Consider the following 226097-nt stretch of genomic DNA (forward strand, 5'->3'; position numbering starts at 1 on the left):
ATTTATTGGAAGATTGGATGATGTTGGCCAAGATGGAATGCAATTAATTCAAGAAATTAAAGAAATCTTTTCTAATTATGATTTTGGAACTCAAATTTTGGTTGCTAGTGTACGTCATCCATTACATGTAGTTGATGCAGCAAAAATTGGAGCTGATGTTGTAACTTTACCTCCTGGGGTACTTGATAAGATGATGTTACATCCTTTGACAAAAATTGGTTTGGAAAACTTTCTAGCTGATTGGGACAAGCTAAAATCTGGAAATCCTGACATCAAAATTTAGGTACCATTAAAAAATAAAATTATAAAAATTAAAAATCTAGGCTTTATCTGAACCTTTGTTAGTACTTTTTCTTGAGCTAGTTCCTCTACCTGTACTTCTAGTCATTCCTTCAGTAGAAGGTCTTGCTTTTGGATCTGGCATATCGCCTAGTTTTCTTGAACCAGTTCCACGACCAGTGTGGACCATTCTACCTGCTGATGCTTTTTTTCTTGCTTCTTGGATCTTTCTGAATTCATCTCCAGACCATTTTGAAGCGTCTTCATCAACTTCGATAGTTCCTGTACCTCTACCGGTTCGTATTCTAATTTTCCCCATGTTTAAGGTTAAATTATCTTGTATTTATCTAAGCTTATTTTTTATGAGTAGATCTGGATTTTTAATTTTTAACTACTGATCCAGCCTAATTTTTTGAAATATGTAAACATCATGATTGCAGGTATTGCTGATGCAATGATCACAATAATGAATGTAGTAAATGGTCCTAAAATCATTGAATTACTTCCAATTCCTCCCGGTAAATCAACATTCATTCCATAGAATGTACCAATTACTGTAGATGGTATTGCTAGTGTGAATATTATTGTCAATACTGCAAGGACTTTGTTTGTTTTTTCAGTACTTAACACAAAATCTGTATCTTTGTAAATTTCCATGGTTTCCCTTGACTCTTCCAATGTTTCAATTACTTTGTCAATGTGGTCTATTACGTCATCATAGAATAATGTAAGTTCATCATCTTCACTACCTGAAAATCGTTTTACATTTTTTGCTATTTCCAAGACAAATTTCTTTAATGGATTTGCGATTCTTCTTAATCTATTAATTTCTCTTCTAAGCAATGCAATACTTCTTGCAACTGGTTTTGTTTCATCAAAGACTCTGTCTTCAATTTCATCTAGATTTGCAATAATTTTTCTTGATGTATGTAAAAGATCATCTACTAAAACATCTAAGATTTCGTGTAGTAGCAATCCTGATGATTTTCCTAATAATCTGTTTTTTCTTTGTTGATCTGCATCTGATTTGCAAATATCAACCAATTCTACCAGTGGCTTAAGATCTCCTTGATGTACCGTAACTAGAAAATCTTTTCCTACAAATATTGATAATTGACTATTTTTTGAAATCCCTATTTTTTGAGCTAGTGGAGGAAAATGAAGAATTACAAAGAAGTGGTCATCATAACTATCTAATTTTGGAAGCTCAAATTTAGTCATACAATCTTCAATGTTTAATGCATTGAAATTGTATTTTTCAGCCAATTTTTCAACTTCATTCCTATCTGGATTTTGCAAATCAATCCACACAAATTTCTCTCCTTGAATAGTTTCCATCTTATTTTCAATAGGAATCTCTACTGATTTTCTGTTAGAACGTAGTCTATTTGTGATGAATCCTTTTCTCATGTCGAAGAGTACCCTAATCTAACAAATTTAAAGCGATCGCTATGTTAAACCCAAATTAATTTTATAATTAAATTGAGGCTAATTCAGTTTGAATAAATTATTCATTATACCCACGGGAGAAGATAGTTGACTCCAACCCATACTACTGCAATTGTTGCTGCCATTGCTGCCCACCAAAGACGCATACTAGTTATTCAAATTAGTCAATAATAAATCTACAGCCCAATTTCCAACAAAATCTTAAAGATTATTACAGGATGAACAAATTTCTTTTTTTGTGGCCCTCGTAGTACAGTGGTTAGTATAGAGGATTGTGGATCCTCGGACAGGAGTTCGATTCCCCTCGAGGGCCCTCTATAATTTTAAAAAATTCCGAACTTACTAGATTCCATTTCTTCTTTAATGGCTAGTTTGAATCTAGGTGATTTAGATTCTACATTTTTTGATAACCATGATAAAAATTTTTTATCTGTCCCTTTTCCTTTTAATTTCTCAAAATCTGGACCCATAGTTTCAGCCAATTTTTCAATTAATGATCTGTTTACACTTAATACAAAAAAATGCCAACCAAAGGCAAATTCTGAATCTGTCATCACAAAATCTTCTCCTCCATGAACCATTTCTTCTAAAAGTGATAATTGATGGGTTAATGCCTTGCTAGTTTTATCATAATCTACTGCGGATACATTGACGTTTAATCTACTTTCCATGTCTTATTTACATAAAAACAAAATAAAAGGATTACACAGATTATTCTTTTAATAGATATTCAAAATCAATGTCAAAATGCATCTTCATGATGCTAATGTAAGTTTTAATCGATTCAGGAATTTCATCTCCACACACAACTCCTAATTTTTTTGCATTAATCCAAATCATCAAAGTTTGTATAATTGTCAAAAATCGATCATTTTTGATTTCAGGAGATCCAATAGATTTGGTATACCTTTCTGCAAATTCCCACGCTGTAACAAAATCTACACATTTCACACCAAAAATTGCCAATAACTGTTCTTGCATATTTTGTGCCTTTTTGAAGGGAACTTTGTTGATAATATATGGAAAATCAACTTTGTCTGGAAGACAATCTGGGAGAGGTCCCCAAATTGTAATTATTTTGGTTTCAGGTTTTAGAGTTTCAAACTTTTCTACCATCTTATTGATTACATTTTCATCTGTAAACCAGAACAAAATTACTGAAGCATCTGAAATATCTGATTCTTCTATATTTTGGCAAATTAATTTACCTTTAGAATTATTTTTTTCCAGAACTTTCTTTGCATTTTCTATTTTTTCTGAATTGTTATCAATTCCAATTGCATTTTTTACATCAAATTCGTTAATAGCTATTGAAATTCCCTTTTCATCACCACACCCTAAATGATAAAAAATATCGTCTTTACCTAATTCTGTAAATTTGAAAATTTCTCTAAATGATTTTTCAGGTAACTGAACGTCTTCGCCGCTTAGTAAATTATTTGGCAAAGTTTCCAAATATTCTTCGATTTTCATAATAATGACTACACTTGACGAGAATTTATTCTCTTATGCTTTCTAGTTTTGAAACTGCTTGCCATAATTGTGTCCTAACGTAAGATGGCATGTTTGGATCTTGTGTTACATCATCTAGCAAACTAATGGTGTTGGCAGCTCTAACTGATAATGAATATTCAGGATTATTAAGATCAGCAATTAAATCTGTGATTGATTTTTTAATTGTTTTAGGTGTTGAATTACTTGCTGTAATTTGTTCTAGTGTTTCAATTGCTTCTTTCATTGATTCTTTATTTTGAGTATCGTCAGCCATTTTTAACACATTTTCTTAAAATTTAGAAGTATATAGTTACATCTCTACAAAGACATTGTCTGATTCAACTACAACATTGTATGACGTTAAATCTCGAATTTTTGCTGGGAATTTAACTAATTTCCCAGTCTTACAATCAAATTCTGCTTTGTGCCATCCACAAGTAATTGTACACCCGTCTAGCGTTCCTTCTGATAAACTGGAACCTGAATGAGTACAAGAGTCATCTGTAGCAGAATATTCGCCATCAATATTTGCAACTAAAATATCTCTCCCATCAATTGACACCTTAATCATTTTTCCAGGTGGAATTTCTGATGTTTTTCCAGCTATAATTTTTCCCATTGACATTTTTATCTGATCATTCTTAATAATTTTTTGTATATTATGAATTTGAAAATTAGAAATGCAAATAATTCAGACAAAACTGAAATTCTAAAATTTTGTAAAGATACTTTTTCTTGGGGTGATTATGTAGAGCACGTTTGGGATTATTGGTTGTCTGAAGACCACTTGTTCTTAGCAGAAAAACAATCTTCTGTTGGTATTTGTCATGCATTTTATTCTAAAGATCAAATTTGGATAGAAGGTATTAGAGTAAAATCTAATTTTCGACGTCAAAATATTGCTACAAATCTAGTAAAATTTGCTGAAACTATTGGAAAACAAAAAGATCTATCTATTTCTTACATGCTAATTGATACTGAAAACTCTACATCTCTTTCTATGGCAAATTCTCTAAATTATTATATTTTTCAAACTTGGAATTTTTATTCTCTTGATCCAAAAATTAACTCAAACCATAATGTTACATTTGAAAAATCCATTGACACTCAACTTTATTCTCATTATGTAAAATCTTGGAGATGGCTTCCAATTGATGATAAAACATTGAAATCTTTATGTGATGAAAATAAAATTTTGCAGTCTTCAATTGATGAAAATAACTCCATTGCCATTCTCAGTGATTCTGAACATTTTGATAACACTTTGATTGTTACTTTATTTTCGAAATCTGATGATTCTGCAGTTGAAATCCTGGCATTTCTTCAAAATTTAGGTATTGAAAAAAACTATGAGCGAATTCAAATTTTAACCAAAGAAAAATTACCCTGTTTTGATACTTTAGAGCATAAATTATCCTTTCATTTAATGAAGAAATCCCTAATTTGATTTTACAATTTTAATTGTATTGTTTAATTTTCCCAATTTTTCAATTTCCATTTCCACTTTATCTCCATCTTTCAAAAATACTGCATTTGGTTTGTTTAGCATTACTCCTGCTGGAGTTCCTGTAGAAATAATATCTCCTTTTTCAAGTGTCATTACTTTAGAAATTTTTGAAATGATTTCTGGAATTTTGATGAACATGTTGTTTGATGAAGAATTCTGTCTTAGTTCTCCATTGATTTTGGTTGTCATTTTTAGATTTTGAGGATTTTGAATTTCATCTTTTGTTGTAATCCATGGACCACAAGGTGCAAAAGAATCGAAACTTTTTCCTCTGGTAAATTGTTTATCTTTGAATTGAATATCTCGTGCAGAAACATCATTGAATACCATGTAGCCAAAAATTGCACTGTTTGCATCCTCCACGCTAATATTTTTACAATTTTTACCAATAATCAGGGCTAATTCTATTTCGTAATCTAATTGAGTAACAAAATCAGGACATATGATATCTGAGTCTGTGCTGTTTAATGCAGTACGTGGTTTGATAACAATGGCAGGATCTTCAGGTGCTTGTAATCCCTGCTCTTTTGCATGGTCTATGTAGTTAAATGCCAGACAAATTATTTTGTTTGGGTTTGGTATGGGTGGCAATAATTTGTATTTTGAAATATTTTCCTCAAATGACAAATCATCAATTTTATTTTTGATTTCATCATACCATCCGTCAAAAAGAAAATCTTTTACATTTAGAGGAATTGGCACACCTGTTAAGTAAGTGATTTCATCCTTTGTAGATACTTTATCGCCATTAACAAAACCATATGTCTCATTGTTGTTATGTGATAACCTTGCTATTTTCATTATTGATCACTTATGTGTAAAAATTGCTTGATTTTGTGAATCTTTTCTACAATATCCAAATCTAACAAACTGAATTTCTTCTCCTTCTTTTAATTGTAGATAATGTGGTTCTGTATAAACGTCTAATTCTTCTAAACTGTCTTCATTAAATTCATCTTCATTGAACAAAGTTTTTGGAATTACCATTTTAATTTCATGTGCTGTCTTTTGAGGAACCCATTGTATTTTCACTATGTTTGCTGTTTCGCCATTTTCAACAAAATCTCCTTCTAATTCAATTCCTGCTTTTGTAATGGATACATTTCCTAACCCTAGAAGACGAATTTGTGTTCCTTCTTTGATATTTTGTGCATCATCACCTGAAATGTAGAAATTTCCATCTATCTCGATTTTTCTTTTTCCCATGTCATTAATTGGATGATTTGGAATTTCAACTGATGTCATTGGCATGTTTTGTACTTTGAGTTTTTTTGCATTATTTACCATGAATAATCTAATACTGCTTGCGTCTACAAATTTCCTGTTAAATGCTTCAAGGGAATCAAATGGTGCTAGAGTATTTGCTTTAGTTAAACCCAAAGACATTATGAATTTCCTGATTGCCTCGGGTTTGATTCCCCTTCGCTTTAATGCCTCTAGAGTTGGCAATCTGGGATCATCATACCATGAAACTTTCCCTTCTTCAATCAAAGGCTTGATTATTCTTTTTGAAATGGGCATTCCTTTGAATTCTAGTCGTGAGAAAAACCCCTGTGCCGGCTTTCTCATGTTAAGTGCATCCAAGATTGCATCGATTAGCTCTTTTCTTAGTTCAAATTCCTTAGAACGAAAAGCATGAGTAACTCCATCTATGCTATCTTCAATGGCTACAGCCATATCATAACTTGGCCAAATTCTATATTTCTCTCCTAATGTGTAATGTTTCCCTTCAATAATTCTGAATAAAACTGGATCTCGCATAACTGCGTTATCAGCTTTCATATCTCCACGGAATCTTACTATAGCGTCTCCGGGTTTGAATTTCTCATTCATCTTTTCCCAATTTTTATTATTTTTTTCAATATTTTCAGTGCTGCATTTACAAGCTTTTCTCTCTCTTCTGTTTTTACTAATGTCTTCTCTCTTACAAGTACATACGTAAGCTTTACCTGAATTGATCAATTCATTTCCTTTTTCATAAAACAATTCCATGTCATCTGATGTACTTTTTACCGTATCAAATTCTATGCCTAGCCATTCTAATCCTACTTTAATTGCTGCATGATACTCCATTCTTTCTGCTTCGGGATTTGTATCATCCATTCTTAGAATGAATTTACCGCCATACATCTTTGCATATTCTGAATTAATGATAGCAGCTTTAGCATGACCGATGTGAGGGTATCCATTTGGTTCAGGGGGAAATCTTGTAATGACTTTTCCTTGTTCTGCATCTTTTAGTTTTGGAAGTCCTTCTCTTTCTTCAATTTTTTCTTTAGGTGCTAAAAGTTCTGGAAAGTTTTCTTTGATTTCTTTTTCTTGCGCTTCCGATGTTAATTGATTTACAGATGAAACAATTTCAGAAATCTCTGGTGATATTTCTTTTACTTTACTTCGAAATTCTGGTTTTGTTCCCAAAATTTTTCCTAAAATAATCTTGTCTCTGGTTTCTCCACCATGCTCAAAAGCATTTTGAAGGGCCATTTTCCTAATTTCCTTTCTTAGTTCTTCATCCATGTTAATTCCTCGCTATGTGACTATACACTTCGTTTTACTACAAAATCCAATAGTGAGATTAGCTCTGTTTTGGCAGGACCTGAATATTTTGCTAATGATTTTTCCGCCTTTTCTGCATATTTTAGTGCCTGTTTTCTCACATTTTGTTCAATTCCTAAGGATCTGATGACCTCTACTGATTTGTTTAGGTCCTTTCTTGAAATTTTTGAATTCCCAAATGCTTTTAGAATAATTTTCTTATCATTACCTTTTGCTAATTTGATTGCCATCAAAATTGGAAGTGATTTTTTACCTTCTCTAAGATCATTTCCTACTGGTTTCTTTGTAATTTTTGGATCTCCCATCACTCCAATTAGATCATCTGTTATTTGGAATGCAATTCCTAAGTTCCTTCCAAATGATGACAGATTTGAAATGTCTATTGGTTTATTTGTTGCACAAATTGCTCCCATTGCACAAGAAACATCAAACAATGCAGCGGTTTTTTTACCTATCATAGAAATATATTCAGCTTGAGAAGGAATTTTTTTTTCCTCGGCCATTTTTACATCTAGTAGTTGCCCTTCACAAATATCTACACAAGCTTTTGAAAGTCTAGAAACAAGTTGTGTGGTTGCACTTGCTGATAATTTTGAATCAGTAATCACTTGAAATGCTTTAGAAAATAACACATCTCCAGCAAGGATTGCAATTGGCATGCCAAATTTTTTATGTACAGTTGGTACACCATGTCGCATTTCATCATTATCCATTATGTCATCATGAACTAATGAGAAATTATGTACCATTTCTACAGCACTTGCAGCAGGCATTGCATTGGAAACTTTACCTTTTAAAATTTGACAACTTCTAATAACCATGTATGGTCTGAGTCTTTTCCCACCATTTACAATTAGATGACCTGCTGCATCATAGAGCTTTTTTGGATTGCCCTTTAATTTTGAGTTAAGATACTTGTTTACTGTTTTTGCATTTTGTTCGATTTGTTTAGTTTTTTTCATTTACTAATCTCCATTTATCTTCTGGTAGATGAATTTTGATTGCTTTTTGCAATTCATCATGAACTTCACTATTCATCCATGTAGATAAGACATTTGCATGCTTTTCAAGCATAGATTTGTTTGATTTTTCTAATAATTCAAGTGCAATTAGCATCCATGGACAATAAATTTCTGGATTTGTTTTTAATTCTAAAAGTAATTCTTTGGATGAGATCCATTTTATCTCATCAATTTCTCCTTCAATTTCTTTTAATTCTATAGATTTATCAATAATTCCAATTAATGTTCCACAAATTTCGTTTTCAGAACCTACATCTTTGTAGGGGACATGATATTCAAATTTGTGTAGGTAATCTAAAGTTCCTTCAATTCCTAATTCTTCTGGCATTCTTCTTTCTCCAGATGAAACATAAGTTTCGGATTCTCTTGGATGGCTTGCAAATGTTCCATCCCAATCATTTGGCCATAACATTTTTTCTTTAGCTCTTCGCGTAAGCACCAATCTCCCTTCATTATCAAACAATAATGCGGTAAATGCTCTGTGTAATTTTCCATTTGGTAAATGACATTTTACTTTTTCTTCACGTCCTATTGGATTATCATTTTCATCAACTAAAATTACAAATTCTTCAGACATTTCATTTACCTCTAAACAACGTTCCTTCAAAAGTCCTATTTTTAACCGCTTTCACAATTCTTTCAGGCTTTTTCCCATTTACAAAGAATACGTTTAATCCCATCTTGGCAATTTTTGATGCTTCTTCTACTTTTCTAGTCATTCCTCCTGTAACATCCATTTTATTTTCAGAAATAGTTGGTAATTCGCCTTGTAATTCATAAATCAATTTTTTCGTTTTTAAATCTGAATATAACCCATCTTCATTAAGTGCAAAAATACAAAGTTTAGGTTTTAGTATTTTTGCAAGGTGAGTCATGATTTTATCTCCTGACAAAATGTATGTTTTATTCTGACCATACCACAATGCATCTCCATATGTGACTGGAATCAAGCCTGATTTTGCAATTTTTTCTATCTCTTTAATTTTTTTAGTAATTGGTTTATTTCCAGACATAAAGTCTGTTGGTGGAAGACAGTAAGGATTTAGTTTATTTTTTAACATTGAATCTAAAATTATTTTATTTAATTCAATCATTGAGTTTTTAACAATTGCCACTCCTCTAAGATCATATTTTTCTTCTTTTGTATGCATATCATATTTTACTGACCAATAATGTCCATAGGAGCCTCCTCCATGTACTATGATTATTGGTTCACTAATTTTCTTCAAACTTTTTGAAAGATTCTCAATTGTTTTTTTTCTAGATGATAATGGTTTTTCTTTATTTGTGATTATTGAACCTCCTAATTTTATTAGAATCATATTGTTCAAACTTATCTGATCAATTAAAAAGTATCCAGACCTTTAAAATCAATTTTTACTGAAAAACAATCAATATTCTCATCTTTGAATTGATTCATGGTCTCTTCAAGATTTGATTCATCAGTTAAAGCAAAAACACATCCGCCTCCTCCTGCCCCAGTAATTTTTGTACCAAATGATTTGTTTTGACCTATCTGGACCATTTTTCTTAATTTATCATTTGAAATTCCTATGGTTTCTAAATATTCTTGATTTTTTGTAATTTTGTTTCCTAGTTCACTGATGTTGTTTTCTTTTAATAGTTCTAAAACATCTTCTACTAATTTTGATTCTTTTTTACACAATGTAGAAAATGTATTTTCATTTCTTTCTTTAAACTCCTTTACTCCTTCAACCACTGATTTAGTTGAATGCTCTATCTTTGAATTTGCAATTACTAAATGAAAATTAGGCTCAGATTCTATTTTACTAAATCCATTTTTCTTATCATATTCCATTATTCCTCCATATGTACAAACAGTACAATCTGCACCCGATGTATTTTCAAAAATTGTTTTTTCAGCTTCTATTGCGAGTTCTAAAATTGCTTCTTTAGATATTTTTTTAAACAATCCTGAGATAGCCGCAGCTCCTGCAACACAACAGGCAGATGATGACCCCAATCCTACACCTAATGGAATATCTGATTCTACATTGATTTGAATTCCCCCTTTTTGACTCCTTATCATTTTGTTTGCTAAATAATAGAAAGGCTTTAGAGGTGAATTGATTTCTGTAATTTCCCCCCCTGGTTCTAATTCTAAATTACCTATGTTTGATTTGATTGAAATTTTATTCTCTTCAATTGTTTCTGCAGTTACTGTGATTCTTTTGTTTATTGCACATAGAATTGCTTTAACCCCATACACTACAAAATGTTCGCCAAAAAGAATTACTTTTGCAGGTGCAGAAGCTTTGGATTTCAAAAGAACACTGTAAAATTATGAAAATTATTCGATTTCTTCTTCGGTAATCTTTGTTTCAAAATCATCTATTTCTTCTTTCATTGGTTCATCTTCTTTTAATTCTCCTCTTTCGATTAGAACTTGACGTACCAATAACCAGTAAACTGTTGCAAGAGCTTTTCTTCCTCTATTGTTTGCTGGAATAATTACATCTAGGTTTGATGTAATGTTGTCTGTATTTGCAATTCCGATAATTGGAATACCTGCATTTGTTGCTTCGATAATAGCTTGTTCATCAACTTGTGGGTCTGAAATCAAAACTAATTTTGGTTCAATGTAATATGGTAATGATGGGTTTGTTAGAGTTCCTGGCATAAATCTTCCAAGTAACTTCTTTGAGCCTAAACTTTCACAGAATTTCTCAATTGGGGTTTCTGCATATTGTCTGCCTGAACAAACTATGACATTTTCAGCCCCTAGTCTATTGATGAATTTGGCAGCTGTCTGAATTTTTTCTAATGTGATGTCCAAATCAAGCATGTATAGTCCTTCAGGACTGGCTTTGGTGATGAATGATTTCATGAATTTTGTCTTTACTTGTGTTCCTACCCTAATTCCGGTAGCTAGAACTTTCTTTTTGATGTCCGTTGCTTCAGTTTGTTGGCTCATGACGATTTTAAATCTCTGCCATACCGCGTATTAAATCATGCTCTGATAGTCGTAATAATTCATTGAGTTTTGCCACCCTTTCTCCACCTACGATGCCTACTTTGAGCATTTTTGACTTAGTAGCAAGTCCAATGTGTGATATTTGTGAATCTGTAGATTCACCAGATCTATGTGATGTGATTAACTTGATATTATTTTGAGATGCCTCATCAGCAAATTCTAAAGCATCAAAAAGGCTACCTGCTTGGTTTACTTTTAGGATTGCTGCATTACAGGATTTGCCTTCAATTGCTTTTTTCAAGATATTCTTGTTTGTGACAGTAAGATCATCTCCTGTAACCAATGTGTTAGGGAATTTTTTTGTCAACTCTGACATATCTTCAAATGCTTCTTCATGAACAGCATCTTCAGCATAAATTAATTTGAAATTATCAATAATATTTGCAGCAAAATCTATTTGCTCTCCAGTTGAATTTTCAAATCCTGCTCTATCGTAGATGTATTTTCCTTTCTCTTCATTCCATTGTGTTGATGATGCAAAATCAACTCCCAATGATACTTCTTTTCCTAAAGTAAATCCTAAATTCTCACATGCTTTTGCTGAAATTTCTAATGCTTTTTGATTATCTAATTTTGGTGCCCATCCACCTTCGTCTCCTCTTCCATTTGTAAAGTTAGGATCTTCTTTTTCTAAAACTCGACGTAATTCTTTGTGTACTGATAAATTGGTTTCAATAGATTCTTCGATGGTTTTTGAACCTGTAGCGCAAATTAAAATTTCTTGAATATCTGGAGTACCAGGACCTGCATGTGCTCCTCCTCCCAAAATATTCCCTAATGGATATGGAAATTTGAATGACGATTCTGATGATAATGTCCTAAAGAGTGGTTCGCCTGATGCTTTTGATGCTGATTCCATTGATGCAATTGTAACAGCAAAAGCTAGTGCACCGCCAATTACTGAATAATTTGTAGTTCCATCTATTTCTTTTAGAACGCCATGAATTCCTTTAAGATCTGATGATTCTAATCCGATAAATTTTTGAGAATTTTCTTTTAAAATTCTGAGACTTTGTTCAGGTTTTCCATCCGGAAAACTAACTGCTTCATATTTTCCTACGCTTGCACCAGATGGAGCACATACTCGTCCCAAAAATTGATTATCTGATATAACATCAACTTCTACTGTTTTACTTCCTCTACTATTGTATAGAATACGTCCTTCAATTGAGGATATCTTAGCCAAGTTATTCTAACTCAGATTGAACTTCTTGTTTTCTTCTCTGAATTGCTTCGTAGAACGGAATTACCTGTTGAATTGTTTCTACGGTAGTCAAAAGCATTCTTCTACAACAATATCTTTCAAGACCTAAAGAATCAAGAGTTTTTGTAGGATCTTCTCCTGCTTTAATTTTATTTTGATAATCATCAAATTTATCGGCAATTAATTTTCCACAAGTCAAACATCTAACAGGAATTAACACGAACGAAAAAGTAACCAAGGATTATAAAAACCATGCAAGAAAATTTCTTTGCGGACGTCGCCCAGCCTGGCCAAAGGCGCTAGCTTGAGGGGCTAGTCTCTCAGGAGTTCGTGGGTTCAAATCCCATCGTCCGCACCACTGTTTTAGCTATTTCTCTAATTTTCGTAAAATTTTGATTAATTCTGTTCGTCTTTTTTCTTCAGTAATTACCGATCTTACATCATCTACTAGAATTCTATTTACATCAATTTTCCTTCTTGCTTCTTTGACAACTTTGTCATACATTGAAAAAGTATACAGTTGAAGATACAAACTCTCCATTATTTCAAACATTCTTGTTGCATCCTCAATTTCATCCATTCTAATTTTATCAAATACTTGTCTTTTCAATTCGCCAATACAATCAAGTAATCCTAAGACATATGATTCTGGCATTACTGATAATTTTTTATCTGAAGGGATTTCTTTTTTCTCAACAATTGCGATTAAACATGCGGCTTCTACAAATTCCTGTTCCGGTGTAATTAGATATCTACTTAGTCCTCCTGTTGCCTTTTTCTTGTATTTTTTTAATAATGTCTCTGCTTGTTTTAAGTTATTTTTCCCAGTTGTTAAATCTCCTTTGTGAACAGCGATTATTGATTTGCTGCAAAGAATGATAATTTCTCTTGTGTTTTTTAATAGAAATTCTCTAGCATCTTGAGTCTCTCCTAAATTTTTTGCAATCTTGTTTAATGATGGTTTTACATTCTTTAATGTCATGTTTACCCATCTTTTGAAACTAGGATAAAGCCGTTTGCTAAACTCTTATTTTGGATATTATTTCATAATAGATATGGAAATTACTGTTGATCAAATGTATAATATTGAAAATAAAGGTCATGACATGGGATTTTTGAAAAAATTCATGATGGAAAATGCAGGAGCTGCAGCTGTTAGAAGATTACTTGAAAAAATTGGAAATGCAGAATCAAAAAATATTTTGATTTTTGTAGGATTAGGCAATAATGGTGGCGATGGTTTGGTAATGGCAAGGCATTTGGCAGGATATGGTGCTAAAGTTACAGTAATGCTTCTTGGCAGTCCTGATAAAATAAAGACTGAGGAAAGTAATTGGAATTGGTCAATATTGGAAAAAATGCCTTCTGTAAAGTTAATGTCTGGAGATTCTTTAGAATTTAATTTTAAACCTGATGTTATAATTGATGGAATTTTAGGTACTGGAATCACTGGAGAGATTAGAGAACCATATGCCTCTGCAATAAATTATATCAATGAAACTGATTGTTACAAATTTGCAGTAGATGTTCCATCCGGATTAGATCCGCAAACTGGTGAAACAGCAAATATTTTCACAAAGTGCAACATGACAGTAACTTTTCACAAAATGAAGGAAGGGATTCCTAAACGAAAAGATTTGACTGGTGAATTATATGCTGAAAAAATTGGAATTCCTCCTGAAGCTGAAGAGGGTATACTATGAAAGTTCATCAAATCCAAGTAGGAAATATGCAGAATTTCTCATACATTGTTGAAGATGAAGAAACCAGCGAGTCCATCATAATTGATCCCTCTTGGGATTTGATAGAATTAGAAATGATCATAAAAGAAAATAATCTGAAAATAAAATACATTGTAAATACTCATCACCATTTTGATCATACTTTAGGTAATGAGGCCATGGTTGAATCTACAAAAGCTCCAATAATTCAACATGAAAAATCAGAATTAAAACACGACATTACAGTTAAGGATGGTGATTTTATTGAATTTGGAAATTCAAAATTAAAAGTACTTCACACTCCAGGTCATTCACAAGATAGTATTTGCCTTGTAGGTGATGGGAAAATTTTCTCTGGAGATACACTGTTTGTTGGAAATTGTGGACGAATTGATTTACCTGGTGGTTCGGCCAAAGACCTCTATCATAGCCTTTTTGATGTTTTACATAAATTGGATGAAAATCTAGTCATGTATTCAGGTCATAATTACGGTTCTGCTGAAACCTCTACTCTTGGACAAGAAAAACTCACCAACCATGTAATGCAAAAACGAACTGAACAACAGTTTCTTGATATGATGGGTTAAGGGATTTTAATGGAAAATTTTGAACTCTTTGGAAATATAGATCAAGGACAAAGTTTTCTCGAGTCAATGAAATCTAAAAAATTTCTTTTTTCCTTTGTAATCTCATATACTGAAACATGTGAAATTCCTGGAATTACTTTTGCAGGTGCTGATAAGGACTCTATACAATACACGCCACCAGCAGATGCTGAATATCTTCATTATGGTTATTGCAAATCAATTGATAAAATCCCGATGACTCCTGATGGAAAACCTACTCCTGGATTACTTACAAAGACTGCATTAGAATCTGCAAGTATTTCTCATTTGACAATTAATGCTGGAAGTAAAATTTCACCTCAACTTCCATTTATGGATACTGGTATGACATTTGGAAAAAATATTTCAACAGAAGATGCTATGACTGATTCTCAAGTTTCACATGCTGTTGATTATGGAAGAATCGTTGGTAGAAGTATGGCCTCTTTAACTGATTGTTTAATAATTGGAGAAAGTATTCCTGGCGGTACTACTACAGCATTAGCAGTTTTGAAAGCATTGGGATTTGATGCAAAAGTTAGCTCCAGCATCCCAAATAATCCAATAGAGTTGAAAAATCAAATTGTCAATTCTGCTCTAGAAAGAATAGATTCTGAACACCCTTACAGTATTGTTGCAAAGGTTGGTGATCCTATGATTCCATTTGTTGCAGGAATGTTGAGTTCTGCATCTAGTGTATCAAATGTAATGTTAGCTGGTGGAACTCAAATGGCAGCTGTTTTGGCATTTGCATCAAAAATTGGTTTTAACGAAGAAAATACATCAATTGGAACAACTTCATACATCACTGATGACAAGACTGCAAATTTCACTAGTCTTGTAAAAGAAATTGCTGATATTCCTGCAATTTCAGTAAATCCAGGCTTGAAGAATTCACAATATCCAGGTTTGAAAGCATTTTCTGAAGGATTTGCAAAAGAAGGTGTTGGAGCTGGTGGAAGTATTATTTCTTCAATGATAAAAACTGGAAATAATTCTACAAAATTTTTAGAGATGACTGAAAAAGAATATGACAGATTATTTACTTCACAGTAACTGATTTTGCAAGATTTCTAGGATAATCTGGATCTGCATCTTTTTCCAAAGCTGCATAATATGCCAAAAATTGAATTGGAATTATTTCTGAAATTGGATACAACACTTGATCTATTTTTGGCATTTCAATCCAATAATCATAAACATCACTTTCGATATCAGAAATGCCGATAATTTTTGCACCACGAGCTTTGATTTCTCTTGCACTTGTTAGCGTATCAGCATATGTAGAATCATTTGGATTAAAAATAATTACAAATACATTTGAATCCATTAATGCAAGAGGTCCATGTTTTAATTCTCCTCCTGGGATTCCTTCAGCATGCATGTATGTTAGTTCTTTAAGTTTTAGTGCGGCTTCTATTGCAATTGGATAATTTATCCCTCTACCTAAAATGTAGACATCTGAAACATCTTTTAATTTTGTAGCAATCTGTTGAATATTTTTAGGATTTTCTAATATTTTTACAATTGACTCTGCAAATTTTTCAAAATTAATTGTGATTTTGTCATCACTTAATTTTTGCACAATTTTATACAAAATTACAAGTTGAGATGTGAAACTTTTTGTTGCAGCAACTCCAATTTCAGGCCCACAATTCATTCCTATTACTACGTCTGCTTCTCTTGCAAGTGATGATGTCATCAAATTAACAATAGCTATAATTTTACAATTGGCTTGTTTTCCTATTTTTACTGCTTCTAAAACATCAGCGCTTTCCCCACTTTGAGACATTGCAATTATGATTGAATTTTCTTCAATACTGTCAGGTGCGAATTGAAGTTCACTTGACATGATGGGTTCAGCCTTAATTTTTACATATTTTGAAAAAATCTGCTTTGCAATTAGTGCAGAATTGTAACTAGTTCCACTTCCTGTAATGTAGATATTTTTGGCATGTTTGATGTAATCTGCTGTCTTTTCAATTGCTTCTTGAGTTTTTTCTCCTGCTTTCAATATTGTTTCATGCTGCTCGTAGATTTCCTTTAACGTATAATGTGCATAATCTCCTTTGTAGGCATCTCCAAATTCTTTAGATACTTTTGTTATTCCATATTTTGCATGTTCTCCCTGAAAATCTAAAATTTGAAATTTATTTTCCTCCAAAATTACAAAATTTCCATTTTCTAAATAAATTGCATCATCTGTGAATTCAATAAAACCCAAAACATCACTAGACAAAAAGAAATCATCTTGACCCACTCCTACAATTAGTGGTTCATGAAATCTTGCAGCAGCTAATTGGCCATTTTCAAACATTGCTACAAAGGCGTAATGTCCTTTGATTACTGAAACCGTTTTCAAAATTGTTTCTTTAACATCATTTGTTTCTTCAAAATATTTTTGAAGCAGATTTGCAATGATTTCACTATCTGTTTCACTTTTAAAACGATATCCTTCTTCTTCTAGTTGTTTCTTTAACTCTTCAAAATTTTCAATAATTCCATTATGTACTATAGCAATTTTTCCTGAGTTACTTGGATGTGGATGTGCATTAAAGTCTGTAACTTTTCCATGAGTTGCCCATCTGGTATGCCCAATTCCAATTTTTCCTGGAAGTGAATCAAGTTGAATTTTTGAATTTACTTCATTTACTTTGCCAATTCCTTTTTTTAATTCAATTTGATTCTCAGATTCTGTTGCAACTCCGACACTATCATATCCTCGATATTCCATTCTTTTTAGTCCCTTGACTATGATGGGTGCAGCAAATTCTTTTCCGTAATAACCGATAATTGAACACATTATGATTCTCTTTGATAATTGGGGTTATTTACTGATAAGCCTATTTTTTTGATTATTCTGTTGAAGAACTTTCGCTTTTTGGGGCTTCGGTTGCTTTTTCAGTTGCAGGAGCCTCAGTGTCTTCTTCAGTTGCAGGAGCCTCTACTGGTTCCTCTTTCTTTGTTTTTTCTAACATTTCAGGAATCTTCGATTCTGGTGCAAAATGAACACTATCTTCTTCTTCAACTGTAACGGTGTATGATGGAATATCGATTTTTCTTTCTCCAACCATGATGTGGCCATGAATCACTGCTTGTCTTGCTTGATATGGTGTTTTGAATCCAAGTTTATTTGAAACAATAGTTTGTAATCTTCTTGAAAGCAGATCTGTTGCATTTAGGTTAAGTACATCATCTAATGTGGCATCCTTACTTACCAAACCAATTCTTGCAAGAGAATTCATTAAGATTGGTTCTTTTTCTGCTCTAATTTCTTGTCTCAATGAAAGTAATGATCTAGCTTGTTTTCTTACCCGGGCTAATTCTGTATGTGCTTTCCATAATTCTCTTTTAGTTCTTAATCCAAAAGTTCCGAGAGTTTTTAGCTCTTCCATTTTTAATTCATAATTAAGAGGTCGTTTTGGTTTTTTCCATACTTTACGTGAGTATTTTGGATCTCCCATTCAAAACACCTATTCTTTTTTCTCCGCTGCTGGAGCTGGGGTTTCTGCTGCTGGAGCTGCTGCACCTTCTGCTGGAGCTGCTGCACCTTCTGCTGGAGCTGCTGCTGGAGCGCCTGCTCCTCCTTTCTTAACTGGAGCTGCCATTCCACCTTTGGCTACACCAACTGCACCGCCTTTTCTACCGGTACATCTAGTTCTTTGTCCTCTAACTTTGAGACCACTTAGATGACGATAACCTCTCCAACTTGCAGAGACTCTTTCTCTTTCAATATCGTTTCTTAATGTAAATGGAATATCTGAAGTCAACAAATGCATATCCTTACCAGTTTCAATATCCTTTCTTCTATTGAGGAACCATGTTGGAAATTTGCTAGCAATCGGATCTGTAATTAATTTTTCAATTGCTTGAACATTTTCTTCTGTAAGATTACCGATATTGGAATTTGGATTAATTTTTAGAGTATCAAGAATTGCAGTTGCAAAATTATAGCCAAGACCCTTTATCTGAGTCAATCCGATAATCATTTTCTTCTCTCCTCTGATATCGTTTCCGACTATTCTGACAATGTGTCTATATTCTTGTGCACTCAAGTATTCAAAAATTCAAAGAATCCCCGATAAAAACCATGCTAGGCATCAAATTAAATAATTTTTGAAATGTATGTTGATTTTAATATTAAGTTCATGCCTAATTTTGCCAAATTTTTCAGCTTTATTATCTAAAGTCCTCATCACTTGTCCAGTCATTACCCTGTACATTCCATTGATTACATTTACAGCATTTTTTGATACCTCTTTGAGCGTCAATATCTACACAAAAACAGTGTACTCCCTTTCCAGATGGATCTTTACTACAGAGTTTTTGCATGGTTTTGTGAAGGCATTATTTCTTAATTATCCTATTGGAAGAAATATTCAAAAAGTTATAACTTTCATAATTTTTCATTTAATTATGAATGAGACCTTTGATCGGGAAAAAATTGTTGAATGTATGTTTGATCCAATTACATCTTCAATTTTAGCTGAGCTAGAAAATGGTGAAAAAGAATGTTCATTCTTAGCTGAACAATCATCTATTTCTGAATCTGAAGTACTTGAACGACTTGCATATTTGATTGAACATGGCTTTATTTCAAAAAATTCTGATGATGGAAAATGTGTAATATCTGCCAATTCTGAAAAACTAACTAGTATTGTTGAAGATGGTGGTAACTTTGATGCCACTATCAGTGGCTTAGAAAAAATGGATAGTTATCTAAACTGATTTTTTTCTGTTTTTAATTTCTATTATTCCGGTAACAGCTAATCCTGCCATACCTATTATTAGAATGATTAATGACATGCTAGAAAGAATTATTTTTTTGCCTGCATCTGGAAGTGGACCTATTGCCCCTGCTACATAAATTTCATCATCATCTGAACTCTCAATAACTAATTGATAATTTCCTGTTTCAAATACTTGAAACTCTTGTTCAATAGTTTCCTCATTTATTTTCTGAGAAATTATTTCTATATTTGATGGGTCTAAAATTTTTGCAGAAATTGTATTTTCTTTGAATTCCATAATCTGAACTGCAAAAATTCCTGTCTGTGTAATTTCTTTATCAATGCCTACTGTAACTGTTACAGTTTCAGCCACACTTACTTTTCCATTTCCTTGATTAATCCCTTCTAATGTGATTTGATTTTCTATTACTGAAACAGCTAATCCTGCCACAATCAATAGCCCAAAAATTACTATTACTAATCCTGATTTTTGCATAGATTTAGGCTGACTTTCTTTGTTTTAAACCTAATTTTTGAAAAATCATTAATCTGATACAAGAAAGTTAGATTAGGCTAAAAAAGTTAGCTTAGGGTAACTTTAAATAAAGAATTTTAATTTTCTATATATCTTGAGAATAGGTCGTTCAACTGTAATGATTTTACTACTATCATTAGTTGTTGGATTTTCTGCAGTTGTATTTTTTCCTAGTTTTTCAGATGCTCAATCTGAACCAAAAACGTTTGTTACACATTCTGGTGCCGTAGTCCAAACATCTGGTGAAATAATTGATCCTTTGTATACTGTTTCTACTGTGGAATTTGATCCAGATGAATTTTTGAGGAATTTTGAATATGGAAGAGTGTCCACTTCTGAAAGTGGACAGACAATTAGAGATTATACAATTATTGCTGAAGATGACAGAGTCCAAGAAATTTCACCTGGTATTTCTTTTAATGTTTGGACTTTTAATGGAACTGTTCCAGGTCCAACCATAAGAGCTACTGAAGGAGATATCGTTAGAATCAAATTCATCAACAATGGCTCAAAAGAACACACAATGCATTTTCATGGAATTCATCCTGCTGGAATGGATGGAGTCTTTGAACCTGTAGGGGGTAATGGAGGACAATTTGTATATGAATTTGAAGCAGGACCTGTTGGGGTTCACCCATATCATTGCCATATTATGCCCCTTGAGGAACATATTGTACGTGGTCTTTATGGTGTCTTCATAGTTGATCCAAAAGAGGGGAGACCTGCAGCAGATGAAATGGTGATGGTTCTAAATGGTTTGGATATGGATTTTGATGGGGAAAACAATTTCTATGCTGCAAACACAATTCCTTTTTACTATCAACATCATCCTATCCAAATCAATACTGGTGAATTAATCCGAGTTTACGTAGTCAATATGGTGGAATTTGATCCAATAAACAATTTACATCTTCATGGTAATTTGTACAAGTATTATCCTACGGGAACTGATCTTGTTCCGTCATTTTATACAGATATGATAACTATGTCTCAAACTGAGCGTGGAATTATGGAATTTGAGTATGAATATCCTGGTAAATACCTCTTCCATGCTCACAAGGTAGAGTTCTCAGAGAAAGGATGGGTTGGAATATTTCTTGTAAAAGATAATCCAGACAAATCTATACAGGACATAGAATATGGAACTTAGTGATAAGTCATCTAAAGGAAGAGTCATTGCAAGTGGAGTGATTCCATTTGCTTTTGTAATTTTGATGATGGTGTACATTTTTGGTCCTGGCGCTGATTTGTTAGATTTAGGAATTCCTTTACCTGAAATAACTATTGAAAAAGTTGATTTCGTTGATTCTGAAATTCAAGCAACTGTTAGAAACACAGGACCAATTCCTGTTGAAGTAGCTATGGCAGATGTAAATGATAGAATCCAACCTGCTGCTGTAGAACCTGATAGATTCCTTGAAAGATTTGAGACAACTTTGGTTAGAATTCCATTTGAATGGAATGAGGCAGAACCATACATTATTGGAATAACAATTGAAGATGGAACCAGATTTGAAAAAGAAGTTGAAGCTGCTGCTCCCGCATTAGAACCTAGTTTAGATCTTGCTATCTTTTTTGCAATTATTGGAACTTATGTTGGAATTATTCCTGTGATGATTGGATTATTGTGGCTTCCTTTTATCAAGAAGATAAGCAAACAAAAATTCCATTTCTTTTTAGCATTAACTGCAGGATTATTGCTTTTCTTAGCAATTGATTCTATTGAGGAAGCCATGGAAGTTTCTGATGAAAGCCTGGCAGGAAGCTTCAATGGTGGTTTACTGGTCGCTACTGTAACAATATTGTCTTTTCTTGGATTATACTATTCTGGAAACAAGCTTGTTGAAAGAGCTAGTTCATCAAAACTTTCAAAACCAGTTGCAATAGCACTAATGATTTCTATTGGAATAGGATTGCATAATTTTGGTGAAGGTCTTGCAATCGGTGCAGCAGTTGGATTGGGGTCTGTTGCATTTAGCACGTTTCTGATTGTAGGCTTTGCTTTACACAATACCACTGAAGGAATAGCTATTGCTGCACCAATGTCCAGAGGAAAATTAATGATTGGAAAATTGGCAGCTATGGGAATGATAGCAGGAGCCCCTGCTATTTTTGGTGCGTGGATTGGTGGCTTTTCTTATTCTCCGTTCACTTCGGTGATTTTTCTCTCAATTGGTGCCGGTGCAATATTTCAGGTAATTATTGTGATAATGAAATGGATTAGAGACGAGGGTGACAATAATCTTTCAAGTGCCTCAGTAGCATCTGGTTTTGCAGTAGGAATGTTGGTAATGTATCTAACTAGCATTTTGGTCTAATATGGCTCTGGATGTATGGTGATTACTGAATTATTGATTTCTGCTCTAATAATATGCTCTATTTCTGATGTTAAATCATGAACTTTTTCAATTGACAAATCTTTGTCAAATGAACAATCAATATCTATTTTCAGAATATTCTCAAATTTCAAAGATAATATTCTTCCAATTTTTTTGATGTCTGAATATCTTTCTAATATTGTTTTAATTTTCTCTTCAGTTTCTATATCTTCAATATGGAATTTTTCTGGAACAGTAACAAATGGTTCTAAATGGATTGTGGCATGAGATATTTCTGGAATCTGCTCTTGAATTTTTTGTTCTATAATTTCAGAAATTTTATGAGCTGATAAAAGATTGATTTCTCTATCTACCATTACGTGTAGATTTGAAAACGATTTTCCTTTTGTTTTATGCGTACTGACATTATGAACTCCTTTAACACCCTCTATACTTTTGGCAATTTCTAAAATTTTTGCATCTAGGGGAACATCTTTCCAATTTGGTTCAAAATGAATAGTAGTTGATGCATTTGGGATTTTATTTTTAATATTTTCTTCTACACTGTCACTTATTTCATGGGCTTTATCAAAACTAGTGTCTCCTCTTAAGGAAATGGTGACATCTGCAAAAATTGTATCCCCTGATCTTCTCATAAGAATTGGTCCTGCATTAATTACGCCTTCTGTTGTTACTGAAATCTCTCTAACTTTTTTTACAAGTTCAGGAGATATTACATCAGTCAAATCTAATGCTGTTTTGTATACTAGTTTCACGCTTAGTCCGGCTAACAGAATTCCTAAGATTAATGCTGCAACAAAATCTCCAAAATACAATCCATATGAAACTAAAACAATTCCAATAATTGCAACTAAAGTTGAACCCAAATCCATGAAGGCATGATAAAAATCTGCTTTCAAAGTAGCACCGCCAATTTTTTTGATAGATCTTCTCAAAAGAATAATTCTGAAAAAATCAATTCCAATTGTGTATAATCCACCAATTATGGCAAATAATCCTGGCAAAACACTTGGTGGGGGACTTTGTAATCTGTTGATTGATTCGTAAATGAAATAACAAGCAATCAAAAAAATTGCTATTCCTCCAATCAGTCCTCCAAGAGATTCGATTTTTCCATGCCCATACGTATGCTCAGCATCTGGTGGTTTAATTGCCCATCTTGCAGCTAAAAGTAAAACAAGTGTAACAACACTATCTAGTAATGCATGAATACTATCTGTGATTAATGCTAAACTGTTTGAAATTAAACCAAAAATTAATTCCACCAAAAATGCTGAAAATATAGCTAATAGTGATATCTGTAAAACTCTGGTTCTTTGAACAAACATTTTCCTTCTTTTTGATAATTTGAATCACGTATTACCGTTTTCTAAGAAGCAATCATACGACAACGTTATTTGTGATGAAAATGTGTTTTACGCATATTGGATAGGAAATTTTTTGGTTTAGTGGCTACTTTGTCTATAATGTTACTTTTCACTACTGTTGATGTTGAAGCATCAAGTAATGATAATCTATTCGTCTCAGCTGAAAATTCTAGATTTGACAATAATTTTGCTGGTTCTATGATAATTGAAGTAGTGGTAAATGACCCAAATCTAAAAGACACTGGTGAAGGAAAGGGAGAACCTGATGTGACAATTAATGGAAAATCATTAAGAATGGTTCAGGCAACAGATGGCAATTGGTATGCATATTTTGCAAATGTACAGAAAGCCAAAGAAGCAGATTCTACAGTTGGTTTAGCAGGTGAAGGGTTGGATTTTGGTGTTTTTTGTAGTCGCAATACTGCTTCCTCTATAATTGGAATATCTCTTTCAGACACTGATGGATTTGCAATTCCACGTTCTGCTGTTGGTTCAACTAATGGAAACACATCCTTCTCTGAATGTACTGGATCTCCATCTGGAACAAATGTAAATAATGTTGTTAGAAATGCAAAAGCCATCAACACCAACTCCAATATTCCCTCTGGACAAATTGGATTGGATCCTGATGCTTGGCCATTAATACAACTTTATTCATTTGATAACATTAACATCCAATACAACCCTGGTGGTCAATCACAACAGGTTTCATTAGAATATGATGAAATCCAAAACATATCTTTGAATGTTGACAGAGATCTTTTTCCAAATAATGCAGAAGTTTTCTTGACTGTAAATGATTTTCAATTAAATCAAGACCCAACTGATGAAGATTCTTGGACATTTGATATAGGTTCTACTCCCTCAATATTTTATCAAGCATATGATGATGCAGGAACTAGTTCTGCAAATGGAGGAATTGGTTTAGTTGATTTAGTGCCACATTTAGATAATATTGGTTTTGAAGACAATGGCCAACTTTCAATAAATTTAGGTTCTGTTCTTGAACTTCAATCAAATGATGAGCAACCCAGTACTAGTGTTTCAGATGGCACTATGACATATTCAGAGATTTTAACATTAGTTGAAGTTGGTCCAAATTCTGGAATATTTGATAATGGGGATGATAATGATCAATCTACTTTAGGAATTTTAGATGATGCTCCACGAGGTCAAGCAGGTTCAATTTCTTATAATGATAAATCTATTTCAATTGTAACAGGATCATCATCTGCTTCAGTTGCTTTGGTAAATCCGACATTAACTTTAGGTGATGGATTACAATCTTTGAAACCTGGCACAGAATTTCCACTTGTTCTAGTTGACCCTGATCAAAATATCAATTCAGGTGTACGTGATAACTTGGATGTATTTCGAGATTCTTCAATTATTCCAACTTTGAGAATTGGTTCTCCGATAACTCTTGAAGATGCTTTTGATGTTGATTTCTTCCCTCTCTCTACTGCTTCTCTGACTTTAGGTGATTCAGCAAATTCTGATGTACCTGACTCAAATTCTGCACGCCTGAATATTGACACATCCACCGTCTCAAATGGTGCATTTGAAAAAATCTCGTTAAATATGGGGTTAACAGCATCTGATTTAGATTCCTTCTTTATTGATTCCTCAGTCTCGAATTCTGATGGTACGAACTGGTTAAATTATGATTTCAGATCATTTACTAATGATTTTGGAATTTCAGATTTTTCTGATACAACAATTGAATTATCCTTTGGAACTTTGGGTTCATCATCTATAACAATTGTAGATTCTGGAGATTTAACTTCCTCGCATGGACTAATTCAAATTGACGATACTGATGTACAAGCAATTTCTACAAAAAGCGGAACAGTTTATGTTGTAATCAATTTTGATTCATCAAATGATAGTACTGGAATTGCCACTGTATCAAGTGAAACTAATGATCAACCCATAGTTTTAGATTTCTTTTCATTTGGAATTGTAAATGCTAATGATGTAAATCATTCCATTTACCGTTTTGAACTAGAAGAGACATCTGATAATTCATCTACTTTTGATGGAACTCTGGAATATTCTGTTGCAAATGAATTAAATATTTTAGATTCAGATTTCATTCAAACCATTCGAACAATTGATGATCATATCAAATTCATTATCACTGATAGATTGGTTGATGATGAAGGCATATCAATTTCCTATTCAGATCTTGATGTGTCAGGTGTTTTTACTACAACTTCTACAAAATCTGACATCAATACAAGTTCTGGTGTTTTATCTTCAAATTCACAAACATATCGTTTTGGACAACCTGTAACCATAATTGTAAATGATCCTGATCTAAATTTGAAAAATGATTTAGTTGATATCTATTTCACAGTTAATGATCCTAATTCAGTTAATGTTGATACCGTAGGAAAAGATGGGATTATTTTACTTGAAGTTTTGATTAAAGATATTCGTTACAAACGTTGTACTGTTGATGGAGTCGAGTATGGTGGTTTGGGTGCTAGTGGTTTTTCTCTTGTAGAAACTGGTCCTAGTACAGGCATTTTTGAAGGTGTATTCAAAATGCCCTCTAAAATATGTAACAAATCTGGAACAGCATTGATTTCTTCAGCAGGAGGTAGTCTTGATGCAAAGTACTATGATTCTAGAGATAATTTAGGAAATCCTAATACCTTTAGTTTGTTGAGAAGTTCTACTTCTTCATTTTACAGTGTTCCACAATTAAGTTCCTATGAAATTATAAAACCTGTTTCAAATATTTCTGAAGATATCATTCTATCTGGAAGTCTTGATAACCATAGACGAGGAATTCCTTTGGATGTATTAATTACAACTCCTGATGGTAAGACTCAAAATTTTGCAGCAACAATTTCTAGCAGTGGAAATTATCGTTCAATAATTTCAATAACTGATAAATCTCTAACAGGAATTTATCAAATAGAATTATCTCACAATGATGAATTTGTTAAAACTCTATCATTTGTTGTTATGAATACTTCAATTCCTGAATGGATCAAAAATAATGCCAAATGGTGGTCTTCAAATTCTGTAACTGATTCTGAATTTATTGATGGAATTGAGTATTTGATTGAGGAGGGATTAATTACAATTTTACCTGGAACTCCTATCACAATTTCTGAACAAGAGATTCCTGAATGGATCAAAAATAATGCCAAATGGTGGGCAAATGATCAAATATCTGATGAGGACTTTGTAAAATCAATTCAATACTTGGTCAAAAAAGGTATCATAAGAATATAATCTGGTCAATTTTTGTTTCATTGAAAACATAAATACCTCAACTCATGAATCAAAATGAAAATGAGGCTAACTGGATTCTTAGCATTTGCATTATTATCAATTTCAATTCTATCATATGGCATTAGTGGTGCTGCTTTTGCAACTAGTGATCCCAATCCTGCATTACCTGTATCCACTGATTTAGATATCGTTTCAAATGGTGCATCAGTTGTAATTTCTGGAACTCTTCCTGATTATGATTCATCATCTGGAAAAGGACTCACTTTTCTAATTGTATCTCCTGACAATGCAATTGTGCAAATAGGACAGTTAACTCCAAGTTCTGATGGATCTTTTTCAAAAACTATTGTTGCTGGTGGTCCTCTATGGAAATTATCTGGTGATTACACTGTCAAATTACAATATGGTGCTGATAAATCTGAAGTTATGGTAAATTATGTTGGTGGAGAACAAGTAATTTCTGGCCAACCAGAACCAACCCCTGAACCAGAACCAGAACCAACCCCTGAACCAGAACCAGAACCAGAACCAACCCCTGAACCAGAACCAGAACCAACCCCTGAACCAGAACCAGAACCAACATGTGGTGCAGGAACTGAATTGGTAAATGGAATGTGTCAAGTAATCAAATCAGAACCAGAACCTGACAGTGGATGTTTAATTGCTACAGCAGCATATGGAACTGAATTAGCACCTCAAGTACAATTACTAAGAGAAATTAGAGATAACACATTATTCAGCACAACATCTGGAACATCCTTTATGTTAGGATTTAACACAATATACTATTCATTTGCACCAACTGTTGCTGATTGGGAAAGAGAAAGCCCAATGTTTAAAGAAACAGTCAAGACACTCATCACTCCAATGTTGTCAACATTATCAATAATGTCGCTCGCTGATGAAGGTTCAGAAGTTGAAGTATTGGGACTTGGTATCTCTGTAATTGCTCTCAACTTGGGTATGTATATTGCAGCACCTGCATTGATTGGATTCAAAGTTCATCAACACATCAAAACTAGAAAATAATCTAATAACTCTCTAGGTTATTATACTGAAACACATTATGATTTTTCATGCATATTGAGTACGAAGAATTCGAATCAGTTGAAGATATTCTAATGTATATGGCATCAGCTGCACCTCCAATGAAAAATACAATGCCAATTAATTCATACAAGGGATATGTGTTGTCATTTATTCCACTTAGTCCTTCAACTGGAGAAACATACCTGATGCTTTATGCAAAAGGCTCTCTAGAACCAGGAATTTATGAATTTGATGTTGCATCAAAATCATTCAAAAAAGTCGAAGGTATAGAGAGGGCAGACAAAGTTTACTTTATTTCATTGACACCAAAACGAAACACCATAGCAGACGTTGCTATTGAAAATCTATAATTTCTTTGTTTGAATTTTTGGTGCAGTTACTGATCTGCTTCTTGCATATTTACCTATAATTTCGTCCGGAGTTCTTCCATTGAATAGGTCTTTACATAATCCTCGCAAATATCTCATAATTGCCCAAGTACCTGCTTTGAGAATTCCATACATGAATACTTTCATTGGAGGTCCGTAAGTCTTGTTTCTAAGAATAATTGGAATGATGTCATTAATGACACGTAAATTATTCTCCCAACATTTCCAAAATAGTGTAAATTGTGCTTCATTCAAATTTCCGAAATGCATTGAGTTCTTTTCACTAAAGTCTTGATAAAGTAAAGGTGCTACCAAACCTCTAAAGTCCATTTCTCTAAAGTCACTCATCATATCAATTGTATATTGAATATCATCTGGGGTTTCATCAGGCCATCCAATAATGATGGTTGCAGCTGGGAACCAATGATTTTCATTTAGAATTTTAGCTCCTTCTCTTACAACACTTCCCCATTCTTCAGGTGCAAATGGTTTTGTTTTAACACCAAGATGTTTCTTTACCATGTCTGGTGCCACTGTTTCAATTCCCAAATTAGTTGCAAGCCATCTTCCGGTTCTATCTTGTTCATTAATGTGAGAAATTTGTTGCATCAAAGTAGGATCTGCTGCAACTGCAGAAAATGTCATATGTGTTGTTCCAACAAAATTTGCCCCTAATCCTTTCAATCCTTGCCATAAATCAACAATGGCGTCTCTATTTGGAACAAAATCTCTATTATCACATCCATAAAGTAACATTTCATCAGAATGCAACCATATGGAATCAAATCCATAATCTAGGTTAGTTTTTGCTTCTTGTTGTAATCTTTCTAATGGAAGATCTTTCTTTGATCTTTTGTTTACATCACAAAAGTCACAACCTCTTCCACAACCTCTCATTGCTTCAATTAGCGAATTAATTGTAGGTCCTTCAATAACTGGAATATTTTCAAGATTCCTTACGAAACAATGCATTAGTTCTGGAGCATCATTTTTTTCCAAATCTTGGAATAAATCCACAGCTAACTCATCTGCTTCTCCTACAACTACTGTGTCAATTCCATGAATTTTCATTCTATCTGATTTGGCTAATTCCCATGCACCGTTTCCTCCAACTACTACTTTGAAATCATATTTCTTTTTGAGTTGAATAATACTTGCACACATTTTTTTAAACTTCATTGCAACATACGATAATTTTTCTGGAGACATTGTTGTTGTAACTGGAGCCATTCCTAATGGATCCATTACATTAATTCCTACAACTTTGGTATCTGGCCCAATTGATTTTTGAAGCATTTCAGGATGTGCCATGAAAACATCCTCTCTTTTGTATCCTCCTTGAATCAATGAACTTTCAATTCTCCTCAATCCAACTTGGGCAACTTTAACTTCTCCTGTTATTGGATCCGTTTCTACTGAAGGGCAAAATACTTTATCAAATACCCATTCTGGTAGAACCTCATATGGACCACATGCGATAAACCCATAAAGAAAATTCCCTCGATAATTTGTCATTAAGCTACGATCAGCAGTAAGTACAACACGTTTGCCAGCCAATTACCCAACTTCTTTTAGGTATGTTATATATCATTTACGAGGTAGGCAATTCTAGAATTTTATTTTAAATTATTTTTCTTTATTGCCCTATTAGCAATATTTGCTGCAATCCCCCCTGCTGCAATTCCGTTATCGATATTTACTACAGATAATCCCAAAGAACAACTTTGAAGCATTGATGCCAAAGCCGCTATTCCTTTTTCTCCATACCCATACCCGACTGATGTAGGAATTCCTATGATTGGAATATCTACCAATGTAGAAACTAGAGTTGCCAATGCGCCTTCCATTCCTGCAGCAACTATGATGCAATCTACTTCTTCATTTACCATTTCTTTTAAAATTGGAAAAACTCTCTGAATCCCTGCTACTCCTACATCGTAGCTTGTAATGCATTTACAATTCATTGCCTCACACATCAATCTGGCTTCTTCAGCTACTCCTATGTCTGAAGTACCTGCTGTCATAATTCCAACTTTTCCCCCCTGAAATTTAATTGGTTTATTATAGAGTAATAATGATGATGAATTTTTTCCAGTTTTTATTTTGACTTTTAATCTCTTTGCAAATGCCAATATTTTTGGATAATCGCTTTTCTTAATTCTGGATACAATTACTGAATTTGTTTTTTCCAGAGTTCTTTTTGTAATTTTTTTAATTTCATCTAATTCTTTTGTTTCAGCAAAAATTACTTCTGGAATGCCTCTTCGTTTTCTTCTGTTGAAATCTATTTTTACAAATCCTTCTACTTCTTCAATTGAATATAACGATAGCAACTTTTTTGCATGATTTGTTGAAATTTTTCCTTCCTTAACTGATTCTAGAATTTCATGAATTTCCAATGATAGATTTTCTTTGTTAGTATAAAAAAAGGCTTAGATCTCAATACCTGAAATAGCACTTTTTACACTTTCAACTGCTTTATCAAACACCTGTTTTTCTTCATCATTTAGATCCAACTCTATAATTTTCTCAACTCCTTTTTTACCAATAATTGCTGGAACACCAATTGTAACATCGGAATGACCATATTCTCCATCAAGATATGTTGCAACTGGAATGACTTGTTTTCTATCTCTCACAACTGATTCTAAAATTGCAGAAATTGCATTTCCTGGTGCATGAACTGTGGCACCTTTTAATTCAATTACCTTAGCTGCTACTTGTTTTGTGTTTATTACTAATTCATCAAGTTTCTCTTTTGGAAGAAAAGATGATAATGGAATTCCTGATACTGACGAAAATCTTGGTAGTGGTAACATGTTTTCTCCGTGTTCTCCGATTACTAGAGCTCTTATGGAATCACGAGAGTGACCTGTTGCCTCGTGAATAAATTGTCTAAATCTTGATAAATCTAACATACCTCCCATTCCAAACACTCTGCTTCTATCGAATCCTGAAACTTTGTATGTGATGTAAGCCATTGGATCAAGTGGATTTGTCACCGGAATTATCATAGAGTCATCTGCATATTTTTTCACATTTTCAACCACACTTTTTACAATCGATGCATTAATTTTCAAAAGATCCATTCTTGTCATGCCTGGCTTTCTTCCAGAGCCTGCTACAACTACAACTGCTTTTGAGCCCTTCATATCTGCAAAATCATTTGAACCCTTTACTTCTACATCTATTCCCTGTTCTGAAAGCATATGGTTGATATCCATTGCTTCTCCTTGAGGAAGTCCTTCGGCAACATCTAGTAATAATATTTGATCATCTAATCGTTTTAGTGCTGAAAATAACGCAGCATCTCCGCCTACTTTACCTGAACCAATTATAGTAATCATAGAAATCGGTGTTAATTTTGAATAATTAAATCTAATGAAATTTTCGAAATATTAGTCGAATTTATAAGCATTTTTGATAATTTTTAATCATGGTTATTGTTATTGATCCGCAAATCGCTGGTATATCTGGTGATATGCTTCTTTGCTCCTTAATCGATTTAGGATCTGACAAAAATAAAATTATCAAAGGTATTCAAGAATCTGAAAAATTCCTTCCAGGTTCTACAATAAAGAAAATTGATTTTCAAAAAATTCAAAAACATGGAGTTGAATCCTTACAACTAATTTTAGAACTTGATGAAGATATCCATGAAAGAAAAGGTTCAGAGATCAAAACTGCGATATTGAATTCTGTAAATAAATTAGATCTTTCTGAAAAAGCAAAATTGTTTGCGGAATCTTGTATTGACACATTAATTTCCTCTGAATCCAAAATACATGGAATTCCTGAAGAATCTGTTCATTTTCATGAAGCATCCAGTATTGATACTTTGGTAGATATTGTTGGAATAACATTGGCATTGGAGGATTTGGGGTTATTTGAAGAAAAAATTGTTTGTTTGCCTGTTTCAGTGGGTGGTGGATCTGTATCATTTTCACATGGAACAATGTCAAATCCCGCAAGCGCCATTCTTGAGATTTTCAAAAATTCCAATTTGATAATTAAAGGAAATGATGCAAATGAAGAACTTACAACACCAACTGGAGCCTGTGTTTTAGTAAATTTGGCTCATGAATCAGTAAGATATTACCCTTCAATGAAAATTGAATCTATTGGATATGGTGCTGGACAAAAAGATTTTGAATCTTTTTCCAATGTTTTGAAAATTGTTAGAGGCTCTGAAAACCATTTTGAAGTTGATTCTGTAAAAATACTTGAAACAAATGTAGATGACATTTCAGGAGAAATTTTAGGAAATCTAATTGAGAAAATTATGGAAAAAGGAGCACGAGATGTTTCTATTTACCATGGAATCACAAAGAAAGGAAGACCTACTAATCTTGTATCAGTAATTTGCACTGATGATACTATTGATGAAATAACAGATACGCTGGTTTTGGAAACTGGAACTTTGGGAATTAGAGTTTCTGATTCAAATCGATTTATTGTTCCAAGATCAAATCATAATGTTTCTGTAACTTTAAGCGGTAAACCTTTTCAAGTAAACTACAAAAAATCTTCTTTCAAAGGAAAAACTGATTTTAAAATTGAATTTGATGACTTGAAGACAATTTCTAATGCAATTGATAAATCCATTAAAGAAACTGAAATCTTTTTGAGAAAAGAAATTGAAAAATTGGAGGCAAATAATGACCACTCTTGAAAGTTTAGTTGATTGGTTTGATGACAAAAATAAAGTAATGATTGCACTTTCTGGAGGCGTAGATAGTGCTCTTGTGGCATATGCTGCATTTCAAAAACTAGGAAGTTCTGCCATTGCAGTTACTGCTGATTACAAAACTCTGTCCGCAGAGGAACTTGGTACTGCTAAGCAGATTTGTTCTGAGATAGGTATCAAACAACTTCTTTTGGATTACAGTGAACTTGAAAATGAGGATTTTATAAAAAATAATTCAGATCGATGTTTTCATTGTAGGATGGAATTGGGAGATCATTTGATTCAACTAGCAAAAGAGCACAATGTGAAAGTCATTGTAGATGGAACAAATCTTGATGATTTGGGTGATTATAGGCCTGGAATTGAAGCATTAAAACAAAATGGAATTAGAAGCCCTTTGGTGGAAACTCGTTTTTCAAAACCAAAAATTCGAGAAATTGCCAAAACAATTGGATTATCTGTATATGACAAGCCGTCAAATTCATGTTTGGCATCAAGAATTCCCTGGGGGCAAAGAGTTACTGCAGAAAAATTAACTAGAATTGAATTTGGTGAAACTATTGTAAAACAACTTACAAATGTAAAACAAGTAAGAGTGCGTGATATTGATGGTTCTGCAAAAATTGAAGTTGAGAAACAAATGATATCTAGACTTGATCAAAATGTATTGAAACAAATCACTGAGAAATTAAAGATGATTGGATTTACTTCTGTTGAAGTTGATCAAGAAGGGTATAAACCAGGAAAAATTAATGTGATTGCAGATTGATCTATCTTGACAATGCCGCATCAACTCAAATTCATGAAGATGTTTTAGAATCAATGTTACCTTATCTTAAAGAACAATATGGTAATGCATCATCTATTCATCGATATGGTAGACTAGCTCACAAAGCAATAGAAAAAGCAAGAAAACAAATTGCACAATTAATCAATGCTGATCCTTCAGAAATTTTGTTAACTTCTGGCGGTACTGAATCAAACAATACTGTTCTTAGAGGAATCCCTGTAAGTGACACCTCTAACCAAATTATTACATCCTCAATTGAACATGATGCTATTTTAGAGCCATGCAAAAAACTTTCAGAATCTGGATTGATTGTTGACTATTTACCAGTTGATAAATTTGCAATGATTAATCCATCTGAATTGAAAAATCATCTATCTGAGAATACTTGTCTTGTTTCAATAATGTTTGGAAATAATGAAGTAGGTACTGTACAAAAAATTTCTGAAATTGCTAAAATATGCAATGAACAAAATATTCCATTTCACACTGACGCTGTTCAGGCAGTTGGTAAGATTCCTATTGATGTGAAAGAATTAGGCATAGATTTACTATCAATTTCCTCTCATAAACTACATGGTCCAAAAGGCATAGGTGCATTATTCATCAAAAATGGAATTAAAATTGATCCTGTAATTTTGGGTGGGGGTCAGGAACATGGTTTGCGTTCTGGGACTGAAAATGTTGCTAATATTGTTGGATTTGGTAAGGCATGTGAAATTGCAAAAAACAATTTAGATGAAAATATGGCATATGTTAGTAAACTTCGCAATATTTTAGTTGACAGAGTTTTAGAGGAAATTCCTGAAGTAACTCTTAATGGTGATCCAAAATCTAGATTACCAAATAATGCTCATTTCACATTTCTTGGTGTTAATGGTGAGGATCTTATAATCAAACTAGATGAATATGGAATCGCAGCTTCAACAGGTTCTGCATGTTCTGTTAATACTCAGAGAGCTTCACATGTTTTACAAGCAATGGGATTTTCTCATGAACAAATTACTGGCTCTCTAAGATTAACAATGGGTGTGTTTAACAATGAAAATGAAATTGAACAAACTGTTACATCTCTTAAAAAAATAGTTGAAGAATTAAGATCCTTCTCACCATTCAAAGAAAAATATTCTTTTTCTAAAACCTAAATTTTGATTTGAAGTTTATTTCTAGTAACTATTACTGTGGCCATAATACCAACTATCAAAACTACCATTGCGATTGTACCAAATTCTGGGACTACATATGTGCCAATAATTTCAATATCTGAATCTCCTTGTTCAAAATTAATAGTAATTACTCTGGAATCTGAATTTACAACTGATTCTTGATATGCTACCTCAATACCATCTATTAGGATGATGAAAGTATCATCTTTACCATCTTGTTTTTCAGCCCCTATGAATTCTCTAGGTAGATCTAAAGTTATGGTTCCTTCATCTGTTGCATCAATTTGTACTATGACTGCAAAAATATCGGAATCTACCACCATATTTTTTACAGTACCCCCTTTGATGGTGTACTCTACATCAAAAGTACCATGACTTCCTGCATCAACTTCATAAGGTTCTGTTGTTTCAATGGCTTCTGATTTTGGGGCGTATGAAAATTCTGTCTCTATCTGATGTTCTTGATATGAGGCAACAATGGTGTAATCTCCGGATTTTTTCCACAATGCTCCTTCAGCAAGGAATGTTTTTGTAAAACTTCCATCTTGAGCCACTGTCAACTGTGCAATATCTACTAAATTCCCCTCAGTAAATAATTGTAATATTACAGGCGTTTCCCCTATTACTGTTTTCACATTTCCTGAAACTACTACTGTGTCTCCTTCATCATAATGATTATCATCTGTTTGAACTGAAATTAGAGGTTCTTGTGCAAATACGGTTCCTGTAGTAATTATCAATAATGCAATTAGACTATAAAATATTCTAGAACCCACAAATTTCAAAATACTCGTTTGTATATTTCCTTTACTATTAAAAAATGAAAAAATGAAAAAAGTTGTGTGACTTTTAGTATCTTGGTATAATGCTTAGTCTTGATTTTGCAGATACTGCAATTATTGAGATAATTGCTACTGCTAGAATCATAGCTGCGATTGTACCAAATTCTGGAATCACAAAGGTACCGATTACTTCAATTGTTTCAGCGCCTGCTGGGAACATCACTGTTACTTTGTTTGCAACAATTTCAACATCATCCCATTCTTCTCCGTCAACTAGTACCATGAAGATACCGTCTTGGACTGTTTTTGATGGGGTTATTGTTAATGTTCCATCATCTTCTGCGTTGATGCTAATGACAATCGAATTATCATTAGTATTGAGGGTTGCACTAGTTACCATTCCACCTGAAATGCTAAATGGTACACATTGACCACTTGCAGATAATTCGTTAGAACTACATTGCTTAGCTGGTTTGCTTGGTGTTTGATAATTTGGTGTATATGCAACTCCACCACTTAATTCAACTTTTGCACTGTTACTTTTTTCAGCACTTCCATAGTTTGCTTTAATGGTGTAGGTACCGTCGTATTTCCATATTGCCCCTGCTGTGTTTAGTGTTGTCTCAAAACTTCCATCTTCAGCTACAACTAATTGATCAATTGTAACGATAGAGTTTAGAGGACTAATCACAGTAATTGTAACTGGAAATCCAGATGTGTTTGCTACTTGGCCTTTTACTGTAATCATGTCGCTATGTCCATATTCTGTTTTATCTGTCCAAACAGATACTGGGATGTCTTTAAGCAACATTTTGTTTGCTGCTGCTTTAGCATCCTCCATAGTACATCCTACACATGCTTGTGGTAGATCTGAATGATCTTCCATATGTTCACCACCTTCATGGTGTTCAGCATATGCTGTTGACATGGTTAAAGTACCGACTGCAGTCAATAAGGCTAGTAGTGCGAACGTCGTACGGTTGTTCATCTTGTTGCGATTTGCACCTGTCTCTATTTATGTATATTTAAAAAGAGAAAAAAGTTGTGAACTTAGTATCTTGGAATAATGCTAAGTCTTGATTTTGCAGATACTGCAATTATTGAGATAATTGCTACTGCTAGAATCATAGCTGCGATTGTACCAAATTCTGGTACTACTACTCCGTCTTTGATATCTACTTCAGATGAAGCAGTATATTTTGGATCGTCAAATTGTTTGACACTTACAGTGTAAAATCCATCTTGTTTCCATAATGGTCCTCCTACTGTAATCTTAGCAGCAAACTCTCCATCAAGCATTGGTGATATTTGAGCCACTTTCACCACATTTCCATTTGGTGCAATCACCTTAACTGTGATATCTTGGCTTACTCTATCTGTTTTTCCAGTAACTTCAAACATTGTTGAACCATTCTCGATAATTATTGCATCAAGCATGAGTCCTGTATCTTTTGCAACATTTGTGGTATTTGGTGAGAAAATTCCTGTCTCTAAATTAGATTCAGTTACAGAAGTTCTTTTAGTCATACCATCTGTTACTTCCACAAATACTTTCAAAGTGTACAATGAATTTGCTCCGGTGCCTTGCATTGCTTTGATCTTGTAAAATCCATCTTCAGTCCATGTTGGTCCGACTTTGAATGTTTTCACAAAAATACCTTCTGCGTCTGGTGACACTTGATCAATTGCAACAACATTGCTTCCACTTGGTGATGTTACAGTAAATGTAACATCATTAAGTTTTGAAATTGTTTTACCTGATACAGTTATTGTATCTGAGCCTTTATCGGCTGTAGCGGTAATAGACATTCCAAGAGTTTGAGCAAAAGCATCTTGCTGAATAGAGGTCATTGAAACTATTGACAATACCATAAGAGCTATTGCCATTGATGTTGTAGAACGTTTAAAATTCATCCTATTTTCACCCAACATTATTGTTATTTATGTATATTTAATAGATTTTTGTGATCTAATCTGTGGATTTTAAATTCATTAAAAATAGAAAAAAAGATGAAATTTAGTATCTTGGTATAATACTAAGTTTTGATTTTGCAGATACTGCAATTATTGAGATAATTGCTACTGCTAGAATCATAGCTGCGATTGTACCAAATTCTGGGACTACAAATGTACCGATTATTTCAATCTCTTCAGCCCCTGCTGGGAATGCTATGGTAAGTGTTCTGTCAGTTGATGATGTTGTTTCATCAAAGTCTACTTCTTCTCCATCAATCAAGACGAAAAAGTCGTCATCTCCACCATTAATTGTTGCATCCAACACAGATCTAGGGATTGTGAGGGTAAGTGAACCGTTATCAGTAGCATCAATAGATATGATAAGTGAATTTGCTTCCACATCAGGCATGATACTTAGTAATTTTCCGCCTGTAATTTCATATCCAATCAAATCACTGGAACCTTGAACTGAAACTGTTGTATCAGTTACTTCAGAATCTCCACCAGTTGGTGGAATTACTGTAGATCCTCCGAATTCAAATGATGTTGTTGCTGAACGATTAGGAGTTCCGTATTGAACTGTAATTGTATACATTCCTTCTGCTTTCATTAATGAACCACCAGCTGTAGCTTCAGTACTGAATTTTTTATCAGCACCTACTGTTATTTGTGCAATTGATACCAAGTTTCCATTAGGAGCTTTGATAATTACACTTACTGGAGTTCCTGAATACAGATCTCTTACTTCTCCTGTTACTAGAATTGTTTCACCTTCTGCATACGAAGATTTGTCAGTAGTAACAACAATCGAGCTTTGTATTTGTCCAAATGCTGGTGCCATACCAATACTTACAACTAAGATTGCAGTTAAGGCAAACACCGATAGATGAGCTTTCATCATTTTTACGCCTAAATTTATACTATTTAAGGTTGTGAAAATATTTGTTGACTAAATAGAAAAAAGACTGATTTTCGGCAGACTTCAAATTACATATATATTAACCCGAGCGTGAATTTTTGACAGTTTGTGTGTTTTCATTAGTGTTACATTTAATGTTCGATGTGGGGGTATTCTAAATGGCAACTAAGAAAAATCAAGTACTGGTACCTGATCATGTCTATGTCCCAAAACATGAAATCATTACAAAACAAGAAGCTGAAGAAGTTTTAAAAAAATACAATTGTAAACCAACTGAATTACCATTAATCTTTGTAAACGATCCTGCAATTTTGGGACTTGGTGTAAAACCTGGAGATATGATTAAGATCACTCGAAAAAGTCCAACTGCTGGTGAAAGTCTCTATTATCGATATGTGGTGGAAATCTAAATGGTAGATCCTTCAACTAAAAGATGGCCAGTAATTCAAGACATCTTAAAACGAGAAGGTATTGCTCGTCAACACCTAAACTCTTTTGATGAATTTTTAGAAAGAGGACTACAGAGTATCATTAATGAAGTTGGACAAATTGATATTGAAAATGCAGAATATCCATACAAGATTCAACTTGGTAAAGTAAAACTTCAACAACCAAGAATGATGGAACTAGATGGCTCTATTACACACATTACTCCAGCTGAAGCTAGATTGAGAAATGTTTCTTATTCTGCACCAGTAATGATGGAAGCAAGTGTTGTTGAAGATGGAAAAATCCTAGAATCAAGATTTGTCCATATTGGAGATGTACCAGTAATGGCAAAATCTAATGCATGTATTTTACACAATTTCTCTTCTCAAAAATTAATTGAACATGGTGAAGATCCAAATGATCCTGGTGGTTACTTTATCATCAATGGTTCAGAACGTGTCATCGTTGGATTAGAAGATTTATCATACAACAAAATTATTGTAGATAGAGAAACTGTAGGTGGCAACATTGTTTTCAAAGCCAAAGTATATTCTTCAATTGTAGGTTATCGTGCAAAATTAGAACTCGTCATGAAAAATGATGGATTAATTGTAGCCCGAATTCCTGGTTCTCCTGTAGATATCCCAGTTGTTACTTTGATGAGGGCACTTGGACTAGAATCCGATAGAGAAATCGCATCTGTAGTTTCACTAGTTGATGACATTCAAGATGAATTGGAAGGCTCTTTTGAAAAAGCAGGAGACGTACCAACATCAAAGGATGCCATTGTCTATATCAGTAAAAGAATTGCACCTGGAATGTTAGAGGAATTCCAAATTAAACGTGCTGAGACTTTGCTTGATTGGGGCCTCTTACCTCACTTGGGAAAACATCCTGAAAACAGAAAAGAAAAGGCACAATTCTTGGGTGAAGCAGCTTGTAAATTATTAGAATTAAAACTTGGATGGATTACTCCAGATGACAAAGATCATTATGGAAACAAAGTAATCAAATTCGCAGGACAAATGTTGGCAGATCTTTTCAGAACTGCATTTAGAAATTTGGTTAGAGATATGAAATATCAATTAGAAAGATCTGGTCAAAAACGTGGAATTAATGCAGTTGCTGCAGCAATTCGACCGGGAATCATTACTGATAAACTAAACAATGCTATTGCAACAGGAAACTGGGGAAGAGGTAGAGTAGGTGTTACTCAATTACTTGACAGAACTAACTATCTATCAACAATCAGTCATCTTAGAAGAATCCAATCTCCTCTAAGTAGAACACAGCCAAACTTTGAGGCAAGAGATTTGCATGCAACTCACTTTGGAAGAATTTGTCCAAGTGAAACTCCTGAAGGTTCTAACTGTGGTTTGGTGAAAAACTTGGCACTATCTGGAATTATCTCCGTTAATGTCCCATCTGAAGAAATTGTAGAAAAACTCTATGATCTTGGAACTGTTCATTTCTTTGATGCAAAAGAAGATTTGAAAAAAGACGGAACCAGAATTTTTGTAGATGGTAGATTAATTGGATATGCCAAAGATGGTCAAGAACTAGCAGAATCCCTTAGAGAGTTGAGAAGAAACTCAAAGATTCACCCACACGTCGGAGTATCATTCCATAAATCCGAAATTGAAGGTTCAACAAGAAGACTGTATGTCAATTGTAATGCTGGTAGAGTATTACGTCCATTAATCATTATCAAAGATAACAAGCCATTACTTACTTCAGAATTATTAGATAAAATTTCAAAGAAACTACTCTCATGGACTGACCTCCTGAGAATGGGTGTCTTGGAAATGATTGATGCAAACGAGGAAGAAAATTGTTATGTTACATTAGATGAAAAAGATGCAAAGAAACACACTCACTTGGAAGTATTCCCACCGGCAATTCTTGGTGCAGGCGCTTCTATCATTCCATATCCAGAACACAACCAATCTCCAAGAAATACATACGAATCTGCAATGGCAAAACAGAGTTTAGGATTTTCAACACCTATGATGAATACTAGTACATATGTTAGACAACACTTTATGCTGTATCCTCAAGTTCCAATTGTTAATACAAAAGCAATGAAACTATTAGGTCTAGAAGATAGACCTGCAGGACAAAATTGTGTTGTTGCAGTATTACCATTTGATGGTTACAACATCGAGGATGCTATCGTATTGAGTAAAGCATCTGTTGATAGAGGTCTTGGTAGAACTTTCTTCTTTAGAATTTATGATGCTGAAGCAAAACAATATCCTGGTGGAATGCGTGACAGCTTTGAAATTCCTAATGCTGAAGATAACATTAGAGGTTACAAAGGTGAACGAGCATACAGATTACTTGAAGATGATGGAGTAGTTGCATCAGAAGCCACAGTCAAAGGTGGAGATATTTTGATTGGAAAAACTAGTCCTCCAAGATTTATGGAAGAGTACCGAGAATTCGAATCTTCTGGTCCTTACAGACGAGATACTTCAATTGGTGTAAGACCATCTGAAGCAGGTGTTATTGATACTGTAGTTATGACTCAATCAAACGAAGGTGGAAAAATGTATAAAATTAGAGCCCGTGATATGAGAATTCCAGAAATTGGTGACAAATTTGCATCAAGACACGGACAAAAAGGTGTTCTAGGAATTTTAGCTAAAGCAGAAGACTTGCCATATACTGCAAGTGGAATGTCTCCTGATGTTTTGATTAATCCTCATGCATTCCCTTCAAGAATGACAGTTGGAATGATGATGGAATCTATCTGTGGTAAAGCAGCAGCATTACGTGGAAAAAGATTTGATGGTTCAGCATTTGTCGGAGAGAAAATGCCTGAGGTTAAAGAAGTAATGGATGCACATGGTTTCGAATATTCTGGTAAAGAAATAATGTATGATGGAAGAACTGGAAAAGCATTCCCAGTTGAAGTTTTCATTGGAGTTGTATATTACCAAAAACTTCACCACATGGTTGCAGACAAAATCCATGCAAGAGCACGTGGACAAGTTCAGATGTTAACTAAACAACCAACTGAAGGAAGAGCAAGAGGTGGTGGTTTAAGATTTGGTGAGATGGAAAGAGACTGTTTAATTGCATATGGTGCTTCTATGATTCTTAAAGACAGATTGTTAGACGAGTCTGATAAATCTGATATTTTTGTATGTGAAAGATGTGGACTGGTTGCATATCATGATGTTAAACAAAGAAAATACGTTTGCAGAGTTTGTGGTGATAAAGCCAAAGTATCTTCTGTATCTGTCGCATATGCATTCAAACTACTCTTACAAGAAATGCAAAGTCTTAACGTTGCACCGAGATTGTTAATCAAGGAGAAAATCTAGAGATGTCTGTTCAAGCAATTAAAGCAATTGATGGTATAAGATTCTCTGTATGGTCTCCAACTGAAATTAGAAAATATTCAGTAGCTGAAATCACTGCTCCTGAAACATATGATGAAGACGGAATGCCAGTTCAAGGAGGTCTTATGGATGGTAGACTGGGAACACTTGAGCCTGGACAAAAATGTCTGACCTGTGGAAATACTGCCGCAAGATGTCCTGGACACTTTGGACACATTGAACTTGCAGAACCAATTTTACACATTGCCTTTATTGATAACATCTACAAACTGTTACAATCAACATGTCGTTCTTGTGCAAGACTCAAAGTTCCTCAAGAGGATCTAAACGCATTCCAAAAAATCAAAGATAAACATGCAGCTTACACTGTCGTTTCACAAAAACGAATTCCAGAACAAATTATTGAAAAAGCCAAAAAAGCAAAAGAATGTCCACACTGTGGAAAAACACAATACGAACTAGTCTTTACAAAACCAACTATCTTTGTCGAAAAAACTGAAATTGGTGAGCACAGATTATTGCCAATTACAATTAGAGAAAGATTTTCACAAATTGTAGATGAGGATTTAGAATTATTATCATATGATCCAATCACTGCAAGACCAGAATGGTTTATTCTTCAAGCATTACCTGTTCCACCTGTAACTGTTAGACCTTCAATTATTCTTGAAACTGGAATTAGATCAGAAGATGACTTGACACACAAGATGGTCGATATCATTAGAGTTAATCAGAGATTAAAAGAAAGTAAAGAAGCAGGAACTCCACCATTAATTGTTCAAGATTTAGTTGACCTGTTACAATATCACTCTACAACATATTTCGATAACGAAGTTTCTGGAATTCCACAAGCTCACCACCGTTCTGGACGTCCTCTCAAAACATTAACTCAAAGACTAAAAGGAAAAGAGGGAAGATTTAGAGGATCATTATCTGGAAAGAGAGTTGACTTTTCAAGTAGAACTGTAATTTCACCAGATCCTAATTTGGATTTGTCTGAAGTCGGTGTACCTGAACAAGTAGCCATGAAACTAACCATTCCTGAAATTGTTACAGAATGGAATATTGAGAGGATGAGAAAACTTGTAATTAACGGACCTGAAAAATTCCCAGGTGTAAACTATATCGTTAGACCTGATGGTGTAAAGATTAGATTAGATTTCGTAGAAGACCGTTCTACAATTGCTGAAACCCTTGAAATTGGCTATTTGATTGAAAGACATCTTGCCGACGGTGACATTGTCATGTTTAACAGACAACCATCACTCCACCAGATGTCCATCATGGCTCACTATGTGAGAGTACTTCCAGGTAAAACTTTCAGACTACACCCATCTGTTTGTCCACCATACAACGCAGACTTTGATGGTGATGAGATGAACCTTCACGTCCCTCAAAGTGAGGAAGCAAGAGCAGAAGCAATTCTGTTGATGAGAGTTCAAGATCAATTAATCTCTCCAAGATACGGTGGTCCAATTATTGGAGCACTAAGAGACTTTGTAACTGGTGCATATCTTCTAACTAAAGACGACACTACACTATCTGTTCAGGAATTTTCAAACTATGCAATGCTTGGAGGTTATGCTGATGCACTTCCAAAACCTGGCACTAAAACAAAAGACGGTCCTGCATATACTGGAAAACAACTATTCTCATTATTCCTTCCAAATGATTTCAATTATGTACTTACATCAAAATGGTCTAAAGGAACTAAAGGTCCAGAGAAAGATGTTGTAATTAAAAACGGTGAGCTAATCAGCGGTGTAATTGACAAAACATCAATTGGTGCAGAAGAACCTGAAAGTATCCTACACAGAATTACCAAAGACTATGGAAATGCAGCTGGTAAAACTTTCTTAAACTCTATTCTAATTATGGTAAAACAATTCATCACTCACTATGGTTTCAGTTATGGTTATGGTGACCTCGAAGTTCCAGAGAAGAACGTAGAGAAAATTCTAACTGACATTCAAGAAACTTATGATATTGTTGCTGATTTAACTGACCAATACAAGAAAGGAACTCTCAAACTAACTAGAGGTATGAAAGCAGAAGAAGCTTTAGAGGCTTACATTGTTAATGAATTAGGTAAAGCCAGAGTCAAAGCAGGAGATACTGCTAATGATTCTCTAGATGATAGTAATGCTGGAAAAATTATGGCAACCACTGGTGCCAGAGGTTCAGCACTTAACGTAGGTCAGATGGCAGGTGCCTTGGGCCAACAATCAAGAAGAGGTAACAGAATGAATGATGGTTACAGTAATCGTGCATTAACACACTATCAAGAACATGATAGTAATCCTGATGCCCATGGATTTGTAAAATCAAATTACAGAACTGGTTTAACAGCTTTAGAATTCTTCTTCCACGCAATGGGTGGTCGTGAAGGCCTTGTAGATACTGCAGTCAGAACACAACAGAGTGGTTACATGCAGCGTAGATTGATTAACGCTTTAGAACACATTAGATTAGAATATGATGGAACTGTAAGAGATCCTCACGGACACATTGTTCAATTCCTTTATGGTGAAGATGGAATCGATGTGCAGAAAAGTGATCATGGTGAAGCATTTAACGCAAGTAGATTGGCTGAATCTCAAACCATTATTGATTCTGGAAAGAAAGCAACAAAAGATGAAATTGACACACTTGCTAAAAAATACACAAAGACATTCAATCCTAGATTAACTGAACTTGTAACTGATGCTTTACAAAAATCCAACTTGAGTAAAGCCGGTGTTGAAGCAGTATGTAAGAAGGGACTTTCATTATACAACAAAGCCCAAGTAGAACCTGGTCAAGCAGTAGGAATTGTCACTGCACAATCAATCGGAGAACCTGGTACTCAGATGACTTTGAGAACTTTCCACTTTGCAGGAATTAAAGAGAGAAACGTTACCTTGGGTCTTCCAAGATTAATTGAACTAGTAGATGCTAGAAAGAAGCCTGTCACTCCAACTATGGATATTTACCTTGATGAGGAATCAAAGAAATCTCGAGAAAAAGCAATCGAAGTTGCACGAAATGTATTGCAAACTAAGGTAAGTGCACTAATTGCAGATACTGAAACAGATTATTCTACAAATATCAAACTAATCTTGAGCACTAACAGACTACAAGAAAGAGGATGCTCTATTGCAGAAGTAGAAGCCGCACTTTCATCAAACAAGAAATTCAAGATGGAAACCACAGGCGAATTAATCACATTGAACTTAGTAGATGAGGCAGACACTGCAACTGCAATTGCAATTAGAAACAAAGTTCTCAATACTACTGTTAAAGGAGTTCCAGATGTTGAACGAGTTACACTGGTTCAAAAAGATGATGAATGGGTCATCCAAACAACTGGTTCTAATGTTGCTAAAGTTCTTGAAGTAAAAGGAATCGACAAAAAGAATGTCAGAACAAACAATGTCTTTGAAATTGCAGGAACCTTGGGTATTGAGGCTGCAAGAAATTCATTAATTGATGAACTAAACCATACTTTGGGTGACCAAGGATTAGAAGTTGATAACAGATACATCATGTTGGTATCTGATTTGATGTGTTCTAGAGGATACATGCAACAAATTGGTAGACACGGAATTGCCGGTACCAAAGACAGTGTCCTTGCAAGAGCTGCATTCGAAATTACCGTTCCAACAATTGCACATGCTGCACTTGGTGGAGAAATTGAACAACTCAAAGGCATTACTGAAAATGTTATTGTTGGCAGTAACATTCCAATCGGAAGTGGCACTGTTGACTTATACATGCAAGTAAGCAAGAAAAAATAGAATCAAGTGATAATTATGGCCGATGAAATTTCTACATTAATGAGTAACAGTAAAGACAAAGTTGTCTTACTTCGATTGAGAAATACAAAAACCATTCAAGGTGTACTCAAAGATTTTGACATTCACATGAATCTAACATTAGATGATGCTGAAGATGTCACAGAGGAAAAACACGAAAAACTCGGTAAAATTCTACTCCGAGGAGATAACATTCTTGCAGTTTCTTTACCTGAAGAAGAATCTTAGAAAATTATTCATCAAACATTAAATTCAATCTCTCTTAGAATTTTTAACATGCTGAATTTTATTTTATTGTCATTATTTTTACTACCTGTTTTTGGACAATCAGCTCCTGACTATGATGATCCTTATTCTCCAATTTTTACTGACAAGCCAGTTTACTCATGGACTGACAAAATGAAGATCACAATTATTTCTCCTAGCTGGAATGCTGATAGACATCTAGTTGATTCTATTGGAGATACTAGTGAGCATGCAATTAAAATTTCAACATCTGAGCATTCTCTAGAATCGTATAGATTCACTGAAACAGATGTCAACTCTGGAATTTTTACTGGTGAGGTGATTCTCACTGGTTTTACACATGACGCCGACGGTGATGGTGATTTTGATACTTCGCCAAGAACAATCGGAAATGGACCCACTAGCGGATTTTTACAAGTAGATAGGGATTCCGCAATTACTATTTCATTTGAATTTGCTGATGGTGTAGTATTGGTTGAATCAGTTCCCGTAAGTTGGAATGTGGGCACAATTAATTTCATAGAAGATGTCTTTTTTGTTGAGGATTCAGCAATAATTCGCGTAGTTGATTTAGATATGAATCTCAATCCCGAGGCTCTAGATAATCTACCTATTCAGATTTCTTCTGATTCTGATGTTGCAGGAATTGAAGTAAATGCTGTAGAGACCTCTGAGAGTTCTGGCTCTTTTATTGCAACAATTTCTCTATCTCAAAATTCCGCCTCTAGTGGAAATAGACTTTATTCATTACCTGGAGATGAAATCTTTGCCAAATACGATGACCATACTTTGCCAAAACCATATTCTACATCAGATAATTTAGAAATAGAAACTTCGGCAACAGTTGACTCATCAATTCCCCCAATTGAAAGAATACAAAATTCGCCAATCACTTTCTCTGATGGTTTAGGCAATCCGATGGAATCGTTTTCACAAAATTCCCAGATGCAAATTGTTGGAACAATTGGTAACTATCATGATTTTACGCAAAACTTTGTTTATCTTTTTCAGATAAAAAATGACAAAAACTTTGTAGAATCTCTTTCGTGGGTTAGGGGAGAAATTTCATCTGGTCAAATTTTGGATGTTTCACAATCTTGGATTCCAAATAAATCAGGAAAATACCAAATTGAGACTTTTGTTTGGAATTCAATTAGTGATTCAACTGCCCTATCACCAATAATGTCTACTTTGATAACTGTAAAATGAAAAGAATAATTTCTACGTGATTATTAAATACAAAAATACGTTTCAACCCTTGTGTTAGGAATTGTTTTAGGAATTACCTTAGTGTTAGCCGTATTTTCATCTGTCATTTTTACTGAAGTTTATGCCGATTCATTTGGTGTACACTTTGACCAGGATCTTTACGAACTAGGTGATAATCTTACGATAAATGGTGAAATTTCAGATGTAAGAATGCCAGTAATTGCTATGAGCATCTATGATCCAGATGGACAAATCCTGTCTGCAAACAATTTAGAAATTTCATCTGACAATACTTTTTCTAAAACTGTTTCCCTAGATTCTCCATTTTATGAAAAAACTGGGGAATACATGGTGAAATTAGATTATGGACAGATATCTGAAAATCATTATTTTCTTGTAGATGCGGAACTGTTTGCGCCTGATATTCTAATTGAAGAAGTTGCTGAACCTGAGATTATTCTACTATACACAGAACAAAAACAGTACACTGACAAAGAAACTGTGGAGATAACAGGACTTGTATCCTCAAAAGATTCTCCAACTGTGTTGATTGGAATCTATGATCCATTTGGAATGCCGGCTGGATTTTATTTTGGCACAATTGATTCTAACTTGGAATTTACAACAAGCTTTCTTGTAAAAGACGGCGTTAATTTCAGAGTTGATGGAACATATTCTGTAAAAGCACATTATGGCGAATCTGAAGCAACTTCATTTTTTGATTATTCCAAAGTTATTCCAATTGATGTAGATGATTCCTCAGAAAATCAATCTGATGAAAATGAAACTGTTGATGAAATTGATGAATCTAATGATGATGAATTGAACGATGAAAACCAAAACGATTCAACAGAACAATCCTCTGATGACTCACAAGACAATTCTGTAATTGAATCTAAATCCGTTGAATCTAAACCAATTGAATCTGCAAAAGAAACTAAAAGTGAAATTGTAACCACTGAAAACATTGAAAAGAAAACTTCAATCACAAAGATTGATGATTTGGAAACTAAAACAACTCAAAAAGAAATTCCAACTCCCAAGAAAATAACAAAAGAAAATAATCTTACTGTAGAAGATGTGGAATTGGGAAAACTGTTAAACCAAATTAAATTAGATTGTGATTCTAGTACTTACACTGATACAATTTCATACTATGATGGGATGGGACCTGCATTGTATAGACTGTGTCAATTTGACAGCTCATTGAATTTTTTCAACGAGTCTTTAATTGATTATCCAAACGATGTTGAAATACTTGTCAACAAGGGTTCGACTTTGGGAAAATTAGGCTATTATTCTGAGGCTATATTGTATTATGATCACGCCATCAAAATAGATCCTGGTTTCCTTCCTGCAAAAAATAACAAAGCAAATGCACTTGCAAACTTGGGAAATTTCAATGATGCAGTTTTCTTGTATAATGAAGTTTTGGAACAAAATCCAAATTATCTAACTGCAAGGGAAAATCTTGAAATTGTTTTATCATCTAATTTTGATATCTCTAGAAATGCATCTGAAATGATTGTTGAGAATAATTACAATCCAAATATTTCATCTACTGAAAATATCTCATCATCAAACTCTGAAAAATTAAAACAAACGAATTTTTTTGATGAGGTAGGGATGGCATTTTCAACTTTGGGTTCTCTGTTTGGTTTTCTAAACTAATTTTCAAAAATCACACGCTTGGTTTTTCAATAAACCTATAAAGCCCTGACAAGACGATCGATTTAAGGAAAACACATGAGTAAGATACTTGAAAAATCACTAAAAGATGCCCGTAAAGAAGATAAACTAACAATGGGTGCTAAACAAGTTTTGAACTCCATTAAAAATTCCAAGCTAATTGTATTGTCTCAATCAATTAAAAAAGAAATGTTTGAGCAAATTGAATCAGATGCAAAAAAAGAAAAAATACCTTTAGTCAACTTTCAAGGGACCTCAGTCGCATTAGGCAGACTATGTGGCTTACAATTTAGAATTTCGACAATTTCGTTTACTTCAATCGATGATGCAAGCATCAAATCAATTTTAAAAGATACAGAAGCTGAGGAAAAAAATGATTAACTGTAATTTCTTTAATGAAAGTTTAAATGAGACATTTTTTGTTCGGAGATAAAAAGGAATTCTAATGACACAATCAATTAAACTCACAACTGATCAAATGCGAATGATGTCATTGTTCCAAAATGTTACTGGTGCAACAGCACGTGATTGTGTAGAAGATGAAAAACAAGATAGAGTAATTTTTGTAGTTAATACTGGTAAAATGGGATTAGCAATTGGTAAAGGTGGAATTCATATCAAATCATTACAAAATATTGTTAAAAGAAATGTTGAATTGGTAGAATTTGACGAAGATCCAGCAAAATTCTTGTCTAATTTGCTTAATTCAAAACTGATTTCAGAAGTAAAAATAAATAAACGAGCCGACGGGTCAAAACAGGCAATAGTAATGGTAGACCCAAGAAAGAAAGGAATTGTAGTTGGAAGAGAAGGTAGAAATGCAGAAAAGGCAAGACTACTTGCAAAACGATATTTTGATATTAGCAGTGTATTGATTAACAGTCCTGAACGGGCTACTTTGGAGATGTAAGATATGAGAAAATCACCACTTGGATTATTTGCTGGCAGAGTTTTAACAACTAAAAAGAAAAAACAAAGATGGGCAATCTCTACTTTCAAAAGAAGAAAATTAGGTATTGATAAAAAATCTGATCCTCTTGGAGGAGCACCACAAGGTCGTGGTATTGTTTTAGAAAAAGTTGGTATTGCAGCAAAACAGCCAAACTCTGCTATCAGAAAATGTGTTAGAGTTCAACTAATTAGAAATGGCAAATCAGTAACTGCATTCTTGCCAAGAGACGGTGCAATGAACTTCATTGATGAACACGATGAGGTTACAATTGAAGGAATGGGTGCAACACAAGGTGGTGCAATGGGAGATATTCCTGGAGTTAGATTCAAAGTTTCAAAAGTTAATGGTACATCACTTCATGAACTAGTAATTGGAAAGAAGGAGAAACCAAGGAGATAGACATGGCTGAAACTAAAAATTTACTATTATTTAGAAAATGGGATTTATCCAACATTGAAGTTGTTGATCCTGGATTAAAAACTGCTATTTCATTGAGAAAACAAATCTTACCTTACACTTTTGGTCGTTCTGCATTAAAGAGATTCAATAAAGCTGAAGTTAACATTGTTGAGAGACTAATCAACAAATCAATGCACTTTGGAAAAAAATATGCAAAGAACACTGGTAGAATGACTGGTAAAAAAACTAAATTAATCAACACTGTAAAAACTGCTTTTGAAATTATTGAACTAAAAACAGGACAACATCCTGTACAAGTTTTAGTCAAAGCAATTGAATTTTCTGCTCCAACTGAAGATACTACTAGAATTGTTTATGGTGGTACCACATACCATGTATCAGTAGATGTTGCTCCAATCAGAAGAGTTGACATGGCTTTGAAGTTTATTGCTGATTCAGTTAAAGAGGCAACATTTTCTAATCCTAAACCAATCGAAGAACATTTGGCTGAACAACTAATCCTTGCAGCAAATAATGACTCTAGTTCTCCTTCTGTTAAGAAGAGACATGAGTTGGAAAGAATCGCACAAGCATCAAGATAGTCTTTTTTAGAATTTTAGGTAGCCCGAGGCAGATTCGAACTGCCGTCCCCGCCTATCCACTCTTGAGATCCAGAGGGCAGAATCCTTGACCACTAGACTATCGGGCTACTGAAAGAAATTTTGATGGTTTAGAATATATTCATTTGTTGTAATTATTTTAGTCTGACTTCGTGAATTGCAGTTGCATAATCACATGTTGCTTTTAGTCTCATGTATGGAATCAACTTGTAATGGATAGAGTAAATGTTTCCTTCTTTTCTGATAATTCCTTTTTGCATTAGTGATACTAGTCCTCTTGAAGGTACATGAATTGTAATGTTTTTTTCTTTACAGATTACATCTCGTTTGTCTTGAAATTGTTTTAGTGAAAATGCAACATCATTAACTTCTAAAATTAATGGCCAAACAATTTCGGCCCACACGAATCTTCTATTCTCAGTTGCTGAGGCATACTTTCCTTTTTCACTCAACATTAATAACATCTGCAAATGATGTTATAACTTGATTGTCTCAAAAAGAAATTGAAGAGTCCCTTGACTTACTAGAAAAAGACTGGGATGTTGATCCAATTCTTCGAAAATTTATGTTGGGAAAAATTACCGACGTATCTGACTATCCAATCAAAGTAAAGGATGTAGTCTTTCATGTTCCCTATTTGAATTCTGAAAAAAAATACATTTTATGGAAATGCTATTGGCCTGATTGTCACAATTGTTGTGACAGACAAGGTAGGTTACCGTTAACTTCTGATGATTTGATAACAATCGGCAAGGGCTTGAAATACAATAGACCTTCTGATTTTGTAAAAAATGAAACCCTAACTGTAACGTATCAGGAGCCTGGTCCCTCTGGCCAAATGACTACAATGACTACAATTAATCTGAAAAGAAAAACAGACGAGACAGAAGCTGACGATGGAACTCACATCTCTTGCAGGTTCCTAGATGGTGAAGGTGGGTGCTCTATGCATCCAGACAGACCTGGAGTGTGCTATCTGTATCCATTTTCTAGCTGGCTTGAAAATGAAAAGGGCAAGGCTAGAGTGCATGCAACGTATCAGTTTACAGGTGATTGCCCTGGATTTTACCTGGCTGATTCACTTGATCCAATGAAAGACGAGTTTAAGGATTATTCTAAAACAATCTACGATTACAACATGGCATCAAATAGAACAAATCGTGAAGGGTTTGGTTCTGTAAGTTTTAGCTAAGCCTTTGCAACTTTGAGCAAATCTGAAATTTTAATGTCCATTCCAAATCTGTCTTGATTCTTTTTCATATAGAAAAAGATTGACAAAAAGTCTGGCAATGCCTTGATAAAACTAAAGTCCTTGTGAATTTTTGCTCGAACAAAATTAAACACCTTGGCATAAACCTTGTAGTGTTTTTCAATTGCTTTCTCATATGCTGCAAAGTCATTCATGTTCTCTACAAAAATATCGACACACTGCATTGATGGAATGATTCCCTCCCCTAGTAATGCATAGACAGTACCAATTGATTCTCCAACTCCTACCACCTTACCTGAATAGTATGGCTTGCATCTGTCAGGTGTTGCAAGTCTGATTGGCCTTCCTTTGGTTTTGAGAACCTTACCTCCGTGTTTCTTTAGAAAATCATCAGTTGCCTTGATGTGTTGTTTATTGTAATCACCTGCTCCAATGTGGGCCCATTTCTCACCTAGTGGGAAATACCAGAAATAACCTGACATTCCTGGAAATGGTTCAATGTAAAAGTCATCATATGGAACTCCGTCTTCGTACTCTACCTTGTACTCGTATGTTGGCAAGAAAAAGTCATCTTTCATTTTTGGCAAGTATGCTCTTCCAAATCCTGTGCAATCAACTATCATGTCGTACTCTTTTTCCAAATCTTCAAGCTTTGGAGCTTCGCCGTAGATAATTTTTGAATCTTTGATGAAATCTTTGATTAATGCCAGTTTGTCATATGTGCACATTCCATGCAATCCAATGTCAAACTTTACATCATTGTTCATTTTGACATGCATGTTTTTTCCGTCATGGATTAGAAAATCATTAAAATCTCTGTCTACCTTTTTGCAAAATTCTGTCAGTACTGGCTTGATTGTACCCCATGCGCAAATAGAGTCATGGTTTTCTTCTCTGTTTCTCTCATATCCGATGACTTCATGGTTAGAGTTCTTTAGTCTGGCCATAAGGTATGATCCTGCTACTCCCATTCCCATTACTGCTATCTTCAAGATGTCTTCTTTGAATTTGAGGTGTAATAAATAGACTATCTGAATTTGTTTGGGTCTTTTCTCAATAGTAGGAAAAGATAGTGCCGGTTAAATAAGAAATTCACATTAGTAATATCAGAAAAGGTGAGTCTCTCGTCTGAGTACAATCGTTTCAGACCTTAAGACAAATCGCTGTCATCAGATAACTCTCTAGTTACTGATCTTAAGTGGTAAAGCTGTCATCAGTATCCCTTTGGGTACTGATCTTAAGCTGTAACACCTTTTCATTTCAATTAAATTTGGGGATTTTGTTGCGTTATTTCATGGATACTTTTGAGGCAATTAGAACTAGACGTGCAATCAAGAAATTTGATAGCTCTTACAAAATGTCACCTGAAGATGTCAAGCTATTACAAGAACTAACAATACTATCTCCAACTAGCTACAACCAACAAAACTGGAGATTCGTCTATGTAACTGACCAAGCAGTTAAAGAGAAAATCTCAAAAGCTGCCCGTGATCAGGCCCAGCCAAAAGACGGTTCATTGGTAATTGTTCTTTGTGGAAATCTTGATGCATGGAAAGAAGATCCATTACGTTACTGGAGAAATAATACTCCAGAAAAACAAGAACTTGTGAAGAATTCTCTAGCTAGAAAATATGAGAATCATCCAGAGAATCGCCGCGATGAGGCAATGCGCTCTTGTGGATTTGCAGCTCAAACAATAATGTTAGCAGCAAGACAGATGGGATTGGATTCATGTCCGATGGTTGGCTTTGAGTATGATGAATTAGCTGAGTTGATTAACTTGCCTGAAAACCACATGATCGTAATGATGGTAGTAGTTGGCAAACGGGCTGAAGATGCAGCAGAGCGTGGCGGTCAGTTAGCTTTGGATGAAGTGTTCTTTGAGAATCATTTTTAGAAAACCTGTAATAATAAAAAATTAAGAATCGTTTATTATCGATTATTTCGTAGACTTTTCATGGGTGTGGATGAGGCGATCAAGAAGCTAGAGGTATCTAACCAAGGATTGAAGGTAATTTTAGAGAATCTTGATGAGCAATTAGCTGATATCCGCTCTGATCCGCGTCTTGAAGGACTGGTAGATGACTTGGAGAATCTGTTCTATGCGTATTTAAAAACCTGGATTAAATCAAACACTGAAGTTTTAGATATTTTAAACAAAGAGAAGAAATAGAATTTTCAAACTGTGCCAAACTATGTCCAGAAATATCTCAAGAAGAAATTGAATCGATGAATATTCCTGAAACTAGAAAGACATGGGATGAGCTTGAAACTAACGTTCAGAATTTCTTGGAAATTAATTCAGTGAAACCAATTTCTAATACTCAAAGACCAGAAATGAAATTTTTGATGATGAGGCTAGAACCTAACACTACTGATATTGTTATTCAGATGAGAAAACAAACTATAGAAACATTATTTGAGGAAATTTTAAAGCGAATTCCAATTATTGCTAAATAGTTTAAAATTATTCAATCAAAATTGCAGGTTTGAATGGTCTAGCATGTCTTGCTTTTCCTTTTGGATCATAAATGTCTGAATCATTTTCTGAATATACTGATATCTCTACGCCAAATTCTCTTTTACCGATACTAGATAATTCTGATAACAAAAATTCTTTTTCACCAAACGAATTCGATTCAATCTTCATTGATTTTATTTCCTCTGATTCTGAATGCAAATCCTTGATTGTCTTTTGTACAAAGTCCGGCATTTTTTTTGCATCTGCAGTATCAGGATCTGCCAATAATTCTTTCATTACAACTCCCATGTTGTTTTGTCCACCTACCATTATGCTGAGCACCTTACGATATACTTTAGATTTTAATTCATCTGAATTTACATAGATTACAATTTTCTTTGGAGTAATTTTTGTAACTTTGAGAATGTTTGCAATATCATCCATGGTAGATTTTAGTAAATTCTCTGATTGAATTGCAGTGGAATCTACATCATCTTTAGAAAATGTAGGCCAAGCTGATTTTGAAACAAGTTCTGAATTACCAATCTTTTCCCACATTTCTTCTGCAATATGTGGTGCAAATGGAGATAACATTGCAACTCGTGCAGAATTTATCTTGTACATTATTCCTGCAACATCTTTTCTTTCTTTAGCTTGCACTCGTTTGTTGTACCAGCTCAAATCAGATTCAAATGAAAACAAAATCTCATGCAGTCCTTCCCTCAATCTCATTTTTTCTAAAGATTCTGTAACTGTACCTATCATGCTCTGTAATTTTGATAAAATCCATCTGTCTTCAGCTTTTAACTCTGAAACAGGCTCATTTTTGAGCCTAGAACACTCTTCAAGTAGGGATGCAAGCTTGCTTTGAATTCCTGAAACTGACTCCATGTTAAAATCAGCATCTTGGAGTAGTTCAGCTGATGAAATAATAGCTAATCTAATTGGATCTGCACCGTGGTCTCTAATTGCAGTACGTAATGGGATGATGTTTCCCATACTCTTTGACATTTTAGCACCATCCATCATTACACTTCCATTAACTACAATTTCTTGTGGCCAGAATTTTTTATCAAAGATTGCAACGTGATTTAAGACAAAGAATGACAAGTGGTTTTGAACTAAATCTCGTCCTGAATGTCTTGAATCAACTGGATAGAAATAATTGAATTCTTTTTTTATTGTTTCAATTATATCTTCAGATAACTTTGATGTACTTGCAGCTAGTTCAACATCTCCTTTATCTAACAAAACATAATCAAAGAATTCTCGAGTTAGATTTTCAGGAGTTACTGTTCCATCATTTACAAATCGTGAAATGGTATAGTATGCCATGTAAATGACACTATCAGATAATGATTCTACAATCCAATCTTTATCCCATGGTAACTTTGTTCCCAACCCTTGTTGTCTTGCACAAGCTCGCTCATGCAACCACTCTATCACTTCTTTAAACTCTGTTCTGATATTACTAGGTAGAATGTTCATCTCATCAAAACAATTACGAGCTAGCTCTTTCCATTCTTCATCTCCGTAATTCAAGAACCATTGATTGTTTAACACTTTGACAACACATTCAGCTCCGCATCTACAATGTACTGGAGAATTCTCTAACACTGGGAATTTCTCTAGAACATTATTTTCCTGTAACCATGCTCTGATTTTATCTCGTCCAAACTGAACCTTTTCGTTATTGAATTGACCGCATTTCTCATTTAGCTTGCCATCTGTGAATTCTTTGAGGTATAATTCCTTTGTAGCTTCTTCTAGCTTGGAATCAGTTTGGTCTGAAACTCCTAGTTTTTCACAAATCTGTTTTGCAGGATATACATCGTATCCTTCTGTAACTATGATTGGAATAGGCTCGATTTTTGAGGCTAATTCATGATTTTTAGCCTTCAAATCCATTAATGCCTGGTAATCTTTTGGTGCGTGAGCAGGCACTGACATTACTAATCCTGTACCCATATCAGACTCTACAAAGTCAGCTGGTAACACTGGAATTTCCCGTCCGTCATGGTTTACCGCATTTTGTCCAATAATTTTACTGCCAGGAATTTCTCCAATTACTTTAACTTGTTTTTCAAAGAATTCAATTTTGTGTGCACATTCTTCTGAAATTATCCACGTTTCATCATCAACTGTAACTTTTTTGTAAATTGTATTTGGATTGACCCACAAATTTGTAATTCCAAAAATTGTTTCAGGTCGTAATGTTGTAACTGGGAAAATAAATTCACCTAGCTTGAATTTAATCAAAAAGTTCTTCTCATCAATTTTAGGTTCAACGTCACCCATTGTATCATGTTGGGATACGGGATTCTGATCTTTAGGACACCATCCAACTGGATGACTACCTTGAATGATTCTGCCGTTTTCTTTTAGTGTTGTAATTTGCCATTCGATAAATTTCTGATAACCTGGAACTATAGTGGTGAATTCTCGTCTCCAATCAATTGAATAACCCATCTCAATCATTCCTGATTTTATTTCTTCATGGAAATAATCTGCAATCTTTATTGGTTCAACAAATGTCTTGATTGCCTCTTCAGGAACATGATACACATTTCGTAATCCATCAAGAATTTCTTTTTCTCCTTTCTCAATTCTTTTGGCCATTCCTAACACAGGAGTTCCAGTATAATGGAATCCCATTGGAAACAATACATTGTATCCTTTCATTCGATAAAATCTTGCATGAACATCAGCTAGTGTGTATGTTCTTCCATGTCCAATGTGTTGTGGAGAGTTTGGATACGGATATGCAACTGTAATGAATTTTTTTGGTTTATCATTTGGATTTGTCTCAAAGTCTTTAGATTCTGCCCACTTGTTTCTCCATTTAGTTTCTATTTCATTCCAGTTTATCATAGTATTATCCTAAAATCATTGATTTTGCTTTGGCTATTGCCTGCTCTTTTTTAGATGTGTCTTTTCCTCCCCCCTGAGCAAACTTGGCATCACCACCACCAGAACCGCCCAAAATTGAGGCTATTTCTTTGGCTATTTCACCTGCATTTACGCCTGATTGCTCTCCTGCAAATATTATTACACGAACTGTAGGATCAGCTTCAAAAATTCCACAAAATGCAGCTGCTTCATCTTTGGCAACTAGCTTCTTTCCAAAGTTCTGAATGAAGAAATCATCATAATTTTCACTAGATGTAAAACACAATTTCCCCTTTGTGCTAATTCCATCCGATTCAACTGATTCTCCTGAAATTATCTTCTCTAGTAAAATTGGAATCTGCTCTCTTGCTTTTTCTTTATTTTCTTCTCTTTGTTTCTCCAATTTTTCTTTTGCAATTGCCTCTTCAGCTTGTTTTTTAGATTCTTCTTCTTGGTCTTTTACATATTGGAATGCAGTAGGACCTGAAACAAACTCTATTCTAACTACTCCATCTTGAATTCGTTTAGTCTTTGTAATTTTGATTAGTTCGATATCTCCTGTTTTCTTTACATGTGTTCCACCACAAGCTTCAATGTCTTTATCTTCAATTGATACAATACGTACTGATTTCACTGGAACTACCCCGCCCTGATAAATTCTAAATCCATACTTTTGCTCTGCAGTTCCTCTATCATAGTAATCGATATTCACTGGATAGTTCTCTTTTACCATTTTGTTAGCTGCTTCTTCAATCTGTTTTACTTGTTCATCAGTTAGTGAAGAGTGATGTGTAATGTCTAATCTGGCATGATCATCGTCTTTGAATGCAGAGTGTTGCCAAATCCATGAACCTAATACTCCTCTTGATGATGCATTGATGATGTGGGTACTGGTGTGGTTTTTTGTAATGTTTGCACGACGTGTCTCATCTACTTTACAAGATACCGTTTCTCCTTCTTTTGGTACGCCACCTTCTAGCTTGTGAACGATAATGTTTGCATGTTTATCTACATTAACCACTTTGAATCCTGCAATGCTACCATAGTCAGGTTCCTGTCCTCCACCTCTAGCATAAAATGAAGTTCTATCCAATACCACTTGATCATCAAAGACCTTGATGACTTTGGCATCAAACTCCATTGGGTCATCTTTGTAAAATAGAGTCTCAGTTTCAGGCAACTCTTCTAGTGGAAGTTCTGCAATTGCCTTTTTCTTTTCAGACTGGTGCAAATCAGATAGTTTAGAGTAAAACTGTGAGGGGATTTCAGAAATGGCATCAACTTCTTTGAGATATTCAGGTGTAATGCCATCTGATTCGTAAAGTGTGATGAGTTCATCCACTGATGGTGTGCCTCTCTCGCGAATCTTTTCAGCCTTTTTCTTCATGTGAATTTTAGAATCCTCATACCTTGCAGACTCTAGCTTGAGTATTGCCTTGACGTCTTCTCTTTTCTCATCAAGCTCTGGATAGGTATCCTTGAGATAGTCAATGTGAGTATCTATCAAATCATCAATGTCTAGTTTTAGATTCAATCGGTTTATCGTTCCATTGATTCTTCGCAACATCATTCTCAAGTTGTATCCTCCACCAACGTTTGATGGTAAAGCACCATCAGTAATTGCAAAAATCAAAGTTCTCAAGTGGTCTGCAATTAGATAGACTCCTTCTAGTGGTGTAATCATTTTGTTTAACTGATCATCTGTAATTCCTGCATTTTTCACTGCAAGACGTCTTACTTGATTCAAGTCATCATAATGATCAATCTCTTTTGCAATTTCTGTAAAGTATTTTTTCAAAATATCAGAATCTGAATCAATTCCAATTTTCTCAAATAATTTCCCATTAATTGGACCAAAACAACAGTCATACGCAGTAGGTGTTCCCATGGTAATCCATGCAAATCTCTCCAATCCTGCACCCATGTCTATGACTCGCTGGTCTAATGTAGTGTGTTGTCCTAGTTCTCCTTGGAATTCAGTAAATACTGCATTTCCTAATTCTAATCCTCGAACAAAGTATTCCAGTGATGGCCCAAATGAACCACCACCTGCCCAAACGTCCTCTACAAAGACGACTTCTTCTTTTTTAATTCCAAATTGATTAGTTAGTAATCTAAAATCTAAATCAACACATTCGTCCTTCCAATATCCCCCTAAGTCTGGAACACTGTGTTGTCCTATCATACAGAAACTCGAAAAGTGTCTACCTGTAACTCCTACATTTTCTAAATCTTTGAATCTCAAACAAGTCTGTGGAACAACTAGAGGGTTGGCAGGAAACTCGAAAACAACTTTGCTTCCCATAATTCTTTGAAAGTCAACAACTGATGCAATTGTAAAAAACAAATCATCTCGCCATCTACAAACAACTGGGTATCGACTAACTGACGTGTGATTATTTTTTACAAAAAACTCTTCAACTTGTTTCCATGCTTGAGTATAATCAAATCTTTTTGAAGTAGGAGGCTCACCAATGAACGAATAAGTGTCCAATCCATCATCAGGACACAAATCTCTATCAGCATTTAGAGTCCAAAAGAATCTGCCACATTTGGCACAAGATTTTCTGATAAATCCTTGCTCTTGGAATAATTTGACATTATAGTATTTTTCAGGATCTGCTGAAAATTCTTTTAGAATCTGACTTTTATCCAACGATGAGGCTGCTTGATACCGATATTAAGAATTGTCGATTAATAATACATTAAATACACTATACATCACAATCTATCCATGTTTGGCAAGAAACCAAAGTTGAAAGAAGGTACTCCTGTTTTCTCTATTAAAAAAAATGGTGAATTTAATGACTTTATTTTTGGAATAGTTACTGGTGTTGATGGGAGAAAAGTTGGTGTCAATGGAGTAATAGTAAATCCAGTTGGTTTGAAAAACAAGATTGCTCAAGACAAAACAGGTGAGCGCTCAAGAGAAGTTTTAGAACATCCAACTCCTGACAATGTGGTACTAGCTCTAGTGTATAGAGTTGAACATGAAAATTATGCCGAAGTATTAGATCTTGATGTTGATAAATGTGATATTCTTCCACCAAAAGTTTACTCAATGCTTGATGGATGGATTCGTGAATCATTACCTGAATTTTTCAATACTGTATTGTCATTACCTGAAGGTCCTGAAAGGGATGAGGCAAAACGAGTTTTGAGAAGCAGAAAGGATACTTTGACTGATCCTAATCTTAAACGAACAGTATATGCTGTTTGCAGAAGTTTGAAAATCCTAAACTAAAATTTCAGGCGTAACTTCTCCATAGTTTTATATTATGCCCTAAGAAAATCTCGATACAATGGAATATGTTTACGCTGCTTTACTTCTTCACAAACTAGACAAAGAAGTTAACGAGGCAAACCTCACATCAGTAGTCAAAGCTTCTGGTGCTGACGTTAATGAAGCCCAAGTTAAATCTCTAGTTGCAGCCTTAGCCGATGTTAACATTGATGAGGCAGTTAAAGCCGCCCCAGTAGCAGTTGCAGCAGCCGCACCAGCAGCAGATGCAGCAGCAGATGCACCGGCAAAAGAAGAGAAGAAGAAAGAAGAACCTAAAAACGAAGAAGCAGCCATGGAAGGATTGTCTTCCTTATTTGGCTAATCAACTTTTCTTTTATCAATTTAATTTTGATCTTTATTTTTGTTAATCTTAATTACTCCTAGCTCTCAGTTTGTAGTGATTGGTTGATTTCTCTTTTCCTATAGATGGGTTCATTAGCATTTTGGATTACTTGGGTACGATAGCTTTTGCAGTTACCGGAGCTTCAAAGGCAATTGCACACAAGGCAGATATTTTTGGAATCATCGTACTAGCTACTGTAGTTGGAGTAGGTGGTGGAGTAACCCGTGATGTTATTTTTGGACGATTTCCAACTGCCTTTTCTGATCCAATCTATGTTGGATTGACAGTAGCAGTTGGAGTTGTAATGTTCTTTTTATTTAGAAAACTTCAGAAACGAATGAACATCTGGTTGGTCTTTGATGCAGTTGGTCTTGGAGTCTTTTCAATTTTGGGAGCATCAATTGCATACCAAGTTGTTGGATTGGAATTTCTTCCAATGCTCTTTGGAGGAATGATTACTGCAATTGGTGGCGGAATATTGCGAGATGTCTTTGTTAGAGAAATTCCTATCGTATTTGTAAAAGAAGTGTATGCAATTGCAAGTATCATTGGAATTGTAATATTTTATGCAATGCTGTCATCTGGTGTAGATGTACAGATTGCATCTGTAATTGGAATTGTTGCAGCAACTGGAATCCGATTACTTGCAATGAAGTTTAATTGGAATCTGCCAAAGGTTCGAGAAATTTGAACCATTTTAGGCTCAAAATGGACTGCTTTAGTTTAAGATTCTAAATCTCTGTATCATCATAACCACTATCCTTGCCACAATGAGAACAAGTTCTTTGATTTTGTAGTAATTCTTTTCCACATTTTCTACAGGACTGAGGTTTCACAAAATATCTAGCACATTATTTAATTTAAACAATCTTTTCTAAACAAAAAATTAGAATGGGATGAAATCATCCACAGCTGTGACAATTATCACACCTTTACTGTTGCCACCAATAGATTTCTTTATTGCATCAGATGTGGATTGAACCTTTTCTGAATCTACTATTGTAGCTATTATTTTTCGTGGAAGGTGTGAACTTGTAGCACTTGTTCCTCTACCAGAACGTGTTTGTTCTGTTTCTTTACCTGCACTCTTGACATCATATATTATGGCATCAAGACCAAGTTCTCTCAGGGAACCAACCACTGCATCAGCCTTTTCATTTTTTACTAGTACTGCCAATCTTTTCATTCCACTTGTTTACGCTCAATCATATTTAAGATTGTGAAAATTTGTAAATCGGATGCTCTCAAGAAAATTGTTTACGATATGATCGCCAACAATAAATTCAACAACGTGTTAATTCTAACAAGTGAAAGACCAGTACCATTTTACTAAACGCCTCAGTTTAGTTTCATTTTAAGGTCTTTTGCTTAATTTCTCAAAGTTAACACATTTGATGTGAAACGCTTATCTGAATTGAATTCATGAAATTCTGTTATGGGATTATTTGATAGATTTAGTCGCACATTTGACGAGCATGGATATGATCTAGATGGTTTTGACAAAAATGGGTATGATAAAAAAGGATACGACAAAAATGGGTATGGTAAGGATGGATACAACAAAAACGGATATGACAAAAAGGGATACAACAAAAATGGATTTAACAAAAAAGGATATGACAAAAACGGATATGACAAAAAAGGATTCAAAGACGGGTATGATGAAGATGGATTTGATTTCAAGGGTTACAACAAAGATGGATTTAACAAAAACGGATATGACAAAAAAGGATACAACAAAGACGGTTATGATAATCGGGGTTTTTCTTTAGATGGAATTCACATAGATACAAAAATTGCTTTTGATAATGACGGGTTTAACAAAAAGGGATACAACAAAGATGGTTATGACAAAAACGGATATGACAAAAATGGATATGACAAAAATGGACTTAACAAAATCGGGTTTAGCAAAGACGGGTATGACCTAGAGGGATATGACAAAAAAGGATACGACAAAAATGGTTATGATAAAAATGGATACAATAAAGATGGATTTGATAGTAACGGGTATGATGAAGACGGATTCGATGAAAATGGATTCAATTTAGACGGATTCGATGAAGATGGGTTTGATAGTAACGGGTATGATGGACAAGGATATGATCACTTGGGTTATGACAAAGATGGGTACAACCAAGAAGGATTCAACAAATACAATAAACAGAAAAACGAAGTAAACAGTGATTAAAATAATTTAGATTTTATGCTGGGGTGTAATCTTTTGCTTGGCCTGCAACGCCTTTTGCCTGTGCATCTGCTTTTTGCAAGATTTGCTCTTTAGTTTCATCAGTCATAAATCCAGACTCTATTGACAAAGAGCGGGCATTTCCTGATGCTTTGCTGAGAATTTGTGAGATGTTGTCTGCAGTAATGTATCCTGCCTCGATAGACAATGTTACTGCTTCTTGGTGTGATTGAGCAAAGGCGTTTCTTATCTTCTCAACATCGATAATCATTTCTGCTTCTGCATACTTTAGACCGTCTTCTAATGCTGAGGAAAGTGTAATTCCTGCCTCTACTGGTTTGATATCTAATTTACCTAGAATTGATGCCAATTTTTCATTGATTGCCTCACCCTTTTTCACTGGAGTACTGTCCTTTGCAATCCAAATTGTTCCTTGATCAATTTTTGTTGGAATGCCAGCTTCCTTGAATTCTGTAAGCATTGGACCTGGTGCAATACCTGTATTTTTTGCAGGAACTACAATGTCGATACTTGCAATATCTCCACCTCTTGCTGCCATCATGATTTTGTTTTTGGCAAGAAGAACGTTTAGCTTGAATGGTGACATGTCTGTAAATATGAACATGATCTGGCCCTTGAGTTCGCTAACCATGTCTTTGATTCCTGGAACGTCTAGTGTTTCAAGAGCTTTTGCTGCAACTTTATCTTTAACACAAACAAATTCCACTTGGCCTTTGAGTGTTTTTCTTAATGGTAAAATTTGAGTTGAACGAACCTTTCTCATTTGGATAATTGACATTACTTTGTATTTTTTTGGCAGCTCTGTTAGTTGTTGATACATTTGGGTTTTTCTTTTAGGATAAGCAGTTCTATTTTCATGCATATTTCTTCTTAACCTCTTGTGCTTGTTTTACTGGCTTACCCATTGTAGTTTTAATCAAAATCTTTTTCATGTTTTTCTCACCGTTTGGTAATTTCTTTTCAATTGCATTGAGAACTGTATGTGCGTTAATTACCAAATCTGCATCATCCATTGATACGTCTCCAATTTTGGATGAAATTGATAGTGATGCTCTTGTTCTTACTTTGATACAAGATCTAAATCTTTCTAAGAATGCTTCAATAGATGCATCAAAAGGAACTGGTGTTGGCATTTTTCCTCTTGGACCTAAAAGCTGACCTAATGTTTTACCGACAGTTGGCATGACTTTGGTATCTGCCAAAAAGAAATCATATTTGTTAATGAATTTTCTAGATTCTCTTTTGTTAGCTCCGAATTTCTCTAATTCTTCTGTTCCAATTACAGAATCTGCTTTAGCAGCTTTTGCTTTTTGATTCATATCTCCTGTGGCAATAATACAAACAGTTGCCGGAGAACTTGTTTTTGGAAGTTGAACAACTTCGTTAATTGCAAAGCCTTTCTTTACATCAATATCTTTGAAAGTTATGATTAACTCTACTGATTGTTTGAATTTTCTCTCTTTAGTTGAAGATCTTGCTGCCTGAACCATTTCAGTAAGCTGAGCGTCTGTAATCATTACGAACAATTTTCCAGAAAGCCTACTTAAAATCGTTTAGAGGTTTGTCTTTTTTACCAATCATTTATTTTAAAAAATTACACATTTTTGCTAAATTTATTACAAATACGGTGGAATTTATGCTGAAAACCTACATATATTAAATCAGAACCATGTTTTTCGAATACGTTGCATCGATTTGATGAATTGGATATGAAATTACTTTATGAGTTGACCGCTGATGGCTCTATTTCTGTTCCTACACTATCAAAAAAACTTGGAATTAATGCATCTGTATTGTACAGTAGAATTAAGAGATTGATGAAGAAGAAACTCATCAAGAAATTCACTATTGAAATTGATGATTCTCTTTTAGGAATAGGAGTCAAAGCATCTGTAGGCATTAATCGAGATCCAAAGTTTAAGGATTCAATTCATAAAAAATTCATGGAAACTAATGAGGTTGTTTCTATTTCTGAGGTAACAGGCAGATTTGATATTATGATTAAGGTATATGCAAAGAATTTGGAGGCCCTTCATTCAGTAGTAATTGAAAAAATTGGTAAAATTGAAGGAATTCAGAATACTGAAACATTTGTAGAATTACAAAAAACCGACAAAGAACCTGTTTATCTTACTCAATAATTATTGGAATTTTGCATCCCATTTGCCTTCGTTTACTTCGGCAGTAATTTCTTTTGGAGTCTTTCCTTCTACTTTGACTCCCAATGGAAGACATGTTCCAATGACTGTTTTTGCAACTGACTTTAATGAAGATGCATAAGATTTCTCCAGTTTTGTATTTGCAACTTTAACAATTGAATCCATAGTTACATCGCCAACCCATTCTGTACCTGATGCGCCTGAACCTTTTGTGATTCCTGCTTCTTTCATAATGAGTGCTGCAGCTGATGGAATTCCGACTTCAATTTCATACTTTTTTGAATCAGTATCGACAATTACTGTAACTGGAACTTTCATTCCTTCAAAGTCTTTAGTTTTTTCATTAATTGCATTGATGACTTCCATGATATTGACTCCAAGTGGACCCAATGCTGGACCTAAAGGTGGACCTGCTGATGCTCCTCCGCCTGTTACAAGTGATGATACTTTTTGTTCTCCCATGTTAAATCAAACTCTAAATGAAAATTTAATCCTTCCTAACCCTCAGTTGACATCTTTAGGTAGTTTGCGTCTACTGTGACTGGTAATTGGTATGATGCATCTAACAAAACTACAGTTGCCTCTTCTTTTTCGACATCAATTCTGGTAATTGTTGCCTTCATTCCCTTGAATGGACCGCCTGTAATTTCTACTACATTATCTACTGTTAATTGTGAAACTGTTGATTTCTTGACAAGGTATCCTTCGATATCTTTGAATTCTAATTCTCCTCTTAATTGACCTCTGATGTGTCTGACTCCTTCTACTGCCAAATATGCATCACTAGGATTGATTGCTTCAATTACAACATATCCTTTAAGATCATTTACCCAAAATACTGATTGAATGTTAATTTGATTTGCATTGGCCTTTGCTTCTAATAATCTCATTACCACTTTCTCTTGACCTCCAGTGGTTCTAATTGCAAACAAGTGTGATTTTATTTCCTCTGACAATGTTATCTACCAAACGTAATTACAGAAAAGACAAACTGAATTGTAAAACCGATTAATCCTACACCGGCAATTCCTAACAAAACGAGTCTAAGGTGCTGTTGATACTCATCTTTGTCTGGTTTTTTTGCCATTTTCATGGTGTTGGCCATGTTTTTCAAAGTCTGCCTAGGGTTCATTGCTGGAAATTAATAAGGTGTCCTTATATCTCTTATCTCATGGAATTACTGGTTGCGTATCAAGATGACCCTGCAGGTCACAATATGGCAAAATTTCTTTCAAAAGAAATGAAATTGGACGGTGATGTTTTTCGTGGAAAATATTATGATTTAGTAATTATTCCAACTCCTGCAATTTCTGCTGATTGGTTAGAAGAAAAATATGATTATGATGGATTTGTTTTTCTCTCAAAACATGCGGCTGAATCTGGAGTACTAGCTTTGACTTGTCATAGTACTGGAAATTTCTCCACTGCAAAATTTGGTGGAAATGATAGACAAGTTGCAGTCCCTAAACCTGACCTTCAAAAAATTTATCTTCAGACATTAGAGAAAAACCAGTCACAATTCTCTGATTTTCAAATAACAATAGAGGCAACTCATCATGGGCCTACTGCATTATCCAAACCTTCAATCTTTATTGAAATTGGAACTACTGAAAAACAATGGACTGATGAATCATTATGTAACTCAATAGCAGTACTAGTTCACCAAGTAATGTCTCAGCCTATCCCGGAACATCCAGTCGCTATTTGTTTTGGCGGAACTCACTATCCTTCAAAATTCACAGAAGAATTGCTACATGGCAAATTTGCACTTGGTACAGTTGTTCCAAAACATGCATTAGATGAACTCGATGAAAAATTATTTTCTCATATTCTTGAGCAAAACAGTATGGCAAAAGCTGCTCTTTTGGATTGGAAAGGATTGGGTTCAAACAAACAAAAAGTACTTGACCTTTTAGATTCTACAGATCTTGAGGTAATACATCTTTGAATCTGCAGCAAAAGATTTACAAAAAATTACTTGAAGTTCCTAAAGGAAAAGTCACAACTTATGGGGAACTAGCAAAAGCTGTTGGATTAAAAAATGGCCAAAGAACTGTTGGAAAAATTATGAACAAAAACCCCTATCCTGTAATCATTCCCTGCCATAGAGTTGTAATGTCTACTGGAAAGATTGGTGGATATGCCTATGGAGAACATGTCAAAACTAAGATGCTAAATGATGAAGGAATTGAAATTGAAAATGGAAAAATTGTCGACTCTGAAAATTTAATTTATAGATTCTAATCTTTTCGTTTTTCTCTAATCTCATCCATCAAGAGTCTGAGGTGTGCTTTGTTTCTGACAGTGTTACCACCTACTTTCTTGTATAGTGCCCAGAATTCTGGATTAGTCAAATCTTTTCTGTCTTTTGCAATTTTCAATAATCGTCTTAATGCACGAACCTTTGCAACATAGACTTCTTTCTTACCTACTCTTGCTCCTTTTCTTCCTTGTTTGGAACCTTGAGTTGTACCTCTTTTGTTTTTCTGAGCTTTCTTTTCATGAGCTCTACCTTTTGAAGTACCGGTAAATGATTTAATTTTAATTGTATTTGCTGTAATTAGACTACGAATATTTTCTCTTGTAATTGCATCAGCAATATCATCTAGATGGTCTGTATCGAATCTAATTCTATGAACTCCGACACCAGTTACTCTGGCTGCGAGTCTTTTTTTAGCTTTAAGATTTACTACCACTTGCACTCACTCTCGCATTAAATATTTTGAATTTTTGTTCAATTGCTTTTACAATAATCTCTTTTCTTTTCTTAGTACCAACACTGTGACCGAATCTTACTCCATCTTTCTTTGGGTCTAATTTTTCTAAATCACTCAAATTGTAAACTAGGTTATCTGTAAATCCTGATGGATGCAATCCTCTTGATGCTTTTGGTCCACCATATCCAACTTTTACAAGACCTGGACGGCCTCTGCTTTTTTGTTTTCTTTGGTGGTGATCAATACCTTTTGGTTTTCTCCAATTGGTTTGAAGTCTAACATAACGCCAACTTTCTGGTCTGACAAAGTCTGGATTGTTCTCTTTTACTTCTTGTCTCTTTGCCAGTAGATCTTTGTTGATCGTCATAAGTTTGAGTCTTGAATTTTGGAATAAATACGTTCCTAGACGGGAAGAAAATTTGCTATAAGAAAAAGATAATAAGGAAACTTAGGGCGGATCGAATATCTCATGAACCAGCCTGGGATTGACTATAGTATTTTTGGAGGCATAATCCTCTGACCCAAGTACTTGGTACTGCAGCAACTGAAAAATTCTCATCACAATTAGAAGCCTTTGGAATCAAACCATCCAAAGTCCACAGAAACCTAAGTGTCGATGATATGGTGAAATTGGCAGTTGAACGCAAAGAAGGCGTTGTCAACTCAACAGGCTCACTTTCAGTCAATACTGGAAAATATACTGGCAGATCCCCTGATGATAGATTTATCGTATATGATGATAAAACCCACGATACCATTGATTGGGGACCAATTAACCATCAATTCCCAAGTGGTAAATTTGAAAAACTTTTTGAAAAAATGAAGGACTTTGTTGATAACAAAGAACTTTTTGTCTTTGATGGTTTTGTAGGTGCTGATCCTGATAATCGTTTACCTATCAGAGTAATCAATGATCATGTTTGGCAAAGTATGTTTTCAAGTAATTTATTCATCAAACCTTCTAATGAAGAATTAGAAAAACACGAACCTGAATTTACTATTTTATGTATTAATGATTTTGTAGCAGATCCTGAAATTGATGGAACAAGAACTGATGTCTTTATCCTAATTGATTTGACAAGAAAAATAGTTTTGATTGGTGGAACTGAATATGCTGGTGAAATGAAAAAGTCAATGTTTGGTGTAATGAATTTCTTGTTGCCTGACCGTGGTATTTTCCCAATGCATTGTTCTGCAAATATTGGTGAAAAAGGAGATACTGCATTGTTCTTTGGATTATCTGGTACTGGTAAAACTACCCTTTCAGCAGATCCTAATAGAAAATTAATTGGTGATGATGAACATGGTTGGTCTGATAATGGAACTTTTAATTTTGAAGGTGGATGTTATGCAAAATGTATCAACCTTAGCCAAGAAGCAGAACCTGAAATTTGGAATGCAATCAAACCTGGTGCACTATTGGAAAATGTTGTGTTAAATGATGGTGTTCCAGATTATGATGATAACACATTAACTGAAAATACTCGTGTTGGCTATCCTTTGGATTTCATTCCTGGTGCTGTAATTCCTAGTGTTGGAGGAAATCCTAGAGTCATTGTCTTTTTGACTGCTGATGCTTTGGGAGTATTGCCTCCTGTTTCTCGATTAACAAAAGAAGGTGCAATGTATCATTTCATGTCTGGATATACTAGTAAGTTGGCAGGAACTGAAAGAGGAATCAAAGAGCCAAAATCTGTATTTTCTCAGTGTTTTGGAGCCCCATTCATGCCTAGACCTGCATCAGTTTATGCAAAACTCTTGGGTGAAAAAATCAATCAACACAATACTGTAGTTTACCTAGTTAACACTGGATGGTCTGGTGGCCCATATGGAGTTGGAAAAAGAATCAAAATCAAATACAGCCGTGCAATGGTTACTGCTGCCCTTTCAGGAGCACTTGATATTGTCAAATACAATCATAATGATTTGTTTAATCTAGATATTCCAACTGATGTGGAAGGAGTACCTTCTGAGATTTTAGATCCAAGAAACACTTGGGTTGACAAGGATTCCTATGACATGTCCGCAAAGAAATTAGCTCAGATGTTCGTTGAGAACTTTAAGAAATTTGAAAATGTCTCACCGGAAATAATTGAAGCTGGTCCTAAATATACACAATAGATTATTTTCTTTTAATTATTCCAAATACTGCAATTCCAATTACAACTATGCTGATGATGAGAATTTGTCTCTCTGGAATTTCTAAAATGTTTATTCTATTTTGATTTTCATCCAATGAATTAATTTCAATTACATTATACGCATTTGATGTTGTATCATTGACTCTAATTTTAGCATCAATCCAGTATTCTGCATTTTCATAAACTTGAATTGATGCTTTCTTTTCTGGAGTTGTAGTAATGACACGTTCGTTTCCATCCTTACTGTTTATCACTGAAATTTTTGTAAAACTCCATTCTTCTGGATAATATACATCAAAGGATAGTTTATTATTTTGTTGAACCATAGAAATTGAACCAGGTGAATAATGTAAAATAAACGGAACAACATATTGTATTCCTTGATGATCAATTCTTATCTTCCCTTCATGTTCTCCAAAATTATCCTCTAGTACACTCATTCTAACATTTAGAATATTTTTTTCTAGACGTTCTTCATCAAACTTTATGAATTCTGGTCCATCAAATGTGACATCAAATTCTCCTCCAAATGTTCCATCAACTGTTTTTAGTTTGAAATGTTTTTGGATAACTTTATCATCTGATGATGCAAATCCAACAAAGTTTGGCGGCTCTATGATCAGATTTGCATTATACGCATTTTCAATGTCTAGTCTTCCTGCACCTGCCTCATGGATGGAAAATTCCTGCCCATAGGCATCTGAAACAGGCTTTACCGTAGTCAGTAACAGAGATTTAATTTCATGATGATGAAGATCTGGGTTTTTTTGAAGCAATAGTGCTGCTGCCCCACTCACATGAGGGGCCGCATAACTAGTTCCACTGGTAAAGTTGTATCCTGCATTATTTTGGGTGGTGTTGATGTATGCCCCAGGTGCTACAATTTCTGGCTTTATGTAAAATGGAGAGACTGGTCCTCTGGAACTAAAATGTGCAATAAAGTCTGGATTGTAAAATAATTGTAAAACACCTTCAGTGTCTTCAGTTAATGATTCTTTAATTTCAAGACCTTCTTCTCTGTCAATTGATACTACTGGAATTCGGGGCGAGTATCCTGGCTCTATGAATTCATGAATTAATTCTCCCAAAAAAATCCCGGGAACATTATTGTAAACAATTACAGCTTTTGCACCTGCATTGGCAGCATTTTTTTCTTTAATTGAAAAATACAACAACTGTCCTTCCACATCACTTCCTCGTTCAACAATTACTATTGCATCCTTTACATCCAAATCTTCAAAATCTTCAACTTTTCCATGACCTGCAAAAATTATTTTTTCTTTTAATGGTTCTTCTAATTTTGTAGAACCTACCATTGGAATAACAGTATATGGTTTCTCATCTACGTCTAATGTTGCAACCAAACTTGAAGTCAAATTGTTATAAGTTGCACCAACTGTTACACTTCCAAAATTCCTTCCAGGACTTCCAATTGATTTTAAATTTGGTCCATCGTTTCCAGCTGCTGTAACTACAAAAATCTCTTTTTCTAATGCTTCATTTACTGCACGTTCAATTAGTGCATTAGTTTTGTTAACTCCTAAACTGATGTTGATAATGTCTGCATCATCTTCAATTGCTTTGTGAATTGCTCTGATGATTAAATCTGATGATACTCCTTCACCGTCTTCTGAAACTTTGTAAGCTAAAATCTTGGCCTTTGGTGCTACTCCTGCTTTCTCTCCATCTGCAGCTATTACTCCTGCAACCTGAGTACCATGACCATTATTATCAAGTGGCGGTTGGTTTTCCTGAATGAAATTATACCCTCCGATGACTTTTCCATCAGGTCCCCACCCAAACAAATCTGGATGGTTGTAATCTACACCTGTATCTATTACTGCAATCTTTATTCCTGCTCCATCAATTCCATCAATTCTTGGAATGTCTGTTCCAACATATGGAACACTTCGGTCTAAAAATAATTCAAAGTCATCTTGTGTTTGTAATTGTGAAAAAATCAAAATCCCTGAAAATATCAATACTGAAGAAAGAATTAGTAATGATTTCACAAATTTTCTTATCATTTTAACAAGTAAAAATGAATTGTTTAGTAAACCAATAAATGGAATAAATTCTCAAATGATTTCATGGGAAAATACACTCTTCCTGAAATGCCATATGCTTATGATGCATTAGAACCTCACATTGACGCAAGAACAATGGAGATTCATCACACAAAGCATCATCAAACATACACTGACAAACTAAATGCAGCTCTTGAAACTTGTCCAGCTGAAATTCAAGACAAAGATATTCTTGATATCTTGTCTGATATCAAATCAGTACCAGAAGACAAAAGAGGCGCAATTAATTTCAACGGTGGTGGTTATGATAACCATAGGCTATTCTGGAATAACATGAAAGCAAACGGAGGCGGTGAACCAGGCGGATCAATTGCTGATGCAATCAACGATTCATTTGGGAGCTTCTCTGACTTTAAAGAGAAATTTTCATCTACTACAGCTGTAATTCAAGGCAGTGGTTGGGGATGGTTAGTATACAATCCTTCTACATCAAAGGTTGAATACAAATCAATGCCAAATCAAACTAGTCCAAGAACTGAAGGATTAGTTCCATTGTTAGGCTGTGATGTGTGGGAACATGCATACTATCTCAACTATCAAAACAAAAGACCAGTCTACATTGAAGCCTGGTGGAATGTTGTAAATTGGGATGAAGTAGAATCTAGATTCTCTAAAGCCAAATAAAGATAATTCTTTATTTTTTATTTTATTCATTTATTTTGAATTTGCCATATGATCATGAATCCATTTATAACCATCAGACAGATGTTCGTTGTAAATGAGCGAAGAACAGGCAGAACAACTAATGCAACAAATGCAAATGCTTGAAACGTATTTTTCTGATTTGTCCCAAAGGGAATCAACTTTTGTAAATATTTTAAGAGAAGCAACTGCTTCAATCGAATCTATAAAGTCTCTTGGAAAAAATCCTGAATCTGAAACTCTAGTCCCAATTGGAATGGGCACATACGTTCCTACAAAAATTTCATCAACTTCAAAGATTGTGATGAATATCGGTGCAGGAGTTGCAGTTGAAAAAGATTTCCCTTCTGCAATTAATTATCTTGAAGCAAGAATAAAAGAAATTGAAATTGCATTACAAGATACTGCTGCGAAAAAACAAGATGCAGCTTCTAGGTTAGAGCAAGGAAAAGCACAGATGAATCAAATGATGCAGGCTATGCAACAACCACCACAACCTCCAACTTCAGGATAGACACCATGTTTGATAAACTTCGTAGTGCATTTTCAAATGCAGCGAAAAGTCTTGGTGAAAAAGAACTTAATGAAAAAGACATTGAAGACATTCTTTTTGAATTAGAAATTTCTTTGATGGAATCTGATGTCGCTACTGAAGTTATTGATTCGATAAAATCTGATCTTAAAGAGAAATTGATTGGTTCTAAAGTTGACAAGAATGAAATTGAAAAATTTGTAAAAGACAGTTTGATTTCAAGTATATCTTCACTATTTGATGCTGCTGGAGAATATGATCTCTTTGAAAAAATTAACGAAAAGAAGAAAGATGGACAACCTTTTCTAATTTTATTTGTTGGAATTAACGGAACTGGAAAAACTACTTCTCTTGCTAAAGTTGCACATTTGTTAAAAGAAAAAAAATACTCTGTAGTAATTGCAGCAGCTGATACCTTTAGAGCCGGTGCAATTGAGCAACTGCGTGAGCACACAAATCGTCTTAATCTAAAACTAGTTGCACAAAATTATAATTCAGATCCTGCTGCTGTAGCACGAGATGCAGTATTGTATGCAAAGTCTCACAAAACAGATGTTGTTCTAATTGATACTGCTGGAAGAATGCAAACAAGTGAAAACTTGATGCAACAAATTGCAAAAATTACCAAAGTTGTAAATCCTGACATGAAAATCTTTGTTGGTGATTCTCTAGCTGGAAACGATACTGTTAATCAAGCACGAGAATTTCATGAACATGTAAAGTTTGATGGTTCTATTTTAACAAAAAGCGATGCTGATGCAAGAGGCGGTGCTGCATTATCTATTGTAAAAGTCACTTCTACTCCAGTTCTTTATGTTGGAGTTGGACAAGAATATCCTGATCTAAAACCATTTGATAAGGAACTTTTTCTAGAGACTGTTTTTGGTTCATTAGATAATGTAGATATTGCAAAAACTGAACCAACACCAGAACCTGAACCAACACCAGAACCTGAACCAACACCAGAACCTGAACCAACACCAGAACCTGAACCAACACCTGAACCAACACCAGAACCTGAACCAACACCAGAACCTGAACCAACACCAGAACCTGAACCAACACCAGAACCTGAACCAACACCAGAACCTGAACCAACACCAGAACCTGAACCAACACCAGAACCTGAACCAACACCAGAACCTGAACCAACACCAGAACCTGAACCAACACCAGAACCTGAACCAACACCAGAACCTGAACCAACACCAGAACCTGAACCAACACCAGAACCTGAACCAACACCAGAACCTGAACCAACACCAGAACCTGAACCAACACCAGAACCTGAACCAAAAGTTTCTTCAGATGATCCGTTTGATGGAATCACTGATGATGAGATTGCAACTTATTCTGATTTGTTTGATGTACCTCCACCTGAAAATGATAATGAAGCACTAAAACTCGGTAACAAAATCCGTCAATGGATAAAAGATGGAAAACAAAAACCTGGTGAATCTAAAGTTGAAAATGATGTTGAAGATGAGGCTGATGATGAAGAAGAGATACAAAAACATGATAAAGAAGAACCCAAAAAGAAAAAAGGCAGGTTCGGGTTCTTAAAAAGATGAAACTAAAAACAAAAAATTTACTCACGTTGGGGGAATTATCTTCAAAAGAATTTCTAGGATTAATTGATGAATCTATTAAACTAAAAAAAGAACTCAAAAAAGGTGGAAACAAACCTGTTCTTAAAAACAAAACACTAACAATGATTTTTCAAAAACCATCAACACGAACACGTGTTAGTTTTGAAGTTGGCATGTATCAATTAGGTGGACATGCAGTTAACCTATCATCAAATGATATGCAATTGTCTCGAGGAGAATCTGTAGAGGATACTGCAAAAACTCTTTCACGATACTCTAATTGTATTATGGCACGTGTATATGATCATGAATTATTGGAAACACTATCTGAACATGCAACAATACCTGTGATTAATGGACTCTCTGATACTTTTCATCCGTGTCAAATTTTGGCAGACTTTATGACAATCAAAGAAAAAAAGAAGAAACTCAAGGGACTAAAAATTGCATGGATTGGGGATGGCAATAATGTCTGCAACTCTATGATTTACGGTGCTGCTTTATCTGGAATCAAAATGTCTATTGCAACGCCGAAAGGGTTTGAACCAGACAAAAATGTTGTAAATTCTGCTAAAAAATCAACAGACATTGAATTGACAACTGATCCATTCGTTGCAACTAAAAATGCAGATGTGATAGTTGCAGATACTTTTTCATCTATTCACAATCTTGACAAAAAAAGACTACAAAAATTCTTACCAAAATTCCAAGTTAATGACAAATTAATGGAGTCTGCAAAGAAAGATGCGATCTTTTTGCATTGTCTTCCAGCAAAGCGAGAACAAGAAGTTACATCATCTGTAATTGACGGTCCACAATCTGTTGTTTGGGATGAGGCCGAAAACCGATTACATACTCAGAAAGCTTTGCTAGCTGCTCTGATTCACGCTTAACGTATATAAGAGCAGATTCAAACTCGGTTTCTATAGATGGCCTATTCGAAAATATTAAGACGATTAAGAGAGGAAAAGACCAATTATCGAAAACGTGGAACCATGTTGATGGGTAAACGTGACTTTATCACTGTAAATATTACTAATGAAAATACTCAAGTCCAAATTCTCAAGCCTGGAATGACTGGCGACAAAGTTGTAGCTTCTGCTCATTCTAGAAGTCTGTTGGACAAAGGTTGGAAAGGTTCTAGAAAAAGTATTCCTGCAGCATATCTTACAGGCTATTTGGCTGGTAAGAAAGCATTAGGACAAGGTGCAAAAGATGCAATTCTGTACACTGGAACTAGAAGATATACACAAAGAATGGCAGCTGCTCTGAAAGGAGTAATTGATGCAGGAGTTGAAGTACCTGCAGATGCAGAAACATTCCCAGCTGATGAAAGAATTAACGGTGAACACTTGACGGTAAAAAATGAAGTTTCTAAAATCAAAACTTCCATTGATAGCGAGGTAAAATGATATGAGTCAAACAGCACAATCTAAAGATTCACGAGGCCCACGTGGTAAACCTGCACCTGTTTATGGAAGAGGTCCACCTGGCGGAGCTAAAGATCGTCCAAGAAGACCAAGAAGAGAACCTGAAGAAGAAGTTTGGGTTCCAAAAACAATTTTAGGACAAAAAGTTGCATCTGGAGAAATTTCATCTCTAGAAGAAATTATAGAATTAGGATTAAGAATTCAAGAATCAGGAATTATCAAGAAACTATTACCTGATTTGAAAAGTGAAGTTGTAGATGTTGGAATCATTCAGAAAATGACTTCAAACGGACAATCAACTAGATTCAAAGCAATTGTTGCTGCAGGAAATGAAAATGGTTACTTGGGAATCGGTCAAGGTAAATCTAAACAAATGAGAATTGCAATTGAAAAAGCAACCAGTCAAGCATTCCTTAATGTCCAACCAATCAAAATGGGATGCGGCAGTTGGGAATGCAGATGTGATCAAAAACATTCTGTTCCTTTCAAAGTAAAGGGAAAAGGTGGAAGTGTAACAATTGAAATTATTCCAGGACCACGTGGATTAGGTCTTGTAGCAGGAGGTAAAATTAAACGATTATTGGAATTAGCAGGTCTTAAAGACGCATGGACTACAGCAAAAGGCTCTACTCCTACAATGAATTCCACTTCAAAAGCAGTATTGGATTGTCTTCGATTGACATTCAGTCAGGGTTGATAAAAAATGGCAAATGCATATCTCGTTGTTAGAATTAAAGGTCAAGCAGATTGTCCATACTGGGCAACTCACACAATGATGCTATTGCAATTAGATAAAAAATACCGTGCAACAATTCTTCCTGCAAAAGACAATACAGTTGGAATGCTAAGAAAAGTACAACACTATGTATCTTGGATTGAACTTGATGCATCTTTAGCAAAAGAATTGATTGACAAGAAAGCAAGAAAATCTGGATATCAAAAAATTACTCCTGAAGATCTTAAAACATTAGGATTTGCAAGTACTGATGAATTAGCAACAGCTTTGGCTGATGGAAAAGCAACACTATCAAAATTAAAACCCCTAAAACCTTGGTTTGCATTAGCACCTCCAGTTCATGGTTTCAAAAAAAGTACAAAGAAACTTTATGGACAGAAAGGAGTTCTTGGAGCAAACAAAGAGCTTGACACTATTGTTAGGAGAATGATTTAACATGGCATCTAGATTACGAAAAACAAGACGACTTAGAGGCGGACGACACATGGGATGGGGACAAGTAGGTCAACACCGTGCAAGTGGTCACAAAGGTGGTCTTGGAGTTACTGGTATGAAAAAACATCATAGAAGTACCATGATGAAAGAAGACCCAGACCATTATAACCACACTTTACCTAAAACACCTCACCCAAATATAATCAAAAAATGGACTAGCCTTAGAGATTTAGATGACTTGTTCATGATGTTCGGTAAAGAAGAAGGAGGCAAAAAAATCATAGACCTTGTAAGTGCAGGATATGATAAACTCCTTGGTGGCGGAAAAATCACAAATGCATATTCCGTCAAAGTTGAACAATTTACGGCATCTGCTGAAGAGAAATTAAAAGCAGTTGGGGGAGAAGTGTTAACTGAAAATGGCTGAGGGTACACTAACTACAACCATCAGAAAGATGGTTTTCAAAGCAGAACCATACTTACCCCAAGTTCCTAAACCTAAAAAGAAAATCCCACTTCCAACTAGACTACTTTGGTGTGGAATTGCATTACTAATTTACATGATAATGGGACAAACCCCGTTATTTGGCGCAACAGCACCTCAATTTGATTTCCTAGCCTTTGCTAGAGTTATTTTTGCATCACAACAAGGTACCCTTGTTGAATTAGGGATTGGGCCGATAGTTACAGCTGGTCTCTTGATGCAATTGTTGAGAGGTTCAGACATTCTAAAATTCGATTTCAAAAAACCTGAAGAAAGAGGTATCTTCCAGACTGCTACTAAGATGGTAACATATGTTGTAATTGTTGCAGAATCTATTGTATATGCAGCCGCAGTGTATGGCCCTGGAGTTACTGACGCGTATGTCCTGTATGTGATTATAGGACAGCTGATGGCGGCGTCGATTATTATCATGTTCTTAGACGAATTAATTCAAAAAGGTTGGGGACTTGGCAGTGGAATCAGTCTGTTCATTATGGCAGGTGTAGCTCAACAAATTCTTTGGAGTATGTTCAGTCCGTTACCTGCCGGTGATGGAGGAATGATTGGTATTATTCCATACATTGTACAATCTCTTACTGGTAGTGGAGATATTACGAATATCTTATTCCGCTCTAATCAACTTCCGAGCATCTTTGGATTGTTCCTTACAGCTGGTATTTTGTTAATTCTCGTATTTACACAAGGAATGAAAATTGAAATCCCAATTGTTTCAACAAAATACAGGGGCTTCTCTGCTGTTTATCCAATCAAATTGATGTATGTCTCAAACATTCCAGTCATTTTAGCTTCTGCACTTACTGCAAACGCTGTTTTCATATTCCAAATGCTGTGGGCAAACATGAACCCACGTAACAATAATTTCTTCATGAACTTTATAGCTCAATTTGATCCTACTAGTCCTAACACTCCAATTGGAGGTATCATTTACTATATCACTCCACCAAGAGGTTTGGATGTTGCAGCATTAGATCCAATGCGTGCTGTAGGATATGTTTTGTTTATGATTGGAATTGTAGTTGTATTTGGTAGATTATGGGTAGAGCTTGGTGGTCTTTCACCAAAGAGTGCTGCTCAGAACTTACTTGATGCAGATGTACAAATCCCTGGATTTAGAAGATCAAACAAACCAGTTGAAGCTTTACTAAACAAGTACATTCCATCTGTCACCATTATCGGTTCAATGATTTTGGGTCTATTGGCAGGTGTATCTGATGTACTTGGAGTCTTTGGTTCTGGAATCGGAATTTTGCTTATGGTAGATATTCTCATCAACTATTACACACAATTAGTTAGAGAACAAGTTGAAGTTGTAATGCCGCGTTTGGGTGCTCTACTTGGTAGAAAATAAAAAAGTCGTAATGGTAGGAATACCTGGAGTTGGGAAAACTACCTTGCTATCTAAAATGGCAGAAATTATCAAAGACCATAAAAAAAGTGTCAGCGTTCTAAGTTTTGGATCTTTGATGTTTGAAGTTGCAAAGGAAAATGGTTTGAAAGACAGAGACGAATTAAGAAAATTGCCTGTTTCTGAACAGCAAAAATTACAAAAACTTGCTGCAGAGAAAATTGCCCAACATGACGAAGATGTCGTAATCATTGATACTCATGCCTTTATCAGTTCATCAGAAGGATACTATCCTGGTTTACCTGAACATGTTCTCAAAATTATTCAACCTACAAACTTTGTTTCAGTTTCAGCAAAGCCTGAAGAAATCTATAACAGAAGAATGAGCGATGATACTCGAAATAGAGACAAAATCACCCTTGCTAATATTAAAAAAGAATTAGATGCTCAATCTGGCATGATATCTGCTTGCAGTGTAATTTCAGGCTCTCCTGTGAAGCATATTCTAAATCGTGAGGGAAAGGTTGATGAAGCAGCTGATAAAATCATTAATGCAATAGGACTGTAAAAAATGGACGTTAACTTTATTCTACTTTTCATCGAATCTATACCTCTACAATTTGATATCTTTGGAGGAGAAAGAGCAGCATTAGGAAGTGATGATCCAATTATCAAAGGATTAGTTCTCTCAATGTTTGCAGTAACTGGATTCGGAATTTTATTGAATATTTTCAACTCTGGAGTTAGAAAGAAGATGGTTGACCAAGTAAAACTAAAACGTATTATGAAAGAGACTCGCGGATGGCAAAAAGAAAGAATGGCTGCAATGCGAGCAAAGGACCAAGCAAAGATTGCAGAGTTGGGTAAAAAATCATCTTACATGAACAAAATGTCCATGGAGATGATGCAGATGAATATGAGACCTATGATGATTACTTTTGTTCCATTAATTTTGATATTTTATCTTGTATTACCTGCATTGTTCACTTACACTGTAGCTATATCCCCAATCCCTCTAAATGTAATTCCTGGTGATATGTTCCAACTAACATGTACTGCAGAACAAGCAGCAGATCCTGATCATGTTTGTGAAGTAGAAAATGCTCTTTATCTATGGGCTTGGTATTTCCTTTCATCAATTGCATTTAGTGGTATAATCATGAGACTCACAAAAACCTCAATGGATCTCAGTTGACCAAATCTATTGTAATTTCTGGACCTCCTGCAGTAGGTAAAACAACTGTTGCTAAAGGATTAGCAGAAGAATTTCAATTAAAATATCTCAGTGGGGGAGATGTGCTAAAAGAAATGGCAAATGAACACGGGTTTGATTCTAAGGGTGATGACTGGTGGGATACTGAAGAAGGAATGAAATTCCTTAACCAGCGTGAACAAAATCCTGAATTTGATAAAAAACTAGATGAGAAATTAATTGGTCTTTTCAATCAAGGCGGAATGGTAATCACAAGTTACACTTTACCTTGGCTAATCAAAGATGGAATTAGAATTTGGTTAGAAGGGTCTCATGAGAGTAGTACGAAAAGAATGCAATCACGAGATAGCATGAGTCCTGAAGATGCATATGAAATTACTAAAGCAAGATTTGACAAGAATAAAGCATTGTACAAAAAACTGTATGATTTTGAATTTGGCGAGGACAAGTCTGTTTTTGATTTAATTATAAATACTGATAATTTAACAGCACAACAAGTAATTGATGTTACAAAAGAAACTGTGAGAAAATTACTATGACGCTAAAACAACTTGAAAATCTAATAGAAATTGATCAGGACATTACTGATGATGCTTATGGGACATATTATGATAAAAGAACTATTGAACAATTACTAAACTATGGAATTATTCTTTTAGACAAACCACCAGGCCCTACAAGTCACGAAACTGTGGCATGGACAAAGCGTCTTTTGAAATTACCAAAAATTGGTCACAGTGGAACATTGGACCCACAAGTTTCTGGTGTTTTACCTTTGGGTTTGGGTGAGGCAACAAAAGCATTAGGTGTTTTACTTTATGGTCCAAAAGAATACCATGCACTAGGACGAGTTCATTCACTTCCATCAAAAGAAAAACTAAAAGAAATTGTTGAAATGTTTCAAGGTGAAATTTTCCAAAAACCTCCTCAACGTTCTGCAGTTCTTAGACAAACTAGAACAAGAACAATTTATGAATTAGAAATTATTGAACAAAAAGAAAGGTTGCTCTTAACGAGAATTTTGTGTGAAGCCGGAACTTACATTCGTAAACTCTACTATGATATTGGAGAAATATTGGGCCCTGGTGCAACTATGGTTGAACTTAGACGTAGCAGAGTTGATCAATTCCATGAAAAAGACGGATTGGTGACCTTGCATGAACTTGCAGATGCATTTGCTTTGTGGGAAGAGAAAAAAGATGATAGTAAATTGATGAAAATGATCAAACCAGTTGAATTAGCACTAAGTGAATTAAAATCTGTGGTTGTCCGTGATTCTGCAATTGATGCAATGTGCCATGGTGCACAACTTGCAATTCCTGGAATTTTGAAGATTTCTCAAAATTTGAAAAAGGGAGATATTGTTGGGGTATACTCACAAAAAGGAGAAGCTGTTGCTCTTGCTGAAGCAACAATGTCTGAAGAAGAAATTCGCGATGCCATTAAAGGATATGCTTTTGAAACAAAGAGGATCATTATGGCTCCAAATACATATCCCAAAAAATGGAGAACAAAACCAACTCCTCCAAAGGATTAAAAAATAAAGAAATTATTTTAAAAGAATTGTTAGCAAAAAGCCTCGTACTCTTTATTGGAATTGGTGTGATTGCAGGACTTGGTTTTGGCGTTTATCTGATAGATGTTAAAAATACTAGCCAGCTAATTTTTGTTGAAGGTCCTTCAGTTTCAGTGGTTACAGAAAAATCTGATTTTAAAAAAGGTGAAGAGATAAAAATTCGAATTGTAAATTCTGGAACTATTCCATTGACTTTTTCAGACTCCTCATATGGATTGAGGATTACTGGGTTGTCTGGAATACTCATGTTCACCCCTGCATCTGCACAAGTAATTTCCAATTTAGAACCTGGTGATGAAATCGAATTTTCATGGGATCAAATCAAAAATGATGGTGACACTGCATTGGAAGGCCTTTACAAAATATCTTCTAAAGGAATGGATAATGACGGAAATAATGTAGAAAAATCCACAACGATAACAATCTGGAAGTAATTTCTCCTAAATCCAGTAACATAATTTATAATCGCATTTCATCGAATACATTTGTCGCAAGACTTGTGCCGGGGTCGCCTAGCCTGGTAGGGCGCGCGCCTGGAAATTGTTTAACCATAAAGCGCGTTCTCGCAAGGGAACGGGAGTTCAAATCTCCCTCCCGGCGCCTTTTTACTTTCAATGTTATTTTTCTCTCCAATAATGGTTCAAGCCTTTACGGATTTGAATCCAAAAAATATCACAAAATAAATCCTGTCGCAAGAAGTTAGCTATAAACCTCTAACCATCATAATCAAAAATTAGTATGGGATTTTTTGATACAGAAAAAGGGGTAGAAGAATATGTAAAAATGGCAGAAGGATTTGATGGAACAGAACTAATCAAAATTTTACAAAAATTCCTTCCTGAAAACTCATCTGTATTGGAGATTGGAATGGGTCCTGGAAAAGATTTGGACATGTTGAGTAAAACTTATGCTGTTACAGGCTCTGATAACTCACAAATCTTCTTAGATAGATACAAAAAACAAAATCAAAATGTTGACTTGCTAAAACTCGATGCAGTAACACTTTCAACTGATAGAACATTTGATTGCATTTACTCTAACAAGGTTTTACATCATCTAAAAACTGATGATTTGAAAATATCTCTAAAAAAACAAAAAGAAATTCTTAATCCTAACGGAATCCTGTTTCATTCTTTTTGGAAAGGTGACAAAACTGAGAATATGGAAGGATTGTTGTTTGTTTATTATGAGTTGTATTCATTGAAAGAACTTTTTGAGCCTGATTTTGAAATATTAGAATTGAAAATTTACACTGAGGATCAAAAAGATGACTCTATCTATGCAATTTTGAGAAGAAAATAATCTATTAGGCCCTAAACTAAAACACTAGATAGTTTATAGAATCAAAACAGGACAAGATGCATTCCTAAAAATATTTTCAACCGTACTATGATGATATTGCTTTTCATAGCGAGATGAGATCTTTGTTTGCTTAATTACTATCAAATCTACCTTGTGTTGTTTTGCAAATTCAAGTATTCTAGTGGATGCTAATTCATTTTTTGTAATTTTGGAACTGCATGAAATATTGTATTCTTTAGCAATTTTTTCTAATTTCGAATGCTGTTTTTCTACTATTTTACGCTCTTTTTCAAATTCTTGTTTACTAGTTTTTGTCTTAAAAAATCCAAAGGTATTTCGCTCTTCTAAGCAAGTTATGACGGTAATTTTTGCGTTGTTTAGTGATGCTAATGCTAGGGCTTTTTTGAATGCGGTTTCACTGTTTTTGGTTCCATTGTGGGGAACTAAAATGTGCTCAAAAGTTTTCATCATGCGTTCCTGCACAAGAAACTAGGATATTGTTGTACATAGATGAATATTCTCAAAGTTGTATTAAAACTAGTGATAAAATATACTCTAGTACCATTTATTTTCATTGAATTCAGTATGACACTAGATTATCACAAAAGCATTGGTTTTTTTACAAACAAAAAAATTGATTATTATGAAAACTGATCTTGAAACTTCTGAGATTGCTCCACTAGAGTGGATATCAATTAACCAATTTTTACATGAAGTAAAACAGATTGATTCTCAATGCATATCTGTCTATTATCCATATGGCAAGGGACAAGAAACTATATCATTATTACATGAAACAAAGCGAAATGATGCTCTTGAAAGAATAGAATCAAAAATTGAAAACAAAATTACTGAACTAAAGAAAAATCCTGTCACTGTAGGCAAATTTGCAAAAACCTTGTGCATTTTTGGATGGATAAAAAATGGCAAAGTAAACCTCAAAGTAATTGGAACTTCAAAAAAACTTCCGTACGTCTACATGGTAAGTAAAAGGCCATTCGTCAAACCTTTCAATGATATTTTAAAAACTAATTATGATGTTTTGTTAGTAACCCTAGATCAAAAAACTGCAAGAATTCAAAAATTTCATGGCAATCAAATAATTCAAGAAGCTAAACTCCGAATTGATTTACAAGGCAGACATAGAAAAGGTGGACAGAGCCAGGGGCGATTTCTTAGAGCAAGACAAACAAAAATCCATGTTTTCTTCAAAAAGATAGCAAACAAAGTGAGAGAAATGGATTCAAATTCAATACTGATTTTATTAGGTGGAATTGGTCCTGCAAAAACTGAATTTTATGACGAACTTAATTCAGAATTGGTAAAAAAATGTCGGTTTGTAGAAAATTTGTCATTTTCCACCTCAATGAAAGACATTGACACGAAAATAATCCATCATTTGTATCAGCACAGAAGAAAATACGTTGTAGAATTAATTGAAAAATATGAGACTCTATTCAAAGATGGATTAACTGCTAGACGAAATGATGTAATTTACAAAGCACTAGAAATTGGGGCAGTAGACACCCTAATTGTTTCTGCAAACTATCATACAAATTCACAATTCAAAAAAATTATGAAAATGCTAGAGATTGCAAAAAAAACCTCTACTAAAATAGAATTTGCAGTTTCCCCAAAAATAATAAAAAAACTAGATATTGATAATTCTGTTCTAGCCATACTTCGATACAAAATAAAGTAGTTTTCTCGTACTAGGAATTTTAAATCACTGCAGTTTTTCTATGATTTCTGAGAATTTCCATGGCCCGCAAACTGCTTCTTCTTCTTCATTAGTAATCAAACCTATCTTGTTTAGATGATTTACAATGTGTGCAGAAAATGGCAATGCACCTGTAGCTCCTGGAGAATTATAGTTCAAAACATGAAATGACATCTCATCTTCTATTAGAATTACATCCGGTACAAATTTCCCCTTGTCATCAATGATTGATGATCTAATGCCTGCTGTACCTTTTTCAGTAATTTTCTTTGCATCTATTTTTGGCAAGAATTTTTTTACTCTGTTCACCATTGTCGTTTTTGACATTGATGATTGAATTTCATTCATGGCAAGTTCTTGAAATTGCTTATCAAAAACTGCTTTTCTTGCACCAGAATTTAGCATCTCAAGCATCTTTGGAATGAACTCTTTGATGTTTTCTGCCGCATCATACCCATGTGGACTAAATACTGGAACTGCATTTGGTCCAATTTCACAACTGCCATCTACCCTGATTATCCAGTGCGGATCTAAAAATGGATAATCTGGGAATTCAGGTACAGAATACACACTTGATTTTGTAAGCTTGTTGTATTCTGATGGTGCTTTCCAATACTCTCCTCTAAAATGAACATCTGTAAATTTTTCTGCCACATCTACGCTATGTGCAACATCTACAGCTTCTCCTCCTGCAGCATTGATTAGAAATTTTGCATAAATTTCATGTTCATCATTTAATGTGATAGTCCATTTGCCACTTTCTTTTTTTATTTTAGTGACTTTGGTGTCTAGTAGAAAATCTGTACCGCTCTCTTTACTGTCTTTCATAATTGATTTTGTAAAAACAGAATAGTCCGTTGATGCATCCCTGTACACACACAGTGCAGATTCACATTTTATTTCCGGTTCTGTTTTTTTCATCTCCTCTTTGTTTACTAGTTTGATGTCTTTTTCTTCCAAACCATTTTCTTTTCCCCATTTGAGATATTTCTCAAGGACTTTGATTCCTTTTTGATCTGTTGCAACTTCAATAACTCCGTCTTCCTTAAACGGCAAATCTCTTAATTTTGCATATTCTTCCCACATTTCATAACCATGAAAAGCAGATTTTGCAAACAATTTTTTCTTTTCAGGGTTGTATAGATAGGGAGCATGAACTTTTCCGGTATTTCTTCCACTTGTGTGAAATGCTACACTATGTTCTTGCTCTATTACAGCTATTTTTTTTGATTTGTTTAGTGAAGATAGAAAATACGATAATGAAGTTCCAAGAATTCCGCCACCAATTATTACGATATCAAAATCATGTGCCAATTACTTTTAATGGAATTGTCTTGATAATAAATTGAATCTGTAACAATCAAGATTAATATCCAATACAATCTCAAGATTGATAATGCTACCTGACAAGTGTTCTGTTTCAAAAGAAGGCAAACAATGTGTTAATCCTCCTGAATTCATCGTATCAATTGTTGATGATAAAGACGAATACATGGTAGGTGTTACTTGTGGACGACACAAACAAGTCGTAACTGGAAAAATTGGCCATTTACAAAAAGAAGGCAAAATCCATGATGGAAAGATTAGTTTCTCCCCTGTAAAGGCTGTAGGAACTGACTGTGTTCATGGAGATACTGATGATTTTGTTCAAATTGACATGAATCGTTCAAAAAACTGAAATAATTTCTAATTTGATGTTATACAATGCTTTTAGAATTATTGTCTGATTTGATAAAAATTGATGATACCTTACTTATCGTAAAAAACAGCGGTGCAATAAGTGAGGTTAGAGGGCCACTTTCTATACGACAAAAAGAAAAGTGGATTACTATTGGTGAAAATGACGGTCCTGCACATCTGCATGTAAATTCAGAATTGATAAAATCTGCAGAGTTTGTTCAAGAAGAAAAACCTGAACGCACAAGTTTCAGTGTTCATTTTTTTGATGAAAGCGGTGAGCGAATCATTGCAGTGTTTTTTACAAAAATGTATGATGATTCTAAACAATTAATTCATGATAGAAAAAAAATCTATGACAAACTAAATCAAAAATTTACTTCAAAAATTCAATTTTAAAAAAAAACTTGTCTGAAAAAGACAAGTGAAAAATTCTTTTATTCTTTAGATTCTTTCTCTTTCTTCTCTTTTTCAGATTGTTGTTTAGCTAATTCTAATTCTTCATTCGTATGTTTGAATTTCTTCATTCTGATTTTATGTCACGATTTAGATATAAAAACTGCACATTTGATGTACAGACAACCCAAGCGTGAAAATCAGTATCCTACTGAGTAAATCGGTTTTTTGCCTTTCATTCCAAGATCCAAATTTTTAACAGTAATCTCTGCCATTTTGCTTCTCGTCTCTTTTGTTGAACTTCCTATGTGAGGTGCAAGTACAATATTTGGTAATTTGACAAATGGGTGCTTTTTACTAATTGGCTCTGATTCAAACACATCTAATCCTGCACCTGAAATGATTTTCTTCTTCAAGGCAGCCACAAGATCTTTTTCATTGATCACCTTTCCTCTTGATGTGTTGATCAAAAATGACGTCTCTTTCATTTTTTTGAAAACTTTCATGTCAAACAACTGGTCTGTCTCTTTTGTATGTGGAACATGAATTGAAATAAAATCACTCTGTGAGACTAGTTTCTCAAATGACACATACTTTGCACCTAGTGCTTTTTCTCTAGATTTTGAAACTCGCTTTCTGCTGTGGTATATAATTTTCATGTCAAATGCCTTTGCTCTTTTAGCCATCGTACTGCCAATTCTCCCCAAGCCCAAGATTCCAATTGTTTTGCCTTGTAAATCCACTCCGACATAATCATATGCGCCGTAGATTTTTTTCCACTTTCCATCTCGAATGATTCTATCCCCTTCTGAAACCCTTCTTGAAACATCAAGTAATAATGAAAATGCTAAATCAGCAGTTGCATCTGTTAGTACTTCGGGAGTATATCCTACGCGGATTTTCTTTTCTTTGGCATACTTTGTATCTATATGATCAAAACCTACACTATAGGTGCTAATCACTTTAAGATTCTCAGCGCAATCAATTGTCTCTTTTTCAATTTTGTCATATGGGAAACAAATCAGCCCATCAATCTCTTTAATCTTTGATCGCAGCTTTGTTTTAGGTATTGGAATTTTTCCAGAATGAATTTCAATTTGATATCTTTTTCTTAATTCTTTTAGTGCAAAATCATGTAGAGTTCTTGTAAGGAACACTTTATTTTTCATCAGTCTTGATATTCATCTCAAACCATTTATACGATTTCCTTGTAATTTTATCAATGTCTTCTAAAGTTGAAGAAGAGGAAGAATTTGCTATTTGTGTTGAATGTGGAAATTCAATTGAAAAATGTGTATGTGTCTGTCCTTATTGTGGTGAACGTGATAAATGTGAGTGTGCATTGTTTGATGCAGCCACCGGAGGTTAGAAGATATGGACTATCATACTATTAAGATTCAGGAAATGAGTGAAAATCTGTGAGTTCTGTTGATTTTACATGGCTAATTGGAGGTCCTCAAGGAAGTGGGGTTGAATCTGGAGCAAATATTTTCTCTCGTGTATGCGCTGAAATGGGTTATCAAATTTTTGGAAAAAGAGAATTTTATTCAAACATCAAAGGTGAACACAGTTACTTTACAGTAAGAATTGCTGATAAAAAAATTCATTCAAATGTCGATGATGTAAATTTAATGGCATCCTTTGATGCTGAAACCATTTTTCGTCATTATGATGAAGTAGTTTCTGGTGGTGGAATTATTTACGATTCAGATTTAGATGGAATAAAAACTGATGCTGTACATACACTTGATGCACCATTCAAAGAAAGACTGCACAAAGAATTAGAATCAAAAAATAAACCATTTACAATTGCAGGTGTATTAGAAATTGCTAAAGAAAAGGGCGTAAAACTATTTCCAGTATCTTTCAAATCAATTTTACTAACATTATCTGAAGAAACTGAAAATCCTCGTCTAAAGGGATTGATTCGAATGTATAATGTCATTGGAGTGTCATTATCTTTAGGTTTGGTAAAGATGCCTACTGATTCATTACAAAAAACAATTGATAATATTTTTTCAAACAAACCTGAAATTGCAAAAATTAATCAGCAGACTGCAAATTATTCATACAATTACGCTGCTGCAAAATTTGAAAACTTTGACTACACTTTGCCTGGAACACAAAAAGAACCTGGAACTTTACTTGTTCAGGGATTTCAGGGAACAGCGTTAGGAAAAATGGCATGTGGATGTAGACTTCAACCATACTATCCAATCACACCAGCTTCAGATGAATCAGTATTCTTGGAATCAAACGAAATTTTAGAAATTAATGGTGATAGGCCAGGTTCAACTGCTGTAATTCAAACTGAAGATGAGATTTGTGCAATGGGAATGACTATTGGTGGTGCATTAACTGGAACACGTTCTGCTACTTGTACTTCTGGCCCTGGATTTGCATTAATGACTGAAATGTTAGGCTGGGCAGGCATAAATGAAGTTCCTATAGTTATTACTAATTATCAGAGAAGTGGCCCATCAACTGGACTGCCAACAAGACACGGCCAAGATGATTTACTGTTTGCAGTATTTGCAGGACACGGTGATTTCCCAAAGATTGTTTATGCATCTGGAGAAATTGAAGAGAGCTTCTATGATACTGGCAATTGTTTTAACTATGCAGATACTTTTCAAGTTCCAGTAATTCACTTGATGGATAAATTCCATGCAAGTTCTGTTATTACTTGTAAAAGATTTGACACTGAAAAAATTTCAATTGATAGGGGCTTGTTGCTAGATAAAGTTGAGGATGGTTACAGAAGATTTGAATTCACTGAAGATGGTATATCTCCTCGTTCAAGACTAGGAATTGATAATGGAATCTTTTGGGATACTGGAGATGAGTCTGATGAAACAGGCCATATCACAGAGGATCCAATATTGCGTGTAAAGATGATGGATAAGAGAATGTCTAGATTAGAATTGATTTCAAAACGTATTCCAAATGAGGAACAAGCAGTATCGTTTGGAATTGAAGATTATACAATAATTTCTTGGGGTTCTACAATCGGTCCAGTCAAAGATGCATTAGACATGCTAAAAAAAGAAGGAATCTCTATAGGATTAATTCAACTAAAACTAATGCATCCATTTCCAGCAGACTATGTTTCATCTTTACTTAAAGACGCAAAAACCATAATCGATGTAGAGGCAAATCATTCAGGTCAGCTAGGAAAAATATTCAAACAAAACATAAGCCGGGATGTTGACTATTTTATCTTAAAATACTCTGGACGTGCAATGACTAGTACAGAAGTTTATGATGCACTTAAGAAAATTGTTCAAAACAAAGCAGAAAAAAGGGAGGTTCTAATGCATGGCGCTTAAACCTGCTGAATTTAAAACCGATGTTCACAATGACTGGTGTCCTGGATGTGGGGATTTTGGTATCGTAAATGCTATCCAAATGGCACTAGCTGATATGGGTGTACAGCGAGACAAGACTGCTATATTTTCAGGAATTGGCTGTTCTGGTAAGACATCTCACTACATCAACACGTATGGAGTTCACACGTTACATGGTAGGGTTTTGACATTTGCACAAGGTGCAAAAATTGCAAATCCTGAGATGACCATAGTCGCTGTAGGCGGTGATGGTGATGGTTTGGGTATTGGTGCTGGTCACTTTGTTGCTGCTGGTAGACGAAATGTAAACATGACATACATTATTTTTGATAATGGCGTTTATGGATTGACTAAAGGTCAAGCATCTCCAACTCTGAAATTAGGAGAGAAAACAAAATCACTTCCATCCCCTAACACAAATTCAAACGTCAATCCAATTGGATTGGCAATTGCTAGTGGATTTACATTTGTTGCACGTGGATACTCTTATGACATACGACATCTCAAAGACTTGATAGTTCAAGCTGTTAAACATCCTGGATTGTCTTTCTTAGATGTATTGCAACCATGTCCTACATACAATGATCTAAACACAAGGGATTGGTATGCAGGAGCTGATTTGATGGATGAAGCACAAAAAAGACATTCAAGAATTTACAAACTAGAGGAGACTGGATATGAACCAACAGTACATTATGATTCTGAAATTGAGATAAATGAAAAACTATCTCAGGCATTAATCAAATCTTTAGAATGGGGAAACAAAATACCAATTGGAGTATTTTACAAAAATGAAAACACTACTCCTTACACAAAAAGACTGCAAGATAAGATTCCAAATTATTTGGAAAATCCTCCTGCAAAACAAAATGTTTCAAAGAATGGCCATTCTAATACTGATATTTCAAAAATTTTAGATTCACTAGAAGTATAGTTTGTTTTGAATCTAAAATAATTATTATTTTGAAAAATTAATCTGAATATTCTCTTTTTCTTCTATATGCTCCACATTTAGGACATGGTTTTTTCTTCTCGCCTGTAGGAGTCAACTCTAAGGAAGTTCCACAATCAAGACAAGATTCTGTTACATTCGATGACATTATTTTTTACACTCTGAGCATCCACAATCAAACATTCCTGCTTTACCCATACACTGATCATGGTGTGAATTATAGCATTTATTACAAATTACCATTTTAAGATCCATTTTGATGAGTTTTTTCATGAGTCAATACTAGGTTAAAAGTATCTGAAAATCCTTCCCACTTGTAATTACATTCTCTACAATTGTATTTCATTTTATCTTGTTTTATCCTCTTTTTTCTTTTCGGATTCTTTGAATGCGTTTACATCTTCTGTAGATTCAGTTTTGCAAGAACCGCATTTCAGTTTTTCAATTATTTTTTTAAACATACTATGTCTTGATTCTCGTTAGTATATACTGGCGCTTTATTCCGAATTTTAGCCTAAATACTAGTATAACAGAGGACAGTATGAATTGTCATAAAATTAGTGAACCACATGTTTGGAGATACTCTAAACATACCAAAATGCGTAGATGTCTCAAATGCAAATCTAGACTCCAAATGACTGAAAAAGAATATCATCTCAAATGGGGAATGCATAAAATTACTACAAAATAGTATTCAAATGAATTCTGAACGTAGAAGTTATAGGCAAGTTTTAGAATATTATTTTGCATTTGAATATTAATGAGGCAAATAGAATTTTTAGAAAATCTATCATAAAGGGTTTCTTTGAACCCCAGTTGGTAAATTTAGATTTTAAAAAATCATCTGTTAAACATCCTTCAATTAGTGATGATGGTCTTATGCAGTCTGATTTACTGCATGTATTTTTTGACATAGAGACTGGCTCTGACTATCCTGATGGTGATGAGTGGTTTATTGTAGAATTAGTATTTCCTCATGATGTTAAACTTCCAGATTCTTTGAAAGGGACTGATTATTTTACAACCTTGTCAGTTGATGAGGGAAAAACATACTGGCATCATCGTGAGTTAATTCGCTACAAATATGGAAAGTCTAAAAAATTACTTGATGCATTAGGATTTCTAGAATCAAAATACAAAGAACTTCATGAATTACTAGAACCTTTACAAAAAGATCTCAAGTAATTTCATTCCATGAATCTCCACTGAACGTGTACTTTTTGTTTTCAGATGAAGCTGAATCTAGACGCCATCTGATTGATTCAGGATCAAATTTGTATATTATCTGTGAAATTTCAGCTGGGATTTTTTTAGGATCCATGTGATATGGTAATAATTCTAAAACAAAATCAATCTTTTCTAATGCATTATCAAACCATTGCTTATCTTCTATATCTATAGTGAAGATAATTTTTGGATTTCCTGAAAAATTAATCACAATTTTTAATGCATTGCCACTTCCTCGTCTTCTTTTCATTTCCTTGAAAACTGCTTTGACTTTTTCCCATCGCTTAAAATCAAACCATTGGAAAAATGCTTCATTAAATTGAAGTGGAATATCAATATCTAAGAAACTGACAAAATTCTCATCATCTGCTTCAATTTCATCCTGAACAATGGTAAAATGGGAATTTAAAAATCCATAAAGAACTTCAATCTCCCAAGGAGAAACTCCGTAATATCGTAGTGTGGTTTTCACATTTTCTGACAATGATTTAAAATCCAGAAAATTGTAATTAAAGCTTCAAAACTAGTCAAACTAGTACAAATTCACCTTAAAATTAAAATTATATGGAATGAGATACAACTCTAGACATGAAGAAAGAATTTGTAGTAAAAAGCATAGATTCTGCACCTGATGGGGCACCATATGTTGTAATCTCATTATCATCCCTCAAGGATCTAAAAGAAGGAAATCAACCACAACAACCTCCTTTTGGAACTCCAAAAGTTATGGGATTTTCAAACATGAATGACATGATGAAAGATTTGAACAAGATGATGTCTGGAATGGGCGGAGCAGGTATGCAATCTGGAATTACTCAGCTAAAACTTGAAATGCACGAGTACAAAGAGATGGGTCTCTCAGTTGGAGATAAGGTCTTTTTAGAACTAAGTAAGGCTGAAACTTTGGGCGTTTAATCTTACCAGATTGTGTTGAAATATTTCCAACCATAAAATGCAGCAATAGTTCCAATTACAAACAACATTGGTTTCCATGCAAATACAGGAATGCTTGGAGTTGCAAGCTTTACTTTGTAATTATCTACAATTGCATGCACATTTTTCTTAATTTTATCGTGCCAGATGTTATAGTCTACTTGATATTTTTTCAAAATCTCTTCGACTTCGTATACTACTGGAGTTCTTTGTGAAAACAAATGTTGCAAATAATCCCTTGACACTTCTACTTCTGCATGAATTCCGATTAATCCTTTTTTCAAATCAACCATTCTGACATGCATTTCCCATGGTTTTTTTAATTTAAGATTTAGACCACTTCCAATTTGATCTGGTTGTTTATGTTCAAGCTTTACTTTGGTAAATCCTTCATCTGTGAAAATTTTAGTTAACTCTTCAAAACTTTTCTTAACTACAATATGGAGCTGCTCTACACCGTCTTTGCTATCTACATCAATTTTGTGTTTTATTCCATCAAAGAATGACACAGTTTTTGGATATGTAGTTAGATATTCCATATTTTTTCCACTAGATGCCTCTATTTAAAGCAGAACAGAAATTTAGGCTAAATTTTTGGAGGATTTGACAACCCTCTGACATACACACATTGATCTGGGGAAATTGCCATTTCTGATGGTTTGATTTTTCTATCAGTTAGCTTTGCACCTGAATTTTTAATTATTGCAAATGGTTTTGATTCTGCACCTTCTCCCATCTTGTGATTGGCTATTGTAGCAAGGTTGTCAACGACTGCTTGAAATGTTACTTTTAGTGGATTTCCATCAAGATCTTTTTTTGCCCTCATATCTAAAACCGGTTCAATTCCTGCACAAGATATCGCTACACCTGAAGTTCCAATTCTTGCTGGCATCAATCTGCTATCGACTAAAATTATTCCTACATGAATGAAGAACTTTAAGAAAATTTTTCTCCGAATCTCTTCTGCAGTTTGATACGGGTTTGTTGGATAAAGTATTGCTCTACCTTTTTTTGCATTTGATTTATCAATTCCTGCATTTGGAGCCATGATATTATCTGAAGATGTGATTACAAATCCTCCAATGCCTCCAAATATCTTATCTGATTCTCTGATGATTATCTCTGCAATTTCTGATTTTAATTGAAATGATTTTGAAACTTCTAATCCTTCTTCTGATGGTTTGATTTTCTCTAATTCTACTATTCTTCCTTGTGAATTTGATACATATTTTGTTGAAATTACTAAAACATCTTGATCTTCTAGGGTTGTGTTGTTTTTTTCCAATGCTTCTAAGAGTGCCTTGAAAATATCAAATTCTCCTTCTTTTCTATCTGCTAATAATGGTAATACAGTTAATTGCATAATATTCTGAGTATTATCTACTGTAAAATATTTTGTTTATCTTTACACTATGATTCATTAGAACTGCTTATCAACCCCATAGAAATTTAGTAATCAAAAGATGATTCGTTTGCTGTTTGCATTATTGTTAATTCCTGTCTTGATATGATATCTAGTGTAAATTTTTAAAAAATAAAAAGAGGTTATGGCGGAACCATGGGTCTTACAAGATTACCTACACCTGATTCTGTAAGAACATGGTATTCCCAAGTTCCCCATATCGACCAGTCGGGATTGTCTCTGTATCGAGGGTCTGTCTCATGTACTATCAGATAGTTGTAATGACCATTGTCATCATATCCTTGACAATTGATGTGATTTTGTATCCAACCTGAATCCATGAAAGGATTGTTTTCAAAGTTTCCTCTGAAATTTACGACATAATCGCAAACAGTTAGTGTATCTGAATCTAGTTCATCTACTGAACCAACAGAACCCAATATGCGTCCATCTCCAAGATCCCAATACCAATCCCCGAGATTATCGTATGCATAAACTGAGGTATAGTGACCGTTTACAGTAACTCCTTTGTCTGGAATTCCGTTGTTATCCTTGTCATTTTTAGATTGTTTATCGTGACCTGGAACAACAGTTCCGGCATCTGCAGACATCATAAATCCTGAACTTGCAAGCATTATTGCAGCTAGAATTATTGCCATTGTTTTAGTCATTGGTATTATGAATTGATGAAAATAATTAAAGATGATCTTGAAATTTGAAAATGTTACAGGTTTGCAAACTATATGTAAATCATTGATCTGAACAAATCATTCATGAACGTTATAAACCGAACTTACCATTATACAATATGTCACAAAATGATGAATCATGGGAACAACTTTACGGATTGTCATGGACTATAATTGATGACGAATAATTTTAGAGGTTAGATACAATGGAGCCAGAACAAATTGATGAAATTATTCAACACATCAATTCAAAGTATGATGAGAATGTGCCTCGTCTAGTCAAGATGCTGGTGCGAAAAAAGATTGGCAGTTTACAGTCATTTGATGTTGAATCTGTGCCTGAGTCATTACGAAACTGTACTGTTGAGGAACTAATTGGGATTGTAAAAGATGGGTTGGATTCTGGTAAATTAGAGCTTTAGTGTTTAACTTGAAAGATAAATCTCTATAAGAGAACTAATCGTGGTTTTGAGATAAAATCAAATATGTTTTTTTCATATCTGATAATTGGACATCTGAAAAGCTTTTAATCTGTAGAACAAGCTTTTTTCATTATGAACATTACTGAGAAGATTCTTGCAAAAGGTGCTGGAAAGTCTTCAGTAGCACCTGATGATGTAGTCTTTGCAAAGGTTGACAAGGTAATGATGCATGATGTCTCAGGCCCAGGCGTGATTAAGGTATTTGACAAATTAAAGAAGCAAGGAATTTCAGTTGACAAATTATGGGATCCTACAAAAGTTTGGGTAGCTGAAGATCATTTTGTTCCATCGGCTGAAAAAGTATCTGCTGAAAATATTGTGAAATTAACAAACTTTACAAAAAATTATGGAATTGAAAAACACTTCAAGTATGGAATGGGACAATACGGAATCTGCCATACTATCTCTCATGAGGAAGCAATGGTAATGCCAGGTGATGTTTATGTTGGTGGAGATTCTCACACCAATACGACTGGAGCCTTGGGTGCTTTTGCTTGCGGTCTAGGACATACTGATGTTGCATATGTTTTGCTTAATGGTGAGATTTGGTTCAAGGTTCCTGAAACTTTTCTCTTCAAGTTAAATGGAAAATTGCCTGAACACGTGATGGCCAAAGATCTTATTTTAAAAATTATTGGAGAGATTGGAACTGATGGCGGTGCATACCAAACAATGCAGTTTGGCGGAACCGGAGTTGATGAAATGTCAGTTGAAAGCAGATTAACCCTATGTAATATGACTACAGAAGCTGGAGCAAAGAATGGAATAGTTGAACCTGATCAAAAGGTAGTTGATTATCTTACTCAGAGAGGTGCAACAAATTTCAATTTGATCAAAGGCGACGATGATGCTGAATATGCCAAAGTTTTCGAGTTTGAAAGTTCTGAGATGGAGCCAACAATTGCAAAACCATTTTCTCCAGAAAATACTTGTATTGTTAGAGAAGCCCCTTCAGTTGAACTGGACAAATCCTACATTGGTTCATGTACTGGAGCAAAATACGAAGATTTGGAAGCTGCAGCAAAAATTCTCAAAGGAAGAAAAGTAAAGATTAGAACTGAGATTTTACCTGCTGCAATTTCGATTTATCAGAGAGCAATGGAGAATGGATTGTTGAAAATATTCTTAGATGCCGGTGTTACTGTTGGGCCTCCTACTTGTGGTGCCTGCTGTGGAGCACATATGGGCGTCTTGGCAAAAGACGAAATCTGCATTAGTACTACAAACAGGAATTTCCCAGGCAGAATGGGCCATGTAGAGTCACAAACCTATCTTTCATCTCCATTGGTAGCAGCAGCATCTGCTGTAACTGGAAAAATAACTGACCCGAGGGATTTGTAATGAAAGGTAACGTCATAAAATATGCTCAAGACAATGTTGACACTGATGTAATTATTCCAGGTCAATATCTCAAAGTCCATGATTATGCAGAACTTGCAACACATGCAATGGAAGGATTGGATCCTGATTTTCATTCTAAAGTCAAAGAAGGTGATTTTATTTTGTCAGGTAAAAATTTTGGCTGTGGCTCATCTCGTGAACATGCCCCTATTGCATTATCTCACTCTGGAGTAAAGGCCGTACTTGCATTGTCTTTTGCAAGAATCTTTTATCGCAATTCAGTTGATGGCGCATTTTTGTTACCTATTGAAATTGAACAGGATGCATATGATGGTATTTCTGAAGGTGATGAAATAGACATTGATGTCTCTGCAAATGAAATTAAAAATATTACAAAAAACCAAACCTACAAAATGAAACCATTTTCAGAAATTATTGGAAAAATAATTGCAGCTGGTGGTTTGTTCAAGTATAAACCAGACCAGGATTGAAATGGGAAAAACGCTTTTTGAAAAAATTTGGGAATCTCACGTTGTTGTTGAAAAACAAAATGATCCTTCACTAATCTACATAGACAGACATCTTGTTCATGAGGTGACTTCTCCACAAGCTTTTGATGGATTGCGAATGAATAACAGAAAAGTTAGAAGACCTGATCTTACTATTGCTACAATGGACCATAATGTTCCAACTACTGACCGTTCACTTCCCATATTGGACCAAACCTCTTCAGTCCAAATCCAAACTTTGGAAAAAAACTGTAAAGATTTTGGAATTAAATTATTTGATGTCAATAGCCCAAATCAGGGAATTGTGCATGTCATTGGCCCTCAATTAGGAATCACATTACCTGGGACTACAATTGTTTGTGGGGATAGTCATACATCTACTCATGGTGCGTTTGGAGCACTAGCTTTAGGAATAGGTACTAGTGATGTTGAACATGTTTTGGCCTCTCAGACTATGTGGCTAGAAAAACCAACTCCTTTTGAAATTAGAGTTGAAGGTAAGCGAAAAAACCCACATGCTGTGACTGCCAAAGATATCGTACTCTCAATTATCAAAAATATTGGTACTGGTGGTGGAACAGGAACAGTAATTGAGTACCGTGGTGAGGGAATAACTGATCTTTCAATGGAGCAAAGAATGACAATATGCAACATGTCAATTGAGGCAGGGGCTAGAGCAGGTTTGATTGCACCTGATGAAAAAACATATGATTATCTAAGAGACAGGGAGTATACTCCAAAAAATTATGAAACCTTGGTTGACACTTGGAGAGACAATTTAAAAACAGATGGCGATGCAAAATTTGAAAAACAATTCACACTACACATTGATGATATTGCTCCTCAAGTAAGTTGGGGAACTAATCCTGGAATGACTTGTGATGTTACTGAACTAATTCCATCACCTGATGAATTCTCAAAAGGTGATCCTAATCAAAAGAAGGGGGCTGAAAAAGCACTTGATTACATGGATTTGAAACCTGGAACTTCAATTGAGGATATCAAAATCGATAGAGTATTCATTGGCTCTTGTACTAATGCTAGACTAGAAGATCTTATTGAGGCATCCAAAGTAATCAAAGGACAAAAGATATCTCCAAATGTTCATGCCATGGTTGTCCCAGGATCTCAAATGGTCAAAAAACAAGCTGAAGAAATGGGATTGGATAAAATTTTCATTGATGCAAACTTTGAGTGGAGAGAAGCTGGTTGTAGTATGTGTCTTGGAATGAACCCTGATATTTTATCTCCCGGTGAACGATGTGCAAGTACTTCAAATAGGAATTTTGAAGGCAGACAAGGAACTGGTGGTAGAACTCATTTGGTTAGCCCTGTAATGGCAGCTGCTGCTGCTATTGAAGGTCATTTTGTAGATGTTAGGAAAATGGATTTGAATTAAAATGGAATGTTTTAAAAAAATCTCAAGCATTGTAACTCCACTTGACAAGGTAAATGTAGACACTGATCAAATTGTCCCTAAACAATTCCTAAAATTAGTTCAAAAATCTGGATTTGGAAAATTCCTATTTTTTAATTGGAGATTTGATGAGAATGAAAACAAAAAACCCGATTTTGTTCTAAATGACTCTAAATACGAAAATTCCAATATTCTCGTAGCTGGAGATAATTTTGGTTGTGGTTCTAGTCGTGAACATGCCGTTTGGGCCCTTCTTGACTATGGCTTTTCAGTAATTATTGCTCCTTCATTTGCAGATATCTTCTTTAGTAATTGCTTCAAGAATGGAATTTTACCTATCACTTTGAATCAAAAAACGGTAGAAAAACTGCAACAAGAAACTGGTGTTGTTGAAGTTGATTTGGAAAACCAAACCATCACTACTCCATCTGAGAAAATATCTTTTGAAATTGACGCTTACAAGAAAAAAATTCTTTTAGAGGGATTAGATGATATTGCTCAAACTTTTCAGTATGAAGAAAAAATCTCTGCCTTTGAAAAAGAATCTAAAATCCCATCTGTTTTATAATCTTCTTTACTGTTTTTTCGTTTCTTTCTAAAACCATTGGAGATTCTGCATCCATCCATTCTTTTTCACCAATATCAAAAGCACTAATTTTTCCTTCTTTTGATAGTTGTTGTAAAATATCATAAGATAGATTGATCTCTTTTTGTTTTTGTTTTGATTTGATTCTTTTAATGATGTCTTGTCCTAACATGTAGATTCCAAGACATTCAGATAACTGTAGTTTCATTACTGGTTTTTCTTTGAATTCTGTAATTATCCCATTTTCAACTGTTGCAAATCCTGTTTCTTCTTTTCTTTTTGTTCTTGTAGCAATACATGCTGAACTCTTTTTTTCTTTGAAAAATTCTCTCATTTTTTTAAGGTCTATGGCACACAAGTTATCTACAAACCACAAAACAAACTCTGATTCATTTTTGAGTTTATCTGCAATGTGCAACAAGTCTCCACCTGTCCCACTTTGAGAATCCTGAACAAATGTAATCTTTTTTTGATTTCCATAATAATTTTTGATTTGACCTCCCAGTCCCTCAAAATCTGAAATAATAATTACTTCATTTACAAAACTAAATGATTTTAGATATTTTACAACATAATCTATCAACGGCTTTCCATTGATAGGAGTCATTGCTTTTGGAAAATATTCTGTATATGGTTTGCCTCTTGTTCCCTTGCCGCCTGCAAGAATTACAGCCTTCACAGCCTAACGGTATGATTTCTGCTTTCTTCTTCTTGCACCAGGTCCGCCAAACTTCTTTGGTTCTTTTCTTCTGGCATCTCCACTGACTAGGTATTTATCAAAATCAGTGATTCTTTTTCTAAGGTCTTCTCTAGTTGATTTTGGGAAAGGATGATCTTTTGGCTCTTTCTTGGATTTAGTCCATCCAGTAAGTGCTCTTGAAATTCCAGTTGCTATGGCACTGGCTTGACCCATAAAACCTCCACCTCTTACTCTTACAGAAATATCGATTTTATCCCTCAAATCTCCAGTAATTTCTAAAGGTGCTAAAATAACTTCACGGGCAGTTTCCTGTGGAATCATTTCTACTGGGACGTTGTTAATTCTAATTTTTCCTTTACCTTTGGTAATGTAAACATGGGCACTAGCTGTTTTTCTTGTTGCAAAATAGATTTCAGTTTTTGGAGTTGTCATTCAGTCCACCCAATTACCCTACATAATTCTCCTAGTGCTGTATAGTTTGATGGAGTTTTTCTAATCAATGCTTTTTCAAATTGAATTTTTTCAAGTGATTTAATTTCTTGAGGTGAACCAATGTATGTTCTTAGTCTTTGGAATGCTTCTTTTCCTGATGGCTTTCTATCAAAAGGAAGCATTTGACGAATCATCTTTGCCATTACAGTATCTGGTCTTCTGTAGTGTTTTGGTCCGTGTTTGTAATTGATAATACTGTTAATCTCTAAAAATTCTCTATACTCTTGAATTTGGTTGCTTCTTGCACCGCTCATCATAATTTTTTCACAGTTAACTACTGATACTCTGTTTCCTTGTATCAATAATTTTGCAACATTGGATGCTAGTCTACCTGCAATATGGTTAGTTGCATCTACTACAATTGGTCTGTCAGTTCTTACAACTGTTTCTTGTTTTGCTCCCTTTGGTTTGTTGATTCTTCCGTTAGCCAAGTAGAACTACTCCTTTTCCAGTTGGGTTTTGTTCAATCAAATCTGAATGGGTAATGATTTTTCCACCTTTTTCAATGATTTTGTTTGCTGCAGATTCTGAAATTGAAAATGAGAATAATGTGATTTTGTGAGAAATATTACCTGTTCCAAGTACCTTACCTGGGAAAACTACTGTATCATTATCTTTTGTCAACTGACCAATTCTATTCAAATTAAGATCTCTTCTTGCAATAGATGGTTTTAATGCATATTCGGCCAATTTGCCCCAAATTGGTGCATCGTTCTTTGTAGATGCTTTCTTTAGATCTTTTGCCATGTGTATGACGACTTGACTAGTCATGTGAATAATCCGGTTTGAAACCCAAATATAATGTCTATGCTTAGATTATGCTTCAACTTGGTCAATCATTTCTTTAAATTGACCTATTCTATTGCTGACCTCGTCTACTCCTGAAATAATGATTTGTTCTGGATTGAGAGCTCCTGTAGATTCTACAGTTAGTACTTTGACATCCTCTTTGTCAGTATCAGTAAGAGTTGAAATTGTTGCAGCATTCCATTTTGCGTGTTCTGTTCCACGACCTAGTCTTGCATAGCATTCAATTTTGATTCTTTGACCTGGTGCTAGTTGGACTATGGGAATTTTGTCTGATGTTGGTTTAATTGAATCATCTTCAGAGGACAGTTCACTTGAAAGAACTGTTCTTGTAACGTCTGAATCCCCTGAATCTAAAACTAGCATAACTTTACAATTTGAACATCCTGTTTCACTTTGGCATTCACATTTTGAAGGTTCATTGAATCTAGACAAATCTGTAGTTATTGGAATTAGTCCTAATCTGTGGGCCAATCCTTCATCTGGCAATACTGAAGAATTCTCAATAATGTCTACAGTATCTACTGCAAATGTTGGAACGCCATTGAGGCATACACGTCTTAATGCATTTGCATATTGTAATGGAATACCTGTAAGTTTTACAGCAATTTTTTGATTATCTTTACTAATTACATCTAAGGATGACAATGAGCAAAATCTTCAAAATCCACATAAAAATCTAGCTGGTTTTGGGCACAGTGATAATGACATTCTGGTTTGTCCTATTTCTCTAGATATGCTTAAGTCCACAATGGAGTATCTGATTTATGGATTTTGACAAGTTATTTTCTGATGTTCTAAATGTCGATTCTAGTATTCGCTATGCTGCAATTCAAAATAATGCTGGCAAAATAATTACTGGTGGTTTTCGAGAAAACATCAACCCGATTCTAAATGATGAAGATCTTCAAATGATGCACCATTATGCATCTCAGAGATGGCAAACCCGAAAAAATATTGAACATAAACTTGGTCCTGCAAAATATGCAATGGCCGAATATAATGAAATCAAAAGAATTTCATTTCCAATTGATGAAAGACACTTGCTAATGGTTACAACTGAAATAAACACAGATCACACAAATGTTATTTCAAAAATTCTTGAATTAATCAATCATTCAAAATAACAAAGTCATCAAATATCGTTATTGTCTATGTTCTATTAGTACAGATAAATAGCAAATCCTCATATCTAATTTAGAAATGGTCGATGTAACATTAGTAAGATATTCCTTTGAAGGGGAAAAATTTGAGATTATGGTAAAGCCTGATCCTGCATTGGATTTCAAAATGGGAAAGAAAAAAGATATTTCCGCAGTTTTAGTTTCTGACGAAATTTACACTGATTCTGGAAAAGGTACTAGGCCTTCTTCTGAGAAATTACTCAAAGCTTTCAAAACTGAAGACCAGACTGAAATTGCTCAGATTATTCTAGAGAAAGGTGATCTAAATCTTACTACTGATCAAAGACGAAAAATGGTAGAAGACAAGAAAAAACAGATTGTTACGTTTATTGCCAAAACCTATGTGGATCCAAAAACTCACTTGCCTCACCCTCCGTTGAGAATTGAGCAAGCAATGAAAGATGGAAGAGTTTCAGTTGATCCTCAAAAAAATGCTGAAGAGCAGGTAAAAGATATTGTTGAAAAACTTCGTTCAATCATTGCCCTAAAAACAGAAAGCCTACAATTGGAAATTACTATTCCGGCACAATTTGCATCCCAATCATATGCAGTTCTAAAATCAGTAGGTTCTCTAAAATCTGAAGAATGGCAAAATAACGGTTCACTAAAAGCAATACTTGAAATACCCGCTGCGGCAAGGCCAAACGTGATAGACAGATTAGGTTCTATAACTAAGGGTTCAGCTTCAGTTGAGGTAGTTCAATAATGGATAATAAAAGAAAATACGTTATTCCTGGCGATGTAGTAACTACAGGCCCATTTAGACCTGAACAAAATGTAATTCTTGATGGTGATAAGATAATTTCTACAACTATAGGAATTTCTGAAATTTATGATGATTCTGTTAAAGTAATCCCATTAACTGGAAAATATATTCCAAAAATTAATGATTTAGTAATTGGTAAAGTTATTTCCCATACTTCACTATCTTGGGAATTAGATATCAATTCATGCTATGTAGGATTTTTGCCTGCTCAAGATGTCTTTGGACGAGACTTTTCTGCTCATGCAGATGAACTATCCACCAAACTAAAAACTGGTGACTTGGTAGCTGCAAGAATAGCTAATTTTGATAGAACAAGAGATCCACTGGTGACAATTTCTGATAGAGATTTAGGTGCAATTGACTCTGGTGACTTGGTAAAAATCTCACCTAGTAAAGTCCCTAGATTGATTGGAAAACGCGGAAGCATGATCCAGATGATCGAAATGGCAACTAATGCTGCTGTGACTATTGGACAGAATGGTTGGGTAGTGGTGGCATGTGAGACTCCCGAGGGATTATTAAAGGCTAAAAAAGCAATTGAAATGATTAACGAAAAGGCACATGTTGCTAATTTGACTGATCAAGTGAAAGAAATGTTAGAAATAAAGGATGATGAATCATAATGGGCGGAAGAGACGCAACAATGGTCCTATTGGACGAGAATGGTATTCGTTGTGATGGTCGTAAAGTAGACGAAACACGACGTGTCATGATTAGAGCTGGTGGACTAAAAAATGCCGATGGTTCTGCTTACATTGAATTTGGTGATAATAAAATTTTAGTTGGAGTTTTCGGTCCAAGAGATGTACATCCAAAACACATGTCAAACACTGACACTGGAATTTTAAGAGTTAGATATCACATGGAACCATTTTCTGTTGGTGAGAGAAAAAACCCTGCACCATCAAGAAGAGAAATTGAAATATCCAAAGTAATCAAAGAAGCATTAGAACCTGCAGTAATGTTGGAGAAATTTCCAAGAACTGCTGTTGATGTTTTCATTGAAGTTTTACAAGCAGATGGCGGAACTCGTTGTGCTGCACTTACAGCAGCATCTGTTGCATTAGCTGATGCTGGTATTCCAATGAGAGATATGGTTGCAGCCGTAGCAGCAGGAAAAGTTGCAGATACTGTAATTCTTGATGTTAACAATGAAGAAGACCAAGCAGGTCAAGCAGACATGCCAATAGGTTACATGCCAAGCCTTGGTAAAATTACATTATTACAATTAGATGGCGTTCTAACTCCTGAAGAATACAAGAAATGTGTCGACGTTGGAGTAAAAGGTTGTAAAGATGTTTACGAATTACAAAAGAAAGCACTCAAAGACAAATACTTTGGGAATGGAGGAGACTAAAAATGACATCTGTATCTGTTCTAGATGAATTAAAGAAAGCACAAATCCTTGAACTATTAGAACAAGGAAAAAGAGTTGATGGACGTGCACTTGATGAAGCACGTGAACTTACTATTGAAACTAATGCAATTCCAAAAGCAAATGGTTCAGCAAGAGTCAGATTAGGTGACACTGAAGTTATTTGTGGAGTTAAAATTCAACCTGATAGACCTTTCCCAGATACTGGTGATAGAGGAATTTTCATGTGTACTGCTGAACTATTACCACTTTCACATCCAACTGTTGAAACTGGTCCTCCACAACCACCTGTCATTGAATTGGCAAGAGTTACTGATAGAGGAATCAGAGAAAGCCACATGATTGATGTTAGTAAATTAGTAATTCTAAAAGACAAATCCGTTGTTGGTGTATTTGCTGATAACGTTGTAGTTGATCAAGATGGAAATCTCTTTGATGCATGTTCTTATGCTGCTACTGCTGCATTACTTGTAGCCAAAACCCCGAAATGGGATTGGGTTGACGAGAAACCAACTCTAGTAGAAGGTGAAGAAACACCATTACCAATTGAAACTATTCCAGTATCTGTAACAATGGGAAAAATTGGCAATCATATCATCGTTGATCCAAATGGAGATGAATGGGCAAGTATGGATGCTCGTGTTACAATTACAAGTGATTCTGATGGAAATATTTGTGCTTTACAAAAAGGTGGTTCTGATGGATTTACCCAAGATGAAATTAATCAGTGTGGTGAAATCTCAGTCAAAGTAGGCGCAAAAATAAGAGAAAAATTAAAAGCAGCTCAATCAGGAAGTTAATAAAATGGCAAAAGCAAAAAAATCTCTTAAAGGACTAGGTGCTCGTTACGGAATTAAACTTAGAAAACAATATACAAAAATTCACCTTCAATTAAAAGAAAAAAGAACATGTCCTGAATGTGGTTCCACATCATTTAGTCGTGATGCAGTAGGAATCTGGTCTTGCAAAAAATGCAGCTATAAGGTAGCCGGTACTGCATATGACATTAAACTTTAGTGCAAAAATTACTGTCGACGCAAAAGACAAAACAAAAGCAATTTTCGAATCAGTAAATGCTGATAATGAGTTTTATCCAGAAAATCCTGTAAAAACCAAGATAGCCTTTGATGAAAAACTCACCATCTCAGTTGAAACTGATCAATTATCTCACCTTAGAGCAAATTTGAATTCCACACTTAGGTTGATTCAAGCCAGTGATGACACAATTGAATCGGTAAAGATATAATGAAACAAATTTTTTGATAAAACATGTCAGCAGGACAAATGCCACCATGGCTTCAAGAACAAATTATGAAAATGCAACAATCTCAACAGAACCTCCAGTCTGTAATGACTCAAAAACAACATCTTGATATTGAAAAAGCAGAAACTGAAAAAGCTCTTGAAGAATTAAAAAAAGTAGCCGATGGTGATGCAGTGTTCAAACAAGCTGGTACTGTTTTGATTAAATCAAAAAAACAGGAATTAGTTGATGAGTTGGAAGAAAGAATTGAAATGACCAAAACACGTGCTACTGTTTTAGAAAAACAAGAAACACGACTCAAAGAATCTCTAAAAGAACAAGAAACAAAAATTACTGAAATGATGAAAAGTGGTTCTGGAAATGCTCCGCCAAATTCACCTCCTGCTGAAGACAATCCTAGAAAATAAAATCTCAAGCGTATTTCATATAAGATATTAACAATTCTTTTCATGTGTTACTTGTGGAGTTAAAAAATCTTAGAATTGTTGTAGATGAAAGGGAGCGAAAAAGTGGAATTCCTGATTTACTAAAATCTATTGGATTAAACATTGAAATGAAAACACTTCCAATTGGTGATTATATTGTGGCTCCTGAAACTATAGTTGAGAGAAAAAGCATTCGAGATTTAATGGCATCTGTATTTGATGGACGCCTTTTTGATCAGTGCTCTAGACTAAAGGAGCATTTTGAGCATCCTGTAGTTCTCATGGAAGGAAACGTTGATGAAATTGAGGAAATAACTGAAAATCCCCTGATATTTTATGGCGCAATTTCTTCTGTTGTTCTTGATTTTCAAATTCCCGTGATTCCTACTCCAAGTGCAACTCATACTGCAAAATTACTTGTATCCATGTGTTCAAGAAAAGATGTTTCAAAGGGACCTTTTCTCAAAAAGATAAAGAAATCTTCAGATTTGGAAAAACAGCAACTGTCAGTTCTGTGTAGTTTACCTGGAATTGGGGAAAAATTTGCAGTTAGAATGCTTGAGAAATTTGGAACCCCGTTGAAAGTTTTTAGTGCAACAACTGCCGACTTGGCAAAAGTTGAAGGTCTTGGTGATGCTCGTGCCAAAAAAATCAAAAAAACTTTGGACACCAAAAGCAAATATCTAAAAAAATCAAATCAGAAAACACTACATGATTCCTAATTCCTCTCCAAAACAGGGAGGTGTTTATGAAATAAAAGAAAATTAGATTTTTTCTTTACAATCTTTTTTGTGCTTTCTAAGATCTTCAATCGTATGAAATTCAGTACCACATGCTCTGCATTTCTCTTTTTTCTTATTATGTGCAATTTCTTTATGTTTTTCCAGCCTATGAGGATACTTGAACCTTGCATCACATTTATCACATTTTAGAGTTCTTCCAAAATCGACTGATGACATGCTTTGTTTAGAATCCCCATAGTACTAAAACTCATGTCCATATTCATATTCAGATCTGGGGATTTTTTGATCTCTATTCGTTGTATGAATTGATTTGTGTTTTAATTTACAATCTGAACAGACAACCAGCCCCTAAGGGTTCGTTCTTCGGTAAGCTGATTAGCTGACTATACCTTATCATCACAAGCATCGTATCTATCTCATGCGAGAACAATATTTCCCTAGACACGAAAGAAATTGTGAGTTTTTTTCACAATGTTCTCGCTTCACACTAACGGAGATAATATTATGAAATTATCAATTAAACAAAAACTTGGAATCCCACGTCACAGAAAGGCATTTTATGGATTCTATATCATTGCAGCAGTTTCTATAGTAGTATTATCTTTGGTACTATAGGAGAAAAATAGAATGAAGCAAAACACAACAATGTTTGTAATAGTGGGTGTAATCATTGGATTCAGTATTGCATTTGTAGCATTTATCCAATCTCCTGAAATTCAAACAACTACTGCAGAATCATCTGAGATTTATCCAAAATTTACAAATCCTAATCCTAAGACATTATCTTATACGTTAATTGCTCAAGATGCGAAAATTGAAGTATCTCCTGGCGTCCAAGCTAAAGTCTGGACGTACAACGGAACAGTCCCTGCACCAACTTTGAGATTTTCAGAAGGCGATGACGTTACTGTAAAATTTGTAAATGAAACTCCATATGCCCACACAATCCATTTTCATGGAACTCATGATTCTACAAATGATGGTGTTTTTCCACAGATAATGCCTGGTGAGGAATACACGTATCATTTTGTTGCACATGAAGCTGGCATGTTCATGTATCACTGTCATGCGTTTCCAACATCTGAACATGTGAGAATGGGAATGTTTGGTGCAATGATTATTGATCCTGCAATACGTCCAATGGAGCCTGCACGGGAATACTTTTTCACTCTAAGTGAGTTTGATCCTAATAATGCATTAGAATACTTTACAGAATTTTATCCAGTAAACGGATACGCAAACCAGTATATGGATAACCCAATACAAGTTGTTTCTGGGGAATTAACTAGATTCTATGTAATGGGAGTTGGTGGCGTATTGCAATCTCCTTTCCATGTGCACAGTACAATAATGAAAGTATATCCTTCAGGAATTTTATGGAATGAACCATACTTTGCACAGACACATCTAATTGGAAATGGTGACACTGCAATTATAGAGGCAACATGGGATACTCCAGGAAAATATCTATTCCATGTTCACGGTATTCAAGAAGAACGTGGCTCTATGGCAATAATTGAGGTGTTAGAAGATGCATCATCATTATCTGAAATTCAAACTCCTAGTAACAACAAAGGAAGTTATTCCATGATAGAGTGGCAAGAAGATTTGATAAGAACACTAGAGCAACCAAAACTAATCACATATGATAACTTGGGAGAAGCCAAAGTAATTGATGCACCAAAAATTAAAACAGACAAAGTAATAATTGTCAAGGATTCATGGAATCCTGACGTTGTAGAATCTTATGATCCTACTGCAATTGAGATTGCTTCAGGTACTACTGTAACTTGGACAAATGAAGACTTTGTTATACACACTGTTACAGATGATGAAAACACATTTGATTCAGGATTTATTCAAGCAGGAAAAACTTGGTCAAACACATTTGAAAAGTCTGGTGAATATGGTTATCTCTGTACTTTACATCCTTGGATGAAAGGAACTGTTAGTGTAAACTAGATGAGATATGATTACTAAAAATCAAATTTCATCAAAGGATTTAAAGTGTAATTTCTTATAATACACATGAAATTATTTCTGACAATTATTCCTTTGATATTTTTAGGAATTGTGGGTTTACAGGAATCATATGCTGAAGATATGGCAGTGGTAAATTCATCCATAACTCAGCAGGAATTAAAAACCATGGTTGAGAATTGGATGAATAATCCCGATGAGAATGATACAAACCAACGTCTAGAAATCATGAAAGCATATTATGCATTTAAAGAGACAGGACAGAAACTATCTCACGATAGAGAAGGATTAGTCTTGATGAACCAGATTACAAAAATGGTTAGTTTTGATATGCCTAGAGAGGAACTTGATGAATTAAGAAGTCAAGTGAGGGTGGAACTTGGATTAGAGACACCTTCTGAAACCAAAATTCTATACATTGATTCAAAACTGGTTGACTGTGTTGGAGTTGGTCCACAAAAATGCATGAATGTTCGTGAGAGTATGGATTTCAGTTGGAAAAATTTCTATGATTCCATCAAAGGATTTGATTATGTTGAGGGAAAATCCTACAAGATTTCTGTAAAAGTAACTGATGTTGAAAACCCTCCTGCTGATTCATCAAGTAAAAAATATGAATTAGTTGAAATTCTTGATACTAAATCATACTCTAAACATATTCCATACAACAACATTTGTGCACCAGGTTATGTTTCACTTGGTGAAATCTGTGTTCTAAATGACAGATGTGGACCTGGAATATATCCTGGAAAAGTCTGTGTTATGGATGGAGTAAAGCAACCCTATCTTAGACCATATCAGCAGGGCAATGCAGGAATTTCAGCAAACGATGTTATTTGTACAGAAGATAGACAACTACTCTTCAAGTCTGATGCAACACCTGTCTGTGTTAAACCAAGCTCTATGGATAGATTAGAAAAAATTGGATGGCATGTTGACATACCACCTATTGCATGTACTTTGGAATATGCTCCTGTTTGTGGTGTTAATGAAAAAACATATGGAAACATGTGTGCATTAACTGCAGATCATGTTGCAATGAAAAACAAAGGTGAGTGTAAAGCAATTATGCATGACACTTTTGGACTATTTGAAAATACATTACAATATGCTTCTATACCTCCAATAGTGTCTGAAGAAAAAGGATATGTTGTAACTGAAATTGCAAATGGAGTATTTTGGCTTGTTGGAAGTGGATACCAGACAATGTTTCTAACTACTGGAGAGGGTGTTGTTGTAATTGATGCACCAAAACCTATTGGTGAAAAATATCTAGAAGCAATTAACGAAGTAACTGATGAACCCATCACTCACATGATTTACTCTCATCACCATCAGGATCATACTGGGGCTGCAGGTATGATATTTTCTGAAGATATAACATACATTGCACACAAAGATGCTGCCGATTTGCTTGTATCTGATAATGATCCTAACCGTCCTATACCCAATATGGTTCTTGAAGGTGATTTCAATACTCTGGAAATTGGTGATAAAACTATTGAATTACACAACATTGGGGACTTTCATTCTAAAGGAAATTGGCTGATTCTTTTACCTCAATATGAAATTGCAATGCTAGTTGATTTGTTTCGTCCTGCTGAATCACCATATCGTGCATTTGGAGTAACTCCTGACATTGATTTGTATTTGGAAACTCATGATGTCTTGCAAACTTTTGATTTTACGGTTCTTGTATCAGGTCATACTGAATTACTTGCAACAAAAAAACATGTAGGTACAAATCAAATGTTTACACAAAGCATAATGGATAATGCTCAGATTGGATTAGATTCTGATGTTGACTCTCTTGAAATATGTGTCAATACTTCTATCTCTCAATGGGAAGGGAAATTAGGAAATCTTGATGCGTTTATGGTTGATCATTGTAATGCAATGATAGAGTATCTGCAATCCAAATAATTTCTTTTTAAAATTAAATTCGTGGAAAATCTGCACGTCTTTTAGATTTTGGTTTAGTTCTCAAACGTTTGTGACAACACGGACACCAGACACCTTCATAGTGAATCCATTGATTACACATCTGGCATAACTTTTGTCCCAACTCATACCGTTTACTTAATCCATATCTTTTCACCTGAAACTCTTGACATTTCCCTATGCATAATGGATGTGGCCCTGCATTTCTTGACATTATGCTACCTCAGAAATTTGTGGCCTGTGATTCATATCTACCAATCTGCATAATGAGTGAATTTGTTCCTCTGATTCAAAGTGGCATTTTTTACAATCAAACTTGATAGTTTCATTGCAAATTGAACAATTTTGTTTGATTGTTAATTCTATTCCGCATTTTCTGCAACTATCAATTCTCATGATAAAGATACGTCAAAATTGACAATATACCTTAGTCAGCTGAATAGCTTACTTGTCATTTGTTAGTTTTACCAGATTCTATCTACTACTATTCCTAACTATAATCATGAAATCACAACCAATCTCAAACTGGGATAAAATGGTTCATGCCCCTTTCAAAAAGGTCGTAAAATTTGACCTTCTCTGTATGGGAATCGGTGTAGTAATTGGAGTGGGCATTGGAGCATACTCTGTTGCTAGCGGAATCTTTGGCTAGCAACAAAACTTCTTTTTTATAATTTTTGACATGACTAAAGGAATTCATTCAAACCATAGAATAAAATCTGTGATCATTTTTATCCTGTATTGAGTAGTGTTATCATTGACAGATCTATTTGATGAAACTGCAAATTATGTACTTGATTTAGCTAGTCCTCAAAGAATGCAAATTTTATTCAAGTTATTAGAAAAAAACTCTACTCCAACTGCACTAGCAAAAGAGATTGATGCAACAAAACAAGAAGTACATAGAAATTTCACACGATTGGAAGAAAGCGGTTTAATTGAAAAGAAAACTGATGGAAAATACACGTTAACGACATTTGGACAAACTGTATGTACTCAGGTTCCATCCTTGGTTTTTCTTACACAAAATAGGAAATATTTTGAAGAGCATAATTTTGGAGAAATTCCACATAAATTCAAGATGCGTTGTGGGCAATTAGCTGCAAGTCAACGTGTAAAAGGATTTTCTAAAACAATGGAGCAGTGGAAGAATATTTACAAAAATTCTGATGAATACATCTATGAAATATTATCAGAAGTTCCTTTAGACCTGATAGAGCCCCTGATAAAACAAGTTAAGAAGGGTACAAAATTTGATTATATTTTTTCTGAATCTGCAGTAGTTCCAAAAGGAAGAAAGGCCCTTCTCAAGAAATTGGGATTTGATAAATTGATGGATGATGGATTAATTCAAAGAAAAATGGCAAAAAATGTTCAAACAGTACTTGTAATGAATGAGAAAGAGGCATGCATAATGTTTCCAACAGTTGATGGGGAGGCTGATATTAGTGAGATGTTTTATTCAGAGGATCCAATGTTTCATGAGTGGTGTCTTGACTATTTCAGATACTGTTGGTATGGCTCTGATGTTTTCAAAGAGAGTAAATTAAAAGAATAAACTCAATTTTCTACCTGTTTTCATTCATTTTGTCATCAAAATAGTCGATGTGTCTTCATAAAGTGGAACTTGACTAGAACTTCACAGATCCAAACCCTGTTGTATTCGTTTTAATTTTTGCAGATTTGAATTTGGTACCTGTGTGGCTTAGGCTTCTTTGGGAACATAGTTTTTACATGAACATTTTGTGCATAATATTTTTGATTGCAATTTTCCACTTGGCATTGATGTACCTGGTAAGAAATCTCCGCTGCCTATTCTACCTAATGTAAGCTTGTGATCCTCTTTTGTGTGAAGGCAATTCTCACAATCATCATCCATGAATCAATAATGTAAACCTGAGTTATAATTCTGGCTATTCATTAGAACCCTTTATGACTATCTCAAATAGAGAATAATAAAATTAGTATTTCCTAATTAGCTGATTCTAATTTTCGATTAGTTTTTAAATTTATTTTACTATACTATATCTCATGGAAAATAAATCCTGCAAAATATGTACTTCTAGATTAGAAGTAGAACATAGATGCAAATTCTGTAATGAGCCAACTAGACTCTTTTGTCACACTTGTGGGATAATGGCTGAAAAAATTGCACATCCTGCATGTATGATACTTGATGTTAATAGAATGCTAATGCAAACAGAAATGCATCCATAATTTTTTCTTTTTACCTTGATTCAATAAAAATGACATCTACAAGATCATTGTTACTTCGTTTGGTAACGGTATCTCGATTTGCATTGTGATGATTTTGCAAATGGGCCTTTCTAGTTTTTATTCCATAATTTCTGCATAATCTGCAAAAGTAGGTCACATGTCTCTGTGATTTTGGTTTTGCCTGATTCTCATATTCTGCAACTAAAGTTTGCATGATATGAGAAACATCATTCTGATATTTTAATATTGTCAGTAGTATGACATTATTGTCATATATAGATAATATATGCAAAATCTTTATATTTTGTAATCTCTATTACATTAAATCGGTGATTAAAAGATGTTTGATGACCAATTCGAAAAAACATTTCGAAGACTATCGAGCCCCTTTTTTTCAATGGGTGATGTCTTTGATGCTCCACAAGGAGAAATCCAAACACATGGACCATACTATTATGGTTATCAGATGACCATAGGTCCTGATGGAAAACCCATTGTAAAAGAATGGGGTAATACAAAGCCGCTCTCTGCAATTAGTGATTCTGGCATACGAGATGTGTATGTGGATGAGACGATTGATGAACAAGATCGTGTCATTAAACTCGTAGCTGAAATGCCTGGTATTGAAAAGTCTGACATCCAGGTTAATGTGGCAGATAATGTTGTATCAATTTCTGCAGAACACGGAGAAAGAAAGTATGGAACAAAGTTTCCATTAAAGTATGACGTTGATGGAAATTCTGCAAAAGCAAAATACACAAATGGTGTATTGGAGCTGACATTTTCTCTTGCCGAAAAAAAACCAAAAGGCAGGATTGTGTCAGTAGAATAATGGAGGTACAATGAAATGAAAAATATTTCATCAATCCATCAACTCAAAAAGTCTGTCAAATCTTCCATGGAGAAAGTTTCTTCATATCCTGAAGAAGTAATTTCTAAATGGAAGATTGGGAGAAAAAACTTTCCTTGAGGTGATACATATGGAAAAACAAAATACTTGGAATGCAATGGTACATGCTCCATTTAAGAAGGTAGTAAAATTTGATCTTCTTTGCATTGCAATGGGAATTCCCATTGGTGCAGGAATTGCAACTGCCTTTCTAACTGGTGACATATACAATCTAATTCCATAGGAGGAAAAAATATGCCAGACACGTTATGTAGACGATGTGGAGGGGAGTTGGATGTGGGAAAGCAATGTTTTCATTGCACTCAGCCTATCCAACTAGTTTGTACAAAATGTACAAATCCTACAGAAGTTAGATTCCACAGTCAATGCATGTACAGTGAGGAGATCCTATGTCATACAGTAGCTGCTCTTGCATAAGTCATAGAACACCTGATTCAACCATGTGGGGGATCCCTTCTCCCTCACATGTGACCATTTTTGAAATCATGTTAAGAAAATAAAATTTAAAGATATTTTCAATCTTTAAGCAATTTTCTTTTCAATGGAGTGCCACAAGCTGGGCATTCAGTCCCACTAGAGTGATTCGTTCTACACCCTGGACAATAATGCACCCATTTTCCAACATCTGTAATCCCTTTAGTCATAATTGGCGAAATTTTCAATTCTAAATTTTTGGCTACGTTTGAAATGGCAAAATCATCAGTAATTATCTCACCCTTTGTTTCAATGCATAGTGCAATAACTGACATGTCTTGTTTTGAGAGTTGTGGAAAATCTCCAGTATCTTTAGCTGCTTTAATTGCACTTTTTGTTGATTCCTCGCTAGGCTCTCGAATTTTTAGTCTGTTAGTTTCAAGCAAAGTTCCTAATGCATCATGATTTTTCTTTATGTGTTTTATTTCATCATATACGGATGATGTTGTGTAACAGTCCTCTGATGATCGAAATGGGACTCCTGCATAAAAGGCACTGGCATCTAAAATTCTAAAATCCAAGCTTGCTCATCTGTCTCAGTCCTCTTTTCTTTAATCTTAAAAAGACTGCTGGTTTTTTATATTTTTTAATTGTGATTGCTTCTTCATATCCAGCTGTTTTTACAACTTGTGCATCCATTGCGATATTACAATCATGAGAACAAGTAATTTCGATTTTTTCATCTGGAACAATCAATGATGCCAATCTGTAAACTGGTGCAACAGGTGTAATGATTAAGACATCCAAACTTTCATGCAGAATTGGACCTCCAAGTGAAAACGAATGTCCTGTAGAACCACTTGGTGTTGCGATAATTACTCCGTCCATCTTTTGTGTTACCGTATCGTCTTGAAATTTAATTTCAATTTCTGCAGTTTTTGTCAAATTTGTTCTTGTAATGTAAATTTCATTTAATGCAGGTGGGAATTCTTTTCCTCCGCATGAAGCTACCACTCTGGTTCTTTTGTCTAAAAAGAAATTATCTTTTAAAATTTCTTCAATTGCATTATCAATTTCTTCAATTGTAATTTCTGCTAAAATTCCTCTGTTTCCTCCCACGTTAATCGTGAGAATTGGAGTTTCATTTTCTAAATTTCTAAAAACCCTGAGTGTGGTACCATCCCCTCCGAGAGTAATCACCAAATCCAGTTTTTCTTTCTTTAATTCTTCTAGTGTCTCAAGTTGTTTTGCCCCTTCAACTTCAATTGGGGATATTGTAAACACTGTAGATTTTTTTGCTAATAGTTTTTTTGTAACTTCTTTTGCAGCTTGCTCTGAATCCTTGGATCCTACCTTGCTTACCACTGCTACTTTTTGTAATTTCAAGCAGTTCTTCTGAAGTCTATTTACATAAAAATGATATTTTTGTTATTCCTTGGAAAAACAAATAAGTATGAAAACAAATTCGTAGAAATTATGAGTTACGCACATCCTGAAGTTTTAGTAGACACTGAATGGGTTTCACAAAACCCTCCAAATGAAAATAGAAAATTAGTTGAAGTTGATTATGATCCTGTAAATGGATATCAAAAAGGTCACATTAATGGTGCCAGTTTAATCTGGTGGAAACGAGACATTAATGATCCTGTTACTAGAGATATCATTAGCAAAAAAGAATTTGAAGCATTAATGTCAAAAAACGGAATTACTGCAGACACTGAAGTAATTCTTTATGGAGACTTTAACAATTGGTTTGCCGCATTTGTTTTCTGGGTTTTCAAAATATACGGTCATGAAAACTTGAAAATTATGAACGGTGGAAGAAAAAAATGGGAATTAGAAAATAAAGATTACACCACTGATGAACCTCAAATAGCATCAACAAAATACATTGCACAACCACCAGATGAGGGATTGCGTGCATATCTATTTGATGTTAGTAGAGGAATTGGTAAAGAAGATACTGTAATGGTTGATGTAAGATCTCCTGCAGAATTCACTGGTCAAATAACTGCACCTCCAGAATATCCAATGGAGCATGCACAAAGAGGTGGTCACATCCCTGATGCAAATAATATTCCATGGGCAACTGCAGTTAATGACGCTGATGGCACATTCAAAGCAGTTGAGGAATTGAGACAAAACTATGAACCAAAAGGTGTTACTCCAGACAAAGATGTAATTTGTTATTGTAGAATTGGAGAGCGTTCATCACACAGTTGGTTTGTTTTGAAATATCTACTTGGATATCCAAAGGTCCGAAACTATGATGGTTCTTGGACTGAATGGGGAAACATGATAGGAAATCCTGTGGAAAAATAAATTGCTTCTAGACCTTCCTGTTTTAAAGAAAGGTATTTTCTATTTTATCAAAGACGGCGAGTCTGATATTATTATGGAAGATAAAACCAAACGAGGTCTTGAAATTAAAGAAACTTCAATTGATGAAAAAATCAATGTCAAAGCCGATAAAGGCATGATCCATGACATGGATGGTATAGGCCATTGGGTTCCTATTCGTTGGTATTTTTCAAAGGATTCCTATGATCTCTCCCAAGTAGAAATTCATGCAGAAGCAATGGAAAAAAAATACACCGAACTCCGAGAACTTACCTGTCCTGACGATGACGACTGATAACCTTTTTATCTAAAAAAAAATCACAAAAACTAGATGTCCTTACTTCTCAAAGATCGAGTTTATTCAATGGAGGCCCCAACTGCAAAACGTGGTGTTTATCCGTTACATGGATTCAAACTCGGATTATACAGATTACCAATTAAACTTGAAGAAGTTGCAGAGCTAAAATCAGTTCATGATGGTCTCAAAAAGGCATTTGAAATGGACATGTATGCAGATAGAATTTTTGCAACTTATAGATGGAAAGAGCAAAACATGGATGATCCTGATGCAAAAGGATACGAAGAAGTTGATTTATCAGTTACAGTAGAAATCGTCACTGGTGAAGTTGTAGATATTATTTATCAAATTTTCCCAATTGAAAAGTTTGGTGATCCAAACTGGGTTAGAGATTATAGAAAGAAAGCAGACCATTTTGCAAAAATGGTAATTGATACTATTTTACGAAATACTATTTTGGCTGATAAGATGATTTCATACTTTGCTAAAACTGAAAAATTATCTGAAGTTGCAGCAATTCAAAAACTAGAAGAATTAACTCCTCTGGCAAAGATTGTTCTTGGTGCAAAACCAAAACCAGTTGAAGCTAAAGATGATGAGGAAGAAGAAGATGACAGTGCAATTGAAATTCCAGATGGTGCAAAACCTGGACCAATTGATGTTGATTATAAATCAAAAATGAAACCATCAAAGGCTTATGATGCTCCAGAGCATACCATCAAAACTTGGGGTAGGAAAGGCACTTCAAATGGTATCATGGGTGTTTGGGGCGAATTCGTTTCAGTAGATTATGATATTTGTATTGCAGATGGTGGATGTCTTGAAGCATGTCCTGTAGGTGTATACGAATGGTTTGATACTCCTGGAAATCCTGCATCTGAAAAGAAACCATTAATGTCTAAAGAACCAGATTGTATTTTCTGTCTTGCATGTGAGGGTGTATGTCCTCCACAAGCAATTAAGATCTATGAGCAAAAATAATATTATTTTTTTACAAGTATAAATAGCGATTAGTGATTCTGTGAATTTGGGACATGGCAATAAACCCCTTTACTTCATTAGTATTTGATCTGTTCATAATTTCTGCAATTATCATTACTGCGTACACTGTAAATTTCTACTACCTTGCATTCCTTTCTAGAAAAAGAAAAAATGTTCATACTACTAAAGACTGGGGTACTCCCTCAGTTACAATACAACTGCCAATATACAACGAAAAGTATGTTGCAAAAAGGCTAGTAGACGCTGTTTGTAATTTAGATTATCCAAAAGACCAGATGAGAATAATGGTTTGTGATGATTCTGATGATGATACAGTTGAATTGATGCATGATGTAGTTGATGGTTATCAAAAACAAGGTTTTCAAATTGAACATGTGAGGCGTGGAACTAGAAAAGGGTACAAAGCTGGTGCTTTGAAGCATGCAATGAAAACAACTGATACTGATCTTGTTGCAATTTTTGATGCTGATTTTATTCCTCCAAAACAATTTCTTAAAGAAGCAATTCCGCACTTTTCAAAATCTAATATTGGTCTAGTTCAATGTCGTTGGGGACATGTTAATGAAGACTATTCTACAATTACTCAAGTCCAAGCACTTAGTCTTGATTTTCATTTTCTTGTAGAGCAAAAAGCAAAAAGCAATTCTCATCTTTTTATGAATTTCAATGGAACTGCAGGAATTTGGAGACGTGAGTGTATTGAGAATGCTGGTGGTTGGCATACTGCCACTCTTGTTGAAGATCTTGATTTGAGTTACCGCGCACAAATGAAAGGATGGAAATGTGTATTTTTGCCTGATATTGTAGTTGATGCAGAACTACCTGCACAAATGAACGGAGCTAAAAGACAACAATTTCGTTGGGCAAAAGGCTCTATTCAATGTGCTGTAAAATTACTTTCTGATGTAGTTATGAAAAGAAAAGTTGCAATTGAAGCAAAAATTCAGGCTTTCATTCAACTTACACGTCACATTGTATATCCGTTAATGCTTATACAATTTTTAGCATTACCTGTTTTGTTAGCTGGCCAAATCAATCTTTATGTGGTAAGTTTTCTTCCTGCACTAACTATTGCTACGTATCTTGCAATGGGACCTGGTGCATATATTATCATTATACAAGGCATGTATGGTAAATCTTGGAAATCAAAAGCAAAACTACTTCCTGCATTACTAGTTTACAATGCAGGAATGTCTGTAAACAACACTGTTGCAGTTTTTGATGCTGTACTTGGAAAGAAAAATGAATTTCTTCGAACTCCAAAATATGGAATCATAACAAAAGATGATGATTGGAGAGACAAGGCATACAATTTGCCATTTACTCAAACTACTCTTTTGGAAATATTTTTTGGCGTTTATGGTATAATGGGAGTATTCATTTCAATATTCTCAAATAATCCTGTGTTTGTACCGATTATTCTACTACAAACTGTGGGATTTTTCTACATCGCTTACATGAGTTTGTCGCATACTCGATTTAAAAAAAATAAATCTGTCAATGACAAACCACTTACAAAAAAGGAAAAAACTGCAAAGAATATCTATCGACTTGCAATGACTGGGATAATTGGAATAATTATTTTTGGCGGCTATATGGTAGTTTCTGGTTACAATACTGACATTTACCCTCTAGATAGAATTCGTGGAAACCTTGATGGTGTTATGGCCTCATCTGATCCGGAAATGATTCGTAATCACTTGGTGGCAATTCAAACTGATTTGGATTTAGTGATGGCAAATTTACCTGAAACCACAGATGAAAGTGGTAATATTTGGAAAAACCCTGTTTGGATATTTGGTACTGAATCTACCAACTTTGTTCGTATTCAAAATAACATAGACATGATGTTTATCAGCGTAAATGAAATTTCGTCTATTCCAAAAGATAATCCTGCATTCCATACTGGAATGATGGATGTTCATGATAGAGCATCATTATTACAAATCAACATAATGGATGTAACTCCGCATATGTATGTCAGTCCTGAAAATATGATGCTAAGTGCTATTTGGATTGCAGCAATAATTGGAATCTTTGCTATGCTAAAAAGAAAGAAAGAACAACTCAAAAAAGTTGATTTGACAAATGAGATTCCTTTAGAAACTAACTAGTTTTGTTTCTGGAAATTCCAGTGAATTTTTATGTGTCATACAGGTAAATTACCTAATGCCTGAATTTGGTACAATTGCAATGGTGGTATTGGCTGTTGCAATAATTGGTGTTGTAGCAGTAACTGCAAGATCAAGATTATCTTCAAATAATGTAAATGCAGGTGTTGGTGATAAAACAACAATGTCTGATAATATCTACAAGTTAGCCATGGTGGGAATTCTTGGAATAATTATTTTTGGCGGTTACATGGCAATTTCTGGTTACAATGCTGACATTTACCCTCTAGATAGAATTCGTGGAAACCTTGATGGAATTGTATCTTCTTCTGATCCTGTAATAATTCGTGAACATTTGGTAGCAATCCAAACTGATTTGGATTTAGTGATGGCAAATCTGCCTGAAACAACAGATGAAAGTGGCAATGTTTGGAAAAACCCTGTTTGGATATTTGGTACTGAATCTACCAACTTCATTCGAATTCAAAATAACATCGATACAATGTTTGCAGGTATAGATGAAATATCTTCACTCTCAAAAGATAATTCAGCATATCATACAGGAATGTTGGATATCAACGATAGGGCATTGTTATTGAAAATCAACATAATGGATGCAACCCCCTACATGTATGTTAGTCCTGAAAACATGATGTTAAGTGCTATTTGGATTGCCGTAATTATTGGAATCTTTGCTGTCTTGAAAAGAAAGAAAGAACAATTACAAAAAGAAGATGAAATAGGAATCTAAGAAATATTCAAATCTTTTCTAATTTCATCAACTGCTCTAATTCCGTAAATATCTCTAACTTGTTGAACTCTGATTGCTTCTTTTAGCATGTCTCTTCCTATTGCATTAGTCAAAATCGAATAAACATCACTAAATCTAACTTCCCATTTATCAGCACAATCTAAGATTTTACTTACTGCCCATTGTCTGACCTCGTGAGGTAATGGGATATTTTCGCCTGATTCAATTGAAACTCTATCAAAGAGATTTACAATATCTGCAGTTTGAGATGCCATTTTTTCAATGTCTTTAGCAACTCCATATTTTGATTCTGCATTCATTCTGATATTTGATTGGTATTCTGATAACTTTAGGAGTGCCATCATTTCTTTTGATGAATCACTTGATGATTTGCTTGTGACTTCTTTGACTGATTGTAATTCTTCAAAGAGTTTTTCAGATTTTTTATGGAATTCGATAGTAGATTCATCTTGTCTTTTCAATGTGTCAGAAACTGATGATATTTTTTGCTCAATACTGTTAGTTTTATCAAATACATTTTGTTTGAAATTTGAAAATTCTTCTTGAACTGATTTTAGGCCTTCTCCAACAAATGCTGTTGAATCTGCCCTTTGAGCTAGTGAACCAATCTCAGTCTCAATTTTGTCAATCTTTCCTCCCAAATCTTTAATCGATTCTAGGCTCAAATTGTCTACTGAACTTGCTTTTGATGCTATGGTGTCAAATTGTTGTTTTAGTCCATCAATTACCCCTCCCAATGAATCAATTTTTGATGCTTTTGATGATATGGCATCAATGGTGACTTTGATTGCATCTAATTCTGCGTTAAGATTTGAACTTGAAGACACTCCTTCTGAAATTCTTCCTAGTTCTTGTTTGAGACTTTCAATAATTTGAGATCCTGTATCTAATTTTGCAGTTTTTCCTGAGATTTCTTCTATTGTACTTTTGAGATTATCCATTTCAGAACCAATTTCTAAAAATGAATCTGTCTTTCCAGAGACTTTTCTTAAATCATCTCTGACCTCATCAATTCTCTGAGCAATTTTGATAATCATTTGAGAATTATTTTTAATTGAATTCATACTGTCTTCTACTTGTTTAGATAATTCTTGCGGTTTTGATGATTTTTGTAATTCTGTTATTCTACCAATTTCTTTTTCTAATTTTGAAGTTTGGTCATTAATTTTATTTACTAAATTTGACTGTGTTCTCACTTGATTTAATCCTGCATATAGCTTCTGTGTGTCGTCTTCAATTATGTTGATTTGTTTTGATTGTTTTTGAATGTGTTCTAATGTTGATGTTAATGTGTCAATCATACTTTTCATTGAAAGTAGAACTTTTTGATTTTCACCGAAAATTTTTGACATTACTTTGATCTCTTTTTGTAATGCTTTGTTAGAATCTGAAACTGATGCTACTTTTTTTAATAATACTGATGGACTAGGCTCTTTTTTTGCTTTAGTTGCAGTTTTTTTCTTTACAATTTTGGCAGCCATGTAAATTCAATTAAAAATTTAAAGATAAAAAAGTTGGGTGTAAAATAAAAAATGTAAAGAGTTACTTGTTTACAACTTCTGGTTCATGAAGTAATTCATGAAATGTCTTTTCAGCCAATCCATTTGCTGTTTCAATAAACCCTCTTGGACAATATTCACATTGAATCATATAGTACGGTATGGTACCGTACTATTAATAGCAAGGTGATTACAAAGTAACCAATTATGCAGTCAGATACCCCAGGTCATATCTCTTCATACAATTCAGATGACCTAATCATCACTCTGCATATCGATTATGATCTTTGGGCATAAAGAGGTTAAAGATTTTGAAAACAATTGAGCCTGTCAAAAATAATTCCAAATTTGTAATTCGTAATCATTTTTAAACAATTTTGTTAACGGATAACATGCAGAACCTTTCACTTCAACTGGATTCTGGTGGAATTCAAAGTTCTCTAAACAATACTGTATCTAGTTTAATTGAACAAATAACTCCTGAACTTCCACACACTAGTTTTGTCACTGATTTAGCTTTCATTATGATCATTGGTGCTGTTGTAACTCTTGCTTTCTTTAAAATTAAACAACCCTTGATTATTGGATATCTTTTTGCTGGGATGTTAATTGGTCCCTTGTCTCCATTTTGGTCTTGGGTTTTACCTGAAGGTGGCCCTTCTACTGATGTAGTAGGTGGAGTTGGAATACTGTCTGATATTTCTGCGTTAAATCTTTTTGCAGAAATTGGTGTTATTTTACTTCTATTTGTCATTGGTATTGAATTCCCATATGCAAAAATCAAAAGCATTGGTAAAATGGCAGTTGGCGTAGGAACAATTGGATTGTTTTCAACTCTGGGTGTTTTGTTCTACACTGCAAGTGCACTTGGATTAGAATTCATGGATGCATTGTTTATTTCTGCAGCATTATCCATTTCCAGTACTGCAATAATTGTCAAGATTTTAGAGGAGATGGGGAAGATCAAAAAGGAATCATCAATTCTTGTTTTGGGTATTTTGATTGTAGAAGACGTCATAGCAGTTATCTTGATTTCTTCATTACAGTCCATTGCTCTAGTTGGAACTGTATCTATCGAATCAATAATTGTGGTTGTATTGGTAGCAACTGGATTAATTGTTGGAACGTTTACCGTCGGAACTCGTGTTATCCCTCCATTAATTGACAGAGTTGCAGCTGCGGAACATCGTGAAATCTTGCTTCTTAGTGTACTTGGTGTTTGTTTTGGTTATGCCTTATTTGCAAATATTGTGGGATTATCTGTTGCAATTGGCGCATTTTTGGCAGGAGTCTTAGTTGCCGAATCAAAATCTGCTGAAGTTGCAAAGTTACTTTCTAGTCCAATTAAAGACATGTTTGTGGCTATTTTCTTTATCTCGGTTGGTGCTTTGATGGATGTCTCTCAACTTGAAAATTATATTTTTGTAGCAATTGCTTTGATTGCAGTTGCCACGGGAATGAAATTTGGAGGAAACATGCTTGGAAATTTCATTTTCAGACAAAAGCGCGGTAAGGCTCTACGTTCAGCATTTACACTAGCTGCACCTAGAGGTGAATTTTCAATTGTTATTGTTAAAGTCGGTGTAGATATTGGTGCTGTAAGTGCTTTCTTGTTCCCATTAGTTGGTATCATTTCAATTATCACTGCATTCATCTCGCCATTTTTAGTAAAGGCTGGAGACAAAATAATCCCTGCATTAGAAGAAAAAGATGTCTGAAGAACTAAGAAATTTTTTAGAACAGGTACATCCTGGAATAACCACTTTTGATTTTGATGGGAAGGAAACTCCTTGTATAGAATTAGATGAGAAAAAATATGATGAAATGTTATCCAAAGTTGCAGGACAATCTTTGTCAATTAACACAGATTTGAATATTTTACAAGATGGATTAGGAAATGCTTTTGTTGAAGTAACTTTGACATTTTCAAAAGGAAACATTGTAGAGAAATTCCTTGTAAATGCCAAAACACATCTTACATTCTTTGAAGCACTTGCAAAAACTTCTATGCTTGCTCTTTCTTCTCCAAAATCTAATTATGGTAAAGACAATGTGTTTATGATTCAATTACCACGTCCTGAAAAAGCTCAGGATGCACTTGATATTATTCAAGATGCATTGATTCCAAAGAATTAATGAAAAGTGGTGCAGTTACCGGGATTTGAACCCGGGTCACGTACTTGGCAAGCACGAGTACTAACCAGACTGTACTATAACTGCAACAACCCACAAGGCTGAATTTGGATATTAAACTGTTTTTAACTATTTCAAACAAGGAGTAGTATGGATGAAACTCTTCTAAAGAAAATAGACCAAAAAATTCAAGATTCTATTTCAAACAAAGATGAAATTAAACAATTAATTCAATTACTATCAAACATTGATGATTCAAAATCTTTTGCTTTGGGAATTGTTGTAGGAAGAATCTACAATGCATTTTATTATCAAACAAAAAGAATTCTGGACCGAGAACCTACTAAAGAAGAATTTGATGAATTTTTAGAATTTGTTAAAAGTAAGAAATCTGAATTAGATGGTTTATGGTGATAGTTTATTCCATTCGACCACTTTGATTAGAGGTGTTCCTGGTAATTTCACACATGAACCGTGAAGTGCTTTTTTGGCTGCTTCTAAATGAGCATCTCCGTTTACAAAAAGTTCCATGATGCATTGACCTTGTTTTACTCTGGCACCTAAACTGACTGCTTTACCCCATGATCTTCTCATTCCTTCTGAAACTCTGTCTGCACCTGCAGTTGCAATCTGTTTATTTTCTCTAAGAAGATTATGTGGATAAATTCTGAGTCTTGAATAATAACCTGATTCCCCAGTTGTTTTTTCTAATGTTTTGTTGGCAGCTAATCTGGTTGATTCGATTGCCATGTGTCTAATTTGGATTTTTTCGTTTAGTAGCAATTGAACACAATATTGGTATGTTCCTCTTTTGCCACCTTGAAATTTTGCAATTTTAATTTGTGGTTTACCTTTGATGTATTTTTTTCTGGTAAATACTTGACCAGTCCCATCTCGATAATTTGCACCATGCATGATATTCTCAAGCCAAAATGCCCATATTTTAACGGTTAGCAGGACGTCATTCGTGTTCTCCAATGCTTATATGGAAATCCATTGATTTTCACATCATTATGGAAGATACTCCGATAGTTAATGGAGAATTGATTTCAGATCAAACATGTATTTCTGATAAGAATATGATTCATGAACTTGATTTGAAGGGATTTGGAGAAATTGAAAAAGCAAAATTGTTTCTCAAATCTTTTGAATCTCTTTATTTGTTATACACAAAAAGATTGATTCTAAAGAAAAATAAAAAGAAGATTGACTTTGATTTTTTTATGAGTCTTTGCCAAAAGACTGATTCAGATATTTTGACAAAATTTCTGATTTATCGTGATTTAAGAAATAGGGGCTATGTTGTCAAAGATGGATTTGGATTTGGTTCTGATTTTAGAGTTTATGAGAGGGGTCATTACGGTGAAAAAGGTGCCAAATTCCTCATCTTTGGTCTCAATGAAGGCCAACAAGAAAAAATGGGAAATTTACAAAAAAAAGTTGAAGAAATTACTCAGATGGGAAAGGAACCTATTATTGCCGTTATAGAACGTCGTGGTGAAGTAATTTACTATAAAATTAATAAAATGAATTTTTATGAAAACAAATCTCGACTTGAAGAATCGTTTCAGCTTTAATCCTGCAAAATCCACTCAGACGAATATTTCAAAAGACTATTTTCTTCTGCTTCCATAAAATCATACACTTCAACATACTTTGTTTTATTTTCCCACAATTCCTCAAAATCTTTCATCTTTCTTTTCACTCTTGATTTGTCATTCCAGGATGTAAAAACATCAACTGATTCAAAATCTCTGGTTTGAGCAGAAAATGATTCTCTGGATGTTCCTGTAAATGCTACTGCTTGATCATGCTCATCTCTGAATATGCCAATTCTTTCTGAGAATGAATCTGCAACTTGTTCTGAATTTGGGATTGCAATCTTTAGCTCTATCTGACCATTATCTACAATGCTCTGAAGTTTTTGAATTTTGGAATCTTTGATTAGTTTACCATCAAATGGTTTTGAATATTTTTCTGAAAACAGTTTTGTAAACAGGTTCAAATCACTTGTTTTGAATCTATGTCCTGTTACCATTCTTAATTTTGCTTTACCTCCAGAAAAATTTTCAAATGCCATAGATATTGTGGCTAGTGTCTGAACAGACAAAAAATCAACACACCTATCATATTCTATACAATTTTCAAGGCAAGGAAAGAAAAATTCTGTAACAATGTCATCTCTATCTGAACGATATTCCTCTTTCAATTCAATTTCTCTGAGACTCAATAATGATTCATCCTGATTTTGTTATTTAAAGACACAATTATGAATCTAAATGCTCCCATCGGGATTTGAACCCGAGTCTTTGGCTTGAGAAGCCAAAATGCTTAACCGGACTACACTATAGGAGCTTGATAAAAAACAAATCCAATCTCAATTTAAAGGAAATGTTTTGACTTTGCATGAATTAGTAAAACTTTGTGAGTTAATTCCTTTATAGAAAAATCACCTCAAGCAAATTAGATGGATATTAAAAAATTTGTTGAAGAAAATGGTTTTTCTGATTTTCCAATTGGTTTGGGTGGCTGCAGGATATCTGATCTATCTTTTGATTCATGTGATTATGATGTGTTTGTTTTTGATGAAAAAGCTGAATCTGCTAAAATTCTTAAATTTGAAGATGAATTTATTGTAGTTCACCATGCTTCATTGGGAGAAACAAATTCAGAGAAACTTCTTCAATATCACAAATTGGAAATAATTCATGATGAATCTTGGGAATTGCGAATGTCTCTTTCCAAAATTCATAAAAAACATATTTCATTATTTTCTGATTTTGCCAAAAATTCTTTAATAGAGTCTCAATTTTGTTGTCAAAAAACTAAAGAAGCGATTCAAACATCTGATGTATTTGCTCCTTGTTGGCAAAAATGTGCAAGTTTCTATTTAGCAAATGCAATTTCTTCCATAAATCATCAACCGTCAAGTCCTTCTCATATGCTTGATTCACTTAGAAAACTAGAAAAAAATACTGTCAATGAACATATTTCAACTGTTACACAAACAGTCGGTATTGAGAGGGCCACACCAATTTTGTTAGAACGTATGTTAAAATCCACTATTGGTTTTTCTGATTCTGTTGAAAATAATGGTCATTCAAAAATTATTCAACAAAAACATGATTACTTTGTAAAAAATTCAATGCTTTCTGACTGTTATTTTTATTTGGGTTTTGTCAATAAAGAAAATTTTGTCAAAATAAAAAATACCTTAAATCGAGAACAGGATCTTTTCCATATTCTAAAGATTGCCTTTGATGTGGAGGCTGACTCGAATTTACTTGAGCAGCAATCTGATCTGATACAAAAATCCTGTAATGAAATTCTTGAAATTCTTACAAGTGCGTAATGTTCTATCTGGATGTACTAACCTTTTAAAATAAGTAAAATCTCTAGTTTACCATGGTAGATCAAGCATGTGGATGCGAAGCTGACAGCGGCGATCCAGATTACTCATGTGATTGTGCAATGCAAGGTCATTGTATATGCAGTTCTGATTGCAAATGTAATACCGACGTTTGTAAAGAAGCAACTAAAGATATGTAATTGGATTAGTTCCAAATACTAACTTTTTATTTTTTGATTAATCTTCTTCTTCCTCAAAGCCCCATGATTTTACTAATTCTTTTTGGAACTTATCTGCTTGTTTTTCATCTAATGAAAATCCGCAGTTTTTATGAGTAGGAACGACTGTCATACCATCTAGTTTGAACTCCACTTCAAACAAGTGAACTTTTGAACATTCGCACATTTCTGGAATTTCTGTACTTATTCCTCTATATTTGCTTATTTGAATTAGATTTCACTCATAGTTTTTCTCATTTTTTACATATTTGAAAAACGTTTAACTATCCGGTTTGCCAATTTTTTTTAGATTTGAATGGATCATTATTACTAATTACAGCTATTACTGCGCTATTGTTTGGTTCATTGGCAGTCCCATCATCTTTTGCTCAATTGCAAGCTGGTGGAGTAGATCATCCCGGTTCTTGGTATGCTGGTGAAGGTCTCAAACAAGGAGATTTCTTTTCATATTCAATGTGCCACGTAGATTACAAAGAGTGCACAAATTTTGAATTGGATATGTGGATTAAAGGTGATAAGCAAGTTGGCAGTGAATCAAAATGGCTAGCTGAAGTTGCAGTATTTGATGGAAATAAAATAATTGTTGGTGAAATGGAACTTGGAAAAATTGCACCAGAACCAACTGGAGGTAGTATAGAACTTGGTAAATATCGTGGCGCATTCAAATCCTCGGTAGTTTGGTTATCTGCATTTGCAACCTCTGATGATAGCTCTGGTGGAAAAGGTCCAAAGAAGTTTGCAGATAAATCTTGGGGAAAGATTGGAAATATTGGGGGAGAACAAGTTGTTCCAATGGTACTTGAAAAAGTTGTAACCCCTGCAGGAACATGGGATACAGTTCAAGTTGGATGGAAAACTGGTGGTGTCACAAGTAAAGTTTGGATAGTAGATGATTTTCCATTTCCCGTAAAAGCTAAAACATACACTCATGTTTCAGAAGGAATTCCACCAACAGAATATGATTTTAGATTATTAGATTACAAAGAAAATGTTCAGGAATCTCCTATTGCTCAATACACATCATCTGATGTAGATTTTGCAGCAGCTGGCTGTGAAACTAATATTGAAAAATCGACTAGCATAAAAAAACCTACAAAAGATTTTGATTATCAAATTCATATTTTCTATGGTCCTGAAGATTTAGTTCAAGGTTGTGAATCCCAATGGCTGATTAAATTTATTAGTAAATACGATGACACTGAATTCTTAAACCAAGTTCAATATGATTTTCTTGTTGTCGATGATAATTTAACTCCATTAAGATCTATTGCTCAAGAAGAAGGCAGGAATTATCTTTATTCTCCATCTGGACAAGCTATACTTGATTTTATTGTTAAAGAAAAACCTGGTACAGCAAACTATGTAGTTTGGGTTTATGGACTATCTCCTGAAGGCATAGTTCCAAATGTTGCATCAGACTATCTAAAAATCCCTGTTAAAATTTACGCCGGTGAAGGTGCTGCTGTAACAATACCTGATCCAGTCCCAACACAAGAAATCCCATCTTGGATAAAGAATAACGCCGGATGGTGGGCAAAAGGTGCAATAGATGATGGTTCCTTTGTTCAGGGAATTCAATTTTTGATTCAAGAAGGTATTATGAAAATTCCTCCAACTTCTCAAGGATCTTCTGGTGGATCCAGTGAAATCCCATCTTGGATAAAGAATAATGCCGGATGGTGGGCTGATGGTCTAATTGATGATGATTCCTTTGTTCAAGGCATTCAATTCTTAATTAAAGAAGGAATCATGAGTGTATCTTCCTAATCTAGTCTACATTCAAATTGTGAATATTCATTAAAAATTATGAGTAATTATGGTTGGTCTTTTCAATAAACCAAAACGTCATATCAAAAAACTCCTCAAAGATGGAGAATATGATGAGGCAATAAAATTTGGACTAAATTTGGAAACTGAATATGCTGATGATCATGATTTTATGTTTATTCTAGGAAGTGCATTCTTTATTGTAGATGATGCAAAAAGAGCTTTACCCTATTTTGAAAAAGCATTTGAATTAGATCCTGATGATGTTGAAACATTGACTTTGAAAACTAATGTACATTTAGCATTAGAGCAAAAAAATGAAGCAATTGAATGCTGTAGAATGGTAGTTAAACTACAACCTAAAAATTCTGAAGCTCAAGATTTACTTGAAAAACTTGAAAGTCTATAATTTTTGAAATTAATTCTTCTTTTTCATTTCATATGCATTTTCCATTAACCAATTACAAAATGCTGTGACATTATCATTAAAATCAGTCCAAATATGAACTGAGTGTGGTAAGATGTCAATTTTCCAATCATCAGTAAATACTCTAACTCCTTCTTTGTTCTCATACATGTAAGCATCTTCAGTTTTAACGTCACCTAACATCTCTATTGCTTTTTGTTTGATGATTTCTCTATCCATTGGAAATCTCTTTCTGTCATAATCAACAATCAAACTCAAATCTCTTTTTCCGTATTTTTCAAATTCTTCAATTTTTCCTTGTTTTGGAAAATTTACAATTAATTTGATATTGTATTTCTTACCTACTTCCTTGCCAATCTCGACAATCCTAGTATATGCCATTGCTGGGTTTTTCTTTAATAGAAATCTGATTTGTGCAAGGTCTTTTTTTAATTCTATTTGTAAATCCTCTACCAATTCTGAAAATATCATAATGTATGTTGAAAAATTCCTATTATATTCATTAATTTCTTTCAAGATTGGTTTTTTTAGAACTTCATCTAGATCATAGCATGGCAATGCCTATGGATTTTGATGGGATGAGAACAGATGATGCCTCATTAAGAACAGATAATGTTGATGATTACAAGCGTACTTGCATTGATTTTATCGAGGATATTTCTCATGATTATGAAGCATGGGTTGATTATTACAAATTGCCTGAAGATGAGGATAAACGCAGACGAGCAGGGATTCATGCTACTATTACACGAACCAATGAATGGATAGCAAAAGTTGCAACATCTATCAAAGCAATAGATGTTGTAATGAATGATGGAATTCAAAAGATGGCTGAATCTACTGCAGGAAAACCTCTTGAAATTGGAGTTTTTGTAAATCAAAAATCTGGATACACTGAAACCAGTCCTGGAATAATTGATGTAAACGTCAAAGGATCTGGGAGAAAAGGAAGGAAAATTAAACTAGGTTTTCATTTTAAAGACGATAGATTTAGAATCGAGTCTACCTGTGGTGCTTCATTAGATGAAGAGAATTTACCTACTCAGGAATCTGAAATGCTAGATATTCATCTGAAACTTCATGCAGAGAATGCAAAACCACGTGATGTAATTTCATTTACTGTTACGCTAAGTGAAATTGAAAATGATGTAGAGATTGATAGACGCGGTGTTTCGACTATTGTCCATCTGGTATAGCTTCACGAATTACTTCTTCATCAAGGTACTCGATAAATTTTCCAGTGTTTTCAAGTTTTATTGAATTGATTTCTTCCAAATTATTCATAAGGTTCATCTTCAAAAATCCTTCAGATGCAGTATACAATATATCATCAATATAGAAAGTCCTTGCATTGCCCATTCCGTAATAGCGTGAATCTTCAGCTGAATGGGTTACTGTTCCTTTGAGATTAAATCCTTCAGATGTATCCAAGTCAAATACATAGAATCCACTCCATCGATTGTAATCTGGTGCAAACATCTTGGAACTTGAAATTCCATTTAGATTTTCAGCATCTCCACTTACTGGAATCGATAACACTCCACTTTTCTTATCAAAGAAGAATGCCTTGTGATTATGCAATGCTTCTGAATGTGTTGAACTATCTCCAATTATGATGTCATCTGCAACTATAGGATTCTTTACATCTGCCACGTTAAACAATGCTATTTTGATTCCTAGTTGTTGGACTCTCCCATTATCTACTTCTTTTGTATCTCTACCAAAGCCAATAACATGGTCTTCATCGTATGGGTGCAAATAATTTGAAAATCCTGGTATCTTTAGTTCTCCTAGGATTTTTGGAGTGTCTGAGGACAAGTCAATTACAAAGAATGGGTCAATTTGTTGGAATGTTACCAAGTATAGTCTATCATCCATAAATCGTGCTGAGAAAATACTCTCATCTGGGGCGATTTCATCTAATCCTCCTACAATGTTTAGTTGCTCATCAAGAACATAGACAGCATTAGCTCTTACAGTGCCTTGATGTTGAATATAATATTCCGTAGTTGTTGCAACTCTAAATCTGTCTCCGTTTTCATCCATGGAGAATTGATTTAGTAATCTACCTGGAACTGAACCTTTTGCAACGTATTCTATTTTATCCCCATCAATTGAAATTTTATGAATGATTGTTTTTCTTGTCTCTTCTTGAATTTTGGCATCATGTTCATTTAATGCTTCTCTAATTATTTCAAATAATTTTTCTTTTTCATTTTTATCCATTTGATTATATGATTCTTGCATCAATTCTGAAATTTTCATCCATTGAGTTGTAGAATTAATTGAAGAATCATTTTGTATTGCTTTGATTTGTTCTTGAATGTTACTTGGTAATAGTGGAACTACAACATCAAAGAATCTATCTCGTGATGAGTTTTCATAAAATCCAAATGGTGCATTTTGTTGGTATGTCAAGTAGAAATTATCTTCTGAAACATAGAATGTTCCTGAATATCCCATTAGGAATGATTCTGAATTTATTTTGTCTCCAAAAATATCAATTGCAGTTAGTGTGTTAAAGTTTGAAAATTGTTCAACATTATCAAAGTAAAATGCGTCTGGTGTCATGATTCTAACTGAATCTTCCATGATTACTGGTAGTCTTGGATATTGATGATCTAAATTGCTATTTGTTACAAAGTATGCATAATCTCCAATCATTCTTGCATCCATGAAATGACCATCAATTGAATAATCTTTGAGAATTGTTGGATTTTCTTTATCTGATACATCTACAATTAATGCATGTGTAACTGGACTGTATGAGCGTCTTGGGATAAAGTCATACTGTGGAATAATTTCGTCATCACTTTGTCCGTTGTAAAAAATTACTAATTTATCATCATTAAGGAACATGTTCTGAATGTATTGAGATTCGATATCTAATGCAATTTTTAGAACTAATTCTGCAGATTCTGCAGGATATGCATCAATAATTGAAAGTGTATTTTGTGATACAATGTAAACATACTTTGAATCATTTTTTAGATAATCCGGTTCATCTACATTTTGAACTTGAACATTAGTTGTTGAATATTCGGATCCTCCTGATTCAAATTTAGAAACCCCTGATGTTGGAACTGCCATCATTGAATCTGCACTCTCCATCATAACCATATCATCTACTGCCATGAATGCTCTAGGAAATACTCGGTTGTCGTAGAAATTTCCTCCAAGCAATGATGATGTCTCAAGAATTTCTTTTAGATTTTCTTGTGATGATATTTTTTTAATATCATTTGTTCCCTCAAAAAATTCTGAAACTGTGTTATCTACATAGATTATTTCAGTTTGAGTGGTTTGTGTGATTTGTGGCTGATTTTCAAATCCTAATGAGAACATAATTCCTGCTGTCACTATTACCGAAATGGCGATTACAATTGGTATTGTTATTTTTGAATTCATTTTTTCTCCTCACTTTATCAGATAATACGTTTTTTGAAAACTGACATTTAGTGATTACTACTACTTTGTAGTTTGGGATAAAAGGTTTAGTGAAATTCAAATTTTACCAAACAATTTACATATACTAGAATTCCATAACCAACTCTATTGTCTACTGATGAATTACCAAATGATGAACAAACTGAAAATTTCAAAATCCTTGCAACTGATGATGAAAAAATAAAGTCATTTGGAGAGATTTTTACTAATGATTCTAGTCGTGAAATTCTCCAATTATTGTTTAATGAGGAGTTAACAGCTACTCAAATTGCTCAAAAAAGTGGAGTGTCTCTTCAATTAGTCAAATACCATCTTAACAAACTACAAGATCTTGGTGTTGTAAAAATATCAAAGATAGAAAAAAATTCAAAATCTCAGGATATGAAAATTTACACAGCTTCAAAGTTTAGTATTGTTATTGTTCCTCCTAAACTTTCTGAAAAAACTAAAGAAAGCAAACTTTTAGTTCGTTCTTTTAGACACATCTACAAAATTGCAGGTCTAGGAATTGCAACAGGTCTTTCAGGATTATTTTCATTATCTCAAATTAATCAAGAAAAACAAATTCCGATAACTGAGACCATGTCAAATAGAGGTGTCTCATCTATTGAGGAATCTCAAAAGTCTGTACCGTCTCAGTTCCTTGCTGCTGATGAATTAGTTGCGTCACCTACTGCATCTGCTCCGATGGTTGCTGAATCTGATCCTCAAATGGCTTTGGATGCCTTTGAAAGTCATGAAGAGGAATCTTTGAAAATTACTGAGAATGTGTTATCTTCAAATGAATTAATTACAACTGATCTATTCTTCCCCTTTGTAATTATTACTTCTGTTCTTGGTGGGTTAACTATTTACTATTTGTATAAATTTTTTAAAAAACCAAATTAATTCAACGTTACTTCTATGGTAACTCTTTTCTCATTGGCTCTTTCTTCACCTGGATATTTTAACAATGAAATTTTTTTATCAAGTTCTTCATCTTGAACTAGTTGAGCTTTACCTGTGAATATTTTCTCATTATATTCAATTTTTACATCCGAATTTGATAATGCATTCTGAAACCAATCTCCATCTGGTTTGTGTCTTGAAAAATAGATTTTACCATTATAATTCACTGCTCTGAGCATCACTGAATGTTCTTTTCCTGTTTTCCTGCCCTTTGTTGTTAGGATTGGCCTGAAGCGCTCTTCCTTAATTTCCATGCGTAAATTCTTTCTGTCAAGTAATTTAACCCCATTGATAGGAATTTCTGATATTCGATATGATAAGCAAATCTGTTGATTAGGCTACATGTCCGTAAAACTTGAAGGAATGCCAAACAATTTGGCAACTGCAGATACATTTACTGGAAAAAAAGTCATTGACAGAGAAGGAATCCGATATGGTAAAGTCAAACACATTCACATTAACCAAGATACCTTGGCTGTAAATGGCGTAACAATTCATCAAGGATTTAGAAGAGACTATTTTCTATCTGATGACTATATTGACAAGTTTTCAGAAGAAACTTTGCTTCTTAGTAGACCTCCGGTAAGAATTGGAATTCCTGTAACTGATATTGACAGCCATAAAATTGGTAAAGTAAAACGATTGCACAGAAATTCTGAAACTGACGAATTGGAAACAATTGAGGTCAGTGATGGTTTAATGCATTCTAAAACCTTATCCAAATCTGAAATTTGGGGAGTGGGAGAAAAAGTCATTCTGAGAATGACTAAAGAAGAATTCAAGAAACTTGAATAATTTCTTTTAATTTTCTTTTTTCAAAATACCTTTTTGATTAATCTGATTTTTTAGTACAGATTTCACATACAGGAATTCCTTCTTGAACTGTTACTTCCACATTCGATGAGTGACATTTTTGACATAATCCTTTCATGGTTTAAATTCTCTATTTGGTCTTTAAATTTTTTATGAGGATCGACTGGAATGATCCTTAGCAATTTATAATTGACAACTGCGATCAATGTATTGTATTCCATTGAGACTAAATCTCTAACAAAATCATTTGGAGATGTAATTGCAGTAAATGATATTTCTTTCACTGTAGAAAAGGGTGAGATTTTTGGTTTCTTAGGACCAAATGGTGCTGGTAAAAGTACTACTATGATGATTCTTACTACTTTACTAAAACCAACATCTGGCGAAGCTTTAATCTCTGGATTTGATGTAACTGCAAATCCTAAACAAGTTAGAGAAAATATTGGATATGTTCAACAAGAATCCACAGTTGATGAATATCTAACTGGACGAGAAAATCTAATACTCCAAGCAAAATTAAACCATATTCCAAAAAATGAAATAAAAAAAAGAATTGATGATGTTTTAGAATTAATTGAACTAGTTGACAAACAAGACCAGGCTGTTGTCACCTATTCAGGTGGAATGAGGAAAAGATTGGATATTGCAGGTGGATTACTTCACCGGCCCAAAGTTTTGTTCCTTGATGAGCCTACAGTGGGATTAGATATCCAAACTCGGAGAAAAATCTGGGAGTATATCAAAAAAATTCACACTGAATTTGACATGACTATTTTTGTCTCAACACATTACATGGAGGAGGCAGATCAATTATGTGACAGGGTAGGAATTATTGATGGTGGCAAAATTCAAGTGATTGATTCTCCACAAAAGATGAAAAACGCAATGGGAAATGAAGTGATTTCTATTGTTATTGATGAAGGTGAAAATAGAAACTCTTTCTTGACTGAGATTAAAAAAATTGAATTTATAACAAAAATTAATGAAGATGGTTCTAAACTAACTTTGTTTGCATCAAATGGTACTGAAGTAATTCCAAAAATATTTCAAATATCTGCAGAACTTGGAATTAAAATTAAATCAATTTCATTAACCCAACCCACGCTCGATGATGTTTTCATTTCTTATACTGGACATGAGATTAAAGGGGATGAATCTGGATTTAATCGAAAACGTGAACATGCAAAGATGAAGAGGTTGAGAGCATGAATACTGTTCTTTATGATACATATACAATTTTTTGGAGAGAACTTAAGAGATACAAAAAATCTCGCAGTGGTGTCTTAATTAGATTAATTCAACCTGCAATTTGGATTATAGTAATTGGAAATACTTTTTCTGGAACTCAACCATTAATTCAATCAGTTGGGTTTGAAGGTGAGTATATTGAATTTATGGCACCTGGTGTCATAATTCTCACTGCAATTTTTACAAGTATTTTTGGCGGTGTGAATACTTTGTGGGATCGACGGTATGGCTTTATGAACAAAGCTTTGTCTTCTCCTATTTCGCGTTCTGCAATTGCATTAGGAAAGATGGCAGCAATTTCATTAATTGCAGCGTTACAAGCTAGCTTGATTTTAGGAATTGCTCTAGCTATTGGTGTTAACTTTCCAAATCCTATAATGATTGCACCAATTATGGCAATTGTCATTTTGTTTTCATTGGGATTCTCTGGAATTTCAGTAATGATTGCCGCAACTGCAAAGTCTCAAGAAACTTTTTGGGGCATGATTAATTTCCTTGGGATGCCGTTGTTTATGCTCAGTCCTGCATTATTCCCATTAGAGTTACTTCCAGATTGGCTTGCCGTGATTGCAAAACTAAATCCTGTCACTTACACCGTCTTGTTGGTTAGAGAGTTAATGACAGGTGTTTCAGAAGGTGGAATCCCCATTATTTTGAGCCTAGGAATTTTAGTAGCCTTTGTAGTTGCAATGATTGCACTTGCAAGCTATGTGTTTACACGTGAAGTAAACAAACCATTTTGAGATAAAATTGACAATAATTGTAACATTAGCTAACTCTGGTTATGTTTCTCAAATTTTGTCATAACTCATTGTTGAAACTCTCAATTACAATTATGACTATTTCTGTTCTTTTGTTAGCCACATCATTTAGTCAAACTTCATTTGGATTTGGAGATTATGATTATCTAACAGAATGGGGCTCCTTTGGAATTGTAGATGCTGGACATTTCTCACATCCTCAATTCATTGCAGTTGGTGAAGATGGTAGTATCTATGTAAGTGATTTAGGTAACAAACGTGTTCAAAAATTCACAAGTGAAGGACAATATCTAACAGAATGGGGAAAAAGTGGTAAACTTGCAGGAGAATTCCACTATCCGTCTGGAATTGCAGTATCTGGGGATTCTGTTTTTGTAGCTGACCGTGATCTTAATCGAATTCAAAAATTTACCACTGATGGAGAATTTGTTTCTCAATGGGGTGGAAAAGGAATCTATGAAGGACAATTTTATTTTCCAAATGGAATTGCAGTAAATAATGGAACTGTATATGTTGTAGATACAGGTAACCAAAGAATTCAAACATTTACAACCGATGGTGATTTTATCTCTTCATTTGGCTCTAGTGGATTAAGTGAGGGTCATTTCTTGACTGCAGTTGGAATTGATATTGATGATAATGGCAATGTCTACATTACTGATAAAGGAAATAGCAAAGTTGAAAAATTTGATGCAGCAGGAAATTTCTTACAGTCATTATCATTCCACTCTTCAAATTATGCCTTTACTCCTGAAGCAATTGCAGTTGATCCAACTGGAGGAATGTTTATTGTAAATTCTGCAAATGATAGAATTCTGCATTTGTCCCAAGATTCTGGTTTGAAATTAAATATTTTTGATCAGGTGGGACCATACACTGATTCATTTGAAATAATTACTGATATTGCAATTGGAATCAATGGTGAATTACTAGTTGTGGACTCTGCAAAACATAACATCAAATCATTTGAGACTTCCTTTTACACCGAACCAGTAATTGTTGATTTTGTTCCAACTGTGGAAGTAGTTGAGGGAATAATTGACGACAAGACAAAACCTGTCATCGTTGCCCCTATCTCATTAGAAGTTGAAGCCGCTGATTATCTAACTATGGTATCATATGGAAATGCCACTGCTACTGATGAAAATGGAATAAAAGCTCTAATCAATAATGCACCTGATGCATTTACTCCTGGTGTTACTACTATCATTTGGATAGCTTTTGATCCAGTTGGTTATTCTTCAAGTGCTTATCAAACAATTACTGTAAACACCTGTGGGCAAGCATATTCTGATTATAATCTCATTGAAGGAACTGAAGGTGACGATGTTATCCAAGGAACTGATGGAAATGATTTGATCTTTGGATTGGCAGGAAATGATCTAATCTCTGGAGGATTGGGAGATGACTGCATATTTGGTGGTCATGGTGATGATATTGTGTCTGGCGGAGATGGAGATGATACTATTAGGGGAAATTCTGGCCATGATGTGTTGAAGGGTCAGTCAGGAATTGATGTAATTTATGCCAATTCTGGTTCTGACGTTATTGATGGCGGTGCAAATTCTGATAGATGTTACATTGATTCAGAAAAAGATCTTTTGTTGAATTGTGAATAATCCTTTTTTAGAATACTCTTTTGTTATACCCCTATATTCTCAATATAGAAAACGTTGTTTTTGTTTATAGTGTAAGAATACTTTTTCTTTTTTAATGACTACCAAAAACATTCTGTTAACAACAACATTGAGTTTATTTGCAATTCTTTCAATTGCAATGATTCCAAACTATGAGGCATTTGCAGAGGAAGAAAAATCTGGATATAAGATGGCTGAGAATGTCAAAGCCGTTATGACTTTTACGTTTAGAGACGGAGTAGAAATACACGAGTTCCCATCTTTTTCAATGACTACTGATTTTGTCTCAAATACTGGAACAACATTTGAAGTAAAAGGAGTAATTGGTGAGTCTCCTCACTTACACAAAGCACTAGATGAGTCTTACAAGTATAGATTGATGATTGATAGTGCAAATGGAAGTTGGGATTATGATTATCGTTATTTTGATGTAGATGTGGATTTCTTAAGAGATGACATTGTCTTTAGTTCCATTGGATACTATAACTGTGAAATTTTAGCCTATTCTGCTGAGACGTTGAATTCTGGTGATTTTGAAAGTTACACTTCTTCTAAATCTGGATTTGCAATAGTTGATGATATTGAATTCAGATGTGGAGGTCTAAACTCAAACAATCCTGTAGATTTATCTATGTATGAAGGAACTTTTACTGATTATGCAACAGTTCCGTTAGATTACACATTTGCTGAAGATGTAAGAACTATTGTTACATTTGACTTTGAAAATGGACAAGAACGAATCGAATATCATGGATTCTACATCAATTCAGGATTTGGAGAAACCGATGATGCAGGTCCTGAATTTTCAGTAGAGCGTACTCTTGATTTCTTCCCACTATTAGGTAAAGAAATTGACACTGCTAGGAAAACTTCTGCTCTTCCAACATCTTACAATTCTGATTTTAATGCTAAAGTAGAATTTGTAAATGGAAAATCTATAAGAACAATTGATTATACTGATTGTAGAATTAATGGTGCAGATATAGAAACAAAATCTGACAAGGAAGAAAGCTTTACTGGTAAATCTGGATTTGCAATTGTTCAAAACATCGACTTTGCATGTGCCGGAATTGACACTACCAATACTGGCTATGGTCAGATGGCTGGAACCACTAAAGTTTGGAAAACCACTATGACTGAAAGCATTGCTCCTATTCATGAATATAATATGGGTCAAGGCGCAACAGCAAAGGTCATATTCACATATCGTGATGGGGTTGAAATAATTAACTTCCCAATCTTTGATCAACACAATGTTCTAGATAGATCATATCCAACATTTACTCTGGAAGGAATTGTGGGTGATTTTCCAATGCTCTATCAAAGAGTAGATGAGAATCTTTCAATTCAAAGCGTTCAAGGTTCAAACTATGTTGAAAACTTTGATGTTGATGTAAATCTCATGTATGGTGAAGAAACTGCTCGAGTATACAATTACTCTGGTTGTCGTGTAACAGATTATGAAATAAACTCTGCAATGAACAAAGAAGAAACTTACATCAAGGGTAAATTTGCCTTTGAGAATACTTTTGACTTTGAATGCAAAGGTTACACACCAAATAGTCCTGTATATGATGCAATGTTTGATACTACAACATATGCAAAAACCCTAAACACCGGTGATCTTAGAAACACCGATAGTTGGGGCCCTGGATTTACAGTACAAGAGTAAACACTCTTTTTTCTTATTTTATTTTTTTAATGCGATCAAATTTGATTATGTATTTTGATCATGTAACTATATAGAACAATAGACTATATGTTCACTAGCCTTATCTCCAAATTCACCTCCAATCAATCATGGGACAATGGTTATCTTGGATAAAATCCAATGAAAAAGAACTCTTAACAATTCTTGATAATTTAGCAAAAAAAGCAGTTGAAACCTCTGAGGCCGTAGTGGTTTTATTTGAACATCTTGATAATTTAGAACAAGTTCAAAAAATTCATCGACTTGAAACGGAGGCTGATGTTTTAACTAGAGACATATTTTCTGAACTAAATAAAACCTTCATCACTCCTCTGGATCGTGAGGATATGCAAAGAATTGCATCAAAAATAGATGATGTAATTGATTTCATGGATGGAATTGCAGCCAGAGTATACAGTTACAAAATCACTACTCCTCCAGCATACACTCAACAGATGGCTGAGGAATTGGTCAAAGCTACAAAAGAAGTACAATACATGATTTCAAAACTACAGAATATGAAAAATTCAAAAGATATGATTGAACATTGCAGAAATACTGGTGATATTGAGCATACTGTTGATGACTTGTATAGAGAAGCAATCAAAGAACTTTTTGAAAGTGATGATGCGATTAAAATCATCAAACTAAAAGATATCTACGAAACAATGGAGACAGCATCTGATAGATGTGTTGATGTTGCAGATGTCATCGAAGATATAGTTCTAAAATATACATGAGATGATTAAATGTTAGAAGTAGCAATAGGTGCCATTATTGTAGCATTAATCTTTGATTTTGTAAATGGATTTAATGATTCTGCAAATTCTGTTGCTACTGTAATTGGAACACGTGTTCTAAAACCAATACATGCTGTAGGTCTATCTGCAGCAATGAATTTCATTGGCCCATTCGTTTTCGGTGTTGCTGTAGCAGCAACTATTGCAAAAGGAATTGTCAGTCCTGATGATATTACAGTGTATATGATTGTAGGTGGTCTGGCAGGTGCAATTGGATGGAGTACTTTGTGTACCTATTTTGGATTACCAATTTCAAACAGTCATTCTTTAGTTGGAGGAATAATGGGTGCTGGTATTGCAGGATTAGGATTTGAAAAATTAGTATATGGTGGTTTAACCAAAGTTTTTGCAGGAATAGTTATTGCTCCAATTGGTGGAATTATTTTTGGTCTTCTAGTAACAACTTTGATTATTACAATATTTGCAAGTCGTAAACCTGGACCTGTAAACAAAACATTTGGTAGATTACAAATTATTTCATCAGCTTGGTTTGCCTTAACTCATGGTGCAAATGATGGACAAAAAACAATGGGAATTATCGTTTTGATTTTGTTTTCAGCAGGATTGGTTCCAGATCTTGAAATGCCCCTATGGGTAATCTTTGCAGCCGCAACTGCCATGGGTCTTGGTACTTTCTTTGGTGGTTACAAAGTTATCAAAACTCTTGGAGTTAAAATCACAAGACTCAAACCATATCAAGGATTTGCTGCTGAAACAAGTGGTGGATTGATGTTGGCAATATTTGCAGTATTTGGCATTCCTGCAAGTACTACGCACGCAATTACAGGCACCATTATGGGCTCAGGTGCTGCAAGAAGAAAACGTGCTGTTCGCTGGAAAGTTAGTCGACAAATCGTATTTTCATGGATAATCACAATCCCCGGTGCAGCCGCTATGGGCATTGGTTTTACTTATCTGATTCATCTGTTTGTTTAATTTTTATTTCAGCAAAAATTTTTTGAAATATTCAAATGGACATTTTACAATTAATTCAGGCAAATCTACTAACGCCAATAATTCTATTTTTTCTATTTGGAATAATTGCAGCTAGAATAAAATCTGATTTGAAAATCCCTGAAGCTATTTCTGAATTCTTACCTATCTATCTTCTTGCAGCTATTGGTTTGCATGGTGGAATCGAAATGCGTAACACTGGATTTGAAAACATGTTGATTCCAATGTTAGTTGCAATTGGTTTATCTTTGTTGTTTACATTAAATCATTATCAAATTCTAAGAAGACTAGGAAAATTCAATTTGTTTGATTCTTACGCTTTAGCATCTACTTATGGTGCGGTAGGTGCGGTTCATTTCTCTGTTGGTTTATCATTTTTAAAAAATCAGGGAGTTTCTTCAGAAGGATACATTGCAGCCATTCTTGCAGTGTTAGAACCTCTTGCCTTCATTTTAGCAATATTTATGACAAATATGGCAGTAGCAAAACAAATCCGTCAGAAAAAACAATCTTTCTCTGATGACAACTCAACTGATATTGATGTTGGATTTAACCAAACTAAGATAAAACTCTCAAAAGTATTACGTGAATCCATTACTGGAAAAGCAATTGTAATTTTACTTGGTAGTATTGTGATTGGTTACATAATTGGAGAAGAGGGTTTTGAACCAATCAAAATTGTATTTGACGATATGTTTACTGGAGCAATTGTAATTTTCATGATTGAAATGGGAATAATTGCTGGTCAACGACTTGATGATATCAAAAAAGTAGGCATTTTTCTTACCTCTTTTGCAATAATCATGCCATTATTCAATGGTATAGTTGGTGTTTTAGTTTCAACTGCATTGGGATTGAGCGTAGGTGGCGCAGTCATGTTTGGATTGTTAATGGCTAGTGCTTCCTTTATTGCAGCCCCTGCAGTTTTACGTCATGCAATTCCTGAAGCAAAACCAAGTCTATACATAACATCTGCCTTGGGAATAACATTCCCATTTAACATCATTGTCACATTGCCTATTCTGTTTACCATCTCCACACTTGTACATTCTGGAGATGGAACGATAGACTTATTCAATTACATTACTGAGGGATTCTTGTGAAACTGTACAATGTTAAACTGCTTACAATAACTTGTGAGATTTTGGCACAAGAAAATATCATTGAGATTCTCAAAAAACATGAAATCACTGGATATACAACTTATGAAGTTGATGGCAATGGTGCACGTGGACTTCGTGGACAAGGTCTAAAAACTGAAAAAAATGTTAAAGTTGAAGTAATTATGCGTGAGGAAAAACTACAAGATGTTGTAGAAGAGATCTCAAGAACATTATTTGCAAACTTTGCAATAGTTCTCTATGTTAGTGATGTTGGCGTAGTACGAACTGAAAAGTTCTAACAACATTTGTCATCTGAACATAAAATTGGAATCTTTTTACTTGTTTTTGTAACCGTTGAAATCAATTCTGATAGTTGATTATTTGAAATTGTATACATTGCTTTTTTACCTTCATCCCTTGATCTGACTATTCCACATTTTTTTAGTGTCTTTAGATGATGTGAAACTAATGGCTGATCTTTTTCTAATTTCTCTACAAAATCATTCACACACAACTCTTTGTTTTTTTGTAGCAATTCTAAAATTTCAAAACGAGTTTCATCACAAATACATTTTAGAAGGCTGACCCCATTCATATCAATTTAAATTTATATAAACTGATATTTATGTGATATTATAGAAATGTCTGAAAATATCCTGTTTGTATGCGTAGAAAATGCAGGTAGGAGTCAAATGGCTGAGGCATTTTTTAGAAAATTTGCTCCAAATCATTTCAATGTGTCTAGTGCTGGTACTACTCCATCATCTCAACTTAATCCAATTGTAATTAAAGTGATGAAAGAAATTGGAATTGATATGGTAAATCAAAAACCAAAAATTTTGTCTGATGTTATGATAAAATATTCTTCTAAAACTGTCAACATGGGATGCATGGACAAAGAATCGTGTCCTTCCTTGTTTGTCAAAGATACTCTTGATTGGAATATTCCTGATCCAAAAGAAAAAACTATTGATGAAGTTAGAGAAATTCGTGATAAAATAAAATCTGAAGTTCTAAATTTAATTAAATCTCTTGAGGCATAAGTAAATGGTCTATTCAAACTTGCAGATTTTTACAGTTGAGTTAATTGGAACTTTCATTCTTGTAGTTTTTGCAACTGGCTCAATAGTTTATGATGCTGAAGTTTTTGACGGTCAATTAGGAATTCCATTTGCAGCTGTAGCTCCATTTATTGCACTACTAATTGGTGTGTATTCCTTTGGAAAAATATCTTTAGCACATTTTAATCCTGCAGTAACTATCGGTTATTATATTACAGGCCACATTTCTAAAATTCAAATTGTATATTATTTTACAGCAGAAATAATTGGTGCAATATTAGGATCACTTTTTGTTTTAACATTCATTGGAGACAAAATGAATCTTGGAGCAAATGCTCCCAATCTTGATTTTTCAATTTTTGTAATTTTTCCAGTTGAAGTTTTAGCTTCTGCGATGTTAATGGGTGTGATCTTTTATGTTGTGTATACTAAAGGTTTGAGAGGATTTAGTGGAGTCGCAATTGGAGGAATAGTTGGATTGGATATTCTGTTTTTGGCTTTTATTTCTGGCGCATCTATGAATCCTGCTAGGGCTCTTGCCCCCGCATTATTGTCTGGAACTTTTGAACATCTCTGGCTTTACTGGACTGCACCCTATGTGGGAACTACAATTGCGGCATTTTTCTTTAGAAAGAAATTCCAAGCACAAAGAGCCGCAAATTACGAATAATAATGACCCAAAATACCCATGAGTAGTGTCTGAATCCAAAAAATTATTCAATATTGCAAAAAAGGTGATCCCCTCAGGCGTTAATAGTCCAGTTAGATATTTTGAACCCTATCCATTCTTCACAAAAAAAGCAAATGGTGCATACATCTGGGATGCTGATAACAAGCGTTACATTGATTTTTGCAATGGATATGGTGCTTTACTCTTAGGACACAGAAGAAAAGAAATAATCAAATCTGTATCAAACCAATTATCAAAAGGCACTCTATACTGTACTCCCACTGAATCCGAAATTGAACTCTCAAAATTAATCATTGGAAATTTTCCATCTGTTGACAAAGTAAGATTGATGAACACTGGAGGCGAAGCAACAATGACTGCAATTAGATTAGCACGTGGGTTTACAAAAAAGAAGAAAATAATAAAATTTGAAGGATGTTATCATGGTGCACATGACTCTGTTTTAGTCAAAGCTGGTTCTGGTTCTGCTCATAATGGAATTTCTGTATCTGATGGTGGTTTGGATGAAGTTTCAAAAAACACATTGGTTGTAGAATATAATAATATTGAAGATTTACAAAAAACAATTAGAAAAAATAAAGACATTGCAGGAGTTATTGTGGAACCAATTCTTGCAAATATGGGATTAATTTTACCTGAAAAGAATTTCCTTTCTGATTTACGAAAAATTACTAAAGAAAATAACATTCCATTAATTTTTGATGAGGTTGTTACAGGTTTTAGAGTTGCACCTGGTGGAGCGCAAGAACATTTTGGAATTAAGCCTGACATAACTACAATGGCCAAAGCACTAAGCAATGGATTTACTATCTCTGCAGTTGGAGGTAAAAAAGAAATCATGGATTTACTTTCCCCTAGAGGGAAAGTTTACCAAGCAAGTACATTTGCTGGCAATCCAATTTCTGTTAGTGCTGCAATTAGTTCAATTAAAACAATTAACAAAATCAAAAATAAACTATATTCAAAACTTGAGCGATTCAATTTGCTATTTTCTACCGCACTAGATGACATGGCTACTGACATGAAAATCCCACACCAAATCAATTTTACAGCCTCAATGTTTCAGATTTTCTTCACAAACAAACCTGTTGTAGATTATCAATCATCTAAGAATGCAAATGCAAAGAAATTCCAAAAATTATTCCAAACTCTACTAAAAAAGGGAATTTTTATTGCTCCTTCTCAATTTGAAGTGGTTTTTCTCTCTGATGCTCACACTCAAACTGATCTAAACAAAACTCTTGATGCATACCATTCTGCATTAACATCGGTGAAAAATTGAAGTACATAGTTGGAGCTAGGGGAAGTCAACTATCTGTTGCACAGACAAACTGGGTGATCTCTGAATTAAAAAAAGTGAATCCTGATTGCGAATATGAAATCAAACCAATTACCACAAAAGGTGATACTGATACTAGACCATTATTTACAATAGATCAAAAAGGAATCTTTGAAAAAGAAATTGATAGGGCAGTAGCTCAAAAAGAAGTACACTTTGCTGTACATAGTCTCAAAGATGTTCCATCAGAACTAGATGAAAATCTAATACTTGCATCTATCCCAAAACGTGAAGCAGTCAACGATGTATTCATTTCTTCAGATGGTTCAACACTAGATACTATCAAAGAAGGCTCTGTAATTGGAACTAGTTCTTTACGACGAGCAGTTCAAGTGTCAAGAAAAAGACCAGACCTCATTGTAAAACCGATTCGCGGAAATATTGAAACTAGAATAAAAAAAGTATCTGGAGAGAACTATGATGCTATAGTCCTTGCACAAGCTGGAATTTCTAGATTGGGTGTTGATGTAAAGTATTCTATGCTATCAATTGAAGATTTTTCCCCTTCTCCTGGCCAAGGTGCTATTGCTATTGTTGCACGAGCAGATGATATTGAAACAATTTCCATGTTAAAAAAAATTGAAGATGCTAATTCTCGTTTAGAGATTGAGGCTGAGCGTTCTCTTTCTGATTATGTTGATTCTGGATGCAGATTTCCTTTAGGGGCATATGCTAAATCAAATGGTTCTGAGATGACTTTGAGCGTATCTGCATTTTCTGTAGATGGAAAACAATCTCTTCTGGTAAACAAAATTGGAAACAAAGATGATCCTAAATCTCTAGGAAAAAGTGCTGGAGAAGAACTACGTTCCAAGGGAGTAAATGATCTTGCATTAAATTGGAGAGAAAAAGTAGAGGAATGGAATAAGACATGACTGGAAAAGTGTATCTTGTTGGTGCAGGCCCTGGAGATAGTAAATTAATTACATTACGTGCAGTTGAATTACTTGAAAAAGCAGATGTCGTCCTTTATGATAGACTGGTAAGCAAAAAAATTATTTCCATGATTCCAAAAAAAGCAGAAAAAGTCTACGTCGGTCGTGCAGTTGGTGATGATACAACTCATCAAAACACAACAAATGATCTTATGGTGCAGTATGCAAAATCTAAAAAAAATATAGTTAGGCTAAAGGGTGGTGATCCCATAATCTTTGGACGTGGTGGAGAAGAAGCAGAATTTCTTAAAGAAAATAAAATAAAATATGAAATTGTTCCAGGAATTACTTCTGGGATTGGGTCTGCAACTTATGCTGGGATTCCATTAACTCATAGAAAACATGCATCATCTGTAGTTTTTGTTACTGGTCATGAAGATCCAGAAAAGAAAAAAGAAATTGTCAAATGGAAAAATCTTGCAAAATCTGTTGATACTATTGTAATTATGATGGGGTTATCTAGAATTGATGTTATTTGTAAACAACTCATTGCTGGTGGAATGGATAAAAAAACTCCTGTAGCTGTTATTCAAAATGGAACTACTCCAAAACAAAAAATGATTAAAGGTACGGTTACAAATATTGCAAAAAAAGTTAAAGAAAACAAAATTACTCCTCCTACAAATATTATAATTGGCAATGTCGTTGATTTGTCAGATTCTATAGGTTGGAAATAATGCTTGATGGAAAAACTATAGCCATTACTCGCTCAAAAGATGATGCATCTGAATTCATTTCACTTGCTGAAAGTAATAAAGCAATACCAATTCCTTTACCTACAATAGAACTTGTAAGTAAGGGTGCAAAAATTGTCGATGACTTTTTGAATCTAGTAGCAACCGAACATCCTGACTATTCTGTATTTTTGAGTTCAAAAGCTGTAAAAATATTATTTGATACTGCAAAAAAGATTGGAAATTTTGAGAAATTACAATTGGCAGTTGCCAACACTATGGTAATGTCTGTAGGTCCTAAAACTACTGCAACTCTCAACACATATGGAATTAAAGTAAATCACGAACCAAAAAATAATTCTTCAATAGGCGTTGGTGAGGAATTTTCTCAAATTAATGCAGTTGGCAAAAAAGTAATCATTCCTCGTAGTGGTGCATCTAATCCTTTTCTTAAAGAACTACTAAACAAAATTGGAATTCACGTTGTAGAAATTCATCTGTATGATGTGTGTGCATTTAGAGACACTACGCAATGGAATGGATTTAGAGAATTATTCTCCCAAAACAAAGTTGATGGTGTAATCTTTACTAGTGCATCATCAGTTCGTGGGTTCTTTGAGATTATGCAAAAAGATTATGAAAAATCTGATTTGATAAACAATCTCTCAAAATTATCTCTAGTGTGTATTGGGCCTTTTACATCTGAGGAACTAAAGAAATTTGATGTTCCTTATGTTGTATCTGATCTGCATACAGTTGCTGGTGCATTTGATACAATGAAAACTAGTCTTTGTTAGATTATCTAGACTCTAAAATTTAGCTGAAGCTATTTAGCTGTGCCTATTTTTCCTCATGTATTTATAATATAACGGGGTTATGACGAACATGACTACTGAAAATCTAGATATGGATTATTCACAATATGATTTTAAAGACTCTACAGAAATGTATGTCCACCTTAGCAAGAAAGGCCTGTCTAAGGAAACTGTAATAGAAATTAGTAAAATGAAAAAAGAGCCACAATGGATGCTTGATTTCAGATTACGTTCTTTTGAAATTTTTATGCAAAAACCAATGCCAACTTGGGGTGGAGATCTAAGTGTAATTGATTTCCAAAATATTTACTATTATGCAAAAGCATCTGACAAAGTAGAAAAGAACTGGGACGATGTTCCTGAAAATGTCAAAAATACCTTTGACAAACTTGGAATTCCAGAAGCTGAAAAGAAATTTTTAGCAGGTGTTGGTGCACAATATGAATCAGAAGTTGTATACCACAGTTTAAGAGAAGACTTGGCAAAACAAGGTGTTCTCTTTTTAGATACTGATGCAGCTCTTCATGAACATCCAGAAATATTCAAGAAATACTTCGGAAAAATTATTCCTCCAGAGGATAACAAATTTGCAGCATTAAACAGTGCAGTTTGGAGTGGTGGCTCATTCATCTATGTTCCACCAGGTGTCAAAGTAGACATGCCTCTACAAGCTTACTTTAGAATTAACGCCGAAAACATTGGTCAATTTGAAAGAACATTGATCATTGTAGATGAAGGTGCAGAAGTACACTACATTGAAGGTTGTACTGCTCCTGTCTATTCTTCAGAATCACTACACTCCGCAGTTGTAGAGTTAGTGGCACACAAAGATGCAAAATTAAGATACACTACAATCCAAAACTGGAGTGCAGATGTTTACAATCTTGTAACCAAACGTGCTTATGCATATGAAGGTGCAACAGTTGAATGGATTGATGGAAACATTGGTAGTAAACTAACAATGAAGTATCCTGGAGTATACCTTATGGGTGAGAGAGCCTATGGTGAAACATTATCCATTGCCTTTGCTGGTAAAGGACAACATCAAGATACAGGTGCTAAAATGGTTCACCTTGCACCAAATACCACTTCCAAAGTCACATCAAAGTCAGTAAGTAGACTGGATGGACGTTCCACTTACAGAGGAATGCTAAATGTAGCAAAAGGTGCTACTGGTGTAAAATCAACTGTAAGATGTGATGCATTACTCTTAGATGATACATCCAAAACTGATACCTATCCTTACATGGAAATTAATCAGGAAGATGCAACAATTACCCACGAAGCAACTGTTGGAAAAATTGGTGATGAACAAATCTTCTATCTAATGAGCAGAGGATTTAGTGAAGAAGAAGCATTGTCACTAATTGTTAATGGTTTCATGGAACCATTTACAAAAGAATTACCAATGGAATATGCTGTTGAATTAAACAGACTCATCAAACTAGAGATGGATGACTCAGTGGGATAAACTCCCAATACCTAATTTTGATAAATCATGTCCCAAGAAATTCTTTCAAAACTCAACACAAGTGTCATCGATGATATTTCCTCATCAAGAAATGAACCTGATTGGCTAAAAGATTATAGAAAGAATTCTCTATCTGTCTATGATAGTTTACCAATTGAATTGTCTCCACTATACAACAAATACACTGATGCAAAAAAGATGGATCCAGAAAAAGTATCTCTTTCAACATCTACTACAGAAACAATTCCTAGTTTCTTAACCAAAAGATTAGGTGAGTTAGAAAATGAAATTTGTATTATTCAAATTGGAACAAATATTATCAAAATCAATCTTCCTGATGAATTAAAATCTAAAGGACTGGTCATCTCTTCAATTTCTGATGCCATAAAAAATAATTCTGAATTAGTAAAAAAAGCATTAGAGGCTTCAAAATCTGAAGAAGATAAATTTACTGCACTAAACAATGCTGCTTTTAATTCAGGAATATTCATTCACATTCCACGTAATTTGATTGTCGAAAAACCAATTCACATGTTCACTTGCCTATCTGAAGATGGTCATTCAACCATTTCTAGAAATGTCATCTTTGCCGATGAAAGTAGCAAGGCTACCATTGTTCAAGAATTATACTCTCCTAATATTCAAACTCAACAAGCCTATCTGGAATTAATGAACACTACCCTTGGAGCTAATGCACAACTAGATGTCACTACTTTACAAATGATTGATCAACATGCAGTAGCATTCTCAACGAGAAGAACTGATTTGGCTCAAGATGCTAAAGTCAATTGGTATTCTGGATTGTTTGGTTCAATGTTGTCTAGATACAAAATTGAATATTTCCTAAATGGTACTGGTGCATCATCTAATGATTCAGAAGTCATCTTTGGAAATAATGAGCAATCATTTGATATTCAAACTAATGTTAATCATGAAAGTCCAGCAACTGAAGGACGAGTTGTCGAAAAATCTATTCTTAGAAACAAATCAAAATCCCTTTTTAAAGGAATGATTAGAATCAAAGAAAATGCCGCAAAATCAAATTCATTTTTGTCTGGTCGTTCAATTCTATTAGATAAAGATGCAAAATCTGATGCAATTCCTGGATTAGAAATTTTTACAAATGATGTAAAGGCTACTCACTCTGCATCTGTTGCACAAATAGATGAAGAACAAGTTTTCTATTTAAAAACCAGATGTCTAAGCCATGAAGAGGCTGAAAGAACAATTGTTGAAGGTTTCCTGGAACCACTTTCAAGAAAAATGTCTTTTCAAGTTAGAGCCTGGATTGCATATCTTATTGAATCAAAATGGGACAACAAAGAACTTACAATTAACACTGATGAAGAACTAACAAAGTTTGTTGAAATTGAGGAAACTCGTTACAACGAAGATTCTGAAATAGAACAACACTACAAGTATAGGTGATATTTTGTCTGAATGGATTAAAGCTTGCAGTACAGAGCAGGTAAAAGAAGGACAACTTTTTGGTTTTGTTCATGAAGATAAAAAACTCCTCATTGCAAATCTAAAGGGAAAAATTCATGCTACTGATTTGATATGTACTCATGCTGATGCTGATCTTTCTACTGGTTTTCTAAGTGATGAAGGTGTTAGATGTCCATTACATCTCTCTGTTTTCAATTTGGTAAATGGTGAACCACAAAATCTGCCTGCTGAAACTCCTCTTAAAATATACAATGTTAAAATAGACGCCAACGAAATTTACGTGGAGCTTTAAGATATGCAAAGTACTGAATCCCTTTTTGAAAATATTAGAAATGATTTTCCAATTTTAAAAAGAACTGTTAGAGATAACAAACCTCTTGTTTATTTGGACAATGCATCTACTACTCAAAAACCAAATCAAGTAATTGATTCCATTACAGATTATTATCAAAACCATAATGCAAATATTCATAGAGCAGTTTATGCACTAGCTGAAGAAGCTACTGAAGCATATGAGGCAACACGCGATAAAATCGCAAACTTTGTTAATATTAAAAATCGTCAAGAAATTATTTTTGTTAGGGGTACTACTGAGGCAATTAATCTAGTTGCGTATGCATGGGGTAGACCTCATATCAAAGAAGGAGACATTGTAGTTACTACTGAATATGAACACCATAGCAATATTGTTCCATGGCAACTTGTAACACAAGAAAAAAAGGCAAAACTAGAATACATTGGAATGGATGATGATGGTGAATTAATTCTAGATGACCTTGATAAAATCTTGGCAACAGGCAAAGTCAAACTAGTCACTTTTAGTTTAATGTCAAATGTTCTTGGAACAATAACTAATGCTGAAAAAATTATAGAAAAATGCAAAGCTGCAGGTGTCCTTACTTTGATTGATGGTGCACAAGCTGTTCCACACATGAAAGTTGATATCGAAAAATTAGGATGTGACTTTTTTGCATTTTCTGGTCATAAAATGCTTGGACCTACTGGAATTGGAGTTTTATGGGTGAAAAAATCTGTATTGGAAACTATGGTTCCATTCCATGGTGGTGGAGATATGATTCGTGAAGTTCACAAATATGAAACAACCTGGAATGATTTACCATACAAGTTTGAGGCAGGAACTCCAAACATTGCAGATGTTGTTGGATTGGGTGCCGCAATTGACTATTTGACAAAAATTGGAATGGATAACATTAGAGAACATGAAATTGAACTAACAAAATATGCTATAGAAAAATTATCTGCAGTTAAAGGACTTCATATCTATGGCACAAAAGATATTTCAAAACGTGGTGGTGTTATTTCATTTAATTTTGCAGATGTTCATCCCCATGATGTTGCTCAAATTATTGATGAAGAAGGAATTGCAGTACGATCTGGACATCACTGTGCACAAGTATTGATGGAAAGACTAAACGTTGCAGCAACGTCTAGAGCCAGCTTTTACATTTACAATACTAAACAAGACATTGATATTCTGGTAAATTCATTAAATATTGTGGCAAAGGTGTTCAAATTATGAGTAGTAACGCAGACATTTACCATGAAATGATCGTTGATTATTCAAGAAACCCCATCAATTATGGAGAAATTGAAAATCATGATGTGACATTCCACGATTCTAACCCTCTATGTGGTGACAGTATTGACATTGATATGAAAATTGATGAAAACAAGGTTACTGATATTAAATTTCATGGAAAAGGATGTGCAATTTGCATGGCATGTTCTTCAGTTTTGACAGAAATAACAAAAGGCAAGACTATTGATGAAGCAAGAGCCATAGAAAAAAATGATGTTTTGAGTGAATTGGGTCTTGAACATCTACAAGCTGTCAGAATCAAATGTGCATTGCTTTCTCTCAAGGTACTCAAATCTGCTCTTTATACCTACATTGGAAAGAATCTAGAAGATACTGGAGATGTGGATAAATTAAAAGAAGAGGCAGCAAATCTGTACTAGTATGAGTGATTTTACTCCTACAGTACCAATTGCACTTCAAATCCGAAAAATTATCTTTGATAAATTCAATGATGTTGATACCAAATTTACAAATGATGAAATTTTTGAAATTCTCAAATCCGATGGTGATCTTGATCCTTCTTGGATAATAGATGATACTGAAATATTCTTCAACGAATTATGTGATTCTGGTCTTGCAAGAAATATTGCCCAGAACTTTACCACAATGTATCTAAAATTATTTGATCCTATAGAGAAACATCATTGCAATGCATGTGATAATGATGTTCATTTAGGACCTTCAGAAGAGAAAAAATGTCCTAACCCTACTTGCAAATCTTCTATTTAGATTTGTATTTAATTGCAGCATCTTCTAATGCTTTAATCATCGGTAATTTCTCTCCTGTAAGATAAAGTACTAGTGCTCCTCCTGCAGTACTAATGTGATTGATTTTATCAGCTAATCCTTGTTGTTTTAATGCCGTAGTAAGATGTCCTCCACTTACAATTGTTGTTGCCATTGAATTTGCTACTGAATTTAGTAATGCATTAGTTCCATAACTGAAATTATCTTTTTCAAAAAATCCTGCTGGCCCACTGATAAATACAGTTCCTGCACCTGCAATTAATTTTGAATAATATTCTACAGTCTTTGGTCCTAAATCAAATATTTTATCTCCTTTACCCATTTCTCTTACATCCATCTCCACTCTTTCTCCATCTTTGTCAATTGCAATGTCTACTGGGGTTGCAAAAACATCTGGATATTCTCCTATCAATGTGTGAGCTTTTGCCACCACTTCTTCTTCACGTTTTATTCCCATCGGTGATTTGATTCTAGCTTGTGCTCGCATGAACACATTACCAATCAATCCTGTTAGTAGTACATGGTCTGCTCTACCATTTTGAATCAATAATTTAATCGCCTCCAATCTGTCTGGAATTTTTGAACCTCCAAGCACAATAACATGCGGTGCTTTAGCTACAGTCATAATCTCATCAAGATTTCTAACCTCTCGCTCCACAATTCTTCCTGCACATGCTGGAAGAACTTGTGGGAATCCTACTATTGATGGATGTGATCTATGTGCACTAGGAAATGAATCCAATACTACAAGATCAAATAATTTCGATAAACGAGAAACCATAATTGTTTTAGCTGCGTTTTCTGGAGTAAATTCGTAATTTTCTTCTGCACACAATCGAAGATTATCTAAAAGTAAAATTTCACCTTCTTCTAAGTTTTTGATAGCACTTTGTGCTGCTTCACCAATTGTGTCCTCAACATATTTTATTTTTCTATTCATTAATTTTTCAAGGACTTTGGCGTGTTTGTCCATTCCAATATACTCATTATTTCCAACTCTGCCTTGATGAGACCCGATGACCACTTTGGCTTCTTTTAGTGATTCGAGAGTTTCAATTGCTTCTTCGATTCTTTTAGTCCCAGAAATTTCTAATGTTTCAGGATCTATTGGACAGTTCATATCCACTCTCAAAAAAACAGTCTTGCCTTTTAGGTCAAAATCATCTAGTGTGAGCACCTTCACAATTTGTCTATTGTCCACTTGGTTAAATTCTTTAGCCGATCAGAAATGATTTATTCATTTTTATTTCAAAACTTATCTATTGACAAAAATTAAAAGACACGTGCTTGAGGTTTCATTAATTGCAAAATTGGCTTTTTGATATTCGGTCTCGTTCCTTTGTTTTACTAACAATTTCATTTCTAATTATCACTGCAATTGTATATTCTGGAATTACCGAAAGCTTTGATCAAAGTGTAATTTTATTTTTTTCTGAAAATGTTGGAAACTCTACATTAGATCTGATAATGCAATCTATCACCGAAAGTGGTGAAGCATTATGGATGCTAGGATTTGCAATTTTTGTTTTAATCATTCCAAAAACCCGTAGAGTTGGAGTTACCTTGATGATTTTGATTGTAATATCTACACTGCTTACAGGTTATGTCAAATGTGGTGTTGATAGAGATAGGCCTGATTTTGAGTATGATGCAGTCTCATTTCCAGTACCTGTAAGTAAAGATACGTTTGCCTTGTTTTGTGAGGGTGGCTATGATGCATCATATCCTTCTGGACATGCTGCAAGATCAATGATTTTTGCTATTATTCTAGGATTTGCGCTCTCTGAGCGATTTCCACGTGGAGCATATTTGATGTTCCTGTATCCATTTTTGATTTCATTAAGCAGAATCTATGTTTTGGAGCATTACCCTATGGATGTTATTGGAGGTACCATAATTGGTGTGATGTTAGCTGGCGTTATGGCAAATAGAACTAAACTTTACAAAATTTTTGAGAAATCAAAAACCTAATTCTGTCAATCTGTCTCTGTGAATTAGAACTATTGCATAATGTTCATCATCATGATGATATGTCCAATATTTGACATCTCGGTCTTCATTCTTTTGTCTTAGCCCTGTTGTTACTCCTGTTGTTACAGAATATCCAATCCTTTTTGCAATTTTTGATTCTTTTGGCATTAATACTTTGTATCCTTCTTTTTTTCCTTTAAATCCTAAATTGACCATGTCTTCGACTGCTTCCATTGCCTCTTTCTCATCTTTTACATCGTATGTTCTCAAGATTGGCAAATCTTTTGGATGAAATTCCATGGTGTTGCTAAAATCTCTTAACTAATATTTTTTAAAAAATGGTATTTTGCGATCAAATTAAGTTAATTTTCTTAACTTGCAAGTCAATACATGATTATATCTATAACTTAACCGACGCTTTTGTCTTGAATCACTCATTGGCCTCATTAGAAAAACTAGTAATTCAATTACGACAAAAGAAACAAGAAGCAACCAAATTACGTAAAAAAGCAGAAGAACAAGTTAAAGAATTTCGTTCCGCTGAAAAACGCTCTGTTTCTGGTTTACACTCTCTTGATAAAAAAATAGAATCTGAAAAAGAAGAATCTACAGACGTTTCTACCGTTCTTACTAGAAAAAACTCTCAATTGGAAAGTATAGGGAGATTGATAGCTGCAGCAGAGGAGAGACTTGCTAGAGAAAAAGAGGCTATTGAGCAGACTGAACAAGAAATTGAATTTGCTGAAAACCCTTTAGAAAAACAAAATGCTGAGGCTAGATTACGCTCATTAAATGATCATGTAAGCGATTTAGTTGAAGAAATCAAAAGCAGACAAAAAACTGCCAAAAAGATTACAGATGATGTAACTGATTTCTCTGATATTAAATCAAAAATTATCTCAAAAATCCAAAAACAAACAAAATCAAAACCTTCTTTGCGTGAAACTAAAATTTCAAGCCGCAAATCTTTACAAAAATTCCTAAAAGACTTGGAAAGACGAACAAAAGCAGAAGAATCTGCTCAAAAGTCATTGGATAATGCATACTCAAAATTAAAAGAATTATTGGCAAACAGAAGAAAAGCAGCAGCAAAGAAGAAAACTGCAGCTAAAAAGAAACCAGCAAAGAAGAAAACTGCAGCTAAAAAGAAACCAGCAAAGAAGAAAACTGCAGCTAAAAAGAAACCAGCAAAGAAGAAAACTGCAGCTAAAAAGAAACCAGCAAAGAAGAAAACTGCAGCTAAAAAGAAACCAGCAAAGAAGAAAACTGCAGCTAAAAAGAAACCAGCAAAGAAGAAAACTGCAGCTAAAAAGAAACCAGCAAAGAAGAAAACTGCAGCTAAAAAGAAACCAGCAAAGAAGAAAACTGCAGCTAAAAAGAAATCTAGACGCTAGTCTTCCAAATTTACTTTTCTATTCGATAACATAAAAGTAGGTTTTATTTTATTATTTTAAAATGAAAAAACGTGGTTTAGTAATTACAATTGTTGGTTTAGTATTCATTGCAGTTTCTCTCACCATTGCAGTTTCTGCAGTTCCTTCAAACATTACTGGTCCTAATGATCTCTCGATGGTTACTATGTTTGAAGGATTGTTTGATGAGATAACAAATGAGCTCCAAATTATGCCTGGTGAGTCGGCATATGTAACCTATGATACATCTTCATTTGGTGCTCCATTGCTCTGGGGAATTCAAATTACTAATTATGTTTCTGGAGATACATTATCTATCAATATTTCAAATATTTTTGGAGATAATTATGGAACATTTGTAATGTCTGAACCAATTTTATTTGAAGCATTGGAACTTGAACAATCTGACAGTTTGAATTTTGAAATCAAAAATACTGGTTCTAGAGATGTAAGCATCGTCGTAATGTTTTCTGAAGATCCAGAAAATTCTGATGCGCTGTCTAATCCTGATTCTCCTGTAATGAATATGGTGATGCCTCTTTTAATTTCTGGATTTTTACTTGTATTGGGAATAATAATTTCAATAATTGGTGTAATTGTAATTTTAGTAGATTTGAAAAATAATTTAGATAATAAAAGAAATTATTGAGGATTAATATCCATTTTACCAAATTTGCCTTTGGTTAAGGATACTTCACCTTTGAACTCATTGGTATATCCATTTGTAATGACAACTGTATCTCCAACATTTACTGCTTTGATATCGTCGCCCCACAATGTGAGTTTCATTTGGTCATCTTCAGTTTCACCGTTAGAAATTACTGCATCGCAGACATCTACTGTTCCTCCACTTTTGAGATTCACAGTTCTTGGGTCTCCTTTGCTTTTAACAACAGCTTCAACATTAACTCCACTTCGCATTTTTTTTGCGTCGGAAATTGGTATGAATTCTGACATGTTTTGGAAACTATTGTGCACGATTATAAGCTTTGTCAAAAAATTAGCAAAATGACAGATCAGATTTTTAATTTATCAAAATAGTAATCGAGAAATATTGGTGTATACCCAAACTCAATGCAGAGGTATCGAAGCCCGGTCAACCGAGAGGGACTCAAGATCCATAATATGGGTAATCCCTTCTCTCAGGAGTTCGTGGGTTCGAATCCCACCCTCTGCACTATATTTCATCTAAAATTGCAAATTTTGTTAAAATTCTTGTAATTATGCTACGATTGTCTTTACTTTAGTAATGGAATGTTCTGAAATTTGTTTATGCATTTCAGCGAGTTGGTCGTCTTTGAAAGATAAATTGCATCTAAAACACTTCCAAACCATCTCTGACATGGGTACACTACGCATAAATTGCTTATAAGGATATTGCATGATTGATCCAATTTTTTACAATACCTGATCATTGTTTTGAAAAACATGTAATTTTTATAATTTTTTAGATCAGATTGAAATTATTTCATGACTAAAAAGGAATCCAAGGGTTTAGAAACAAAAAAAGTGATACAATTTTTGAAAGATGTTAGATATTTTTGAAATTTTTGGAGAATTTTCATATTTTGGAATTTTTCTTGTACTGATTGGAGTAAATGCATCTCCAATTCTAATGCCACCAAGCTGGATTATCTTAACGTCGTTTTATCTTCTAGATCCTACTCTGAACATAGTTATTCTTGCTATGGTAGGGGCTACAGGAGCTACTATTGGCAGATTTGTTCTAAAGAGGATTAGTGTAATTTTTAGAAGATTTGTTGCAGAAGAACAAAAATCCAACCTTGATGTGATTGGGGATTACCTTAACAATAAAAAATATGGTTATGTTATTGCCTCTTTTCTATTTGGTGCCACACCTCTTCCAAGTAACATGTTGTTTATTGCCTATGGGCTAATGCGAGCAAAAAGCCTGGGCATCTATATTGGATTTTGGTTTGGTAGAACACTCTCATACATTATTATGATTTATTCTGGCAATGCTGTGTTGACTCCCTTCTTAGAACTGTTTGAGGATCGTTTGACTGGAATTTTATTAATTGATGGTGCTGGAATTGGATTGATCATTCTATTTGCATCTGTGAATTGGACTCTTTTAATTACAAAAAGAAAACTAAAATTTGTCAAACCAAAAATATGGAGATTCTAAATGAAAGTTCTTGATTCTATTAAAAATGAAGTTAAAGAAATAATGGATAATGATTCAGCACATGATTTTGAACATATTATGAGAGTTTACAAAAACGCTCAAAAAATGTGCAAGAAAGAAAAAGCCAACAAAAAATTAGTTCTTTGTGCAGCGTTATTACATGATATTGTTTCTTACCCAAAATCTGATAAGCGTTCAAAAATGTCTTCAATAGAAAGTGCAAAAAAATCTAAAACTATGCTAAAAAAATATAATTTTTCAGAAGAAGAAATTATTATTATTTCAGATGCTATTCGTGATCATAGTTTTTCACAAAATAAAATACCTTCAACTTTGGAAGGGAAAATTCTTCAGGATGCTGATAGATTAGATGCAATAGGTGCAATAGGACTTGCAAGAGTTTTTGCTACAGGTGGTTCACTTAAACGACCATTCTATAATATCGATGATCCGTTTTGCAAAACAAGAAAACCTGATGATAAAACTTGGACAGTGGATCACTTTTATCAAAAGTTACTCAAATTGGAATCTTTGATGAATACAAAATCTGGCAAGATAGAGGCCAAAAAGAGAACTAGGGTACTCAAAGATTTCCTAAAACAATTAAAATTGGAGATATGATGATGGGAATTTTTAATCATCTAAAGAGAATGAGGACAAGGACATATTTTCTGATATTTACTCCTCCTGTAATCTTGGCATTTGTTCTGATTTTCTCATATTGTCTTAGCGTTTATGGTGATGTGTGTTTTAAAACTCCCATGATTTAGCCATAATCGACGTATCTATCATATCTTGTTTCGATCTCGGTATTTTCACCAGTCCTTATTTTCTCATATTCTTCTTTTTTTCTAAATTCAATGTATTTGTTAATTTCAGTAAATTCTTCTTCTTTTGGATAGGAACCAAACACTGGTTCAACTAGTTGCAAATATTCTATGGTTTTTTCTCTAAATTCTTCTCTTGTTGGTTTTTTGATTCCTTTCATTCTAAACCAAACTGCAGTCCAGCTTGCGCCTACCACATGTGGCAATAAATCAAATGCTCTTTGAATTTCAAAACGTTCGTCGTTTCTCATGATTCTTGAAGGAATCTAGAAGCTGATTTTGCAAAATATGTAACTATCATATCTGCCCCTGCTCTTTTAATTGAATGTAGAATCTCTAATGTGATGTCTTTTTCATTTACATATCCTAATTGTGATGCTGCTTTTACCAATGCATATTCTCCAGATACACTGTATGCTGAAACTGGTACATTGTATTTTCTTCTAGTTTCTGAAATTAAATCCAAATATGACAAAGCTGGTTTTATCATAACTATATCTACTCCTTCTTCAATGTCTGTTTCAACTTCCATCATTGCTTCTCTTGCATTTGTATATGGAACTTGGTATGTTTTTCTGTCTCCAAACTTTGGAGCACATTCTGCTGCATCTCTAAATGGTGAGTAAAAGTTTGAACGGTGTTTTGCAGAGTGTGACATTATTGAAACATCTGTAAATCCTTCTTTATCTAATGCTTTTCTAATTGCGGCAACTTGTCCATCCATCATTGCTGATGGTGATACTGTATCTACTCCTGCTCTTGCTTGACTGATTGCAATTTTTGCAAGTGTGTCTAGGCTAGTGTCGTTATCAATTTTATCTCCTTGAATAATTCCACAATGTCCCGTAGATGTAAATTGACATAGACAAACATCTGCCATGATTACTATTTTATCTCCAAATTTCTCTCTGATCTGTGCAATTGCCTTTTGAACAATTCCATTATCATCAAATGCAGAACTTCCTGCCTCGTCTTTTTGTGAAGGAATCCCAAAAACCATGATTGCAGGAATTCCTAAATCTATAATTTTTCCAACTTCTTCATTTACATCACTTAATGGTAATCTCTCGATTTCTGACATTGATTCTACTTTGACTCTTTCTTTCAAATCCTCTTGAACGAATACTGGACAAATGAAATCTTTTGGTGAAAGAGTTGTTTCTTGAACTAATTCTCTCATTTTATCTGATGTTCGTAGTCGACGAAGTCTTCTAGTTGGAAATGACATGTTGAAATTCTCTCTAGCTAAAATATAATCCTAGTCTACTTGATTCTGTTTTTTATAGTCAAATAATTTACTGGCTAGCTCTACCACATCTGGTTTGCCTTGTTCTGATGCTTTTCTGATGTTGTTCATTGGAGTTGACACAATACTTTCTACAACTGCTTTTGTTAATTCCTCGATAATTTTGATTTTTTTCTCATCTTTTTCATCTAGCATTTGAAGTGCTTTTTGTAGTTCTCTCTCTCTTAGATTCTCTATGTTTTTGAATACGTCTTTTACAAGTGGTTCTGCATCTAGTCTTTTCATTGAGGCTTCTAATACAGAAACTTCCTCATTAATTATATTTTCAACGGTTTTCACCTTGTTTAATCGTGCATTCATGTTCTTTTCAACCATTTCGGCAATTTGATCTAGATTCATGAGTTTAACTCCTCCAATGGTTGCAACTTTTTCATCAACTGTTCTGGGATTTGACAAGTCCAAAATCATCATTCCTTTGTTTTTATTTTTCATAGCTTCTGTAATTCTATCATTTGTAACTAGAAAATATGGTGCAGTTGTTGCAACAAAAATTACATCATAATTATCAAATCCTGAAAATACGTCTTCGAATTTAGCTGGATTTCCACCCATTGTTTCACAAAATGTTTCTGATCTTCCCATTGTCCTACTTGTCACATCAAATGCATAGCCGCGCCTTTGCAGTGATTTTGCAACTAATGTGGATACTTCTCCTGTACCAATGAGCAATACTTTTTTTGTTTTTAGTTCATCAATATTTTCTTCTGCAAGCTTTACTGCCATTGATCCTACTGAAATTCCGCCTGCCCCAATTCCACTTGAATTTCTAATTCTAGTTCCAATTCTAATTGCTTTATCAAATAATGTGTTGAGATGTTGTCCTGATGCTTTTACTTCTCTGGCAGATGTGATAGAATTTTTTATTTGACCTAGAATCTGTTCCTCTCCCAATACCATGGAATCTAGACCTGATGTGAGTTTCAACAAATGATGAAGTGCTTCGTGATTTTCTACAAATTCTATATTTTCATTAAATGCTTCTTCTTCAAGTCCTGTAATTGTTGCCCATGTTTTTTTGATTTTATCTGAATCATAGGATTTTGATTTACCAAATAGTTCTATTCTGTTACAGGTTTGAATTATTACACATTCATCTAATCCTGAATTAGTTTTGAATTGTTCATAGGCATTTTTCATATCTTTAATGGTAAATTGCTCTAAAATGTGAATTGGAGAGTTACGAAAAGTAACACGTGCATTGATGATATTTTGATTCATTTCCAATTCCTCAATATTGTGATAGCTCGCTTTTCAGCTTTTTTCACCTGCCCGTCTTTTATTAACTGATCAATCTCATTATCACTCATGATATTACGAAGACAGTTTTTTCTTTCTTCTTGAGTAGGTATGATCTCTTTGGCAATTTTTCTTGCAATTTTTTGAATTTTAATTTGAGCGATATCTTCCTTGGTGATAATTTTTTTGAATAGTTTTTCTGATCTATCTTTGAGTTTTTTTGACATTGCTGGACTTTTTCCACCCGTAAAAATTGCAATTTGTATCATATTTTCAAAATCTATTATTGCAGGATTTGAAAAATCACTGTCCTCTGGATTGTCTGAACTATAAACAATAATTTTTTTCTTTTTTGCATCTGTGATGATTTTTTGATTAATTTTTTTGTTATTTGTAGTTGTAATTATTAAATCTGGTTTTAATTTTGAAATAAACTTTGTATCTGAAATTTTTTGTTTTACAAATTTAATTTTTTTTGTTTTAACTAGTTTGTTTATCTGTGGGTTTATAGAATCACTAAGAACTGTGATGTCGCATTCTTGTTTTAATACTGAGTTGATTCTTTTTTGTGCCTCGTTTCCTCCCCCTATGATGATTATTTTTTTCCCTTGAAGATTAAGATCAACTATCATCGATCAAAGGGACTCCAGTTTCTATTTATGTATTAAAATTTAGAGCCTGAAATTCGAGCTACATTTTTAATTGAATGGCCAAGTTATTGACTTATTGACTTCAATGGATGAATCCGATAAAGAACTTCTCAATGAAATTCAATGGACTTTTCCACTTGTAACTAGACCTTTTGATGCTATTGCTAAAAAATTTGATACTACACCTGAAGATATCAAAACACGATTAAATGAACTAAAAGAAATTGGTGTTTTAAGACAACTTAGTGCAATTTTTGATACAAGAAAACTTGGCTATACTAGCTCACTAGTTGCCATGGAAATTGAAGATGATAAATTAGAACATGTTGCTAGTCAAATTAATCGCCATCCTGGTGTAAGTCATAATTATGAAAGAGACCACCAATTCAATCTCTGGTTTACCTTGGCTGTTCCTCCAGGTGCTGATTTGAAAGAAGAACTTGAAAAATTCAATGTTCTAAAGGGAATTAAAACAGTTAGAATGCTTCCAACTTTGCAATTATTCAAAATTGGTGTTAAACTTGACATGGTAGATGAGAAGAAGCATGATGTAGCTCCAACTGAAGAGAAAAAAGAAATTAAAAATGTAAAATTTGTCCCTACTGAAGAAGACAAAGATTTCATCCGTGAGTTACAAAAAGACATGGATATTATTGATGAACCTTTTGTAAATGCAGCAAAAAATCTTGGAATCACTGAAGATGAATTGTTTGCAAAAATGAAACATTATGAAGATATTGGTGTTATGCGAAGATTTGCAGCTATCTTAAGACACAGACAAGTTGGATTTACTGCAAATGGTATGATTGTATGGAAAGTACCTGAAGATAGAATTACTAAAGTTGGAGAAACTTTGGGCTCATTTCCTCAGGTAAGCCATTGTTATGAGAGACCTACATATGCTGATTGGCCTTACAATGTGTTTTCAATGATTCACTGTAAAACTCATGAAGAGGCCAATGAAATGGCAAAAACAATTCAAGATCAAATTAATGTTGATGAATATAAAATTCTCTTTAGTACTAGAGAATTCAAAAAAACCCGTGTAGAATATTTTGTAGAAAATTCTTTCAGTTTAGAAGAAACCGTTCCTGCATCTTAGAATTCATTTTCATCATGTCCTACGACATGAATTGTACAAAAATACTGATCATTCATGTTGCAATAATATTGTGAATCTTCTCCACATTCTTTACATGGTGGTTTTTCATCTAGTTCTGAGAGTTTAGTATGGTATACCTTGCTTCTCGATGTGACGCCTGATTCTTTATAGATTCTAGTTATGTTTGAATAATATTCTAATTCTTCAGGATTTAGTTTCTGATAGTTTTTAATTTTCTTTATCATAGATTCCCATTTTTTGTATTTGCCTATCTTGGCAATCTTCATTCTTTCAATAACTTCTAGAGTTTTTTCTATGTCTATTGGATTACTCATTTACAAATTAATTTGCTTGGGGTGTTACTTTTAATTCGTATGAAGGCCAAGTATTGTACAAATCTTCCACTTCTTTCATATCTGAATCTGAAATGTATTTTCCATCTGACATTTGAGCATAATTGACAATTTCTTCTTCACTAATCATTGTTGGAAGTACTGTTGCAAATCCTTTCTTTGTCATCATATACTTCATTGCAAATTCTGTAATGTTTAATCCATTTCTATCCGCAATTGGTCTGAATTGTTCAACTTTTTCTAATGATGCTTTAAGCCATTCTCTTTTTCTTACTGATCTATGATCATTATCATCAAATTTTGTGTCTGCGTTGACTTTTCCTGTTAAAATTCCTGATGCTTCTGGAACTCTGACTAGAATTCCTACGTCTTTCTCTTCAGCTTTTTTCATCAATTCGTTTCCTGGCGTTTGTTCTAAAATATTGTAAACTGTTTGAACTGCACTAAGATTTGGTTTGTCCATTGCCTCCATGCCTTCTTGAGTCCATCCAATTGCAGGGCCTAAAGCAACTTGATATGTTTTGATAGATCCATCTTTGATGAAACTATCTAATAAATTGAAAATAGAATCATTTCTTACATCTTTTAATTTTGGATTGTGCACACCATACATGTCGACATGATCTGTTTGTAATCTTTCTAAACTATTTCTTAATGCCATTCTTGTATAATCTTCATCAAATCTTTGTGGAAGTTCTTTGTGTCCAATTTGTTCAACTCCGCTAAAATCATAACCATATTTTGTAGAAATAACAATCTCGTTTCTCATATCTTTGAAAACTTCACCAATTAGCTTTTCACTTAATCCTTTTCCGTACAAATCCCCAGTTTCAAAGAAATTAATTCCTACATCGTATGCTTTTTTGAGCATCCTCTTTGCTTCGTCTTCTTCAATTTTTTTGCCCCACCAATCAAGAGCAATTGCCCATGCTCCAAATCCTATCTCTGAGATTTCAATGTCTGTTTTTCCCAGTTTATTGTATTTCAAAACTATTTTTTGATCTAAAATTTCATCATTTATGTTTATCCAAGATTTGCACCCATGATATTTGATTTTTAAATAATCTGAAGGCTTATCCTAAACTGGAAATCATTGGGACGATGTCTTTTTTTACACACACGATCATTGGTATGTCATTTTTAACATATGTTGAAACTTGTGTTTCTCTTAAATCCATGATTAAATCCTGGAAATCCCTGATGTCGTCTACTTCAAATGCAAGCATGAAATCCTCATCATGTATTCCAAATGAGTATGTGGTATTGAGTATCACTTGTGGATATTTTTTACTAACTTCTATATGCTCATCCATAATCTCTTGACGTTTTTCTTTAGGTAAGAGATACCATTCTCTTGTTTTTGTAAATGGATATACTATAACGTGTTTTTTTGGATTGTTTCCTGTGATGAATCCATGTGCTTTTTGTTCTTGAACGTATAGTGATGGTCTAGTACATGACAAATATGTCATTGATGGAATAATGTATTTTCCAAATACTGTTTTGTATATTTTCTCAATAACTTTTTGTATTTCTTCTACTGATTTTGCTGCGAACCAAAACAAAAAGTCTGCATCATCTCTTAAACCTAAATTTGAATATGACCTAAACATTATTCCTGAATTGTTAATCACATTCTCTACTTCTTTTGCAGATTCTTCTTTTGCCAAATCTGCCATCCATCTCCATTTTGGATCTACTTTGAAAAATGAGAAATTAAAATAATATTGATTGTTTTCTTCTGACATATCATTTCCCATTTTGAAACCCTATTTAAACAAAAACTAGATTCTCTGTTAAAGAATTTCGATAATTTTTTCTGATGATTTATGTCCAGATTTTATTTGAACCAAAGCACTAGATATTTTGAAATGTTTTGCAACTTTTTTGATGATTTCTTTGTTTGCTTCTCCTTTGATTGGTTTTGATACTATGCCGATATTGATTTCATCTCTGTTGATTTCTAAAAATTCTTTGGAAAATTCTACATGAACTTTGTAAATCAATAATTTTTTGGAAAAGGTTCTGTTTAAAATTGATTAGGCTGATTGTTCTAAAGCCCACTCGTAACCTTCTGCTTCTAATTTGTCTGCAAGTGATGCGTCACCTGTTTTCAATACTTGTCCTCTTGCAAATACATGAACAAAATCTAATTTATCTAAGAATTTCAAAATTCTTGCATAGTGGGTAATGATGATTATTGTTGCATCTTTATCTGCAACTTTACTGATTGCTTGTGCTACTGCTTGAACGGCATCAATATCTAATCCTGAATCTGGTTCATCTAAAATTGAAACCTTTGGTCTTAAAACTGCCATCTGTAAAACCTCTGCACGTTTTTTCTCTCCTCCTGAAAATCCTTCATTAAGATATCTGGAAAGGAATTCTTCTCTTAATCCGACTTTTTCCAAGTTTTCTTTAAGATATTTTTGAAATTCTCTAACTGTGATGAATACTTCTCTGTTATCTCCTTCGAGAGCTTTACTTAGAGAGTTGTATGCTGTTCTTAAGAAATGAGAAAAACCTACTCCTGAAACTTCAGTTGGATATTGGAATCCTAAGAATAATCCTTTCTTTGCTCTTTCATCTGCTGATAATTCTAAGATGCTTTCACCGTCTAACAAAATGTCTCCTTTAGTGACTTCATATTTTGGGTGTGCAAGTAATGTGTAAGCTAGTGTACTTTTTCCTGAACCATTTGGGCCCATGATGGCATGTACTTCTCCAGGTCCTGTTTTCAAATTAACACCTTTGAGAATCTCTTTACCTTCTCTTGATACGTGAAGATCTTTGATTTCTAATACTGCCATGTTGCGATTTATTTTGATTCTCTATATAATACCGACGAAATTTAGCTAATCCTAATCGTAATGCTAGATAATAAAATGAAAAGAGGGGGGTGTAATTAGTTGGCCAGAGATGGTCTCAAAGTAATTTTGAGTTTGTAGCATGTTAGAATTTCTTTACATCTATTTCTGATAGTGACTTCTGTGACTCCTGCAACACTTGAAACGTCTCTTTGTAGGACATTTTGACCAAGTAGGACAGATGCTACATACAGATATGCTGCGGCAATTCCGTTTGGAGCCTTTCCATCAGCAATGTTGCTGTCTTTGGTTTTTTCAGCAATTTCCAAGGCTAGTCTTTCAACTCTGACCTCAGTCTGTGTCATGTTTGCTATCTTTGAGATGTATTTGTCCATGGTTACAACTGGGGCATGTAATTGTCCCATTTCCATTACCATGGTTCGATAGTATCTAGCTGCAAGTTTTGTTTTTGATTTAACATCTTTTGCTGGACAAATTCCTCGGCAAATTTCTTCTAATGATCTTACTACATCACATTGTTTGCATGCCATGTAAATTGTAGCAGCTGTAATGCTAACTACTGATTTTCCCTTCACATCAACATGTCCATCCAAGTTTCTGTATATCATAGATGCAGTTTCCAACACATTCTTTGAAAGACTTAGACCATCGCATGTTTCTCCCATTTTTGTTAAAACATTTGCTAATCTTCTCTCTCTTGGTGAGGAAACTCTTACTCTTTGTTGCCACTTTCTGAGATTGTGCATCTGATTTGCGACATCGTGGTTGATTGTTTTTCCACTAAAGTCTTTTGCACTGATTGAAATCTCAGTAGTTATTCCCAAATCATGTTGGGAATATGTTGTTTGTCCGGTTGCTCTTGCAAGCTTCATCTTGTCTTCGAAGTTTGAGCTAATTGTTTCTGGACCAAAATCTGCAATCTGATCATCGACTACTACGCCGCAACCAGAACAGATGATTTCACCATTCTGCATGTCATCTACTAATGTAGATTTACACTCAGGACAGTTTTGTTTTTCTAGTATGTTCAATTTTTTCTTCTCCTAAATTTTTTTGGTTTGTTAGCAGGAGATTCTTGAGATGCGAAAACATTTTTGCCAATGTATTTTTTGATATTATTTGTTAATGGCGTTGCTGATGCAAACGGTCTACTTACTGGACCTATCAGTTCATTTACTTTTGCAACTCTAGTTCCCTTTTCGTCACAGAGTATCTGTCCTTCTACCAATTCTGTTGATAGTTGAATGATTACCCTGCCACTACCGGCTAGGTGCATTATTTCGCCTACCTCCTGCAATTAGAATTACTAATCATTGTATTCTTTTCATAGACTTCTGTCAACTTTACTTTAGCTAAGAGCTAGAATTCATTTTATTTTGATTGTTTGGATCTTTTTGCCACTAACTTTTCAGAAATTTTGTTAAGAATTTTTGTCTTGGAGGATCCTTTTGGTACAATAACATAGCCTGACCTGACAAATGGTCTTTTTGGAAATCTTACCTTGTCATCAGATTCTGTAATTTCTAATCCACTTGCTTTTGTTGCATCTGTTAGCTCTTTTAATGAAGGATCAAAAACACATTTCTCTAATCCTACTCTTCTTCCTTTAGATTTTTTTAAATTCTTGTTGAAATAATCCAACCAGATTACGACGTGCTCGTAATCTTTCATTTTATTCCTTTAGTAAAATTGCGTTGACGATTCCGTTTTGTCCTGGTTTTGAAACAACTCTACATCTTCCTTCTGCTGTTTCTAGAATTGCACCTTTTGTAATGATGCCACGTCTTTTGTAATCATTGTTTGTAGCGTTTTCTAAAACTTTGATGATTTTTGATTTCTTTACTTTAGCTTCACCTGTTGCTAAATTAACAAAGTCAATTGATTTTAATGCTGTTTTTTTATTATCTCCACGAACTCTTCTTGTTATAGTTACTTGTGCACCGTTAATTGGTTCGTTAGGATATCTATCAGTTTCATACTTTCTTCTAATTCTAAGTGGTACTCTTCTTCCACCAGTAATTTTACTTGTTGCTAAATTCTCTACGGATTTTCTCACGAAATGTTCTTTGAATCACTCTAATTTATACAAAACGCAAAAATCTAGCCGTGAGTTAAAAAATCTACTCAGTTTACTTCTGAAGCAATTTGGGGAGTTGCTGTTTGTCTGTTGGCAGTCTTTCTTACTTTGGAGAATAATCTTTGTTTTAGATCTTCTACATCTCCTTGTATACCAAAATATTTTTGGAATTTTTCAGTTGTTGTGTAAATTTTTAATCTGCCAACATTTTGGTGACTAATGTAATCAAGTTGTCTTAATTCTTTGAGATGTGCATACACTCCAGATCCTCTTGTTTCAACAAGCTGCTTTGATGAAATTGGTTGCATGTATGCAATGTATGATAATGTCTTTAGTGTTGCATTTGGAAGAACTGGTTTTGATGCATATCTTTTGACTGTTGCACTGTATTCTGGTTTTAATTGCATAACATAAGATCCATCTGGAAGAATTACTATTTCTAATGCTTTGAATGCTGACTTTGTCTTTTTCATAATGTCGTTAAGTAAATCCAGTGTTTTTGTTCTTGATTCTGTGCCTGAAGCTCTTATGATATCTTCAATTCTTAATGGTCTTCCAGCTGAGTATAGTGCAGCCTCTATTCTTGCGGTTGCTTCATTCAGATTTTCAATTTTTGCCATTTCATTATCCTCTCCATTAATTTGTTAATTCTTCTTTCATTACAATGATTTTGATGTTATCTTCGACTTGTTCAAGATCTACTTTTTGGTCTCTAGCTAGGAATAATGCTGCAAAGAAACATCTGATTGAATCTACCTGATCAAGATCTTCTATGATGTCTTGTAACAATCCAAATCCTGTAGCGCTAATTTTTTTCATTATCAAGTCTTCGTATTTCCCAATTATACTTTCAAGAGAAATGAAAAATTCTTGAAAATCTGGTGCTACGATTGGTTCTATCTCTAATTGTTTATTTCTTCTTGATTGGGGGTTTGCAATAGTTCCAATAAGGTTTTGTAATAATCCTAAAAGATCGTCTAATGATACTGGATATGTTGATTCATGTCTATATGGAATATCAATTAGTTCAATATCTACATCTGTCCTTTGATGCATTGGTTTTTTCTCCATTGCTGCTTTTTGTAATGCAAAAATACTTTCAACTTTCATTCTATAGATTAGTGATGATGATAGTGCCGCCATTCCTGCCACTTTGAGATCTTTCTTGCCTGTCTTTTCAAGAATCTTAATTAATAAATTCAAAATCTGAATTAGATCAATTTCCCAAACGTCTTTTTTAACAACTGATGCGGGACTAAATAGAATATTGACTGGCTCTTGGGAAATACTATCAGGAGTTTGCGCTTCACTCACATAATTTCTCTTTGATTATTCAATAATATCTAAGGGCTCTATTTTTTTCTCACATCCAGTCAACTCTTATATTGTTAAGAGGAAAATCCCTACTATGAAATCTGCCCGAATCCCAGGCCCAAATGAACCTCTTACTATAACTGAATCTGAAAATCCAAAACCTCAAGGAACTCAGGTTCTACTAAAGGTAAAGTCTGAAGGTGTATGTCACAGTGATTTACACTTGTGGGAAGGTGGATATGATCTTGGTGATGGTGAATTTTTGAAAGTTACTGATAGAGGAGTAAAATACCCTGTCACTCCTGGACATGAAATAGTTGGAACTATTGAAGAAATTGGAGAGAATGTTTCTAATGTTTCAGTAGGTGATGATGTCTTAGTTTTTCCTTGGATGGGCTGTGGGGAATGTCCTGCATGTAAAGTAGGAAATGAAAATTTATGCGATACTCCAAAATCTATGGGTCTTTTTCAAAATGGCGGTTATGCTGATTATACTTTGGTCCCTGATTCTAAATATTTAGCAAAACTTGATGGTGTAGATCCCGATGCTGCTACTTCGCTTGCTTGTTCTGGACTAACCGCATATACTGCAGTAAAAAAAGCAAATCAAAACTCTCCTGAGTTTATTGTAATTGTAGGTGCTGGTGGATTGGGATTGATGGGAGTTCAAATTGCCAGTGAAATTACTGATGCTAAAATCGTCTGTGTTGATTTAGATGATGCAAAATTAGAAACTGCAAAAAAAATGGGTGCTCATTTTACTGTAAACTCTAAAGATCCTGATACTGTTAAAAAAATTCTTTCAATATGTAATGAAAAAGGTGCTGACAGTGTAATTGATTTTGTTAATGCTCCTCCAACAGTTAAAACTGGTTTGGCAGTTTTGAGAAAACGTGGAAATCTTGTACTAGTTGGATTATTTGGCGGTTCCCTTGAATTATCTTTGGTAACAATTCCACTAAAATCCATCACCATTCAAGGTGCATACACTGGAAATTATAATGACATGGTAGAACTCCTTGACCTTGCAAGAAAAGGTGTGATCAATCCCGTTATTTCAAAAAGATATTCTCTTGATGAGGCAAACGCTGCTTTGGAGGATCTTAAAGCACGAAAAATCCTTGGTCGTGCTGTGATAAACCCTTAGTTCAATTACTCACTACAAAATTTTATAACAGAAAAAAATTGAGTACTGATATTGGATACTAAAACAAGCTGCGAAGTTGCATTAACCCATCTAAAAAACAAACAATTCATCACTGCACATAATCTGTTTTTGAATCAAGCTGAATCCTTAAAAAAATCTGAAGTTCTAAAATCTGCATTATTGTTTATGCTTGCAGGTGAATGTAAAACAAGACAAGGCAAAGATTCTGAAAATGAAATTAAAGAGGCTAGTGATTTGTTTTTAAAATATTCAAATGCAAAGAATTCAAAAAATATCAAAGGTGCTTTACTATGTGCTTCAAAATGTCTTTTAAGTCTAGGTGAATTTGACAAAGCTAAAGACACATATCAAAAAGCAAAAACTATTATCCAAACTTCAATTCAAGTCACACGACCTATTGTAATCATTGATGATAGTAAAGCAATTGCTATGAAATTAAAAACATATGCCGAAAAGTTAGGTTATTCAGAAATACATGTATTTGAAAATGGAAAAGATGGGGTTAAAGGCTGCAAAAAAATATTTTCTGAAAACAAAGAACCTGTAGTTCTTTTAGATATGGGACTGCCTGATCTTGAAGGTGATGTAGTTGCAACTAAATTACTTAAGGAAAAAATTAGTTTGCAAATTGTTGTTATTACTGCTGATGAAAAAACAACTGCTCGTGTAAACAAAACAATTAGCACTGGTGTATCTGCATTTATTCAAAAACCCTTTACGCTTGATGAGCTCAAAAAGGCAATAGATATTGCAGAATCTGAATATACACTATTACAATAAAAGCAAAGACATGTTCAAAATGTTCACATCTTTAATGTCTATCTCATTTATTCTATAATCAATTAATTCATCAGAAAATTTTTCTACTATTTTTTGTGATGTGTTTGTTTTTTCAGAATTGACTTGTAGTAATACTAGCATATTCCATTCTCCTTCCATGTTGGAGACTAGAAGATAGTTATCTAATTTAGTAATGAAATTTTTGATAGAGTCTTTTACTGCTTCAAGTGATTTTGAAGGTTTTAGTTTCATCAACACTGCTTGATATTCATTAATTCCTGATACATCTGTAAGAACTGCTTTGTATCCTTTAATGATTCCACTTTTTTCTAACCTTTCAATTCTTTTTCTAATTGTTCTATCAGATACATCGTGACCTGATTTTTTTAATTCAGATGCAATTTCCTTTGATGGTGTTCTGGCATTATTGTTGAGAATTTCAATTATTTTTTGATCAACTTTATCTAAATTTGACCATGCATCATCACTCATACCAATCCCATGTTGTAATGCCTTTTGAATTTTTGTATGAACTACTACTAATTCCTATTTTTGGGATTATGTTTCTTCTAGAATCCATCCTGATTCCATTATTTCTTGATCCTCTGGTTCTCCAATATTTGTAGCATATCTCCAAATGTACCCTGTCTCTGCAATCATTTTTTCTTTAATTTTTAAAAGTGATTCAATTTCTGAATTAAGATTACTCTCTGCATTCCCATGCTCTTTACAGAATTTACATTTTTGATCAAGTGCAATTGGTTCTGATTCAATTAATGGATACGCTGAACATGCAAGAGGTCTTTCATTGTAAATTTTACATGGTAAACCACCGTGTGGTGATTTTTCTCCACTTTCTTTATCTAGAAATGGACAAGTGTTACCATTTTCTTCATGACCCATTAACTGATATGCCAAAATTTTTGTTGGAAGCATATCTTTTTTTTCAGAAATTCCAATCCTTGGCAAAATTTTGATTTCTATCTTATTTTTTATTGCTAGTTTTTCAATTCGTTCTTTTTCTTCAGGAAGAATCAACACTCCTATTTTACCAAATTTTTTACTAGGATAGTATTCCCTTTCAATACAGCATTGAGAGCATTCTTCAACACATTGAAATTCCATATGTTTTTTCACCCTATTGATTAAAAATCTCTTGTGAATTCTACCCGTATTTTGTTTCTCAAAAACCCTACCAGTTATATGCTCATAATGATAATGAGCATTATGGGAAAGCGCCAAGTAAAAAACGAAAGTGCTCTAAAAGAAATCAGATTACCTGAAGAGGGTGAACTTTTTGGCCGTGTATTGAAAATGCTCGGTGGTGAAAATGTCATGATAAAATGTGACGATGGTGTAACTAGACGTGGAAGAATTAGAGGAAAATTAAAGAGAAGAGTTTGGATTAGGGATAACGATATTGTAATTATTGCACCATGGGATTTCAATGAAAATGAACGTGGTGATATTGTTTGGAGGTTTACACTTCCTCAAGTTGAGTGGCTTAAAGATAACAAGCACATTGCAAAAGATTTCTAATCTCTAGACATCTACTGAATTCTATTTTGATGCTTTAGTTAATATAGTGAGTTAATTGCTTGAGAATCAAATGGAACAAGGCACCGTAAAATGGTTTAACCGTACTAAGGGCTTTGGTTTTATCGAGAGAGAAGGTGGAGACGATCTATTTGTTCACAAATCAGATGTTGACGGATTCATCAACGAAGGCGATAAAGTCGAGTTCGAAATAGGCGAAGGTCAAAAAGGACCAGCAGCCCAAAAAGTCAAAAAATCAGCATAGGCAACAAGTTTTTTAATTTAAGATTTCAACTTTGTTTTCTTAAACTAGTCTATCTTTTTATTATTTTTAAAATATTTTTTTATAAAAAATTGTGGTCCCGCGGGGCGGAATTGAACCACCGACAACCCGGTTTCTGTATGCCTGATATGCTGTTTTTCGGTCAGCCATCTAAAGCCAACAACTACAGCCGGAAGCTCTACCAGGCTGAGCTACCACGGGACAAAAAAACGAAGATCTCTACTATTAAAAAACTATCGTAGATGATTTTTCCTAAATGATCGTTTTGATCTCTAAAGCATAAATAGTCTGAAAAGATGTTGAAAACGTCTTGTCAAAGCTAGAATTATCTTATTCTGGTTATGTTTGTGCACCCTATTTGCACAACCATGAGTCTGTTGAATTAAAGGAGTCTTGGACAAATTCAAAAAATATTGAAAAATTATTCTTTGTTACAGGAACATTTTCTACTGAAAGTAAACCCTATTTTTCTGATTCTACAAATCATTACATTTTAGCAAAATTCAAAGACAGTGCACAAATAACAAAAGATCTTATCGAGCACAACCAAGACAAAACATCATTTTTGTTTAACATCAAAGATGATCTTTTCCAAAGAGAAGTTCCGGGTGAAACAAATTTTGTTTCTGTGTATTATCTAGAATATGGAGATGATGGTGATGATTTACAGGAAATTGCAAATCTATTACTAAAAAGAGACAAAATTGAGATAGCTGGATTTGGAAACATGAGTACCTATTGCTTAAACCCTTCAAAATTTACTTTTCCATACTCTGAAAATATTGTAGTAATTGAAGTTGCAAGTGAAAAGAGTCATCAAAGTGTAAAGAAGTATTGTGATCAAACTAGACGAGATATAAATCGAAAAGGAATGACGATGACTAATTTGATGAGTCTCTCCATTCTTGATCAACTAAAGTAGAAAAGTTAAATATTCGACCAAAAACTGTTTTTCATGAGTAAACCTTCTGATCTTGGTTCCTTGAAAATCGGTTCATACATTCTATTGCCTCACTCTGATCAACCTAGCGGAGAGCCATGTAGAATTGTAGAATATGATACATCAAAACCAGGTAAACACGGAGCAGCTAAAGCAAGAATTGTTGGTGAAGGAATTTTTGATGGTCAAAAAAGACCTCATGTTGGCCCTGTCAGTATGCAAATTCACATTCCAATGATTAACAAAAAAGTTGGTCAGATAATCTCAATTAACGGTGATACCGTACAAGTCATGGATTCCGAATCCTTTGAGACTTTAGACATCAATTTGATTGATGAAGAAGTCCAAGGAAAATTAGAAAATGGTCAAAACGTGGAATACTGGGTTGTAATGGATAGAACTAAAATAATGCGCATTAAGAACTAGTGCGGATGCTGATGATTATCGGAAAAGCCGTCTGATTTTATGATGACGATTATGAGTATTGAAGCGTCCTTTTTGAATAAACTTAAAAAATTTATCCGATTGAATATTTTTTAGATAATGAAATTAGCTTCTCTTTTTTCAGGTGGTAAAGATAGTACTTATGCAATCTATCTAGCACAAAAACAGGGTCATGAAATTAAGTGTCTCTTGAGTGTTTTTCCAAATTCTGATGAGAGTCATCTACTTCATTATCCTAACATGAAATGGACTAAACTTCAATCAGATTCAATGAAAATACCTCAATTAACTATTACATCAAATTCTGATCAAACTGACAATGAATTGTCATTATTGGAAAATTTGTTACAAAATGCAATTGACAAATATCAAATAGACGGCCTAGTTCATGGTGGAATTAAAAGTAAATTTCAAAAAGAAAAGTTTGAAAACATATGTTCAAAATTAAATTTACATGTTATTGCTCCATTATGGGACACTGAACCTGAATCTTACATGAATGATTTGGTAGATGCAAAATTTAATTTTATTATGATCACTGTATCATCTGATGGGTTGGATGATTCTTGGTTGGGGAAAATTATTTCAAAATCTGATGTTGCTTCGATGAAATCATTATCAGAAAAATTTGGATTTAATTTAACTTTTGAAGGGGGTGAGGCTGAAACTTTTGTAATAAATTGTCCTTTGTTTGAACACTCGATCAAAATTAATCAAACTGAAAAAAATTGGGATGGATACAGAGGAAGGTTTGAAATAGTGGATGCGGAATTGAATTACAATGCTTGATGGCCTTAAGACAAGTTTAGGGGACGCAATCAAAAAAATTGTAAAATCTTCAGGAATTGATGAGGAGTTAATCAAAGAACTCTCAAAAGATGTTCAAAGGGCATTATTGCAATCTGATGTTAATGTGCGACTTGTACTAGAAATTACAAAAAATCTTGAGGAACGTGCTCTAAACGAAACACCTCCTCCTGGGCTTTCACGCAAAGATCATATCGTGAAAATTCTCTATGATGAACTATCAAAACTACTTGGAAATGAGTCCAATTTTGATTTTAAACCTGATAGGCAAAATAAGATAATTTTACTTGGAATTCAAGGCAGTGGTAAAACTACTGTGGCATCAAAACTTGCCAAATTTTTAACTGGTCAGGGATACAAAGTTGGTGTTGTAGGTGCTGATACCTACCGCCCAGGTGCATTAGTTCAACTAAGAACCATGTGTGAAAAATCAAATGTTGAAGTTTATGGAGAAGAAAATAACAAAGATTCTCCTAACATTGTAAAAAATGGGTTAAAGCATTTTGCAGGCCAAACTTTGGATGTAATTATAATTGATACTGCTGGTCGTCATAAAGAAGAACAAGATTTACTTGAAGAGATGGAAAGGATTAACAAAGTAGCAGATCCTGATTTAGCTTTACTTGTAATTGATGGTACAATAGGACAACAATGTTTCAATCAAGCTGAAGCTTTCCACAAAACTATTCCTGTTGGAGGTGTAATCATTACAAAATTAGATAGTTCTGCAAAAGGTGGTGGTGCACTTGCAGCATCTGCAGCAACTGGTGCACAAATAATGTACATTGGAACTGGTGAGAGAATTGATGATTTAGAAAAATTCTCTCCTACTAGGTTTGTTGGAAGATTACTTGGAATGGGTGACATTCAAGCTGTTTTGGATTTAGCTAAACGATTAGAAAACGAAGGTGACGACGTTAGAATGAAAAGAATTTCTAGTGGAAAAATGAACATGGAGGATTTTCTTTCTCAGTTAGAAGAAGTTAGCAAAATGGGTTCGTTGCAAGGAATTCTTGACAGTATGCCTGGTTTATCTGGAATGGTAAAAGGTGATCAAGTTGATCAAATGGAAGGTAGAGTTACCAAATGGAGATACATTATTCAAAGTATGACCAAAGCAGAAAAAGCAGACCCTGAAGGGTTGCTTAACTCATCTAGAATCAAAAGAATATCCCGTGGTTCAGGATGGCCTGAGGGTGAAGTTAAAGAATTAATAAAAAATTATAAAAATTCTAAGAATATGATGAAGGCTTCAAAAGGCCGTCAAATGCAAGGAACTCTTAGAAAAATGGGATTAGGATAATCTCATACCTAAATTTCAATTCAAACATGTCTACTTACCTAGAAATTGTTCCTATTGCTGGTAAAATTCTAAAAAAATATCCTTTATGTGATAATTGTTTGGGTAGGCTATTTTCCAAACCACTACATTTGTCATCAAACAAACTATTGGGAAAAAAATTACACAAAAAATTTGGCTCTTCTGAAAAATGTTATGTTTGTAAAAATCTGTTTGACAATCTAAATTATTTTTTAAAATTAATGATGAATGCTTCATCAAACTATTCTTTTACCACTTTTAGTGTTGGTACTACAGTAAAACCATCCATAGTTGATAGAGATGATTCTATACGTTCTGAATTCAAGCTAAAGGGAATTGATAGTATCAAGACTGACATTACCAAAGAACTAGGAAGACTATATTCTAGAAAAACAAAGAAAATACTTGATCCTGTGGATCCTGATGCAACTTTTACTGTAAATTTTAAAGATGAATCATGCCAATTACGTTCAAAATCAATCACTCTTTCAGGAAGATATGTGAAATCACAACGAGGATTTCCGCAGAAACAAAAATCTTGTGATAATTGTTCAGGTAAAGGGTGTCGGATTTGTAATTTTCATGGCATTACAGAATATGATAGTGTTGAGGGATCCATCTCAAAACTAATTTTTAAAAAATTTGGTGGAACTACTGCAAAATTTACCTGGATTGGAGGTGAGGATCAATCAAGCTTAGTTCTAGGATCTGGTAGGCCTTTTTTTGTTAAAATACAAAATCCATTAAAAAGAAAAGTAAGACTATCTGATACGACAATCAACACGATAAACTTATCCAATCTAAAGTTAGTTTATGAATCTCCGAAAAAATCTTTGAAATTTGTTTCCACTATTAAAATAACAATTTCCAGTGAATCTCCAATTAATTCAAAACATCTAAAAAAATTAAAAGATTTGACTCTAAATCCAATAGTTGTCTATGAAAAATCTGGAAAACGTTCTGAGAAGAGAATCTTTCAAGTAAAATACAAAAAAATCTCAAAGAATGCATTTACTTTGAATATCAAGGCTGAAGGCGGTCTTCCTATCAAACGATTTGTTATTGGCGATGATGTTGCTCCTGGGATCTCAAAAATACTTGATACTTCATGTGTGTGCCAAGAATTTGATTTTTTGGATATTGTAGTATAATGATAACAATTAACTAGCGCTAATTATTGCAAATATTCATGCCAATAAGAAAAAAAGGTAAACACCAAAGACATGCTGATCAAAGGGCTGCTACCAAGAAAAAAAAGAAAGCAGGCAAACCACGTTCTTGATCTAATCAACCTTTTTACGTTCAAAATTGTCGAGGGGTACTGTTGGATCCGTTAGTTCGTTTCAAAGAAGCACATTCTAAAGGAATCATCCCTGATGATGTTTTTGAATTAACAATGAAACGATTTCCCATTACTATTGCAGGAATTAATCGAATTGAAAAAGCATCTGGAATTAGATATCCTATTGCTTACGTTGAACCTTCATTGGTCTTATCATCTCCAAATCCTAATTCATATGAATTTGGAATTTTGTTTGCTAGAACTATTCCTATTCTGTTTGAAGAAAAATTTCAAGTAGTTATTCAAATATCTGCTCCGCTAATCGCATATGGTTTGAAAGGAACAATTCATGCAATTTTAGCTCATGAATTTTTACATTTTTTGGATTTGATGAGAAAAATATCTAAAATGGAATTATTATCCGATGAACTTTCAGGAAATTTATTTGAAAATGTTTACAGTGATGAAACTCGATTGTTTGAACCTCGGGTTGTCTTTAAAGATAGAACTCTACTAAATCATATAACAAAGAAATTCCCTGCAGGCTTTCGTGATTTTAAACTTGAAGATAAGGTTATGAAATTTTGGGCTGATAGAAATCTTCCAAAATCAAACATTTCTTTAGATACAAACACTGTAAAATTATCTGCCGAATCCCTTTCTAAAATAAAACTTGATCCTGCATTTATCACTAAAATGGAGCAACTAGAAGAAAAAAGTTCAAAAATTCATAAAAAAAGACTTTATTAAAATCTCAAATTGGAACTCTGCTTATATAATAAAAATGCCTTATTGGTAATGTGAAAAATACTCAGTTTCATCAGACTTTATTCTATAAAACAGATGATGGAATTCATGATAAAATATTAGAATTTTTTAATGTTGGAATTAATGAGCATGAACGATGTGTGTTTCTAACTACTCAATCTGACGCAAATAATATTCTAGAGTATTTGAAAGAAAATCATAATCCTAGCACTGTGATCAAACTATTTTCATATTTCAATTTGCCAGATCCTGTTTTACATTCATCATTGTTTGAAGAAAAAATGGAAAAAATTAGAAAAATTATTCTGAATCCTTCCTTTGAAGGTAGAATTGCATTTAATGTGTTGGGTGACATGTCTAGATTTTCACAAAAAGTAATTTCCGAAATTACTGAAATAGAAAATTTTTTGGATTCTCTAGCTAATGAAAAAATTAAATTATTTTGTACTTTTAAAACTGGAATAGAAAATGAATCTTTTACAAAAATGATGAAAATGGCAATGTCTACTCATGATCATGCAATCTTTGAAAATGATGATGGTAGTTTCTCACAAGTAATTTTGAAATAATTAAAATTTTTATTGATTAAATTCTGTTAGTCCACATTTTCCACATGTGTGTCTGTCTTTATGTTCTGCCATGAAAGTTCCTTTTCCACATCTTGAACATACTTTTCTGGTTCTTGAGGTTTTATCTCCATCAATTTTATAGTATGATGCGATGCTTGGACTAGAACCTTTTTTGCCTTTTTTCTCTACCGGCATTATTCAGTTTTCTCCTCTTTTTTGGTTTCTTCTGCAGGTGCATCTTCAGCTTTTGCTTCAGTAGCTTCTGCAGGTGCATCTTCAGCTGGTGCTTCTGCTTCTTTTGCTGCAGCATCAGCTTCTGCAATTTTTGCTTTAGTTTTTTCTAGTCTTGAAAATATTGTTGGATTGACATGTTTTTTTGCCAATCCTTCATCATCATAAACATAGAATGTTCCTGTAACAAGAGATTTTCCGACATGAGTTTTTAATCTCATTGGAATTACAAATTTGCCATCAAGTTTGAATTCTTTTGTAACCATATCTGCAGCTTCAAGGGTCTTTAGTTTGCCTCCTAATCCTGCAAAATTACAAGTCAATTCTCTTCTAGATAGAAAGCTGTTATTGACGTCTGTAATTGTCTCTATTATGGACATGTATCAAAAATCTCTGGATATTTCATATAAACCTTGATTGCAAATACAGAAGAAATTTAAGAAAATCCTTCAAAACTATCTTGTGGAACGATATTTACTCCATTTTAAAAATGAGAAATATTTGCCTCAGAATTGCAGAGAGCTTGCGCATAAGGCAAGAGATCTAGCGGCTGACATGAAAAATGTGTCTGTAAGACTTGCAAGAGTAGCTACAAAATTTATCGAATTTGATGTTGCTGCAGAAAAAGAAGATCTTGATACTCTAGTTGATAAGCTATCCCCAATTGGTGATCTTGATAATGTTAGACATGTGTTTGAAGAGCACATTGAAAAAGAGAAAGGCATCACAGATGGAATATTTTTCTATAATAATGAAAGATTTTGGGAATGTCATGAAGCATTTGAAGGTGTTTGGAATCAATGTTATGGAAGAGAAAAAGAACTAGTCCAAGGAATTATTCTAGTTGCAGTTGCATTTGCTCATCAACAAGAAAACGAAGAAAGTATTGGTGTAGGGATGTTGGGCAGAGCTTTGGAGAAATTAGGCACTTCACCTTCTATGTATCATTCAATTGATGTTGATAGAATAAGAAAGAAAGCAATTGAAATGCAACAATCTAAGAAATTAACTAGGTTTGAGATTTAATTAGTTCTAGGGATTTTGAAACAACTTCTGCACCTTGGAGTAAGCCAATACTGCCTTTCTTTGCTTGTTCTTCAGTCATTCTGGTAGTTCCATCATTTTTGATAAAATCTCCGGAAACAACAACTGGAACTGGATCATCACTATGTCCTTTGTTAATACAAGGAGTTGAATGATCTGCAGATATTATGATTGCCACTTTACTCGAATCGATATTTTCAACAAGTGTTTTAAAGAATCTTTGATCAATTTCTTCAATATTTTTCATTTTGCCTATTGCATCTCCGTCATGACCAAATTCATCTGGTCCTTTAAGATGTACATAGATTGAATTTTGAGTTTCCATTGCTTTAGCTGCTACTCTTGCTTTTTCTTCATAATCTGTTAATCCTCCAGCTTCAAATGCTTTCATTTCTAGAACTTCTGAAATTCCAAGCTCTACTGGCATGTCGACTATACATGAAAAATTCATTCCGTATTTTTCATTAATTGGAATGACATCGGGATATTTGTTTCCTGCATCTCTAAGCAAAATACAACTAAGTGCTTTCTTATTTTCACTTTGTCTTTTTTTATTAATTTGACTTTCTTTCATAATGTCAATTGATTTTTCTGAAAATTCATTTACAAGATTTGCAGTAAATTTTGATTCTTCTGTATCTTCTAATGGTAAACACTTTTCAATTTTTAGAAAATCTCCAACTGCTTTTGCAACTCCCATCCCTCCAATATTGCTGTAGGCAGGATCAGTATTGGTAATTTTTGAGGATAATTTTTGTGAATTTTTTCTTATTCTAACTGTTACTCTGTGACCTATTGTTGGAGAAACTACTACTGATACATCTGGGGATGACAATTGAATTTTTTCTTCAATTTCTTTTGCAATTCCATCTGCATCTTCTTTTTCAATATGTCTGCCTGCTCGTCTATCGATAATCACTTCTTCTTCATTTAATGTGGAATAATTCCCTCTAAGTGCCAAATCTCCATCTTTAAAGTCAATTCCAATTCCAATTGCTTCGATGACTCCCCTACCAGCATAATCTTCATGTTTGAATTTGTATCCTAACATATTGAATACTGCGATATCTGATTCAGGAGCAATTCCTTTTCCTACTGATATTACCTCTCCGATGGAACCATTACTGGCAATTTTATCTAAAATGGGTGTATTTGCAGCCTCTAGTGGTGTCTTTCCATCTAAATCTGGGTGTGGGAGATCTCCTACTCCATCCAAAAGAACATAGATCATGTGAATATCAGAATTCTCCAAAATATTCCCTGATTGTACAGGATCTAATCCTCTGTTTTAAATCTTGCAACAAAAAATGCGATCAAAGTAAAACATAACGTTCACAAATTTTTCTTTTCTTTTTTTTCATAGAAATTATTTTTGATGAAAATAGGATTTTCTTATTTTTTAGATTTTTTTGAAAAATTATTTTTAAAATTGAATTCTAACAGATCTTAGTAAACGTTTTAACATACATTTTACTTCCATTAACCATTATGGGGGATATGCGCAAAGATTATGTTTCTGAGCGTTTCATGATTGTCGCAAAAAAAGACGACAAAGTAGTTGACCCAAAAAAATCTCCGTTTGCCCCTGGCAATGAATCTATGACCAATCCTTCTGTTTTATCTCTAGTTGCAAAAGATGGAATGCTACAACGTCTTCAAGACAATGAAGATGAATATGTTAAGAATTGGGCTATCCGAGTTTTTGAAAGTAAAAATCCTATTGTATCTATTGAAACTGAAAATTCCTACAGCGACAAACCATTTTACAGTGAACCTGCATATGGATATCATTACATTGTAGTTGCATCTCCAAACGAAAAAGATTCTTTTGCAACAATTGATACTGAACAATGGTCTAACGTTCTAGTCGTTGTGCAAGATAGACTTCGATGGTTATACACGCAAAAGGGTGTCACTTATGTTTCGATTTATGGAGATCATGGTGACTTGGCAGGTAATGCAAACCCTCATCCTCATCTTAACTTGTTGACTTTCTCTACAATTCCTCCAGTAATTGAAACTGAGGCTGAAGCATCTCACAAAATTTTAAACGAAAAAGGTGTATGTCCAATGTGTCAAACAGTTAACGAAGAAATCAGTGGACCTAGGCAGGTACTTCAGACTGAAGGATTTATTGCATTTTGCCCTTGGTCTCCTTCATATCCTTATGAATTTTGGATTTCTCCAAAAAAACACACTACAAGTTTCTCAAAAATTACTCAAAAAGAAATCAATGATTTGTCCTTGATTCTTCGAGCAACTTTGGGCGGTTTGTCAAAAACTGTGAAAAACGTTTCATACAATTTAGTTTTCCATTTATCTCCTGAAAAGAAAAACAGTAGACAAATTCATTGGCATATTGAAATTTATCCTATCACAAAATCTTGGTCTGGATTAGAGCGTGGATATGGAATTTTCTTAAATGATATTTCTCCTGAACAAGCAGCTGAAAAACTTGGAGCAGCTTGCAGGAAAGAACTAGCCAACTTAGTTGGCATAGTGTGATTTTTTGAATGGTTTATTTATCAATTAGAATCTGTTAGAATTATGGCAATAGAAAAATGGCTTGCAGTAACCAGTCTTGGTTTGTTTGCAATGTTTGCTGGAGAAATGATTTCAATTTACTATTTTATGACAGATGTTCCCGAAGCTATTGAATTCTCAATAAAATTTGATGCTGATCCAAAAATATTTCAATTCATTTCAATTGGTGTTGCACCTGCTGGAATTCTAGCTGCAGTTCCTTTCATAATGACAAGACAGTATGGCTCAAAACCTGTTGGTGGGTTGATAGCTATAGGTGGAGTAATTATGTTGGTAGGAATGTTGGTCACTTATTCCATGGTTGATCAAATCGATGATGTCTATATCACAGATGTTGTAAAGTATACTCCTATTTTGTTTATGATATTATCTATACCTGTAATTGTTGTAGGTGCGTATTTGACAAAAGAAAAAAAGCGTCGTCCAAAAAAAGAATTTTTTTAGATATTATCTAATCTTAATTCACTAGCTACTTGCTTGAATCCTAATTTTTCATAAAATGGTTTTACATCATCTGTACAATCCAAAATTGTCTTGTAACAGCCTCGTTTTTTTGAAACATCGATGAGATATTTCATAATTTTTTCTCCAATTTTCTGACCTTGATATTCTTTATTCACCACCACGTCTTCAATATGCCCAACCAAACCCCCATCATGAATGAATTTAGATTCTATGAGTAGTGTTGTGGATCCTACAATTTTTCCATCTTTTTCTGCAACTGCAATGATATGATCTGGGTTTGCATTGATTTTCTCAAAAATCTCTTTTGCTTTTGATTTTTCAATGTTGCTTGCTTGTTTTAATGAATCCAGTGATTTTAAGAATCCATTCCATAGATCTTCTTCTTTTAATTCTCTGATAATGATCTCACTCATTTTTTCCTCGTTTTTGAGTATATTCTTTAGATGCTTTTTCATATGATGCCTTGTTACCTATATCTGTAAATCCTTTTTTTGTAATGAAACTACTGACTAGTTTTTTACTGGTCATGGCTTTTTTTATCACATCATCCATCCCGTATGGTTTATTCTTTGGAATTAGACTGAACACTTTTGGTTCCATTACATAGCATCCCATGTTCACATTTGCTTTTATCTCTGGTTTTTCTTTCCAACTTAGTACCCTGCCTGTTTTTGACACATCAATTACTCCATATTCTAAATTGGTTTTGTATTCATTAAGACTCATGGTGACAAATGCTTTTTTTGCTTTGTGTTGTTTAATCATGTTTCTAAGATTAAAATCAAATATTGAATCTCCATACATACAAACAAAAGAATCATCAATGAATTCTTCTGCCGTTTTTAGTTGACCTGCAGTAGCAAGTGGTTTATTTGAAATTGCATATTCTATGTTCACCCCAAATTTTTCTCCATTACCAAAATAATCCTCAATTGATTTTCTAAGATAACTTACACACAAAACAAATGATTTTACTCCATTTTTTTTATTCCATTCAATAAGATGTTCTAAAATTGGTTTTTTACCTAATAGCAACATTGGTTTTGGTGTCTTTAATGTTAATGGACGTAATCTAGTACCTATACCTCCTGCTAAAATTACTGTTTTCACAAATCCTATTTGAGATATGACTATTTATGTTCAAGGATGATTTTAGACTAGAATTTTATCCTGTAATTTTTAATAATTTCTTCATTGTATTTTTTGGCGTTTCTCCAAAAACAATTATCATTGCCTCTTTTCCAAAATCTCCTTTGTGAAAAATTACATCTGGCGGTGTTTTCAATTTTTTAATTGCATTTTTAATTCCCCATGCAACTGTTGAACCTTTATTTTTAATATCATTTGGTTCTTGAGTTCTATCATAACTAGATACTGTTAATTTTGATTTTCTAATTTTAGAGATTGTTGAATTTTGATATTTTAAATTTATTGCAGAATAAATTTGTGGAAATTTTTTATTCACTGTAAGTAGCGCGGTTGCAACATGTTTAGATCCTCCATATGTTAAATTACCTGCAACTATAACTTCATTTCCAGCTTTTACTATTCTTCCTGATAACCCTAAAATGTCCTTTGTAGATTTGGGGTTTTGTTTGGAGTAAACAAAATTTGTTTGGCATTCAGGAATATTTTTGTAAATATTTTTAATTTTTGTAAATTTGTTTATCGATTGGGATAATTCTAAATTTATTTTGTCTTTTTTCTGACTAGTTATTTTGATTCCTTTTCCTACTTTTTTTGCATTTTTGATTGAATCATAAGCAAATTCCTTTGCAAATTTTACTGATTCCCGAATTGTTTTCTTATTTGAAATGGCAAATATCATTGCAGCTGAATAACTACATCCACTTCCATGATTTATGCCACTAATTTTATCCCCTGAAATCTGATACTTTGCATTTTTCTCCAAAACAAAATCTGTCACCTTGTTGTTTTTCCCCTCAATTCCTGTGATGACTACATTCCTTGCTCCCATTTTTTGGATTCTTTTTGCAATTTTTTCAATGGTGTTTTTTGAATTAATTTTTGATTTTGATAATATTTCAGCCTCAAATTTGTTTGGCGTGATTACCGTTGCTAATGGAATGATGTATTTTTGAAAATCATCAATAGCTTTCTTTTCTATCAGTGCCCCTCCTGTAGTTGATTTGATTACTGGATCTACTACAATTGGAATTTTTAATTTTTTTAATTGTTGATAAATTGTTTTGATAATTTCTGAATTAAACACCATCCCAATTTTTATTCCATCTATTTGAAAATCTGTAATTACTGATTCGATTTGGTTTTTCAATACTTTGTTTGATAAAGGTTCAACCATCCCAAAACTTGATGTATTTTGACTTGTGATTGCAGTGATAACTGTTAATCCATATGCTCCAAATTCTGTAAATGCTTTTACGTCACTTTGGATTCCTGCACCTGAAGATGGATCAGATCCTCCTATGGATAATATGTTCATTAGATTTTCTTATTTTATAGCACTAATCTGTATTTCCATTTAATTTCAGTTATCTTGTAATATCTATTTTATACTTGAACAACTATCTTTTCATTGATGACGAAAATTCCTATGGTTGATGATACTGCCCCTGAAACATTACAATGTACAACTTGTTTGTTACCCATGCAATATCAAACGATTAAGGATGACAAATTTCTATGGCAATGTTTCAAGTGTGGTAAACAATATCTAATTTCAAAAAATATTGATGATACTATGGAAGAGAGTTGGAGTCCGCCACGATAATGGATGAATCTGAACTAGACTCTGTAAAATCTGAAAATAAAAAACTACGAAATTATATTTCTCTAATTTCAGCTGAAATAGAATTATCTCAAAGGTTGCATGAAATCAAACAAAATTTTACCCATTCTCCTGATTCTAAGCGTCTAACCGTGCCTATTTTGGATAGGATTGCGAGGATTAAATCAGAAAAATCCATTTTAGAAAACGAACTAAATCTTGACTAGTCTAAATGATTATGATGATGTTTCAGTTACACAATCGTTAGAACAAAACTCATCCTTCATACTGTAAAATTCTCTACCACAATGTCTGCATTCTCTAATTGTTTGCATGATGTGATATAGTCATTTATGACATAAAAGATCGATCATTCTTCTTAATATAGTGCTAAACTATTTTCTTGCGATCAACACTTTTCCTTATTTTCACGATTGTTTAAATCAGGTAAAAACATAGAATACGTTATGGCAACTCAAATGACTTCTGCTAGACGAGGAGTGGCTACTGACGAAATGAAACAAGTGGCAAAAGATGAAGACGTCTCACTTGATTGGTTAATTCCAAAAATTGCAAAAGGTTCTATTATAATTCCAAGTAATAATGTTAGACCACAAAAAATCCACAATGTTGGAATTGGTAAAGGTCTAAAAACAAAAGTCAATGTTAACATTGGAACCTCTACATTAAATGTAAACATTGAAGAAGAAGTTGAAAAAGCTAAAGTTGCAATAAAATATCATGCAGATACTATTATGGATCTTAGTGATGGAGGAGATGTTAAAAAAATTCGACAAACTCTTTTGGATGCTGCTCCTATTACTTTTGGAACTGTTCCAATCTATGAGGCATACAACTATGGAGTTGAAGTTCACAAAAACCCTTTGAATTTAACAGAGGATGATTATATCAAAGCATTTGAAAATAATGCAAAAGATGGAGTTGATTATACTACAGTTCATTGTGGAATTACTAAAGATATAGCAAAAAGAATTCTCAAAGTTCAAAGATATGGTGGTGTTGTAAGCAAAGGTGGCACAATAACTGCTGCATGGATGTTAAAACATGACAAAGAAAACCCATACGTTACTCATTATGATTACATGATGGAAATTGCCAAAAAATATGATGTGACATTTAGCCTCGGAGATGCATTAAGACCAGGCTCAATTTTGGACTCTCATGATGAATTACAAGTTCAAGAGATGATCAATATATCCAGATTAACTAAACGTGCACATGAACATGATGTTCAAGTAATGGTGGAAGGACCTGGGCATGTCCCATTAAATGAAGTTGCTGCCAATGTTAGATTGGCAAAATCTCTAATTGGTGATGTTCCATATTATGTTCTTGGTCCCTTGGTTACTGATGTAGCTTCTGGACATGATCATATTGCAAGTGCAATTGGAGCTGCTGTTTCTGCAAGTGAAGGGGTAGATCTTTTATGTTATCTAACTCCATCTGAACATTTGGCATTGCCAAATGCTGAGGAAGTAAAGGCTGGGTTAATTGCTTATAGAATCGCTGCCCATGCTGGAGATCTTGTAAAAATTCGTGACAAAGTTATCAAATGGGACATGGAGATGACTGAAGCTCGACGTACGTTAGATTGGGAAAAACAACTTGCATTATCTATAGATCCTGAAGAGGCAGCAAAAATTCATAGTAGAACAGGACAACATCCTGGCAATAATGTTCCTTGTACCATGTGTGGTGGTGCTTGTGTCTATATGATGTTGCCACAACAGAAAAAATATGATAAAGAAAATGAAAACCTACAACAAATTGAATAAAACTTTTTGAAGACTAGGTACGGTTTCATAATTTTCTAATTCTTCGATATCTATCCACTGGAAGTCGGAATTTTCCCAATTAAGTTTGATGGTTGGATTGTTAGATTCAAACAAAAATGGAAATATTTCCCATTCGTGATTTTTGTATTGTGGTGAGTTGATTCTCATTTCTTCAGCAGCTTTGATTAATGTGATTTCATCTTCTGTGATTCCAACTTCTTCAAAAATTTCTATCTTTGCTCTGGTAAGTGGCTCTTCGTTATTTTCAATGATGCCGCTAACTCCTGCCCATAATCCTTTCATGGATTTTACTTTATCACTTCTTTTGAGAATCAATAATTTTTCGTTATCTCTGATGAATGATGTAACAATCTTTGTTGAGCGCATTTCTGCTATTTTTCAACTGCTTTTACCATTTTTGTGAGTTTTTTGTAAGATTCATTGGTGTCAGTATGTTTGGCAAGTCTTTCTTGGCACTCTTTGATATAATTTACAACTTCCTCTGTTTTTGATTCTTGAACAGATGTTAGAAGTCTTCCAATATCTTTCCATAGTTCTTCTGCAACTCTACGAATCTCTGGATTTGCAATGATGGTTTCAATGAGTTCAGGTGATTCTGTCATGATACTTTCAGCTAATGTCTTTTGGACTCTGAAAGTTGTACCTGACATTTTTTCAGTGAGATTCATTTTTTCATCTTTTGAAATAATGTTTGCAAATACCAAATTCATTAAATGTGTTAATCCTAAAATCACTGCAATTTTTTTGTCATGCTCTGCTGCATCTATTGTAACAAAGTTTGCTCCTTCAAACAATGTTTTTGCAACTGTTAATTCTTTTTTAGCATCTTTGATTGGAACAGAAATTATGTTTTGACCTTTAATTGTTTTAACACCTGGACCAAACATTGGATGAATACAAATTGGATTAATTTTTGCTGGCATTTTTGATAATGATGAAACTACTTTTGATTTCTCTGATGAGATTTCAATAAGGTATGTTCCTCTTTTCATTTCTTTTGCAATTAATCTAATGATTTCTGGTGTTCTTCTTGTAGGTGTACATAATACTACATAATCTGCTTTTAGAATTCCTCCAACTAGTGACTCTGAAATTAAGAGTCCTTTGCCTGAAACTTTGTTTTCTGAATCATATCCTGTTACTTCAAAACCTGCATCCGCAAAATATTTTGTAAACCATTGTCCCATTTGACCTCCTGCGCCTACTACTGTGATCTTTTTCATTGATTATCACTCATAATGTCGCTTAGTATATTCATTCCCTCAACTAGTATTTGCTCATCTTGACATGCTGAGAGTCTGATAAAATTTTTGTAATCTCCAAAACCTTCTCCTGGGGCAACTGCTAACCCTTTCTCTAAAGTACTATTTGCAAATTGAACCCCGTCAAACCCTTCCTGATTTACTCTTGCAAAAATGTACATTGCTCCATCGGGATTGATAAAATCTAAGCCCATTTCACTTGCTTTTTGTGCCAACACATCTAGTCTGTTTTGTACTGTATTAGTATTGTTGGATATGTCTGCCTCTAAGGCTTTCATGGCTATGTATTGCATTGGTTCTGAGACGTTTGTAAGACATAATGCCTCTAATTTTGCCATTTTTTCAATAATTTTTGGATCAGCAATTGCATACCCTATACGGAATCCTGTCATTGCATGAGATTTTGAAAATGATTGAGTAACAATACTTTTTTCATAATTGTAACAAAGAATACTTTTCCAATTGGTTTTTGCATACTCTGAATAGATTTCATCACTTAATACAAACAGATTATTTTTTTTAGCAAGTTCGATAATGTCGTCTTGTAATTTTTCATCAAGTATTTTCCCAGTTGGATTGTTGGGATAGTTTAACACAATCATTTTTGTGTTGGAATTAATTGTGTTTTTGATTTGCTCTAGTGATGGATTCCATTTGTTTTCAAATGTGGTGTTGATGGTTCTAACTTTGATTCCTGAATTTAATGCACAATCCTTGTAGGCTGGCCATGCAGGCTCAATCACTATCATTTCGTCGCCTGGATTCAAGAGTGTTGTAATTGCAGTAAAAATTGAAAATCTGGCACCGGGACTAACTATGATGCTGTCCTCTTTAACATCTGCATTGAATTTTTTAGATGCATATTTTGCTAATGCATCTCTGAATGCTGGCATTCCTTTTACTTGACCATATTTTAGAAATCCTTTCTCAAAGACTTCTTCTAATGCATCTTTGACAATTTTTGGTGGCAAAAAATCAGGTTCCCCAACTTCCATATGGATTATTTTTTTCCCTTCTGCTTCTAGAGATTTTGCTTTTAAGAATATTGAAAGATGTGTTTGTTTGTTAGTTGATTGAACTTTGACTGATTCATTTAATAAAAAATTTAAAAATTTTGTAGCTATTGTTTCATCTAATCCCAAGTTCTCACAAAGTGAAATCACTTTTCCACGTAAACTGTCTTCTCTTGCCTCATCGGTGACTCCTTTGCCTATGTTTTTTTTAACTTCACCAATTTCTTTTGCAATATCCGTTCTAGTTTTTAGTAACTCTATCATTTTTAAAGTAACTTCATCCATCCTGTTACGAAGCTCGTTGATATCTGACATTTTCTTATAATGTTGGTTTGATTGCTCCTGAAAGTAGTGCATGATCTGCTATGGTTAATGCTACGAGAGAATCTACTACTGGTGGAGCTCTTGGTACTACACATGGGTCGTGTCTTCCTTTTACTTGAAGAATAGTTTCTTTTTTTGTTTTAATGTCGACTGTTTTTTGCTTTTGAGCAATAGATGATGCTGGCTTGAATGCAATTCTCATAGTAATTGGCATTCCATTTGATATGCCTCCTAGAATTCCTCCAGATCTATTTGTTTTTGTGACTATTTTTCCTCGTTTAACGGCATACAAGTCATTATTTTCTGAACCAAAAAGTTCTGAACCTGAAAATCCGGAACCGAATTCAATTCCTTTTACAGATGGAATTGAAAAAATTGCTTTACTCAAATCTGATTCTAGTGAGCTAAAAATTGGTTCACCTAAGCCAACTGGAACATTTGTTGTAACTGATTCAATTATTCCTCCAAGTGAATCTCCTTTTTTTCTAGCATTCAAAATATTTTCTCTCATAATTTTTGCAGTTTTGTTTTCTGGACAGCGTACTTCATTTTTATAAATTGAATTAATCATTTTTTCATTAAATTCCCTATCCATCTTTACTTTTCCAATTTGTGATGTAAAAGAATTTGTTTCAATACCTAATGTAACTTTGAGAAGTTTTCTTGCAATTGCTCCTCCCATGACATGAGTTGCAGTCAATCTTCCTGAAAATCTACCTCCGCCTCTATGATCATTATAGTGATTGTATTTTGTCATTGCTGGATAATCTGAATGACCTGGTCTGAGCTTTGTTTTCAAATTTTCATAGTCTTTAGATTTTTGATCACTGTTCCAAATCACCATTGTAATTGGAGCTCCTGTTGTATGTCCTCTAAATACTCCGGAGATGATTTCAACTACATCTCCTTCTTTTCTTTGAGTTGAGATTAAATTCTGTCCAGGCTTTCTAAGATCTAACATTTTTTGGATATCTTTTTCATCAATCTCTAATCCAGCTGGACACCCATCCAAAACTGCACCAATAGATTTTCCATGACTTTCACCAAAACTTGTTAAAACAAGACGCTGGCCAATAGAACTTCCCGGCAACACACTATCAAAGTTAATTGATGTTTATAATTCCTCATTCTGAAATTTTTTGAAAATTTTATTGTCTGGTTGATACTTTTTCGAATTCTCTTTATACCTGTTTAAAATTTATAAAAATATTGAATAAATTATGAAATAATTATAATATATTCTTAAATATAATAATTACATACATAATATATGCAAAATCGTGTAAATTATAATGAATAATTTGCGCGGCCCTGCGAAAAAGACATGTTATCTACGCAAAAGCGTTGTGAGTGAGGAGAATGCTTTTCACTCTATACAGGGTCGCGCCTTTTATCTCCCTAGGTGATTTTTTTAAAAAATAATTTTTACTGGATTTCTAAGTTTGCGCCCATTCGGTTCATCTCTTCTACAAAATTTGGGTATGACACTTGAACTGATTCTGGATCCGTTACAGTGCAATTCCCAACATACATTCCTGCAATACAAAATGCCATGAATAATCTGTGGTCTTCTTCAGAATTCAATTCAGCTCCTGAAATATTTTCAGATGCTTCTAAAATCAAACCATCTTCTTTTTCTTGAATCTTGATTCCTAGTTTTACAAGCTCCCTTGAAACAATTGCAATTCTGTCTGTCTCTTTCAATCTTGCATGTTTTACATTAAAAATTTCAATAGGACTAGATGATTTCAATGCCAAAATTGCTAGAGGTGGTAAAAGATCTGGTGAGTTACTCAAATCAAATTTTCCTCCACTTAGTTTTTCTGGTGTTTTGATTTTAATTTGTTCATCATCCATTGTAACTTGGACTCCTAACTGTTCGAGAAAATCTATGAAGACTTCGTCTCCTTGAGGTAAATTCCCAATGTTTCCTTTAATTGTAATGTCTTCTCCGTTTAAGACATTTGCAGAAAGCAAAAGTGCAAGACTTGAAAAGTCTATTGGTACAGTAAATGTACATTCTTTGTAGATTTGTGGAGATATGTTGTATCTTTTGTATGGGATAAGTGTTTGAACTGTTACTCCAAATTTTCTCATCGTTGAAATGGTTGCATCAAGATATGGTTTTGATACCAAATTCCCTTCAATAGTTAAATTGATTCCGTTTTCAGTTAATGGTGCACTAATTAATAATGCTGAAATAAATTGACTGGAAAAATTTCCTGGAATTTTGACTTCTCCTCCTTTTATTTTACCTTTAATTTTGATTGGTGGTTTTCCGTCCGTTGAACTACATTGGGCACCCATGCTTGATAGTGCATCTAATAGTGGCTGCATTGGTCTTTTTTGCAAACTTGCATCTCCTGTAAGTGTAATCTCCTCTGAAAATAAACTGGCAATCCCTGATGCTATTCTCATAGTAGTTCCAGAGTTCTCAGTATTGATTTCCGCTACTTTTGTGCCTATTTTTATGGGATTTTTGACAATTATTGTTGAATTCTCAAGTTTAATTTCTGCTCCAAATTTTTCACACGTTTCAATTGTAGCCTTTGTATCTGCTGAAAGCAATACGTTTTCTACGCTACTATTTTTTCCAGCAAGTGATGCAAGAAAAATCGCTCTATGGGAATAGCTTTTGTTTGGAGGACAAACTATTTGTCCTGAAATTTTTGATTTTTCAACTTTACACTTCATGAACTTCTGCCTTTTTGTTGCTTATTTTAGAAACTATGATGTGTCCTTCAAGTGTTGAAAATACTTTTTTCATTACTGCTTCATTTTCTTTTTTTGTTACTGCAGCTATTGATGGACCATTGCCTGAAACTGATGCTCCTAGTGCTCCTTTTTCAATTAAATCTGTAATAATTCTAGGTTCTGAATTTAAAATAGATGCTGTAGCTAACCCATTGATGATCATTGCTTCCCAATAATTTGCTTTTCTAGCTAACTCCCAAGCATTATCAAAAATTGATGAAAGTATTTTCAATTTTTTCAAATTTCCTCTCTTTCTATTTTTTGGAATAAAGATCACTGCGATAAGATTTGATGGCCCTTTTTCAAATTGAATTCTTTTTTTCTTTGCATTATCTGTTACATTAAATCCTCCGTAATAACATGAACATGCATCATCATATGCTCCGGTAATGCTAACTTTGGATTCAATTGATGCATCAACTCCTGCAAGTAAAATTTGTTGATCAGTAAATTTTGGTTTGAAAATTTTTGCACATGCCATAGCGATTGCTGAAGATATGGCACTTGAACTTTTTAATCCATATCCTGTTGGAATTTCTGAATCAAGAGTAATTGAGATTTTGTTTTGTTCTAAATCTTTTTTTGAAACTACTTTTTCAACTGTTTTATTGATTAGTCTAGAACTAAGACTCTTATTTTCAGACTGAATTGTGATTCCTTTTCCTGGGCTTGACTCAACTGTTGCTTCTACTTTCAATCCTATTCCTAAGGTTGCTCCTTTTTGGTTTGCAATTGCATTAACTAGTGAGACTGCACCATGGACGGTAGCCTTTGCTTTTGCCATCAAAATCCTCCTAACAATGCTTTTTTCATGGCATTATAAGGTGCTTCGATACCGTGCCAAATCTCAAATGCTCTGACTGCTTGGCCTAGCAGCATTTCATATCCGTAAATTATGATTGCCTTTTTTTCTTTGGCTTTTTTAATAAAATCTGTATTCATTGGCATGTACACAATATCATAAACAATTGTTTTTTCATTAATCCCTTCTAAAGAAATAACACTTGGTTCATTTCTAAGGCCTACTGATGTGGCATTTACAATGATGTCATAGTCTTTTGCTGTGTCTAAAACATCTTCAATTTTCATGGCATTTGCATCCAGACCAGTTGTTTTTGCAAATTCTGAAAGACTGGTTGCTTTTTCTAATGTTCTATTTGCAATGGTAATGCTTTTAGCTTTTTCTTTAGCAAATCCTGCAACTATTGCTCTTGCAGCTCCCCCTGCCCCAATAAGCAGAACTTTGGTGTCTTTAATTTTTAATTCCTTTTTCTTAAATGGTTCCAAGAAACCATCCATGTCTGTATTGTATCCTTTTAGAACTCCTTCTTTGTTTGAAACTGTATTTACTGCACCAATCAAACTGCATGATTCATCTATTTTATCTAAATATTTCATCATCTCTATTTTGTGTGGGATTGTAATGTTGAATCCATCAATTTTGATTTTTTTTAATCCTTCTATGCCTTCTTCTAATTCTCCTTTTGGAATTCTATATGCGATATATGAAGAGTCTAAATCCATTTCTCTAAATGCTGCGCTGTGGATATTTGGAGATAATGAATGATCAATAGGATCTCCAATTACTGCAAATGATTTACCCATCTTATTTTCTTGAGTAATATGATTGATTTAAACTCTCAACTGGATATGCTTATTTTTTTAAATTTGTAATTTTTTTGACTTCATCTACACTAAATTGTCCTGGAGCAATTGCTTTTCCTAGTGAAACGTAGGTGTATGGACTTCCTAAATACAGGCACAAAATCCTTGAAATTCTGCCATAATCTCCCATGGCAAATGCAATGAGATTATTTTTCCCTCTTTTACTATACAGTTCTAACATTCTAGTAGAATCGTCTGTTGATTTTGCAGTACTTACTATTTTTACATTTGATGAGAATTTTCCCATTTGATTTATTTTCTTTTTTAGTTCAGAAGAATTTGGTGTTTTTTTAAAATCATGCCATGATACCAATAATTTTGTCTTTGTTGTTTTCAAATATTTTACCAAATCTGAGTTTTTTTTTAGCGTATTAAATTCAACATCTAGTAGATATGGATTGTATTCTGCAATTAATTTAAGAATTGCAATTCTTTCCTTTTCATTCCCAGAAAATTTTCCGCCTTCTGTTTTTGGTCTTAGTGTGCAGACAATTCTATTAAGATTTTTTTTTATCAATTCTAATGCTTCTGGAATTTGTGAGATTTTCAAAAAATCTAATCTTACTTCTACAAAATCTGATTTTGAAAGTGCAATTTTTAATGTTTTTTTAGTTTTTGTTGGAGTTGTTTCTGCAATTGATACACATGTTTTGTATTTCATTTTTCTAAAATATATTCATCTGAAACTTCCATTCCAAAATGTCTACCTGTTGCAGGTTTTGAATGAACCATAACTGTATCTCCTTTCTTAAGATGGGTAACTGACACTAGTTGTCCATTTGATTTTACAAAGCGAATAGTTTCTGCATCTTGTGCGATAATTCCTCCTACTTCTCCTCCTACAGTTGCTTTAATCATCAACATTGGTCTTCTTTCAATCTTTGATCTTCCTACAGTTGCTCTTCTTGCTTTACCTTTGGAATTAAGAATTAAAACTTCAGAACCTGTTTCTACTTCTGAGAGATAGTTTGTTGTTCCATCTGGGGATAATGTGTAACAGTGAACTGCACCTGCATTTACTCTAAATGGTCTTGGTGATGTAAATGATGAACCAACTGATTCATTATGAACTAGAAATAGAAAGTTTGATCTACTTCCAATCAACATCCCTTCTCCTTTGTGAAGCATTGATGCTGTGTCTACGCATACTCGTTCTCCATCTCCTACCTCTTTGATTTCTGTAATCTTTGCAGGTTTCATATCGAAACTCTTTGTTCCCAAGTATATCATGACCTCTCTAACTTCGTTAATTGAGGATGTGCTAAAGATTACTCCATCTACCCCTACTTCTAAAATTGAAAACATTTTCCTGACTTCTTCAGGAGTACTTGCAATTGCAAAGATTTTGGTGTGAATTTTGTGTAGCTTGGCAATTATATTTTCTAAAGGAATGATTTTCCAATCTTTTACTTCAACTATGACAAAATCCAATCCTTTCTTGGCAATGTTTAGAACATTTTCAATATCTGAGTTTGATAAAATCTGAAACTTTCTTCCAACTTTTTTGCCTTTAGGCTTTGTTCCGTCCTTATCTAATACTACGTAATTTGCTGAACTTGATGGATATACTGTTTGAAGTTTGGTTTTTTTCTTGCCTAATTTTTTAGGGTCAAGATACACCATCTTAATTCCCTCATCTTCAAGCTGAGGCAAAAGTTTAGCCAATTGTGTCTGAGACACTTTGGGTGAAATTATTAATTCTCTAGTTTTACTCAATTTTTTTCAGTGCTTCCTTTGCTGTTCCTTTTCTGAAAATTATTTCAGCTAAAGCTTCTACCATTTTTTCAGGTGTCTTATGTGCAAAGATGTTTCTACCATATGTGACTCCTTTAGCTCCTGCAGTCATGGCGTCCTCAGTCATTTGAAGAATATCTAAATCTGTTTCTGCTTTAGGTCCACCTGCAATAACTATTGGAACTGGTGTACTCTTTACAATTTTTGAAAATGAATCAACATCTCCAGTGTATAATGTTTTAACAATATCTGCACCACATTCTGCTCCGATTCTTGCAACATGAGCTACAACTTCAGGGTCGTGTGGGTTTTTGATATTTTCTCCTCTCGGATACATCATTGCCAAAAGTGGCATTCCCCATTTGTGACATTGATCTGCTGTCATTCCGAGTTGTTCTAACATCTCTGGCTCTTCTTTGCCTCCAATGTTGATGTGTAATGAAACTCCATCAGCTCCCATTGCAGCTGCTTCTTTTACAGTTCCAGTAAGCATCTTACGATTTGGTGCTAATGATAATGATGTGCTACTTGAAAAATGTACTAAAATTCCTACTTTGGTTGGTTTTGGTAATGCTTTGATAATTCCTTTGTTAATAATTACACTTGTGAGTCCATGCCCTTCACATTTGTAAATTGTGTCTGCTGGGTTTTCAAGACCTTCAATGGGTCCATTTGAAATTCCGTGATCCATTGGAATACACAACATTCTTCCTTTTCTGAGAATTCGATTAAGTCTAATTTGATTTCCTGATACCATGATTTGATCTCGTTTTCGTGCCCTACTTAAAAATAACGTGAATCTTTGAACTATTCTTTCTCCGAAATTGCGCACAAATCACTCATTTTGTTTAATTCTTTTTTTGTTCATTATTTCTACCAAGAATTAAATAGAAATTCTAAAGGATGAAGATCACTTGAGTCAGACTACTGAGCAGATACAAAAAAGCGATATCAAAGATATTTTAGAAAATTCCCTAGCTGGAAAAAGACCTGGGCCTGAGGATATTTTGAGATTATTAGAGTCTGATGATGTTCATTTGATGGGTCTTACTGCTGGCCATCTCACAAGAAAACAATTTGGCAAAAAAGCCTCTTTTGTAAATAACATAATTTTGAATTACACCAATGTATGTATCACCGATTGTAAATTCTGTGCATTTTACAGATCTCCTGGTGCTGAAGATTCTTACACATTAACACTTGATGAAATTGAATCTAGAGTGAAAACTTCTTGGGAGATGTTTAAGATTCGCCAAGTCTTGATTCAGGGTGGTCATAATCCAAATTTGAAGATTGAGTATTATGAAGACGCATTTAAAATGATTAGAGAAAAATTCCCAACCGTTGGGGTTCATGGATTATCTACATCTGAAATTGACATGATTGCAAGAGTTGAAAAATCTTCTACAAAAGAAATTTTATCTCGATTAAAAGATGCTGGATTACAATCAATTCCTGGTGCTGGTGCTGAAATTCTAACTGATTCAGTTAAAGAAATTATCAGTCCAAAGAAAATTTCCAGTGATGATTGGATTCGAATTATGGATGAAGCACATTCTCTTGGAATTCCTGGTTCTGCTACCATGATGTATGGTCATGTAGAAAACAACAATGACATTGTATCACACTTTTCAAAAATCGTCAAACTCCAAGAAAAGACCAATGGCTTTATGGCATTTATCCCATGGAACTTTGAACCAAATAATACCTTGATGCATGAAGAAGGTATTGTAGAATATGGTACTGGTGGAATCCAACTCTTGAAAATGATAGCAATATCTAGACTTGTTCTTGATGGTTTAATACCTCATATCCAATCTTCCTGGCTAACTAATGGTGTTGGAATGGCTCAACTCGCATTGCAATATGGGGCTGATGACTTTGGTGGCACTTTGATTGGAGAAGAGGTTGTTTCTTGTACTGGAGCACGTTCTACAGAACTAACTGATAAAATAATTGTCGATGCAATTCATCAAATTGGATATCAGGTAGAAGAACGAGATAATTTCTATAATCCTATTTCTATTCTATAATCCGTAACTAGACCATTTTGAATCCACTAGATTCTTTGTATCTTCATCAACTTTGACTTGTTGCTGTATTTCTCTCATGTATCCTTCTTCTCTTGTTTTTTGAGTAGCATCAATTCCCATCTTCGATCCCAAATTGACTAATGGTGATGCAGGATCGAGTGTATCAGTTGGGGCGTTGTCTATAATTGTAGTATCTCTAGCTGCATCTGCTCTTGTAGTAATTGCCCATATCACATCGTTGATGTCATGTACATTGATATCCTCATCTACTACAACAAACATTTTGGTTAGGGATAACTGTCCCATTCCCCATAACCCCATCATTACTTTTTTTGCTTGACCTGGATATCTTTTTTTGATTGAAATAATTGCAAATCCTTGGAACCATCCTGCTGCTGGCATACTAAAGTCAACGACTTCTGGATGGAACATTTGAATCAATGGTAAAAATGAACGCTCTATTACTTTTCCAATATATGCATCCTCAAGAATTGGTTTTCCTACAACTGTTGTAACATAAATTGGATCTTTTCTTCTCATGATCCCTGTCAGTGTAAATGTTGGATATGGTTCCACTGGAGTATAGTATCCTGTATGATCACCAAATGGCCCTTCATCTCTAATGTCTGCAGGATCTACATATCCTTCTAAAACAATTTCAGCATTTGCTGGAACATCCAAATCTATGGTTTTACACTTTACCGTTTTGATTCCTTCTTTTCTAGTAATTCCTGCAAATAGATATTTGTCTAGTCCTTCAGGAACTGGTGCAATTGATGAAAATATTGTAGCTGGTTCTCCACCAATAATTATTGCAGTTGGAATTTTTTCACCCTTGTCTTTTGATATGTCGCTGTGATGTGCACCTCTCTTGTGTTTTTGCCAGTGCATTAATGCATGAGTTTTATCTACAATTTGCATTCTGTAAACTCCTAGATTTCTAACTCCAGTTTCTGGATGTTTTGTTGCAACTAAACCTAATGTAATGAATCGTCCTGCATCATCAGGCCATGATTTTAAAATTGGAATGTCATCAAATGATGCTTCACTAGATGTAATTTCAGTTACAGGTCCACTAGTTTCTGCTTTAGGAAATGATGCAGTCATCTTTGTAAGTTCTGGAAGTTTTTTAATTTTGTTTAGTAATCCTGATGGAACATCCATCTTTGTCATATCTGCAATTCTTTGACCAATTTCTGTAAAGTCTGTCATTTCCAATCCTATCTCTAATCTTTTCATTGAACCAAACGCGTTTCCTAAAATTGGCATATCGAATCCTTTGACATTTTCAAAAAGTATTGCTGGACCATTAGAGTACATCTCTCTCCTCATAATTTCTGCAACTTCTAAATCAGAATCAACTTCAGTTTTTACTCTCTTTAATTCGCCATGTTTTTCAAGTTCTACGATGAAATCTTTGATGTCTTCTATACCCACATTGATTCTCTAGTCAGATCAAGTATAAGCTTAACTCGATTCTACATTGGTGGAAGTTCAGTTTTCTTGTCATGTCCACCAGAACCAAATTTACAGTAAAAACACAATTCTGACTCCATGTACTTTAATTGCTCAACTTGGATTGCTCCTAACTTTAATGCAATTTTTGTTAGAATTTTGTATTTTAGAGGCATTGCCGGAATTACTTCATCCATGTATACTCTGTAATGATCTGGACAAAACTTTAGAGTAACTTTTGATGGCTCTTTGCCTTTTTCATTAACTTGTTTGGTGAAATTGATCTGTTCTCGAATGTATTCATGTTTAGGACATGGACAATCTTTGCCTCCAGGATGTTTGTAGGCTGGAGTGTTCTTCCAATCAAATTCTGGATATTCTTTCTCAAAGTCATCCATGAGATCAATTGTGCAATTTAGCATATAAAACTTGATCAAAATTAGTTGGCGTAATCAACCCAAATGTACATAAACCCCGGATTGGCCATCAAAAATATGGCAGCTGCTAAAAAGCAAACAAAAGCAGATCTTGAAAGCAAGATTGCAGAATTAGAAGCAAAGCTAAACAAACTTTCTACTCAGCTAGACACAAAACCAGCTGAAGTAAAACCGGCAGAAGCTAAACCCGCAGAAACAAAACCTGCTGAGGTTAAGCCAAAACCAACATTGCCAAAAGGCTCTGAGGTTAAACCAGCTGAAACAAAACCAGCTCCAGCAAAACCTGCTGAGAGACCTGCAGCAACTACAAAACCAAAAGGTACACTACCAAAAGGTTTTGAAGAAAAATCTGCAGAGGTTCCAAAACCAGCTGAAACTACAAAAGACCTTCCAGCAGCAAATACTGTTCAAGAGGCATTAGAGAATGCATACATGACAGCTCCTATGACATCATTCCATGATTATAGGGCCAAAGTCACAGGTTATTCTCCAGCACCTAACAGATACTTTGTTAGACTAACTGCTCCTGTAGGAAAAGTTCCAACCAAAAATTGGAATGACCAAAAAGCAACAGTAACTGGTTACACAGCATGTTCAAACCAATACTATGCAACAAGAGCAAGAATGGCATACCATCCTGCTGATAAAACATTTGGAAGTTTTAGTGGAGTCAATATGACAGTTGAAGGTGTTGATGCAAAAGCACAACAAACACCAACTCCAGAACCACCAAAGCCTAAAAGAGGCACACTACCAAAAGGTTTCTAATTCAAAAATATCTTTTATTTTATATTTTTAATAGTAATATTCTTCTTTGATCATACACTATACTGTATATGGCTCCAAAAAGTAAATGCCCTAACTGTCAGCAAAATGAATGGCTTGAAAATAATGAACTAAGCTATCTCCCAACTGTAATGAAAATGGATGATGGAACATATGCCGCAGATCCGCATAATGGAATTCATGTTAGATTATGGCGTTGTAACAATTGCATGTATGTGATGCAATTCTGGGAACCTGATTGATAACAAACTGATGAAATTTTTACAAAATATTCTTTGATTTTGCTAATTATTTTGAATAAATTTTTCCGATGATCAAAATGTAAATAAACAATGCAATATTTACTGTAAGGAATGGCAGGAAAAACCAAAGCAAGTACAAAAAAGGACTTAGAATCCAAAATTGCAGAACTAGAGGCAAAATTAACTAAATTATCTACACAGTTAGAAGCCAAACCATCTCCAAAACCAGCAGAAACTAAACCTGCTGAGGTAAAACCAGCTGAAACAAAACCAGCTCCAGCAAAACCTGCTGAGAGACCTGCAGCAACTACCAAACCAAAAGGCACCTTGCCTAAAGGAATGGGAGAAAAACCTGCAGAGGCACCAAAACCAGCTGAAACTACGGCTCAACCTCCAGCTCCAACAACTGTACAAGATGCCTTAGAGAATGCATACATGACAGCTCCTATGACATCATTCCATGATTATAGGGCCAAAGTCACAGGTTATTCTCCAGCACCTAACAGATACTTTGTTAGACTAACTGCTCCTGTAGGAAAAGTTCCAACCAAAAATTGGAATGACCAAAAAGCAACAGTAACTGGTTACACAGCATGTTCAAACCAATACTATGCAACAAGAGCAAGACTTGCACACCATCCACCTGGTAAAACATTTGGAAGTTTTAGTGGAGTCAATATGACAGTTGAAGGTGTTGATGCAAAAGCTCAAACACAGCAAACACCACCACCAGAACCACCAAAGCCTGCAAAAGGTAAACTTCCAAAAGGTATGGAACAAACACAGCAAGCTCCACCACCACAACAGTCAACATATGTTGTCGATGATGGAAAGTCTAGAGAAGAAAAATTAGCAGATTATGAAGCTGATTACTTGCAAAGACTAGAACAACAAAGAAAAGATGAAGATAAAGCATTCGATGAATTGCTTGAAAAAGAAGCAAAAGCTCGCTCTACTGCAAACAGAGGTACTTTACCAAAAGGTTTTGAACCAAAACCAGAACCTGAAGCACCAAAAGCATCTAGAGGTACTTTACCAAAAGGTTTCTAATCTCTCATCAAATCTTTTTACTTTATTTTATTTTAAATTTAGAAAGTCCTGTAATACTTCTTTAGAATGTCCTGCTGGTTTTACTTTGGGATATATTTTGAAAATTTTTCCTTTCTCATTTACAAGAAATGTACTTCTCATTACTCCCATGTATTCTCTGCCCATGAATTTTTTCTTTCCCCAAACACCAAATGCGTTTGAGATTTCCTTGTCTACATCTGCCAACAATGGATATTTGATACCCATTTTATCGCAGAATTTTTTGTGAGATTCAACATCATCTGGACTGACGCCAATTATCTCAATTCCTTCTTTTTGGAATTTTTTATAATCTTTAGAAAATTCGTCAGCTTCTGTGGTGCATCCTGGTGTGAAATCTTTTGGGTAAAAGTAGATTGCATGCTTTTTGCCCTTAAAATCACTTGATTTTACTTTGTTACCATTTGCATCATTTACTGCAAATTTTGGAACAGAATCGCCTTCAGAAACCATGTGTTATCAAATGGATTAATCCACAATTAATTGCTTTTTGAGATCAACTGTTCACAAATCAAGGTCGAATCTTTTATATGGATATACACGAGGCTTTTGCTCATGGTTAGTCCTAAAAGTTGGCTTGCAGAAGCAATTTCGACATTTGCCTTGGTCTTCTTTGGCCCATTGTCTGTAATTCTTGCAGCATCCGTTTTTGGAGAAGGACTATCTATTGAAGCAATAATTATGATATCATTAGGTCACGGTGCAGCAATTGCATTTATGGTCTATGCATTTGGACATGTTTCAGGTGCTCACATCAATCCTGCAGTAACAATTCCTATGATGATTACAAAGAAAATTGGAATCAAAGATGGAATTGCATATATCGTATTTCAAATAATCGGTGCAATTGTAGCAACAGGTACTTTGATTGCATTGTTCCCTGAAATTGGAAAACCTGTTTTCTGGGGTGCACATGGTGGTCCAAGTGCATTACTTGGTGGTAGTATGATGTCTGGTTTAGTTCTTGAAATTATTATGACATTCTTCTTGGTAACTGTAATCTTTATGACGGTAATTCACAAGAAAGCACCAAAGTATGTTTATGGTGCAGTAATTGGTGGAATGGTTTTCTTACTTCACTTAGTTGGAGTTCCTTTAACTGGTGCATCAATGAACCCTGCAAGATCATTATCTCCAACACTATTTTCAGGTGATGCAGGACTATGGGAAGTACAATGGCTCTACTGGGTAGGACCAATAGTTGGTGGTATCATTGCAGGTTTGATAATGAATTACATCTATACCAAACCGGCTGAAAAAGAAGCATAATCTATTTTTAAAAATTTACTAAAAAGTAAATACTAGACGAGGTTATTCTCATTATGCAATATATTTTTCTTGGACATGATGTTGATTGGCGAAAACAAGGCCCTGAAAAAAAACATATTTTGGAAAGAAAAGAAAGGTTTACTCAAGAAGCTATTGATTCTTTGGATACAAAAAATCCATACTATAATTTTCCTGAAATAATGGATATTGAAGATTCATTAGGCATAAAATCCTCTTTTTTCTTTAGAACTATTTACGAAAATGGGGATTATTTGGATTATGAAAATGAAATTACTGATTTGATCAAAGGTGGGTGGGAAGTTGGATTACATCTTGATCCTCAATCTGTTCTAGATTATAATAAAATCAAAGATGAGAAAACAAAATTAGAATTGCTTACAAAAAATCAAATACTTGCAAATAGAGTGCATTTTCTAAACTATGATCAAAATCTTCCTGAAAAACTAAAAAAGTTGGGTTTTGTCTATGATTCGTCTATACGACATTCTAAAGATCAAATAGATAAAAAAGAAATGGGTTACTCTAAAATTGATGGAATTTATGAATTTCCAATTACTTTGATGGATGCATACTTGTTTACACATATGAAAATCCATGAAGATGATCTGGTTTCTACCTTTCAAAAAACTTTGAATTATTCAAGATCTCTGAGAGATAATAACATCTTAACAATGATTTGGCATGATAATGTATTACAAATGAAGGGGGGGAGAAAATACAAAGATATTGTGGAATTCTTAGTTTCTCAAAATGATGTTAAAGTGATGAGTGGAATTAATGTAGTAGAAATGTTAAACAAAACAAACTCTTTTTAAATTGATAGAAATCCAAATTAAACCTATGTTTTATCCTTTCTACATGTCTTCTGATGAAATCTTCAAAATGTTTAAAATCGAATCTAAAAAACTATCTGGGTTTATTTCAAATGCATCTGATCCTAATTTAGAAATTTCTGCATTGGTTGAGACATATTACCAAGTCATGAATGTGTCTTCTATGATCTCTATGCTTAGACAACAATTGAACCCAGATCTAGATCAAATATTGGATGAAATTGATAAAACTGAACTTATGATTTTAGAAGAATTCAATTCTGATATTCATCCAAAAATATTGGAAAATCTAAAAAGATCTATTCAAGAAACCACTTCTGTTTTACAGTCTAATTTTGGTGAAAAATCCACAAAACAAATTGAAGATGAATCTCATCTATTTGATGAATTACGCAAAAAAATGAGTACTAAGGAATTCGTTGAACAATATGATAGTGAAATTTCTCATGATTGAAGAACTTGCAAAAAATCTAGTTGAATTAAAAAAAGAATTTGTTCCAATCTATGATGGTAATAGCCAGATACAAGAAGTAATTCCAAAATCAAAATCAGATTTATTTCCAATTGAAGAATCTCATTTAGAATTGCTACATGAATTTGCAACAAAGAATCCCATCTACTATAATTCCTTTGAGAAAAAAATTGGTACTATTGACTGCATTGTATATGAAGGTGACATTAACAAATATTGGCTAAACAGTATTCAGCATGGTTCAAGCAAAGCTCCTTTTTCCCCTACGTGGATAATGTCTGGATATGTTGGCTCGTTGCTTGCAAAAGAATTGGGGTATTTGCAAGTAATTGACATTGGTTCAGGTGATGGTAGGATTGCATTTTGTGCCAAAGTTTTGGGTTTGGAATCATACAGTATAGAAATTGATGATATGTTAGTAGATTTACAACATCTTCTTACATCTACACTAGACTTTCATCCGTTTTGTTCTGATGCAGCTTCCTTTGATTATTCTTCATTGAATTTATCACGACCTATCTTTTTCATTGGGGGCCTTGCACAAATGGGCGGTACTTCATTGGCATCTGGTGTACTGAAAACAATTGATTCTATTTCTAATCTGAAAAAAAATACTGGATGGGTATTTGCTGGAACTTTGTCTCAAAAATATGCTCCAGATCCTAAAAACGAGGCTGGATGGGGAACTTTGATTGAAGAAAATAATCTAAAACCTGTTCAAACTGTTTCATTGCCCACTGCTTGGACTTTACATGAATCTGATGAAACTCCATACATTTTTGCTGAATCTATCTGATAGCAATCCAAATTAAGCGTAAATTTCCAAAACTTTTTGGACTCGTTGCATAGCTTGGATAGTGCGATTGCTTGCGGAGCAATAGGTCGCCGGTTCGAATCCGGTCGGGTCCGCCTTTCTCACGTTCTTTTTAAGTTCCATCATGCAAAAATACTTGATTTCGCTTGAAGATACTTAGAGAAGAATTGCAACAACAACGAGAAGAATTACCGATCGAACTATTCTATGCTGGATGCAAATCTCCTGAAACCAAGAAAAAATACACTAGAACTTTGCAGAAAATTCTGTGTGATGTATTGGAAGATGTACTTGAAGGAACCTTTGAGCAAAGAGCAAATCAACTAGTATCACACTCGCAAGAAAATCCAAAATGGATTCAAGGAATTTTACTACAACTATCTGAGAAACTCCGACAACGCACCGAACTATCATCAGATCATGCAGACTATCTTAATCCAACATCTGTTAATAATTACTTCAAACCATTAAGAAAATTATTAGACATGAATGATATCCCTGTCTCCTGGAAGAGGATCTATTCCACATTTCCTGAATTAAACAACATGTCTGATTCACGAGGTTATACTTTACAAGAAATTCAAAAGATGTTGCAACATGCAAACGGTGCAATAGACAGAGCAATTATTTTGATTGCATCGAGTTCTGGAATTAGAGTTGGAGGATTTGAACTAAAATGGAAAGATGTTGTACCCGTTTACAAAATTGATGATAAAATAACATTTGACATTACAGAATCTCAAGAAAAACAAGCAGAGATTATCTGCGCCATGATTGCCATCTATAATGATTCTAATCAGAAATACCCTGCATTAATTACTCCGGAGGCATATGATGCTCTTCTAAACTACAAAATGGAATGGATTAAAGAAGTTGGACGAGAGCCAAAACCTGACGAGCCTATTTTCAAGCGTGAAGGCATTATGCCAATACCTGCAAAGCCTACTGCAATCAAACAACGAATGGAAAGAATACTTGGACGTTCAGGAATTCGAACACCATTAGTAAAAGGCAAAAGACGACATGACGTTCCTGTTATGAATGGTTTTAGAAGATTCTGGAACAAGACGTGTAACGAAACCACTTCAAAAGATTCTACTTTGGCATCTCTGATCAAAAAAGAATACCTGATGGGACATTTGGACTGGTGAAGACCAACAAAAATTATTTCAAAACTCAAGTTTCAGAATTAATTGAAGAATATCTTGGTGTTATTCCAAATCTGACAATATCAAATGAGAAGAGATTAAAATTTGAAAACGAAAAGAAAACTAAAAAAATTGAAAAATTAGAACAACAACAAAGAGAAATTGATCAGTTGAAACTTGAAGTTAAGAGAATTGACATTAAAAACAAAATGAGTGAAGCCATGAAAAAACAATTTATTGTATGGGCCGAAAAGAATCCTGACAAAGCAGATGCTATACAAATAGCCAAAACTGGTTTAGGAAAAATGAATATTGATGATCTTGTAGAACATTATCTTTTAGAACATGATGGAAATATAGAAGGATTTTTAGAGAGAGTATCTAATTCAAAAATTTCTGTAGTTGATGACTAAGGTTCAACCCACGGGGATTCAGCCACTAAATTGAGGATGAAAATGGACGTAGATTAATTTGAAATAGGCTAATAGAATAAATTGGATTTAGAAAATCATCTCTAAAAATTAACATTCCGCCATATCAAACAAGGCAAGTTTATCGTTAATGCATTGTTCAACTGAGTCATGACCTAACTCCAAATAATTATCAGTACAATATTCGGTTAAATTTTCTCGTTGTCGCTCGATATTGTCCAGATCACATGATTTAGAGGATAAATGCTCAGTCCAGATTAAAACTCCAAAGAGAATTATCAAACCACAAAAAATTAAAATTGTAATTTTGATATATCTTGTCATCTTCATTCCTTATTGATTATTTCATTATGTAAGATTTGATGAGGATGGGTTTTACCAAAAAATGATTTCTACATACATGCTCGTGGGTCGTACAATCCCATTTCATCATTTATGCATTGTTTTACTGAATCATGACCCCATTCTAAATATTTGTCAGGACACGACTCTGTCAAACGTTGATAGTATCGCTCTGTTACATTTGGGCAAGAATTTGGATCAAATGTAACTACTAAATAATCAATTAAGAATAAAGCTCCAAAAATCCCCAATCCACAAAAAAACACGACTGTGATTTTGAGATATTTGTTCAATGAATTGATTTGAATCGTACTGGTTTAAGGTTTAACATAGTTTGGTTTTTACCAAAAATTAGAAAGATGAATCCAAAAAGGCCTGAACCAATAATGAGATTAAATTAGTCATCAAAAGGGAATTGTATACTTTGTGACTCTAACAATTCAAAAAAGTGTAACAAAATTCCATAACAAAAAGGCACATTTATCATACATTGAGAATAACTGTTTTTCAATGACTAGAACAAGTTTGTTAGCTATTCTAATTGCAGCAACCATTGCAATTACTATAACTCCACAAATTATGGCACAAGAAGAAAATACTGATGTTAGTGTGTGGGATTCAACTGTCATACCTGTCTTTGGAATATATTCAGTAGGAGGAAGTGGACAGATCGCAGGAAACTTTGCAGTTGATACTTTTGAGAAAAAAGATACTGCAATTCAAGTAGGTCTTAGGGCACAAGATAGATTTGATGGACCAATTGAACCAATAGGAAATGTTTACTTTGCACCAACAGGTGAATCTGCACCTGGAATTGCAAATTGGAATTTTGATTGGAGTGCAGATGCAGGAACTACATATCTGCAAGAACAACTAGGAAAAGATCTTACAAGTCAAGACTTGGAGGACTATACAGTAATTTTAGAAATTGTAGACACTGAAGGTAACACGTACTCTCTTGACTTTTTGGATATTCCATATCCTCCTGGACCAGTATTATTATCTCAGAGTTCTCAGAATGTAGGATTTGGATTCATAGGCTTGCCAATTGATAGTGCAGCATATGATATTTCATTATCTGTTTCAAATGATAAAGGAAGAACACTAGCTGAATCTGAAATCACAGTAATTGTTACTGATGAGACACCAGATAATGGTAAGATAGACATTTGTCATAAAGGAAAGAAAACAATCAATGTATCAGTTAACTCAGTTACTGCTCACCTTAATCATGGTGACACAGTAGGTGCTTGTTAGCCATACATCTTTTTTATTTATCTTAGATTCAAATCCAAAAAGACCTGAACCGTTTTAGGGGTTATTATCAGATTCATTAAGTAATTCATCTCCAAAATTAAATTCTGATGAATTGTGAAGGCCAATCTCAAGACATGCAACAATGAAATCATTAATTGATTCACCAATCAAGTTACATCGCTCTCTTAGTTCATCATGCATCTTCGTTGGTATACGGGCAGAAACAGTTCTAGACATTTGTTTACACTAGTTTACATGATTTTTTATTCTTAAGGACTACCAAAAATGTGGAACTTTACAGATTCAAACTCTTGTTATTTAATTTTATTTTTTAACATCTAAAGTTACAACAATTTCAGTTTCATCATTATCAAGGCTGTCATCCAATCTAATTTTTTTATCTACAAGTTTGAATTCTTCAATTAAAGAACCATCTTCGGTAAATGTTCTGACTAGTTTACTTTTTGGGAGAACTGATACGTCACTAGCATCATGATATACTTTGATTGATTCTCCATTTTTTATTATAATTTTCAATCTATTCCTTATGTAAAATCATATAATAAAAAGTAAGATTCTATTTTAATACATAAAATTTTGTAATTCTAGACAAAATTCAAGTGTAAAATTTACAATATAACGATACCAAAAATCTGTACAAGAATTGCCGCAATTGCAAATATTATGATTTTTACGCCCAAACCCACATACAATATCACACATGTTTAGTGATAAACTTAGGTAAACAATGTTAATTCATACTTAATATCTTACAAGGAAGAAATTTGAAATTGGGATTATTTTATAATTAAAACTAATGTTACGATCACTCCTAGGATCCCAATGAAAATCAATGTATTTCGAAGATTTGATTTAATCATCTAATTCTATTTTTCTCTTTTTGGCTTTGAATGTGCTTTCATCATGTGGATTTTAGTTCGTTCAGGTGCAGAGAATGTGAGTCCGCATATTTTACATTTATTTGTAAATTTTGTATCTTTTTTGAAAATATTTTTTATCCCTAGTTTTCCAAATGAAAAATTAGATTCCATACAAATTAAGCAAATTATTCATTATAAGCCATTGCTTAACATTGTTAATTGACAATTAATTTCCCTAATAGTTAAAGTAGCAATATTTCAAACAACAGTGTGGTAGTTTCTAAAAAATATCGTGATAGAATTTACATAATTAAGGATATTATTTTGACCTTGTCTGAATATGGTCAACTCAACCAAACTTCATTGTTTAGTTTTTGTGGATTGAACATTACAAAACATAAACAAATTCTAGAGAATTTGGAACAAAATGAAATGATTCAGAGAATAGAGTCTGTAGATGGTAAAAGAACCATCACCATCTTTAAAGTGACTCAAAAAGGAATGGATTTTTGTAATGAGATCATAGAACCGTTTGAAAAATTATTCCCAAGAAGTGGATTTTCTAATATCGAGAATCTTGGATAATTATTCCTCGTCTATCTTGTATTTTGATACAATATCTCTATCCAAATCTTCTCTTTTCTTCAAATAATTACAATATCTTTTATTCCAAGAATTAAGAGACCTGAATTGCTGTATTCCCGTAACCAACCATATTCCTGAAGTTACTAGAACTACGGTAAGTAACACTGTCAATAGTATTGCAAAATCCCCTTCATGTTCTACCAAACTTAGAAAATTTGGATGAGTGAAGAGATATAATGAAATTCCTATAGCTAGAGGGGCTAAAATGAGAGCTGAAAATGAAACGCCCAACATCAATCCTTTGAGATGTTGAATTTTATCAATAAACAAATCCATTGAACTTAAGATGTTATTTCTATTGTCAGACAAGTGTACTATTCTCCAGATTATTTCTTTTCATGTTATCTAGACAAATTATGATTAAAGGACTATTAAAATTTCTCTGGAATATCACTGTATGATTTGTTTGTCTATAGTATTTAGGAAATACTTAACATTGTTAATTTAGTTTTATTACAAATTCAATCCAATTGCAACGCATGACAGAACAAGAAGATGCTGAAGAAGAAAATCTTGCAGATAAGAAAAATAAAGATTGGTGGAGATTAGAAAAATTTCAAATCGGAAGGAGTAGATTTCCCTAGAAATGACTTTTTGCTGTAAGGGAATATGCGAAACATTGCAGACAGATAGGGTTCCTACTGGGGCGATATACCAATCAGGACATAAAAGATGTTCAATGTGTTCAGTTTTTGTAAAAACTAATGATTTAAGATGTCCTTGTTGTGGGGTTCGTCTTAGAACTAAATCAAGAAATAAACATTCTAGGAAAAATATTTCCTTAACATTGTTAAGTGAAAATTAAATATCTTGAAATCTGATTAAACTTAATGCAGAGGCAACTCACTCCAGAGAGGAAATATAGAATTATGAATTATTATGATAGGTTCATTTACACCTAAGACACGGTAATTTCCTACTGCTTCTGCATTATTTTTATTATATTTCAAGAGTTAACATTGTTAACTGAAGTATATTACGTGCAAATTTAGAAAAATCATAATTGGTAAAATTAAAGTGCAATGATTATGGTTTTGAATGTGATTTTGTAGTTGAAGGCGAAGTAGAGAAAGTACTTGACGACTTTGGAAAACATACTGATGAAGAACATGGAATAGACTATTCCAAAGAGTCTCTAATGCAGTTCATTTTGAGAAAATCATAAACAATGATGAGGTGAGCATTGCATGATTGATTATTTAGATTACAATTTCATCTTGTTTTTCCTTGATAATGTATTTCTTCAAGGGGATGATGGAGGGATTTTCTCATTTTTGAGTCAAAATAGGCAGGCATTAGGAAGTGATGACCCGATAGTAAAGGGGGTAATTCTAACTCTATTTGGAGTAACAGGGTTTGGAATCCTTCTCAATATTTTCAATTCTTTGGTCAGAAAGAAGATGGTTGATCAAGACAAGCTTTCACGAATCATGAAAGAAACTCGTGGTTGGCAAAAAGAAAGAATGGCTGCAATGCGAGCAAAGGATCAAGCAAAGATTGCAGAGTTGGGTAAAAAATCATCTTACATGAACAAAATGTCCATGGAGATGATGCAGATGAATATGAGACCAATGATGATTACTTTTGTTCCCTTAATTTTGATATTTTATCTTGTGTTGCCCCAGTTATTTGCCTATACTGTTGCATTCTCTCCAATCTCCCTTAATGTAATTCCGGGAGATTTATTCCAACTCACATGTACTGCAGAACAAGCATTGGATGTGGAGCATATTTGTTTTGGTAAAGAAAATGCACTTTACTTATGGGCATGGTATTTTCTATCATCTATATCGTTTAGTGGAATAATCATGAAATTGACAAAGACTTCAATGAATTTGTCTTAGCGAGAACACTGTTAAACGAACAAGCAGAAATATTTTCAAAGATGAACTGTTCTCGCCACAATAATTATGAGGAATCCAGTATTTAGATAATAATTAACAATGTTAAGTGAACACTAAATATCAAAATGTTCATTTTCTTCGTAATGTAGAAGTCAATATAGCCAACTAGCATAATTCCTAGAATGGATATGCCTCTTGCTAAGTCCTAGGATTCAATTCATCCTATTCCATCCAAACTGTCATTTTTGGCTTCTACATTATACTTAACAATGTTAATCATTGTGTATATGCTCATAACCTACTTTACAGATATTGCAAATGAACAAACCTTCACGAAGAAAATTAATGGTTATTGGTACTGTCATTTGTAGTGGTGCACTATTAGGATTTGTTATTTTGGGGTAGTCAGTTGATTTGATATTTTTTTAAAGACATTTTATTGATTTTTCAAATTTTTAAAGTTTAATAATATTATATTCTAAATAATTTGTATGCTTTTTGGAGTTTTTGCAGTACATAGCCCTGAATCTTGTCCTCTAAATAATAAAAAGAGCAAAACAACTTTCCTTAAAATTGAAAGTAAGCTGAAAAAGAGTATCAAAAATCATAACATAAACAAACTAATCGCATTTTACATGTCTGTTTTAGAACATGAGTGGATAATCATTCTTGACGCCAAAAGTGCACATGACATTGAAACAATGTGTATGGATGTGGGAATATCTTCTACTAGTACTGTAAAAATCGTACCTTTAAACGAATTTTCAAAGGCTATAGAAAAAATAAGAAAATCTTAATATTTTATTATTCAATTATTTCAACTTGAAATTGTTCATTGATCCATATGCCAATGATTGGTACGGGTAATTCCCATGATTTTATTTTTGAGATTGCATTTTTGATTTGTCTTATTTGTTCATCTTTTGAAACTTGATTTCCTTCACAATCATGATGTGCAGATACTAGTATAATTTGAGAGTTACTTTCATTTATAGAATGGAGTACTTTTGAGTGAATTTTGGAACATTCATTATTGTTTGTAAATAATTTTACTACCCCATGCTCTGTAATTGTATCTACATTATCTACATTATAATTGGTTTTTAACCATTGGTTAATTGGAAGTTGAATACGTCCATCAAGACAATTAATTGCGGTTCCAAATTTTGAACTCATTTTATATTAACGTGATAATGGCATTGTTATAAAGTTGAGTTAACATTGTTAATTATTACATTAACATTGTTAGTTATTGTATATATTATGAAAACATATTTTGGAACATTGGAGAAAACTCTAAAAAAATATTTAGGTGATATGTTATGACTGATGAAACTCTATTTGTTGGAACTGCGGATGCAGAACATATAGAGATGTATCTAAAAGCAATCTGGCATCTCAAAGAAAGAAGAGAAGGTGTTAAAATTAGCACCATAGCCAACATGCTGAATGTAAGACAACCCAGTGTTGTTCAAATGCTTAAAAAATTAAATGCTAAAAATTTAGTTTCTTACAACAAAGCAGGAGTAAAATTGACAGAAGAAGGTCAAGAAATTGGTGCAAGTATGATGAGAAACAGCAGACTGTTGGAAGTTCTCATGGACAGTGCACTCAAAGTAGAAATTGATGAAGAAATGGTTTGTGGAATTGAACATCACATGAAAAAACAATTTACAGATGCTCTGTGCACAATGCTAAATCATCCACGAAAATGTCCACATGACCATGAAATTCCTATGGGCGACTGTTGTCAACAATAATCAAAATTTAAGATTTAGAAATTTCTGACTTGAATGCATTTCTCAGTAAAATAGGACCGATGAATATTGTTGCCAATATTACAAAAACTATGGTGGAGTAAATCTCATCTGAAAGTACTTCAAAAGCCAATCCTATTCCTGCAACAATAAATGCCACTTCACCTCGTGCCACCATCCCATATCCAATTCGTAATCCTTTTTTCTTGTTTTTCAAAAGAACAGATGCAGGAATTCCACACCCAAGAACTTTTGAAAATACTGCCAGTCCCAAAATCACTACAAACAAAATCCAGTTGATTGATGATATTTGTGTGATGTCAACATGAGCTCCTATTATTGCAAAAAATAACGGTGCTACAACCACCTTTAATCTTCCAACAAATTCTCGTACTTGAATTGCTAATTTTGAGCCTGCAAGCCCCATCCCTGCTGCAAAAGCCCCTACTATGGGATTTAGCCCTACACTAGATGCGATAGCTGCCAAACCAAATGCTGATCCTAATGCAATACCTTGTCTTGTACCTCTTGCTTCAAGTGTTGAAGGATGTGTTTTAGAAGCTACATGTACAATTTTGGGTAAAATGTAAACTGCTCCAAGTAATATCAAAATCCAAAATCCAATTTGTGTAATTGTAGTAATGGCAATTGATTCTATTGTCGGAATTGTATTTAGTGTGACTAACGAAATTATTGCAGAAAATATGGCAAGACCTAAAACATCATCTAACACTGCTGCATTTACCAAAATATTCCCTTCTTTGGTTTTTTCCTTTCCTAATTCCTCTAAAATAATTACAGATACAGCTATACTTGTAGCACTTAAAGTCGCTCCAACAAATACGGCAGTTGTCCACTCATAACCCATCCAAAGTAAAACAAAATATCCTGTAACAAGAGGTACAATGACTCCCATTATTCCTATGATTGCAGATTTTGTACCTGCTTTAATTAGATCATGAAATGTAAAATGTAATCCTGCTGAAAACAAAATGACTATTCCAGAAATTTGCCACAATGCTAACATTACTTGGTTTAGTTCAACAATTGGTCTACCAAAAATTGGAATTAATCCTCCCAAAGCAGCAGGACCTAAAATTATTCCTGCAAATACATATCCGATAACTTCGGGGATTTTAAAATGAGAACAAAGTCTACCTAAAAGTAATGCCGGAAGTACCAAAAACAAAATACCAATAATTGTAGGAATTACATCAAACTCAGACACCATTTATTGGAATTTTATGTGGTTTCCAATAAAACTATGATTCTAATTTGCAGATATGAGATTAATCCTCATGCCTGTATGTGCTAATTATATCTCCAAAATAATATCTGAATCTGCGTGAAATGGAACGTACATAGAACTTCACAGACCCAAACCCGGTCGGGTCCGTTTATCGTTTTGACTATAATGTTTTTATCATCTAGATTTCGTGTGTTGAATTACTTGCAAAAAAGTTTGATTTATTCAATTGTTTTCCTAATTGCTGTAGGGTTATTTTCTTCTCCATTATCTTTTGGAGATTCTATTGATGAATTAGAAAAAGAACGTATTCAATTGGATAAACAAAGAAAAATTTTTGAAGATAACCTTCAAACTATTCAGAATCAGATTAACGAATTATCATCAATTTTAAATGATCTTAAAAATAATGATGTCTCTAATGATAAAATCGAAGATATTGAAGAGCAATTAGAAGAACTCTATGATGATAAATCAAAACTTGAAAAATCAGAAACTGATTTGTTGGAACGAGAAGCAATTTTTAAAGAAAAATGGAATGATGTTTCATCATCTCCTTCAATTACAAATACTTCTGATGATGCTTCAATTCCAGATTGGTTCAAGAGTAATGCAAAATGGTGGAAACAAGGACTAATCTCTGATGGTGATATAATTAATGCACTTGAATCACTAATCATCCAAGATATCATTCCATTGGATAAATTTGTAAAATCTCATTCTGGATTAGAACATGCTGCAGGTGTATCTCCTGGCGGCACATTTGTAATTGAAACTAATGATGAACCAAAAATTCCCACTTATCAAAAAGATGTTTTTGGATATTGGAGTGATGGCCAAGTTTCAGATTCAGAAATTGTTAATTCTATTGGTCATCTGATGGCTGAAGGAATAATAAATTCTGCCAAAATCCAGGCTGAAATTTCTGAAAGACAGGCAAAGTTTGATCAAAAGATGGCTGAATTGGACAAAGTGCTTGATTCGGATTCCAAATTTATGGATAAAATTGATGGTGATGATGGCTCAACTACGGTAACTAATCCCGATGGTTCAAAAACAGTTGTTTTTGAAGACAAGTCATCAACTACTTTCTTTCCAGATGGTTCTCGAATAACCAATATTCCTAATGGAATGACAATGGATCCCTTTGGACTTTCATTTACAATTGATAAGTATCATACTTCTTATCAGGAATCTGGCCATCCAACAATTTCAAAAATAATTGTTCATCCCGATGGTTCTAGAGATCTTTATCAATTTGTTGACACAAAAAGTTTCGAGGCATTTGAATTTGCAACTAGTTTCGCAGAAGGATTACTAATTACTGATTTAAAATCTGATTCTATTGTATCTACACCTTCATCTAATGTAGGAGGAATGCAACAATTATCTCAAATCACAACATTGACTATTGATGGAATTCAATTCCCTATTTCTCAATTTACTATTTGGAAATGGTCTGGGGAATGTGATGATGCATGGCACTATCACACTCCAACTGCTCAAGCTATTTCTGCAGATGGTGAAACAGGAATAGTTGATCCTGATCAGGAAAATTGTGGCTTTGGAAAAGTTGGAGAAGTTTTTGTTGGAACTTGGTTTATGAGTCAAGATGAAATTGATAAATTCAGAGATAGAACCGATTCTGATCCTCTCACAAATGAGGCGATGATGGGAGGCTCTGATGATGAATCTACACCTGTTGATGTGAACCCTGGTCCTGCTTCTATTGAAGAATCTGATAGTGGATCAAAAATCACTTCATCAAAATCTGATATTCTTACAGATTATGAGGATTTTGACGGTGATGGAATTGCTGATGAAATTGATGATTCTCCTTATCTGGCATCTACTACATTTGGTTCTCTTGGAACTGGCTTACCTGGTGAAATTCTTGATTTGGGTGGCCTTGAAGTTAGAATTATTGGTTCTGATGAATTTGGTGTATTGACCATTGAGATTACAGATGATGGCAGTATGTTCAAATCTTACGAGGATGGTGAAGCACCACATGCGATAATCCAAGTTCTGGGGGTTGACCTTGAAATGGAACCTGGAATCTATGAATTTTCATTTGGATGATTTTGATCTTTTAAAAAATTACGTGAAATTACTTACATAAGATCACACAAGATCATCTTTAACTAAAATAAGAATATCTTACAATTAATGACTAAAACAATATTTGGAAGAAAACTTCTCATGTTAGCTACAATTACAGTACTAGTTACTGGTTTAACGTTAACAACAACTCTCGACGATGCCGAAGCAAAAAAAGTAAAAAATACTGATGTTAGTGTATGGGATTCAGATGTTTCAATTAATCCCATTACAGGAATATTTCCAATTGGAGGTTCTGGACAAATTGCAGGAAACTTTGCAGTAGAAACTAAGGACAAGAAAGATACAACAATCCAAGTTGGATTAAGAGCACAAGACAGATTTGATGGTCCAATTGAACCAATAAAAGATGTCTACATTGTTCCAACAGGAGAATCTACACCTGGTCTTAGGGCATGGAATTTTGACTTTAGTATTGATTCTGGTACTGAATTTCTTGAAACACAACTAGGAAAAGATCTATCCACAAGTAATTTGGAAGACTTTGATGTGGTATTAGAAATTAAAGATGCCGAGAAAAATAAATTCAAACTTGATTTTGATTTGGGTGGAATTAATGCAAATCCTGTTGGACCAATAATTCTATCTCAACAGTCTTGGAACATTGGATTTGGTTTTCTTGATATCCCTGTAGATAGTGAAGCATACAAAATTTCCCTTTCTGTTTTAGAAGATGATGGAAAAAAAGGGAAAAAAGTAGCAAAATCTAAGATTACAGTATTAGTTACTGATCAAGTTCCTGAAGATGGCAAACTAGACATCTGTCATAAAGAAAAGACAAAATCAGTTTCTGTAAAGTCTGTTGCAAAACACATCGAAAAACACGGTGACACTATCGGTCCTTGTACTGAATAGTATTCTTTTTTTATTTATTTTATAATTTCAAAAGTAAAGAATCAAAATAATTTTAGAATAATAATTTCAAACGTTCAATTCCTTCTTTGAGAATCAATTTTACTCTTAATATGGGATGTTTTTGTGTTTTTTTCTATATGGATCTTAATAAAATTCTAGTTCCAGTAGATGGTTCGAAAAAATCCTTTGAAGCCCTAGATAGAGCAGTTACTCTTGCCGGATTTACACATGGCCACATTACTGCCATCAATGTAATTCCTCATGTTGCTGATGGAGGGCCAAGAACAAAGGCATTTGATAAACAATTGGTAGATGACGCAAAAATTGTTCTAAAAAAAGCAGAAAAACGTGTAGGAAACAAGAATGTAAAATTTACAACAAAAATTCTAAGAGGCTCTCCAGGACATGTTACATTACATACTGCAAAAACAGGAAAGTTTGATCACATTGTAATGAGTACAACTGGTTCAGGAACTGCAAGTAAAGATATGATTGGAAGTGTATCAAATCATGTACTTCAAAAGTCCAAAATCCCAGTATATTTGATTAAATAATTTGGAGAACTAGATTGTCTGATTTAATTTCCATTTTGAAAAAACCAATTACCATTGAAAAAACATCCTCTCTAAGTCATACTATTTCAGAACTATTGAAAAACAAAATCAGCAGATTGATTGTGACTGAAAATGGTACTTCTGTAGGAATAATCACAGAAAAAGACATTGGATTATTCTTACTTGAAGATGATTCTGAAAAGAATCTTGATGAAATCCCTGTATCTCAAATCATGCATATGCTTACCTCTGTAGATGAATCAATGTCTGTTGAGAAATGTATTGAAATAATGCTTGAAAAACAAATTGGCTCTTTGGGGGTTACATCAAACAGTCATGGGTTGATTGGAATAATTACAAAAACTGACATTGCTCAACATTATGTCCAAAAATATCCCAAAACACACACAGTTGGAGATGTGATGACGATATCTTACATCTCTATGAATCATGATTCAACTCTTAGACATGCAGTATCTGAAATGATTGACAAAAAAATATCTAGACTTTTTATAAAAAATGAAAATAATGAACCGCAAGGAATCATGACATTTCGTGATTTGTTTCATGTTGCATTAGAGCAAGGCAATACCGACTCTGTTTTAGATACTTCTGATCCTGCAATCTCTATAGTTTTTACAAGAAAAGGATTCCTTTCTGATTCAGGATTTGGAAATACTATACAAGCAAAAGATGTAATGACTAAAACTTTTGAATCTGTGAATTTTGATGAAGATCTTACAGTAGCTTGTGAAGAAATGATTCAAAATAGAATTAATGGTGTTGGAGTTAAGATTAATGGTAAACTCGGTGGTGTAGTATCTAAAACTGATATTCTAAAAGCCATTTACATAAATAACAATTCTAAATAATTTTTCACATGAGTGATTCAAAATTAAATCTTGATGAATATAATGAAAAGTGCAAGAACATTTTAGAAGATCCTGAAATTCTTTTTGCAGGGTTGTTGGATGGATTAGGTACTCTTTTAGCTGGGGGTTACAAACCAGGAACATGTTCGCGCTTGTCTGATGAACAACATCAAACCATTTGCGTTGAATTAGCATCACGAGTAACAAAAAGAAAAAAATTCAATTCTGAATTGGGCAATGTAAAATATTCTGCATCCCGACGTGATCGTGTGGTAATTATGAGTTTCCCTATTTCTGATATGGCTGTAATGATACTTGCTGAACCTCACATCAATATTGACCGATTTGCATTTAGAATTCTCTCAAAACTTGATAGACAGTGGGGAGAAAATTAAGAGTAAATTTGAATTTGATTTTAATTATTGAGGAATTTTTACTTTAAATTCAAAACCATCTTCATCTGATTTAAAATCAGTAGTAGCATGTTTTGCATCATTGAACATTTTGAAATAAATCATCCCATTGACATAGAGCCAATTATACCCCATGTCGCTATTTGCACAGACTATGGTTCTAACACCTTCGTTATCATCATAATACAAATGATGTCCATTTTGCTTGAACCAACTAGACATGGTTTGGGTCATTTCTTCAAATTTCAGCATTGGGGAGAACAACTGCATACATGATACCGTTGGTTGATATTTTGTTTCAATCCACTCATCTAACTCTTCCTTGGCAAATCTGTTGTACAATTGTTTCATTTCTTTTCGCTGAATGATCATGTCCTGACGTTTGAAGCACTTACCTAAGACATCGATGTGATTATTGATGATATTTTCTGCAGTTTTGGTAGGTGACAAATTTTGCTCTTGAGCTAGTTTCTTTATTGAATTTGCATGGTCTTTTGTAAATCGTAAACTAAATACTTCATCTTTAGTCTTATCTGACATTGGCTCTATCTGGGTATTTTTTCAATAAATACTCATCTGATAATATGGCCTGAATGCTTACTTTACATGGAAAAGCTTACATTTCCCGAATCCTATGAATTTAAAGTATGATTATGTCGTTTCATGACTTACAACATTTTGGGGGAGGCTCAATAAACTGACTTCTAAAATCTGTAAAAATTGTGGAAAAGAATTTGAAAATCGACAAAGTGACTTTTGTTCTCTAAAATGTGCATCTGAAAATCATGAAAAAGGAGTTTTGGACAAATAATGTTGTTATTTTCCTAAACATGCATCTCAATTTCTAAAACTCTAATAATTCGTCATACATCGTATAATCATTGGATTATGAGAATTTTTGTAAGCAAATTTTGGATGTAGACCCTAAAATCCGCTTTGCCACTGTATTTGATGAATGGTCAGTCAAGGTAGGAGGTGGGATGAGAGATGGTGTGGAAAGCTTACTTTCAGAACGTGCATCAAAAGAACTTGTTAATTTAGCAACCCTTGACTGGAAATCTAGAAAAGAAATGGCAAAAATGCTTGGTAAAACAAAATACACGTTAGCAGAATTTGACACGATTAAACGATTCTCATTTTATCTTGGTGATGATTACTTACTCCTTGTAAGTGCTGAAAAAGAATGTGATACCAATCTCATAGTTGATCAAGTGATCAAACTATATTACAAAAATCAAAATTGAATCTTTTTATGAGCAAACAATGAACTAGTAATATGGAAT

282 protein-coding genes and 9 tRNA genes (2 of these 291 only partly in view) are annotated in these 226097 nt (G+C 34.0%); 170 read left to right on the plus strand and 121 right to left on the minus strand.

The features are described 5' to 3' along the window. On the plus strand, positions 1–283 hold the 3' end of the coding sequence (gene fsa, locus C5F47_RS01650; RefSeq protein ID WP_179361181.1) for a fructose-6-phosphate aldolase. The gene continues 383 nt to the left of window position 1, outside the view; 283 of the gene's 666 nt are visible here — the last part of the coding sequence; its start codon lies beyond the left edge, outside the window; the stop codon is at positions 281–283. A gap of 36 nt (positions 284–319) precedes the next feature. On the opposite strand, the gene C5F47_RS01655 is transcribed toward fsa, so the two are convergent. Next, the gene (locus C5F47_RS01655) at positions 320–598 is read right to left on the minus strand and encodes a hypothetical protein (protein WP_179361182.1); all 279 of its coding nucleotides are present in this window, start codon (positions 596–598) and stop codon (positions 320–322) included. A gap of 68 nt (positions 599–666) precedes the next feature. Further along, positions 667–1689: a magnesium transporter CorA family protein gene (locus C5F47_RS01660; protein WP_179361183.1), complete on the minus strand. Its 1023-nt coding sequence runs from the start codon at positions 1687–1689 to the stop codon at positions 667–669. Positions 1690–1969: 280 nt separating this feature from the next. Here C5F47_RS01660 and C5F47_RS01665 point away from each other — a divergent pair. After that, positions 1970–2041, plus strand: a tRNA-His gene (locus C5F47_RS01665). 10 nt (positions 2042–2051) lie between these two features. Here C5F47_RS01665 and C5F47_RS01670 read toward each other — a convergent pair. From C5F47_RS01670 to C5F47_RS01685, 4 genes are read right to left on the minus strand one after another with little or no spacing between them, the layout of a single operon-like run. Beyond that, positions 2052–2399, minus strand: coding sequence for a hypothetical protein (locus C5F47_RS01670; protein WP_179361184.1), 348 nt, complete (start codon positions 2397–2399; stop codon positions 2052–2054). A 40-nt stretch (positions 2400–2439) separates the two neighbouring features. Continuing rightward, complete coding sequence (locus tag C5F47_RS01675; RefSeq protein WP_179361185.1) at positions 2440–3201, minus strand: class I SAM-dependent methyltransferase; 762 nt, start codon at positions 3199–3201, stop codon at positions 2440–2442. A gap of 25 nt (positions 3202–3226) precedes the next feature. Next, positions 3227–3496 (minus strand): stationary phase-response protein, encoded by a 270-nt coding sequence (locus C5F47_RS01680; RefSeq protein WP_179361186.1) that lies wholly within the window; start codon positions 3494–3496, stop codon positions 3227–3229. Positions 3497–3532: 36 nt separating this feature from the next. Then, positions 3533–3841, minus strand: coding sequence for a Rieske (2Fe-2S) protein (locus tag C5F47_RS01685; RefSeq protein WP_179361187.1), 309 nt, complete (start codon positions 3839–3841; stop codon positions 3533–3535). Positions 3842–3883: 42 nt separating this feature from the next. Here C5F47_RS01685 and C5F47_RS01690 point away from each other — a divergent pair, with 42 nt between their 5' ends. Beyond that, positions 3884–4669: a GNAT family N-acetyltransferase gene (locus C5F47_RS01690; RefSeq protein ID WP_179361188.1), complete on the plus strand. Its 786-nt coding sequence runs from the start codon at positions 3884–3886 to the stop codon at positions 4667–4669. Here the strand turns inward: C5F47_RS01690 and C5F47_RS01695 are convergent. Genes C5F47_RS01695 through C5F47_RS01735 form a run of 9 tightly spaced genes read right to left on the minus strand, consistent with a single transcriptional unit; the run spans position 4661 to position 12726 of the window. Continuing rightward, positions 4661–5530 (minus strand): fumarylacetoacetate hydrolase family protein, encoded by an 870-nt coding sequence (locus tag C5F47_RS01695; protein ID WP_179361189.1) that lies wholly within the window; start codon positions 5528–5530, stop codon positions 4661–4663. The two genes, C5F47_RS01690 and C5F47_RS01695, sit on opposite strands and share 9 nt — an antisense overlap. A gap of 6 nt (positions 5531–5536) precedes the next feature. Next, on the minus strand, positions 5537–7246 hold the full coding sequence (locus C5F47_RS01700) for a glutamate--tRNA ligase (protein WP_179361190.1): 1710 nt from the start codon (positions 7244–7246) through the stop codon (positions 5537–5539). A gap of 20 nt (positions 7247–7266) precedes the next feature. Next, entirely contained in the window at positions 7267–8247 is a 981-nt protein-coding gene (locus C5F47_RS01705; RefSeq protein WP_179361191.1) for a polyprenyl synthetase family protein, read from the minus strand. After that, positions 8234–8884, minus strand: coding sequence for an isopentenyl-diphosphate Delta-isomerase (gene idi, locus C5F47_RS01710; protein WP_179361192.1), 651 nt, complete (start codon positions 8882–8884; stop codon positions 8234–8236). The genes C5F47_RS01705 and idi overlap by 14 nt, the downstream gene beginning before the upstream one ends. 1 nt (position 8885) lies before the next feature. Then, the gene (locus C5F47_RS01715) at positions 8886–9629 is read right to left on the minus strand and encodes an isopentenyl phosphate kinase (protein ID WP_179361193.1); all 744 of its coding nucleotides are present in this window, start codon (positions 9627–9629) and stop codon (positions 8886–8888) included. A 23-nt stretch (positions 9630–9652) separates the two neighbouring features. Next, positions 9653–10594, minus strand: a complete 942-nt coding sequence (gene mvk / locus C5F47_RS01720) for a mevalonate kinase (RefSeq protein WP_179361194.1) — start codon at positions 10592–10594, stop codon at positions 9653–9655. 24 nt (positions 10595–10618) lie between these two features. Beyond that, complete coding sequence (gene rpsB / locus C5F47_RS01725; RefSeq protein ID WP_179361195.1) at positions 10619–11242, minus strand: 30S ribosomal protein S2; 624 nt, start codon at positions 11240–11242, stop codon at positions 10619–10621. A 7-nt stretch (positions 11243–11249) separates the two neighbouring features. Continuing rightward, complete coding sequence (gene eno, locus C5F47_RS01730; RefSeq protein WP_179361196.1) at positions 11250–12488, minus strand: phosphopyruvate hydratase; 1239 nt, start codon at positions 12486–12488, stop codon at positions 11250–11252. Between the two features lies 1 nt (position 12489). Then, a complete protein-coding gene (locus tag C5F47_RS01735) occupies positions 12490–12726 on the minus strand; it encodes a DNA-directed RNA polymerase subunit N (protein ID WP_179361197.1) in 237 nt (78 codons plus the stop codon). A 50-nt stretch (positions 12727–12776) separates the two neighbouring features. On the opposite strand from C5F47_RS01735, the gene C5F47_RS01740 reads away from it, so the two are divergent. Beyond that, a tRNA-Leu gene (locus tag C5F47_RS01740) sits at positions 12777–12864 on the plus strand. A 9-nt stretch (positions 12865–12873) separates the two neighbouring features. Here the strand turns inward: C5F47_RS01740 and C5F47_RS01745 are convergent. Beyond that, positions 12874–13488: a translin family protein gene (locus C5F47_RS01745; RefSeq protein WP_179361198.1), complete on the minus strand. Its 615-nt coding sequence runs from the start codon at positions 13486–13488 to the stop codon at positions 12874–12876. Positions 13489–13561: 73 nt separating this feature from the next. On the opposite strand from C5F47_RS01745, the gene C5F47_RS01750 reads away from it, so the two are divergent. From C5F47_RS01750 to cobT, 3 genes are read left to right on the plus strand one after another with little or no spacing between them, the layout of a single operon-like run. After that, positions 13562–14209, plus strand: a complete 648-nt coding sequence (locus C5F47_RS01750; protein ID WP_179361199.1) for an NAD(P)H-hydrate epimerase — start codon at positions 13562–13564, stop codon at positions 14207–14209. Further along, positions 14206–14814, plus strand: coding sequence for a hydroxyacylglutathione hydrolase family protein (locus C5F47_RS01755; protein WP_179361200.1), 609 nt, complete (start codon positions 14206–14208; stop codon positions 14812–14814). The genes C5F47_RS01750 and C5F47_RS01755 overlap by 4 nt, the downstream gene beginning before the upstream one ends. 9 nt (positions 14815–14823) lie before the next feature. Next, positions 14824–15888: a nicotinate mononucleotide-dependent phosphoribosyltransferase CobT gene (gene cobT, locus C5F47_RS01760; RefSeq protein ID WP_179361201.1), complete on the plus strand. Its 1065-nt coding sequence runs from the start codon at positions 14824–14826 to the stop codon at positions 15886–15888. On the opposite strand, the gene glmS is transcribed toward cobT, so the two are convergent. The 4 genes from glmS to C5F47_RS01780 form a co-directional block, all read right to left on the minus strand. Beyond that, a complete protein-coding gene (gene glmS / locus C5F47_RS01765) occupies positions 15875–17635 on the minus strand; it encodes a glutamine--fructose-6-phosphate transaminase (isomerizing) (protein ID WP_179361202.1) in 1761 nt (586 codons plus the stop codon). The genes cobT and glmS overlap by 14 nt on opposite strands. A gap of 52 nt (positions 17636–17687) precedes the next feature. Next, the gene (locus C5F47_RS01770; protein ID WP_179361203.1) at positions 17688–18296 is read right to left on the minus strand and encodes a 30S ribosomal protein S4; all 609 of its coding nucleotides are present in this window, start codon (positions 18294–18296) and stop codon (positions 17688–17690) included. Between the two features lie 9 nt (positions 18297–18305). Beyond that, positions 18306–18887 carry a 30S ribosomal protein S13 gene (locus C5F47_RS01775; RefSeq protein ID WP_179361204.1) on the minus strand — a complete coding sequence of 194 codons (582 nt, stop codon included), beginning with the start codon at positions 18885–18887 and terminating at the stop codon, positions 18306–18308. Positions 18888–19011: 124 nt separating this feature from the next. Continuing rightward, complete coding sequence (locus C5F47_RS01780) at positions 19012–19164, minus strand: hypothetical protein (RefSeq protein ID WP_179361205.1); 153 nt, start codon at positions 19162–19164, stop codon at positions 19012–19014. 84 nt (positions 19165–19248) lie between these two features. Between C5F47_RS01780 and C5F47_RS01785 the strand changes: the two genes are divergently transcribed. Further along, entirely contained in the window at positions 19249–19560 is a 312-nt protein-coding gene (locus tag C5F47_RS01785; protein ID WP_179361206.1) for a hypothetical protein, read from the plus strand. Here C5F47_RS01785 and C5F47_RS01790 read toward each other — a convergent pair. Beyond that, the gene (locus tag C5F47_RS01790) at positions 19552–20058 is read right to left on the minus strand and encodes a hypothetical protein (protein ID WP_179361207.1); all 507 of its coding nucleotides are present in this window, start codon (positions 20056–20058) and stop codon (positions 19552–19554) included. The genes C5F47_RS01785 and C5F47_RS01790 overlap by 9 nt on opposite strands. Positions 20059–20215: 157 nt before the next feature. On the opposite strand from C5F47_RS01790, the gene C5F47_RS01795 reads away from it, so the two are divergent. Together C5F47_RS01795 and C5F47_RS01800 are read left to right on the plus strand one after the other, a co-directional pair. After that, a complete protein-coding gene (locus tag C5F47_RS01795; protein WP_179361748.1) occupies positions 20216–21247 on the plus strand; it encodes a multicopper oxidase domain-containing protein in 1032 nt (343 codons plus the stop codon). Continuing rightward, entirely contained in the window at positions 21237–22415 is a 1179-nt protein-coding gene (locus C5F47_RS01800; RefSeq protein ID WP_179361208.1) for a ZIP family metal transporter, read from the plus strand. Before C5F47_RS01795 ends, C5F47_RS01800 begins: the two co-directional genes overlap by 11 nt. Here C5F47_RS01800 and C5F47_RS01805 read toward each other — a convergent pair. Next, on the minus strand, positions 22412–23764 hold the full coding sequence (locus tag C5F47_RS01805; protein ID WP_179361209.1) for a cation diffusion facilitator family transporter: 1353 nt from the start codon (positions 23762–23764) through the stop codon (positions 22412–22414). The two genes, C5F47_RS01800 and C5F47_RS01805, sit on opposite strands and share 4 nt — an antisense overlap. 138 nt (positions 23765–23902) lie before the next feature. Here C5F47_RS01805 and C5F47_RS01810 point away from each other — a divergent pair, with 138 nt between their 5' ends. Genes C5F47_RS01810 through C5F47_RS01820 form a run of 3 tightly spaced genes read left to right on the plus strand, consistent with a single transcriptional unit; the run spans position 23903 to position 28452 of the window. Then, a complete protein-coding gene (locus C5F47_RS01810) occupies positions 23903–27052 on the plus strand; it encodes a peptidase (RefSeq protein ID WP_179361749.1) in 3150 nt (1049 codons plus the stop codon). A gap of 54 nt (positions 27053–27106) precedes the next feature. After that, positions 27107–28081, plus strand: coding sequence for a CFI-box-CTERM domain-containing protein (locus tag C5F47_RS01815; RefSeq protein ID WP_179361210.1), 975 nt, complete (start codon positions 27107–27109; stop codon positions 28079–28081). Between the two features lie 47 nt (positions 28082–28128). Beyond that, positions 28129–28452, plus strand: a complete 324-nt coding sequence (locus C5F47_RS01820) for a hypothetical protein (protein ID WP_179361211.1) — start codon at positions 28129–28131, stop codon at positions 28450–28452. On the opposite strand, the gene C5F47_RS01825 is transcribed toward C5F47_RS01820, so the two are convergent. Genes C5F47_RS01825 through C5F47_RS01835 form a run of 3 tightly spaced genes read right to left on the minus strand, consistent with a single transcriptional unit; the run spans position 28447 to position 31817 of the window. Further along, positions 28447–30027: a B12-binding domain-containing radical SAM protein gene (locus C5F47_RS01825; RefSeq protein ID WP_179361212.1), complete on the minus strand. Its 1581-nt coding sequence runs from the start codon at positions 30025–30027 to the stop codon at positions 28447–28449. The genes C5F47_RS01820 and C5F47_RS01825 overlap by 6 nt on opposite strands. 59 nt (positions 30028–30086) lie before the next feature. After that, positions 30087–30869 carry a nickel pincer cofactor biosynthesis protein LarB gene (gene larB / locus C5F47_RS01830; RefSeq protein WP_179361213.1) on the minus strand — a complete coding sequence of 261 codons (783 nt, stop codon included), beginning with the start codon at positions 30867–30869 and terminating at the stop codon, positions 30087–30089. Positions 30870–30902: 33 nt separating this feature from the next. Then, positions 30903–31817 carry a malate dehydrogenase gene (locus tag C5F47_RS01835; RefSeq protein ID WP_179361214.1) on the minus strand — a complete coding sequence of 305 codons (915 nt, stop codon included), beginning with the start codon at positions 31815–31817 and terminating at the stop codon, positions 30903–30905. Positions 31818–31906: 89 nt separating this feature from the next. On the opposite strand from C5F47_RS01835, the gene larC reads away from it, so the two are divergent. The 3 genes from larC to C5F47_RS01850 are packed head-to-tail and all read left to right on the plus strand — an operon-like array spanning position 31907 to position 35089. Further along, entirely contained in the window at positions 31907–33142 is a 1236-nt protein-coding gene (gene larC / locus C5F47_RS01840; RefSeq protein ID WP_179361215.1) for a nickel pincer cofactor biosynthesis protein LarC, read from the plus strand. Further along, positions 33129–33926, plus strand: coding sequence for an ATP-dependent sacrificial sulfur transferase LarE (gene larE / locus C5F47_RS01845; protein WP_179361216.1), 798 nt, complete (start codon positions 33129–33131; stop codon positions 33924–33926). Before larC ends, larE begins: the two co-directional genes overlap by 14 nt. Beyond that, positions 33923–35089, plus strand: coding sequence for a cysteine desulfurase family protein (locus C5F47_RS01850; protein WP_179361217.1), 1167 nt, complete (start codon positions 33923–33925; stop codon positions 35087–35089). The genes larE and C5F47_RS01850 overlap by 4 nt, the downstream gene beginning before the upstream one ends. On the opposite strand, the gene C5F47_RS01855 is transcribed toward C5F47_RS01850, so the two are convergent. The 4 genes from C5F47_RS01855 to C5F47_RS01870 all read right to left on the minus strand — a co-directional run bounded on the left by C5F47_RS01855 (position 35086) and on the right by C5F47_RS01870 (position 38746). Further along, positions 35086–35886: a PEFG-CTERM sorting domain-containing protein gene (locus C5F47_RS01855; protein ID WP_179361218.1), complete on the minus strand. Its 801-nt coding sequence runs from the start codon at positions 35884–35886 to the stop codon at positions 35086–35088. The two genes, C5F47_RS01850 and C5F47_RS01855, sit on opposite strands and share 4 nt — an antisense overlap. 73 nt (positions 35887–35959) lie before the next feature. Beyond that, positions 35960–36820 carry a PEFG-CTERM sorting domain-containing protein gene (locus tag C5F47_RS01860; RefSeq protein ID WP_246271214.1) on the minus strand — a complete coding sequence of 287 codons (861 nt, stop codon included), beginning with the start codon at positions 36818–36820 and terminating at the stop codon, positions 35960–35962. Positions 36821–36942: 122 nt separating this feature from the next. Further along, the gene (locus C5F47_RS01865; protein WP_179361220.1) at positions 36943–37806 is read right to left on the minus strand and encodes a PEFG-CTERM sorting domain-containing protein; all 864 of its coding nucleotides are present in this window, start codon (positions 37804–37806) and stop codon (positions 36943–36945) included. A 103-nt stretch (positions 37807–37909) separates the two neighbouring features. Beyond that, positions 37910–38746 (minus strand): PEFG-CTERM sorting domain-containing protein, encoded by an 837-nt coding sequence (locus tag C5F47_RS01870; protein WP_179361221.1) that lies wholly within the window; start codon positions 38744–38746, stop codon positions 37910–37912. A gap of 179 nt (positions 38747–38925) precedes the next feature. Between C5F47_RS01870 and C5F47_RS01875 the strand changes: the two genes are divergently transcribed. From C5F47_RS01875 to C5F47_RS01920, 10 genes are all read left to right on the plus strand, one after another. Continuing rightward, positions 38926–39177: a DNA-directed RNA polymerase subunit H gene (locus C5F47_RS01875; RefSeq protein WP_179361222.1), complete on the plus strand. Its 252-nt coding sequence runs from the start codon at positions 38926–38928 to the stop codon at positions 39175–39177. Then, positions 39178–42525: a DNA-directed RNA polymerase subunit B gene (locus tag C5F47_RS01880; protein ID WP_179361223.1), complete on the plus strand. Its 3348-nt coding sequence runs from the start codon at positions 39178–39180 to the stop codon at positions 42523–42525. It abuts the gene before it with no gap. Between the two features lie 2 nt (positions 42526–42527). After that, on the plus strand, positions 42528–46319 hold the full coding sequence (locus tag C5F47_RS01885; protein WP_179361224.1) for a DNA-directed RNA polymerase subunit A': 3792 nt from the start codon (positions 42528–42530) through the stop codon (positions 46317–46319). A 15-nt stretch (positions 46320–46334) separates the two neighbouring features. Further along, positions 46335–46565 carry an LSM domain-containing protein gene (locus C5F47_RS01890; protein ID WP_179361225.1) on the plus strand — a complete coding sequence of 77 codons (231 nt, stop codon included), beginning with the start codon at positions 46335–46337 and terminating at the stop codon, positions 46563–46565. Positions 46566–46613: 48 nt separating this feature from the next. Next, positions 46614–47792 carry a hypothetical protein gene (locus C5F47_RS01895; RefSeq protein WP_179361226.1) on the plus strand — a complete coding sequence of 393 codons (1179 nt, stop codon included), beginning with the start codon at positions 46614–46616 and terminating at the stop codon, positions 47790–47792. A 51-nt stretch (positions 47793–47843) separates the two neighbouring features. After that, positions 47844–49463 (plus strand): tetratricopeptide repeat protein, encoded by a 1620-nt coding sequence (locus C5F47_RS01900; RefSeq protein WP_179361227.1) that lies wholly within the window; start codon positions 47844–47846, stop codon positions 49461–49463. Between the two features lie 75 nt (positions 49464–49538). Continuing rightward, a complete protein-coding gene (locus C5F47_RS01905; protein ID WP_179361228.1) occupies positions 49539–49862 on the plus strand; it encodes a ribosomal L7Ae/L30e/S12e/Gadd45 family protein in 324 nt (107 codons plus the stop codon). Positions 49863–49926: 64 nt separating this feature from the next. Next, positions 49927–50391, plus strand: coding sequence for a NusA-like transcription termination signal-binding factor (locus tag C5F47_RS01910; RefSeq protein WP_179361229.1), 465 nt, complete (start codon positions 49927–49929; stop codon positions 50389–50391). 3 nt (positions 50392–50394) lie between these two features. Continuing rightward, a complete protein-coding gene (locus C5F47_RS01915; protein WP_179361230.1) occupies positions 50395–50832 on the plus strand; it encodes a 30S ribosomal protein S12 in 438 nt (145 codons plus the stop codon). A gap of 2 nt (positions 50833–50834) precedes the next feature. Further along, positions 50835–51434: a 30S ribosomal protein S7 gene (locus C5F47_RS01920; protein ID WP_179361231.1), complete on the plus strand. Its 600-nt coding sequence runs from the start codon at positions 50835–50837 to the stop codon at positions 51432–51434. A gap of 19 nt (positions 51435–51453) precedes the next feature. On the opposite strand, the gene C5F47_RS01925 is transcribed toward C5F47_RS01920, so the two are convergent. Beyond that, positions 51454–51541: transfer RNA gene (locus C5F47_RS01925), tRNA-Gln, on the minus strand. Positions 51542–51586: 45 nt separating this feature from the next. Continuing rightward, complete coding sequence (locus C5F47_RS01930) at positions 51587–51907, minus strand: hypothetical protein (protein WP_179361232.1); 321 nt, start codon at positions 51905–51907, stop codon at positions 51587–51589. 32 nt (positions 51908–51939) lie between these two features. On the opposite strand from C5F47_RS01930, the gene C5F47_RS01935 reads away from it, so the two are divergent. Continuing rightward, complete coding sequence (locus C5F47_RS01935) at positions 51940–52644, plus strand: YkgJ family cysteine cluster protein (RefSeq protein WP_179361233.1); 705 nt, start codon at positions 51940–51942, stop codon at positions 52642–52644. On the opposite strand, the gene C5F47_RS01940 is transcribed toward C5F47_RS01935, so the two are convergent. Then, the gene (locus C5F47_RS01940; RefSeq protein ID WP_179361234.1) at positions 52641–53654 is read right to left on the minus strand and encodes an NAD(P)/FAD-dependent oxidoreductase; all 1014 of its coding nucleotides are present in this window, start codon (positions 53652–53654) and stop codon (positions 52641–52643) included. The two genes, C5F47_RS01935 and C5F47_RS01940, sit on opposite strands and share 4 nt — an antisense overlap. A 302-nt stretch (positions 53655–53956) precedes the next feature. Between C5F47_RS01940 and C5F47_RS01945 the strand changes: the two genes are divergently transcribed. From C5F47_RS01945 to C5F47_RS01955, 3 genes are read left to right on the plus strand one after another with little or no spacing between them, the layout of a single operon-like run. Then, positions 53957–54559 carry a nitroreductase family protein gene (locus tag C5F47_RS01945; RefSeq protein WP_179361235.1) on the plus strand — a complete coding sequence of 201 codons (603 nt, stop codon included), beginning with the start codon at positions 53957–53959 and terminating at the stop codon, positions 54557–54559. A gap of 60 nt (positions 54560–54619) precedes the next feature. Further along, positions 54620–54835 (plus strand): hypothetical protein, encoded by a 216-nt coding sequence (locus tag C5F47_RS01950; RefSeq protein ID WP_179361236.1) that lies wholly within the window; start codon positions 54620–54622, stop codon positions 54833–54835. 56 nt (positions 54836–54891) lie between these two features. Beyond that, positions 54892–55122: a hypothetical protein gene (locus tag C5F47_RS01955; protein WP_179361237.1), complete on the plus strand. Its 231-nt coding sequence runs from the start codon at positions 54892–54894 to the stop codon at positions 55120–55122. 7 nt (positions 55123–55129) lie between these two features. Here the strand turns inward: C5F47_RS01955 and leuS are convergent, their stop codons facing one another. Both leuS and alaS read right to left on the minus strand, forming a co-directional pair. Then, positions 55130–57994: a leucine--tRNA ligase gene (leuS, locus tag C5F47_RS01960; protein ID WP_179361238.1), complete on the minus strand. Its 2865-nt coding sequence runs from the start codon at positions 57992–57994 to the stop codon at positions 55130–55132. Positions 57995–57998: 4 nt separating this feature from the next. Further along, positions 57999–60668, minus strand: coding sequence for an alanine--tRNA ligase (gene alaS / locus C5F47_RS01965; RefSeq protein ID WP_179361239.1), 2670 nt, complete (start codon positions 60666–60668; stop codon positions 57999–58001). A gap of 78 nt (positions 60669–60746) precedes the next feature. Here alaS and C5F47_RS01970 point away from each other — a divergent pair, with 78 nt between their 5' ends. From C5F47_RS01970 to C5F47_RS01980, 3 genes are all read left to right on the plus strand, one after another. Continuing rightward, a complete protein-coding gene (locus C5F47_RS01970; RefSeq protein WP_179361240.1) occupies positions 60747–61256 on the plus strand; it encodes a hypothetical protein in 510 nt (169 codons plus the stop codon). A 58-nt stretch (positions 61257–61314) separates the two neighbouring features. After that, the gene (rpl12p, locus tag C5F47_RS01975) at positions 61315–61617 is read left to right on the plus strand and encodes a 50S ribosomal protein P1 (RefSeq protein ID WP_179361241.1); all 303 of its coding nucleotides are present in this window, start codon (positions 61315–61317) and stop codon (positions 61615–61617) included. A gap of 79 nt (positions 61618–61696) precedes the next feature. Beyond that, positions 61697–62329 carry a trimeric intracellular cation channel family protein gene (locus tag C5F47_RS01980; RefSeq protein WP_179361242.1) on the plus strand — a complete coding sequence of 211 codons (633 nt, stop codon included), beginning with the start codon at positions 61697–61699 and terminating at the stop codon, positions 62327–62329. 40 nt (positions 62330–62369) lie between these two features. Here the strand turns inward: C5F47_RS01980 and C5F47_RS01985 are convergent, their stop codons facing one another. Next, entirely contained in the window at positions 62370–62474 is a 105-nt protein-coding gene (locus C5F47_RS01985; protein WP_179361243.1) for a zinc-ribbon domain-containing protein, read from the minus strand. Between the two features lie 50 nt (positions 62475–62524). Continuing rightward, complete coding sequence (locus tag C5F47_RS01990; protein WP_179361244.1) at positions 62525–62815, minus strand: P-II family nitrogen regulator; 291 nt, start codon at positions 62813–62815, stop codon at positions 62525–62527. Between the two features lie 258 nt (positions 62816–63073). On the opposite strand from C5F47_RS01990, the gene C5F47_RS01995 reads away from it, so the two are divergent. Next, a complete protein-coding gene (locus tag C5F47_RS01995) occupies positions 63074–63829 on the plus strand; it encodes a hypothetical protein (protein ID WP_179361245.1) in 756 nt (251 codons plus the stop codon). A 13-nt stretch (positions 63830–63842) separates the two neighbouring features. Here the strand turns inward: C5F47_RS01995 and C5F47_RS02000 are convergent, their stop codons facing one another. After that, positions 63843–64709, minus strand: a complete 867-nt coding sequence (locus C5F47_RS02000; RefSeq protein ID WP_179361246.1) for a 50S ribosomal protein L10 — start codon at positions 64707–64709, stop codon at positions 63843–63845. Further along, on the minus strand, positions 64702–65364 hold the full coding sequence (locus C5F47_RS02005; RefSeq protein WP_179361247.1) for a 50S ribosomal protein L1: 663 nt from the start codon (positions 65362–65364) through the stop codon (positions 64702–64704). Before C5F47_RS02005 ends, C5F47_RS02000 begins: the two co-directional genes overlap by 8 nt. A gap of 192 nt (positions 65365–65556) precedes the next feature. Between C5F47_RS02005 and C5F47_RS02010 the strand changes: the two genes are divergently transcribed. Continuing rightward, positions 65557–65988 carry an Lrp/AsnC family transcriptional regulator gene (locus tag C5F47_RS02010; protein ID WP_179361750.1) on the plus strand — a complete coding sequence of 144 codons (432 nt, stop codon included), beginning with the start codon at positions 65557–65559 and terminating at the stop codon, positions 65986–65988. Here the strand turns inward: C5F47_RS02010 and C5F47_RS02015 are convergent, their stop codons facing one another. From C5F47_RS02015 to C5F47_RS02025, 3 genes are read right to left on the minus strand one after another with little or no spacing between them, the layout of a single operon-like run. After that, the gene (locus C5F47_RS02015; RefSeq protein ID WP_179361248.1) at positions 65989–66468 is read right to left on the minus strand and encodes a 50S ribosomal protein L11; all 480 of its coding nucleotides are present in this window, start codon (positions 66466–66468) and stop codon (positions 65989–65991) included. Between the two features lie 35 nt (positions 66469–66503). After that, positions 66504–66962, minus strand: a complete 459-nt coding sequence (locus C5F47_RS02020) for a transcription elongation factor Spt5 (protein WP_179361249.1) — start codon at positions 66960–66962, stop codon at positions 66504–66506. Between the two features lie 2 nt (positions 66963–66964). Further along, positions 66965–67138 (minus strand): protein translocase SEC61 complex subunit gamma, encoded by a 174-nt coding sequence (locus C5F47_RS02025; protein WP_179361250.1) that lies wholly within the window; start codon positions 67136–67138, stop codon positions 66965–66967. 39 nt (positions 67139–67177) lie between these two features. On the opposite strand from C5F47_RS02025, the gene C5F47_RS02030 reads away from it, so the two are divergent. Together C5F47_RS02030 and C5F47_RS02035 are read left to right on the plus strand one after the other, a co-directional pair. Next, the gene (locus C5F47_RS02030; protein WP_179361251.1) at positions 67178–67954 is read left to right on the plus strand and encodes a D-aminoacyl-tRNA deacylase; all 777 of its coding nucleotides are present in this window, start codon (positions 67178–67180) and stop codon (positions 67952–67954) included. After that, complete coding sequence (locus C5F47_RS02035) at positions 67951–68250, plus strand: MGMT family protein (RefSeq protein ID WP_179361252.1); 300 nt, start codon at positions 67951–67953, stop codon at positions 68248–68250. Before C5F47_RS02030 ends, C5F47_RS02035 begins: the two co-directional genes overlap by 4 nt. Here the strand turns inward: C5F47_RS02035 and C5F47_RS02040 are convergent. Together C5F47_RS02040 and C5F47_RS02045 are read right to left on the minus strand one after the other, a co-directional pair. Continuing rightward, complete coding sequence (locus C5F47_RS02040) at positions 68247–68702, minus strand: 50S ribosomal protein L19e (RefSeq protein WP_179361253.1); 456 nt, start codon at positions 68700–68702, stop codon at positions 68247–68249. The two genes, C5F47_RS02035 and C5F47_RS02040, sit on opposite strands and share 4 nt — an antisense overlap. Then, positions 68686–69090, minus strand: a complete 405-nt coding sequence (locus C5F47_RS02045) for a 50S ribosomal protein L32e (RefSeq protein WP_179361254.1) — start codon at positions 69088–69090, stop codon at positions 68686–68688. The genes C5F47_RS02040 and C5F47_RS02045 overlap by 17 nt, the downstream gene beginning before the upstream one ends. A gap of 149 nt (positions 69091–69239) precedes the next feature. On the opposite strand from C5F47_RS02045, the gene pckA reads away from it, so the two are divergent. Next, positions 69240–70844 carry a phosphoenolpyruvate carboxykinase (ATP) gene (gene pckA, locus C5F47_RS02050; RefSeq protein ID WP_179361751.1) on the plus strand — a complete coding sequence of 535 codons (1605 nt, stop codon included), beginning with the start codon at positions 69240–69242 and terminating at the stop codon, positions 70842–70844. A 1-nt stretch (position 70845) separates the two neighbouring features. Here pckA and C5F47_RS02055 read toward each other — a convergent pair whose 3' ends face one another. Continuing rightward, the gene (locus C5F47_RS02055; protein ID WP_246271149.1) at positions 70846–72876 is read right to left on the minus strand and encodes a S8 family serine peptidase; all 2031 of its coding nucleotides are present in this window, start codon (positions 72874–72876) and stop codon (positions 70846–70848) included. A 78-nt stretch (positions 72877–72954) separates the two neighbouring features. On the opposite strand from C5F47_RS02055, the gene C5F47_RS02060 reads away from it, so the two are divergent. The 16 genes from C5F47_RS02060 (at position 72955) to C5F47_RS02135 (ending at position 84256) form a co-directional block, all read left to right on the plus strand. Beyond that, positions 72955–73575, plus strand: a complete 621-nt coding sequence (locus C5F47_RS02060) for a superoxide dismutase (protein ID WP_179361256.1) — start codon at positions 72955–72957, stop codon at positions 73573–73575. A gap of 94 nt (positions 73576–73669) precedes the next feature. Then, positions 73670–74107 carry a prefoldin subunit alpha gene (gene pfdA, locus C5F47_RS02065; protein WP_179361257.1) on the plus strand — a complete coding sequence of 146 codons (438 nt, stop codon included), beginning with the start codon at positions 73670–73672 and terminating at the stop codon, positions 74105–74107. 5 nt (positions 74108–74112) lie between these two features. Further along, on the plus strand, positions 74113–75696 hold the full coding sequence (ftsY, locus tag C5F47_RS02070) for a signal recognition particle-docking protein FtsY (RefSeq protein ID WP_179361258.1): 1584 nt from the start codon (positions 74113–74115) through the stop codon (positions 75694–75696). Continuing rightward, positions 75693–76607: an ornithine carbamoyltransferase gene (gene argF, locus C5F47_RS02075; RefSeq protein ID WP_179361259.1), complete on the plus strand. Its 915-nt coding sequence runs from the start codon at positions 75693–75695 to the stop codon at positions 76605–76607. Before ftsY ends, argF begins: the two co-directional genes overlap by 4 nt. Before the next feature lie 36 nt (positions 76608–76643). Then, positions 76644–77126 carry a 50S ribosomal protein L18 gene (locus tag C5F47_RS02080; RefSeq protein ID WP_179361260.1) on the plus strand — a complete coding sequence of 161 codons (483 nt, stop codon included), beginning with the start codon at positions 76644–76646 and terminating at the stop codon, positions 77124–77126. Between the two features lies 1 nt (position 77127). After that, on the plus strand, positions 77128–77841 hold the full coding sequence (locus C5F47_RS02085) for a 30S ribosomal protein S5 (RefSeq protein WP_179361261.1): 714 nt from the start codon (positions 77128–77130) through the stop codon (positions 77839–77841). A gap of 6 nt (positions 77842–77847) precedes the next feature. Beyond that, on the plus strand, positions 77848–78315 hold the full coding sequence (locus tag C5F47_RS02090) for a 50S ribosomal protein L30 (RefSeq protein ID WP_179361262.1): 468 nt from the start codon (positions 77848–77850) through the stop codon (positions 78313–78315). A gap of 1 nt (position 78316) precedes the next feature. Then, entirely contained in the window at positions 78317–78742 is a 426-nt protein-coding gene (locus C5F47_RS02095; RefSeq protein ID WP_179361263.1) for an uL15 family ribosomal protein, read from the plus strand. Next, positions 78735–80168, plus strand: a complete 1434-nt coding sequence (secY, locus tag C5F47_RS02100) for a preprotein translocase subunit SecY (RefSeq protein ID WP_179361264.1) — start codon at positions 78735–78737, stop codon at positions 80166–80168. The genes C5F47_RS02095 and secY overlap by 8 nt, the downstream gene beginning before the upstream one ends. Next, positions 80146–80733 (plus strand): adenylate kinase, encoded by a 588-nt coding sequence (locus tag C5F47_RS02105; RefSeq protein ID WP_246271151.1) that lies wholly within the window; start codon positions 80146–80148, stop codon positions 80731–80733. Before secY ends, C5F47_RS02105 begins: the two co-directional genes overlap by 23 nt. 3 nt (positions 80734–80736) lie before the next feature. Beyond that, the gene (locus C5F47_RS02110; RefSeq protein WP_179361266.1) at positions 80737–81360 is read left to right on the plus strand and encodes an EMC3/TMCO1 family protein; all 624 of its coding nucleotides are present in this window, start codon (positions 80737–80739) and stop codon (positions 81358–81360) included. Beyond that, the gene (locus tag C5F47_RS02115) at positions 81357–81917 is read left to right on the plus strand and encodes a cytidylate kinase-like family protein (protein ID WP_179361267.1); all 561 of its coding nucleotides are present in this window, start codon (positions 81357–81359) and stop codon (positions 81915–81917) included. Before C5F47_RS02110 ends, C5F47_RS02115 begins: the two co-directional genes overlap by 4 nt. Next, positions 81914–82915, plus strand: a complete 1002-nt coding sequence (locus C5F47_RS02120) for an RNA-guided pseudouridylation complex pseudouridine synthase subunit Cbf5 (RefSeq protein ID WP_179361268.1) — start codon at positions 81914–81916, stop codon at positions 82913–82915. The genes C5F47_RS02115 and C5F47_RS02120 overlap by 4 nt, the downstream gene beginning before the upstream one ends. Continuing rightward, positions 82882–83388, plus strand: a complete 507-nt coding sequence (locus C5F47_RS02125) for a hypothetical protein (RefSeq protein WP_246271153.1) — start codon at positions 82882–82884, stop codon at positions 83386–83388. The genes C5F47_RS02120 and C5F47_RS02125 overlap by 34 nt, the downstream gene beginning before the upstream one ends. Positions 83389–83455: 67 nt before the next feature. Further along, positions 83456–83554, plus strand: a tRNA-Ser gene (locus C5F47_RS02130). A 138-nt stretch (positions 83555–83692) separates the two neighbouring features. Next, on the plus strand, positions 83693–84256 hold the full coding sequence (locus tag C5F47_RS02135; RefSeq protein WP_179361269.1) for a class I SAM-dependent methyltransferase: 564 nt from the start codon (positions 83693–83695) through the stop codon (positions 84254–84256). A gap of 33 nt (positions 84257–84289) precedes the next feature. On the opposite strand, the gene C5F47_RS02140 is transcribed toward C5F47_RS02135, so the two are convergent. Then, on the minus strand, positions 84290–84727 hold the full coding sequence (locus tag C5F47_RS02140; RefSeq protein WP_179361270.1) for a universal stress protein: 438 nt from the start codon (positions 84725–84727) through the stop codon (positions 84290–84292). 172 nt (positions 84728–84899) lie between these two features. On the opposite strand from C5F47_RS02140, the gene C5F47_RS02145 reads away from it, so the two are divergent. Further along, positions 84900–85958, plus strand: coding sequence for a baeRF10 domain-containing protein (locus tag C5F47_RS02145; RefSeq protein ID WP_179361271.1), 1059 nt, complete (start codon positions 84900–84902; stop codon positions 85956–85958). Positions 85959–85982: 24 nt separating this feature from the next. On the opposite strand, the gene C5F47_RS02150 is transcribed toward C5F47_RS02145, so the two are convergent. Continuing rightward, on the minus strand, positions 85983–87290 hold the full coding sequence (locus tag C5F47_RS02150) for an NAD(P)/FAD-dependent oxidoreductase (RefSeq protein WP_179361272.1): 1308 nt from the start codon (positions 87288–87290) through the stop codon (positions 85983–85985). Between the two features lie 82 nt (positions 87291–87372). On the opposite strand from C5F47_RS02150, the gene C5F47_RS02155 reads away from it, so the two are divergent. Together C5F47_RS02155 and C5F47_RS02160 are read left to right on the plus strand one after the other, a co-directional pair. Beyond that, positions 87373–87654, plus strand: a complete 282-nt coding sequence (locus C5F47_RS02155) for a hypothetical protein (RefSeq protein ID WP_179361273.1) — start codon at positions 87373–87375, stop codon at positions 87652–87654. Between the two features lie 26 nt (positions 87655–87680). After that, positions 87681–88052, plus strand: coding sequence for a ChuX/HutX family heme-like substrate-binding protein (locus C5F47_RS02160; RefSeq protein ID WP_179361274.1), 372 nt, complete (start codon positions 87681–87683; stop codon positions 88050–88052). A 197-nt stretch (positions 88053–88249) separates the two neighbouring features. Here C5F47_RS02160 and C5F47_RS02165 read toward each other — a convergent pair whose 3' ends face one another. Further along, positions 88250–89218, minus strand: a complete 969-nt coding sequence (locus C5F47_RS02165; protein WP_179361275.1) for a 2-hydroxyacid dehydrogenase — start codon at positions 89216–89218, stop codon at positions 88250–88252. 53 nt (positions 89219–89271) lie between these two features. On the opposite strand from C5F47_RS02165, the gene C5F47_RS02170 reads away from it, so the two are divergent. The 3 genes from C5F47_RS02170 to C5F47_RS02180 are packed head-to-tail and all read left to right on the plus strand — an operon-like array spanning position 89272 to position 92330. Beyond that, complete coding sequence (locus C5F47_RS02170; RefSeq protein ID WP_008301345.1) at positions 89272–89418, plus strand: hypothetical protein; 147 nt, start codon at positions 89272–89274, stop codon at positions 89416–89418. A gap of 49 nt (positions 89419–89467) precedes the next feature. Continuing rightward, entirely contained in the window at positions 89468–91378 is a 1911-nt protein-coding gene (locus C5F47_RS02175; protein ID WP_179361276.1) for a 2-oxoacid:ferredoxin oxidoreductase subunit alpha, read from the plus strand. Further along, on the plus strand, positions 91368–92330 hold the full coding sequence (locus C5F47_RS02180) for a 2-oxoacid:ferredoxin oxidoreductase subunit beta (RefSeq protein ID WP_179361277.1): 963 nt from the start codon (positions 91368–91370) through the stop codon (positions 92328–92330). Before C5F47_RS02175 ends, C5F47_RS02180 begins: the two co-directional genes overlap by 11 nt. Positions 92331–92367: 37 nt before the next feature. Here C5F47_RS02180 and C5F47_RS09710 read toward each other — a convergent pair whose 3' ends face one another. Together C5F47_RS09710 and C5F47_RS09715 are read right to left on the minus strand one after the other, a co-directional pair. Next, positions 92368–92496, minus strand: a complete 129-nt coding sequence (locus tag C5F47_RS09710) for a hypothetical protein (protein ID WP_281361086.1) — start codon at positions 92494–92496, stop codon at positions 92368–92370. Continuing rightward, positions 92496–92621 (minus strand): hypothetical protein, encoded by a 126-nt coding sequence (locus C5F47_RS09715; protein ID WP_281361087.1) that lies wholly within the window; start codon positions 92619–92621, stop codon positions 92496–92498. The genes C5F47_RS09710 and C5F47_RS09715 overlap by 1 nt, the downstream gene beginning before the upstream one ends. A 268-nt stretch (positions 92622–92889) precedes the next feature. Here C5F47_RS09715 and C5F47_RS02185 point away from each other — a divergent pair, with 268 nt between their 5' ends. Beyond that, positions 92890–93039: a hypothetical protein gene (locus tag C5F47_RS02185; protein ID WP_246271154.1), complete on the plus strand. Its 150-nt coding sequence runs from the start codon at positions 92890–92892 to the stop codon at positions 93037–93039. 53 nt (positions 93040–93092) lie between these two features. Next, a complete protein-coding gene (locus tag C5F47_RS02190) occupies positions 93093–93533 on the plus strand; it encodes a hypothetical protein (RefSeq protein ID WP_179361279.1) in 441 nt (146 codons plus the stop codon). Here the strand turns inward: C5F47_RS02190 and C5F47_RS02195 are convergent. Beyond that, positions 93526–94059: a hypothetical protein gene (locus C5F47_RS02195; protein WP_179361280.1), complete on the minus strand. Its 534-nt coding sequence runs from the start codon at positions 94057–94059 to the stop codon at positions 93526–93528. The genes C5F47_RS02190 and C5F47_RS02195 overlap by 8 nt on opposite strands. Positions 94060–94163: 104 nt before the next feature. Here C5F47_RS02195 and C5F47_RS02200 point away from each other — a divergent pair, with 104 nt between their 5' ends. Further along, a complete protein-coding gene (locus C5F47_RS02200; protein WP_179361281.1) occupies positions 94164–94490 on the plus strand; it encodes a hypothetical protein in 327 nt (108 codons plus the stop codon). Positions 94491–94492: 2 nt separating this feature from the next. Here C5F47_RS02200 and C5F47_RS02205 read toward each other — a convergent pair whose 3' ends face one another. The 3 genes from C5F47_RS02205 to C5F47_RS02215 form a co-directional block, all read right to left on the minus strand. Further along, positions 94493–95047 (minus strand): hypothetical protein, encoded by a 555-nt coding sequence (locus C5F47_RS02205; protein ID WP_179361282.1) that lies wholly within the window; start codon positions 95045–95047, stop codon positions 94493–94495. A 47-nt stretch (positions 95048–95094) separates the two neighbouring features. Further along, positions 95095–95871 carry a coenzyme F420-0:L-glutamate ligase gene (locus C5F47_RS02210; protein WP_179361283.1) on the minus strand — a complete coding sequence of 259 codons (777 nt, stop codon included), beginning with the start codon at positions 95869–95871 and terminating at the stop codon, positions 95095–95097. A 182-nt stretch (positions 95872–96053) separates the two neighbouring features. Beyond that, entirely contained in the window at positions 96054–96581 is a 528-nt protein-coding gene (locus C5F47_RS02215) for a hypothetical protein (protein WP_218841254.1), read from the minus strand. A 224-nt stretch (positions 96582–96805) separates the two neighbouring features. Between C5F47_RS02215 and C5F47_RS02220 the strand changes: the two genes are divergently transcribed. From C5F47_RS02220 to leuD, 5 genes are all read left to right on the plus strand, one after another. Then, the gene (locus tag C5F47_RS02220; protein WP_179361284.1) at positions 96806–97021 is read left to right on the plus strand and encodes a hypothetical protein; all 216 of its coding nucleotides are present in this window, start codon (positions 96806–96808) and stop codon (positions 97019–97021) included. A gap of 132 nt (positions 97022–97153) precedes the next feature. Beyond that, entirely contained in the window at positions 97154–98422 is a 1269-nt protein-coding gene (locus C5F47_RS02225) for a 3-isopropylmalate dehydratase large subunit (RefSeq protein WP_179361285.1), read from the plus strand. Next, complete coding sequence (locus C5F47_RS02230; protein ID WP_179361286.1) at positions 98422–98913, plus strand: LeuD/DmdB family oxidoreductase small subunit; 492 nt, start codon at positions 98422–98424, stop codon at positions 98911–98913. The genes C5F47_RS02225 and C5F47_RS02230 overlap by 1 nt, the downstream gene beginning before the upstream one ends. A gap of 1 nt (position 98914) precedes the next feature. Beyond that, complete coding sequence (leuC, locus tag C5F47_RS02235; RefSeq protein ID WP_179361287.1) at positions 98915–100330, plus strand: 3-isopropylmalate dehydratase large subunit; 1416 nt, start codon at positions 98915–98917, stop codon at positions 100328–100330. Between the two features lies 1 nt (position 100331). Then, complete coding sequence (gene leuD, locus C5F47_RS02240; protein ID WP_179361288.1) at positions 100332–100916, plus strand: 3-isopropylmalate dehydratase small subunit; 585 nt, start codon at positions 100332–100334, stop codon at positions 100914–100916. Here leuD and C5F47_RS02245 read toward each other — a convergent pair. Genes C5F47_RS02245 through C5F47_RS02265 form a run of 5 tightly spaced genes read right to left on the minus strand, consistent with a single transcriptional unit; the run spans position 100894 to position 103581 of the window. Further along, positions 100894–101613, minus strand: a complete 720-nt coding sequence (locus C5F47_RS02245) for a nucleotidyltransferase family protein (RefSeq protein WP_179361289.1) — start codon at positions 101611–101613, stop codon at positions 100894–100896. The genes leuD and C5F47_RS02245 overlap by 23 nt on opposite strands. Before the next feature lie 3 nt (positions 101614–101616). Next, the gene (rpsI, locus tag C5F47_RS02250) at positions 101617–102066 is read right to left on the minus strand and encodes a 30S ribosomal protein S9 (RefSeq protein WP_179361290.1); all 450 of its coding nucleotides are present in this window, start codon (positions 102064–102066) and stop codon (positions 101617–101619) included. Beyond that, positions 102063–102557 (minus strand): 50S ribosomal protein L13, encoded by a 495-nt coding sequence (gene rplM / locus C5F47_RS02255; protein WP_179361291.1) that lies wholly within the window; start codon positions 102555–102557, stop codon positions 102063–102065. Before rplM ends, rpsI begins: the two co-directional genes overlap by 4 nt. Further along, complete coding sequence (locus C5F47_RS02260) at positions 102550–102897, minus strand: 50S ribosomal protein L18e (RefSeq protein ID WP_179361292.1); 348 nt, start codon at positions 102895–102897, stop codon at positions 102550–102552. Before C5F47_RS02260 ends, rplM begins: the two co-directional genes overlap by 8 nt. 45 nt (positions 102898–102942) lie before the next feature. Then, on the minus strand, positions 102943–103581 hold the full coding sequence (locus C5F47_RS02265; RefSeq protein ID WP_179361293.1) for a DNA-directed RNA polymerase subunit D: 639 nt from the start codon (positions 103579–103581) through the stop codon (positions 102943–102945). A 119-nt stretch (positions 103582–103700) separates the two neighbouring features. Between C5F47_RS02265 and C5F47_RS02270 the strand changes: the two genes are divergently transcribed. The 9 genes from C5F47_RS02270 (at position 103701) to C5F47_RS02310 (ending at position 108669) form a co-directional block, all read left to right on the plus strand. Further along, positions 103701–104060 (plus strand): DUF6659 family protein, encoded by a 360-nt coding sequence (locus tag C5F47_RS02270; RefSeq protein WP_179361294.1) that lies wholly within the window; start codon positions 103701–103703, stop codon positions 104058–104060. A gap of 76 nt (positions 104061–104136) precedes the next feature. Further along, positions 104137–104823, plus strand: coding sequence for a ribosome assembly factor SBDS (locus tag C5F47_RS02275; protein ID WP_179361295.1), 687 nt, complete (start codon positions 104137–104139; stop codon positions 104821–104823). Continuing rightward, positions 104823–105506 (plus strand): exosome complex RNA-binding protein Rrp4, encoded by a 684-nt coding sequence (gene rrp4, locus C5F47_RS02280; protein ID WP_179361296.1) that lies wholly within the window; start codon positions 104823–104825, stop codon positions 105504–105506. Before C5F47_RS02275 ends, rrp4 begins: the two co-directional genes overlap by 1 nt. Then, on the plus strand, positions 105506–106240 hold the full coding sequence (rrp41, locus tag C5F47_RS02285) for an exosome complex exonuclease Rrp41 (RefSeq protein ID WP_179361297.1): 735 nt from the start codon (positions 105506–105508) through the stop codon (positions 106238–106240). The genes rrp4 and rrp41 overlap by 1 nt, the downstream gene beginning before the upstream one ends. A gap of 2 nt (positions 106241–106242) precedes the next feature. Continuing rightward, positions 106243–107058 (plus strand): exosome complex protein Rrp42, encoded by an 816-nt coding sequence (rrp42, locus tag C5F47_RS02290; protein ID WP_179361298.1) that lies wholly within the window; start codon positions 106243–106245, stop codon positions 107056–107058. A gap of 4 nt (positions 107059–107062) precedes the next feature. Beyond that, positions 107063–107275, plus strand: a complete 213-nt coding sequence (locus C5F47_RS02295; RefSeq protein WP_179361299.1) for an eL43 family ribosomal protein — start codon at positions 107063–107065, stop codon at positions 107273–107275. Continuing rightward, positions 107259–107504 carry a KEOPS complex subunit Pcc1 gene (locus C5F47_RS02300; protein ID WP_179361300.1) on the plus strand — a complete coding sequence of 82 codons (246 nt, stop codon included), beginning with the start codon at positions 107259–107261 and terminating at the stop codon, positions 107502–107504. Before C5F47_RS02295 ends, C5F47_RS02300 begins: the two co-directional genes overlap by 17 nt. Before the next feature lie 23 nt (positions 107505–107527). Further along, on the plus strand, positions 107528–107929 hold the full coding sequence (locus C5F47_RS02305; RefSeq protein ID WP_179361301.1) for a prefoldin subunit beta: 402 nt from the start codon (positions 107528–107530) through the stop codon (positions 107927–107929). Between the two features lie 53 nt (positions 107930–107982). After that, positions 107983–108669 carry an ERCC4 domain-containing protein gene (locus tag C5F47_RS02310; RefSeq protein WP_179361302.1) on the plus strand — a complete coding sequence of 229 codons (687 nt, stop codon included), beginning with the start codon at positions 107983–107985 and terminating at the stop codon, positions 108667–108669. Between the two features lie 42 nt (positions 108670–108711). On the opposite strand, the gene C5F47_RS02315 is transcribed toward C5F47_RS02310, so the two are convergent. After that, complete coding sequence (locus C5F47_RS02315; RefSeq protein WP_179361303.1) at positions 108712–108906, minus strand: hypothetical protein; 195 nt, start codon at positions 108904–108906, stop codon at positions 108712–108714. Between the two features lie 411 nt (positions 108907–109317). On the opposite strand from C5F47_RS02315, the gene C5F47_RS02320 reads away from it, so the two are divergent. The 4 genes from C5F47_RS02320 to C5F47_RS02335 all read left to right on the plus strand — a co-directional run bounded on the left by C5F47_RS02320 (position 109318) and on the right by C5F47_RS02335 (position 114169). Continuing rightward, positions 109318–110652 carry a multicopper oxidase domain-containing protein gene (locus C5F47_RS02320; protein WP_179361304.1) on the plus strand — a complete coding sequence of 445 codons (1335 nt, stop codon included), beginning with the start codon at positions 109318–109320 and terminating at the stop codon, positions 110650–110652. 66 nt (positions 110653–110718) lie between these two features. Then, on the plus strand, positions 110719–112593 hold the full coding sequence (locus C5F47_RS02325) for a DUF4377 domain-containing protein (RefSeq protein ID WP_179361305.1): 1875 nt from the start codon (positions 110719–110721) through the stop codon (positions 112591–112593). 520 nt (positions 112594–113113) lie between these two features. Further along, complete coding sequence (locus tag C5F47_RS02330) at positions 113114–113263, plus strand: hypothetical protein (protein ID WP_179361306.1); 150 nt, start codon at positions 113114–113116, stop codon at positions 113261–113263. A gap of 105 nt (positions 113264–113368) precedes the next feature. Beyond that, on the plus strand, positions 113369–114169 hold the full coding sequence (locus C5F47_RS02335; protein ID WP_179361307.1) for a helix-turn-helix transcriptional regulator: 801 nt from the start codon (positions 113369–113371) through the stop codon (positions 114167–114169). A 147-nt stretch (positions 114170–114316) separates the two neighbouring features. On the opposite strand, the gene C5F47_RS02340 is transcribed toward C5F47_RS02335, so the two are convergent. Then, the gene (locus C5F47_RS02340; RefSeq protein WP_179361308.1) at positions 114317–114490 is read right to left on the minus strand and encodes a hypothetical protein; all 174 of its coding nucleotides are present in this window, start codon (positions 114488–114490) and stop codon (positions 114317–114319) included. Positions 114491–114642: 152 nt separating this feature from the next. Here C5F47_RS02340 and C5F47_RS02345 point away from each other — a divergent pair, with 152 nt between their 5' ends. Next, entirely contained in the window at positions 114643–114828 is a 186-nt protein-coding gene (locus C5F47_RS02345) for a hypothetical protein (protein WP_179361309.1), read from the plus strand. A gap of 10 nt (positions 114829–114838) precedes the next feature. Here the strand turns inward: C5F47_RS02345 and C5F47_RS02350 are convergent, their stop codons facing one another. Further along, positions 114839–115042, minus strand: coding sequence for a hypothetical protein (locus C5F47_RS02350; protein ID WP_179361310.1), 204 nt, complete (start codon positions 115040–115042; stop codon positions 114839–114841). A 126-nt stretch (positions 115043–115168) separates the two neighbouring features. Here C5F47_RS02350 and hsp20 point away from each other — a divergent pair, with 126 nt between their 5' ends. From hsp20 to C5F47_RS02365, 4 genes are read left to right on the plus strand one after another with little or no spacing between them, the layout of a single operon-like run. Next, the gene (gene hsp20 / locus C5F47_RS02355; RefSeq protein ID WP_343045164.1) at positions 115169–115660 is read left to right on the plus strand and encodes an archaeal heat shock protein Hsp20; all 492 of its coding nucleotides are present in this window, start codon (positions 115169–115171) and stop codon (positions 115658–115660) included. Positions 115661–115675: 15 nt separating this feature from the next. Further along, positions 115676–115798, plus strand: a complete 123-nt coding sequence (locus tag C5F47_RS09720) for a hypothetical protein (protein WP_281361089.1) — start codon at positions 115676–115678, stop codon at positions 115796–115798. Positions 115799–115808: 10 nt separating this feature from the next. After that, positions 115809–115961, plus strand: a complete 153-nt coding sequence (locus C5F47_RS02360) for a hypothetical protein (RefSeq protein WP_179359960.1) — start codon at positions 115809–115811, stop codon at positions 115959–115961. A gap of 11 nt (positions 115962–115972) precedes the next feature. Next, complete coding sequence (locus C5F47_RS02365) at positions 115973–116155, plus strand: hypothetical protein (protein WP_179361312.1); 183 nt, start codon at positions 115973–115975, stop codon at positions 116153–116155. Positions 116156–116253: 98 nt separating this feature from the next. Here the strand turns inward: C5F47_RS02365 and C5F47_RS02370 are convergent, their stop codons facing one another. Both C5F47_RS02370 and C5F47_RS02375 read right to left on the minus strand, forming a co-directional pair. After that, complete coding sequence (locus tag C5F47_RS02370) at positions 116254–116733, minus strand: NOB1 family endonuclease (RefSeq protein WP_179361313.1); 480 nt, start codon at positions 116731–116733, stop codon at positions 116254–116256. Further along, positions 116723–117538 carry an NAD(+)/NADH kinase gene (locus C5F47_RS02375; protein WP_179361314.1) on the minus strand — a complete coding sequence of 272 codons (816 nt, stop codon included), beginning with the start codon at positions 117536–117538 and terminating at the stop codon, positions 116723–116725. The genes C5F47_RS02370 and C5F47_RS02375 overlap by 11 nt, the downstream gene beginning before the upstream one ends. 90 nt (positions 117539–117628) lie before the next feature. Between C5F47_RS02375 and C5F47_RS02380 the strand changes: the two genes are divergently transcribed. Genes C5F47_RS02380 through C5F47_RS02400 form a run of 5 tightly spaced genes read left to right on the plus strand, consistent with a single transcriptional unit; the run spans position 117629 to position 122654 of the window. After that, a complete protein-coding gene (locus C5F47_RS02380) occupies positions 117629–118474 on the plus strand; it encodes a sulfurtransferase (protein WP_179361315.1) in 846 nt (281 codons plus the stop codon). Between the two features lies 1 nt (position 118475). Then, a complete protein-coding gene (locus tag C5F47_RS02385) occupies positions 118476–118787 on the plus strand; it encodes a hypothetical protein (RefSeq protein ID WP_179361316.1) in 312 nt (103 codons plus the stop codon). Positions 118788–118823: 36 nt separating this feature from the next. After that, complete coding sequence (locus tag C5F47_RS02390; RefSeq protein WP_179361317.1) at positions 118824–119771, plus strand: 4Fe-4S dicluster domain-containing protein; 948 nt, start codon at positions 118824–118826, stop codon at positions 119769–119771. A gap of 53 nt (positions 119772–119824) precedes the next feature. Next, the gene (locus C5F47_RS02395) at positions 119825–121906 is read left to right on the plus strand and encodes a cellulose synthase family protein (protein WP_179361318.1); all 2082 of its coding nucleotides are present in this window, start codon (positions 119825–119827) and stop codon (positions 121904–121906) included. A 55-nt stretch (positions 121907–121961) separates the two neighbouring features. Further along, positions 121962–122654, plus strand: a complete 693-nt coding sequence (locus C5F47_RS02400; RefSeq protein ID WP_179361319.1) for a PEFG-CTERM sorting domain-containing protein — start codon at positions 121962–121964, stop codon at positions 122652–122654. Here C5F47_RS02400 and C5F47_RS02405 read toward each other — a convergent pair. Further along, entirely contained in the window at positions 122651–124156 is a 1506-nt protein-coding gene (locus C5F47_RS02405) for a chemotaxis protein (protein ID WP_179361320.1), read from the minus strand. The two genes, C5F47_RS02400 and C5F47_RS02405, sit on opposite strands and share 4 nt — an antisense overlap. Before the next feature lie 410 nt (positions 124157–124566). Between C5F47_RS02405 and C5F47_RS02410 the strand changes: the two genes are divergently transcribed. Both C5F47_RS02410 and C5F47_RS02415 read left to right on the plus strand, forming a co-directional pair. Further along, the gene (locus C5F47_RS02410) at positions 124567–125892 is read left to right on the plus strand and encodes a cation:proton antiporter (protein WP_179361321.1); all 1326 of its coding nucleotides are present in this window, start codon (positions 124567–124569) and stop codon (positions 125890–125892) included. Then, positions 125885–126310 (plus strand): hypothetical protein, encoded by a 426-nt coding sequence (locus C5F47_RS02415; protein ID WP_179361322.1) that lies wholly within the window; start codon positions 125885–125887, stop codon positions 126308–126310. The genes C5F47_RS02410 and C5F47_RS02415 overlap by 8 nt, the downstream gene beginning before the upstream one ends. Positions 126311–126317: 7 nt before the next feature. On the opposite strand, the gene C5F47_RS02420 is transcribed toward C5F47_RS02415, so the two are convergent. Then, positions 126318–126394 (minus strand) — tRNA-Gly (locus tag C5F47_RS02420). A gap of 63 nt (positions 126395–126457) precedes the next feature. Here C5F47_RS02420 and C5F47_RS02425 point away from each other — a divergent pair. After that, positions 126458–126721 carry a hypothetical protein gene (locus C5F47_RS02425; protein ID WP_179361323.1) on the plus strand — a complete coding sequence of 88 codons (264 nt, stop codon included), beginning with the start codon at positions 126458–126460 and terminating at the stop codon, positions 126719–126721. On the opposite strand, the gene C5F47_RS02430 is transcribed toward C5F47_RS02425, so the two are convergent. After that, complete coding sequence (locus C5F47_RS02430; protein WP_179361324.1) at positions 126713–127222, minus strand: 50S ribosomal protein L16; 510 nt, start codon at positions 127220–127222, stop codon at positions 126713–126715. The two genes, C5F47_RS02425 and C5F47_RS02430, sit on opposite strands and share 9 nt — an antisense overlap. Positions 127223–127320: 98 nt before the next feature. On the opposite strand from C5F47_RS02430, the gene endA reads away from it, so the two are divergent. After that, the gene (endA, locus tag C5F47_RS02435) at positions 127321–127884 is read left to right on the plus strand and encodes a tRNA-intron lyase (protein ID WP_179361754.1); all 564 of its coding nucleotides are present in this window, start codon (positions 127321–127323) and stop codon (positions 127882–127884) included. Here endA and C5F47_RS02440 read toward each other — a convergent pair. Beyond that, complete coding sequence (locus C5F47_RS02440; protein ID WP_179361325.1) at positions 127881–128537, minus strand: phospholipase D-like domain-containing protein; 657 nt, start codon at positions 128535–128537, stop codon at positions 127881–127883. The genes endA and C5F47_RS02440 overlap by 4 nt on opposite strands. A 50-nt stretch (positions 128538–128587) precedes the next feature. Continuing rightward, positions 128588–128662 (minus strand) — tRNA-Glu (locus tag C5F47_RS02445). 112 nt (positions 128663–128774) lie between these two features. Here C5F47_RS02445 and C5F47_RS02450 point away from each other — a divergent pair. Both C5F47_RS02450 and C5F47_RS02455 read left to right on the plus strand, forming a co-directional pair. After that, positions 128775–129659, plus strand: coding sequence for a hypothetical protein (locus tag C5F47_RS02450; RefSeq protein ID WP_179361326.1), 885 nt, complete (start codon positions 128775–128777; stop codon positions 129657–129659). Positions 129660–129712: 53 nt separating this feature from the next. Further along, positions 129713–129856 carry a hypothetical protein gene (locus tag C5F47_RS02455; RefSeq protein WP_014964652.1) on the plus strand — a complete coding sequence of 48 codons (144 nt, stop codon included), beginning with the start codon at positions 129713–129715 and terminating at the stop codon, positions 129854–129856. A gap of 37 nt (positions 129857–129893) precedes the next feature. Here the strand turns inward: C5F47_RS02455 and C5F47_RS02460 are convergent, their stop codons facing one another. Further along, positions 129894–130061, minus strand: a complete 168-nt coding sequence (locus C5F47_RS02460) for a hypothetical protein (protein ID WP_179361327.1) — start codon at positions 130059–130061, stop codon at positions 129894–129896. Positions 130062–130186: 125 nt separating this feature from the next. Here C5F47_RS02460 and C5F47_RS02465 point away from each other — a divergent pair, with 125 nt between their 5' ends. Together C5F47_RS02465 and C5F47_RS02470 are read left to right on the plus strand one after the other, a co-directional pair. Further along, positions 130187–131662, plus strand: a complete 1476-nt coding sequence (locus C5F47_RS02465; protein ID WP_179361328.1) for a peptidase — start codon at positions 130187–130189, stop codon at positions 131660–131662. Positions 131663–131711: 49 nt separating this feature from the next. Further along, positions 131712–132071 (plus strand): tetratricopeptide repeat protein, encoded by a 360-nt coding sequence (locus tag C5F47_RS02470; RefSeq protein WP_179361329.1) that lies wholly within the window; start codon positions 131712–131714, stop codon positions 132069–132071. Between the two features lie 9 nt (positions 132072–132080). On the opposite strand, the gene C5F47_RS02475 is transcribed toward C5F47_RS02470, so the two are convergent. Then, positions 132081–132560, minus strand: coding sequence for a hypothetical protein (locus tag C5F47_RS02475; protein WP_179361330.1), 480 nt, complete (start codon positions 132558–132560; stop codon positions 132081–132083). Between the two features lie 80 nt (positions 132561–132640). Here C5F47_RS02475 and C5F47_RS02480 point away from each other — a divergent pair, with 80 nt between their 5' ends. Further along, entirely contained in the window at positions 132641–133285 is a 645-nt protein-coding gene (locus tag C5F47_RS02480) for a hypothetical protein (protein WP_179361331.1), read from the plus strand. Here C5F47_RS02480 and C5F47_RS02485 read toward each other — a convergent pair. Beyond that, the gene (locus C5F47_RS02485) at positions 133266–135497 is read right to left on the minus strand and encodes a beta-propeller domain-containing protein (protein WP_179361332.1); all 2232 of its coding nucleotides are present in this window, start codon (positions 135495–135497) and stop codon (positions 133266–133268) included. The genes C5F47_RS02480 and C5F47_RS02485 overlap by 20 nt on opposite strands. Positions 135498–135644: 147 nt before the next feature. Here C5F47_RS02485 and C5F47_RS02490 point away from each other — a divergent pair, with 147 nt between their 5' ends. Then, entirely contained in the window at positions 135645–136424 is a 780-nt protein-coding gene (locus tag C5F47_RS02490) for an ArsR/SmtB family transcription factor (RefSeq protein ID WP_179361333.1), read from the plus strand. On the opposite strand, the gene C5F47_RS02495 is transcribed toward C5F47_RS02490, so the two are convergent. Continuing rightward, positions 136421–136738, minus strand: coding sequence for a nitroreductase/quinone reductase family protein (locus C5F47_RS02495; protein WP_179361334.1), 318 nt, complete (start codon positions 136736–136738; stop codon positions 136421–136423). The two genes, C5F47_RS02490 and C5F47_RS02495, sit on opposite strands and share 4 nt — an antisense overlap. Positions 136739–136826: 88 nt before the next feature. On the opposite strand from C5F47_RS02495, the gene C5F47_RS02500 reads away from it, so the two are divergent. The 9 genes from C5F47_RS02500 to C5F47_RS02540 all read left to right on the plus strand — a co-directional run bounded on the left by C5F47_RS02500 (position 136827) and on the right by C5F47_RS02540 (position 145789). Beyond that, positions 136827–137279: a PRC-barrel domain-containing protein gene (locus C5F47_RS02500; protein ID WP_179361335.1), complete on the plus strand. Its 453-nt coding sequence runs from the start codon at positions 136827–136829 to the stop codon at positions 137277–137279. A 228-nt stretch (positions 137280–137507) separates the two neighbouring features. Continuing rightward, positions 137508–138506, plus strand: a complete 999-nt coding sequence (locus C5F47_RS02505; protein WP_179361336.1) for an ATP-binding cassette domain-containing protein — start codon at positions 137508–137510, stop codon at positions 138504–138506. Next, positions 138503–139288 (plus strand): ABC transporter permease, encoded by a 786-nt coding sequence (locus C5F47_RS02510; RefSeq protein ID WP_179361337.1) that lies wholly within the window; start codon positions 138503–138505, stop codon positions 139286–139288. Before C5F47_RS02505 ends, C5F47_RS02510 begins: the two co-directional genes overlap by 4 nt. A gap of 68 nt (positions 139289–139356) precedes the next feature. Continuing rightward, positions 139357–140925 carry a 6-bladed beta-propeller gene (locus C5F47_RS02515; protein WP_246271156.1) on the plus strand — a complete coding sequence of 523 codons (1569 nt, stop codon included), beginning with the start codon at positions 139357–139359 and terminating at the stop codon, positions 140923–140925. A gap of 94 nt (positions 140926–141019) precedes the next feature. After that, the gene (locus C5F47_RS02520; protein ID WP_179361338.1) at positions 141020–142615 is read left to right on the plus strand and encodes a hypothetical protein; all 1596 of its coding nucleotides are present in this window, start codon (positions 141020–141022) and stop codon (positions 142613–142615) included. Between the two features lie 128 nt (positions 142616–142743). After that, on the plus strand, positions 142744–143373 hold the full coding sequence (locus C5F47_RS02525) for a DUF47 domain-containing protein (RefSeq protein ID WP_179361339.1): 630 nt from the start codon (positions 142744–142746) through the stop codon (positions 143371–143373). Between the two features lie 9 nt (positions 143374–143382). After that, the gene (locus C5F47_RS02530; RefSeq protein ID WP_179361340.1) at positions 143383–144369 is read left to right on the plus strand and encodes an inorganic phosphate transporter; all 987 of its coding nucleotides are present in this window, start codon (positions 143383–143385) and stop codon (positions 144367–144369) included. 35 nt (positions 144370–144404) lie between these two features. After that, entirely contained in the window at positions 144405–145490 is a 1086-nt protein-coding gene (locus C5F47_RS02535) for a sodium-dependent bicarbonate transport family permease (protein WP_179361341.1), read from the plus strand. Next, a complete protein-coding gene (locus C5F47_RS02540) occupies positions 145487–145789 on the plus strand; it encodes a P-II family nitrogen regulator (RefSeq protein WP_179361342.1) in 303 nt (100 codons plus the stop codon). Before C5F47_RS02535 ends, C5F47_RS02540 begins: the two co-directional genes overlap by 4 nt. Here the strand turns inward: C5F47_RS02540 and C5F47_RS02545 are convergent. After that, positions 145786–146085, minus strand: coding sequence for an ArsR/SmtB family transcription factor (locus C5F47_RS02545; RefSeq protein WP_179361343.1), 300 nt, complete (start codon positions 146083–146085; stop codon positions 145786–145788). The genes C5F47_RS02540 and C5F47_RS02545 overlap by 4 nt on opposite strands. A gap of 46 nt (positions 146086–146131) precedes the next feature. Here C5F47_RS02545 and C5F47_RS02550 point away from each other — a divergent pair, with 46 nt between their 5' ends. The 12 genes from C5F47_RS02550 (at position 146132) to C5F47_RS02605 (ending at position 156254) form a co-directional block, all read left to right on the plus strand. After that, positions 146132–146533, plus strand: coding sequence for an arsenate reductase ArsC (locus C5F47_RS02550; RefSeq protein ID WP_179361344.1), 402 nt, complete (start codon positions 146132–146134; stop codon positions 146531–146533). A 4-nt stretch (positions 146534–146537) separates the two neighbouring features. After that, positions 146538–147221, plus strand: coding sequence for an MIP/aquaporin family protein (locus tag C5F47_RS02555; RefSeq protein ID WP_179361345.1), 684 nt, complete (start codon positions 146538–146540; stop codon positions 147219–147221). A 25-nt stretch (positions 147222–147246) separates the two neighbouring features. Next, positions 147247–148524 (plus strand): glutamate-1-semialdehyde 2,1-aminomutase, encoded by a 1278-nt coding sequence (gene hemL, locus C5F47_RS02560; RefSeq protein WP_179361346.1) that lies wholly within the window; start codon positions 147247–147249, stop codon positions 148522–148524. Then, entirely contained in the window at positions 148521–149456 is a 936-nt protein-coding gene (gene hemC / locus C5F47_RS02565; protein WP_179361347.1) for a hydroxymethylbilane synthase, read from the plus strand. The genes hemL and hemC overlap by 4 nt, the downstream gene beginning before the upstream one ends. After that, positions 149453–150193, plus strand: a complete 741-nt coding sequence (gene cobA, locus C5F47_RS02570) for a uroporphyrinogen-III C-methyltransferase (RefSeq protein WP_179361348.1) — start codon at positions 149453–149455, stop codon at positions 150191–150193. The genes hemC and cobA overlap by 4 nt, the downstream gene beginning before the upstream one ends. After that, positions 150193–150987, plus strand: coding sequence for a uroporphyrinogen-III synthase (locus C5F47_RS02575; RefSeq protein ID WP_179361349.1), 795 nt, complete (start codon positions 150193–150195; stop codon positions 150985–150987). Before cobA ends, C5F47_RS02575 begins: the two co-directional genes overlap by 1 nt. 88 nt (positions 150988–151075) lie before the next feature. After that, the gene (gene sufB, locus C5F47_RS02580) at positions 151076–152476 is read left to right on the plus strand and encodes a Fe-S cluster assembly protein SufB (protein ID WP_179361350.1); all 1401 of its coding nucleotides are present in this window, start codon (positions 151076–151078) and stop codon (positions 152474–152476) included. A 27-nt stretch (positions 152477–152503) separates the two neighbouring features. Continuing rightward, positions 152504–153904 (plus strand): Fe-S cluster assembly protein SufD, encoded by a 1401-nt coding sequence (gene sufD, locus C5F47_RS02585; RefSeq protein WP_179361351.1) that lies wholly within the window; start codon positions 152504–152506, stop codon positions 153902–153904. Positions 153905–153908: 4 nt separating this feature from the next. Beyond that, positions 153909–154217: a Rieske (2Fe-2S) protein gene (locus C5F47_RS02590; protein ID WP_179361352.1), complete on the plus strand. Its 309-nt coding sequence runs from the start codon at positions 153909–153911 to the stop codon at positions 154215–154217. Between the two features lie 3 nt (positions 154218–154220). Beyond that, the gene (locus tag C5F47_RS02595; RefSeq protein WP_179361353.1) at positions 154221–155465 is read left to right on the plus strand and encodes a cysteine desulfurase; all 1245 of its coding nucleotides are present in this window, start codon (positions 154221–154223) and stop codon (positions 155463–155465) included. Next, positions 155462–155905 carry an iron-sulfur cluster assembly scaffold protein gene (locus C5F47_RS02600; RefSeq protein WP_179361354.1) on the plus strand — a complete coding sequence of 148 codons (444 nt, stop codon included), beginning with the start codon at positions 155462–155464 and terminating at the stop codon, positions 155903–155905. Before C5F47_RS02595 ends, C5F47_RS02600 begins: the two co-directional genes overlap by 4 nt. Before the next feature lies 1 nt (position 155906). Further along, positions 155907–156254 carry a hypothetical protein gene (locus tag C5F47_RS02605; RefSeq protein WP_179361355.1) on the plus strand — a complete coding sequence of 116 codons (348 nt, stop codon included), beginning with the start codon at positions 155907–155909 and terminating at the stop codon, positions 156252–156254. Here C5F47_RS02605 and C5F47_RS02610 read toward each other — a convergent pair. Then, positions 156247–157473: a phosphoglycerate kinase gene (locus C5F47_RS02610; RefSeq protein WP_179361356.1), complete on the minus strand. Its 1227-nt coding sequence runs from the start codon at positions 157471–157473 to the stop codon at positions 156247–156249. The two genes, C5F47_RS02605 and C5F47_RS02610, sit on opposite strands and share 8 nt — an antisense overlap. A gap of 101 nt (positions 157474–157574) precedes the next feature. Between C5F47_RS02610 and C5F47_RS02615 the strand changes: the two genes are divergently transcribed. Then, the gene (locus C5F47_RS02615) at positions 157575–158243 is read left to right on the plus strand and encodes a phosphatase PAP2 family protein (RefSeq protein ID WP_179361357.1); all 669 of its coding nucleotides are present in this window, start codon (positions 157575–157577) and stop codon (positions 158241–158243) included. Here C5F47_RS02615 and C5F47_RS02620 read toward each other — a convergent pair. Then, positions 158232–158543, minus strand: a complete 312-nt coding sequence (locus C5F47_RS02620; RefSeq protein WP_179361358.1) for a hypothetical protein — start codon at positions 158541–158543, stop codon at positions 158232–158234. The two genes, C5F47_RS02615 and C5F47_RS02620, sit on opposite strands and share 12 nt — an antisense overlap. Before the next feature lie 137 nt (positions 158544–158680). Between C5F47_RS02620 and C5F47_RS02625 the strand changes: the two genes are divergently transcribed. Both C5F47_RS02625 and C5F47_RS02630 read left to right on the plus strand, forming a co-directional pair. Continuing rightward, the gene (locus tag C5F47_RS02625) at positions 158681–159637 is read left to right on the plus strand and encodes a coiled-coil domain-containing protein (RefSeq protein ID WP_246271226.1); all 957 of its coding nucleotides are present in this window, start codon (positions 158681–158683) and stop codon (positions 159635–159637) included. 61 nt (positions 159638–159698) lie between these two features. Then, the gene (locus C5F47_RS02630; RefSeq protein WP_179361360.1) at positions 159699–160304 is read left to right on the plus strand and encodes a hypothetical protein; all 606 of its coding nucleotides are present in this window, start codon (positions 159699–159701) and stop codon (positions 160302–160304) included. Here C5F47_RS02630 and C5F47_RS02635 read toward each other — a convergent pair. Continuing rightward, complete coding sequence (locus C5F47_RS02635) at positions 160298–160612, minus strand: single stranded DNA-binding domain-containing protein (RefSeq protein ID WP_179361361.1); 315 nt, start codon at positions 160610–160612, stop codon at positions 160298–160300. The genes C5F47_RS02630 and C5F47_RS02635 overlap by 7 nt on opposite strands. Positions 160613–160731: 119 nt before the next feature. Here C5F47_RS02635 and C5F47_RS02640 point away from each other — a divergent pair. From C5F47_RS02640 to C5F47_RS02650, 3 genes are all read left to right on the plus strand, one after another. Beyond that, positions 160732–160832 (plus strand) — tRNA-Leu (locus C5F47_RS02640). A 351-nt stretch (positions 160833–161183) separates the two neighbouring features. Then, complete coding sequence (locus tag C5F47_RS02645; protein ID WP_179361362.1) at positions 161184–161804, plus strand: hypothetical protein; 621 nt, start codon at positions 161184–161186, stop codon at positions 161802–161804. Continuing rightward, a complete protein-coding gene (locus C5F47_RS02650) occupies positions 161805–162425 on the plus strand; it encodes an HD domain-containing protein (RefSeq protein WP_179361363.1) in 621 nt (206 codons plus the stop codon). Positions 162426–162570: 145 nt separating this feature from the next. Here C5F47_RS02650 and C5F47_RS02655 read toward each other — a convergent pair whose 3' ends face one another. From C5F47_RS02655 to C5F47_RS02670, 4 genes are read right to left on the minus strand one after another with little or no spacing between them, the layout of a single operon-like run. Continuing rightward, positions 162571–162882 carry a hypothetical protein gene (locus tag C5F47_RS02655; RefSeq protein ID WP_179361364.1) on the minus strand — a complete coding sequence of 104 codons (312 nt, stop codon included), beginning with the start codon at positions 162880–162882 and terminating at the stop codon, positions 162571–162573. Then, entirely contained in the window at positions 162879–163859 is a 981-nt protein-coding gene (gene hemB, locus C5F47_RS02660; RefSeq protein WP_179361365.1) for a porphobilinogen synthase, read from the minus strand. Before hemB ends, C5F47_RS02655 begins: the two co-directional genes overlap by 4 nt. Before the next feature lie 30 nt (positions 163860–163889). Beyond that, on the minus strand, positions 163890–165155 hold the full coding sequence (hemA, locus tag C5F47_RS02665; RefSeq protein WP_179361366.1) for a glutamyl-tRNA reductase: 1266 nt from the start codon (positions 165153–165155) through the stop codon (positions 163890–163892). After that, complete coding sequence (locus tag C5F47_RS02670; RefSeq protein ID WP_179361367.1) at positions 165152–165805, minus strand: precorrin-2 dehydrogenase/sirohydrochlorin ferrochelatase family protein; 654 nt, start codon at positions 165803–165805, stop codon at positions 165152–165154. The genes hemA and C5F47_RS02670 overlap by 4 nt, the downstream gene beginning before the upstream one ends. A gap of 103 nt (positions 165806–165908) precedes the next feature. Here C5F47_RS02670 and ahbA point away from each other — a divergent pair, with 103 nt between their 5' ends. Continuing rightward, positions 165909–166925, plus strand: a complete 1017-nt coding sequence (gene ahbA, locus C5F47_RS02675) for a siroheme decarboxylase subunit alpha (protein ID WP_179361756.1) — start codon at positions 165909–165911, stop codon at positions 166923–166925. Here the strand turns inward: ahbA and C5F47_RS02680 are convergent. From C5F47_RS02680 to C5F47_RS02730, 11 genes are all read right to left on the minus strand, one after another. Further along, positions 166922–167260, minus strand: coding sequence for a hypothetical protein (locus C5F47_RS02680; RefSeq protein ID WP_179361368.1), 339 nt, complete (start codon positions 167258–167260; stop codon positions 166922–166924). The two genes, ahbA and C5F47_RS02680, sit on opposite strands and share 4 nt — an antisense overlap. A gap of 7 nt (positions 167261–167267) precedes the next feature. Beyond that, positions 167268–168266, minus strand: a complete 999-nt coding sequence (locus C5F47_RS02685; protein WP_179361369.1) for an aldo/keto reductase — start codon at positions 168264–168266, stop codon at positions 167268–167270. A gap of 85 nt (positions 168267–168351) precedes the next feature. Next, positions 168352–169026 carry a chlorite dismutase family protein gene (locus C5F47_RS02690; RefSeq protein WP_179361370.1) on the minus strand — a complete coding sequence of 225 codons (675 nt, stop codon included), beginning with the start codon at positions 169024–169026 and terminating at the stop codon, positions 168352–168354. Positions 169027–169074: 48 nt separating this feature from the next. Then, positions 169075–169284, minus strand: coding sequence for a DUF167 domain-containing protein (locus C5F47_RS02695; RefSeq protein ID WP_179361371.1), 210 nt, complete (start codon positions 169282–169284; stop codon positions 169075–169077). 33 nt (positions 169285–169317) lie between these two features. After that, the gene (gene sufC, locus C5F47_RS02700; RefSeq protein WP_179361372.1) at positions 169318–170088 is read right to left on the minus strand and encodes a Fe-S cluster assembly ATPase SufC; all 771 of its coding nucleotides are present in this window, start codon (positions 170086–170088) and stop codon (positions 169318–169320) included. Positions 170089–170183: 95 nt separating this feature from the next. Further along, positions 170184–171137 carry a transcription initiation factor IIB gene (locus tag C5F47_RS02705; RefSeq protein ID WP_179361373.1) on the minus strand — a complete coding sequence of 318 codons (954 nt, stop codon included), beginning with the start codon at positions 171135–171137 and terminating at the stop codon, positions 170184–170186. Then, positions 171134–171403 carry an H/ACA ribonucleoprotein complex subunit GAR1 gene (locus C5F47_RS02710; RefSeq protein ID WP_179361374.1) on the minus strand — a complete coding sequence of 90 codons (270 nt, stop codon included), beginning with the start codon at positions 171401–171403 and terminating at the stop codon, positions 171134–171136. The genes C5F47_RS02705 and C5F47_RS02710 overlap by 4 nt, the downstream gene beginning before the upstream one ends. 74 nt (positions 171404–171477) lie before the next feature. Beyond that, complete coding sequence (locus C5F47_RS02715) at positions 171478–171777, minus strand: signal recognition particle subunit SRP19/SEC65 family protein (protein ID WP_179361375.1); 300 nt, start codon at positions 171775–171777, stop codon at positions 171478–171480. 1 nt (position 171778) lies between these two features. Next, positions 171779–172162, minus strand: coding sequence for a 30S ribosomal protein S8e (locus C5F47_RS02720; RefSeq protein ID WP_179361376.1), 384 nt, complete (start codon positions 172160–172162; stop codon positions 171779–171781). Between the two features lie 68 nt (positions 172163–172230). Further along, positions 172231–172803: an SMC-Scp complex subunit ScpB gene (scpB, locus tag C5F47_RS02725; RefSeq protein ID WP_179361377.1), complete on the minus strand. Its 573-nt coding sequence runs from the start codon at positions 172801–172803 to the stop codon at positions 172231–172233. A gap of 16 nt (positions 172804–172819) precedes the next feature. Next, entirely contained in the window at positions 172820–173497 is a 678-nt protein-coding gene (locus C5F47_RS02730) for a chromosome segregation protein ScpA (RefSeq protein WP_179361378.1), read from the minus strand. 94 nt (positions 173498–173591) lie between these two features. Between C5F47_RS02730 and C5F47_RS02735 the strand changes: the two genes are divergently transcribed. Together C5F47_RS02735 and C5F47_RS02740 are read left to right on the plus strand one after the other, a co-directional pair. Next, positions 173592–174644, plus strand: a complete 1053-nt coding sequence (locus C5F47_RS02735) for an alcohol dehydrogenase (RefSeq protein WP_179361379.1) — start codon at positions 173592–173594, stop codon at positions 174642–174644. Between the two features lie 51 nt (positions 174645–174695). Next, positions 174696–175445, plus strand: a complete 750-nt coding sequence (locus tag C5F47_RS02740) for a response regulator (RefSeq protein ID WP_179361380.1) — start codon at positions 174696–174698, stop codon at positions 175443–175445. On the opposite strand, the gene C5F47_RS02745 is transcribed toward C5F47_RS02740, so the two are convergent. Both C5F47_RS02745 and C5F47_RS02750 read right to left on the minus strand, forming a co-directional pair. Beyond that, positions 175437–175937 carry an Lrp/AsnC family transcriptional regulator gene (locus C5F47_RS02745; protein WP_179361381.1) on the minus strand — a complete coding sequence of 167 codons (501 nt, stop codon included), beginning with the start codon at positions 175935–175937 and terminating at the stop codon, positions 175437–175439. The two genes, C5F47_RS02740 and C5F47_RS02745, sit on opposite strands and share 9 nt — an antisense overlap. A 66-nt stretch (positions 175938–176003) precedes the next feature. Next, complete coding sequence (locus tag C5F47_RS02750; protein ID WP_179361382.1) at positions 176004–176570, minus strand: YkgJ family cysteine cluster protein; 567 nt, start codon at positions 176568–176570, stop codon at positions 176004–176006. A gap of 102 nt (positions 176571–176672) precedes the next feature. Between C5F47_RS02750 and eif1A the strand changes: the two genes are divergently transcribed. After that, the gene (eif1A, locus tag C5F47_RS02755; protein ID WP_179361383.1) at positions 176673–176984 is read left to right on the plus strand and encodes a translation initiation factor eIF-1A; all 312 of its coding nucleotides are present in this window, start codon (positions 176673–176675) and stop codon (positions 176982–176984) included. Between the two features lie 70 nt (positions 176985–177054). Beyond that, entirely contained in the window at positions 177055–177246 is a 192-nt protein-coding gene (locus tag C5F47_RS02760; RefSeq protein WP_179361384.1) for a cold-shock protein, read from the plus strand. Positions 177247–177338: 92 nt separating this feature from the next. Here C5F47_RS02760 and C5F47_RS02765 read toward each other — a convergent pair. Next, positions 177339–177465 (minus strand) — tRNA-Tyr (locus C5F47_RS02765). A gap of 109 nt (positions 177466–177574) precedes the next feature. Here C5F47_RS02765 and C5F47_RS02770 point away from each other — a divergent pair. From C5F47_RS02770 to C5F47_RS02800, 7 genes are all read left to right on the plus strand, one after another. Further along, the gene (locus C5F47_RS02770) at positions 177575–178186 is read left to right on the plus strand and encodes a hypothetical protein (RefSeq protein WP_179361385.1); all 612 of its coding nucleotides are present in this window, start codon (positions 177575–177577) and stop codon (positions 178184–178186) included. A 33-nt stretch (positions 178187–178219) separates the two neighbouring features. Next, complete coding sequence (locus tag C5F47_RS02775; protein ID WP_179361386.1) at positions 178220–178630, plus strand: translation initiation factor IF-5A; 411 nt, start codon at positions 178220–178222, stop codon at positions 178628–178630. A gap of 117 nt (positions 178631–178747) precedes the next feature. Further along, positions 178748–179437 carry a diphthine--ammonia ligase gene (locus C5F47_RS02780; protein WP_179361387.1) on the plus strand — a complete coding sequence of 230 codons (690 nt, stop codon included), beginning with the start codon at positions 178748–178750 and terminating at the stop codon, positions 179435–179437. After that, positions 179430–180758 carry a signal recognition particle receptor subunit alpha gene (locus tag C5F47_RS02785; RefSeq protein WP_179361388.1) on the plus strand — a complete coding sequence of 443 codons (1329 nt, stop codon included), beginning with the start codon at positions 179430–179432 and terminating at the stop codon, positions 180756–180758. Before C5F47_RS02780 ends, C5F47_RS02785 begins: the two co-directional genes overlap by 8 nt. 26 nt (positions 180759–180784) lie before the next feature. Then, a complete protein-coding gene (locus C5F47_RS02790) occupies positions 180785–181927 on the plus strand; it encodes a tRNA pseudouridine(54/55) synthase Pus10 (protein WP_179361389.1) in 1143 nt (380 codons plus the stop codon). 173 nt (positions 181928–182100) lie between these two features. Continuing rightward, on the plus strand, positions 182101–182808 hold the full coding sequence (locus C5F47_RS02795) for a hypothetical protein (protein WP_179361390.1): 708 nt from the start codon (positions 182101–182103) through the stop codon (positions 182806–182808). Positions 182809–182858: 50 nt separating this feature from the next. Then, positions 182859–183395: an MEDS domain-containing protein gene (locus tag C5F47_RS02800; RefSeq protein WP_179361391.1), complete on the plus strand. Its 537-nt coding sequence runs from the start codon at positions 182859–182861 to the stop codon at positions 183393–183395. A 9-nt stretch (positions 183396–183404) separates the two neighbouring features. On the opposite strand, the gene C5F47_RS02805 is transcribed toward C5F47_RS02800, so the two are convergent. Then, on the minus strand, positions 183405–183590 hold the full coding sequence (locus C5F47_RS02805; RefSeq protein ID WP_179361392.1) for a 30S ribosomal protein S27ae: 186 nt from the start codon (positions 183588–183590) through the stop codon (positions 183405–183407). Then, on the minus strand, positions 183590–184006 hold the full coding sequence (locus C5F47_RS02810; protein ID WP_179361393.1) for an eS24 family ribosomal protein: 417 nt from the start codon (positions 184004–184006) through the stop codon (positions 183590–183592). Before C5F47_RS02810 ends, C5F47_RS02805 begins: the two co-directional genes overlap by 1 nt. Positions 184007–184088: 82 nt before the next feature. Here C5F47_RS02810 and C5F47_RS02815 point away from each other — a divergent pair, with 82 nt between their 5' ends. Then, entirely contained in the window at positions 184089–184652 is a 564-nt protein-coding gene (locus C5F47_RS02815; RefSeq protein WP_179361394.1) for a DUF309 domain-containing protein, read from the plus strand. On the opposite strand, the gene C5F47_RS02820 is transcribed toward C5F47_RS02815, so the two are convergent. Beyond that, on the minus strand, positions 184636–185901 hold the full coding sequence (locus C5F47_RS02820; RefSeq protein WP_179361395.1) for a BPG-independent phosphoglycerate mutase family protein: 1266 nt from the start codon (positions 185899–185901) through the stop codon (positions 184636–184638). The two genes, C5F47_RS02815 and C5F47_RS02820, sit on opposite strands and share 17 nt — an antisense overlap. A gap of 257 nt (positions 185902–186158) precedes the next feature. On the opposite strand from C5F47_RS02820, the gene C5F47_RS02825 reads away from it, so the two are divergent. Both C5F47_RS02825 and C5F47_RS02830 read left to right on the plus strand, forming a co-directional pair. Further along, positions 186159–187175: a galactose-1-phosphate uridylyltransferase gene (locus C5F47_RS02825; RefSeq protein ID WP_179361396.1), complete on the plus strand. Its 1017-nt coding sequence runs from the start codon at positions 186159–186161 to the stop codon at positions 187173–187175. A 42-nt stretch (positions 187176–187217) separates the two neighbouring features. Continuing rightward, complete coding sequence (locus tag C5F47_RS02830; protein ID WP_179361397.1) at positions 187218–187658, plus strand: hypothetical protein; 441 nt, start codon at positions 187218–187220, stop codon at positions 187656–187658. On the opposite strand, the gene C5F47_RS02835 is transcribed toward C5F47_RS02830, so the two are convergent. Genes C5F47_RS02835 through thiD form a run of 3 tightly spaced genes read right to left on the minus strand, consistent with a single transcriptional unit; the run spans position 187655 to position 190143 of the window. Further along, positions 187655–188092: a GNAT family N-acetyltransferase gene (locus C5F47_RS02835; protein WP_179361398.1), complete on the minus strand. Its 438-nt coding sequence runs from the start codon at positions 188090–188092 to the stop codon at positions 187655–187657. The two genes, C5F47_RS02830 and C5F47_RS02835, sit on opposite strands and share 4 nt — an antisense overlap. Continuing rightward, the gene (locus C5F47_RS02840) at positions 188085–188789 is read right to left on the minus strand and encodes a nucleotidyltransferase family protein (protein WP_179361399.1); all 705 of its coding nucleotides are present in this window, start codon (positions 188787–188789) and stop codon (positions 188085–188087) included. Before C5F47_RS02840 ends, C5F47_RS02835 begins: the two co-directional genes overlap by 8 nt. Before the next feature lie 55 nt (positions 188790–188844). Then, positions 188845–190143, minus strand: a complete 1299-nt coding sequence (gene thiD / locus C5F47_RS02845; RefSeq protein ID WP_179361400.1) for a bifunctional hydroxymethylpyrimidine kinase/phosphomethylpyrimidine kinase — start codon at positions 190141–190143, stop codon at positions 188845–188847. Between the two features lie 96 nt (positions 190144–190239). Between thiD and C5F47_RS02850 the strand changes: the two genes are divergently transcribed. The 3 genes from C5F47_RS02850 to thiC all read left to right on the plus strand — a co-directional run bounded on the left by C5F47_RS02850 (position 190240) and on the right by thiC (position 192224). After that, positions 190240–190431 carry a hypothetical protein gene (locus tag C5F47_RS02850; protein WP_179361401.1) on the plus strand — a complete coding sequence of 64 codons (192 nt, stop codon included), beginning with the start codon at positions 190240–190242 and terminating at the stop codon, positions 190429–190431. Next, positions 190431–190655, plus strand: coding sequence for a hypothetical protein (locus C5F47_RS02855; RefSeq protein ID WP_179361402.1), 225 nt, complete (start codon positions 190431–190433; stop codon positions 190653–190655). The genes C5F47_RS02850 and C5F47_RS02855 overlap by 1 nt, the downstream gene beginning before the upstream one ends. Positions 190656–190895: 240 nt before the next feature. Beyond that, positions 190896–192224: a phosphomethylpyrimidine synthase ThiC gene (gene thiC / locus C5F47_RS02860; RefSeq protein WP_179361403.1), complete on the plus strand. Its 1329-nt coding sequence runs from the start codon at positions 190896–190898 to the stop codon at positions 192222–192224. On the opposite strand, the gene C5F47_RS02865 is transcribed toward thiC, so the two are convergent. The 10 genes from C5F47_RS02865 to C5F47_RS02910 all read right to left on the minus strand — a co-directional run bounded on the left by C5F47_RS02865 (position 192207) and on the right by C5F47_RS02910 (position 201754). After that, positions 192207–192611, minus strand: coding sequence for an NUDIX domain-containing protein (locus C5F47_RS02865; RefSeq protein WP_179361404.1), 405 nt, complete (start codon positions 192609–192611; stop codon positions 192207–192209). The genes thiC and C5F47_RS02865 overlap by 18 nt on opposite strands. Before the next feature lie 5 nt (positions 192612–192616). Beyond that, the gene (locus tag C5F47_RS02870; protein ID WP_179361405.1) at positions 192617–193468 is read right to left on the minus strand and encodes a prephenate dehydrogenase/arogenate dehydrogenase family protein; all 852 of its coding nucleotides are present in this window, start codon (positions 193466–193468) and stop codon (positions 192617–192619) included. Beyond that, positions 193465–194835 (minus strand): aminotransferase class I/II-fold pyridoxal phosphate-dependent enzyme, encoded by a 1371-nt coding sequence (locus C5F47_RS02875; RefSeq protein WP_179361757.1) that lies wholly within the window; start codon positions 194833–194835, stop codon positions 193465–193467. The genes C5F47_RS02870 and C5F47_RS02875 overlap by 4 nt, the downstream gene beginning before the upstream one ends. A gap of 4 nt (positions 194836–194839) precedes the next feature. Beyond that, entirely contained in the window at positions 194840–195937 is a 1098-nt protein-coding gene (aroC, locus tag C5F47_RS02880; protein WP_179361406.1) for a chorismate synthase, read from the minus strand. 332 nt (positions 195938–196269) lie between these two features. Next, a complete protein-coding gene (gene aroA / locus C5F47_RS02885; RefSeq protein ID WP_179361407.1) occupies positions 196270–197538 on the minus strand; it encodes a 3-phosphoshikimate 1-carboxyvinyltransferase in 1269 nt (422 codons plus the stop codon). Further along, complete coding sequence (locus C5F47_RS02890) at positions 197528–198382, minus strand: shikimate kinase (RefSeq protein WP_179361408.1); 855 nt, start codon at positions 198380–198382, stop codon at positions 197528–197530. The genes aroA and C5F47_RS02890 overlap by 11 nt, the downstream gene beginning before the upstream one ends. Beyond that, positions 198382–199203: a shikimate dehydrogenase gene (gene aroE, locus C5F47_RS02895; RefSeq protein WP_179361409.1), complete on the minus strand. Its 822-nt coding sequence runs from the start codon at positions 199201–199203 to the stop codon at positions 198382–198384. The genes C5F47_RS02890 and aroE overlap by 1 nt, the downstream gene beginning before the upstream one ends. 49 nt (positions 199204–199252) lie before the next feature. Beyond that, positions 199253–199924, minus strand: coding sequence for a type I 3-dehydroquinate dehydratase (gene aroD, locus C5F47_RS02900; RefSeq protein WP_179361410.1), 672 nt, complete (start codon positions 199922–199924; stop codon positions 199253–199255). Next, positions 199921–200979 carry a 3-dehydroquinate synthase II domain-containing protein gene (locus tag C5F47_RS02905; protein ID WP_179361411.1) on the minus strand — a complete coding sequence of 353 codons (1059 nt, stop codon included), beginning with the start codon at positions 200977–200979 and terminating at the stop codon, positions 199921–199923. The genes aroD and C5F47_RS02905 overlap by 4 nt, the downstream gene beginning before the upstream one ends. Then, positions 200972–201754, minus strand: a complete 783-nt coding sequence (locus C5F47_RS02910) for a 2-amino-3,7-dideoxy-D-threo-hept-6-ulosonate synthase (protein WP_179361412.1) — start codon at positions 201752–201754, stop codon at positions 200972–200974. Before C5F47_RS02910 ends, C5F47_RS02905 begins: the two co-directional genes overlap by 8 nt. A 157-nt stretch (positions 201755–201911) precedes the next feature. Here C5F47_RS02910 and mqnC point away from each other — a divergent pair, with 157 nt between their 5' ends. Continuing rightward, positions 201912–203030, plus strand: a complete 1119-nt coding sequence (gene mqnC, locus C5F47_RS02915; RefSeq protein ID WP_179361413.1) for a cyclic dehypoxanthinyl futalosine synthase — start codon at positions 201912–201914, stop codon at positions 203028–203030. Here mqnC and C5F47_RS02920 read toward each other — a convergent pair. Continuing rightward, positions 203025–204467 carry a menaquinone biosynthesis decarboxylase gene (locus C5F47_RS02920; protein ID WP_179361414.1) on the minus strand — a complete coding sequence of 481 codons (1443 nt, stop codon included), beginning with the start codon at positions 204465–204467 and terminating at the stop codon, positions 203025–203027. The two genes, mqnC and C5F47_RS02920, sit on opposite strands and share 6 nt — an antisense overlap. Positions 204468–204508: 41 nt before the next feature. Next, positions 204509–204883, minus strand: coding sequence for a hypothetical protein (locus tag C5F47_RS02925; RefSeq protein ID WP_179361415.1), 375 nt, complete (start codon positions 204881–204883; stop codon positions 204509–204511). Between the two features lie 63 nt (positions 204884–204946). Between C5F47_RS02925 and C5F47_RS02930 the strand changes: the two genes are divergently transcribed. The 3 genes from C5F47_RS02930 to C5F47_RS02940 all read left to right on the plus strand — a co-directional run bounded on the left by C5F47_RS02930 (position 204947) and on the right by C5F47_RS02940 (position 207000). Further along, the gene (locus C5F47_RS02930; protein ID WP_246271159.1) at positions 204947–205690 is read left to right on the plus strand and encodes a trans-sialidase; all 744 of its coding nucleotides are present in this window, start codon (positions 204947–204949) and stop codon (positions 205688–205690) included. 68 nt (positions 205691–205758) lie between these two features. After that, complete coding sequence (locus C5F47_RS02935) at positions 205759–205950, plus strand: hypothetical protein (protein ID WP_179361416.1); 192 nt, start codon at positions 205759–205761, stop codon at positions 205948–205950. Positions 205951–206061: 111 nt separating this feature from the next. Next, positions 206062–207000 (plus strand): trans-sialidase, encoded by a 939-nt coding sequence (locus C5F47_RS02940; RefSeq protein ID WP_179361417.1) that lies wholly within the window; start codon positions 206062–206064, stop codon positions 206998–207000. A 27-nt stretch (positions 207001–207027) separates the two neighbouring features. Here the strand turns inward: C5F47_RS02940 and bcp are convergent, their stop codons facing one another. Further along, a complete protein-coding gene (gene bcp, locus C5F47_RS02945; protein ID WP_179361418.1) occupies positions 207028–207492 on the minus strand; it encodes a thioredoxin-dependent thiol peroxidase in 465 nt (154 codons plus the stop codon). Between the two features lie 102 nt (positions 207493–207594). Between bcp and C5F47_RS02950 the strand changes: the two genes are divergently transcribed. The 7 genes from C5F47_RS02950 (at position 207595) to C5F47_RS09635 (ending at position 212009) form a co-directional block, all read left to right on the plus strand. Further along, on the plus strand, positions 207595–208308 hold the full coding sequence (locus tag C5F47_RS02950; protein WP_179361419.1) for an MIP/aquaporin family protein: 714 nt from the start codon (positions 207595–207597) through the stop codon (positions 208306–208308). A gap of 53 nt (positions 208309–208361) precedes the next feature. Beyond that, positions 208362–209144, plus strand: coding sequence for a polysaccharide deacetylase family protein (locus C5F47_RS02955; protein WP_179361420.1), 783 nt, complete (start codon positions 208362–208364; stop codon positions 209142–209144). Positions 209145–209187: 43 nt separating this feature from the next. Next, positions 209188–209616: a hypothetical protein gene (locus tag C5F47_RS02960; protein WP_179361421.1), complete on the plus strand. Its 429-nt coding sequence runs from the start codon at positions 209188–209190 to the stop codon at positions 209614–209616. Further along, positions 209609–210430, plus strand: coding sequence for a hypothetical protein (locus tag C5F47_RS02965; RefSeq protein ID WP_179361422.1), 822 nt, complete (start codon positions 209609–209611; stop codon positions 210428–210430). The genes C5F47_RS02960 and C5F47_RS02965 overlap by 8 nt, the downstream gene beginning before the upstream one ends. A 38-nt stretch (positions 210431–210468) precedes the next feature. Beyond that, positions 210469–210543 (plus strand) — tRNA-Arg (locus C5F47_RS02970). A 72-nt stretch (positions 210544–210615) separates the two neighbouring features. Further along, the gene (locus C5F47_RS02975; RefSeq protein ID WP_246271160.1) at positions 210616–211599 is read left to right on the plus strand and encodes a site-specific integrase; all 984 of its coding nucleotides are present in this window, start codon (positions 210616–210618) and stop codon (positions 211597–211599) included. After that, positions 211596–212009, plus strand: a complete 414-nt coding sequence (locus tag C5F47_RS09635; protein WP_246271162.1) for a hypothetical protein — start codon at positions 211596–211598, stop codon at positions 212007–212009. The genes C5F47_RS02975 and C5F47_RS09635 overlap by 4 nt, the downstream gene beginning before the upstream one ends. A 410-nt stretch (positions 212010–212419) precedes the next feature. Here C5F47_RS09635 and C5F47_RS02980 read toward each other — a convergent pair whose 3' ends face one another. Then, a complete protein-coding gene (locus C5F47_RS02980) occupies positions 212420–212662 on the minus strand; it encodes a hypothetical protein (RefSeq protein WP_179361423.1) in 243 nt (80 codons plus the stop codon). A 217-nt stretch (positions 212663–212879) separates the two neighbouring features. Here C5F47_RS02980 and C5F47_RS02985 point away from each other — a divergent pair, with 217 nt between their 5' ends. After that, positions 212880–213626 (plus strand): hypothetical protein, encoded by a 747-nt coding sequence (locus C5F47_RS02985; protein ID WP_179361424.1) that lies wholly within the window; start codon positions 212880–212882, stop codon positions 213624–213626. Positions 213627–213680: 54 nt separating this feature from the next. Here C5F47_RS02985 and C5F47_RS02990 read toward each other — a convergent pair whose 3' ends face one another. The 3 genes from C5F47_RS02990 to C5F47_RS03000 form a co-directional block, all read right to left on the minus strand. Beyond that, on the minus strand, positions 213681–213863 hold the full coding sequence (locus C5F47_RS02990; RefSeq protein WP_179361425.1) for a YlcI/YnfO family protein: 183 nt from the start codon (positions 213861–213863) through the stop codon (positions 213681–213683). An 87-nt stretch (positions 213864–213950) separates the two neighbouring features. Further along, a complete protein-coding gene (locus tag C5F47_RS02995) occupies positions 213951–214163 on the minus strand; it encodes a hypothetical protein (protein ID WP_179361426.1) in 213 nt (70 codons plus the stop codon). Positions 214164–214513: 350 nt separating this feature from the next. Further along, positions 214514–214678 carry a hypothetical protein gene (locus C5F47_RS03000; protein ID WP_179361427.1) on the minus strand — a complete coding sequence of 55 codons (165 nt, stop codon included), beginning with the start codon at positions 214676–214678 and terminating at the stop codon, positions 214514–214516. A gap of 99 nt (positions 214679–214777) precedes the next feature. On the opposite strand from C5F47_RS03000, the gene C5F47_RS03005 reads away from it, so the two are divergent. Then, positions 214778–215092 (plus strand): winged helix-turn-helix domain-containing protein, encoded by a 315-nt coding sequence (locus C5F47_RS03005; protein ID WP_179361428.1) that lies wholly within the window; start codon positions 214778–214780, stop codon positions 215090–215092. On the opposite strand, the gene C5F47_RS03010 is transcribed toward C5F47_RS03005, so the two are convergent. Continuing rightward, on the minus strand, positions 215093–215428 hold the full coding sequence (locus tag C5F47_RS03010) for a hypothetical protein (RefSeq protein ID WP_179361759.1): 336 nt from the start codon (positions 215426–215428) through the stop codon (positions 215093–215095). A 727-nt stretch (positions 215429–216155) separates the two neighbouring features. Between C5F47_RS03010 and C5F47_RS03015 the strand changes: the two genes are divergently transcribed. From C5F47_RS03015 to C5F47_RS03025, 3 genes are all read left to right on the plus strand, one after another. Continuing rightward, a complete protein-coding gene (locus C5F47_RS03015; protein ID WP_179361429.1) occupies positions 216156–216317 on the plus strand; it encodes a DUF1059 domain-containing protein in 162 nt (53 codons plus the stop codon). A gap of 22 nt (positions 216318–216339) precedes the next feature. Further along, positions 216340–216996 (plus strand): EMC3/TMCO1 family protein, encoded by a 657-nt coding sequence (locus tag C5F47_RS03020; RefSeq protein ID WP_179361430.1) that lies wholly within the window; start codon positions 216340–216342, stop codon positions 216994–216996. Positions 216997–217487: 491 nt separating this feature from the next. Next, positions 217488–217793 carry a hypothetical protein gene (locus tag C5F47_RS03025; RefSeq protein WP_179361431.1) on the plus strand — a complete coding sequence of 102 codons (306 nt, stop codon included), beginning with the start codon at positions 217488–217490 and terminating at the stop codon, positions 217791–217793. Between the two features lie 7 nt (positions 217794–217800). Here C5F47_RS03025 and C5F47_RS03030 read toward each other — a convergent pair whose 3' ends face one another. Next, a complete protein-coding gene (locus tag C5F47_RS03030; RefSeq protein ID WP_179361432.1) occupies positions 217801–218172 on the minus strand; it encodes a carbonic anhydrase in 372 nt (123 codons plus the stop codon). A 146-nt stretch (positions 218173–218318) separates the two neighbouring features. On the opposite strand from C5F47_RS03030, the gene C5F47_RS03035 reads away from it, so the two are divergent. After that, positions 218319–218756, plus strand: a complete 438-nt coding sequence (locus C5F47_RS03035; protein WP_179361433.1) for a metal-dependent transcriptional regulator — start codon at positions 218319–218321, stop codon at positions 218754–218756. Positions 218757–218763: 7 nt separating this feature from the next. Here C5F47_RS03035 and C5F47_RS03040 read toward each other — a convergent pair whose 3' ends face one another. Further along, positions 218764–219984, minus strand: coding sequence for a cation:proton antiporter (locus C5F47_RS03040; RefSeq protein WP_179361434.1), 1221 nt, complete (start codon positions 219982–219984; stop codon positions 218764–218766). Between the two features lie 219 nt (positions 219985–220203). On the opposite strand from C5F47_RS03040, the gene C5F47_RS03045 reads away from it, so the two are divergent. The 5 genes from C5F47_RS03045 (at position 220204) to C5F47_RS03065 (ending at position 224796) form a co-directional block, all read left to right on the plus strand. Continuing rightward, complete coding sequence (locus C5F47_RS03045; protein WP_179361435.1) at positions 220204–222081, plus strand: hypothetical protein; 1878 nt, start codon at positions 220204–220206, stop codon at positions 222079–222081. A gap of 87 nt (positions 222082–222168) precedes the next feature. Continuing rightward, entirely contained in the window at positions 222169–222975 is an 807-nt protein-coding gene (locus C5F47_RS03050) for a hypothetical protein (RefSeq protein WP_179361436.1), read from the plus strand. A 137-nt stretch (positions 222976–223112) separates the two neighbouring features. Further along, entirely contained in the window at positions 223113–223529 is a 417-nt protein-coding gene (locus C5F47_RS03055) for a universal stress protein (RefSeq protein WP_179361437.1), read from the plus strand. A gap of 14 nt (positions 223530–223543) precedes the next feature. After that, positions 223544–224401, plus strand: coding sequence for a CBS domain-containing protein (locus C5F47_RS03060; RefSeq protein ID WP_179361438.1), 858 nt, complete (start codon positions 223544–223546; stop codon positions 224399–224401). Positions 224402–224409: 8 nt separating this feature from the next. After that, positions 224410–224796, plus strand: a complete 387-nt coding sequence (locus C5F47_RS03065) for a DUF6659 family protein (RefSeq protein WP_179361439.1) — start codon at positions 224410–224412, stop codon at positions 224794–224796. A 24-nt stretch (positions 224797–224820) separates the two neighbouring features. Here the strand turns inward: C5F47_RS03065 and C5F47_RS03070 are convergent, their stop codons facing one another. Continuing rightward, positions 224821–225354 carry a hypothetical protein gene (locus tag C5F47_RS03070; protein WP_179361440.1) on the minus strand — a complete coding sequence of 178 codons (534 nt, stop codon included), beginning with the start codon at positions 225352–225354 and terminating at the stop codon, positions 224821–224823. Between the two features lie 341 nt (positions 225355–225695). Between C5F47_RS03070 and C5F47_RS03075 the strand changes: the two genes are divergently transcribed. Beyond that, the gene (locus tag C5F47_RS03075; protein WP_179361441.1) at positions 225696–226058 is read left to right on the plus strand and encodes a DUF6659 family protein; all 363 of its coding nucleotides are present in this window, start codon (positions 225696–225698) and stop codon (positions 226056–226058) included. Between the two features lie 32 nt (positions 226059–226090). Then, on the plus strand, positions 226091–226097 hold the beginning of the coding sequence (locus tag C5F47_RS03080) for a hypothetical protein (protein WP_179361442.1). It continues 521 nt past the right edge of the window; 7 of the gene's 528 nt are visible here — the first part of the coding sequence; the start codon lies at positions 226091–226093; the stop codon falls past the right edge of the window.

This window comes from Nitrosopumilus cobalaminigenes (assembly GCF_013407145.1).
GTDB lineage: Archaea > Thermoproteota > Nitrososphaeria > Nitrososphaerales > Nitrosopumilaceae > Nitrosopumilus > Nitrosopumilus cobalaminigenes.

Bases quoted from the DNA above. Each gene is read 5' to 3' on its own strand.
- C5F47_RS01655 (WP_179361182.1), bottom strand. From the start codon at position 598: ATGGGGAAAATTAGAATACGAACCGGTAGAGGTACAGGAACTATCGAA.
- C5F47_RS01660 (WP_179361183.1), bottom strand. From the start codon at position 1,689: ATGAGAAAAGGATTCATCACAAATAGACTACGTTCTAACAGAAAATCA.
- C5F47_RS01670 (WP_179361184.1), bottom strand. From the start codon at position 2,399: ATGGAAAGTAGATTAAACGTCAATGTATCCGCAGTAGATTATGATAAA.
- C5F47_RS01675 (WP_179361185.1), bottom strand. From the start codon at position 3,201: ATGAAAATCGAAGAATATTTGGAAACTTTGCCAAATAATTTACTAAGC.
- C5F47_RS01680 (WP_179361186.1), bottom strand. From the start codon at position 3,496: ATGGCTGACGATACTCAAAATAAAGAATCAATGAAAGAAGCAATTGAA.
- C5F47_RS01685 (WP_179361187.1), bottom strand. From the start codon at position 3,841: ATGGGAAAAATTATAGCTGGAAAAACATCAGAAATTCCACCTGGAAAA.
- C5F47_RS01690 (WP_179361188.1), top strand. From the start codon at position 3,884: ATGAATTTGAAAATTAGAAATGCAAATAATTCAGACAAAACTGAAATT.
- C5F47_RS01695 (WP_179361189.1), bottom strand. From the start codon at position 5,530: ATGAAAATAGCAAGGTTATCACATAACAACAATGAGACATATGGTTTT.
- C5F47_RS01700 (WP_179361190.1), bottom strand. From the start codon at position 7,246: ATGGATGAAGAACTAAGAAAGGAAATTAGGAAAATGGCCCTTCAAAAT.
- C5F47_RS01705 (WP_179361191.1), bottom strand. From the start codon at position 8,247: ATGAAAAAAACTAAACAAATCGAACAAAATGCAAAAACAGTAAACAAG.
- idi (WP_179361192.1), bottom strand. From the start codon at position 8,884: ATGTCTGAAGAATTTGTAATTTTAGTTGATGAAAATGATAATCCAATA.
- C5F47_RS01715 (WP_179361193.1), bottom strand. From the start codon at position 9,629: ATGATTCTAATAAAATTAGGAGGTTCAATAATCACAAATAAAGAAAAA.
- rpsB (WP_179361195.1), bottom strand. From the start codon at position 11,242: ATGAGCCAACAAACTGAAGCAACGGACATCAAAAAGAAAGTTCTAGCT.
- C5F47_RS01745 (WP_179361198.1), bottom strand. From the start codon at position 13,488: ATGACATTAAAGAATGTAAAACCATCATTAAACAAGATTGCAAAAAAT.
- C5F47_RS01750 (WP_179361199.1), top strand. From the start codon at position 13,562: ATGGAAATTACTGTTGATCAAATGTATAATATTGAAAATAAAGGTCAT.
- C5F47_RS01755 (WP_179361200.1), top strand. From the start codon at position 14,206: ATGAAAGTTCATCAAATCCAAGTAGGAAATATGCAGAATTTCTCATAC.
- cobT (WP_179361201.1), top strand. From the start codon at position 14,824: ATGGAAAATTTTGAACTCTTTGGAAATATAGATCAAGGACAAAGTTTT.
- glmS (WP_179361202.1), bottom strand. From the start codon at position 17,635: ATGTGTTCAATTATCGGTTATTACGGAAAAGAATTTGCTGCACCCATC.
- C5F47_RS01770 (WP_179361203.1), bottom strand. From the start codon at position 18,296: ATGGGAGATCCAAAATACTCACGTAAAGTATGGAAAAAACCAAAACGA.
- C5F47_RS01780 (WP_179361205.1), bottom strand. From the start codon at position 19,164: ATGCAAAAACTCTGTAGTAAAGATCCATCTGGAAAGGGAGTACACTGT.
- C5F47_RS01785 (WP_179361206.1), top strand. From the start codon at position 19,249: ATGAATGAGACCTTTGATCGGGAAAAAATTGTTGAATGTATGTTTGAT.
- C5F47_RS01790 (WP_179361207.1), bottom strand. From the start codon at position 20,058: ATGCAAAAATCAGGATTAGTAATAGTAATTTTTGGGCTATTGATTGTG.
- C5F47_RS01795 (WP_179361748.1), top strand. From the start codon at position 20,216: ATGATTTTACTACTATCATTAGTTGTTGGATTTTCTGCAGTTGTATTT.
- C5F47_RS01800 (WP_179361208.1), top strand. From the start codon at position 21,237: ATGGAACTTAGTGATAAGTCATCTAAAGGAAGAGTCATTGCAAGTGGA.
- C5F47_RS01805 (WP_179361209.1), bottom strand. From the start codon at position 23,764: ATGTTTGTTCAAAGAACCAGAGTTTTACAGATATCACTATTAGCTATA.
- C5F47_RS01810 (WP_179361749.1), top strand. From the start codon at position 23,903: ATGTTACTTTTCACTACTGTTGATGTTGAAGCATCAAGTAATGATAAT.
- C5F47_RS01815 (WP_179361210.1), top strand. From the start codon at position 27,107: ATGAAAATGAGGCTAACTGGATTCTTAGCATTTGCATTATTATCAATT.
- C5F47_RS01820 (WP_179361211.1), top strand. From the start codon at position 28,129: ATGCATATTGAGTACGAAGAATTCGAATCAGTTGAAGATATTCTAATG.
- C5F47_RS01835 (WP_179361214.1), bottom strand. From the start codon at position 31,817: ATGATTACTATAATTGGTTCAGGTAAAGTAGGCGGAGATGCTGCGTTA.
- larC (WP_179361215.1), top strand. From the start codon at position 31,907: ATGGTTATTGTTATTGATCCGCAAATCGCTGGTATATCTGGTGATATG.
- larE (WP_179361216.1), top strand. From the start codon at position 33,129: ATGACCACTCTTGAAAGTTTAGTTGATTGGTTTGATGACAAAAATAAA.
- C5F47_RS01860 (WP_246271214.1), bottom strand. From the start codon at position 36,820: ATGTCAACAGCATATGCTGAACACCATGAAGGTGGTGAACATATGGAA.
- C5F47_RS01865 (WP_179361220.1), bottom strand. From the start codon at position 37,806: ATGAATTTTAAACGTTCTACAACATCAATGGCAATAGCTCTTATGGTA.
- C5F47_RS01870 (WP_179361221.1), bottom strand. From the start codon at position 38,746: ATGAAAGCTCATCTATCGGTGTTTGCCTTAACTGCAATCTTAGTTGTA.
- C5F47_RS01875 (WP_179361222.1), top strand. From the start codon at position 38,926: ATGGCAACTAAGAAAAATCAAGTACTGGTACCTGATCATGTCTATGTC.
- C5F47_RS01880 (WP_179361223.1), top strand. From the start codon at position 39,178: ATGGTAGATCCTTCAACTAAAAGATGGCCAGTAATTCAAGACATCTTA.
- C5F47_RS01885 (WP_179361224.1), top strand. From the start codon at position 42,528: ATGTCTGTTCAAGCAATTAAAGCAATTGATGGTATAAGATTCTCTGTA.
- C5F47_RS01890 (WP_179361225.1), top strand. From the start codon at position 46,335: ATGGCCGATGAAATTTCTACATTAATGAGTAACAGTAAAGACAAAGTT.
- C5F47_RS01895 (WP_179361226.1), top strand. From the start codon at position 46,614: ATGCTGAATTTTATTTTATTGTCATTATTTTTACTACCTGTTTTTGGA.
- C5F47_RS01905 (WP_179361228.1), top strand. From the start codon at position 49,539: ATGAGTAAGATACTTGAAAAATCACTAAAAGATGCCCGTAAAGAAGAT.
- C5F47_RS01910 (WP_179361229.1), top strand. From the start codon at position 49,927: ATGACACAATCAATTAAACTCACAACTGATCAAATGCGAATGATGTCA.
- C5F47_RS01915 (WP_179361230.1), top strand. From the start codon at position 50,395: ATGAGAAAATCACCACTTGGATTATTTGCTGGCAGAGTTTTAACAACT.
- C5F47_RS01920 (WP_179361231.1), top strand. From the start codon at position 50,835: ATGGCTGAAACTAAAAATTTACTATTATTTAGAAAATGGGATTTATCC.
- C5F47_RS01930 (WP_179361232.1), bottom strand. From the start codon at position 51,907: ATGTTGAGTGAAAAAGGAAAGTATGCCTCAGCAACTGAGAATAGAAGA.
- C5F47_RS01945 (WP_179361235.1), top strand. From the start codon at position 53,957: ATGGATACTTTTGAGGCAATTAGAACTAGACGTGCAATCAAGAAATTT.
- C5F47_RS01950 (WP_179361236.1), top strand. From the start codon at position 54,620: ATGGGTGTGGATGAGGCGATCAAGAAGCTAGAGGTATCTAACCAAGGA.
- C5F47_RS01955 (WP_179361237.1), top strand. From the start codon at position 54,892: ATGAATATTCCTGAAACTAGAAAGACATGGGATGAGCTTGAAACTAAC.
- leuS (WP_179361238.1), bottom strand. From the start codon at position 57,994: ATGATAAACTGGAATGAAATAGAAACTAAATGGAGAAACAAGTGGGCA.
- C5F47_RS01970 (WP_179361240.1), top strand. From the start codon at position 60,747: ATGTTTGGCAAGAAACCAAAGTTGAAAGAAGGTACTCCTGTTTTCTCT.
- rpl12p (WP_179361241.1), top strand. From the start codon at position 61,315: ATGGAATATGTTTACGCTGCTTTACTTCTTCACAAACTAGACAAAGAA.
- C5F47_RS01995 (WP_179361245.1), top strand. From the start codon at position 63,074: ATGGGATTATTTGATAGATTTAGTCGCACATTTGACGAGCATGGATAT.
- C5F47_RS02000 (WP_179361246.1), bottom strand. From the start codon at position 64,709: ATGCATGAAAATAGAACTGCTTATCCTAAAAGAAAAACCCAAATGTAT.
- C5F47_RS02005 (WP_179361247.1), bottom strand. From the start codon at position 65,364: ATGATTACAGACGCTCAGCTTACTGAAATGGTTCAGGCAGCAAGATCT.
- C5F47_RS02010 (WP_179361750.1), top strand. From the start codon at position 65,557: ATGAAATTACTTTATGAGTTGACCGCTGATGGCTCTATTTCTGTTCCT.
- C5F47_RS02015 (WP_179361248.1), bottom strand. From the start codon at position 66,468: ATGGGAGAACAAAAAGTATCATCACTTGTAACAGGCGGAGGAGCATCA.
- C5F47_RS02025 (WP_179361250.1), bottom strand. From the start codon at position 67,138: ATGAACCCTAGGCAGACTTTGAAAAACATGGCCAACACCATGAAAATG.
- C5F47_RS02030 (WP_179361251.1), top strand. From the start codon at position 67,178: ATGGAATTACTGGTTGCGTATCAAGATGACCCTGCAGGTCACAATATG.
- C5F47_RS02045 (WP_179361254.1), bottom strand. From the start codon at position 69,090: ATGACGATCAACAAAGATCTACTGGCAAAGAGACAAGAAGTAAAAGAG.
- C5F47_RS02060 (WP_179361256.1), top strand. From the start codon at position 72,955: ATGGGAAAATACACTCTTCCTGAAATGCCATATGCTTATGATGCATTA.
- pfdA (WP_179361257.1), top strand. From the start codon at position 73,670: ATGAGCGAAGAACAGGCAGAACAACTAATGCAACAAATGCAAATGCTT.
- ftsY (WP_179361258.1), top strand. From the start codon at position 74,113: ATGTTTGATAAACTTCGTAGTGCATTTTCAAATGCAGCGAAAAGTCTT.
- argF (WP_179361259.1), top strand. From the start codon at position 75,693: ATGAAACTAAAAACAAAAAATTTACTCACGTTGGGGGAATTATCTTCA.
- C5F47_RS02080 (WP_179361260.1), top strand. From the start codon at position 76,644: ATGGCCTATTCGAAAATATTAAGACGATTAAGAGAGGAAAAGACCAAT.
- C5F47_RS02085 (WP_179361261.1), top strand. From the start codon at position 77,128: ATGAGTCAAACAGCACAATCTAAAGATTCACGAGGCCCACGTGGTAAA.
- C5F47_RS02090 (WP_179361262.1), top strand. From the start codon at position 77,848: ATGGCAAATGCATATCTCGTTGTTAGAATTAAAGGTCAAGCAGATTGT.
- C5F47_RS02095 (WP_179361263.1), top strand. From the start codon at position 78,317: ATGGCATCTAGATTACGAAAAACAAGACGACTTAGAGGCGGACGACAC.
- secY (WP_179361264.1), top strand. From the start codon at position 78,735: ATGGCTGAGGGTACACTAACTACAACCATCAGAAAGATGGTTTTCAAA.
- C5F47_RS02110 (WP_179361266.1), top strand. From the start codon at position 80,737: ATGGACGTTAACTTTATTCTACTTTTCATCGAATCTATACCTCTACAA.
- C5F47_RS02120 (WP_179361268.1), top strand. From the start codon at position 81,914: ATGACGCTAAAACAACTTGAAAATCTAATAGAAATTGATCAGGACATT.
- C5F47_RS02125 (WP_246271153.1), top strand. From the start codon at position 82,882: ATGGAGAACAAAACCAACTCCTCCAAAGGATTAAAAAATAAAGAAATT.
- C5F47_RS02135 (WP_179361269.1), top strand. From the start codon at position 83,693: ATGGGATTTTTTGATACAGAAAAAGGGGTAGAAGAATATGTAAAAATG.
- C5F47_RS02140 (WP_179361270.1), bottom strand. From the start codon at position 84,727: ATGATGAAAACTTTTGAGCACATTTTAGTTCCCCACAATGGAACCAAA.
- C5F47_RS02145 (WP_179361271.1), top strand. From the start codon at position 84,900: ATGAAAACTGATCTTGAAACTTCTGAGATTGCTCCACTAGAGTGGATA.
- C5F47_RS02155 (WP_179361273.1), top strand. From the start codon at position 87,373: ATGCTACCTGACAAGTGTTCTGTTTCAAAAGAAGGCAAACAATGTGTT.
- C5F47_RS02160 (WP_179361274.1), top strand. From the start codon at position 87,681: ATGCTTTTAGAATTATTGTCTGATTTGATAAAAATTGATGATACCTTA.
- C5F47_RS02165 (WP_179361275.1), bottom strand. From the start codon at position 89,218: ATGAAAAATAAAGTGTTCCTTACAAGAACTCTACATGATTTTGCACTA.
- C5F47_RS02170 (WP_008301345.1), top strand. From the start codon at position 89,272: ATGTCTTCTAAAGTTGAAGAAGAGGAAGAATTTGCTATTTGTGTTGAA.
- C5F47_RS02180 (WP_179361277.1), top strand. From the start codon at position 91,368: ATGGCGCTTAAACCTGCTGAATTTAAAACCGATGTTCACAATGACTGG.
- C5F47_RS09710 (WP_281361086.1), bottom strand. From the start codon at position 92,496: ATGTCATCGAATGTAACAGAATCTTGTCTTGATTGTGGAACTTCCTTA.
- C5F47_RS09715 (WP_281361087.1), bottom strand. From the start codon at position 92,621: ATGAAAAAACTCATCAAAATGGATCTTAAAATGGTAATTTGTAATAAA.
- C5F47_RS02185 (WP_246271154.1), top strand. From the start codon at position 92,890: ATGAATTGTCATAAAATTAGTGAACCACATGTTTGGAGATACTCTAAA.
- C5F47_RS02200 (WP_179361281.1), top strand. From the start codon at position 94,164: ATGAAGAAAGAATTTGTAGTAAAAAGCATAGATTCTGCACCTGATGGG.
- C5F47_RS02205 (WP_179361282.1), bottom strand. From the start codon at position 95,047: ATGGAATATCTAACTACATATCCAAAAACTGTGTCATTCTTTGATGGA.
- C5F47_RS02210 (WP_179361283.1), bottom strand. From the start codon at position 95,871: ATGCAATTAACTGTATTACCATTATTAGCAGATAGAAAAGAAGGAGAA.
- C5F47_RS02215 (WP_218841254.1), bottom strand. From the start codon at position 96,581: ATGACTAAAACAATGGCAATAATTCTAGCTGCAATAATGCTTGCAAGT.
- C5F47_RS02220 (WP_179361284.1), top strand. From the start codon at position 96,806: ATGGAGCCAGAACAAATTGATGAAATTATTCAACACATCAATTCAAAG.
- C5F47_RS02225 (WP_179361285.1), top strand. From the start codon at position 97,154: ATGAACATTACTGAGAAGATTCTTGCAAAAGGTGCTGGAAAGTCTTCA.
- C5F47_RS02230 (WP_179361286.1), top strand. From the start codon at position 98,422: ATGAAAGGTAACGTCATAAAATATGCTCAAGACAATGTTGACACTGAT.
- leuC (WP_179361287.1), top strand. From the start codon at position 98,915: ATGGGAAAAACGCTTTTTGAAAAAATTTGGGAATCTCACGTTGTTGTT.
- leuD (WP_179361288.1), top strand. From the start codon at position 100,332: ATGGAATGTTTTAAAAAAATCTCAAGCATTGTAACTCCACTTGACAAG.
- rpsI (WP_179361290.1), bottom strand. From the start codon at position 102,066: ATGACAACTCCAAAAACTGAAATCTATTTTGCAACAAGAAAAACAGCT.
- C5F47_RS02260 (WP_179361292.1), bottom strand. From the start codon at position 102,897: ATGACTAGTCAAGTCGTCATACACATGGCAAAAGATCTAAAGAAAGCA.
- C5F47_RS02270 (WP_179361294.1), top strand. From the start codon at position 103,701: ATGGATTTTGACAAGTTATTTTCTGATGTTCTAAATGTCGATTCTAGT.
- C5F47_RS02275 (WP_179361295.1), top strand. From the start codon at position 104,137: ATGGTCGATGTAACATTAGTAAGATATTCCTTTGAAGGGGAAAAATTT.
- rrp4 (WP_179361296.1), top strand. From the start codon at position 104,823: ATGGATAATAAAAGAAAATACGTTATTCCTGGCGATGTAGTAACTACA.
- rrp41 (WP_179361297.1), top strand. From the start codon at position 105,506: ATGGGCGGAAGAGACGCAACAATGGTCCTATTGGACGAGAATGGTATT.
- rrp42 (WP_179361298.1), top strand. From the start codon at position 106,243: ATGACATCTGTATCTGTTCTAGATGAATTAAAGAAAGCACAAATCCTT.
- C5F47_RS02295 (WP_179361299.1), top strand. From the start codon at position 107,063: ATGGCAAAAGCAAAAAAATCTCTTAAAGGACTAGGTGCTCGTTACGGA.
- C5F47_RS02300 (WP_179361300.1), top strand. From the start codon at position 107,259: ATGACATTAAACTTTAGTGCAAAAATTACTGTCGACGCAAAAGACAAA.
- C5F47_RS02305 (WP_179361301.1), top strand. From the start codon at position 107,528: ATGTCAGCAGGACAAATGCCACCATGGCTTCAAGAACAAATTATGAAA.
- C5F47_RS02315 (WP_179361303.1), bottom strand. From the start codon at position 108,906: ATGTCATCAGTCGATTTTGGAAGAACTCTAAAATGTGATAAATGTGAT.
- C5F47_RS02320 (WP_179361304.1), top strand. From the start codon at position 109,318: ATGAAGCAAAACACAACAATGTTTGTAATAGTGGGTGTAATCATTGGA.
- C5F47_RS02325 (WP_179361305.1), top strand. From the start codon at position 110,719: ATGAAATTATTTCTGACAATTATTCCTTTGATATTTTTAGGAATTGTG.
- C5F47_RS02330 (WP_179361306.1), top strand. From the start codon at position 113,114: ATGAAATCACAACCAATCTCAAACTGGGATAAAATGGTTCATGCCCCT.
- C5F47_RS02340 (WP_179361308.1), bottom strand. From the start codon at position 114,490: ATGGATGATGATTGTGAGAATTGCCTTCACACAAAAGAGGATCACAAG.
- C5F47_RS02345 (WP_179361309.1), top strand. From the start codon at position 114,643: ATGGAAAATAAATCCTGCAAAATATGTACTTCTAGATTAGAAGTAGAA.
- C5F47_RS02350 (WP_179361310.1), bottom strand. From the start codon at position 115,042: ATGCAAACTTTAGTTGCAGAATATGAGAATCAGGCAAAACCAAAATCA.
- hsp20 (WP_343045164.1), top strand. From the start codon at position 115,169: ATGTTTGATGACCAATTCGAAAAAACATTTCGAAGACTATCGAGCCCC.
- C5F47_RS09720 (WP_281361089.1), top strand. From the start codon at position 115,676: ATGAAAAATATTTCATCAATCCATCAACTCAAAAAGTCTGTCAAATCT.
- C5F47_RS02360 (WP_179359960.1), top strand. From the start codon at position 115,809: ATGGAAAAACAAAATACTTGGAATGCAATGGTACATGCTCCATTTAAG.
- C5F47_RS02365 (WP_179361312.1), top strand. From the start codon at position 115,973: ATGCCAGACACGTTATGTAGACGATGTGGAGGGGAGTTGGATGTGGGA.
- C5F47_RS02380 (WP_179361315.1), top strand. From the start codon at position 117,629: ATGAGTTACGCACATCCTGAAGTTTTAGTAGACACTGAATGGGTTTCA.
- C5F47_RS02390 (WP_179361317.1), top strand. From the start codon at position 118,824: ATGTCCTTACTTCTCAAAGATCGAGTTTATTCAATGGAGGCCCCAACT.
- C5F47_RS02395 (WP_179361318.1), top strand. From the start codon at position 119,825: ATGGCAATAAACCCCTTTACTTCATTAGTATTTGATCTGTTCATAATT.
- C5F47_RS02400 (WP_179361319.1), top strand. From the start codon at position 121,962: ATGCCTGAATTTGGTACAATTGCAATGGTGGTATTGGCTGTTGCAATA.
- C5F47_RS02405 (WP_179361320.1), bottom strand. From the start codon at position 124,156: ATGGCTGCCAAAATTGTAAAGAAAAAAACTGCAACTAAAGCAAAAAAA.
- C5F47_RS02410 (WP_179361321.1), top strand. From the start codon at position 124,567: ATGCAGAACCTTTCACTTCAACTGGATTCTGGTGGAATTCAAAGTTCT.
- C5F47_RS02415 (WP_179361322.1), top strand. From the start codon at position 125,885: ATGTCTGAAGAACTAAGAAATTTTTTAGAACAGGTACATCCTGGAATA.
- C5F47_RS02425 (WP_179361323.1), top strand. From the start codon at position 126,458: ATGGATGAAACTCTTCTAAAGAAAATAGACCAAAAAATTCAAGATTCT.
- C5F47_RS02430 (WP_179361324.1), bottom strand. From the start codon at position 127,222: ATGCATGGTGCAAATTATCGAGATGGGACTGGTCAAGTATTTACCAGA.
- endA (WP_179361754.1), top strand. From the start codon at position 127,321: ATGGAAGATACTCCGATAGTTAATGGAGAATTGATTTCAGATCAAACA.
- C5F47_RS02450 (WP_179361326.1), top strand. From the start codon at position 128,775: ATGGATATTAAAAAATTTGTTGAAGAAAATGGTTTTTCTGATTTTCCA.
- C5F47_RS02455 (WP_014964652.1), top strand. From the start codon at position 129,713: ATGGTAGATCAAGCATGTGGATGCGAAGCTGACAGCGGCGATCCAGAT.
- C5F47_RS02460 (WP_179361327.1), bottom strand. From the start codon at position 130,061: ATGTGCGAATGTTCAAAAGTTCACTTGTTTGAAGTGGAGTTCAAACTA.
- C5F47_RS02470 (WP_179361329.1), top strand. From the start codon at position 131,712: ATGGTTGGTCTTTTCAATAAACCAAAACGTCATATCAAAAAACTCCTC.
- C5F47_RS02475 (WP_179361330.1), bottom strand. From the start codon at position 132,560: ATGATATTTTCAGAATTGGTAGAGGATTTACAAATAGAATTAAAAAAA.
- C5F47_RS02480 (WP_179361331.1), top strand. From the start codon at position 132,641: ATGGCAATGCCTATGGATTTTGATGGGATGAGAACAGATGATGCCTCA.
- C5F47_RS02485 (WP_179361332.1), bottom strand. From the start codon at position 135,497: ATGAATTCAAAAATAACAATACCAATTGTAATCGCCATTTCGGTAATA.
- C5F47_RS02495 (WP_179361334.1), bottom strand. From the start codon at position 136,738: ATGGAAATTAAGGAAGAGCGCTTCAGGCCAATCCTAACAACAAAGGGC.
- C5F47_RS02500 (WP_179361335.1), top strand. From the start codon at position 136,827: ATGTCCGTAAAACTTGAAGGAATGCCAAACAATTTGGCAACTGCAGAT.
- C5F47_RS02510 (WP_179361337.1), top strand. From the start codon at position 138,503: ATGAATACTGTTCTTTATGATACATATACAATTTTTTGGAGAGAACTT.
- C5F47_RS02520 (WP_179361338.1), top strand. From the start codon at position 141,020: ATGACTACCAAAAACATTCTGTTAACAACAACATTGAGTTTATTTGCA.
- C5F47_RS02525 (WP_179361339.1), top strand. From the start codon at position 142,744: ATGGGACAATGGTTATCTTGGATAAAATCCAATGAAAAAGAACTCTTA.
- C5F47_RS02530 (WP_179361340.1), top strand. From the start codon at position 143,383: ATGTTAGAAGTAGCAATAGGTGCCATTATTGTAGCATTAATCTTTGAT.
- C5F47_RS02535 (WP_179361341.1), top strand. From the start codon at position 144,405: ATGGACATTTTACAATTAATTCAGGCAAATCTACTAACGCCAATAATT.
- C5F47_RS02545 (WP_179361343.1), bottom strand. From the start codon at position 146,085: ATGAATGGGGTCAGCCTTCTAAAATGTATTTGTGATGAAACTCGTTTT.
- C5F47_RS02550 (WP_179361344.1), top strand. From the start codon at position 146,132: ATGTCTGAAAATATCCTGTTTGTATGCGTAGAAAATGCAGGTAGGAGT.
- C5F47_RS02555 (WP_179361345.1), top strand. From the start codon at position 146,538: ATGGTCTATTCAAACTTGCAGATTTTTACAGTTGAGTTAATTGGAACT.
- cobA (WP_179361348.1), top strand. From the start codon at position 149,453: ATGACTGGAAAAGTGTATCTTGTTGGTGCAGGCCCTGGAGATAGTAAA.
- C5F47_RS02575 (WP_179361349.1), top strand. From the start codon at position 150,193: ATGCTTGATGGAAAAACTATAGCCATTACTCGCTCAAAAGATGATGCA.
- sufB (WP_179361350.1), top strand. From the start codon at position 151,076: ATGACTACTGAAAATCTAGATATGGATTATTCACAATATGATTTTAAA.
- sufD (WP_179361351.1), top strand. From the start codon at position 152,504: ATGTCCCAAGAAATTCTTTCAAAACTCAACACAAGTGTCATCGATGAT.
- C5F47_RS02595 (WP_179361353.1), top strand. From the start codon at position 154,221: ATGCAAAGTACTGAATCCCTTTTTGAAAATATTAGAAATGATTTTCCA.
- C5F47_RS02600 (WP_179361354.1), top strand. From the start codon at position 155,462: ATGAGTAGTAACGCAGACATTTACCATGAAATGATCGTTGATTATTCA.
- C5F47_RS02605 (WP_179361355.1), top strand. From the start codon at position 155,907: ATGAGTGATTTTACTCCTACAGTACCAATTGCACTTCAAATCCGAAAA.
- C5F47_RS02620 (WP_179361358.1), bottom strand. From the start codon at position 158,543: ATGGAATTTCATCCAAAAGATTTGCCAATCTTGAGAACATACGATGTA.
- C5F47_RS02630 (WP_179361360.1), top strand. From the start codon at position 159,699: ATGAAAAAACGTGGTTTAGTAATTACAATTGTTGGTTTAGTATTCATT.
- C5F47_RS02635 (WP_179361361.1), bottom strand. From the start codon at position 160,612: ATGTCAGAATTCATACCAATTTCCGACGCAAAAAAAATGCGAAGTGGA.
- C5F47_RS02645 (WP_179361362.1), top strand. From the start codon at position 161,184: ATGTTAGATATTTTTGAAATTTTTGGAGAATTTTCATATTTTGGAATT.
- C5F47_RS02650 (WP_179361363.1), top strand. From the start codon at position 161,805: ATGAAAGTTCTTGATTCTATTAAAAATGAAGTTAAAGAAATAATGGAT.
- C5F47_RS02655 (WP_179361364.1), bottom strand. From the start codon at position 162,882: ATGAGAAACGACGAACGTTTTGAAATTCAAAGAGCATTTGATTTATTG.
- hemB (WP_179361365.1), bottom strand. From the start codon at position 163,859: ATGTCATTTCCAACTAGAAGACTTCGTCGACTACGAACATCAGATAAA.
- hemA (WP_179361366.1), bottom strand. From the start codon at position 165,155: ATGAATCAAAATATCATCAATGCACGTGTTACTTTTCGTAACTCTCCA.
- C5F47_RS02670 (WP_179361367.1), bottom strand. From the start codon at position 165,805: ATGATAGTTGATCTTAATCTTCAAGGGAAAAAAATAATCATCATAGGG.
- ahbA (WP_179361756.1), top strand. From the start codon at position 165,909: ATGGATGAATCCGATAAAGAACTTCTCAATGAAATTCAATGGACTTTT.
- C5F47_RS02680 (WP_179361368.1), bottom strand. From the start codon at position 167,260: ATGAGTAATCCAATAGACATAGAAAAAACTCTAGAAGTTATTGAAAGA.
- C5F47_RS02690 (WP_179361370.1), bottom strand. From the start codon at position 169,026: ATGTCAGAAGAAAACAATCAATATTATTTTAATTTCTCATTTTTCAAA.
- sufC (WP_179361372.1), bottom strand. From the start codon at position 170,088: ATGGCAGTATTAGAAATCAAAGATCTTCACGTATCAAGAGAAGGTAAA.
- C5F47_RS02715 (WP_179361375.1), bottom strand. From the start codon at position 171,777: ATGAAAGATTACGAGCACGTCGTAATCTGGTTGGATTATTTCAACAAG.
- scpB (WP_179361377.1), bottom strand. From the start codon at position 172,803: ATGGCAAAAATTGAAAATCTGAATGAAGCAACCGCAAGAATAGAGGCT.
- C5F47_RS02735 (WP_179361379.1), top strand. From the start codon at position 173,592: ATGAAATCTGCCCGAATCCCAGGCCCAAATGAACCTCTTACTATAACT.
- C5F47_RS02745 (WP_179361381.1), bottom strand. From the start codon at position 175,937: ATGAGTGATGATGCATGGTCAAATTTAGATAAAGTTGATCAAAAAATA.
- C5F47_RS02750 (WP_179361382.1), bottom strand. From the start codon at position 176,570: ATGGAATTTCAATGTGTTGAAGAATGCTCTCAATGCTGTATTGAAAGG.
- eif1A (WP_179361383.1), top strand. From the start codon at position 176,673: ATGGGAAAGCGCCAAGTAAAAAACGAAAGTGCTCTAAAAGAAATCAGA.
- C5F47_RS02760 (WP_179361384.1), top strand. From the start codon at position 177,055: ATGGAACAAGGCACCGTAAAATGGTTTAACCGTACTAAGGGCTTTGGT.
- C5F47_RS02775 (WP_179361386.1), top strand. From the start codon at position 178,220: ATGAGTAAACCTTCTGATCTTGGTTCCTTGAAAATCGGTTCATACATT.
- C5F47_RS02780 (WP_179361387.1), top strand. From the start codon at position 178,748: ATGAAATTAGCTTCTCTTTTTTCAGGTGGTAAAGATAGTACTTATGCA.
- C5F47_RS02785 (WP_179361388.1), top strand. From the start codon at position 179,430: ATGCTTGATGGCCTTAAGACAAGTTTAGGGGACGCAATCAAAAAAATT.
- C5F47_RS02790 (WP_179361389.1), top strand. From the start codon at position 180,785: ATGTCTACTTACCTAGAAATTGTTCCTATTGCTGGTAAAATTCTAAAA.
- C5F47_RS02805 (WP_179361392.1), bottom strand. From the start codon at position 183,590: ATGCCGGTAGAGAAAAAAGGCAAAAAAGGTTCTAGTCCAAGCATCGCA.
- C5F47_RS02810 (WP_179361393.1), bottom strand. From the start codon at position 184,006: ATGTCCATAATAGAGACAATTACAGACGTCAATAACAGCTTTCTATCT.
- C5F47_RS02820 (WP_179361395.1), bottom strand. From the start codon at position 185,901: ATGATCTATGTTCTTTTGGATGGAGTAGGAGATCTCCCACACCCAGAT.
- C5F47_RS02825 (WP_179361396.1), top strand. From the start codon at position 186,159: ATGGGGGATATGCGCAAAGATTATGTTTCTGAGCGTTTCATGATTGTC.
- C5F47_RS02830 (WP_179361397.1), top strand. From the start codon at position 187,218: ATGGCAATAGAAAAATGGCTTGCAGTAACCAGTCTTGGTTTGTTTGCA.
- C5F47_RS02835 (WP_179361398.1), bottom strand. From the start codon at position 188,092: ATGAGTGAGATCATTATCAGAGAATTAAAAGAAGAAGATCTATGGAAT.
- thiD (WP_179361400.1), bottom strand. From the start codon at position 190,143: ATGAACATATTATCCATAGGAGGATCTGATCCATCTTCAGGTGCAGGA.
- C5F47_RS02850 (WP_179361401.1), top strand. From the start codon at position 190,240: ATGACGAAAATTCCTATGGTTGATGATACTGCCCCTGAAACATTACAA.
- C5F47_RS02855 (WP_179361402.1), top strand. From the start codon at position 190,431: ATGGATGAATCTGAACTAGACTCTGTAAAATCTGAAAATAAAAAACTA.
- thiC (WP_179361403.1), top strand. From the start codon at position 190,896: ATGGCAACTCAAATGACTTCTGCTAGACGAGGAGTGGCTACTGACGAA.
- C5F47_RS02865 (WP_179361404.1), bottom strand. From the start codon at position 192,611: ATGCGCTCAACAAAGATTGTTACATCATTCATCAGAGATAACGAAAAA.
- C5F47_RS02870 (WP_179361405.1), bottom strand. From the start codon at position 193,468: ATGAAAAAGATCACAGTAGTAGGCGCAGGAGGTCAAATGGGACAATGG.
- C5F47_RS02875 (WP_179361757.1), bottom strand. From the start codon at position 194,835: ATGTCAGATATCAACGAGCTTCGTAACAGGATGGATGAAGTTACTTTA.
- aroA (WP_179361407.1), bottom strand. From the start codon at position 197,538: ATGAAGTGTAAAGTTGAAAAATCAAAAATTTCAGGACAAATAGTTTGT.
- C5F47_RS02890 (WP_179361408.1), bottom strand. From the start codon at position 198,382: ATGGCAAAAGCAAAGGCTACCGTCCATGGTGCAGTCTCACTAGTTAAT.
- aroE (WP_179361409.1), bottom strand. From the start codon at position 199,203: ATGGGTAAATCATTTGCAGTAATTGGAGATCCTATTGATCATTCATTA.
- aroD (WP_179361410.1), bottom strand. From the start codon at position 199,924: ATGAAATACAAAACATGTGTATCAATTGCAGAAACAACTCCAACAAAA.
- C5F47_RS02910 (WP_179361412.1), bottom strand. From the start codon at position 201,754: ATGGTATCAGGAAATCAAATTAGACTTAATCGAATTCTCAGAAAAGGA.
- C5F47_RS02925 (WP_179361415.1), bottom strand. From the start codon at position 204,883: ATGGATGACTTTGAGAAAGAATATCCAGAATTTGATTGGAAGAACACT.
- C5F47_RS02930 (WP_246271159.1), top strand. From the start codon at position 204,947: ATGTACATAAACCCCGGATTGGCCATCAAAAATATGGCAGCTGCTAAA.
- C5F47_RS02935 (WP_179361416.1), top strand. From the start codon at position 205,759: ATGGCTCCAAAAAGTAAATGCCCTAACTGTCAGCAAAATGAATGGCTT.
- C5F47_RS02940 (WP_179361417.1), top strand. From the start codon at position 206,062: ATGGCAGGAAAAACCAAAGCAAGTACAAAAAAGGACTTAGAATCCAAA.
- bcp (WP_179361418.1), bottom strand. From the start codon at position 207,492: ATGGTTTCTGAAGGCGATTCTGTTCCAAAATTTGCAGTAAATGATGCA.
- C5F47_RS02950 (WP_179361419.1), top strand. From the start codon at position 207,595: ATGGTTAGTCCTAAAAGTTGGCTTGCAGAAGCAATTTCGACATTTGCC.
- C5F47_RS02955 (WP_179361420.1), top strand. From the start codon at position 208,362: ATGCAATATATTTTTCTTGGACATGATGTTGATTGGCGAAAACAAGGC.
- C5F47_RS02960 (WP_179361421.1), top strand. From the start codon at position 209,188: ATGTCTTCTGATGAAATCTTCAAAATGTTTAAAATCGAATCTAAAAAA.
- C5F47_RS02965 (WP_179361422.1), top strand. From the start codon at position 209,609: ATGATTGAAGAACTTGCAAAAAATCTAGTTGAATTAAAAAAAGAATTT.
- C5F47_RS02985 (WP_179361424.1), top strand. From the start codon at position 212,880: ATGACTAGAACAAGTTTGTTAGCTATTCTAATTGCAGCAACCATTGCA.
- C5F47_RS02990 (WP_179361425.1), bottom strand. From the start codon at position 213,863: ATGTCTAGAACTGTTTCTGCCCGTATACCAACGAAGATGCATGATGAA.
- C5F47_RS03000 (WP_179361427.1), bottom strand. From the start codon at position 214,678: ATGGAATCTAATTTTTCATTTGGAAAACTAGGGATAAAAAATATTTTC.
- C5F47_RS03010 (WP_179361759.1), bottom strand. From the start codon at position 215,428: ATGGATTTGTTTATTGATAAAATTCAACATCTCAAAGGATTGATGTTG.
- C5F47_RS03020 (WP_179361430.1), top strand. From the start codon at position 216,340: ATGATTGATTATTTAGATTACAATTTCATCTTGTTTTTCCTTGATAAT.
- C5F47_RS03025 (WP_179361431.1), top strand. From the start codon at position 217,488: ATGCTTTTTGGAGTTTTTGCAGTACATAGCCCTGAATCTTGTCCTCTA.
- C5F47_RS03030 (WP_179361432.1), bottom strand. From the start codon at position 218,172: ATGAGTTCAAAATTTGGAACCGCAATTAATTGTCTTGATGGACGTATT.
- C5F47_RS03035 (WP_179361433.1), top strand. From the start codon at position 218,319: ATGACTGATGAAACTCTATTTGTTGGAACTGCGGATGCAGAACATATA.
- C5F47_RS03040 (WP_179361434.1), bottom strand. From the start codon at position 219,984: ATGGTGTCTGAGTTTGATGTAATTCCTACAATTATTGGTATTTTGTTT.
- C5F47_RS03050 (WP_179361436.1), top strand. From the start codon at position 222,169: ATGACTAAAACAATATTTGGAAGAAAACTTCTCATGTTAGCTACAATT.
- C5F47_RS03055 (WP_179361437.1), top strand. From the start codon at position 223,113: ATGGATCTTAATAAAATTCTAGTTCCAGTAGATGGTTCGAAAAAATCC.
- C5F47_RS03065 (WP_179361439.1), top strand. From the start codon at position 224,410: ATGAGTGATTCAAAATTAAATCTTGATGAATATAATGAAAAGTGCAAG.
- C5F47_RS03070 (WP_179361440.1), bottom strand. From the start codon at position 225,354: ATGTCAGATAAGACTAAAGATGAAGTATTTAGTTTACGATTTACAAAA.